The 230,686-nt window shown below is 30.0% G+C and carries 200 protein-coding genes, 1 tRNA gene and 1 pseudogene; 119 read left to right on the top strand and 83 right to left on the bottom strand.

All coding sequences use genetic code 11. The annotated features are described in order from the left end of the window. The first annotated feature begins 79 nt into the window (after nt 1–79). The 6 genes from CX675_RS08985 (at nt 80) to CX675_RS08960 (ending at nt 6,665) form a co-directional block, all read left to right on the top strand. Complete coding sequence (locus CX675_RS08985) at nt 80–937, top strand: caspase family protein (RefSeq protein WP_130734903.1); 858 nt, start codon at nt 80–82, stop codon at nt 935–937. A gap of 8 nt (nt 938–945) precedes the next feature. Next, nucleotides 946–1,905 (top strand): serine protease, encoded by a 960-nt coding sequence (locus CX675_RS08980; RefSeq protein ID WP_130734902.1) that lies wholly within the window; start codon nt 946–948, stop codon nt 1,903–1,905. A 77-nt stretch (nt 1,906–1,982) separates the two neighbouring features. Next, nucleotides 1,983–3,533: a hypothetical protein gene (locus CX675_RS08975; RefSeq protein WP_130734901.1), complete on the top strand. Its 1,551-nt coding sequence runs from the start codon at nt 1,983–1,985 to the stop codon at nt 3,531–3,533. A 59-nt stretch (nt 3,534–3,592) separates the two neighbouring features. After that, nucleotides 3,593–5,386 (top strand): hypothetical protein, encoded by a 1,794-nt coding sequence (locus CX675_RS08970; RefSeq protein ID WP_130734900.1) that lies wholly within the window; start codon nt 3,593–3,595, stop codon nt 5,384–5,386. 74 nt (nt 5,387–5,460) lie between these two features. Continuing rightward, nucleotides 5,461–6,279, top strand: a complete 819-nt coding sequence (locus CX675_RS08965) for an N-acetylmuramidase family protein (protein WP_130734899.1) — start codon at nt 5,461–5,463, stop codon at nt 6,277–6,279. An 11-nt stretch (nt 6,280–6,290) separates the two neighbouring features. Beyond that, entirely contained in the window at nt 6,291–6,665 is a 375-nt protein-coding gene (locus CX675_RS08960; protein ID WP_130734898.1) for a hypothetical protein, read from the top strand. A gap of 87 nt (nt 6,666–6,752) precedes the next feature. On the opposite strand, the gene CX675_RS08955 is transcribed toward CX675_RS08960, so the two are convergent. From CX675_RS08955 to CX675_RS19980, 6 genes are all read right to left on the bottom strand, one after another. Then, the gene (locus CX675_RS08955; protein ID WP_130734897.1) at nt 6,753–7,067 is read right to left on the bottom strand and encodes a hypothetical protein; all 315 of its coding nucleotides are present in this window, start codon (nt 7,065–7,067) and stop codon (nt 6,753–6,755) included. 297 nt (nt 7,068–7,364) lie between these two features. After that, nucleotides 7,365–7,601 carry a hypothetical protein gene (locus CX675_RS19985; protein ID WP_205728617.1) on the bottom strand — a complete coding sequence of 79 codons (237 nt, stop codon included), beginning with the start codon at nt 7,599–7,601 and terminating at the stop codon, nt 7,365–7,367. A gap of 146 nt (nt 7,602–7,747) precedes the next feature. Beyond that, complete coding sequence (locus CX675_RS08945) at nt 7,748–8,239, bottom strand: hypothetical protein (RefSeq protein ID WP_130734896.1); 492 nt, start codon at nt 8,237–8,239, stop codon at nt 7,748–7,750. A gap of 1 nt (nt 8,240) precedes the next feature. After that, complete coding sequence (locus tag CX675_RS08940) at nt 8,241–10,886, bottom strand: hypothetical protein (protein WP_130734895.1); 2,646 nt, start codon at nt 10,884–10,886, stop codon at nt 8,241–8,243. Continuing rightward, nucleotides 10,870–11,241, bottom strand: coding sequence for a nucleotidyltransferase domain-containing protein (locus CX675_RS08935; RefSeq protein WP_130734894.1), 372 nt, complete (start codon nt 11,239–11,241; stop codon nt 10,870–10,872). The genes CX675_RS08940 and CX675_RS08935 overlap by 17 nt, the downstream gene beginning before the upstream one ends. Next, nucleotides 11,238–15,290 carry a hypothetical protein gene (locus CX675_RS19980; RefSeq protein WP_205728616.1) on the bottom strand — a complete coding sequence of 1,351 codons (4,053 nt, stop codon included), beginning with the start codon at nt 15,288–15,290 and terminating at the stop codon, nt 11,238–11,240. Before CX675_RS19980 ends, CX675_RS08935 begins: the two co-directional genes overlap by 4 nt. Nucleotides 15,291–15,556: 266 nt before the next feature. On the opposite strand from CX675_RS19980, the gene CX675_RS08925 reads away from it, so the two are divergent. Next, nucleotides 15,557–16,255, top strand: a complete 699-nt coding sequence (locus tag CX675_RS08925) for a helix-turn-helix transcriptional regulator (RefSeq protein WP_130734893.1) — start codon at nt 15,557–15,559, stop codon at nt 16,253–16,255. Nucleotides 16,256–16,312: 57 nt separating this feature from the next. Here the strand turns inward: CX675_RS08925 and CX675_RS08920 are convergent, their stop codons facing one another. The 3 genes from CX675_RS08920 to CX675_RS08910 form a co-directional block, all read right to left on the bottom strand. Next, on the bottom strand, nt 16,313–18,193 hold the full coding sequence (locus CX675_RS08920; RefSeq protein WP_130734892.1) for a M1 family metallopeptidase: 1,881 nt from the start codon (nt 18,191–18,193) through the stop codon (nt 16,313–16,315). 121 nt (nt 18,194–18,314) lie between these two features. After that, nucleotides 18,315–19,913: a S8 family peptidase gene (locus CX675_RS08915; protein ID WP_130734891.1), complete on the bottom strand. Its 1,599-nt coding sequence runs from the start codon at nt 19,911–19,913 to the stop codon at nt 18,315–18,317. Nucleotides 19,914–19,993: 80 nt separating this feature from the next. Further along, nucleotides 19,994–20,854: an MBL fold metallo-hydrolase gene (locus CX675_RS08910; protein WP_130734890.1), complete on the bottom strand. Its 861-nt coding sequence runs from the start codon at nt 20,852–20,854 to the stop codon at nt 19,994–19,996. A 169-nt stretch (nt 20,855–21,023) separates the two neighbouring features. On the opposite strand from CX675_RS08910, the gene CX675_RS08905 reads away from it, so the two are divergent. The 15 genes from CX675_RS08905 to CX675_RS08835 all read left to right on the top strand — a co-directional run bounded on the left by CX675_RS08905 (nt 21,024) and on the right by CX675_RS08835 (nt 34,791). Continuing rightward, complete coding sequence (locus CX675_RS08905) at nt 21,024–21,353, top strand: iron-sulfur cluster assembly accessory protein (RefSeq protein ID WP_130734889.1); 330 nt, start codon at nt 21,024–21,026, stop codon at nt 21,351–21,353. 9 nt (nt 21,354–21,362) lie between these two features. Further along, entirely contained in the window at nt 21,363–22,811 is a 1,449-nt protein-coding gene (sufB, locus tag CX675_RS08900; protein ID WP_130734888.1) for a Fe-S cluster assembly protein SufB, read from the top strand. A 10-nt stretch (nt 22,812–22,821) separates the two neighbouring features. After that, nucleotides 22,822–23,226, top strand: a complete 405-nt coding sequence (locus CX675_RS08895) for a hypothetical protein (RefSeq protein WP_130734887.1) — start codon at nt 22,822–22,824, stop codon at nt 23,224–23,226. Then, nucleotides 23,223–23,708, top strand: a complete 486-nt coding sequence (locus CX675_RS08890) for a flavodoxin family protein (RefSeq protein WP_130734886.1) — start codon at nt 23,223–23,225, stop codon at nt 23,706–23,708. The genes CX675_RS08895 and CX675_RS08890 overlap by 4 nt, the downstream gene beginning before the upstream one ends. A gap of 10 nt (nt 23,709–23,718) precedes the next feature. Beyond that, the gene (gene sufC, locus CX675_RS08885; protein WP_130734885.1) at nt 23,719–24,468 is read left to right on the top strand and encodes a Fe-S cluster assembly ATPase SufC; all 750 of its coding nucleotides are present in this window, start codon (nt 23,719–23,721) and stop codon (nt 24,466–24,468) included. 62 nt (nt 24,469–24,530) lie between these two features. Next, complete coding sequence (gene sufD, locus CX675_RS08880) at nt 24,531–25,847, top strand: Fe-S cluster assembly protein SufD (RefSeq protein WP_130734884.1); 1,317 nt, start codon at nt 24,531–24,533, stop codon at nt 25,845–25,847. Between the two features lie 145 nt (nt 25,848–25,992). After that, nucleotides 25,993–27,213: an aminotransferase class V-fold PLP-dependent enzyme gene (locus CX675_RS08875; RefSeq protein WP_130734883.1), complete on the top strand. Its 1,221-nt coding sequence runs from the start codon at nt 25,993–25,995 to the stop codon at nt 27,211–27,213. Between the two features lie 88 nt (nt 27,214–27,301). Further along, on the top strand, nt 27,302–27,808 hold the full coding sequence (locus CX675_RS08870; RefSeq protein WP_130734882.1) for a hypothetical protein: 507 nt from the start codon (nt 27,302–27,304) through the stop codon (nt 27,806–27,808). Between the two features lie 3 nt (nt 27,809–27,811). Further along, nucleotides 27,812–28,231 (top strand): SufE family protein, encoded by a 420-nt coding sequence (locus CX675_RS08865; RefSeq protein WP_130734881.1) that lies wholly within the window; start codon nt 27,812–27,814, stop codon nt 28,229–28,231. 30 nt (nt 28,232–28,261) lie between these two features. Continuing rightward, complete coding sequence (locus CX675_RS08860; RefSeq protein ID WP_130734880.1) at nt 28,262–28,585, top strand: SUF system Fe-S cluster assembly protein; 324 nt, start codon at nt 28,262–28,264, stop codon at nt 28,583–28,585. A gap of 71 nt (nt 28,586–28,656) precedes the next feature. Then, entirely contained in the window at nt 28,657–30,492 is a 1,836-nt protein-coding gene (locus CX675_RS08855; protein ID WP_130734879.1) for an ABC transporter ATP-binding protein, read from the top strand. 6 nt (nt 30,493–30,498) lie between these two features. Continuing rightward, nucleotides 30,499–31,005 (top strand): DUF2480 family protein, encoded by a 507-nt coding sequence (locus CX675_RS08850; protein ID WP_130734878.1) that lies wholly within the window; start codon nt 30,499–30,501, stop codon nt 31,003–31,005. A 120-nt stretch (nt 31,006–31,125) separates the two neighbouring features. After that, nucleotides 31,126–32,037, top strand: coding sequence for a DUF3078 domain-containing protein (locus tag CX675_RS08845; protein WP_130734877.1), 912 nt, complete (start codon nt 31,126–31,128; stop codon nt 32,035–32,037). Nucleotides 32,038–32,061: 24 nt separating this feature from the next. Then, a complete protein-coding gene (locus CX675_RS08840; protein ID WP_130734876.1) occupies nt 32,062–33,012 on the top strand; it encodes a hypothetical protein in 951 nt (316 codons plus the stop codon). A gap of 825 nt (nt 33,013–33,837) precedes the next feature. After that, nucleotides 33,838–34,791: a hypothetical protein gene (locus CX675_RS08835; RefSeq protein WP_130734875.1), complete on the top strand. Its 954-nt coding sequence runs from the start codon at nt 33,838–33,840 to the stop codon at nt 34,789–34,791. Nucleotides 34,792–34,853: 62 nt separating this feature from the next. Here CX675_RS08835 and hflX read toward each other — a convergent pair whose 3' ends face one another. From hflX to CX675_RS08815, 4 genes are all read right to left on the bottom strand, one after another. Then, nucleotides 34,854–36,086 carry a GTPase HflX gene (gene hflX / locus CX675_RS08830; protein ID WP_130734874.1) on the bottom strand — a complete coding sequence of 411 codons (1,233 nt, stop codon included), beginning with the start codon at nt 36,084–36,086 and terminating at the stop codon, nt 34,854–34,856. A gap of 96 nt (nt 36,087–36,182) precedes the next feature. Beyond that, nucleotides 36,183–37,490, bottom strand: a complete 1,308-nt coding sequence (locus CX675_RS08825) for a DUF5689 domain-containing protein (protein ID WP_130734873.1) — start codon at nt 37,488–37,490, stop codon at nt 36,183–36,185. Nucleotides 37,491–37,493: 3 nt separating this feature from the next. Then, nucleotides 37,494–38,141: a choice-of-anchor J domain-containing protein gene (locus tag CX675_RS08820; protein WP_130734872.1), complete on the bottom strand. Its 648-nt coding sequence runs from the start codon at nt 38,139–38,141 to the stop codon at nt 37,494–37,496. A gap of 11 nt (nt 38,142–38,152) precedes the next feature. After that, the gene (locus tag CX675_RS08815; RefSeq protein WP_130734871.1) at nt 38,153–40,939 is read right to left on the bottom strand and encodes a TonB-dependent receptor; all 2,787 of its coding nucleotides are present in this window, start codon (nt 40,937–40,939) and stop codon (nt 38,153–38,155) included. Between the two features lie 139 nt (nt 40,940–41,078). Here CX675_RS08815 and CX675_RS08810 point away from each other — a divergent pair, with 139 nt between their 5' ends. The 3 genes from CX675_RS08810 (at nt 41,079) to CX675_RS08800 (ending at nt 44,565) form a co-directional block, all read left to right on the top strand. Further along, nucleotides 41,079–42,185 (top strand): endonuclease/exonuclease/phosphatase family protein, encoded by a 1,107-nt coding sequence (locus CX675_RS08810; RefSeq protein ID WP_130734870.1) that lies wholly within the window; start codon nt 41,079–41,081, stop codon nt 42,183–42,185. Between the two features lie 83 nt (nt 42,186–42,268). Continuing rightward, entirely contained in the window at nt 42,269–42,808 is a 540-nt protein-coding gene (locus tag CX675_RS08805; RefSeq protein WP_130734869.1) for a 3-hydroxyanthranilate 3,4-dioxygenase, read from the top strand. Nucleotides 42,809–43,011: 203 nt separating this feature from the next. Next, nucleotides 43,012–44,565, top strand: a complete 1,554-nt coding sequence (locus CX675_RS08800) for an aldehyde dehydrogenase family protein (protein ID WP_130734868.1) — start codon at nt 43,012–43,014, stop codon at nt 44,563–44,565. Nucleotides 44,566–44,623: 58 nt separating this feature from the next. On the opposite strand, the gene CX675_RS08795 is transcribed toward CX675_RS08800, so the two are convergent. Further along, nucleotides 44,624–45,394 (bottom strand): DUF5995 family protein, encoded by a 771-nt coding sequence (locus CX675_RS08795; protein ID WP_130734867.1) that lies wholly within the window; start codon nt 45,392–45,394, stop codon nt 44,624–44,626. A gap of 90 nt (nt 45,395–45,484) precedes the next feature. Here CX675_RS08795 and CX675_RS08790 point away from each other — a divergent pair, with 90 nt between their 5' ends. The 10 genes from CX675_RS08790 (at nt 45,485) to CX675_RS08745 (ending at nt 54,629) form a co-directional block, all read left to right on the top strand. Next, nucleotides 45,485–46,237 (top strand): isoprenylcysteine carboxylmethyltransferase family protein, encoded by a 753-nt coding sequence (locus CX675_RS08790; RefSeq protein ID WP_130734866.1) that lies wholly within the window; start codon nt 45,485–45,487, stop codon nt 46,235–46,237. 233 nt (nt 46,238–46,470) lie between these two features. Next, nucleotides 46,471–47,337 (top strand): transporter substrate-binding domain-containing protein, encoded by an 867-nt coding sequence (locus CX675_RS08785; protein WP_165396006.1) that lies wholly within the window; start codon nt 46,471–46,473, stop codon nt 47,335–47,337. A 29-nt stretch (nt 47,338–47,366) separates the two neighbouring features. Continuing rightward, nucleotides 47,367–48,482: a response regulator gene (locus CX675_RS08780; protein ID WP_130734864.1), complete on the top strand. Its 1,116-nt coding sequence runs from the start codon at nt 47,367–47,369 to the stop codon at nt 48,480–48,482. A gap of 460 nt (nt 48,483–48,942) precedes the next feature. Further along, a complete protein-coding gene (locus CX675_RS08775) occupies nt 48,943–49,398 on the top strand; it encodes a hypothetical protein (RefSeq protein WP_130734863.1) in 456 nt (151 codons plus the stop codon). A 25-nt stretch (nt 49,399–49,423) separates the two neighbouring features. Further along, nucleotides 49,424–49,750, top strand: a complete 327-nt coding sequence (locus CX675_RS08770; RefSeq protein WP_130734862.1) for a hypothetical protein — start codon at nt 49,424–49,426, stop codon at nt 49,748–49,750. A gap of 4 nt (nt 49,751–49,754) precedes the next feature. Next, complete coding sequence (locus tag CX675_RS08765) at nt 49,755–50,792, top strand: patatin-like phospholipase family protein (protein WP_130734861.1); 1,038 nt, start codon at nt 49,755–49,757, stop codon at nt 50,790–50,792. A gap of 115 nt (nt 50,793–50,907) precedes the next feature. Further along, the gene (gene rnpA / locus CX675_RS08760) at nt 50,908–51,279 is read left to right on the top strand and encodes a ribonuclease P protein component (RefSeq protein ID WP_130734860.1); all 372 of its coding nucleotides are present in this window, start codon (nt 50,908–50,910) and stop codon (nt 51,277–51,279) included. Nucleotides 51,280–51,349: 70 nt separating this feature from the next. After that, complete coding sequence (locus CX675_RS08755; protein WP_240723613.1) at nt 51,350–52,168, top strand: DUF4349 domain-containing protein; 819 nt, start codon at nt 51,350–51,352, stop codon at nt 52,166–52,168. Next, nucleotides 52,168–53,802, top strand: coding sequence for a S41 family peptidase (locus tag CX675_RS08750; protein ID WP_130734859.1), 1,635 nt, complete (start codon nt 52,168–52,170; stop codon nt 53,800–53,802). The genes CX675_RS08755 and CX675_RS08750 overlap by 1 nt, the downstream gene beginning before the upstream one ends. A 2-nt stretch (nt 53,803–53,804) precedes the next feature. Then, complete coding sequence (locus tag CX675_RS08745; RefSeq protein ID WP_130734858.1) at nt 53,805–54,629, top strand: OmpA family protein; 825 nt, start codon at nt 53,805–53,807, stop codon at nt 54,627–54,629. On the opposite strand, the gene CX675_RS08740 is transcribed toward CX675_RS08745, so the two are convergent. The 6 genes from CX675_RS08740 to CX675_RS08715 all read right to left on the bottom strand — a co-directional run bounded on the left by CX675_RS08740 (nt 54,626) and on the right by CX675_RS08715 (nt 70,541). Then, a complete protein-coding gene (locus CX675_RS08740) occupies nt 54,626–55,078 on the bottom strand; it encodes a GNAT family N-acetyltransferase (protein WP_130734857.1) in 453 nt (150 codons plus the stop codon). The two genes, CX675_RS08745 and CX675_RS08740, sit on opposite strands and share 4 nt — an antisense overlap. Before the next feature lie 70 nt (nt 55,079–55,148). Continuing rightward, nucleotides 55,149–56,129: a DUF4837 family protein gene (locus CX675_RS08735; RefSeq protein ID WP_130734856.1), complete on the bottom strand. Its 981-nt coding sequence runs from the start codon at nt 56,127–56,129 to the stop codon at nt 55,149–55,151. 12 nt (nt 56,130–56,141) lie between these two features. Next, nucleotides 56,142–57,641 (bottom strand): lytic transglycosylase domain-containing protein, encoded by a 1,500-nt coding sequence (locus CX675_RS08730; protein WP_130734855.1) that lies wholly within the window; start codon nt 57,639–57,641, stop codon nt 56,142–56,144. A 57-nt stretch (nt 57,642–57,698) separates the two neighbouring features. Then, nucleotides 57,699–58,889 carry a phosphoglycerate kinase gene (gene pgk, locus CX675_RS08725; RefSeq protein ID WP_130734854.1) on the bottom strand — a complete coding sequence of 397 codons (1,191 nt, stop codon included), beginning with the start codon at nt 58,887–58,889 and terminating at the stop codon, nt 57,699–57,701. Between the two features lie 82 nt (nt 58,890–58,971). Further along, the gene (locus tag CX675_RS08720) at nt 58,972–59,925 is read right to left on the bottom strand and encodes a type IX secretion system membrane protein PorP/SprF (protein ID WP_130734853.1); all 954 of its coding nucleotides are present in this window, start codon (nt 59,923–59,925) and stop codon (nt 58,972–58,974) included. 56 nt (nt 59,926–59,981) lie between these two features. Further along, on the bottom strand, nt 59,982–70,541 hold the full coding sequence (locus CX675_RS08715; protein WP_130734852.1) for a T9SS type B sorting domain-containing protein: 10,560 nt from the start codon (nt 70,539–70,541) through the stop codon (nt 59,982–59,984). Between the two features lie 943 nt (nt 70,542–71,484). Between CX675_RS08715 and CX675_RS20330 the strand changes: the two genes are divergently transcribed. Continuing rightward, complete coding sequence (locus CX675_RS20330) at nt 71,485–72,459, top strand: pentapeptide repeat-containing protein (protein ID WP_370277668.1); 975 nt, start codon at nt 71,485–71,487, stop codon at nt 72,457–72,459. Between the two features lie 392 nt (nt 72,460–72,851). On the opposite strand, the pseudogene CX675_RS20325 reads toward CX675_RS20330, so the two are convergent. The 4 genes and pseudogenes from CX675_RS20325 to CX675_RS08695 form a co-directional block, all read right to left on the bottom strand. After that, nucleotides 72,852–73,736: pseudogene (locus CX675_RS20325) on the bottom strand (PorP/SprF family type IX secretion system membrane protein); the annotation flags it as partial. A gap of 17 nt (nt 73,737–73,753) precedes the next feature. Then, entirely contained in the window at nt 73,754–75,292 is a 1,539-nt protein-coding gene (locus CX675_RS08705; protein WP_130734850.1) for a gliding motility-associated C-terminal domain-containing protein, read from the bottom strand. Nucleotides 75,293–75,420: 128 nt separating this feature from the next. Further along, complete coding sequence (locus tag CX675_RS08700) at nt 75,421–76,692, bottom strand: hypothetical protein (RefSeq protein WP_130734849.1); 1,272 nt, start codon at nt 76,690–76,692, stop codon at nt 75,421–75,423. Nucleotides 76,693–76,722: 30 nt separating this feature from the next. Beyond that, on the bottom strand, nt 76,723–77,157 hold the full coding sequence (locus tag CX675_RS08695; protein ID WP_130734848.1) for a hypothetical protein: 435 nt from the start codon (nt 77,155–77,157) through the stop codon (nt 76,723–76,725). 566 nt (nt 77,158–77,723) lie between these two features. Here CX675_RS08695 and CX675_RS08690 point away from each other — a divergent pair. After that, the gene (locus CX675_RS08690) at nt 77,724–78,872 is read left to right on the top strand and encodes a DNA polymerase III subunit delta' (RefSeq protein ID WP_130734847.1); all 1,149 of its coding nucleotides are present in this window, start codon (nt 77,724–77,726) and stop codon (nt 78,870–78,872) included. 4 nt (nt 78,873–78,876) lie between these two features. Continuing rightward, on the top strand, nt 78,877–79,260 hold the full coding sequence (locus CX675_RS08685; protein WP_130734846.1) for a DoxX family protein: 384 nt from the start codon (nt 78,877–78,879) through the stop codon (nt 79,258–79,260). Here the strand turns inward: CX675_RS08685 and CX675_RS08680 are convergent. From CX675_RS08680 to CX675_RS08655, 6 genes are all read right to left on the bottom strand, one after another. Beyond that, nucleotides 79,252–81,522, bottom strand: a complete 2,271-nt coding sequence (locus CX675_RS08680; protein WP_130734845.1) for a helix-turn-helix domain-containing protein — start codon at nt 81,520–81,522, stop codon at nt 79,252–79,254. The two genes, CX675_RS08685 and CX675_RS08680, sit on opposite strands and share 9 nt — an antisense overlap. An 88-nt stretch (nt 81,523–81,610) precedes the next feature. Then, nucleotides 81,611–82,207, bottom strand: a complete 597-nt coding sequence (locus tag CX675_RS08675) for an OmpH family outer membrane protein (RefSeq protein ID WP_130734844.1) — start codon at nt 82,205–82,207, stop codon at nt 81,611–81,613. Nucleotides 82,208–82,453: 246 nt separating this feature from the next. Further along, entirely contained in the window at nt 82,454–83,299 is an 846-nt protein-coding gene (locus CX675_RS08670; RefSeq protein WP_130734843.1) for a bifunctional 2-polyprenyl-6-hydroxyphenol methylase/3-demethylubiquinol 3-O-methyltransferase UbiG, read from the bottom strand. 83 nt (nt 83,300–83,382) lie between these two features. Next, a complete protein-coding gene (gene mnmG, locus CX675_RS08665; RefSeq protein ID WP_130734842.1) occupies nt 83,383–85,260 on the bottom strand; it encodes a tRNA uridine-5-carboxymethylaminomethyl(34) synthesis enzyme MnmG in 1,878 nt (625 codons plus the stop codon). 106 nt (nt 85,261–85,366) lie between these two features. Further along, complete coding sequence (gene ybeY, locus CX675_RS08660) at nt 85,367–85,786, bottom strand: rRNA maturation RNase YbeY (protein WP_130734841.1); 420 nt, start codon at nt 85,784–85,786, stop codon at nt 85,367–85,369. Further along, nucleotides 85,779–89,123, bottom strand: coding sequence for a hypothetical protein (locus CX675_RS08655; protein WP_130734840.1), 3,345 nt, complete (start codon nt 89,121–89,123; stop codon nt 85,779–85,781). The genes ybeY and CX675_RS08655 overlap by 8 nt, the downstream gene beginning before the upstream one ends. A gap of 208 nt (nt 89,124–89,331) precedes the next feature. On the opposite strand from CX675_RS08655, the gene gltX reads away from it, so the two are divergent. Next, nucleotides 89,332–90,849: a glutamate--tRNA ligase gene (gene gltX / locus CX675_RS08650; RefSeq protein WP_130734839.1), complete on the top strand. Its 1,518-nt coding sequence runs from the start codon at nt 89,332–89,334 to the stop codon at nt 90,847–90,849. A 39-nt stretch (nt 90,850–90,888) separates the two neighbouring features. Here the strand turns inward: gltX and CX675_RS08645 are convergent, their stop codons facing one another. Next, a complete protein-coding gene (locus CX675_RS08645; RefSeq protein ID WP_165396005.1) occupies nt 90,889–91,302 on the bottom strand; it encodes a hypothetical protein in 414 nt (137 codons plus the stop codon). Nucleotides 91,303–91,460: 158 nt separating this feature from the next. Further along, the gene (locus CX675_RS08640) at nt 91,461–92,111 is read right to left on the bottom strand and encodes a PorT family protein (protein ID WP_130734837.1); all 651 of its coding nucleotides are present in this window, start codon (nt 92,109–92,111) and stop codon (nt 91,461–91,463) included. Between the two features lie 98 nt (nt 92,112–92,209). Here CX675_RS08640 and CX675_RS08635 point away from each other — a divergent pair, with 98 nt between their 5' ends. Continuing rightward, nucleotides 92,210–93,187, top strand: coding sequence for an SPFH domain-containing protein (locus CX675_RS08635; RefSeq protein ID WP_130734836.1), 978 nt, complete (start codon nt 92,210–92,212; stop codon nt 93,185–93,187). 331 nt (nt 93,188–93,518) lie between these two features. Here CX675_RS08635 and CX675_RS08630 read toward each other — a convergent pair whose 3' ends face one another. Then, complete coding sequence (locus CX675_RS08630; protein ID WP_130734835.1) at nt 93,519–95,201, bottom strand: glutamine--tRNA ligase/YqeY domain fusion protein; 1,683 nt, start codon at nt 95,199–95,201, stop codon at nt 93,519–93,521. A 115-nt stretch (nt 95,202–95,316) separates the two neighbouring features. Between CX675_RS08630 and folB the strand changes: the two genes are divergently transcribed. Together folB and CX675_RS08620 are read left to right on the top strand one after the other, a co-directional pair. Beyond that, nucleotides 95,317–95,673 carry a dihydroneopterin aldolase gene (folB, locus tag CX675_RS08625; protein ID WP_130734834.1) on the top strand — a complete coding sequence of 119 codons (357 nt, stop codon included), beginning with the start codon at nt 95,317–95,319 and terminating at the stop codon, nt 95,671–95,673. An 88-nt stretch (nt 95,674–95,761) separates the two neighbouring features. Next, nucleotides 95,762–95,832, top strand: a tRNA-Cys gene (locus tag CX675_RS08620). A 416-nt stretch (nt 95,833–96,248) separates the two neighbouring features. Here the strand turns inward: CX675_RS08620 and CX675_RS08615 are convergent. The 3 genes from CX675_RS08615 to CX675_RS08605 are packed head-to-tail and all read right to left on the bottom strand — an operon-like array spanning nt 96,249 to nt 99,929. Beyond that, nucleotides 96,249–96,929: a LysE family translocator gene (locus tag CX675_RS08615; RefSeq protein ID WP_130734833.1), complete on the bottom strand. Its 681-nt coding sequence runs from the start codon at nt 96,927–96,929 to the stop codon at nt 96,249–96,251. Nucleotides 96,930–96,972: 43 nt separating this feature from the next. Continuing rightward, nucleotides 96,973–97,638 carry a head GIN domain-containing protein gene (locus CX675_RS08610; protein WP_130734832.1) on the bottom strand — a complete coding sequence of 222 codons (666 nt, stop codon included), beginning with the start codon at nt 97,636–97,638 and terminating at the stop codon, nt 96,973–96,975. A gap of 29 nt (nt 97,639–97,667) precedes the next feature. Then, nucleotides 97,668–99,929, bottom strand: coding sequence for a ribonuclease R family protein (locus tag CX675_RS08605; protein ID WP_130734831.1), 2,262 nt, complete (start codon nt 99,927–99,929; stop codon nt 97,668–97,670). Between the two features lie 200 nt (nt 99,930–100,129). On the opposite strand from CX675_RS08605, the gene CX675_RS08600 reads away from it, so the two are divergent. The 6 genes from CX675_RS08600 (at nt 100,130) to CX675_RS08575 (ending at nt 106,540) form a co-directional block, all read left to right on the top strand. After that, complete coding sequence (locus tag CX675_RS08600) at nt 100,130–100,369, top strand: DUF2007 domain-containing protein (protein ID WP_130734830.1); 240 nt, start codon at nt 100,130–100,132, stop codon at nt 100,367–100,369. Nucleotides 100,370–100,997: 628 nt separating this feature from the next. Beyond that, complete coding sequence (rpiB, locus tag CX675_RS08595) at nt 100,998–101,429, top strand: ribose 5-phosphate isomerase B (protein WP_130734829.1); 432 nt, start codon at nt 100,998–101,000, stop codon at nt 101,427–101,429. A 102-nt stretch (nt 101,430–101,531) separates the two neighbouring features. Next, a complete protein-coding gene (locus CX675_RS08590; protein WP_130734828.1) occupies nt 101,532–102,434 on the top strand; it encodes a cation diffusion facilitator family transporter in 903 nt (300 codons plus the stop codon). Nucleotides 102,435–102,452: 18 nt separating this feature from the next. After that, nucleotides 102,453–103,505, top strand: coding sequence for a hypothetical protein (locus CX675_RS08585; protein ID WP_130734827.1), 1,053 nt, complete (start codon nt 102,453–102,455; stop codon nt 103,503–103,505). Between the two features lie 11 nt (nt 103,506–103,516). Continuing rightward, nucleotides 103,517–104,338, top strand: a complete 822-nt coding sequence (locus tag CX675_RS08580; protein ID WP_130734826.1) for an NAD(P)H-hydrate dehydratase — start codon at nt 103,517–103,519, stop codon at nt 104,336–104,338. Nucleotides 104,339–104,416: 78 nt separating this feature from the next. Then, nucleotides 104,417–106,540 carry a Tex family protein gene (locus tag CX675_RS08575; RefSeq protein ID WP_130734825.1) on the top strand — a complete coding sequence of 708 codons (2,124 nt, stop codon included), beginning with the start codon at nt 104,417–104,419 and terminating at the stop codon, nt 106,538–106,540. Nucleotides 106,541–106,609: 69 nt separating this feature from the next. On the opposite strand, the gene CX675_RS08570 is transcribed toward CX675_RS08575, so the two are convergent. Then, nucleotides 106,610–106,810 (bottom strand): twin-arginine translocase TatA/TatE family subunit, encoded by a 201-nt coding sequence (locus CX675_RS08570; protein WP_130734824.1) that lies wholly within the window; start codon nt 106,808–106,810, stop codon nt 106,610–106,612. 246 nt (nt 106,811–107,056) lie between these two features. Between CX675_RS08570 and CX675_RS08565 the strand changes: the two genes are divergently transcribed. The 27 genes from CX675_RS08565 to CX675_RS08435 all read left to right on the top strand — a co-directional run bounded on the left by CX675_RS08565 (nt 107,057) and on the right by CX675_RS08435 (nt 134,969). After that, nucleotides 107,057–107,809: a murein hydrolase activator EnvC gene (locus tag CX675_RS08565; RefSeq protein ID WP_370277652.1), complete on the top strand. Its 753-nt coding sequence runs from the start codon at nt 107,057–107,059 to the stop codon at nt 107,807–107,809. A gap of 3 nt (nt 107,810–107,812) precedes the next feature. Next, entirely contained in the window at nt 107,813–109,327 is a 1,515-nt protein-coding gene (locus tag CX675_RS08560; protein WP_130734822.1) for a GH3 auxin-responsive promoter family protein, read from the top strand. A gap of 2 nt (nt 109,328–109,329) precedes the next feature. Next, nucleotides 109,330–110,208 (top strand): carboxypeptidase-like regulatory domain-containing protein, encoded by an 879-nt coding sequence (locus tag CX675_RS08555; RefSeq protein ID WP_130734821.1) that lies wholly within the window; start codon nt 109,330–109,332, stop codon nt 110,206–110,208. Between the two features lie 44 nt (nt 110,209–110,252). Continuing rightward, complete coding sequence (locus tag CX675_RS08550) at nt 110,253–111,944, top strand: hypothetical protein (protein ID WP_130734820.1); 1,692 nt, start codon at nt 110,253–110,255, stop codon at nt 111,942–111,944. A gap of 5 nt (nt 111,945–111,949) precedes the next feature. Beyond that, nucleotides 111,950–112,912, top strand: coding sequence for a hypothetical protein (locus CX675_RS08545; RefSeq protein ID WP_130734819.1), 963 nt, complete (start codon nt 111,950–111,952; stop codon nt 112,910–112,912). Between the two features lie 2 nt (nt 112,913–112,914). Then, complete coding sequence (rfbB, locus tag CX675_RS08540; protein WP_130734818.1) at nt 112,915–113,925, top strand: dTDP-glucose 4,6-dehydratase; 1,011 nt, start codon at nt 112,915–112,917, stop codon at nt 113,923–113,925. 34 nt (nt 113,926–113,959) lie between these two features. After that, the gene (gene rfbA, locus CX675_RS08535; protein ID WP_130734817.1) at nt 113,960–114,823 is read left to right on the top strand and encodes a glucose-1-phosphate thymidylyltransferase RfbA; all 864 of its coding nucleotides are present in this window, start codon (nt 113,960–113,962) and stop codon (nt 114,821–114,823) included. Between the two features lies 1 nt (nt 114,824). Then, nucleotides 114,825–115,376 carry a dTDP-4-dehydrorhamnose 3,5-epimerase gene (gene rfbC, locus CX675_RS08530; RefSeq protein ID WP_130734816.1) on the top strand — a complete coding sequence of 184 codons (552 nt, stop codon included), beginning with the start codon at nt 114,825–114,827 and terminating at the stop codon, nt 115,374–115,376. Then, nucleotides 115,370–116,290, top strand: coding sequence for a dTDP-4-dehydrorhamnose reductase (gene rfbD, locus CX675_RS08525; protein ID WP_130734815.1), 921 nt, complete (start codon nt 115,370–115,372; stop codon nt 116,288–116,290). The genes rfbC and rfbD overlap by 7 nt, the downstream gene beginning before the upstream one ends. 4 nt (nt 116,291–116,294) lie before the next feature. After that, nucleotides 116,295–117,401 (top strand): acyloxyacyl hydrolase, encoded by a 1,107-nt coding sequence (locus CX675_RS08520; protein ID WP_130734814.1) that lies wholly within the window; start codon nt 116,295–116,297, stop codon nt 117,399–117,401. Beyond that, a complete protein-coding gene (locus tag CX675_RS08515; protein WP_130734813.1) occupies nt 117,398–118,156 on the top strand; it encodes a head GIN domain-containing protein in 759 nt (252 codons plus the stop codon). The genes CX675_RS08520 and CX675_RS08515 overlap by 4 nt, the downstream gene beginning before the upstream one ends. 7 nt (nt 118,157–118,163) lie before the next feature. After that, on the top strand, nt 118,164–119,225 hold the full coding sequence (locus CX675_RS08510; RefSeq protein ID WP_130734812.1) for an NAD-dependent epimerase/dehydratase family protein: 1,062 nt from the start codon (nt 118,164–118,166) through the stop codon (nt 119,223–119,225). Between the two features lie 7 nt (nt 119,226–119,232). Then, nucleotides 119,233–120,303: an NAD-dependent epimerase/dehydratase family protein gene (locus tag CX675_RS08505; protein ID WP_130734811.1), complete on the top strand. Its 1,071-nt coding sequence runs from the start codon at nt 119,233–119,235 to the stop codon at nt 120,301–120,303. Next, a complete protein-coding gene (locus tag CX675_RS08500) occupies nt 120,300–121,034 on the top strand; it encodes a glycosyltransferase family 2 protein (protein ID WP_130734810.1) in 735 nt (244 codons plus the stop codon). The genes CX675_RS08505 and CX675_RS08500 overlap by 4 nt, the downstream gene beginning before the upstream one ends. 5 nt (nt 121,035–121,039) lie before the next feature. Next, nucleotides 121,040–122,878, top strand: coding sequence for a glycosyltransferase family 39 protein (locus CX675_RS08495; protein WP_130734809.1), 1,839 nt, complete (start codon nt 121,040–121,042; stop codon nt 122,876–122,878). 39 nt (nt 122,879–122,917) lie between these two features. Continuing rightward, complete coding sequence (locus CX675_RS08490) at nt 122,918–123,475, top strand: hypothetical protein (protein WP_130734808.1); 558 nt, start codon at nt 122,918–122,920, stop codon at nt 123,473–123,475. 75 nt (nt 123,476–123,550) lie between these two features. Further along, nucleotides 123,551–124,222: a bifunctional 2-polyprenyl-6-hydroxyphenol methylase/3-demethylubiquinol 3-O-methyltransferase UbiG gene (locus CX675_RS08485; protein ID WP_130734807.1), complete on the top strand. Its 672-nt coding sequence runs from the start codon at nt 123,551–123,553 to the stop codon at nt 124,220–124,222. Then, on the top strand, nt 124,209–125,483 hold the full coding sequence (locus CX675_RS08480; RefSeq protein WP_130734806.1) for an MATE family efflux transporter: 1,275 nt from the start codon (nt 124,209–124,211) through the stop codon (nt 125,481–125,483). Before CX675_RS08485 ends, CX675_RS08480 begins: the two co-directional genes overlap by 14 nt. An 11-nt stretch (nt 125,484–125,494) precedes the next feature. Next, nucleotides 125,495–126,307, top strand: a complete 813-nt coding sequence (locus CX675_RS08475; protein ID WP_130734805.1) for a glycosyltransferase family 2 protein — start codon at nt 125,495–125,497, stop codon at nt 126,305–126,307. 76 nt (nt 126,308–126,383) lie between these two features. Further along, nucleotides 126,384–127,589: an O-antigen ligase family protein gene (locus CX675_RS08470; RefSeq protein ID WP_165396004.1), complete on the top strand. Its 1,206-nt coding sequence runs from the start codon at nt 126,384–126,386 to the stop codon at nt 127,587–127,589. Continuing rightward, complete coding sequence (locus tag CX675_RS08465; RefSeq protein WP_130734803.1) at nt 127,582–128,259, top strand: acyltransferase; 678 nt, start codon at nt 127,582–127,584, stop codon at nt 128,257–128,259. Before CX675_RS08470 ends, CX675_RS08465 begins: the two co-directional genes overlap by 8 nt. Continuing rightward, a complete protein-coding gene (locus tag CX675_RS08460) occupies nt 128,259–129,404 on the top strand; it encodes a glycosyltransferase family 4 protein (RefSeq protein ID WP_130734802.1) in 1,146 nt (381 codons plus the stop codon). The genes CX675_RS08465 and CX675_RS08460 overlap by 1 nt, the downstream gene beginning before the upstream one ends. A gap of 40 nt (nt 129,405–129,444) precedes the next feature. Beyond that, nucleotides 129,445–130,545, top strand: coding sequence for a DUF1972 domain-containing protein (locus CX675_RS08455; protein ID WP_130734801.1), 1,101 nt, complete (start codon nt 129,445–129,447; stop codon nt 130,543–130,545). Further along, the gene (locus CX675_RS08450) at nt 130,496–131,848 is read left to right on the top strand and encodes an O-antigen ligase family protein (protein ID WP_130734800.1); all 1,353 of its coding nucleotides are present in this window, start codon (nt 130,496–130,498) and stop codon (nt 131,846–131,848) included. The genes CX675_RS08455 and CX675_RS08450 overlap by 50 nt, the downstream gene beginning before the upstream one ends. 1 nt (nt 131,849) lies before the next feature. Then, nucleotides 131,850–132,833 (top strand): UDP-glucuronic acid decarboxylase family protein, encoded by a 984-nt coding sequence (locus CX675_RS08445; RefSeq protein WP_130734799.1) that lies wholly within the window; start codon nt 131,850–131,852, stop codon nt 132,831–132,833. Nucleotide 132,834: 1 nt separating this feature from the next. Next, on the top strand, nt 132,835–134,199 hold the full coding sequence (locus tag CX675_RS08440) for an undecaprenyl-phosphate glucose phosphotransferase (protein ID WP_130734798.1): 1,365 nt from the start codon (nt 132,835–132,837) through the stop codon (nt 134,197–134,199). Further along, the gene (locus tag CX675_RS08435) at nt 134,199–134,969 is read left to right on the top strand and encodes a glycosyltransferase family 2 protein (RefSeq protein WP_130734797.1); all 771 of its coding nucleotides are present in this window, start codon (nt 134,199–134,201) and stop codon (nt 134,967–134,969) included. The genes CX675_RS08440 and CX675_RS08435 overlap by 1 nt, the downstream gene beginning before the upstream one ends. Nucleotides 134,970–134,972: 3 nt before the next feature. Here the strand turns inward: CX675_RS08435 and CX675_RS08430 are convergent, their stop codons facing one another. Both CX675_RS08430 and CX675_RS08425 read right to left on the bottom strand, forming a co-directional pair. After that, nucleotides 134,973–135,833 (bottom strand): hypothetical protein, encoded by an 861-nt coding sequence (locus CX675_RS08430; protein WP_130734796.1) that lies wholly within the window; start codon nt 135,831–135,833, stop codon nt 134,973–134,975. Nucleotides 135,834–135,848: 15 nt separating this feature from the next. After that, nucleotides 135,849–137,159 carry a phenylacetate--CoA ligase family protein gene (locus CX675_RS08425; protein WP_130734795.1) on the bottom strand — a complete coding sequence of 437 codons (1,311 nt, stop codon included), beginning with the start codon at nt 137,157–137,159 and terminating at the stop codon, nt 135,849–135,851. 116 nt (nt 137,160–137,275) lie between these two features. Here CX675_RS08425 and purD point away from each other — a divergent pair, with 116 nt between their 5' ends. After that, nucleotides 137,276–138,547, top strand: coding sequence for a phosphoribosylamine--glycine ligase (gene purD, locus CX675_RS08420; RefSeq protein ID WP_130734794.1), 1,272 nt, complete (start codon nt 137,276–137,278; stop codon nt 138,545–138,547). 34 nt (nt 138,548–138,581) lie between these two features. On the opposite strand, the gene CX675_RS08415 is transcribed toward purD, so the two are convergent. Further along, entirely contained in the window at nt 138,582–138,812 is a 231-nt protein-coding gene (locus tag CX675_RS08415; protein WP_130734793.1) for a uracil phosphoribosyltransferase, read from the bottom strand. Between the two features lie 46 nt (nt 138,813–138,858). On the opposite strand from CX675_RS08415, the gene CX675_RS08410 reads away from it, so the two are divergent. After that, a complete protein-coding gene (locus CX675_RS08410) occupies nt 138,859–139,785 on the top strand; it encodes a DUF6427 family protein (RefSeq protein WP_130734792.1) in 927 nt (308 codons plus the stop codon). Here CX675_RS08410 and upp read toward each other — a convergent pair. Next, the gene (gene upp, locus CX675_RS08405) at nt 139,780–140,433 is read right to left on the bottom strand and encodes a uracil phosphoribosyltransferase (protein ID WP_130734791.1); all 654 of its coding nucleotides are present in this window, start codon (nt 140,431–140,433) and stop codon (nt 139,780–139,782) included. The genes CX675_RS08410 and upp overlap by 6 nt on opposite strands. 73 nt (nt 140,434–140,506) lie before the next feature. Between upp and CX675_RS08400 the strand changes: the two genes are divergently transcribed. Beyond that, entirely contained in the window at nt 140,507–141,112 is a 606-nt protein-coding gene (locus CX675_RS08400) for a DUF4254 domain-containing protein (RefSeq protein WP_130734790.1), read from the top strand. A gap of 10 nt (nt 141,113–141,122) precedes the next feature. Next, nucleotides 141,123–142,160 (top strand): glycosyltransferase family 9 protein, encoded by a 1,038-nt coding sequence (locus CX675_RS08395; RefSeq protein ID WP_130734789.1) that lies wholly within the window; start codon nt 141,123–141,125, stop codon nt 142,158–142,160. Between the two features lie 4 nt (nt 142,161–142,164). On the opposite strand, the gene CX675_RS08390 is transcribed toward CX675_RS08395, so the two are convergent. After that, the gene (locus CX675_RS08390) at nt 142,165–142,908 is read right to left on the bottom strand and encodes a 1-acyl-sn-glycerol-3-phosphate acyltransferase (RefSeq protein ID WP_130734788.1); all 744 of its coding nucleotides are present in this window, start codon (nt 142,906–142,908) and stop codon (nt 142,165–142,167) included. A 258-nt stretch (nt 142,909–143,166) separates the two neighbouring features. Between CX675_RS08390 and trpS the strand changes: the two genes are divergently transcribed. After that, the gene (gene trpS, locus CX675_RS08385) at nt 143,167–144,135 is read left to right on the top strand and encodes a tryptophan--tRNA ligase (RefSeq protein WP_130734787.1); all 969 of its coding nucleotides are present in this window, start codon (nt 143,167–143,169) and stop codon (nt 144,133–144,135) included. A gap of 168 nt (nt 144,136–144,303) precedes the next feature. Here the strand turns inward: trpS and CX675_RS08380 are convergent, their stop codons facing one another. From CX675_RS08380 to hemB, 5 genes are all read right to left on the bottom strand, one after another. Next, on the bottom strand, nt 144,304–144,966 hold the full coding sequence (locus CX675_RS08380; protein WP_130734786.1) for a hypothetical protein: 663 nt from the start codon (nt 144,964–144,966) through the stop codon (nt 144,304–144,306). 232 nt (nt 144,967–145,198) lie between these two features. Further along, the gene (locus CX675_RS20320; protein WP_370277648.1) at nt 145,199–145,363 is read right to left on the bottom strand and encodes a GIY-YIG nuclease family protein; all 165 of its coding nucleotides are present in this window, start codon (nt 145,361–145,363) and stop codon (nt 145,199–145,201) included. Between the two features lie 86 nt (nt 145,364–145,449). After that, nucleotides 145,450–148,026 (bottom strand): phosphoenolpyruvate carboxylase, encoded by a 2,577-nt coding sequence (locus CX675_RS08370; RefSeq protein WP_130734785.1) that lies wholly within the window; start codon nt 148,024–148,026, stop codon nt 145,450–145,452. Between the two features lie 97 nt (nt 148,027–148,123). Continuing rightward, on the bottom strand, nt 148,124–149,236 hold the full coding sequence (dprA, locus tag CX675_RS08365; protein ID WP_130734784.1) for a DNA-processing protein DprA: 1,113 nt from the start codon (nt 149,234–149,236) through the stop codon (nt 148,124–148,126). 123 nt (nt 149,237–149,359) lie between these two features. Further along, complete coding sequence (gene hemB / locus CX675_RS08360; protein WP_130734783.1) at nt 149,360–150,349, bottom strand: porphobilinogen synthase; 990 nt, start codon at nt 150,347–150,349, stop codon at nt 149,360–149,362. Between the two features lie 153 nt (nt 150,350–150,502). On the opposite strand from hemB, the gene CX675_RS08355 reads away from it, so the two are divergent. Further along, nucleotides 150,503–151,138, top strand: a complete 636-nt coding sequence (locus CX675_RS08355) for a hypothetical protein (protein ID WP_130734782.1) — start codon at nt 150,503–150,505, stop codon at nt 151,136–151,138. A gap of 2 nt (nt 151,139–151,140) precedes the next feature. After that, nucleotides 151,141–153,012, top strand: a complete 1,872-nt coding sequence (locus CX675_RS08350) for a hypothetical protein (RefSeq protein ID WP_130734781.1) — start codon at nt 151,141–151,143, stop codon at nt 153,010–153,012. 123 nt (nt 153,013–153,135) lie between these two features. On the opposite strand, the gene hemF is transcribed toward CX675_RS08350, so the two are convergent. From hemF to hemA, 8 genes are all read right to left on the bottom strand, one after another. Then, nucleotides 153,136–154,038: an oxygen-dependent coproporphyrinogen oxidase gene (gene hemF / locus CX675_RS08345; RefSeq protein WP_130734780.1), complete on the bottom strand. Its 903-nt coding sequence runs from the start codon at nt 154,036–154,038 to the stop codon at nt 153,136–153,138. A 28-nt stretch (nt 154,039–154,066) separates the two neighbouring features. Further along, the gene (locus CX675_RS08340; protein WP_240723612.1) at nt 154,067–154,606 is read right to left on the bottom strand and encodes a DUF3575 domain-containing protein; all 540 of its coding nucleotides are present in this window, start codon (nt 154,604–154,606) and stop codon (nt 154,067–154,069) included. Between the two features lie 69 nt (nt 154,607–154,675). Further along, the gene (gene hemE / locus CX675_RS08335) at nt 154,676–155,701 is read right to left on the bottom strand and encodes a uroporphyrinogen decarboxylase (RefSeq protein ID WP_130734779.1); all 1,026 of its coding nucleotides are present in this window, start codon (nt 155,699–155,701) and stop codon (nt 154,676–154,678) included. Nucleotides 155,702–155,749: 48 nt separating this feature from the next. Then, the gene (locus tag CX675_RS08330) at nt 155,750–156,421 is read right to left on the bottom strand and encodes a uroporphyrinogen-III synthase (RefSeq protein ID WP_130734778.1); all 672 of its coding nucleotides are present in this window, start codon (nt 156,419–156,421) and stop codon (nt 155,750–155,752) included. Next, nucleotides 156,422–157,138 carry a TrkA family potassium uptake protein gene (locus CX675_RS08325; RefSeq protein WP_130734777.1) on the bottom strand — a complete coding sequence of 239 codons (717 nt, stop codon included), beginning with the start codon at nt 157,136–157,138 and terminating at the stop codon, nt 156,422–156,424. It abuts the gene before it with no gap. A gap of 11 nt (nt 157,139–157,149) precedes the next feature. Continuing rightward, nucleotides 157,150–158,892 carry a TrkH family potassium uptake protein gene (locus CX675_RS08320; protein ID WP_130734776.1) on the bottom strand — a complete coding sequence of 581 codons (1,743 nt, stop codon included), beginning with the start codon at nt 158,890–158,892 and terminating at the stop codon, nt 157,150–157,152. A gap of 17 nt (nt 158,893–158,909) precedes the next feature. Then, nucleotides 158,910–159,824 (bottom strand): hydroxymethylbilane synthase, encoded by a 915-nt coding sequence (gene hemC / locus CX675_RS08315; protein ID WP_165396002.1) that lies wholly within the window; start codon nt 159,822–159,824, stop codon nt 158,910–158,912. An 11-nt stretch (nt 159,825–159,835) separates the two neighbouring features. Next, nucleotides 159,836–161,083, bottom strand: coding sequence for a glutamyl-tRNA reductase (gene hemA / locus CX675_RS08310; protein WP_130734774.1), 1,248 nt, complete (start codon nt 161,081–161,083; stop codon nt 159,836–159,838). Nucleotides 161,084–161,311: 228 nt separating this feature from the next. Here hemA and CX675_RS08305 point away from each other — a divergent pair, with 228 nt between their 5' ends. The 6 genes from CX675_RS08305 (at nt 161,312) to CX675_RS08280 (ending at nt 167,531) form a co-directional block, all read left to right on the top strand. Continuing rightward, the gene (locus CX675_RS08305; RefSeq protein ID WP_130734773.1) at nt 161,312–162,184 is read left to right on the top strand and encodes a helix-turn-helix transcriptional regulator; all 873 of its coding nucleotides are present in this window, start codon (nt 161,312–161,314) and stop codon (nt 162,182–162,184) included. 124 nt (nt 162,185–162,308) lie between these two features. Next, complete coding sequence (gene hemH, locus CX675_RS08300; RefSeq protein WP_130734772.1) at nt 162,309–163,337, top strand: ferrochelatase; 1,029 nt, start codon at nt 162,309–162,311, stop codon at nt 163,335–163,337. Between the two features lie 5 nt (nt 163,338–163,342). Further along, complete coding sequence (locus CX675_RS08295) at nt 163,343–164,695, top strand: MATE family efflux transporter (RefSeq protein ID WP_130734771.1); 1,353 nt, start codon at nt 163,343–163,345, stop codon at nt 164,693–164,695. Continuing rightward, entirely contained in the window at nt 164,685–165,239 is a 555-nt protein-coding gene (locus tag CX675_RS08290) for a CopD family protein (RefSeq protein WP_130734770.1), read from the top strand. The genes CX675_RS08295 and CX675_RS08290 overlap by 11 nt, the downstream gene beginning before the upstream one ends. Before the next feature lie 61 nt (nt 165,240–165,300). After that, nucleotides 165,301–166,728, top strand: coding sequence for a PAS domain-containing sensor histidine kinase (locus CX675_RS08285; RefSeq protein WP_130734769.1), 1,428 nt, complete (start codon nt 165,301–165,303; stop codon nt 166,726–166,728). A gap of 32 nt (nt 166,729–166,760) precedes the next feature. Further along, complete coding sequence (locus CX675_RS08280; RefSeq protein ID WP_130734768.1) at nt 166,761–167,531, top strand: enoyl-CoA hydratase/isomerase family protein; 771 nt, start codon at nt 166,761–166,763, stop codon at nt 167,529–167,531. 54 nt (nt 167,532–167,585) lie between these two features. On the opposite strand, the gene CX675_RS08275 is transcribed toward CX675_RS08280, so the two are convergent. From CX675_RS08275 to CX675_RS08240, 8 genes are all read right to left on the bottom strand, one after another. Further along, nucleotides 167,586–168,230, bottom strand: a complete 645-nt coding sequence (locus tag CX675_RS08275) for an HD domain-containing protein (protein ID WP_130734767.1) — start codon at nt 168,228–168,230, stop codon at nt 167,586–167,588. Nucleotides 168,231–168,245: 15 nt separating this feature from the next. Beyond that, entirely contained in the window at nt 168,246–168,938 is a 693-nt protein-coding gene (locus CX675_RS08270; protein WP_130734766.1) for a cyclase family protein, read from the bottom strand. Nucleotides 168,939–168,970: 32 nt separating this feature from the next. Then, a complete protein-coding gene (locus tag CX675_RS08265) occupies nt 168,971–169,963 on the bottom strand; it encodes an acyl-ACP desaturase (protein ID WP_130734765.1) in 993 nt (330 codons plus the stop codon). Between the two features lie 5 nt (nt 169,964–169,968). Continuing rightward, on the bottom strand, nt 169,969–170,703 hold the full coding sequence (locus CX675_RS08260; protein ID WP_130734764.1) for a 1-acyl-sn-glycerol-3-phosphate acyltransferase: 735 nt from the start codon (nt 170,701–170,703) through the stop codon (nt 169,969–169,971). 86 nt (nt 170,704–170,789) lie between these two features. Beyond that, a complete protein-coding gene (locus tag CX675_RS08255; protein WP_130734763.1) occupies nt 170,790–171,200 on the bottom strand; it encodes a BrxA/BrxB family bacilliredoxin in 411 nt (136 codons plus the stop codon). A gap of 116 nt (nt 171,201–171,316) precedes the next feature. Continuing rightward, nucleotides 171,317–173,338, bottom strand: a complete 2,022-nt coding sequence (locus CX675_RS08250; RefSeq protein ID WP_130734762.1) for an FG-GAP-like repeat-containing protein — start codon at nt 173,336–173,338, stop codon at nt 171,317–171,319. A 30-nt stretch (nt 173,339–173,368) separates the two neighbouring features. Beyond that, nucleotides 173,369–174,484 carry a hypothetical protein gene (locus CX675_RS08245; RefSeq protein ID WP_130734761.1) on the bottom strand — a complete coding sequence of 372 codons (1,116 nt, stop codon included), beginning with the start codon at nt 174,482–174,484 and terminating at the stop codon, nt 173,369–173,371. 85 nt (nt 174,485–174,569) lie between these two features. Next, nucleotides 174,570–175,718 carry a lycopene cyclase family protein gene (locus CX675_RS08240; RefSeq protein WP_130734760.1) on the bottom strand — a complete coding sequence of 383 codons (1,149 nt, stop codon included), beginning with the start codon at nt 175,716–175,718 and terminating at the stop codon, nt 174,570–174,572. Between the two features lie 115 nt (nt 175,719–175,833). On the opposite strand from CX675_RS08240, the gene CX675_RS08235 reads away from it, so the two are divergent. Beyond that, nucleotides 175,834–176,319 (top strand): PAS domain-containing protein, encoded by a 486-nt coding sequence (locus CX675_RS08235; protein ID WP_130734759.1) that lies wholly within the window; start codon nt 175,834–175,836, stop codon nt 176,317–176,319. On the opposite strand, the gene CX675_RS08230 is transcribed toward CX675_RS08235, so the two are convergent. Next, on the bottom strand, nt 176,316–178,562 hold the full coding sequence (locus CX675_RS08230; RefSeq protein ID WP_130734758.1) for a TonB-dependent receptor: 2,247 nt from the start codon (nt 178,560–178,562) through the stop codon (nt 176,316–176,318). The two genes, CX675_RS08235 and CX675_RS08230, sit on opposite strands and share 4 nt — an antisense overlap. 88 nt (nt 178,563–178,650) lie before the next feature. Here CX675_RS08230 and CX675_RS08225 point away from each other — a divergent pair, with 88 nt between their 5' ends. Genes CX675_RS08225 through CX675_RS08215 form a run of 3 tightly spaced genes read left to right on the top strand, consistent with a single transcriptional unit; the run spans nt 178,651 to nt 181,590 of the window. Next, complete coding sequence (locus tag CX675_RS08225; RefSeq protein WP_130734757.1) at nt 178,651–179,298, top strand: metal-dependent transcriptional regulator; 648 nt, start codon at nt 178,651–178,653, stop codon at nt 179,296–179,298. Between the two features lie 11 nt (nt 179,299–179,309). Then, nucleotides 179,310–181,184, top strand: coding sequence for an Nramp family divalent metal transporter (locus CX675_RS08220; protein WP_130734756.1), 1,875 nt, complete (start codon nt 179,310–179,312; stop codon nt 181,182–181,184). Nucleotides 181,185–181,194: 10 nt separating this feature from the next. Then, complete coding sequence (locus CX675_RS08215; RefSeq protein WP_130734755.1) at nt 181,195–181,590, top strand: hypothetical protein; 396 nt, start codon at nt 181,195–181,197, stop codon at nt 181,588–181,590. A gap of 2 nt (nt 181,591–181,592) precedes the next feature. Here the strand turns inward: CX675_RS08215 and CX675_RS08210 are convergent, their stop codons facing one another. The 4 genes from CX675_RS08210 to CX675_RS08195 form a co-directional block, all read right to left on the bottom strand. Further along, a complete protein-coding gene (locus CX675_RS08210) occupies nt 181,593–181,724 on the bottom strand; it encodes a FeoB-associated Cys-rich membrane protein (protein WP_130734754.1) in 132 nt (43 codons plus the stop codon). A gap of 3 nt (nt 181,725–181,727) precedes the next feature. Then, nucleotides 181,728–183,836 (bottom strand): ferrous iron transport protein B, encoded by a 2,109-nt coding sequence (gene feoB / locus CX675_RS08205; RefSeq protein WP_130734753.1) that lies wholly within the window; start codon nt 183,834–183,836, stop codon nt 181,728–181,730. A gap of 3 nt (nt 183,837–183,839) precedes the next feature. Continuing rightward, on the bottom strand, nt 183,840–184,076 hold the full coding sequence (locus CX675_RS08200; RefSeq protein WP_130734752.1) for a FeoA family protein: 237 nt from the start codon (nt 184,074–184,076) through the stop codon (nt 183,840–183,842). A gap of 78 nt (nt 184,077–184,154) precedes the next feature. Further along, nucleotides 184,155–184,820 (bottom strand): SCO family protein, encoded by a 666-nt coding sequence (locus CX675_RS08195; protein ID WP_130734751.1) that lies wholly within the window; start codon nt 184,818–184,820, stop codon nt 184,155–184,157. 126 nt (nt 184,821–184,946) lie between these two features. Here CX675_RS08195 and CX675_RS08190 point away from each other — a divergent pair, with 126 nt between their 5' ends. The 3 genes from CX675_RS08190 (at nt 184,947) to CX675_RS08180 (ending at nt 193,438) form a co-directional block, all read left to right on the top strand. Beyond that, a complete protein-coding gene (locus CX675_RS08190) occupies nt 184,947–188,369 on the top strand; it encodes a T9SS type A sorting domain-containing protein (RefSeq protein ID WP_130734750.1) in 3,423 nt (1,140 codons plus the stop codon). A gap of 62 nt (nt 188,370–188,431) precedes the next feature. Further along, nucleotides 188,432–191,290, top strand: a complete 2,859-nt coding sequence (locus CX675_RS08185) for a M4 family metallopeptidase (protein ID WP_130734749.1) — start codon at nt 188,432–188,434, stop codon at nt 191,288–191,290. A 75-nt stretch (nt 191,291–191,365) separates the two neighbouring features. Beyond that, nucleotides 191,366–193,438 carry a M13 family metallopeptidase gene (locus tag CX675_RS08180; protein ID WP_130734748.1) on the top strand — a complete coding sequence of 691 codons (2,073 nt, stop codon included), beginning with the start codon at nt 191,366–191,368 and terminating at the stop codon, nt 193,436–193,438. A 64-nt stretch (nt 193,439–193,502) separates the two neighbouring features. Here the strand turns inward: CX675_RS08180 and CX675_RS08175 are convergent, their stop codons facing one another. Both CX675_RS08175 and CX675_RS08170 read right to left on the bottom strand, forming a co-directional pair. Beyond that, nucleotides 193,503–194,426, bottom strand: a complete 924-nt coding sequence (locus tag CX675_RS08175; RefSeq protein ID WP_130734747.1) for a DMT family transporter — start codon at nt 194,424–194,426, stop codon at nt 193,503–193,505. Between the two features lie 202 nt (nt 194,427–194,628). Beyond that, entirely contained in the window at nt 194,629–194,964 is a 336-nt protein-coding gene (locus tag CX675_RS08170; RefSeq protein ID WP_130734746.1) for a helix-turn-helix domain-containing protein, read from the bottom strand. 232 nt (nt 194,965–195,196) lie between these two features. On the opposite strand from CX675_RS08170, the gene CX675_RS08165 reads away from it, so the two are divergent. Both CX675_RS08165 and CX675_RS08160 read left to right on the top strand, forming a co-directional pair. Further along, nucleotides 195,197–195,610: a hypothetical protein gene (locus CX675_RS08165; RefSeq protein ID WP_130734745.1), complete on the top strand. Its 414-nt coding sequence runs from the start codon at nt 195,197–195,199 to the stop codon at nt 195,608–195,610. After that, nucleotides 195,600–196,109: a hypothetical protein gene (locus CX675_RS08160; RefSeq protein ID WP_130734744.1), complete on the top strand. Its 510-nt coding sequence runs from the start codon at nt 195,600–195,602 to the stop codon at nt 196,107–196,109. Before CX675_RS08165 ends, CX675_RS08160 begins: the two co-directional genes overlap by 11 nt. On the opposite strand, the gene CX675_RS08155 is transcribed toward CX675_RS08160, so the two are convergent. The 7 genes from CX675_RS08155 to CX675_RS08125 all read right to left on the bottom strand — a co-directional run bounded on the left by CX675_RS08155 (nt 196,101) and on the right by CX675_RS08125 (nt 201,721). After that, complete coding sequence (locus tag CX675_RS08155) at nt 196,101–196,967, bottom strand: NAD(P)H-binding protein (RefSeq protein WP_130734743.1); 867 nt, start codon at nt 196,965–196,967, stop codon at nt 196,101–196,103. The two genes, CX675_RS08160 and CX675_RS08155, sit on opposite strands and share 9 nt — an antisense overlap. Further along, nucleotides 196,960–197,964, bottom strand: a complete 1,005-nt coding sequence (locus CX675_RS08150) for a hypothetical protein (RefSeq protein ID WP_205728615.1) — start codon at nt 197,962–197,964, stop codon at nt 196,960–196,962. The genes CX675_RS08155 and CX675_RS08150 overlap by 8 nt, the downstream gene beginning before the upstream one ends. 395 nt (nt 197,965–198,359) lie before the next feature. Further along, on the bottom strand, nt 198,360–198,797 hold the full coding sequence (locus CX675_RS08145; RefSeq protein ID WP_130734741.1) for a hypothetical protein: 438 nt from the start codon (nt 198,795–198,797) through the stop codon (nt 198,360–198,362). Continuing rightward, nucleotides 198,798–199,148, bottom strand: a complete 351-nt coding sequence (locus CX675_RS08140; RefSeq protein WP_130734740.1) for a hypothetical protein — start codon at nt 199,146–199,148, stop codon at nt 198,798–198,800. 2 nt (nt 199,149–199,150) lie between these two features. Next, entirely contained in the window at nt 199,151–199,687 is a 537-nt protein-coding gene (locus CX675_RS08135) for a YfiT family bacillithiol transferase (protein WP_130734739.1), read from the bottom strand. Further along, nucleotides 199,688–200,167: a DUF6265 family protein gene (locus tag CX675_RS08130; protein WP_130734738.1), complete on the bottom strand. Its 480-nt coding sequence runs from the start codon at nt 200,165–200,167 to the stop codon at nt 199,688–199,690. Between the two features lie 24 nt (nt 200,168–200,191). Next, the gene (locus tag CX675_RS08125) at nt 200,192–201,721 is read right to left on the bottom strand and encodes a carbon-nitrogen hydrolase family protein (RefSeq protein ID WP_130734737.1); all 1,530 of its coding nucleotides are present in this window, start codon (nt 201,719–201,721) and stop codon (nt 200,192–200,194) included. 148 nt (nt 201,722–201,869) lie between these two features. On the opposite strand from CX675_RS08125, the gene CX675_RS08120 reads away from it, so the two are divergent. Continuing rightward, on the top strand, nt 201,870–203,657 hold the full coding sequence (locus tag CX675_RS08120; protein WP_130734736.1) for an SLC13 family permease: 1,788 nt from the start codon (nt 201,870–201,872) through the stop codon (nt 203,655–203,657). Nucleotides 203,658–203,863: 206 nt separating this feature from the next. Continuing rightward, nucleotides 203,864–204,187, top strand: coding sequence for a single-stranded DNA-binding protein (locus CX675_RS08115; protein WP_130734735.1), 324 nt, complete (start codon nt 203,864–203,866; stop codon nt 204,185–204,187). 38 nt (nt 204,188–204,225) lie between these two features. On the opposite strand, the gene CX675_RS08110 is transcribed toward CX675_RS08115, so the two are convergent. From CX675_RS08110 to CX675_RS08095, 4 genes are all read right to left on the bottom strand, one after another. Continuing rightward, nucleotides 204,226–205,125, bottom strand: a complete 900-nt coding sequence (locus tag CX675_RS08110) for a histone deacetylase (protein ID WP_130734734.1) — start codon at nt 205,123–205,125, stop codon at nt 204,226–204,228. Nucleotides 205,126–205,128: 3 nt separating this feature from the next. Then, entirely contained in the window at nt 205,129–206,511 is a 1,383-nt protein-coding gene (locus CX675_RS08105; RefSeq protein ID WP_130734733.1) for a hypothetical protein, read from the bottom strand. 82 nt (nt 206,512–206,593) lie between these two features. Further along, nucleotides 206,594–207,217 carry a chloramphenicol acetyltransferase gene (locus tag CX675_RS08100; RefSeq protein ID WP_130734732.1) on the bottom strand — a complete coding sequence of 208 codons (624 nt, stop codon included), beginning with the start codon at nt 207,215–207,217 and terminating at the stop codon, nt 206,594–206,596. Between the two features lie 10 nt (nt 207,218–207,227). Further along, on the bottom strand, nt 207,228–207,917 hold the full coding sequence (locus CX675_RS08095; protein WP_165396001.1) for an HAD family hydrolase: 690 nt from the start codon (nt 207,915–207,917) through the stop codon (nt 207,228–207,230). A 173-nt stretch (nt 207,918–208,090) separates the two neighbouring features. On the opposite strand from CX675_RS08095, the gene CX675_RS08090 reads away from it, so the two are divergent. Continuing rightward, nucleotides 208,091–208,840 carry a ThiF family adenylyltransferase gene (locus CX675_RS08090; RefSeq protein ID WP_130734731.1) on the top strand — a complete coding sequence of 250 codons (750 nt, stop codon included), beginning with the start codon at nt 208,091–208,093 and terminating at the stop codon, nt 208,838–208,840. Between the two features lie 4 nt (nt 208,841–208,844). On the opposite strand, the gene CX675_RS08085 is transcribed toward CX675_RS08090, so the two are convergent. Then, a complete protein-coding gene (locus tag CX675_RS08085; protein ID WP_130734730.1) occupies nt 208,845–209,603 on the bottom strand; it encodes a response regulator transcription factor in 759 nt (252 codons plus the stop codon). 156 nt (nt 209,604–209,759) lie between these two features. Here CX675_RS08085 and CX675_RS08080 point away from each other — a divergent pair, with 156 nt between their 5' ends. The 12 genes from CX675_RS08080 (at nt 209,760) to CX675_RS08025 (ending at nt 219,552) form a co-directional block, all read left to right on the top strand. Then, complete coding sequence (locus tag CX675_RS08080) at nt 209,760–210,449, top strand: hypothetical protein (protein WP_130734729.1); 690 nt, start codon at nt 209,760–209,762, stop codon at nt 210,447–210,449. 130 nt (nt 210,450–210,579) lie between these two features. Next, nucleotides 210,580–210,786, top strand: coding sequence for a hypothetical protein (locus CX675_RS08075; protein WP_130734728.1), 207 nt, complete (start codon nt 210,580–210,582; stop codon nt 210,784–210,786). A 90-nt stretch (nt 210,787–210,876) separates the two neighbouring features. After that, the gene (locus tag CX675_RS08070) at nt 210,877–211,083 is read left to right on the top strand and encodes a hypothetical protein (RefSeq protein WP_130734727.1); all 207 of its coding nucleotides are present in this window, start codon (nt 210,877–210,879) and stop codon (nt 211,081–211,083) included. Nucleotides 211,084–211,161: 78 nt separating this feature from the next. Beyond that, complete coding sequence (locus tag CX675_RS08065) at nt 211,162–211,719, top strand: hypothetical protein (protein WP_130734726.1); 558 nt, start codon at nt 211,162–211,164, stop codon at nt 211,717–211,719. 6 nt (nt 211,720–211,725) lie between these two features. Further along, a complete protein-coding gene (locus CX675_RS08060; RefSeq protein WP_130734725.1) occupies nt 211,726–212,640 on the top strand; it encodes a hypothetical protein in 915 nt (304 codons plus the stop codon). 19 nt (nt 212,641–212,659) lie between these two features. Further along, nucleotides 212,660–212,998 (top strand): PadR family transcriptional regulator, encoded by a 339-nt coding sequence (locus tag CX675_RS08055; protein WP_130734724.1) that lies wholly within the window; start codon nt 212,660–212,662, stop codon nt 212,996–212,998. Nucleotides 212,999–213,012: 14 nt separating this feature from the next. Beyond that, nucleotides 213,013–213,288 carry a hypothetical protein gene (locus CX675_RS08050; RefSeq protein ID WP_130734723.1) on the top strand — a complete coding sequence of 92 codons (276 nt, stop codon included), beginning with the start codon at nt 213,013–213,015 and terminating at the stop codon, nt 213,286–213,288. 62 nt (nt 213,289–213,350) lie between these two features. Further along, a complete protein-coding gene (locus CX675_RS08045; protein ID WP_130734722.1) occupies nt 213,351–215,948 on the top strand; it encodes a carboxypeptidase-like regulatory domain-containing protein in 2,598 nt (865 codons plus the stop codon). An 18-nt stretch (nt 215,949–215,966) separates the two neighbouring features. Beyond that, the gene (locus CX675_RS08040; protein ID WP_130734721.1) at nt 215,967–216,698 is read left to right on the top strand and encodes a GLPGLI family protein; all 732 of its coding nucleotides are present in this window, start codon (nt 215,967–215,969) and stop codon (nt 216,696–216,698) included. Nucleotides 216,699–216,736: 38 nt separating this feature from the next. Then, entirely contained in the window at nt 216,737–217,615 is an 879-nt protein-coding gene (locus CX675_RS08035) for an ABC transporter ATP-binding protein (RefSeq protein ID WP_130734720.1), read from the top strand. Beyond that, on the top strand, nt 217,602–219,143 hold the full coding sequence (locus CX675_RS08030; RefSeq protein ID WP_130734719.1) for a hypothetical protein: 1,542 nt from the start codon (nt 217,602–217,604) through the stop codon (nt 219,141–219,143). The genes CX675_RS08035 and CX675_RS08030 overlap by 14 nt, the downstream gene beginning before the upstream one ends. Further along, nucleotides 219,133–219,552 carry a thiol-disulfide oxidoreductase DCC family protein gene (locus tag CX675_RS08025; RefSeq protein WP_130734718.1) on the top strand — a complete coding sequence of 140 codons (420 nt, stop codon included), beginning with the start codon at nt 219,133–219,135 and terminating at the stop codon, nt 219,550–219,552. Before CX675_RS08030 ends, CX675_RS08025 begins: the two co-directional genes overlap by 11 nt. A gap of 60 nt (nt 219,553–219,612) precedes the next feature. On the opposite strand, the gene metG is transcribed toward CX675_RS08025, so the two are convergent. Beyond that, on the bottom strand, nt 219,613–221,679 hold the full coding sequence (gene metG, locus CX675_RS08020) for a methionine--tRNA ligase (protein WP_130734717.1): 2,067 nt from the start codon (nt 221,677–221,679) through the stop codon (nt 219,613–219,615). A gap of 125 nt (nt 221,680–221,804) precedes the next feature. On the opposite strand from metG, the gene CX675_RS08015 reads away from it, so the two are divergent. From CX675_RS08015 to CX675_RS19750, 7 genes are all read left to right on the top strand, one after another. Beyond that, a complete protein-coding gene (locus CX675_RS08015; RefSeq protein ID WP_130734716.1) occupies nt 221,805–222,770 on the top strand; it encodes an LD-carboxypeptidase in 966 nt (321 codons plus the stop codon). 21 nt (nt 222,771–222,791) lie between these two features. Beyond that, nucleotides 222,792–223,151, top strand: a complete 360-nt coding sequence (locus tag CX675_RS08010) for a YraN family protein (protein ID WP_130734715.1) — start codon at nt 222,792–222,794, stop codon at nt 223,149–223,151. Between the two features lie 53 nt (nt 223,152–223,204). Then, a complete protein-coding gene (locus CX675_RS08005) occupies nt 223,205–223,870 on the top strand; it encodes an aspartate kinase (protein ID WP_130734714.1) in 666 nt (221 codons plus the stop codon). Between the two features lie 106 nt (nt 223,871–223,976). After that, nucleotides 223,977–226,589 carry a gliding motility protein gene (locus CX675_RS08000; protein ID WP_130734713.1) on the top strand — a complete coding sequence of 871 codons (2,613 nt, stop codon included), beginning with the start codon at nt 223,977–223,979 and terminating at the stop codon, nt 226,587–226,589. A gap of 39 nt (nt 226,590–226,628) precedes the next feature. Beyond that, entirely contained in the window at nt 226,629–227,024 is a 396-nt protein-coding gene (locus CX675_RS07995) for a polymer-forming cytoskeletal protein (RefSeq protein WP_130734712.1), read from the top strand. 311 nt (nt 227,025–227,335) lie between these two features. Then, on the top strand, nt 227,336–230,221 hold the full coding sequence (locus tag CX675_RS07990; protein ID WP_165396000.1) for a TonB-dependent receptor: 2,886 nt from the start codon (nt 227,336–227,338) through the stop codon (nt 230,219–230,221). 102 nt (nt 230,222–230,323) lie between these two features. Continuing rightward, nucleotides 230,324–230,686 (top strand): T9SS type A sorting domain-containing protein (locus tag CX675_RS19750; RefSeq protein ID WP_165395999.1); only part of this gene is annotated, 363 nt, incomplete at its 3' end.

The following is a 230,686-nucleotide window of genomic DNA, read 5'->3' as shown; positions in this document are numbered from 1 at the left end:
GTAACTTACTCTTTTACAATGTTTTAATAAATAAGAATTTTACAAAAATTTTTATCACTAATTAAAACTATAAAAAATTATGACAAAAAAAGCAATAATAATTGGAATTAATGATTATGCACCTATCGGACCTGGAGGACCAGATTTAAATGGCTGTATACATGATGCAAGAGACATGGCTAATACACTTGTTATTTGTGGATTTGAACCAAAAAACATTAGAATTTTAACAAATCAAAATGCGACCAAAAGTAATATCATAAACTACTTAAAATGGTTGGTTTCAACCAATAAAAAAGGAGATTCATTAGTTTTTTATTATTCTGGACATGGTACTAGAGTAGCAAATATGAGCGATGATCTCGAATTAGATGGATTAGATGAAGCCATTTGTCCTCACGATTATAAAACAGCAGGTGTTTTAAAAGATGATGATTTTAAGGCAATTTTCGACACGCTTCAAACTGGAGTAAACTTAGATGTTTTCTTCGATTGTTGTCACTCTGGATCAGGAACAAGAAGAATTAAGTTTGATGAATTCAACAATCTTACTAATGAAACTCCAAGGTATATAGAACCCATGCTAGAAGATGAATTTTATTTTAATTTTTCTAGGGAACTAACAGATACAACTACTAAAGACTCTAAAACCGAAAAAACTACAAAAACCAAATCTTTAGTAAAGGTAAAAGGAATGAACCATGTATTATGGGCTGCTTGTAAAGAAAACCAAGTAGCTATGGAAGGTGATTTCTCTGGGCTTACTAGAGGTTATTTCACCTATAATCTTTGTAAAATATTACGAGCTACAAATGGTGAAATTAAAAGAAATCTATTGGATGTTCAATTGGCCAATGCTTTAACCGCTATGGGTGCAGCTCAAATTAACCAAACTGAAAGTAGAGCCACAGAATTAAAACAATTAATTTTTAAATAAAAACAAACATGAAAAGTCAAGCAAATGAAAAACCTCTTTTGTCAAAAGAGGTGGAAAAACTAAAGCTTATTAAAGCAAAAAAGGCAGAAAAAATTGATGATGGTTTATCAGAAATTGAAGCAGAAGCGATTGAAAGTTTTAAAAGAGGTGCACGAGCTAATGTGGAAGAAGTAGAAGCATTTTGTCCTGTAAATGCAGATCAGGATTTTCATCCAAAAGAAGATAAAAAAGGGGCAAAAAAAGCAAAGTTTATTGACCGTGAAACATTTATGCAAGGAGAAGGAAGCAGAACCATTTTTGGCACAGACCAAAGAATAGTATATAATTCAACTGCTTACCCATGGCGATGTGTAGGTCGTGTTGAAACAGCTCTTGGGTATGCTAGCGGTGTAATGATTGGACCAAGACATGTATTAACCTGTGCTCACGTTATTGATTTTTTAAGTAATGGTTCCACAGGGTGGGTGAAGTTTTCACCAATGTATTACAATGGAGCCAATGCTACTTATGGGACTGCAAACGCTATAAAAACGTATTACAAATACAAAGTAAAAGGACCTACAATCGATAGTACTGAAGGAAAATACGATTATGTAGTGGTGGTTCTAGACAGAAATATTGGTAATACTACAGGCTGGATGGGTGCAAAAGCGTATACCGATTCTTGGGATGGAGGAGCTTACTGGACACATGCTGGTTATCCAATGGACTTAACAGGAGCACAAAGACCCATTTATCAAAACAACATCGCTTTAAACGGTGACGACTCAACAACAGATGCACACCAAGCTATTTATCATCAAGCAGATGTATGGCCAGGTCAAAGTGGTGGTCCATTTTGGGGATATTGGGGAGGTATTCCTTATGTAGTAGCCGTACAAAGTTGGCAAAACAACTCAACCAATGCTGCAAGTGGTGGAAACGATTTACTCGATTTAGTAAACAAAGCTAGAACAGCTTACCCATAAATAAAATAAACAAACCATAGGCGTAAATCCGAAAAGCCTTGATAGAGTAGGATAAAAATCTTAAAAATATAAAAATTATGTCAAATTTTGTTCCAATGCCTGATGAGAAAGACTTCTTAAGTTATCTATTAGGCGATGTATTTAAAAAAATGACCAATGGCGGTGACCCAAAAATGTTAGGTCCAAATAATTTCATAGCTTGGGAACCAGTTCCTGTAGTAATGGATCCGGAAGCATTTGATTATGCTCTAAAAGGTTTTTTTGGTACTACTCCAAAATTAGAAAACATGAGTGATGAAGAATATGAAGATGCAAGAGCTTCCAAAAAATACAGCAAATATGCATATTCTGAAGAATTTGCAAGATTAGCCGATCAGGTTCCAAGTATGATTCCTGAAATGGATAAGAAAACAGGTGCTAGAAAATTTACCATTTTTAGTCCTCACCCAGATCATACAAAATCAAATGTTTATAGTGATGTTTTAGAATATTGTGTCGTAAAAGATTCTAAAATTGATCCAAAAGTGGAAAAGAAATTGGAAGTCTTGAGAAAAGACATTGTGACTATCAAGAAACTAAAAAATCCAGATTTTGATGATTCTATGGTAGAACACCCAGAAGACAATCCAAAATACATTTATCAATCTTTCCCATCACCTAAATATATAAAATATTTAGAATATGAAGCTTTATACTATGAAGCAGAAGATAAATTAACAGATTTACAAAAAAGAGTGGCAGATGGTGAAGCAGATGCCATGAGTGAAATGGCTATTAATGGGCGAAACTTCATTAAAAGAAGAGATGATGCTCTAAAAAGATGGGAAGGTATTGGTTACAAAGGTAAAATTGAAAAATCATTGAATTATATAGATGAAATTGAAAGCAGCAATTTTATTACAGTTAAAAAAAGATACGAATCGGAATTATTAGCAGCTAAAAGAACTGGTTTAGGTGGTATGAACTCTTACTATTTTTCTGCTCCAGTTCCAGCAAGTACATTATCCAATGCTTCTAAATGGTTGTCTTACAAATTCAAAAAAAGCGACTATGAATCAAACTATAAAAGCACAGCTCATAGCTGGAGTGCAGCAGCAAGTTTCGCAGGCATTTTTGGTGGAGGAGCTAAAGGAAAACACAAAAAAATTGATTCAAGCTATAATTTCAATGATTTTGAAATGTCTTTTAAAATTGGTAAAGCCTATGTTTCTAGTCCTTGGTTTGGAAGTACTTTCTTAAAATCGCGCTATTGGAAATATTCTAAAAATGGGGCACAAATATTAAACAACCAAATGATTAGTGATGGTAATGGAAAAGGATTATTACCAGCAGTAACTACGGAATTGTATTTTATTTCAGATTTAAAAATTGGCTTCAAAAAAGGCTCTGATTCCTACAAAAAATCGGAAAATGAAGTAAATGCAGGTGCTGCATTGTCGATTGGTCCATTTATGTTTGGAGGTTCATATGGCTACAGTGACACTCGTATTAATAGAACAGGTTCGAGAGAAGAACAAGGAATGTCATCTGGAGGAATCTTACTTTTAGGTAGAAAATGCAACATTTTAGATTTATCTCCTAATCCGCTTCCTTCTATTAAAGAAGAAGAATGGGTGGAAGTAAATTAAACCAATAATAAGGGCCCAAACGTAAAATTGTTTGGGCTTTTATTTAAAAAATAAACATCATGAAATACTATACCGCATTATTCCAAAAAATAAAAGAATATTATAAAACACAGACCACCAATGACCAGGAGATTGCTTTAATCTGTCCTTCATTAAGAGTCTATGAAGAATCAGAAATGAAATTATTGCTTCCACAAATGCTAATTGATGAAGCTTTAAAAGGGGAAGCTTTACTAAAAAAACAAGATATTTCATTTCAATTAAACTCTATTCCTTCTTCAGATAAATATTGGGATATTAATCCTAGTAATACACTTTTTGAAGCGTATAGCAAAATCATCAATACGCAACAAGAGGTAGTTATAGAAGAGAATGAACAAGAAATTGAAACAGCAAAAAAGATTTTATATGACACCAAAGGAAATCCCACAAAGGAAAAAAAAGCTTATGATAAATACATCACGCTTTTTGATACCTTATTAATGGAATGGGAAGAGCATGTTTATAAATTTAACGATTTAACCACAGACGATGAAAAGCAAGTTTGGTTAGAGCAATTAAACATCATTCTTTTGAAAAAAGAAAAACTAATTATTGATCACAAGCTTTTAGGTTATAAAAATGATATTGAAAAAGCCATGAAAGTCATCAATAAATCGGATGGTTTCGATGTTTTCTTATCCAGTCTTATCAATTCTAGAAACGTCATGGAAAATTCTAAAAAAACAGGCATTCAGTCTTTAGAATCATATCACGACATCAATTTTGTGCCTTATGATTTCATGTCAAATGATAATGGTTGGACCAAATTATCCTTGGATAAAAAAGAACTAGACACTTTGTATGAAACTGTACAACAAGAAAAAAACGATTTTCCAGAAGAAATTATTTCCATAGAATATGATGAAAAAAATATTTTAGGCGTTGAATTAGAATTTTCTATTGTAAGCATGCAACGCAACTGGTTTGCGCTATCTCCTATTCTCTCTAGTTTCTTCAAATGGAAAGAAGCCAAATCCATTTCTGATGGTTTTACCATAAGCAATGAATTTATTTTGCCTGCTTTTACAAAAAAAATGATTTTAATCAAAAACCTAAAAATCAATATCGATCCGAGTATCGATTCAGACGAGGTAAGCAATATCAATCAGTTAATTCATTTTGGACCAATCTTAATGAAAAACCAACTTTTCGTAAATGCACAAAGCCAAGTAAAATTTGTGAAAGCCATTAAAAATAAAGAAACTTTAAAATCAAACAATATAAAATATTATAGAGCCAAAGCAAATATTACACCCATTACACTAAACACACCAGTAAGAACAGCACCAGCAAGAACAACGGCAAAACCTACAGCAAATGCCAGAACGATAGCAAGACCCGTTACAAGAGTTAATCCCATTAAGCCTACCCATACCACAAAGCCCATACAAACAAACGTAAAACCAGCTATCCTAGCGTCGAGTATTAGGGTTAATCCTGTTTTATTTCAACCTGCCAAAGTTTTAACTATAAATAATAACTTAGCTACAATTGTGGTCAATATTAAAGATTCAGTTACAAAAGAAGCCGTGTATAAATCGGAAATTTCAATTATTGGTACCAATAATAGTTATTTTAAAGAAATTGAATCAGACAAAGAAGGAGCAATCACTTTTAAATTACCCATTGGAAATTATAAAATAAAAATTGTAAAAGATGGCTACAGTATACTCGAACAAGAATTGAAAGTGGCAAACAAAAACACCATTAGCAATGACTATTTATTATCTCCAGAATCGGTAAACTATGATAGTTATTTCTTAATTGGGATGATTTGCGAAAAATTACCAAAAATTAATACTACTTTATAAGTGATATGCGCTTCAAAAGATAAATGAAATAACACCCTATTCGATTTTAAATCAGTATAAATCAAGCAAACAACATGAGAACCATACAATACAACAATAAAGCGTCTGAAGTAGCTGTTTTATGTGATTTATTAACACAATTAGGCTATCAAGTAATAGTTTCCGATTCTTTTACCTTAGCCGTAGATGTTGCGGTTAGAGATTTTCAATACAAGAATAACTTAGTGGTTGATGGTATTGTAGGCATTAAATCGTGGTCCAAATTATTGGAACTTACTCAGTTTTCAAAACATAATGACAAGTTGCTCTCTGAAAATGATTTAGTAACTTTTGCCACTACTTTCCAACTAGAATTAGCTTGTGTAAAAGCTGTAAACACAGTGGAAAGTAGTGGTAAAGGTTTTTTAGCAAGTGGAAAACCTAAAATTCTTTTCGAAGGTCATATTTTTTGGAAAGAACTTATTAAAAGAGGCATTGATCCTTCTTTATATCTAAATACATCTTCGGCAAGTGTTTTATACCCTATTTGGACTAAAAAATATTATTTAGGTGGTGATGCTGAATACGCTCGTTTGGAAAAAGCCATCCAAATGAATGCCAACCCTATTTTTAAAGAAGCTGCTTATTGTGCTACTTCCTGGGGTTGTTTTCAAATTATGGGTTTTAATGCGATTCCTATAGGCTATTCTTCTGTAGAAAATTTTGTAGAAAAGATGTATCTTAGTGAAAAAGAACACCTTTTTGCTTTTGGTTTGTTTTTAAAAACCAATCATTTGATTCCTTATTTACAAAATAAAGATTGGGCTGGTTTTGCTTCACGTTATAATGGATCGGGTTATAAAGCCAACAAATATGATGAAAAATTGGCCAATGCATATCAAAAATATTCTTAAAACCAAACGATATGAGTTATCAAATACAACAAATGATTAGTACTTTATCGAATAAAGTATTACGATTACAAAAGGTTAACAGCGATAGGGATTATTCTGGTGGTGGATGGTATGAAGATATTTCTCATGCCATGTTTTTATATAGTGATTTTAGTTTTAATTATGTTATTGAAACGTTTAGAAGTGTTACAGGTGGTGGATTATCGATGCCCTATCAAAACAGAGAAGAATATCGCGGTCATTGGAAAATTACGTATGAAAATTTTACCACGTATATCACATTTACTTTTGAAGATTACTCGCAACAAAAATATGAAACCCAAAATTTAGGTACTGGTTTACAAAAAATGGGCGAGCATACTTGGAATCGTTATCTTATTTCTTGAAAAGATCAAGATTTAAAAATATTTACATCTATATGTTTTAAAAAAAACTCCCATTTTTGCTTGAGAGTTTTAGTTTTTAGAAGTAAATTATTCGTTTTCTGGATAATAGGCTTCAATTGCTTTCGGGACATCTTCTTTAAAATACTTGTTATTAGGAAATTTTGTTAAAATTTTTTTTACACATTCCACAAATTTTATATTTTGAAATTTAAAAGAAAGTTCTTCAAAATCAGAAGAAATCCATTCTAGTGATTCTTCATCTAAATCATTAAGTATTTTAATTGTATTGTCAACATCTTGAAGTAATAAGTTTGTTATTTCATCCGAATCTAAAGATATTGTTGGGTCATCAACATGTTTACTTTTAATTTTAGCTAAAATATTTTTTATTTTTTGTTCCATCTTTTATTATTCTTTAAAAGGGTTAATTTCTATTTCTTTATTATTTATTATTGGTTGTTTTGCATTGTCTGGCAGAATTGTAGCAGGTTTTCCATGGGTTTTCATCACGCCAACTCTTACATCTTCAAAATTATCAAAAAGAGGTATTCCATCTTGTAGTTTTTTAAATTCTTGATAATTTTTATTTATTACATATTGTCCAGCTTGTTTTATTTTTTTTGCATCCCAAGATTTTGGAAACCAAGATTGACCAGTAATAATTATTCCCTCTATTAATCGTTTAAAGTTACTATTATGTCATTCAACCGCACCAATTCTTACACCGTTTTTGTATGTATGTTCTATTTTATATTTCCTACCTATTTGCTCTAAGTAATCAATATTAGCTTGTCCATGACCACCTCCTTTCATTTTACCTGGTAGAATACTTCTTTTCGGATTTTCAGGCAATTCAAAATCACCAATATCTGCATGCTTAATTACTTCATCAGGAATCTGTTTTGGTTTAAACATTTTCTCTAAAACCTCTATCAACTTAACACTTTTAGCTGTCCAAACTTCTTTTAATGTTAATGTTCCACTGACTTTGGTTTCTTCTTTGTTTATATAACATTTTATTGATGAAGCTGTTTTTATTAATGTAAAAAACCACCTCTATATTGAAATGGTTTTTGTTATTACTATTTATTTTTTTGCTTTTCTAATTCTTTTTGATAAGGAATATTAAACAAGAAATTATCGGAACTAGTGCCTTCATATACTAATAAATCATCTAAAGAAAATTGAAGATAAGGGAAAAACTGTGTAGGAATCCATTCTTCTGCATAAAGGATTAATTCTGGAAACTCTTTCATTAACTCTCTTACAAAAGGAATTAAAACCTGCTCGTCTTTATTGCCCCAGCCGTAGCCTATTACTATAACATATCCATTTCCACTTCCTGGTATAAAACTGTAAGGTGGATTTTGAGATGCAATAAATTGCTTATAATCACTTATGAATACTTCAAGGGTTTCGGATGTTCTTGGGTTGTTAACAACATGCTCATTAAACCTGTCATTTTTTTTATTTTGATAATTAAAATGCAGTTTATTAGCTATTTGTTCTATAGAATTTTCTAATTCTGAACTATCTATAAATGTTTTGCTTAATAAAAATGCTTCTTTACTCATGCTATTTAAGATTTTTAATTTGATTTGTATTTGTTATTATTTGTATGTTATGTTTTTTTTGTAATTCTTTAATAAAAAGATGGTTTAAAACTCTACCATCATTTTTTCCAATAGCAAGCACTACTTTTTTGTTTCGCAGATTAACAAAATTTTCATTTAATGGATTTATATATTTATCAAATTGTTTAATGAATTTAGTAGTGATAGAATTATATGACAAACTTTCTTTACATTCAATTAAAAATTGTTTAGAAGCTACATCAAAATCACCTAAAGATTTATTGTCTGAAATACTTATAATGTCATTATTTATATCGGTCAATTCATCATATTTTCTTAACTCATCTGCAACTTCTCCAACCCATTTATCTGCAGCTTTATTATTTTTTTCTAAAGCTTTTATAAAATTTTCAGTACTTTTTTGAGTTCTTAAAATACCATTTTTACCCTTTTGGTTTAACCATTTCATTTTTGTACCAGATTTGTTAAAACAAGTCCAATATTTACCTGTTTCATCTAATTTAGGAACTAGCTTATAAAGTTCTTCAAGAGCATCTATCAGCTTAGCACTTTTAGCTGTCCAAACTTCTTTTAATGTTGCTCTTACTTCTTTTGCTGTTCCGCTGGCTATGGCTTCTCCTTTGTATATAACTGCTAAGCCTATTGCTTTGTTATCAAAACCTATCCCTTTTATAAAAATAACACCTTCATTTTGCAATCGTGTAACTCCTGCGGGATTAAATTTTATACCATTGCTTGCTAGTGCTTCTTCAGCAAAAAGAATATCTTTGACTGTGTTTTTTGTAAAATTAGCAATATTTATTTCAAGTAGTACCTTTAGCATACAACTTCTTACAAAATTTGCAACGTTCGCGTTTTTTGTTGCAACCAATATCAATTTAGAACCACCTTCTAAGAGTATTGTACCTCCTTTTAAAAGTCCATTTCCAATTTTAAATAAGGTGTTAAATACAGCAGGACCAGCTGTAACTAAACTTCCTGCAATGTAAATTTTTTCCCATGACTCTAAAAACTCTTTTCCTCCTTCTGTCTTTAATAATTGTTCTTGAATGGCTAAAACACCAATATCTGTTGTAGCAAGAGCAATATCAGCAACAGCTAATGTTGCAATAAGTGGATTACCTGTTGTTACTACAACAACTACACCAATTACAATAGCTAAAATATCAAAACCAATTCGGATACCTTTTTCTATTTCTTGTATTTCTTTTTCATCGGAAAGCGCTTTAATTACTATAGCTGGTACTGGAAAACTTATTTCACTGGAAACACTTGTATCTACCAGATAAACTAAATCTAAAGGATGATACATAGCTCCTTCATCAACAGATTCAAAGGATTTTTCTTCAACTTCTATACGTTGAGAATATCTGGGTAAATCATCTGGGTATGTTTTTGTTACTGTTTTTGAAACCTCTTTTAACTGTTGTAAGTAAAATTCGTCGTCGTTTTCTTTACTAAAAAGTGAGATAATATCCGCATTCAATTTATACCCTTGTCCGTAATAAAAAGTTTCTTCTCTTTGATTTAAACCTTTGTTTCCATTTGTAACGCAGAGAGCTGCTAAAAGTTGGCTAAAAATAATTTTGTTACTGATGTTTTGTCCTTCATATAATGAATATCCATCTAAATTTTTATAAATTCTTTTTACAAATGCTGGATTAGCTTTAAATTTATCAAATAATATGTTAGATTTACCATACGCTTTCATAACGTTTATAAGAGCAGAACTTCCATCTCTCCAACCACTAAACAAACCATCATCATCATAATCTGTTAAAACATTGATATGCTCCCAAAGTATTTCTTCATTAAGTAAGGATAAAATATTTTTTAAAGCAAAATCGGGTATGTTCTCATAAAGAAATTTCAATTCACTTGCTTCTTTTGAGTTTTTTAATTTGTCAGCAAAAACCTTTGTTATTTTATCTTCTAAAAAAGTTTCTCTTCCAATTTGAGATACAATAGCAACAAAATCGTTTAGTTTTTCTGTTTCAATAATGATTGCTTTATACATGTCATTTAAAACATAATCATTGTCAATTTCTGGAGTAATACTAAAATCTCTTTTATCAATTGCATCTGTGTAAATAAAACTGATTTGAAAATTCAAAGATTCGTTTTTTTCATCAATTTTAAAACGAAATCCAGGATTGATAAAATCTACTTTACAAGCTCTAGTATTTAAACGTATCTTTAATGCTGCGGTTTCTCTTTTTCCTTGAGCATTCTCATATTGATAGGGAATAGTTTGTTCATGCTCAGTAATCAAACGAGGTCCTAATCCATCTCCACTTAAAATTAATGTGGTTGTTGGTAAGTTTTTAGTATATTCCTTATAGTGGAAGAAAAAATCATCTGAATTTGAATTTACTTTTAAATCTTCTATTAGTTTTTTACTATTTAAAGCGCTTCTATAAAATTCATCTTTATACTCACCACATTTTTCGACTTGATTTCCAAATTTATTATCAAATGTAATCTCTTCAAAACTTCTGCTTGAATTTGAATTGATTAAAGGAAGTGTTCTTTGAAGCGACCCTGCTTGCTGTTTTAAATCTAAGAACTTTAATCCTTTCAAAAGATTTTGGCTTTCTGTCTCATATTCATCAAATGTGTTTGCCATAAGTTTTAATTTTAGTTATTTCTAATTTGTTTGTTGGAAATAATTCAATAAGAGGCACATTGCGTTTTTCAAAGTGATTTATTTTTTCTTGTGTTGTAACTAATAAATCTATATGGTAATTTAAATCTCTTGTCCATATATGCGTATTCGTTATAGGAAAATCACATATTATAACAACATCCCAGTCTTTTCCATTTAATTTTTCCCAATTTTCAATAGGTGTTTTAGCTCTGCTTCCGTAAAGAACAATTTTTCTTACTGGAGTAATGTCTTCTATTTTTCTTCTTAATTCATTAAGAATATATGGCAACACTAACTCGTGCTGCCATATACTTTCCATCTTTACTTGACTCATATTAGGAATCTTGAAATTGGGAAAAGGTTTGTTTCGCTAGGAAGACTTAAAGGAACTCTAGCTTTATCCTGAATTCTAGCGTCTATATAATCATACTTTCCTATTTTTACCAAAACATCATCTTCAACAATTAATCTTATAGTATCAAACATAGGATCATCACCTGGTTTTGTAAACACAAAATCTTTAATTTTACTTGTATCAATTGTGAATGTAATTCCATCTGTTGCGCCTGCGTTTGAGATGGCTATTTTCGCTGTAACACCGTTAATTAACGATAACTGTTTTGCTAATTCATTAAAAATTACAGCACTTCTGGTACTACTCAACCAATTGGCATCTCTATTTATGGTTATGGTTTGTCCCATACATTCATAAATTTTTGGGAAATTATTATCCGCATCGTGATCTCCTATGGTTTGAAACATACGATTGTCCATCCCTTCAAAAGTAAACTCAATAAATTTAGTCTCTTCTTGATTCAATTGAGAATTACTAATAACAAAATTGGAATTACAAGGCACTGCATCTGGATCTTCAAATGTGTCGCTATTTACATCATCACAATTGCAAGGAAGTGCCTTTTCAACTTTTAAACCAATACTATCTGCTTGCAGAATAGTTAATGATGTAGGAACACGAGTAATCCAAGCTTTACCTTCTTTTTGACCTAAAGGTTCTCTTAACTCATCTACAATAGACATGAATAATTCATCTTCAATAACTGGCACTTCACCACCATTCCAAATTTGGCCTGTTTGCATATAATAACGAACTGCTTCTTCAAAACCTGGACGAACTGTGACCACAACTCTTGCCATACCTGCTTGCATGAAGTTTCTAAACAATGGATCATTAGAGTCATCATATTGATACAACGTTGCCCATTCAGAGCGATTACCCCAATAATAAGGATATAAATTATATGACATAATATCCCACTCAAAAGCTTGTTCCATAAACTTTACGAATGCTGCATAATCGTCTAATTCTTGTCCAAGATTTACTTCTGTATTACCAAAATTTCCTACAGCAGTAGCATTACCTACAATTTTAAATAAATTGCTTTTCCCGTAGGTGTTTTTGGCTAATGGGTTTTGATCAATTAAATAGGAAATACAGTTTTTACGTAAAATCTTGTTTTCAAATTCACGATAGAAACCTGGGTTTGTTCCTTTTATTTGAATACCCGTTGCTTTTTCTTCTGCCAATTTTTCGTTATAAACAGTTAGTGCATCTTCATAAGCATCTATAATAGTTTTAAATGTTTCTTGTTGCCATTTTTTTCTTGCTTCACTTGTTAATTCACATTTTATTTCCACATTTACACTTCCAGAATGATGTCCCATAACGGAATATGAAATAGGAATAATACCATTAAAACTCGACACAGGATAATAAACTCCTTTACTCTGTAATTTTTTACTTCCTGCAATAACCGCCAAACCATAACCTGGTTCAGATGGATAATACCAATCTGCAGTTACACCAATAGCATTATAACCTTCTGGTAATTTCACTTCTTCATTTCCAGCTGCAACTTCTTCCCATTCTGCTCCCATAGTTTCTGGTGTTGTAAAAGAAAATGACTTTCCAACACTTAAGTAATTTGCAGGAGAAAGTGTTACATCAACATTGTATTTTGCTGCCCAAAATTTAAGTGTTGCATCTGTAATTTTTGAATAATCAGCTAAATTGTTATTAGATGCTTTTCTTGGATCTTCAGGTTCAACAAGCAAAGACATTTGTTGTTTATTTTCCTGCATTCCCAAAGAATGTAACTTAGCAGGTTGAGGAACCATAAATTCAAACATCAAACGTTTACCATAATTAACTATTTGATTTTTAAATAATTTATCCACCCATCTGAATACTCCTACAACATGTTTATCGCCTTTTGTATTGTCAAAACCATGTTTATTATTTTCTTCAAACTCTTCAATAATTTTATCAATTCGTTCTTCTTTTACTTTACTAACAATTCTATCCAAAGCAGATTCAGTAATTTCTTTTGCTTGTGTAACGGCTTGTCTGGTACTTTCTTCTTTAGAATTATGAGTAGCATAATTGACTCCAGTTGAAAAACCAACTTCACTACCAAATGCTTTAAAACTTCCGTTGAAATTTGCAAACGCACTAAAATCTTTACTTTCTTGAAGTACTTTAGCCACTTCACTTTGCATGTCAAATCTTGAAGTACTGCTTGTATCGGTTAAATGTTCTCTTTCTGTTTCAGAAGAGGTAGTTGTTGTATTCTCGCTTCTTCTCAGCCTTCTTGTAGCTTTTTCTTTATATTCACGAGCCATAATGTTTTCTATATGGGCTACATCTCCTTCAACATAACATTGCGTGCTCTGTTCTACTTTTTTATAATCTGCAATTCCTAATTGCTTTACACCAAACCCACTAGGAATAAAGGGAGATTCATTTCCATTGTTTAATTGTGTATCATCTCCGTTATCTCCTTCATTTAATAATGTTAGCAACGTTCCTGACGAACATAAACTCAATTTGAATTCTGGAATAGAAAATGTTTTAACCACTCCATTAGTAAAAGTAATTTCACCTACAAAAGATTGTAATAAACTTTCTTCTGCTAATGATGGAAGTCCTATTACCATGTTTTTAAAGAAGATAGTATTTCCTATTTTAGACAAGATATATGTATTTTGTCCTTGATTTGTATAAATATTCCCATCTGACCTTACCAAAGAATACGTAAAACTTGCTACATTCCAAGTATTGTCTGGCACTGCTACAGACAAATCTGAATTATATCTTGCGATAGATCCAATTAATGTTTTACTAACTGGTTTTGAACAAATTTGAAAACCAAAAAGTGTAGTTGGAACAGGTATAACAAGAGGTATTAATACTCCACCAACACTTACTAGAGTATTCTCTGATGAAGAAGTATTCGCTGAAATAATTTCATTATTTGTAGTAATCGTAGACGAAACATAATTTGTTAGTTCATTGAAGCCATTATAATCGTTAGATAATGTTAGTACATTAGGTTCTATAAGTCGTTCTTTTACATTATTATCTGTAATTTCAGAGTATTTTCCTGTGATTTCCAATAAAGCTTCAAAACTTTCAGGAGTTAATTTAACTTCTAACTCTTTTAAATCTAAAGGGTCTTTAAAATTGAATTCAAACTCTGGAATTTGTGGTGAAGGTACAGATGGCGGCTGATTACAAGGGTCTTTAGGATCATAAACCGTATTAGGATCTTTTACAGTACACCAATCTTGTTTTGCACTTTCTAAATCATTTTTATATTGCTCTAAAATAGGTTTTACAATCGCTTCATGGTTTTTCTCAGCTAAAGACAACGCACTGCTATATTCTTTCTGAAAATTCTTACTTATTGCTTTTAATTCGCTTTCTAGTTTTTGAAATCTTCCATTTTGATACTCTGTTTGTGCAATTACTTGTTGTTTTATCATTTCCTCTTGTGGATATGTTTGCTTAATAACTTCCTCAGAAGTCATTATTTTTGACATACCTGTTCCGGAAGAAGCAATAGTATCTTCAACAAATAATGCTTTTGGTAATACAACTTTTGCATTTACTAATGTTTTTGACAATGCTTCCTCACCATTATATTTTATAATCAAATGATTTGCTTGTAACATTTGAATCAATCTCTCTTTAGCATAAAAGTCTCTTTGAGTAACAGTTTGATAAAAAAGATTATTCCATAAACTAGACAAGACATTTAAGTCACTTATTGCAATAACATTGCTGATTTTTTGAGCTAACTCACTATGTTCATAAGATAAACGGTTTTTTGCAATCCAAGTTGAAAAATCGTATAGTTTTGGATTTATATCTTTTAATTCTTGGATAGTTAAAGGTGTAAAAGTGGTAGCTATTTGCTTTAATTCCTTCCATTTAAAAGTTTTATCTTTGACAGCATCAAATACTCCAAGAGGAATATTTTCATCTCTAAAGACAAATCTGTCATTTTGTTTTTCTTCATCGGCTAATTGCGGTGATCTCATTGAAACAAACCTGAAAAGGGTGTTTTTATTTTCTGTGCTCATACTTATAAATTAAAATTAAAAAAAATTAGGTTCATTTGGCTGCGCATCCATTTAAACATAGAATATATTCTTATTATGTGGTGATTTAAATCAATTACAATGCAAATATAGTTGAAAATATTCTAATATACAAATATAATGAAGAAAAAAATCTAAATATTTTATACTTGGTTGATTCTTATCTCATTATATTTGAAAAAAATCTACCAAAAAGTGTTTTAAAAGGAAAATATTCGTAAGTTTGTATAAACTTTAACGCTATTACCATGGTTTCAGAAAGATTAGGTCAGTATATTGACCAAAAAGGATTTAGTTATTATGCTTTTGAAAACAGCTTAGGTGCTGGAAGAGGAAGTATTTCAAAAGCAGTAAAAGAAGGCAAAAGCATAGGTTCCAATGTGATAGAAAACATTCTATCTAATTATCAGGATTTAAACCCAATTTGGTTACTTACTGGTGAAGGAACTATGTTTAAACAAGACGAAGATTTTTTGCTTAACAAAAGCATAGATACTTTTGCGTTACGAACGGATAAAAATTTAGAATCGCAGCAAATTCCTTTATATGATATCGAAGCAGTTGCTGGTTTAGTACCTTTATTTCAAGATAGAACAACACAAACCCCATTGGATTATATTTCTATTCCTAGGTTGCCAAAATGTGATGGAGCAGTATATGTTACCGGAGATAGTATGTATCCGCTATTAAAAAGTGGTGATATTGTATTATATAAAGAAGTAAGCGATATCAAAAATGAGATTTTTTGGGGCGAAATGTATTTATTAAGTATGGATATGAGTGGTGAAGAATATATTACCGTTAAATATATACAAAAATCGGAACAACAAGGTCATGTCCGTTTAGTAAGTCAAAACAAACATCATCAAGACAAAGATGTTGAGATGTCTAAAATTAAAGCTTTGGCTTTAGTAAAAGCTAGTATAAGAATTAATTCAATGAATTAAAAAAAGGGAATCCAATGTTAATTTAGGATTCCCTCTCTTTTTAATTTCTTATTTTAATTACTTTTTCTCGTAAACATTATTAGATAAATCAACATCTGCCATTAATCCACTTGGATCAATAACTATGGCTTCTATAGCTGATTTTGCTTTATTAATAGAAAATGAAAATCTTGGTGCTGCCCAATCCCATCCTTTTAAAACAGTTCTATTTAAGGAGTAAGGGTTTGGTTTTTCCCATCTCATTAACGTATTTGGAATATAAAATGTTTCTTGTGTTCCATCTTCATAAACTACTAACAAATCTATTGGCATTGGCATTCTTCCTATTCTCTCCAAAGTAATTTTTGTTTTTGAATGATCTTCTACTACTTCTTTTATACTATAATCAATTGTATTTGTCGTTTGTGTCCAATCTACTAAATACCAATCCAAACTTGCTCCAGATACTTTTTCTGCGCTTCTTTTAATATCATTCGGTGTAGGATGTGTTAATTTATAATCGTTATAATATCTTTTTAAGGTTTTCATTACGTTTTCTACTCCTATTACATAACCTAATTGAGACAAAAACAATTCTCCTTTACTATATGCAGCAATACCATAACTTCTATTAAAATCATATCTGTCTGCATGAGTTGATAATGGTTGTTCAGTACCTGTTTTTACCCAAAAACGATAATTATTATATGCTCCTTCAAAAGGATTTTCTTCTTTACCATCTGCTGGAGGTAATACACTTTGCATCGCTAAATCAGAAATAAATGAAGTAAATCCTTCATCCATCCATTCGTGTTTAGATTCATTTGAGGCTAAAATATGTTGGAACCAAGAATGTGCAAACTCATGGGCAGTAACACCTACTAAACTTCCATAGCTTCTGTTTCCCGTAATAAGAGTACACATCGCATATTCCATTCCTCCATCACCTCCTTGAATAACCGAATATTGTTTGTAAGGATATTGACCTACATTTTTATTGTAGAAATCTAATAATTCTGCTGTTTTGGGTTGCAACTTCTTCCAGTTCTCTAAATTTTCAGATTTATTTTTGTAGAAAAAATGCAATTCAACATTATTTGGGCCCAAAATCATATCATGGATATAATTATTATCTGCTCCCCAAGCAAAGTCATGCACATTAGGGGCAATAAAATGCCATGTTAATGTTTTGGTTTTCTTTGGATATTTTACCTCAACGCCTTTATCTTGATAACCATGTCCAATTTCGTTTTTATTCTGCAAATATCCTGAACCACCAATAGTATAATCTTTATCTATTGTAATTTTTACATCAAAATTTCCCCAAACACCGTGAAATTCTCTCCCAATATAAGGATCTGCATGCCAACCTTCAAAATCATATTCGGCCATTTTAGGATACCATTGTGTCATTGACAAAGCCACACCTTCTTCAGAATTTCTACCTGACCTTCTAATTTGTAAAGGAACCTGCCCTTCAAAGTCTAAAGTAAAAGTAGTTTTTTGCTTTGGTAAAATGGGTTGATTTAAAGTAACCTCTAATACCGTACCCACAACTTTTGTTGTTGCCAAAGCATCATTTTGCATAAAATTAGTAATATTTAAATATCCTATTTCATTTGGTTTTAAAGTGCTAATTCTACTTTCTTTAACTTCTTTATCCGCTTGTTTAAAAGTTCTTACCATTCTTCCATCTGGATCTGAAATAGTTTGTAGTCTTGCATCCATAGCACTACCTGGCTGAAAAGCATTGGGATACAAATGATAAAAAACTTTCTGAAGGGTGTCGTTAGAATTGTTAGTGTATACTAATTCTTGAGTACCGTTATATTTAAAATCCTTCACGTTCATTTCTACATTCATTTTATAATCAACGTGTTGTTGCCAATAACCTGGGTTAGGATTGTTTTGGCCAAAACCAAATAACGAGGTTAAAAATATTATAACTATTCTTTTCATATTTTAAATTTATTTTGGAGCATTAACAATAAAAATAGTCCTACAAATATTAAAAATGCAAAACCACAAAGTCAAACAATTGTTTTGCTTTGTGGTTTTAATCATTAAAGAGAATCTCTAATTACTTAGACATCTGTGCTGCCATAATTAAGGCGTTGTATGCGTTTACTATCTTTCCAGTTTTTGAAATAGTAGAAAAATTAGCTTTGTGTTGATCTTCACCAACGGCAATATCATTCTTTAATGGTGTACCACTATCCATAATTATTTGTTTCACTTGTGCAGCAGATAATTTTGGGTAATAAGAACGAATTAAAGCGGCTACACCAGCTACATTAGGTGAAGCCATTGATGTACCTTGTAAGTATTCATACGTTTGGTTAGGTGTAGTTGCATAAATTTTAACTCCAGGTGCAAAAATATCAACATTTTTTGTTCCATAATTTGAGAAGCTCGCAACCATTTTTGAACCATAGCTTGGTGCTAAAGCTCCAATAATTAAAACATTATTTGAAATTTCCGGAGCACCATCATAAGAATCACTTGGGTATTTATTTTCCACATCTAAATCTTTGGAATCATTTCCAGCAGCAAAAATCACTAAAACATCTTTAGATGCTGCATATTTTAATGCCTCTTGAACCCATTCTTTGTGAGGCGAAAAATACTTTCCAAAAGAGCCATTAATCACTTTTGCTCCATTATCAACTGCATAACGAATACCTAAAGCAATATCTTTATCGTATTCATCTCCATTTGGAACTGCTCTTACAGCCATAATTTTTACATTATTAGCTACACCATCTCCTCCTTTATTATTTCCACGAACTTGAGCTACAATTCCAGCAACATGTGTTCCATGTTTGGCATCTTCTGGATTAGGACCAATAACATTATTGTTTCCGTATTTTGTATCATTAATATTATTAGGATCATCACCTACAACACTACGTCCATCAAAATCGACATTTAAATTGTAATTTAATTGATCTGCAAAATGATCAATTCCTTCTTTTACTTGTTCTGTAAATTCTGCAACAGTACCACCACTTGGAAATACTCTTTGCAAAAAGAATTGCTTATAATTATTTAATGCTTCATTATCCGTTTGCATTGCTTTTAAATCTGCTTCAGTAAAATCATCTTTCTTAAGATAGTCTTGCAATTGCTTAGCTCCATTTAAAAGACCTTCGTAAAACTGTTTTCTTTGTTTAGCTGTTTCAACTTCAGCATCTAACTCAGCTTTTGCTTTATCATAATCAGGTGTTCCAGGTCCATTTTTTACGATACGAGTCATTTCTAATTGCTCGTCATTACTATCCCCTAAAAAGTTCCATCCATTAACATCATCAATATAACCATTGTTATCATCGTCTTTTCCATTATTAGCAATTTCTTTAGGATTTACCCAAATAACACTCTTCAAATCTTCATGACGGATATCCACACCCGAATCTACAATACCAACGATTACAGGAACACTTTTCTTTCCTTTTAATAATTCAGCATATGCTTTATCAACACTCATTCCGGGTACTGTATCTTTTACTAAATCTAAGTGACTCCATCTTTTCAAATCATTTTCAGCTAATGGAGTAACCTTAAGTGGTAAAGCATCAATATTTACTGGTGGAGTAGCCACTATAGCTTTAGCACCTCCACAACTTGCTAATGCTAACGCTAAAGCAGCAGATAAATAAATTGGTTTAAAATTTCTCATTTATATTAATTTATATATTTATTTTTTTAGTATTAGACAAAAATCCGTTTTAAAAATTACATTTTACTAATGTATTAACACTATTTTAAGATTTCGTCACAAGTAAAAATTTGGTTTAGCCGAATTCCTTTCTCTGTATTTTGCAATGTAATAATTGGATTATGAGCATCGTGTTCTAAAAACAAATAGAAGTTTTGCTCAACAGCTTTTCTCAAAAAAATATCCTTTTCATCCATTGATAGTAAAGGCCTTGTGTCATATCCTGTTACATAAGGCAAAGGAATATGACCCACCGTAGGTAATAAATCTGCCATAAAACAGATTGTCTTTTCTTGATATTTAATCATAGGAATCATTTGCTTTTCTGTATGACCATCTGCAAAAAAAATACCAAATCCCAATTCGCTAGTTTCTAAGAAGCCATTTCTAGGTCTAGAAATAAAATGCAAATGACCACTTTCTTCCATTGGAATAATATTTTCTTTTAAAAATGAAGCTTTTTCTCTTGGATTAGGCTTTGTTGCCCATTCCCAATGATTTTCATTCGTCCAAAACTTTGCATTTTTAAAAGCAATCTCATATCCTGTTTTATCTTTATTCCAATTAACGCTTCCTCCACAATGATCAAAATGAAGGTGTGTCATAAAAACATCGGTAATATCATCTCTATGAAAACCTTTCTCTTTTAAGGATTTATCTAACGAATGATTTCCCCATAAGTGATAATATCCAAAAAATTTCTCCGATTGTTTATTTCCCATTCCTGTATCGATTAAAATAAGACGATTCCCTTCTTCAATTAATAAACAACGAGCTGCAATATCAATTAAATTATTTGAATCAGCAGGATTTGTTTCATTCCAAATTGTTTTTGGTACTACGCCAAACATAGCACCACCATCTAGCTTAAAATTACCAGCTTCTATAGGGTATAAATTCATTTTTGATTTTTTCGCAATTTACAAAAATTAGCCTAAAATCGAGGAAAACACAAGTATATAAATAAAAGTTATGCATTTATAAGTTATAAAAATGTTACGAAACCTTGTAATAAGCATTATATGAACTATATTTGCAGTTAATTTAGACAAAATCAAAATAAAGTAGGCTATGATTAAAGTATCTGATACTGCTAGTAAAAAAATCATTGAAATGATGAAAGACGATGGTTTTGATGCTGCAAAAGACTATGTAAGAGTTGGTGTTAAAAGCGGTGGTTGTTCAGGATTGTCTTACGAATTAAAGTTTGATAATGAAATTAATGAAAATGATAAAGTTTTTGAAGACAATAATGTAAAAGTTGCTGTGGAGAAAAAAAGTTTTCTTTATTTAATTGGAACAACTTTAGAATTTTCTGGTGGGTTAAATGGAAAAGGATTTGTGTTTAATAATCCAAATGCGCAAAGAACTTGCGGATGTGGTGAATCTTTTTCTTTATAGTAAAAATATATGAGTAAATACACAGAAGACGACTTAAAAGTCGAATTACAAAACAAAGAATATGAATACGGGTTTTATACGGATATAGAATCTGATACTTTTCCTATAGGTTTAAATCAAGAGATTGTTCGCGCTATTTCTAAGAAGAAAAACGAACCAGAATGGATGACCAATTGGAGATTAGAAGCTTTTAGAGCTTGGGAAGAAATGATTGAGCCAGAATGGGCCAATGTGCATTATGCAAAACCCGATTTTCAAGCCATTTCATATTATTCAGCACCTAAAAAGAAAGATAAATACGAAAGTTTAGATGAGGTAGATCCAGAATTATTAGAAACTTTCAAAAAGTTAGGTATTTCCATAGACGAACAAAAAAAATTAGCTGGTGTTGCTGTAGACATTGTAATGGATTCTGTTTCTGTAGCAACTACTTTCAAAAAAACATTGGCAGAAAAAGGAATTATTTTTTGCTCTATTTCGGAAGCTATTCAAGAACACCCAGAATTAGTTAAGAAATATATTGGAACAGTAGTGCCACAAAAAGACAACTTTTACGCTGCCTTAAATTCAGCTGTTTTTTCCGATGGTAGTTTTTGTTATATACCAAAAGGAGTGCGTTGTCCAATGGAGCTTTCTACTTATTTTAGAATCAATCAAGGAGGAACAGGACAATTTGAACGAACATTAGTAATTGCTGATGAAAGCAGTTATGTGTCTTATTTAGAAGGATGTACTGCACCAAGCCGAGATGAAAACCAATTGCATGCAGCCGTTGTGGAATTAATTGCATTAGATAATGCTGAAATTAAGTATTCTACTGTCCAAAACTGGTTTCCAGGAAATAAAGAAGGAAAAGGTGGGGTTTACAATTTTGTAACCAAAAGAGGTTTGTGTGAAAAAAACGCAAAAATTTCTTGGACTCAAGTAGAAACAGGTTCAGCAGTAACTTGGAAGTATCCTTCTTGTGTGTTAAAAGGAGATAACTCAATTGGTGAATTTTATTCTATAGCGGTTACCAATAATTTTCAACAGGCCGATACGGGCACCAAAATGATTCATTTAGGTAAAAATACAAAATCTACTATTATCTCTAAAGGTATTTCAGCTGGAAAATCACAAAACAGTTATCGTGGTTTAGTTCAAATTAGTTCGAGAGCCTCCAATGCTAGAAATTTTTCACAATGTGACAGTTTGTTAATGGGTAATGAATGTGGGGCGCATACTTTTCCCTATATAGAAAGTAAAAACACAACTGCTAAAATTGAACACGAAGCAACCACTTCAAAAATTGGAGAAGACCAAGTATTTTATTGCAATCAAAGAGGAATTCCAACAGAGAAAGCAATTGCACTTATCGTAAATGGTTTTAGCAAAGAAGTATTAAACAAATTACCAATGGAGTTTGCAGTGGAAGCTCAAAAATTATTGGAGATTTCGTTGGAAGGATCTGTAGGATAAAATAGCGGTTATGAATTTAACGAAAAATCAAAAAATACTTATTGGGATATGGCATTTCCTACCCATTGTAGGATTTATCTTTTATATTATCTACTTCTTTTCTTTTATGATTGGAAATATAGGGGAATTTCACAAAAGTGCTTTAGAAGGCCATCCTCCAACAGCTTTTTTTCAAGGATTTGCAAGTATTTTTTTAATTTTGATTATAACAGGGATAGCTTCAATAGGAATTAAGGTATTTGATATTATTCATCTTACAAGAAATAATAAAAACGACACGAACAATAAAGTTTTGATTTGGGTGTTACTTTTTATTTTTACAGGAACTATTTCGGAAATCATCTATTTCTTTCTTGAAATTTTACCTGATAAAAAAGAAATAACCTCTCCAAATAAAAGAATCGTCGAACCATGAGTAAAACAATAATTATAATTGGCTCTTCAAGAAAAAATGGAAACACCACAAGAATTGCTTCAGAAATACACAATCAATTTAATATAGATTTAATTAATTTAAGTGACTATGATTTCTCATACTATGATTATGAAAGTAAAAATAGAGCAGATGATTTTTTTGAATTGATAAAAGGAATTATTGAAAAATACGATACTTTAATTTTTGCTACACCTGTATATTGGTATACTATGAGTGGTATTATGAAAGTATTTTTTGATCGTTTTTCAGATTTAATTCGCATAGAAAAAGAAACAGGAAGAAAACTAAGAGGTAAAAACATGGCCGTAATCTCCAATTCGCACGATAGTAGTATTGAAGATGATTTTTACCTTCCTTTCCAAAAATCGGCCGCTTATTTAGGAATGAATTATTTAGGGCACAAGCATTTTAATGCAGACAAGCCTGAAGAAATACAAAATTTAGAATTAGCATTTATATAAAATAGAGACCATGTTAAGTATTAAAAATTTACACGCTTCTGTTGAAGACAAAGAAATACTAAAAGGAATTAATTTAGAGGTTAAAGCAGGAGAAGTTCATGCCATTATGGGACCAAATGGCGCTGGAAAATCGACACTATCTTCTATAATCGCAGGAAACGAAAATTATGAGGTAAATAAAGGAGAAATCTTTTTAGATGGAGAAGAAATTTCAGAATTAGCTCCAGAAGAAAGAGCGCACAAAGGTGTTTTCCTTTCTTTTCAATATCCTGTAGAAATTCCTGGCGTTTCAGTAACCAATTTCATTAAAACTGCCATCAACGAAAGCCGTAAAGCAAAAGGATTAGAAGACATGCCAGCGAATGAAATGCTGAAAAAAATTCGCGAAAAATCGGAATTATTAGAAATGGATAAAAAATTCCTTTCTCGTTCGCTTAACGAAGGTTTCTCTGGAGGTGAAAAGAAACGTAATGAAATTTTTCAAATGGCAATGTTAGAGCCTAAAATTGCCATACTTGATGAAACCGATTCTGGTTTGGATATTGATGCTTTACGAATTGTAGCGAACGGTGTCAACAAATTAAAAAGCCAAGACAATGCTGTTGTTGTAATTACGCATTACCAACGTTTATTAGATTATATTGTTCCCGATTTTGTTCACGTACTAATGGACGGTAAAATTGTAAAATCTGGTGATGCATCATTAGCGGTTGAATTAGAACAAAAAGGATACGATTGGATTAAAGCAGAAATTCAGTAAACAGTCTCAGCATTCAGTATTTCAAACTGTAACTCTGACTCGTAACTGTAAACTAACAAAAAATGGATTTAAAAGACAAACTACTTTCGTCATACATAGCATTTGAAGAAAAGTTCGATAGCGACTCTCATTTGCATGATGTGCGAAATCAAGCCATAAAAAATTTTGAAAGCAAAGGTTTTCCAACTAAAAAAGAAGAAGCTTGGAAATACACTTCTTTAAATGCTATTTTGAAACATGATTTTTCGGTTTTCCCAAAACATGACAATGCTATTGAATTTAAGGATGTAAAAAAGTATTTCCTTCATGAAATTGACACCTATAAATTAGTGTTTATTGATGGGAAATTTAGTTCGTTTTTATCATCAACCACTCATGAAGGTATTGATGTGTGTTTATTATCTTCTGTATTAACAAAACCGAAATACAAACCTATTTTAGAAACCTACTTTAATCAAGTAGCTAAAAAAGACGAAAGCTTAACTTCATTAAATACTGCTTTCGCTCAAGAAGGAGCATTTATTAATATTCCTAAAAGCAAAGTGGCAGATAAACCTATTGAAATTATTAATTTTTCTACAGGTACTGAAGCCGCTTTAATCGTTCAACCTAGAAATTTAATTATTGTGGGTGAAAATGCTCACGTACAAATTATTGAGCGTCATCAAAGTTTGAATAGTAATCCAGTACTAACTAATAGTGTAACCGAAATTTTTGCACAAAAAAGAGCTAATGTAGATTATTATAAAATTCAAAATGATGTACAATCGGCAAATTTAATAGACAATACTTATATTGCTCAAAAACAAGAAAGTAGAGTGGCTGTACATACCTTCTCTTTTGGAGGAAATATTACTCGTAATAACCTAAATTTCTATCATCAAGGAGAACGAATTGATTCTACATTGAAAGGAATTACGATTATTGGAAACAAACAACATGTGGATCATTTCACTTTGGTACACCACGCAGAACCGAATTGTGAAAGTCATCAAAACTATAAAGGTATTTTTGGAGACAGTGCAACTGGTGTTTTCAATGGAAAAATATATGTAGAAAAAGAAGCACAAAAAACCGACGCTTTTCAGCAAAACAACAACATTCTAATTAGTGAAAAAGCAACCATTAATGCGAAACCGCAATTAGAAATTTTTGCAGATGATGTAAAATGTTCTCATGGCTGTACGATTGGTCAGTTAGATGAAAGCGCTATGTTTTACATGCAACAACGTGGTATTCCGAAAAAAGAAGCACGTGCTCTTTTGATGTATGCTTTCTCAAATGAAGTAATTGAAAGTATTAAAATACCTGAATTAAAGCAACGTATTACAAAAATTATAGCCACTAAATTAGGCGTAAAAATGGGATTTGATTTATAAAATTCATTTTTTTAATTATGAATGAAGTGTTTCTATTTTTCTAGAAACACTTTTTTATTTCATAAAATCAAATTAGAATTTTTAACCTTTATTTATTCCAATTTTAAATAATCAAGTTGTAAATTTGTAACCAAATTGATATAAGATGTTTGATGTTCAAAAAGTAAGAGCCGATTTTCCCATTCTTAAACAACAAGTAAACGGAAAACCTTTAGTATATTTCGATAACGGAGCCACGTCTCAAACGCCTCAACAAGTAATTGATACGATTGTAGATTATTATTCTAGATATAATGCGAATATTCATCGAGGCGTACATACTTTAAGTCAATTGGCTACAGATGCTTATGAAATAGCGAGAGCAAAAATCCAACATCATTTTAATGCGAAACACAGCTATGAAATTATCCTTACTTCAGGCACTACTGAAAGTATAAATTTAGTAGCTAACGGCTTTGCGTCAATTTTACAAAAAGGGGATGAAATCATTGTTTCTGCTTTAGAACACCATAGTAATATTGTACCATGGCAAATGCTGTGCGAACACACAGGCGCAGTATTAAAGGTAATTCCAATGAGTGTGGAAGGCGAATTAATAATGGAGGATTATGATGCGTTACTTTCCAATAAAACAAAGTTGGTTTTCTGTAATCATATTTCGAATGCTTTAGGGACCATCAATCCAATAGAGTACATCATACAAAAAGCACATGAAGTAGGTGCAGCGGTTTTAATTGATGGTGCACAAGCGTGTCCACATTTAAAACCTGATGTTCAAGCCTTAGATGTTGACTTTTATGTGGCATCTGCGCATAAGATGTGCGGACCAACAGGAGTAGGTATGCTCTACGGTAAAGAAGAATGGTTGCAAAAATTACCCCCTTATAAAGGAGGAGGCGAAATGATTGCAACCGTGAGTTTTGAAAAAACAACCTATGCTGATTTACCACATAAATTTGAAGCAGGAACTCCTAATATCTGTGGTGGAATTGCTTTTGGAGCGGCAGTAGATTATATGAATCATATTGGCTTTGATGCCATAGCAAAACAAGAACAAGAATTATTAGAGTATGGAACACAAAAGCTACAAGAGATTGAAGGGGTAACCATTTACGGACCTTCTGATTTAACCAAAAAAGCTTCTGTTATTTCATTTAATTTTGAAGGTATTCATCCTTATGATATTGGCACGATTATAGATAAATTAGGTATAGCGGTACGCACAGGACATCATTGTGCACAACCTATTATGGATTTCTTTAAGATTCCAGGTACCATAAGAGCTAGTTTTGCGTTTTATAATACCAAAGAAGAAATTGATATCTTTGTAGAAGCCGTTAAAAAAGCAAAAACAATGTTATCTTAAACAAAAACAAAACATGAAATCGCTTGCAATGTATAGTTACTTAAACTGCATATCATGCGATTACATAAATGACAAAACAAACACATTTATGAAAGCACTTACTATCTTATCTACTTTAATTATAACTATTAGTAGTTGTAATTGCCAAAAGAAAGCAACAGAAACTGCCATGGCAACAGATTTAGAAAAAATGAAAACAATTCCTTCAGAAAATAAAGAAACGGGAGTAACCCATCAAACTATTCCGGTTTTGGTTTATGAATCTATGTCAAGAGGATATTTTAAAAAAATAACTATAGAGAACACAATTATTACGGTACAAAATAGTAGAGATGAAGATCCTAAAACAAAAACATTAACCACAGAAGAAATAACAGCTATTGAAAAAGCATATAACAATATTGATGTAAAAGAATTACCTAATTTAAAAGCACCAACAGAAAAACGCTTTTATGATGGTGCTCCAATAACCAATTTAGAAGTTAGAATGAGTGATCATATTTACCGTTCTTCAGATTTTGATGGTGGTACACCTCCAGTTAAAATTGAAGATTTAGTAAATACTATTTTAAAAATAGCAGATAAAATAAAATAAGAAATGACCATACAAGCCATACAAGAAGAAATTGTAGACGAATTTTCAATGTTTGATGATTGGATGCAACGCTATGAATATATTATTGAATTAGGAAAAACATTACCCTTAATTGAAGAAAAATACAAAACGGAAGAGAACATCATTAAAGGATGTCAATCTAAGGTTTGGGTTCATGCGGAAGAACATAATGGAACTATTGCATTTACAGCTGATAGTGATGCTATTTTAACAAAAGGTATCATTGCCATTTTAATTCGTACTTTTTCTAATCAAACACCAGATGCTATTTTAGAAGCCAATACTGATTTTATTGATGAAATTGGTTTAAAAGAACACTTGTCCCCTACAAGAGCCAATGGATTAGTATCAATGATTAAACAAATAAAAATGTATGCCTTAGCTTTTAATGCTAAAAGTTAAGTGGTAAACCGTATAAAAATAACAAAGAAAATGGAAGAATATAAAGACGAAATCAACTTAGGAGAAAGTGTGGTAAAGGTTTTAAAAACCATTTACGACCCAGAAATACCTGTTGATATTTATGAATTAGGATTAATTTATGATGTGATGATTAATGAAGCTAATGACGTAAAAATCTTAATGACCTTAACCTCTCCTAATTGTCCTGTGGCAGAAACATTACCTATGGAAGTAGAAGAAAAAATAAAATCAATCGATGCAGTGCAATCAGCTGAAGTTGAAATTACATTTGATCCACCTTGGAGTAAAGATTTAATGAGCGAAGAAGCAAAACTAGAATTAGGTATGCTTTAAAAGAGCATACTGTTTACAGTCGCATCTTCAAATCAAATTGTGACTGTAAACAAAACTATAATCTCAAAAAAATGCCACGTTTTCAACCAAAATCATTAAATGACAAGAAAAAAATGGGTCTGAAAGCTTCTTTTCATTCTCTTTCCTATATACCTCGTTTTTTTAAAGAAATTTGGAAAACCAATAAAACACTATTTTTAGCATCCGCATTTTGTCGTATCGTAGCTGCATTACTTCCCGTCATCATTTTATGGATTGGTAAAATTATAATTGATGAAATTATCAAAATAACATCCCATGAAATATCCGATTATAATACACTTTGGAAATATGTTGCTATTGAGTTTTCATTAGTTATAGTATCTGATTTAGTAAGCAGAGCTATTGCGCTAACTGATGGTATTTTAGGCGACCAATATAACATTCAAACATCCGTACAAATTATCCAGAAAACAAATGAAATAGACATTAGTTTACTTGAAAATTCAGAATTTTATGACAAACTAGAAAGAGCACGAACACAAACCATGGGTCGTGTCGATTTAATGTCGAATGTTTTAGGACAGGCACAAACTACCATTTCTATCGCAACGTTAATCGCTGGTTTAATTTATTTTGAACCCTATCTTATTATCTTATTAGTTTTAAGCATTATTCCTTCTTTTTTAAACGAAATACGCTTCAGTCAACAACAATATTCGTTGGCTAGGAGTTGGACCTCTGAACGAAGGGAATTGGATTATTTGAGATACATTGGAGCCAATGATAAAACAGCGAAAGAGATTAAACTTTTTGGGTTAACCCAATTTGTGGTAGATCGTTTTAAAAAATTAGCTATAAAATACTTCAACCTCAATAAAAAATTGGTTATAAAACGTTCTGGGTATGGTTTTATATTTAATGTTTTAGGCTCAATTAGTTATTATGCAGCCTATGTTTTTATCATTTACAGAGTTTTATCGGGTGTAATTACCTTAGGAGAACTTACCTTTTTATCGGGAAGTTTTAACCGCTTAATGAAAAGTCTACAAGATTTCTTTTCACGTTTTACTAGAATTTCAGAAAGTGCTTTATATCTAAAAGATTATTTTGATTTTATCGATATTTCTTCCGAACCCAAAACAAAAGAAGACATTCCTTTGCCAAAAGAAATTAAGCAAGGTTTTGAATTTAAAAATGTTTATTTTGCTTACCCAGAATCGGAACAACAAATTTTAAAAAATGTAAGTTTTACTATTAAAGCAGGTGAAAAAATCGCCTTCGTAGGACAAAATGGAGCGGGAAAAACAACCCTTACCAAGTTAATATTGCGTTTTTATGAACCTACACAGGGAGAAATTTTTTTAGACGGTGTAAATATTAATCGCTATAATAAACACGATTATCAAACCTATTTTGGAGTTCTTTTCCAAGATTTTTTCCGATATGAGTTTACTGTTAAAGAAAATATAGCCATTGGTAAAATAGATCAAATTAACAACTTTAATCAAATTGAAAAAGCGGCTAGATTGAGTTTAGCAGAAGAAGTGGTATCCGAATTAGAAAATGGTTACGAACAACAGTTAGGCAAACGCTTTGTAAAAGGTCAGGAATTATCAGGCGGACAATGGCAAAAAATTGCTTTAGCAAGAGCCTATATGAAAAATGCTGAAGTCATAATTTTAGATGAACCGACTTCTGCACTAGATGCTAAAGCAGAAAGCGAAGTATTTGAACGCTTAATTCACCTTATAAAAAACAAAACCAGTATTATTATCTCACATCGATTTAGTACGGTAAGGCAAGCAGACCGAATCATTGTATTAGAAGATGGAAGCATCTTAGAAGCTGGTACTCACGAGGAGTTAATGTATAACAACAAACTATATGCTGAGTTATTCTCGTTACAAGCAGAAGGTTATCAATAAAAAATTATGGAAGAACAAATAGTAAATAAAGTAGCTAACAGTTCTCTTGAAGTCTTTGATTTGGAAGATTTTTTCCCACAAGAAACGTTAGTATCAATAGATATTTCACAATGGCTATTAGAAGGGTTTATTCTAAAAGAAAAAGACTTTAGAACTACTCTAAAGGAAATGGACTGGTCTGTTTATCAAGACAAAGGTATTGTGCTGTATTGTAGTACAGACGCTATTTTACCCGCTTGGACTTTTGCCTTGGTTAGCACGTATCTATTACCATATGCAAAGCAAATTATAGAAGGATCAACCCAAGATTATATTTTACATCATTATATCAAAACACTTAATCAAATAGACTATTCGGTTTATCTAAACAAGCCATTAATTCTAAAAGGCTGTTCAAAAAAAGCAGTCCCACAATCTGTTTATACTCTTGCAATTCAAAAATTAGCCCCATTTGCAAAAAGTATTATGTTTGGAGAAGCTTGTTCGGCAGTACCATTATTCAAATCAAAATAAAGTAATACAACTATAAAATTTTCATTTAAACGGAGTTTTCGATTATTGTTTGTCAGTTTTTATACCTTAAATGCAAAATTGAATTAAATTTGCAGCGCAATTCAAAACAAAACAAACAAAATGAAAAAATTATTTTTATTACTTAGCTTAAGTTCTTTTAGTCTTTTTTCTCAAAAAACAGAAGGAGAACTTATCAATACAACCTCAGCTGCGGAAACTAAGGCTAGAGATACGACAAACATGGGCTGGAAAAGAGCTGGTAACTTTATTTTACTTTTCAATCAATCTGCTTTTAATAATGAATGGCTTGGCGGCGGTACTTCTAATATAGCAGGAAATGCAGGACTTAATTATGATTTTAATTATAAGACTCCTGAGATGATTTGGGACAATAAATTTATTGTTGCTTATGGTTTAAATAAATTAAAGGGTCAAAAAACAACTAAATCTGATGATCGATTAGAATTTACTTCATTATTGGGTAAAAAAGCGAAAGGATATTGGTTCTATTCAGGATTCTTAAATTTTAGAACACAAATGGATGCTGGTTTTGTAAAATCTACTGATCCTGTTACTTCAGAAACAATATACACAAAAAATTCACATTTCTTTTCTCCTGCCTATTTACAAGCTGGTCCTGGTATGTTATGGAAAAAGAGCGATAATCTAAAAGTGAATATAGCACCCGCAACTTCCCGTGTTATTTTTGTTCACAAGCATTTTACAGAATTAGGAACTGCCTTTGGAGTAGAACAAGGAAAATCTTCACGCTTTGAGTTTGGAGCAGCATTAAACGGGTATTATAAATTCAACATAATGGAGAATATATCTATGGAAAATATCTTGAATTTATATTCAAACTATTTAGAAGACCCACAAAATGTAGATATGGATTACCAAATGAATCTTGTAATGAAAATTAACAAATACATATCTACTAATATTGCTTTCCAGGCTATTTATGATGATAATGCTATTGGTGCTTTTCAAATTAGAGAAGTATTTGGTTTAGGTTTCAATTATGGCTTTTAATTTTTAATAAAACTATTAACCGTTATGTTTAAGAAAAATTCTAAAATGGCCTCTTGGTCGTTAATATTATCTATACTTACCCTATTAATTTTAGCATCCACTTTCGTACTTGCTAATACACGCTTAGGAAAAAATATTGATTTATTCAATAATGCAGCACTTAAATCAGATTTAGAAAAATCTTACTTAGAAATTGAAAGATTAATAAGTGAGAAAGAATTTCTCATGTTGCAATTAAAAGAACAATTAGAAAAATATAAAAAGCTTGAAAATGAAAATGAAACCTTACAATCAGAATTAGAGATTAAACATCAACAAATAGATGAATTGATGCTAAAGATAGCCTCTTTAGAAAAAGATGTTTCCAAATTAATGACTCTAAAAAAAGAATTACAAAAGGCAAAAAGTGAGTTTCAAAATCAATTAACTGAAAATACTACTTTAAAAAATGGAAAAAATACAATAGCGACTAAAGGTACTACTCCATCATTAAATACAGAGAATGCTTTACTTGAAACAAAAGTAACAGAAAAAAAAGTGGATAATAACTCTCCTATTAAAGATATCATAAGAGATGAATATGACAATATTCGTTTATTAAATTCTAGTATACAAACTTATTTTAAAAAAGATTCTGGAGTAAAAAAACCTCATACATTAGCTACTAAAGTAAATATCTTAGAATTACAATACACACTCTATGCTGATAAAAACAGTAATAAAAGAGAAAACATTTTTTACATACAAATTTTTGACACTAACAATAAAAACGTTGGAAAAACAAAAAGTATTTATATTGGTGAAAAAGAATTAGTCTATAGTTTTAAATCTATTGTAGCCTATGAAGAAGAAATTAATTCAATCAAAGAAGAATTTTCGACGGAAGGGTTAGATTTAGATAAAGGAGTTTACTTTTTAAACATCTTTAGCGAAAATGGAAAATTACTCTCTTCAAGAAGTTTTAAATTAGATTAAAAATAAAAACTGGATTAAATGATCCAGTTTTTATTTTTATAATACTTAATACATACTATCTTGCTTTATATTAAAATAAACAATATCTATTTTTTTAAGATTTTACTTGTCATTTTTATACATTAACAAGCTTTATTTGGAATTAAATTCTTAAAAAAACTAATTTTTTTATTATTTTGTTATTTTTTTAATTTTATTTACGTATATTAGCTCTGGTTCTAAATTATTAGAAATGAAAAAGTTATCATTATTACCATCATTTATTACTTTATAAAACTTTAATTATATCATTAAAAGCAACAAGTAGTATAGCCTTTTTAGCAACAAATACAAAAAATCTTCTTGGAAACAAGTAACAGCTAATATTAACCAGTTAAAAAGACTATTCCTAATCTATTCAACAACTTCAAAAACTATCTATACAAAAAATTTGCGTTTTTTCATTTACCTATTACAGGCTGGACTAGGTATCTATGGAAAAGAGTACTAATTTAAAAGTTGAGATTGTTCCAGCTACATAAATTTACGACACAAATACTATTAAAGGTTTAGTCTTACAATAGTATGCAAAAGTAATTTTGTTTCTTATTTGGAAACAGTATAGAACGAGTAAGGATAAATTCAATAAAAAAGCTTTTCAAAAAATTGAATTTATGTTCAAATCATTTGTCTCATTCCAAATGAATTTGATTATGAAATTTAGCAAATACAAGTCTAAACACATTGTTTTGATTGTGTCTCATCACATTTTTAAACATTGAAACGTATTTGATTTAGGATTATTTTATAGATTTTAATTACGACCAACCCAAACTATTAACCACCATGGTAAGAAAAAAGTATAAAATGGCGCTTTCGTCATTAGTATTGTCGTCTCTTACATTAATAGTTCTTGCTACAAGTTTTTTGATTCCCTCTACAGATTTTGGCAAAAACTTATCTTTTTTCAACACTTCTGAATTACAATCAGATTTAGAAAAATCATATCTTGAAATTGACAAGCTTATTAGCGAAAAAGAATTTTTAATGAAAGAACTAAAACAACAGTTAGAAAAAGTTCAATTCTTAAAAACAGAAAATGATTCTCTTAAAACGGAACTAGATGTAAAACATCAGCAAATTGAAAGTTTAATCTTTAAAATTGAATCATTAGAAAAAGATGTTTCTAAATTAATGACTTTGAAGAGAGAATTAGCTAAAGCCAAAAAACAATATGAAACAGCATTTGATGCCAATTCCAATTCAAAAAAAGAAGAAACTATAGAGGAAAATACAGTTGCTGGCAATATGGGTAGTGAAATAAAAAAGGAAAATAAGGAAGAAACAATTACAAATAAAGTAACTTCAACTGAATCGCCAATACGAGATATTATTAGAGAATATGATGGCAATATTCGATTACTCAATTCCAAAGTACAAACCTATCATAAAAGAAGTAATGGTATAAAAAAAGAAACAACTACAGCTTCAAAAGTAAATAGCTTAGAATTAGAATATACTTTATATGTAGATAAAACAAATGAAAAGAAAACCAATGTTTTTTACGTGCAAGTTTTTGATACCAATAATAAAAATGTAGGAAAAACAAAAAGCTATTTTATAGGAGACAAAGAATTAGTGTATAGTTTTGTTTCGAATATTGAATATGTTGACCAAGTAAGTCAAGTAAAACAGGAATTTTCTACAGAAGGATTAAATTTAGAAAAAGGAGTTTATTTTCTAAATATTTTTAGTTCAAAAGGGAAGTTGTTATGTTCTAGAAGTTTTAAACTAGACTAGTTCATCTTAAAAAACTAAAAACGGATATAGTCCCATATCCGTTTTCGTTTTGTATCGTATTATTATGATTCTGAATCATGTGCTTCTTTATATTCAGGATATAGGAAATTGTTGTATGGAAAACGAGTAATATGAATTTTTCTCACGGCTTCATAAACTTTTTCTCTAAATTCCTCAAAGTTTAGTTTATCTGTTGCAGAAATAAATAATGTATTGTCTTCTCCCATCTTATTCATCCAAGTATGTTTCCAGTCTTCCAAAGTAAAATGCCTTGCTGTTCTTTCAACACTTAAATCATTTTCATCAAAATAAAGAGACTGAAAAGCGTCAATTTTATTAAAAACCATAATCGTTGGCTTATCATCACTTTTAATGTCTTTCAGAATTTCATTAACAGAAGTAATATGATCTTCAAAGTCTGGATGAGAAATATCCACCACATGCAATAACAAATCTGCTTCTCTCACCTCATCTAAGGTGCTTTTAAACGACTCAACCAGCTGAGTGGGTAGTTTTCTTATAAAACCAACCGTATCACTTAAAAGAAAGGGCAAATTGCGTATAACGGTTTTTCGAACAGTAGTGTCCAAAGTAGCGAAAAGTTTATTTTCTACAAAAACATCACTTTTACCTATCGCATTCATTAAAGTAGATTTACCCACATTGGTATACCCTACTAATGCAACACGAACCATAGCTCCTCTATTACTTCTTTGAACAGCCATTTGTTTATCGATGGTTTTTATTTTTTCTTTCAGTAAGGAAATTCTATCTCGTACAATACGTCTATCGGTTTCAATTTCAGTTTCACCAGGACCGCGCATACCAATACCACCGCGCTGACGTTCTAAGTGTGTCCACATTCCTGTTAATCGTGGTAATAAATATTGGTATTGTGCTAATTCTACTTGTGTTCTAGCATAAGATGTTTGAGCTCTTTGTGCAAAAATATCTAAGATTAGATTTGTTCTGTCTAAGACTTTACAATCATCTCCTAATTCTCTATTGATATTTTTTTGTTGGGAAGGTGAAAGCTCATCATCAAAAATAACGGTTGTTATAGCATTGTCTTTTACATAATATTTGATTTCTTCTAATTTCCCTGTTCCAACAAACGTTTTAGGATTAGGCTTGTCCATCTTTTGCCAAAAACGCTTGACTACTTCTCCACCTGCTGTGAAAGTTAAGAATTCTAATTCATCTAGATATTCTCTTAATTTTTCTTCGTCTTGGTTTTGAGTAACAATTCCTACAACAATAGTTTTTTCAAATACGTGATTTTCTTTTTCTAACATAGTCTTTCTTTAACCTTACAAAGGTACAATTATTTAAAAAAAACGTCTCGAATACTCGAGACGTTTTTTTTAAATTAACAATAATGGATAAATACTTTATTCCTCTATTTTAATATTATCTACTTCCCATGTTCTAGCCGCGGAAGTTGTTGAAGTATATTTAAAAGCTAAATACACATTGTTTCCAGTGAAAGAAGAAAGATCTATAGGACCAGAGTTAGTCCAAATAAAACTTCCTGTATTTAAATCTAAAGTAGCTGACAACGACGACCAAGTAGCTAAGTTTGGGTTACCAGAACCAGCATAATCGGTAGAAATCTTTACTTCTAAAATGTTACCATTGTATCTTGAAGCCGTTTGAAAAGTTAGGGTTGCAGTCGATACATTAGTTAAGTCTATTGCAGGTGAAATTAACCAATCTTCATTTGCATAATTTGATCCACTACTATAACCATTCATAGCTGCTGATGGAGCTGGATTTCCATAGGTAGCTAAATACCATTGTTGACTTCCTGAAACACTATAATTAGTCCAGTTAGAGAAATTTGTATCAAATGATTCTTCAAATAATGGAACAATTCTAGGCTCAGTCAATTTTACATCATACAAAGTACGAATCATGAATTGATAAGTAGAACCGTATTTTGTTAATACACCTCTGATTTTACCATTTCCTGAAGGAATACTTTCGCCTGCGAAATTAGCATATTCGCTAGTTCTTAATAAAATTGAATTACCATCTTGATCTACTATTGAATGATTTGTACCAGAACCAGCAGTATTATTTGGATCAAAATAAGTACTACCTAAAGCAGAATTTGAAAACTGAACATTGTCAAATTCAATTAATTTATGCAAATAATTTACATTTGAAGCTTCTGCTAAAGTAATATGATGTACTAACTCATCTTCATTTTTCTTTTCACATGAACGAAGAATTTTAGATTTATATTTCTCTAATTCAATTCTTCCTATATTACTGCCATATAAAGCACCAACTTGTAAATCGTCTGTATAATCATCTTCCATGAAATAAAGACCGTTCATTTTAATGTAAACTTTACGTCCTGGCTCATACATATTAAATAGATTATAGTCGTTTACAGGAACCGTAAAACCATACTCATTATTGTTTGCATCATAAGCAACCATAGAGATCGATTTATAAAAGTTTCCTCCTTCGTCAGAAGAGGTAACATAAGCTTCCAAAACACCACCGTTTGTAACTTCATCCCATAATTCAGGATTTGTAGTAGCTAGGTTTGAAACATCTTGAATGTTTACATCCGCAGTTAAGTTTACACATTCACCAGACAAATCTGGAGTATTGTAATCATCGCCTGTAACACAACCAGTAAGTGTTGCGAAAAGGATTGTTGTTAAGATAATTTTTAAATTTTTCATAGCTTATTTATTTTCAAAAACTCTAATGTTATCCAATCTAAAAGTTGTCGTTGCCCCTGTAGCTTTACTACCTGTATATTTGAACGCAATATATACATTTTCATCTGTTTGGTACTCACTTAAATCAACTATTCCACTTTCTACCCATACATCATTAGATGTAGGTAAAGCAACTGTTAATTCTTGCCAAGTAGCAGAATGTATACCACTTTCTAATCCATTGAAATTAGTCGAAATCAAAACTTTTAAGACCGCAGAATTAGCAAATCTAGTTTGGCAATCAAAACTTAAACGCTCAGTTATTGGTGTTTCAGCAAAATTCATTTTCGATGTAATCATCCAAACTTCATCATCAGGATCAGAAGCATTAGAATAAAAAGAAGAAAATTCAGCGAAATTATTAGTAACTCCAGAGGTAGTAAAACTTTTTACATTCCAAACTCTGTTGGTACCAGCAAAATTAACATTTAACCATCCAATTGTTGCAGCAGCTACCTCGTTAGATCCACTTCCAGTCTCACTGTTTTCATAATTTTCTCCTACAACTACAGGAATATAATCAGTAAAAACAGTAAAATCATCATCTTTAGTACAACTAAAAGACACTAAAGAAAGTCCTGTTATTAAAATAATTTTAAAATAGTTTTTCATAAAGCATTTTTTTAAAAGTTAATATAGAAATTAACAAAATAAGTTCTTCCGTATCCGTAAAAATATTTCGTACCAAATGATGGAGTTCCATTTGCTTGATCCGCAACTAAATCTGGATAAGTGGCCTTTCTTGATTGTTCAAAACCACCCGTTTTGTATTCAACATCTAACAAATTATTAATAGATGCAAAAAAGCCAAAAGTATTTCTATTTTTTGAACTTAATCTCCAAGATTTACCTCCAATTAAATTTAACAACATGAAATCGTCAAATTTTTCTTGTTTTAAAATTCTTCTTACATTAGGTTCGGTAGCACCTGGATAACTGTATCCTTGTGTATTATTTGGATCAGAATCAATAATGAAATTATCTGTTCTTAAAATACTAGAAACATCAACATAACTTCCTGTTAAATAATTGATATTTGCACCTACCCACCAGTAATTTGGGTCTCTATATTCTAAACCAAAAGAATATGCTTGTTCTGGTAATCCAGGTTGATGGTAATCTTTAATATATACCGTTCCAAAATTGCGTATTGGATTTAATCCTTCTGCTGCTCTTCCATCATCATTAGTTAGAAGCTTTGCATTGTCTGAATAAATGTATTGACCATAAGAAGCAGAAGCTGTTGCTTTAATGGTTGAGGTAATTTGATATTCTAAACCTAATTCAGCACCCATAGCTTGCTTATCTAAACCAGTAACAATTTCACTCACAAAAGAATCTGTATCACCACTTGTAGCTTCACCAATACTCTCAGCATAGTAAAAAGAAATTTCAGAACTATTCGATATTTTATTATAAAACCCTGTGATACGTCCTTTTAATTTTGGTGATCTAATAATATAACTTGCATCTGCTCCTACAATACTCTCTTCCGTTAAGCTTGGAGTAATATTATTATTCAAACGTGCGTTAGAAAACACATTTCTCATAATTGGTGCTTTTGTCATGTATAAACCATTAAAATCTAATAAATGACGACCATTAATTTTATACGTTAAACCTCCTTTAAAACCAAAGTTTTCGTAAGTGGTTTTTTGACTTTTACCATAAGAATTATCGGCATAAATACCATTTCTATATAACCCTTCTCTTTGATATTCAGTTCTTGAAAAACTTTGCGCTAAATAAAAATCAAATTTGTTGTAATTGAATTTAAATTGTGTAAATCCGTCAAAAACGGTAGCAAATAAGTTATAGTTATAACCATACGTATCATTTTCAAAAACATATCTGTTTGGATTGTTTAAATCAGATTGACTCGTATCTCCTGAATAAAAAGGATCAATATCAGCAAAATAAGTTCCTCCCATTAAATCCAATAAGTTTTGAAAATTATGCGATTTTAATTTTTTGAAATTAATTCCTGCATTCATTGAAACATGGTCAGACAAACTACTATTTAAAAGTGAATTTGCACTCCATTGCGTGTCATCAGTTCTGTCTTCATAAAGCACATAAATACTTCTTCCTGGAAAACCAGAATTTTGATTCGCTATATACATAGCATTCCAATCAATTTGAGAATTGTTTATGAAGTCATTTCTTAAACCGTTAATCTCAGCATCAGTATAGGTTCCTAAATTATTGAAATAACTAGGTAATTTTTTATAGTAAGTAGGGTCAGGATTGTTCCCATTTTGATAATCTAATCTACTATTCCCTATTTTCCCAGTTTGATATGCTACATTCGTATTTAAAGTTGTATTCTCACTTATTTTCCAATAATGTGATAACATATTAATTGGTTCTGCTATATCTTTATCTCTAGAGTTTCTTTTATGACCGTCTTGCCAACCCCAATAAGAATTATATTTAACACCCATTATGTCTGTAACTTCCTGTGTGTTTGGAGAAGATTTTCCTCTACTATTTTCAGCATAAATAGAGGTAAAGTTAAGACTATGTTTGTCATTAAATTTTTTCTCAACACTTGCAAACAAAGAATTTGCGCTATAATCTGTACCATCAAAATAGCCTTCTTCTGCCCATCTTCTAGAAGCTGAAACAACATATGCCCAACCTTTATCGTTTAAACCAGAAGCGTGAGTACCCATAGCTCTCCAACTGTAATTTGTATTTGTTCCAGACATAGTTATTCTATTACCTGGTCTATAGTGAGAAGCTCTTGTATCTATTTCTTGCGTTCCTAAAATACTTCCGAAAGTATATTCAGAAGCAGCAGAACCCATTGTAAATTCTTGATTACGTGTAGCATCATTTAAACCACCCCAGTTACTCCATTGTGGTCTACCATCATATATTTTATTCATAGAAATACCATTTATCATAGTAGTTCCATATTGGTTATCAAGACCTCTAATTCTAAAACGTGCTTGACCCCAATTAAATGCTGCCGCTTGTTGATATGTATCTCTTGAAGATTGTAATAATCCAGAAGTACTTTCTGAACCAGTATTGTCGTCTCCCAAATCATTTTCAGTAATAGTAACTAAGCTCAACTGTTGTTCAGTAGTAATGTCTTCTTCAAGAGTAATAATACCTAAGTCTACAGTTTGACCAGCAGTAACATCTAAAACAAATGTTTGTGTTCTATATCCTGTAGAACTAACAACCAATACAGGCTCTCCATCAGGAATAGATTTAAAATTAAAAATACCCTCCGCATCTGTAACAACAGATTGATTGGTACTCTGAATAGTTGCGACAACATTTTGTAATGGCTTTTGCGATTTCGCATCCACAACTTTTCCTTTTAAGGCACTGGTTTGTTGCGCAAAAACTAAAACGGCTTGTAGTACGAATAAAGTACTTAGTACAAGTTTTTTCATAGAAAGAATAAAAATTAATAATAATTTAAACTTTAAGCGGTTTAAACTTAACAGCCTGCAAATGTATAACTTTTAATAATATTATTTACCTTTGGCACCGATTTTGTACTAAAATTGATAATTATATAACATACATTTCATGAAAATTAAACAATTTTTAATCGCTTTTTTTATAATATTCGCAATAAGCAACTCTTTTTCACAAGATAAGAAATTTAAAATTCATACCGTAGCTTTCTATAATTTTGAAAACCTCTTTGATACCATTAATGATCCTAACACTTACGATGAAGAGTACTTACCTAACAAAGGTTGGACTTCAAAAAATTACAAAAAAAAATTAGATAACTTAAGCCGAGTACTTATTGAATTAGGAACTGATGAAAACCCTGCAAATTCGCCAGTTGTAATTGGTGCTTGTGAAATTGAAAATAGAGGTGTACTTGAAGATTTAGTAAAACAACCAAGACTTATTAATAAAGGATATAAGATTGTACACTTTGATTCTCCAGACAAAAGAGGTATTGATGTAGCCTTGCTATATCAAGAAAAATATTTTACTCCTGTAAGCTATACTAACATTCCTCTATACATTTATAAAGACGGTAAGAACAACGGTAAAAAAGAAGAAAAGGAAAAAGAAGAAGAAACTGACGATGCTGTTCAAGTAGATGAATCTACACAAAGAATTTATACTCGTGACCAATTATTAGTAACCGGTTATTTAGAAGGAGAAGAAATTAGCTTTATTGTTAACCACTGGCCATCACGTTCTGGTGGTGAGAAAAAAAGTAGCCCAAATAGAGAAGCTGCTGGTGCTTTAAATAGAAAAATTATAGATTCATTATATAAAATTAACCCAAAAGCAAAAATCATTACTATGGGTGATTTGAATGATGACCCAACAAACAAAAGTGTAAAAAAAGGCGTGGGTGCTGTGGGTACTAAAGAAGAATTAAAACCATTAGGCATTTATAACCCAATGGAAAAAATGCATAAACAAGGTATTGGAACGTTAGGTTATAGAGACTCTTGGAATATTTTTGACCAAATTATGCTTTCTGAACCTTTAGTAAAGGGAGACTATTCATCATGGACTTATTGGAAAGCTAATGTTTTCAAAAAACCTTATTTAATCCAAAACGAAGGAAGATGGAAAGGATATCCTAAAAGAAATTCTAACGGTGTCCCAGGATTTAGTGACCATTTACCCGTTTACATTTATCTGATAAAACAAGTCAATTAAAAAAGGATACACAGGAAAAGGTTAGTTCAAAAAAAGACTAACCTTTTCTTTTTTTGTACATTTACCTAAATAAAATATTCCAAATGAACATACAAAAACCTTTCAATTTACAGCAATGGATTGAAGAAAACAGACAACTACTAAAACCACCTGTTGGAAATAAAAATTTATATGTCGATTCTGGTGATTATATTGTGATGATTGTAGCCGGACCAAATGCTAGAAAAGATTATCACTATAATGAAACGGAAGAATTATTTTATCAATTGGAAGGTGAAATAACAGTCTATATACAAGAAGAAGAACAAAAGAAAGCTATGACTTTAAAAGCGGGTGATATGTATTTACATCCTGCAAAAATTCCACATTCTCCGAATCGAACAGCAGGTTCAATAGGCTTGGTTATTGAAAGAAAAAGGAATCATCTACCCGTAAAAGACGGACTCCTTTGGTTTTGTGACAATTGTAATAACAAACTCCACGAGGTATATTTTGAATTGAATAATATTGAAGTCGATTTTTTAAAACATTTCAAGCATTTTTATAATTCTAAAGCATTACGCACTTGTTCTAAATGTGGAACAATTATGGAAACTGATCCCCGTTTTGTTACACAAGAATAAAAGCTAATTCCCGCTATTCATTTTAGTTTTCTCACCTCTGCTTTGGTTTTATAAACCCTAAAAAGAGCTTCTAATGGCGCTTTTTTATCGTAATAAAACCGAAAAGCGATGATTCGAAAAGCTATCATTTCTATCAGGGCTATAAATTAAAATCAATTTCATACATTTGTAAAAATTTAACAAAAACAAGTAAAAAAGTTACAATGTCAACAATAGCACAACAATTTGGAATGCAAGAAGCATTGGAAATATTAGGCGTTAAAGCGACTAATTTAGGAACTTCTACAGGAAGCGAATGGTTTTCAAATGGAACTATCATTGAAAGTTACTCACCAGTAGACGGACAATTAATTGGAAAAGTACAAACTACTACAAAAGAAGATTACGAACGTGTCATGCAAAAAGCAACGGAAGCTTTCAAAACTTTCAGAGCGATGCCTGCACCACAAAGAGGAGAAATTGTTCGTCAATTTGGAAATAAATTAAGAGAATTAAAAGAGCCACTTGGAAAATTGGTGTCTTATGAAATGGGTAAATCTTTACAAGAAGGTTATGGAGAAGTTCAAGAAATGATAGATATCTGTGACTTTGCAGTAGGTTTATCACGTCAATTAAACGGACAAGTAATTCCATCGGAAAGACCAGGTCACGTAATGCGTGAACAATGGCATCCTATTGGAATTGTGGGGATTATTTCAGCTTTCAACTTTCCAGTAGCTGTATGGTCTTGGAACACCGCTTTAGCTTGGATTTGTGGAGATGTTTGCGTATGGAAAGCATCTGAAAAAGCCCCTTTATGTTCTATTGCTTGCCAAAATATTATCGCTGGAATTTTAAAAGAAAATAATTTACCAGAAGGTATCTCATGTATCATTAATGGTGATTACACTGTGGGTGAAATGATGACTGCCGATACTCGTATTCCTTTAGTTTCAGCAACAGGTTCAACTCGAATGGGAAAAATTGTTGGTGCAAAAGTAGCAGAACGTTTTGGTAAATCGTTATTAGAATTAGGCGGAAACAACGCTATTATTATCACTCCAACTGCCGATTTAAAAGTAGTGGTTCCTGGAGCTGTTTTTGGAGCTGTTGGTACTTGTGGACAACGTTGTACCTCAACCAGACGTTTAATTATTCATGAATCGGTTTATGATACGGTTCGTGATGCCATTGTAGGCGCGTATAAACAAATTAAAATAGGTAATCCATTAGACGAAAAAAATCATGTTGGTCCATTAATTGATAAAGATGCCGTAAACACCTATTTAGCAGCGATTGAAAAAGCAAAAGCAGAAGGTGGTAAAGTATTAGTTGAAGGTGGTGTACTTTCTGGAGAAGGATATGAAAGTGGTTGTTATGTAAAACCCGCTATTATTGAAGCCGAAAATCATTTTGAAATAGTACAACACGAAACCTTTGCACCGGTTTTATATTTAATGAAATATAGTGGCGAAGTAGAAAATGCCATCGATTTACAAAATGGTGTAGCGCAAGGATTGTCTTCTTCCATTATGACCAATAGCATGAAAGAAGCAGAAAAGTTCTTGTCTTTTGCAGGTTCAGATTGTGGTATTGCTAATGTGAACATTGGTACGTCTGGAGCTGAGATTGGTGGTGCTTTTGGAGGAGAAAAAGAAACTGGTGGTGGAAGAGAGTCGGGTTCAGATGCATGGAAAGTATACATGAGAAGACAAACCAATACAGTAAACTATTCAGACCAGCTACCTTTAGCGCAAGGAATTAAATTCGATTTATAATTCAATAAATAAATTACAATGAAAAAACCCCAATAATTAATTATTGGGGTTTTTAATTTTATATCACACTTCTTAATTTATCAATTTTACTTTTTACCGATCCAATTTCAAACAAACGTAACACTTTAAAAATTAAGGAAGGTATAAATCCTGCATTAGTAATTAAATCTGCTATTTTAGTAACCTTTTGATCCCTAATTAAAATTTGTTCTTGCAATTGAACCGCATTTAATGGAGCTAGTTGAACCGCAAATTTCCAAGCGCCATTTCTAGCTTCCTGCATACTGAAATCTATTAAAAATGTATCTACATTTCGTGTTTTCTTTAAAATCCATTTTAGGAAAGGCCACACATCTGAAAGCGCAGTTTCCACATTCCCAACTAAAGAAGATAAAATATGGTTTATCATATTAAAATCGGCTTCTAAATCATGTATTGCTTCTCCAGGCGCCACTTGTGCTGCTGCAATACTTAAATCTAAATTAATATGTGCATTCATTCCTAATAATAAATGTTGCAATAACACCATCCAAAAATCGGTAGCATATTTAAAAGCTACCTGCCAAGAAGTAGAAGGTTGTAAGCCTAGCTTATATTCATAATATGCAGCAATATATCGATTGGCAAAAATAACATCGAGTTGCTCCATTCTTGGTCCGTTTTGAAACATTCCATTAGCAATTCCTTCTTTTACTTTTTCAGTTACTTTACAATATAAAACAGCAAAGTAACCCATAGTACTTTTTTCTTTTAAAGCAGTATCAATAATTTCATTTAATAATAAGATAACCTCATCAATAGTTTTAGCTTGTGGGATTTTCTGTGCCATGTTGTTTATTTTTTAGGAAAAATACTGCTTTTTCTCTAAACCTTTTATATCAAAATATATTTTTATATTTGGGCAATTATTACAATTATCATGGCATTACAAGAAGAATTTGCAAAACAAGGAATTTGGTTATTTAGATATAGAGGTGTTTTGCCTGTAATTATTTTAGTAATAGGAGCCTTACTTTTTTTACAAACAGAACTTCACCCTGAAACCTTTTTCTTAAAGAAAACTCCTTATGAATTATATTATGAAATGTTTTGCTTGGTGGTTAGTTTAATCGGTTTATTTATTAGAATCTGTGTTATTGGTTTTGTACCCAAAAACACATCGGGTAGAACGGTAGAAAAACAAGTAGCTGATAGCTTAAACACTACTGGAATGTACTCATTGGTAAGACATCCGTTATATTTAGGAAATTATTTTATGTGGTTAGGTTTAGCCATGCTTCCAGGTAATTTTTGGTTTTTAGTTGCATTTACTTTTTTATATTGGATTTACTACGAAAGAATTATGTTTTCAGAAGAAAAGTTTTTACGAGAAAAATTTGGTGAAACGTATTTAGTTTGGTCAGAAAAAATTCCTGCTTTTGTTCCTGATTTTAAAAATTTTAAAAAACCGAACTTGTCATTCAGTTGGAAAAAAGTAGTCCGTAAAGAAATTACCGGTATTTTTTTATTGTTTTTAATTTTCTCTGTTTTTGATTATTTGGGCGTTATTACCAAAAATGAAACAAAACCTAATCCGTTTTTAGTATATAGTTTAATTATATTAACAATAGCTATTATAGTGATTAAAATAATTAAAAAAAATACAGATCTTTTAAAACAAGAAAACCGTTAAAAAAGCGTTAAACCATTTTTTCATTTTTTACAAAATCAAAATTGTTTTTTTTTATTGTTTAAAATGTTAAAAAAACATTATTTCTTCATCAATTAAAAGCACAAATTGTCAAAAATATACTTTTTACCATCATAAACTGCTAATTTGTATTAAAATTCTTCATATATTTACTATAAGAATTTGACCTTATGATGTTGAAAAAAATTTTATATTTACTCCTCACTTTACTTATAATGTCTGGGGCAATTTCTTGTTCTGAAAAACCTATTTTAACAACAAAAGAAAAACTATTTTTAGAAAAAAATGACAGTATAAAAGTAGCTGTTTTCCCCTATTATCCACCCTATCAATTTACGAATGACCAAGGAGTAATGGATGGTATTTTTATTGATTTTTTGGAAGAAATAGAAACGAAAATAAATTATAAATTTAAAAGAGTTTATTACTCAGATTGGAATCAATTGCTTAATGATGCCAAAACAAATAAGATTGATATTGTTTTAGAAATACAACAAACTAAAGAAAAAGAAAAATTTTTAACTTTTTATCCTCCATTATTTGAGTCAAAACATGCCATAGTTCAACAAAAAAAGGATATTCCCATAAAGAACTTCAATCGTTTTGGTACAAAAAAGTTAATTCTACCTTATCAATATTCAATAGTAGAAATAATTCGTAAAAAATATCCAAACATTACTATTGGCTATGGAAAAGACGAATTAGAATGTTTACAAAAAGTAAGTTTGGGAGAATATGATGCATATGTTGGTCCAAAAGCAGTTATTAAATATCTTATCAATAAAAATAACCTCCATAATGTGAGTGTGAATAGTGAATTAAACTTTTCATACAGCCCTGGTTTTGCCGTAATAAAAGAGAACAAAGTGCTTCAAAGCATTATTAGAAAAAGTTTAAACAGTATCTCAAATAAAGAGAAAAAAATTATTATAGATAATTGGCTATTTAATGTAGTTACTCCTTTTTATGAAAAACCATTTTTTTGGATTTGGGTTACCATAGCAATTATTTGCTTATTGATTATTATTTTACTGATTAATCAATATTTAAAATTAAACAACGTACTTGGCAACTCCGTATAGCTAAAGAAAAAGCAGAAGAGAGTGATCGTTTGAAAACCAATTTTATTCAGAATATTTCTCATGAAATTAGAACACCAATGAATGGAATTATAGGCTTTTCTGAGTTGCTAACAAAAGAAAATTTAACAGAAGAAGAACAAAAAAAATATGCTAAAATTATAGCAAATAACGGTAAGGAACTAGTTCAATGCATTGATAATATTTTAGAAATTGCTAAACTGCAAACCGAAAAAATAATTATAAAGCCTGAAGAAATTGATTTAGATGTTTTGTTTGAGAATATTTATAAAAAATATACTCTTAAAGCCAAAGAAAAAGACATCGGTTTTATTGTAGAAAGTAAGCTAAATAATTCTGCAGATTTAGTTTTATTAGATAAATCTAAACTTTTCAAAATACTATTAAATCTTATAGATAATGCCATTAAATTTACAAATAAAGGAGCTGTTATTATACAGTACACTATTGAATATAAAGAAATTATCATTACAGTAAAAGATAGTGGTATTGGTATTAAGAAAAAAGATGAAGAAACCATTTTTAATATATTCACCCAATCTGAAAAAGAAATTTCAAAAAATTATGGTGGTTTAGGTCTAGGACTTTCTATTGCAAAGAAGAATGCCGACTTATTAGGAGGCAAAATTCATTTTATAACTAATGAAAATGTTGGTAGCACCTTTACAGTAACACTTCCATTTATTCCTTCCAAGGCTATAAAACAAAAGGAGTTAAATTTAACAACACCTCAAAAAGAAAAACCTGAAAAACACATCATTTTAATAGCCGAAGATGGCGATGTTAATTTTTTATTTTTGAAAACGGTTTTAACCAAAATGCCAGAATTTAACTTTGTTATTCATAGAGCTGAAAACGGAAAGAAAGCGGTAGATATTTGTTTGGAAAACAAAAAAGTAGAACTTGTTTTAATGGATATAAAAATGCCAATAATGGATGGTTATGAAGCTACTAAAAAAATCAAACAAATAAGACCAAAACTACCTGTAATAGCACAAACCGCTTATTCCACAGATGAAGATGTTCAAAAAGCCATAGAGGCTGGTTGTGACGATTTTATATCAAAACCAATTGATAGAAACATATTAAAACCCATTCTTTCCCGTTTTATATTTAAAACAACTTAAACTATATTTTTATTTTACCTTACTATCATTAAACATTCTATTTAAGCTATTTCTTAAAACAAATTTTAGCTAAAACTTTTATTATTTTAAACCAACTAATTTTGCAAAATAGGAACAAAATAAGATTATTTTCTTAACAAATATTTGTTTATTAGATTATTTTCTTTTATCTTTGTAATATAAAAGTTGAAGTTAAAACTACATTTTTTTTAGGATGAAAGAGTAAGAATAAATCGTATTTAAAGGAAAACAACAATAAACAGATTTTTTGGTTAATTATGGATAAAAATTGGTTAAAATTTTAAAAATATAAAGATTTCTTTAATTAATAAAAACATCTTTCGATTTAAAGTAATCAAGTAAAAAAACCAAGAAAATTAAAATGCCGGTGTGTTTTTATGAACAAAAAAATAAAAGAAATATTTCTTAATATAAACAAGTAACAAATTAAATTAAAAACATGAAAAGATTACAAATTAAAATTACGCTGTTCTTTTTGTTAGTATTAGCTAGTTGTCAAGCTATTAAAACAGCTGTTTATGATCAATATTCGTATCAAAAAACTACCGAATTAAAGGTCGAAACTCTTTTAGTAATGGACAATGCAACTACTTCATTTGAAGAACATAAAGAAATGGTTGAAAAGGTACTTTTAGACATGGAAAAGCTAAAAGAATATGAAAAAAACAAACCTAATAACGAAATTACTTTTTCCATGTGGTCTATTATGACAGATTCAGAGAAAAATTTAGCAAGCGGTTTTTTTAAACGTTGGCAAGAAAAACAAATACTTTCTCCAGTTTTTGTTTCAGAATCCAAAAAACAAATTGAAGAAGCATTTAACCTTCTTATTGAATACGAAGTTAAAAAAGATAAAACGTCAAAAGATAATTTATTAGCCATTATATCAGAATAACAAACAAATACAGAAAGAAATAATCATGGATATCGAAAAATTAATCAAGGATTTAAAAGAATCGCTTTTAACCTTACTGGGAAATAAATACAAAGAATTTAAACCAGAAATTCAAAAAGACATTACTTCATTCTTAAAAGAATCAGAAGAAAAATTAAAACGTTGGGCACTTTTATTGGCAGATGGTTCTATAACAAAAGAGGAATTAGAATGGCTTTTAAAAAGTCAGAAGGATTTAGTGGCATTAAAGGCAATACAAACCGTAGGAATCTCTAAAATTAAGTTAAACAACATTAAAAACAGTATTATAAAAACAATATTTGAAATTGTAGTCGCAACCGTTATAAAATAAAAAAATGGCAAAAAAAATCAGAGTATTAAGTTTAGATGGTGGAGGAATTAGAGGGATAATTACAGCTGTGGTTTTAAAATATATACAAGAACAATTGCAACGTATTGATAATCCTAATGCAAAAATTGGTGATTATTTTGATTTAGTTGCTGGAAGCAGCACGGGTGGATTATTAACAGCCATCCTTCTGTTTCCAGACAATACTAAAAGTGCAAAATTTTCAGTAGAAGCAGCGCTTGATTTGTATGCCAAAAAAGGAGATTCCATTTTTAATGTATCATTTTGGGAAGAAATCATCAATCCCTTTGGTTTATTTAATGAAAAAATTTCGCAAAGAAATTTAGAACGACAATTAAAAGAAGTATTTGGAGATTTAAAATTAAACGAATTGATTAAACCTTGTTTGATTACAACATATGACATCAACCAAAGAAAATCAAAGTTTTTTTGCAGTCATGAAGCCTATACGCCTTTAGAAAATTTTTATGTAAGAGACGTTTGTAGAGCCACCAGTGCAGCACCAACTTATTTTGAACCTGCAAAAATAAAATCGCTTTATGATCAAGAATTTACCTTAATTGATGGCGGTGTGTATGCCAATAATCCTGCGATGTGTGCCTATGCGGAAGCCAGAAAAATCCCTTTTTCTAAAGTGTTACACGATTCACAAAAGATTGATTATCCAGACATTAATGATATGATTATCGTTTCTATCGGAACAGGAGAAGTATTAAAACCCTATACTTTTGAAAAATTTGAAAATGCTGGTAAAATAAAGTGGATTTCTCCATTGATTGATATTTTATTATCTGCCAATGCGGAAACGGTAAATTATCATTTGTCTAAAATGTATGAATCACTTGGACCAAGAAACAAAAGGAATTACTATCGTTTGATGCCTCAATTACGAAATGCGTCTCCTGAAATGGATGATACCTCTAAAAAGAATATATACGAACTCATACAAGCGGGTCTCTATTTTATAGACCAAAACCGTAAAATATTAAATGAAATAGCAAGAAAATTAGTGAAATATAAATAGTAAGAAAAAAGACATCTAAAAATTTTTCACTGAATTTCGCAAAGACAAAAACAAAAGCGCATAATGTATGCGCTTTTGTTTTTCTTACCTATCTTTACAACCATTAATAAAAAAAATGGATTTCAGTTACCCAAAAAACGAAAAGCTTAAAAGCAAAACCACTATTGATTTACTCTTTTCCGAAGGAAAATCGGTATCGAAATATCCATTACGCTTGGTTTTTGTAGAAAATCCATACGATACTGAAATTTTGAAATTTGGGGTTTCGGTATCCAAAAAATATTTTAAAAAAGCAGTAGATCGCAATTATTACAAACGTGTCTTAAGAGAATGTTATCGTTTGAACAAACATCTTTTATTGAAAAACGTAGAAAAAAACTACGCCATTATGTTTTTTTATCAAACTAAAGACCGTTTACCCTATTCGGAAATTCATCAAAAAACGGTAGTATTATTTGAAAAATTTATTGCTGAAATAAAAAAATAAGTTTTTGGCTAAGTTTTTGTAGCATTTTTAATCTTATCTTTAAGTGTTATATAAACTAATTCTTTAGCTTATGAAAATCTTTTGTTTGCGTTTTTTTATGTGTTTGCTTTTTATTTCTTGTAAAGAAAATTTCGCAGAAGTGGATGTCGCTGAAAACAACTCCAGCTTTTCTAACATTTCCAATTTATCTGAACCAGTAACGGAAAAAAGTACTGACAAATTAATCACACAGGATTTAAAAATCATCAAAACCGCCCGTTTACGTTATCAAACCCAAGATTTAAAAGCGAGCTTTGAAGCTATTCATAAATCCGCTAAAATTTATAAAGCCTATATACAAAACGACAATTCTGGAACCGACTATGGTTCCATATATCGCAATGTAACGATTCGCATTCCAAATACGCATTTTGATGCTTTTATTAACGAAATTAGTAAAGGAATAACTCATTTTGATGTCAAAGAAATTTCTGCTCAAGATGTAACGGAAGAATTTGTAGATGTTACTGCTCGTTTAAAAGCGAAACGCACCTTAGAAAATCGTTATTTAGAAATATTGTATAAGGCAAATAAAGTTAGTGAAATATTAGAAATTGAAAAAGAGCTTTCTACTATACGAGAAGAGATAGAAGTAGCTGAAGGAAGACTAAAATATTTAGAAAATAGAGTGGCCATGAGTACCATTTCAATCGAAATGTATACCGAAAAACCAGAAGGAACAGGCAATCGGATTTCCTATGGAAACAAAATGTGGAATGCAATTACATCTGGTTTTAATGGTTTATCAAGTTTCTTTCTGGGATTACTTCATATTTGGCCATTTATCCTTATTTTCGTAGTACTTTTCATTTTTGTGAGAAGAAAGATTAGAAATAAAAAAAAATTATAATGAAACGATTTTTTACAAAAAAATATATTGTTACTTTTTTAAGTGTCGGTTTTTTGTTTGTTGCAGTGAGTTTTAAAAATGACTTTTTTGAAATTGCAAAACAAATAGAAATCTTCACTGAGGCATTTAAAACGGTTAATCAAAACTATGTTGATGAAACCAATCCAGGAGAATTAATGGACATTGCCATAAAAAACATGTTGGCAGATTTAGATCCCTACACTGTTTTTTTTAATGAACAAGATGTATTGAAATTCAAAATTAATAATACTGGAGAATACACTGGTATTGGTGCTGTTGTACAACGAAAAGAAGGCCGCGTATTCTTAAAAGAAATTTACAAAGGTTTCCCAGCGGATAAAGCGGGTTTAAAAGCGGGTGATGAAATTACTCAAATCGGTGATATCAACTTAAAAGAATACAAAGAAGATGCTTCTCAATTACTGAGAGGAACTAAAAACACGAAAGTAGCTATTACCTTTGAAAGACAAGGCAAAAAACAAAATACAACAATTGTTTTAGACGAAGTTGAGGTTAAAGCAGTTCCCTTTTATTCCCTATTAGACGACAAAACTGGTTATATTGTATTATCAAAATTTACAGAGAAAGCAAGTAGTGAAACTAAGGCTGCTTTATTAGAATTAAAGACCAAAGGTGCTACCAAAATCATACTAGATTTAAGAGGTAACCCAGGTGGATTACTTCATGAAGCTGTAAATATCTGTAATTTATTTGTTCCAAAAGGAGAAGTAATAGTGACCACAAAATCAAAAAATGAAAAACACAATAACACCTATAAAACCAGCAATAATCCAGTAGATTTAGAAATCCCATTAGCTATTTTAATTGATGCTAGTAGTGCCTCAGCTTCTGAAATTGTTTCCGGTGCACTACAAGATTTAGATCGCGCTGTAATAATAGGAAATAGAAGTTTTGGGAAAGGATTAGTACAACGCCCATTGAATTTATCTTATGGAACACAAGTAAAGGTAACTATTTCAAGGTACTATACTCCTTCTGGAAGATGTATTCAAGCTTTAGATTATGCTCATAAAGACGCGAATGGAAAAGCAATAAAAATAGATAAAAATAATTTTAACGCCTTTAAAACTAAAGGAGGCAGAACAGTATATGATGGCGGAGGTGTATTACCCGATGTAATAATAGAGGAAACTAAAAAAAGTGCAATAACAGATGCTCTCGAAAAAAATGACGCTGTTTTCGATTATGCCACCACTTTGTATTATAAAACCCCAAATTTAACTGGCATTCCAACTATTTCAGAAACTGATTTTAACACTTTCAAAACATTTATAAAACAAGAAAAATATAGTTTAGACAGTGAAACTGGAAAAGCACTAAAAGCATTATTGGAAAAAGCTAAGAAAGAGAAAATTGATGCATCCATTACTTCTGAATACAAAGCATTACAAATGGCTCTAGAAAAAAGCCAAGATGTTGAGGTGACCAAAAACAAAGAAGAGTTTAAAAAATTATTACAGGAAGAATTAATAACACGTTATCAATATAAAGAAGGTCTTTATGAGTTTTATACTCAAAAAGACATAGATATTACAAAAGCAAAAGCGGTACTTAATGATGTTTCCCAATACAGTTCCATTCTAAAACACTGATGATGAAAAAGTATGTACTTCTTCTTATAATTGTAAGCACTATTGCAATAAACGCACAAGAAGAAGAAGTACATTCTTTATATTTTGATTTTGATACGTTTGATTTAAAAACGAAACAAACGAATTCGCTTCTTCAGTTTGTTAAAAAATTAGACACAAGCTCCATAAAAACAATTGAGATATTTGGTTACTGTGACGATAGAGGAAAAGACCTCTATAATTTTAAATTATCTACCAATAGAGCACATGCTGTAAAAGATAAGCTTATAGAAAACGGAATAAAAAATAAAATCATCATTACTATAGAAGGTAAAGGTCGTGTCTTAATAGATGATGATATCTTAGATAATATTCCTGAAGTACGCTCTAAAAACAGACGTGTTGATGTGGTGGTGAATTATAACCCAGTTACCATTGAAGATTTAAAAATTCCTGGTGTTTATAATGCCATTCCCGAACAACCAATTGCAGGGGATCGAATTTACTTAGAAAAACTACTTTTTGACAGAGGTAGTAGTAAACTATCTCCAGAGGCTAAAAAAGAATTAGATCGTTTAGCGAAGCAATTACATAAGTTCAAAAACATTGATTTTGAAATACAAGGACATGTATGTTGTATTCCATCCTACCAAAAAGAAGCCATAGATAGAGATTCAAAAAAAAGAGAACTATCAATTAATCGTGCTATTGTTGTCTATGAATATCTCTTTAAGAAAAAAATTAAAAAAGAGCGAATGACACCTAAAGGTTTCGGTAATAGTCAACCTTTAGGTAAAGGACAACTATATGATAGAAGAGTTGAGATTGTAATTACCAAAGTGAACTAATTTTTTTTCATTTGAATGTGCGGAATATCATCTTCTAAATACATTTCACTAGTTTGTTCAAATCCTAAAGATTGATAAAACTTCGCTAAATATTGCTGAGCAGATATCGTAATTTTTGTGTCATTAAAGTATGTTTGTACTGCATTAATTGACACTTCCATTAATTGATAACCCCATTTTTTATCTCTATATTTTGGGCTAACCACTACTCTACCTATAGAAGCTTCATCAAAATAATATCCTTTATCAAAAAGACGTGTATAAGCTACAATTTCATCATTGTAAAAGCCTAATACATGGATAGCTTTATCATCTTTCCCATCTATATCCAAATAAACACAGTTTTGTTCCACTACAAAAACTTCTGACCTAAGCTTAAGTAAATTATATAGTTCGTCTAAAGAAAGTTCGTTAAATCGCTTTATTTTAAATGTAATTATTGTTGTCATATGCTATTAAAAAAATCTCATTAAACAAGAGTTTAATGAGATTAAAATATTTTTAGTGTAAAAATACTATTTATTTTAGAAACTTAACCGACTTTATGATGGCTTCTAATTCAAAAACTAAATCCCTTTTAGATTTAGAGGGGTTATATGTAAAACCTTCTAAGACTAAAAAACGATTATTTTTTACGTCTTTTATAGCATAATTAATAAAAGGTCCGGCCATAAAATCATTTTTTAAATACCAACCTCCTTTGGTTTCATAAGTCTTTCTTCCAGCTATTGAAATATTAAAGAAATTAGGTGCATAATCTTCTTCTGTTGCCATCCAAGTATTATCTAATGTTCCATGAATAAATTGTTTCCCGATTGAATCGCGCATCTTAACAATATTTCTAACAACATTAGAATCATTTTCAATCACATTTATTGGCATTTCATAAACTAATATGCTATTGTAACCCGTAGAAAATTCTTTTCTAATCCATAGGAAATTGTTTTCAACCATATCATATTTATAACCATGACCAATAGTCAAAGCAACTCCAAATTTATCTCGAACTTTCTGATCTTTGATAGCAGCCTTTTTTAAACGAACTTGATTTTCAATAATTTCACCTTCTTTGATAGATTGTATAATTTCATTTGCTTTCTTTTCTAAAGTGGCCAAAATTTCATCTTTGTTTTTACCCACAATATAAAATACTTGTTGCGGTTTAGCAAATTCATCCTTTTTGGAACTAAATCCACTTTGATTTGACTTTTCAACAACAATTACATTTCTACTATTTCTCACAAAACCTTCAAAAATTTTGGTAGGATATTGGTTTAAATTAAACATAGGTTCTTCATTAGGTAAACCATCCACAGGCGCAGCAAATTTTTTCCTTAGGCTATCGCCAATTTCACCATTCCATAAATTTTCATCAATAATGATGGAAACATTATTAATTTTGCCATTAGATTCTGTTAAAACTGCTTTTTTATCTGCTTCTGATTCTTTACAAGAAATCAAAAGTAATAAGCTCAAAAATGTAATAACTATTCGTTTCATATAAGTGGTTATTTATCCGTTAATATTGAGTTTCATACCTGGTCTAATATTATTACCACTAATACCGTTCCATTTTTTTATATCATCAGCAGAAATTCCAGGAAATTTCTTTGCTATAGAATATAATGAATCTCCTTTTTTAACTTTATATACTTGATTACTAGTAGCATTACTAGAGTTTGAATAGGATTTAGAAACCACTTTTTCAGATGTAAAAATTTTTAAATTTTTTCCTGCTTGTATGGAATTACCTCTTAAATTATTCCATTTTTTTAATTGGGTAATTGTAACATTATACTTAGAAGCAATTAAACCTAAACTTTCTCCACTACGTATTTTATGATATTTAGTACTACTGACAATTACTTCTTCATTAACATCAGGTAAAATGGTTTTCTCTCTAAAAGAATCTAAATAATCGACATAAGCATACATTTTATCTTCATTAGAAACAAAAAGACCTAATTTATCTTTTGGTAATCTCAAAAAATGTGCTTTATCTTCTTGATAGGGTATAATATCTAATTTATAAATTGGATTCAAGAAAACAATCTGTTCATAAGGAACATCTAATAATTCCGAAATTTGTTCAAAAGTAATACGTCGTTTAACCATTACTGTATCAGTCTCAAAATAAGTAATAGGCGCTTTTTTGGGCTTAAATTTATGATCTTTATGGTATTCATAAATATACATTGTAGCTAAAAAAGCGGGAACATAATTAGCCGTTTCTCTAGGTAAATTTTTTCTAATATTCCAATAATTTTGGCTTCCACCAGATCGTCTAATGGCTTTAGATACATTTCCTGGACCAGCATTATAGGATGCTAAAACCATACTCCAATCTCCAAAAATACGATATAAACTAGATAGATATTGACATGCTGCTTCAGTAGCTTTTAAAGGATCATATCTTTCATCAACAAAGGAATTAACTTCTAAATCAAATTGTTTCCCAGTTGGGTACATAAATTGCCATAATCCTGTGGCACCTACTCTAGATTTAGCTTTAGGATTTAATGCAGATTCAACGATTGCTAGATACTTTATTTCCAAAGGCACATCATACTTTGCTAAATGTTCCTCAAACATTGGAAAATAATACTCAGAAATAGCCATTAAGCGTTCATAAGCTCCTTGACGTTTCTTTAAAAAAGTTTTAATAACATTTTCTAACGCAGGATTATATTCAATGTTAAAAGGTGATTTATCATCCAGTCGTTTTAGCCTTTTTTTCAACACCTCTGTAGATAAATCAAACGCAACTGTAGAATCAATATCTGTTTCTGTAACATCTGCGTACATATCTTCAAAAATTTCTTCATTAGCTAATTCTGCTAACCATCTTTCATCAATACAATTACTTGTATTATGACTTGTAAAAGTTGCTTTAATAGAATCTAAATAAACTGTCTTTAATACAGTAGCATCTACAACTTCTTTTTTTGATTCTTGTGAAAAAGCTAAACTTGACAACAAGAATGTTCCGACTATAAATTTATTTCTACTCATTTTTTTAGTTTTAGTTTATTTGGGGGCTTTATTTACTATAACTAATTATTGTTTCCTTTATTCATTTAAAATTGCAGCAATTCCAGGTAGAACTCTGCCTTCTAACATTTCTAACATAGCGCCTCCGCCAGTAGAAACATAACTCATTTTGGGTTCTAAACCAAACTGTTTGACAGCAGCAACACTATCTCCACCACCTACTAATGAAAATGCTCCATTTTTAGTAGCTGTTGCGATAGATTCACCTAATGCTATCGTTCCTTTAGAAAAAGTATCCATTTCAAATACGCCTAAAGGACCATTCCATAAAATAGTTTTAGAATCATTTAAAATTCTATCAAATATAATTAATGATTTAGGACCGGCATCTAAACCTTGCCAGCCATCAGGTATACTTTTTACATCTACAACTTGTGTATTAGCGTCATTAGAAAAAGAGTCTGCAGCAATAACATCTATAGGTAGATGAATTTGCACACCTTTCTCTTTTGCTAATTTTAAAATGTTAATAGCTAATTCAAGTTTATCATCCTCACATATGGAATTACCAATCGATCCACCTAAAGCTTTTACAAAAGTAAACGTCATTCCACCACCTATAATCATGTGATTCACTTTGTCAAGTATATTTTCAATTACTGTTATTTTTGAAGAAACTTTGCTACCACCTAAAATAGCAGTTACTGGCTTAACTGAATCTGATAACACTTTATTAATACTATCTATTTCTTTAGCTAATAATAATCCGAAGCACTTTTTATGTGGATAGAATTGAGCTATTATTGTAGTTGAGGCATGAGCTCTATGCGCAGTACCAAAAGCATCATTAACATATATGTCTCCAAACTTTGACAATTTTTCAGCAAAAGGAATATCACCTTTTTCTTCTTCACCATAAAAACGTAAGTTTTCTAACAATAAAATAGAACCTTTATCTAAACTAGCTACTGCCTCTTCCACAACGGACCCAATACAATCATTAACAAAAGTCACTTTATGACCAAGAATTTTTTCAACTGATACAACAATATGTCGTAATGAAAATTGATCATCAAAACCTTTTGGTCTACCTAAATGACTCATCAAAACAACACTACCTCCATCAGCAATAATCTTATCTATTGTTGGTTTAGCAGCTTCAATTCTAGTTGTATCAGTTACATTAAAATTTTCATCTAATGGTACGTTAAAATCAACTCGAATGATAGCTTTTTGATTGTTAAAATTAAAGTCTTGTAGTGTTTTCATTTATCAGATATGTATTTAATAGTTAAAGTTTACTATAATTCAAAATGAATCATAGTAAACTTCAAATGTAATTGTTATATTTTTAATATACAATCCTATTTTGTGTACATGGACAATTACTTAAACTTTGTAGGAAATCAAAACCTATAGTTATCATGTGTGTACCTGTATTATAAGATAGTAATTCATTTGTGTTAATCTGATATGAATAACCAAAATAAAAGTTGCTTTTTCTACCACCTACAACTGGTCCAACAGTAACAGGAGTTAAAGATTGTTCATTTAAGAAACGTGCGGTAGCTCCAATCCAGAAATAATCTTCATAAAAATGTTTTTTAAACTTAATATTTAAATCTGTTGTAGAACGACCATCACTTTGATAATATTGAACTAAAGCAGAAGGTTCAATTTCAAAAGTAGATCCAGCTCTTCTTAATTTTGTGCCTAAATAAACTTGGTGATTCAATAATAAATCTGGTTCTAAGAAGTTAACCTCTCTAATATTTTTATCTAAAATATTAGAAGCATTATAACTAAAAAAGAAATCTTTATAACGGTATAAAAAACCAATATCAAAGTTATAATTCTGTGTAGCTCTATCTCCGTTAATTGCAGGATCTAATTGATTACTAAAGTTTTCTATATCAATTCTAAAATGATTCAAATTGAATGAAATACCTAAAGACAAGTATTGTTCAGAATCATAATCTAAAATTAAGTGTTGTGCAAAAGACAACTTTGCTCCATACTGTCTTGTATTACCGTTTTTATCATTGTAGGCAAAAATTCCAACTCCAGAACGATCAGCAATACGAAAATCAGCTGCTAATGATTGGTTAATAGGAGCATCTTTTATTCCAACCCATTGAGTAAGTCCATTTAATCTAATTCTAGCGTTGTCTCCAATTCCAGCAAAAGTAGGTGACAAAGAGAATGGATTATCAGCTAAATACTGCGTTTGTTGAGGTATTGTAAGCTCCTGTGCTTGCAATTGGCTCAAACCAAATAGTATTAAAAATAGGGCTACTTTTTTCATTTTAATTTTTTTATTTGAGACTAAGCCTATTTTATGAATAGGCTTAGTTTTCTTAATTATCTATACAATGTGAAATTTCCTACAAACTCTCTAGCATCTGTTTCCCCATTCAGTTTCAATACATACCAGTAATCACCTGAAGGAAGTTCATTACCCATATACGTTCCATCCCATGATTCTCCAGGATGTAAAGTAATAATTTTTCTACTATATCTATCAAATACATAAGTAACAGCTTTTGGATAATTATCTAAATAATTTGGACTCCAGCCGTCATTTGTTCCGTCACCTCCAGGAGTAAAATAATCAGGAATTTCAACATCAAAGAATTCAATGAAGATTGTTTTAGTGTCTGTACAACCATTAACGTCAGTAACAATTACTGTATAAGTATCTGTATAAGTTACAAAATAAACGGTATTTGGCCCTTCATACAATACCACACCATTACTATTTAGTATCGTATATTCATAAGGTGCAACACCTCCTGTTGTACTTATAGTAAATTGGTTTAACCCACTTTCAGTAAGTGTCAATACAGGTGTTGAAGGCAATGCTATTGCAAAACTTACTTGTTGTACACAACCATTAGCGTGTGTAACACTTACCGTATGTGAACCATTACTTACACTTTGGAATACATTATTACCTACTTGAACCACTGCACCATTATCCAAATCAAACGTTAAGTCAGAAATTGCTAAGTCAGTATCATTATATAAAATAGTAACATTAGCTTGTGGTAAATCGTTAACACAAATTGTTTCTATAGTATAATCAGCTTGAATATCTACACCTTCATCTATAGTAAATTCAACAGTAATAATACATCCATTTGCATCAGTTACCACAAATAAATGATCTCCTGCTACTAAATTCGTAAAACTGAAATCTCCATTTAAAGATGTTTGTGTTGAAGAACCTTCGTAAGCATAATAACCAGTTGTTCCTGGAGTTCCACCCGTTACACTAAACTGAACAGAACCACCATCTCCTAAACATATTTCAGGTACTGGATCAACACTAACAATTTCAAAAGTTGGTGGAACATTAATAGTGAATGTTAATGGCGATTGAGGTGGTGTACAACCATTCTCATCTTGAATATATACTAAATACGTTCCAGCACCTAAATCTGTAAACACTCCTGAATTAACAGTTTCATTAGGTGCAGAAGATATAGAATACTGAATAGTTCCTGTACCACCAGTAGCTACTACAGTAATAGTACCATCTGTTGGGTTATCAGCACAAGTAATATCAGTAGATTGCTGCGTTGTAATATTAATAGCAGTAGGCTCAGTAATTGTGAATGATTGCGATGTACCAGTACAATCACCATCAGTTACTTCAATTACATAAGTACCAACTGGAACATTTTCAAATACACCTGGACTTGTTTGAATTCCTACGTTAGGAAGAATGTTATACACATAATTTCCTAATCCATTAGATGCAGTTGCTGTTACAGTTGTTGTTCCTCCATTACATGAAATATAAGCATTTGCTAAGTCAACAGTAACTGTTACTGGTATTACTGGTTCAACAGTGATAGCGTTAGAAACCACTACAATACAATTATTTGCATCTACTACATAATATTGATATGTGCCAGCAGGAACAGTAAATTGTACAGAAGATCCCGCAAAAGGAGTAAATGGTCCACTTTGTGAATTACTGTAACTATAAGGTGCCGTACCTCCTGTAGCAGTAAGTTCTAAAATTGCGTCTGTTTGACAAGTTGGATTATATATCTGAGCCAATGTTCCTTCTACTTGATCAGCTGGCTCAGTAATTGTTACATCAGTTGTTGTAAAGGTACAGTTAAATGAATCTGTTATAGTTACATTATAAGTACCTGCTCCAATATTGGTGAATATATTACTAGTTTGTGGCGCAGATGTATTTCCTGTAGTAACATTATTTAAAATGTATAAATAGCCACTTCCAAAACCACCTGTAGTTCCTGAAACAGTAATTGTTGCATTAGTATCACCTACACATAATAATGCAGTTGGCGCTACACTAATAGTAGCAGTAATAGGAGTTGGATTAACCAATGTAACATCAGATGAAACAACACATCCGATATTATCTCTAACACTTACTGTGTAAGTTCCAGCACCTAATCCAGTAAAGTATGCATTACTTGACCAAGTAGGTGTTACCCCTGGGCCTTGTATTTGATATTCGTAAGGTGCTCCCCATCCATTAGAACCAACAGCTGAAATTGTACCATCATTGCCTGGATTACAAGTAATAGGGGTACTTGATGTTGATATACTTAATGCAGTCGTTGGTTGCGTAATAGTAAAGCTTGTAGTAGCAGGACAATAAGGACTATTCGTTAATGTTGCTACTAATTGATAAACACCAGCCGCTAAATTGTTTACTGTAAATGGTCCAGCCGTAGGACTATTCCCAGATGTAACAACATTGTTACCTGAATCTAAAATTTGATAACTAAAGGGACCAGCGTCATTTGTTGGTGTTACATTTTGATCAATAAATGTAAAACTTACCGTTCCATCAGTACCTCCAAAACAAGTTACATTATTATCAACAGTTGCTGTAATAATAAATGTATTTGGATTAAATACATAATGTATCGTTTGAACAATACAACCAGTCGTTGCATTTTCAACAAAAATATCATAACTACCAATAGTTAATCCTGTAAAGTTTGGATTATTGGTCTGAGTTACATTGTATGGTGTTGCATTGCTTGGATAACCAGTAACAGTATAAACTAAAGTTGCTGGAGTACCACCGGTTGTAGTGACGTTGATTGTTATATCTTCAGTATTAGTACATGTTATAGCATTTGTAACTGATACTGTTGGATTAGATATTTGAATAAATGGTGCTATTGTAGCTGTTGTAGTACCTAAACACCCATTGTTATCGTATACATTAATAGTATACGATCCACCAGCTACATTAGATTCTAAATACGTATTATTTGTACCTGATTGAAGTACAACATTCGTTGCGCTATTAATAAACACATAATTAATATACGTACCTGAACCTCCTGTTATGCCACTTACCACAATGGAAGCATTATTCACTGTATTTGTGCCTGCATTACAAGCAAATTCAGTTACAGTAGGAGCAGGTACAACTATAGCAGCAGGCTCATTAACATCTATGTTTAAGGTTGTAGTACAGCCTCTACCAGAAGTAATTACAACTGTGTAAGTACCCGCAGGTAAATTATTAAACACATTTGTTGTTTGAGCAGGGAAAGTTACTGGTCCAGCTGTTATTTCATAAGTGTATACTGGATCTGGGTTAGAACCCGTTAAGTTTATGGTTATCATTCCATTTGCAGCACCATTACAAGTTACATCAATAACTGTATTTGTCACAGAAGGATTCGTAGGTTGTTCTAATGTAACATTAGAAGTTATAAAACATCCTGTTGTATTATCAGTAATAGTTACTGTATATGAACCAGCAGGAACATTAGAAAACACATTACCCGATTGCGTTATAGGTGCTCCATTTGGTGAAATAGTATACGTGTAACTGCCAGAACCACCAGCAGCGTTAACTGTAATTATACCATCACTAACACCACAATTTCCTGTGGCAGCAACGGATGGTGTAATAGTTGTATTTAGTGGTGGATAAATAGTAATTGTTTCAGTTTCAGTACAACCATTTGCATCTCTGATTGTTACGGTATGTGTACCTGAATTTAAACCAGAAATGGTGAATGGATTGGAAGCCTGAGTTGCAAAAGCACTTCCATCAACACTATATGTAAATGGAGGAATTCCAACAGCTACATTAGTAGCTACAACAATACTATAATTACCTTCTGTTGGATTACATAAAGTAGTAGGGTCTAAAGTAACTGTTATATCTGGACTAGTATCTGTTGGTACAGATACATTTGTAAATGGTTGGATACATCCATTTGCATCCTGAATATATACGTCATACGATCCACCTGGTAAATTATTAAATACATTAGCCGTTTGACCTGGCCAAACTGTTGGAGCTGGGTCACCAGCAGGAACAATTTGATATGAGTATGGCGGTGTACCATTTGATCCAGTTACCGTAATTTGTCCAGCTTCAGCACATAAATTATCATTATGCGTTACAGCAGCTGTAACTGATAATAATACAGCTGATTCAGAAATTGTAAAGTTAACTGATGTTTGTGTACATCCGTTGTTTGTACCTCCAATTTCAGTAAATAGAATAAAATATTGACCTGGAGGTAATGTTCCAAAATTATTTACTGTTACAGGACCGCTTCCTGGAGTAGGAACATTTCCTAATGATCCAACAGGAGTATTGTTTAATGCTAAGTAAATTTGATAATCTACACTTGTTCCTGAATATCCATCAATTGTAAATGATACGCTTCCATCATCCGCACCTGTACAGGTTACATTGTGAGGAGTAACTGTAGATGTAATATTTGAAAGTGTTGGTATTGGCCCATCAGCTGTTTGGAAATAATAACAATTCGTACTTTCATCATAAACAATGAAACTATATGTTACTCCAGGAATTAAGTTTGTAAAAGTAGAACATAGCCCAGTTGGATCAGATACATCTGCATCTTGATATTCTGGACCAGGGTATGTTGGATATGGAGGAACATTAGGTGCTAAATCTTGATAAATAGCAAAATGATATGGTCCTCCCACTACTGCAGTATTTACACAAACTGTAGCTACACCTCCAGAAGTACAGTCAACTGGAGTAAAAGTAATATTGATATCTAAACTGTTAGGCGGTGACGCAATGCTAATATTGTTTTGAACTAAAACACATCCGTTTGCATCTACAACTTCAACAGTATAAATTCCAAAGTTTAAAATTGCAAAAGAATAATCTTCTCCTGCTGCTGCAGTATAAGTGTCACTAAAAGTTCCTGTAGAATTATCAATATTATAAACATAAGGTAACGTACCACCAGTAACATTAGTAACATCTATTGATCCTGGTTCAGTACCTGATGCACCACATTGAATATCTGTTTCATTAATTGTAAAGTTAATTGGGTCAGGTTCAGTTAGGGTAATTGTTGTCGTTTGAGTACAAGAATTAGCATCCATAACTGTAACCGTATAGGTTCCTGCTGTCAATCCTGTAAAATTATTATTTGTTGTAAAACCACTTCCTATATCATAAGTATAAGGAGGCAATCCGCCCGAAGCAGTTACTGTGAAAGCGCCGTTTGTATCACCATTACACAAGTTGAACGCCGTTTGTGTTGCTACAGGAGCATTTAAAACAGGTAGTGGTGTAACTGTAACTGTACTTGTAGTAACGGAACAACCTATAGCATCTGTAATAATAAACTGATAGTTTCCGGCATTAGCGGTTGTATAAGTAAATGTATTTCCAGTTACAGGGAATGTACCTAAAGAAACCGTATTGAATAATACTTCATAAGTAAAGTTTGAAGTTCCTCCATTAATAGTTACATCAATATCTGCGTCTGGTGAAGCAGAACAATCTAATCCATTAGTTAATACAGCATTAGCTGTTAACTCAGGTGCAATAGTTACAGTTGATAATGTAACTTCACAACCATAATCATCTCTTACAATAATAGTGTAAGAACCTGGAGTGACTGTAAATGTATTATTAGTGCCAAAAGTACTACCATTGATACTATATGTATAAGGAGCAACACCTCCTGAAGCAGTTACAACAATAGTTGCACCATTTGTTCCATCATAACATAAATCTGAAGTTGGATCAATTATTGCCGTTGGAGTAGTTGGAGCAGGTATATTAATAGCCACATCAATTGGATCAGTACATAGTAGTGCGTCTTGAACTACTACAATATAATCACCTGGTGTAAGGTTAGAGAAAACATTGTTTGCACTAAAAGCAACTAAAGTATTTCCTGAGCCATCTTGTAATTCATATTGATAATTTGGTGTTCCACCTGAAGCAGAAGCTGTAATTGTACCTCCATTTAAACATGTTGCTGGACTAGATAAAACGGCATTAGCAACTAATGCATTTGGTTGACCAATAGTTTGAGTAAATGGGAATGTACATGGTGTAGATGATAAATCATACTGAATATCTATTGTATAAGTATCAGCAGCTAACCCTGATATTGTTACAGGTGAAGTAGTAGAATTTGTTGGTCCAGTTACTACACCACTAGAGTTTGTTATTGTGTAATAGAATCCATTAGTCGGATCAAAATTCTGAGCTGCAATAGTAATTTGACCATCATTAGCACCATTACAACTTACATCACTAAAACTAGTAATTTGAGCTGTAAACGCTTGGTTACAATCTATTAATATTGGGAATTCAACTTCAGTAATACAAGCAATAGGCTCTTGACGTACATAAATATCATCTATAGCTGCATCATTACCACCATATAATATACTACCTGAACGAATGTTAAAAGTTAAAGTTGTATTATTACCTGGATTTAATGACAATGTTTGAAATTGCCATCCATCAGTTACATTATCGATGATACCCGTTGCTTGAGAAGCTACAACTGTTCCTGAAGGATCAACTAATTCTAAAATAAAATCAGGGTCGGCACCAGCAACACCAGCATTCAATAGATTAGCAACATAAAGGTCAACTAAAACGGGTTGATTAGGTAAAACACTATTAATTACTTTACTGTATAAAATACCATAGTTACCTGCAGCAGAACCAATATTAATAGCCAAGAATCTTCCATTAGGATCTGGAACTCCAGTTAAAACTTGAGTATGATCTCTATACGGATACCAGTTACAATTATTAGGTATAATTGCTCTAGTAACATCATATTGATTATCTTCTATTGTATATGACCCACAAACAGTTGAATAACCTGGGATAGTATTATTTCCACAAGGTGTAGAAGCAGGGTAAGGTTGATTATTCCAACAATAAGCAGCTGCAATACCTGGTGTTGTAGTATTTGCACCAGATCCAAAATCTTCTCTTAATAAATCACTATATGTAGGAATGTTTAATGTTTGATATTGAACTGTAACAGTATGAGGACCACATGGTACATTTACAAAAACGTTTTCAGGAGTATTTGTATTTGGATTACCATCTAGTAAATAGGTGTACGCAAAATTTCCACCATTATTATTAACAGTCACTGTTGTAGTAGCAGTTCCATCACAATTATAATCGGGATCATCAACCGTAATTGTTGGATCTTGAGGTGCCGGATCTAGCGTTACTTCATAACATGAAGTACAAGTTGTTGAATTGGCATCTCTGATACATACTGTATGAGTTCCTGCAGGTACATAAGATTCATTTGAAGTAATCCAAGTTAAACCACCGTCAAAACTATACTCATAAGAACCACTACCACCTTGAGGATTCGTAATTCTTACCATTCCTTCACCATTAGGTCCACAACCTGCTAATTCAGAAACACCTGCTGAAGCCTCAACGGCATTAGCTGGTTCATCTATAGTAATAGTTTGTGCTACAGGATTAATTGGACAAACTGTACCATTTAAAGAGTATTGAATTAAAGCTTCGTATGTTCCAGCTACTAAATTTGAGAATACTGGGTTTGAATAATAATTCCCTCCATTATTTATACTATATAATATAGTATATCCATTCGTATTTGTAACATTAAATACAATTTCTCCAGTTGCACCGCCATTACATAATACATCTGTATAAGTAACCGTATATTCAGGTGCAGGTATTGCATCAATTGTTACAGTTGTTTGAGCTGTACAGTTATTACTATCAGTAACTGTAAAGTCATATGTTCCAGCTGTAGTAATTACAAAATTTGGTACAGAATATAAATCTGGATCTCCACTGATTTGATAAATATAAGGTGGTGTACCTCCAACTGGATACAATGTAATTTCTCCGTTCTCACATGTAAGAGGAATAGTTACTGCACCAGATACTGTTAATAGAGGTGGATCAGAAATAGTAATATTTTGTGTATAAGTACAACCGTCAGTAGTAGATACATTTAAAGTATAATTTCCAGCATTTAAATTTGAAAATGTATAATCATTTGTATCTATTGGGCCAGCAGAATCAAAAGGATTTCCGCCCAACAATAATTCATAAGTATATTGTGGATCTGCATTATTTACTTGAACACGTATTTCTCCTTTATCACCATTACATAATGCATCCTCTACGATAACATCTACTGTAAAATCTCTAGTATTTACAACTACATTAGGAATAGTGAATAAACAATTTCCTACACCTCCACCTATTTGTTGTACATATACTGTATAAGTACCTGCTGCAACATTATCAAAAACATTATCATTTTGTTGCCAAGGTCCAGTTGCACTAGTAATACTAAATTCATATCCTGTAGGAGGTACTCCATTTACAGTAATAGTTCCAGGAGTTGTACAAATTTCATCTGTTGCAACTACTGTTGGGGTAAATAAGTTTTTATATACATTAAAATAGTATGTTCTAAAACATCCGTTTTGGAAAGTAATCGTTACTCTATATTCTCCAGCATCAACCGCATTAAAATTAGGTCCGTTTGGTCCAGCAGAACCCCAAGTAACACATTCTCTAGTATCAGGACATGTAGTTGGACTTCTTGGATCATCTGGTGGAATAGGATTTCCATCCTCGCAAAGCGTTGTACCAGTTATAACTTCCCAAACTATTGATTGTGCATTTAAAATTCCAGATTCAATTAATTGGCTATCTGAAGCTCCACATAAAAATATTTTTGGTAATTCAGAACCGTCTATTGGACAAATATCTACTTGATCAGCATAAGGAATTACTGGATTAGGTGCCACTCCATTAAAATCAATTACATTAAAAGTCTCCACAATGGATAAACATGGTGCTGGAGCAGTATTAACCACACTATAAGTTCCCGTTGTAGTGGCTACATAGGATTGATTCGTAGCACCTGAAATTACATTTCCAGCAGTAGGAGGTGAACCGCTATGCCATTGATAAGACTCATATCCACTTCCTGCAACAAGAGTTACTGAAGAACCACATAAAATTTCTTCTGATTCAAAGGTACAATCATCAATATCAGCAATAAAGTTTGTAGCACCTGGAGTTGGGAATAAACAAGCGTCTATACCTGAGGCACTTGGTTGTTGATTTTCAACAATATTTCCTGATGTTGAACTATAATATGTTTTATAAGCAATATTCGTAATTTCGTTAGAACAGGCATCTCTTAAATCATAACAATTTTCGGCTACTCTAACCCTAATTCTAATTTGATAATTTGCACCAAATTCAGTAACTAAACTATTTGGAATAGTAAAGGTTAGCGTATTTGAAGGTGGGGGAGCAAATGTGTAAGTTACTCCAGCTGGTACAATGATATCTGCTGGTAAGAAAGTAACATTGATAGGTAATTGATCTACTATAGTAAAATTAGTAGCATCGTCGTTACCAATATTTTGGAAATCTAAATCATAATAAATTTCTTGGCCTAAAGCGACTGTGGTGTTCCCAATATCATTTCCTGCTAAATCCCGAACGACTTTAACTAAATTAATTTGCGGTTGAATTACTTCAATAGCAAATGCATTCATATAATAAACGTAGGAATCATTGTTTGTTTCCAACCTAATAGTAGCATTTGTAGCACTATTCGCAATAACAGAATTTCCAGGGTTAGCTACATTAATAATACCAGCATCAAAACCTAATAAATTAGAACTGTTAATGTTTCTAGCGGTATAAGCGCCATTGATATCATTAATTGTAGAGTTGAAGAAGTTGTTTGCTGGTCTAGTACCAACGGTCATACTAGTACCATTAATTCTTAGACGATCATCAGTATAAGCTCTATCCCCTTCAAGTGCAGCAAAACCTAATTGCGCTCTAACAGGACCAATAGGAATAGAATTAAATCCAGAAATAGGAATATCTAATGGTGGGTCTCCACTTCTGATATTACTAAAACCACTGAAAATGTCTATATTTTTTGCCGTGGTTAAAGGATCTTCATAAACAATAATTAAATTCCATCCTCCAGAAGTGTTATCGCCTAAACCTGCTTGGATATTTCCAACACCATAAGTTCCATTTGCATCTGGTAAAGATTGGACCAAATCGGTTACATCATAATAAGCAGCATATCCATAATTATTACTAGATACTGCTTGATTTACGGTATAGGTATCAAAAATAATATTTTGACTACCTGTAATATCTATATAATTACCACCAGGCATTTTAAATTTGATGTCGCCTAATTTTGATCTGTCTACTTCGTTTCCAATGTTATTAGGATTGTAAACACCTGACCAATATAAACCAGCATATCTAATTTGGTAACAACCTGCATTAGCAACAGGAATAGTTAAATCTGCTGTTGTAGAATTGAAAGTTGAGGCATCTCCATCAATATCTATATACTGCATGTTTGTACCATTATTATTCCCTGTTCCATTATATGCATTGTTTGGACTTTGGGAATTAGATTGCCTATTTAGGATATTATTTCCTATTTGAAGCATATTTCCTTTTAGTCCTTGAAAGGAGGGTTGTACTCCGCTCGGTCCGGCTGGAGGGAGAGCAAATGGCACGAAATTCTGGCCAAAAATAGCGGAACTCACCAAAAACAAGGTGAGAAAGACTATTTTCCTTAGTAGGGTAATTTTATGTTTCATAGTTTTTAGATTTTAAGACCACTAAAAGTAATAAAAAATTTTAATATAAAATTAACATTTAACTTATTGTACCTGAACAATCTTCATTTTTTTGTTGTACGACTTTGTTCCTCGTTTCTTCAATTCGTTTGTTGCAGGCGTTAATTCATCGAATTTTCCTAAGAATACATAATACGTTCCGTCATAAATATTGTAGAACTGGTTTACACTTGTTCCACCTTCAGACACTACTTGTTTAATAAATGCATCTCTTTGTTTCGTATCTTTAAATTTACCAAGTACCATATAATATCCACTTGCTACATTGTTCATTTTCTTCACAATTGGAATATCATTTGTAACTGGTTCATCATCTAATAAATTGCCGCTAACTTCTTGACCTTGGGCATTTTGTCCAGTAGAAGCAGCATTTTTAATACTTTCTAAATTATTTTGATCTTTTTCAATTCTTTGTTGCTCACTATCGTATTGCGCTTTTTTAATTCTTCGCTGTCTTTCTTCTTCTTTCGCAGCATTAATTTGCTGAATTTTTAAGTCAGCCATTTTTTCAAGATCAATATATTTTTGTTTTTTATTTTTTAAATCATCTAGTACAGTTTGATAATAATCATTTAATTGTTTTGCCTCTTCACTATTTAAACCGCTTTGTTTCAATTCGTTCAATCTGGCTCTATTTGCATTTTCAAAATCAAAAATTAAATCATCAAATACTTTTTTGTTGTTTGAAATTTGACTCTTCAATGCGTTTAATTGTGCATTTTGTTGCGTTGTACTCACGAACTTTCTCGCTGGTCCTTTATAGTTTGGATCATCTTCACCAATAAAGGCTTTTAAATCTAAATCCCTTTCTTTAACTAAGGAGTCTAAACTCTTTATTAATTCATCGGAACGTTTTGTTCTTTCTTCAATATCGCTCTTATAATCATCTAATAGTTTATTAGAAATATTTAATTTACTTTCTATATTAGAAATTTTCTCACCTACTGAAAGTTTTGCATTAGTAGCTTGTTCTCTAGCCAATCTGTCTTTCTCTGCTTGCTCTTTAGCTAACCTATCTTTCTCTGCTTGCTCTCTAGCCAATCTGTCTTTCTCTGCTTGTTCTTTAGCTAATCTATCTTTCTCTGCTTGCTCTCTAGCCAATCTGTCTTTCTCTGCTTGCTCTTTAGCCAATCTATCTTTCTCAGCTTGTTCTCTAGCCAATCTGTCTTTCTCTGCTTGCTCTTTAGCTAACCTATCTTTCTCAGCTTGTTCTCTAGCCAATCTGTCTTTCTCTGCTTGTTCTTTAGCTAACCTATCTTTCTCTGCTTGCTCTCTAGCCAATCTCTCTTTCTCTGCTTGTTCTTTAGCTAATCTATCTTTCTCTGCTTGCTCTCTAGCCAATCTGTCTTTCTCTGCTTGCTCTTTAGCCAATCTATCTTTCTCAGCTTGTTCTTTAGCTAATCTATCTTTCTCAGCTTGTTCTCTAGCCAATCTGTCTTTCTCAGCTTGTTCTTTAGCTAATCTATCTTTCTCAGCTTGTTCTCTAGCCAATCTATCTTTCTCTGCTTGCTCTTTAGCTATTCTATCTTTCTCTGCTTGTTCTTTAGCTAATCTATCTTTCTCTGCTTGCTCTCTAGCCAATCTGTCTTTCTCAGCTTGTTCTTTAGCTAATCTATCTTTCTCAGCTTGTTCTCTAGCCAATCTGTCTTTCTCAGCTTGTTCTTTAGCTAATCTATCTTTCTCTGCTTGCTCTCTAGCCAATCTGTCTTTCTCTGCTTGCTCTCTAGCCAATCTGTCTTTCTCTGCGTTTTCTTTAGCTAATCTATCTATCTCTGCGTTTTCTTTAGCTATCTTATCATTTTCAGCTTTTTGTCTAGCCAATCTTTCTAATCTATCTTTCTCCGCTTTTTCTTTAGCCAATCTGTCTTTCTCCGCTTGAGCTAAAGCAGCCAATCTATCTCTTTCTGCTTGTTCTTTAGCCAATCTATCTTTTTCAGCTTGAGCTAAGGCTGCTAATCTATCCTTCTCAGCTTGCTCAGCTTGAGATAAAGCAGCTAATCTATCTCTTTCTGCTTGTTCTTTAGCTAATCTTTCTTTTTCAGCTTCAGCTAATGCCGCTAATCTTTCTCTCTCTAATTGAGCTAATCTATCATTTTCAGCTTTTTCTTTTGCTCTTTTTTCCTTTTCAGCCTTAGCTTTATCAATTCTTTCTTGCTCTAACTTAGCAAATGTTGTATTAACAGCACCTTTCTTTTTAGCATTTCTCTCTCTAATTTTTTGAGCTCTTTTTCTGTAATTGAATGCATTATCATAATCATCAAATCTATAAGATAAAGAGAATTCATGGCTTGATCCAAAAAATAAAGAATTGTTTATAGATAAATTATAAGCATATCCAATTAAAAATTTATTTGAAATAGCAACACCAACTCCTGCATTTGCTCCATACAAAGTATTATACCCTGCTTCAACCCAACCCATTTCTTTTTGATCTAATAAAAAATTAGCACCTAACCCTGTGTCTCCATTACTACTTTGAGCACGTAACATAGTCGAAAAATTAGCACCATCTAAAATATTGTAATAACTGTCTAATTCTTTAGTATACATTAAGTGTCCAGAAAATGAGGTAGATTTATTTTCTTGAACAGATTCACTGGTTGTCAAATTGTAAGAAATAATATTATCGGCAGTAATACCAATATCGAAATTATTAAAGTTCAAATTTACACCTGGTTTCACAGAAATAATCGTTGTAGCTGTTGCATTTGCTAACAATGGTTCGGGAGATTCAGTGATTACTTTATTAATATCGAAATTATTGCTGGAAAAATAAGCATTTAAACCAAAAGTAAAGTTTGCCTCTTTTTGTAAGGGCACATTTATAGCATAATTTAAAATACCTCCTGTATTTTTAAATGCACCTATAGTTTGTGAATACGCCCCTATTCCAAATCTTGATTCGTTGCTTAGTCTACCTTGATAATTAATAAGGTATGTAACTGGAGCATCATCGAATCTTACCCATTGTCTTTTGTTTACCAAATTTATTGTTGGTGCAACTTCTCTAACGAAGCTAAAAGTAGGGTTAATTAAAAATCTATTTAATCGTATAGAATTATTTAACGATACATCAAAAGAAGTGTATGCATTTTCTTGAGAGAATGCAGTTGTAAAAAACAAACATAAAATTACACTTAAGTATTTACTTTTCAATTGATTAATTTGTAGGGTTATTTAATTACGGTTAGAATTCCTTCTTTTATAATTTGACTTTCTTTAGTCATTTTAAAATAATAAAATGCTTTAGATTCAAAAGCATCATTATCATTTTCAGGCCAGGTGTTTTGATAATTGTCTGTTACATAGACCTGCTTTCCGGAGGAATTATATATTTCGAGGCTTAGGTTATTAGAGCTTGTTAAATTATAAGGTACTTTAAATTTATCATTAATACCATCTCCATTAGGACTAATTAGATTAGGTATTACATCTGATCCTGGTTCAATTACTAATAAATTTAATTCTATAGTAGAAATACATCCTGAGTTTTCAGTAATAATTACTGTATATTGACCAGCAACAGCTATATTCAAAGTATTAGTTGTTTCCGTTAAAATATTATTGTTAAAATACCATTCGAAAGAAGGAGAAATGGCATCTGTGGTAACAATCGCATCAAAGTTATCTCCAATAGTTAATTCATATGGAGTACTTACATTTAAAGTGGCATTAAAAGTAATTTCGTTTAATACATAAGCTTCATTTTGAGGCACGCTTATAGTACAAGAACCATTATTCAAAGAAGCGGTGTAAGCACCTCCTTGAGTAGCATTATACGTATTAGAATTAGCATTTGGAATAACAACTCCATTTAAATACCATGATATATTTGAACCATTTGCTACTAGGTTGCCAGAACTATCTTGGAGAAGTAATAATACCCCTGTAGATTCACACACTTCAGTTTCCCCATTTTGAGATGCGATTTGAAGTGTATCTCCTGAAGTAGACTGAGTTACTGTAACTTGTACAGATTTGGCCAAAGTGTTTGGTGAAGCAGAACTAGAACATATCGGTCCATAATTAACCTCTACAAAATAAGTACCCGATGTAGTAACTGTTAAACTTGGTCCTGTTTGATTGGGTATAACTTCAAAAATACCTGTAGAAAGGTTTTGTTTACGCCATATATAAGTTAAATACGAATATGTCAAAGGAGTTGGTGTAACATCATCTTTTATTGATATAGTAAATGAACCGTTTGCACAGAGTATAACTGAACCGTTCGTTACGTTTAATGGTATTTGGTTATTAAAAATAATATCGTAAGCCGAAAAAACCTGTGAGGTTGCAAAACTCGAGAGTGTAGTGGATCTCACTCTGATTTTAAAATTATTACCATACGTTTGAGCTGGAAAACTAAATGTAGCTGTGTAAGTTGCGGTAGTTCCAGACACACTAGTTTGAGCTATAGATACATTTGTGATTTGATTTTGTGTAGCAAAATCATCATTTGATAAAAACAATTGAAATTGATTTCCAGCACTTAAATTAATATAATTAGTAACTTGAAATGTAAGTTCATGGTCTGGGTTAGAGCTACTTTGACAAAAAGCAACATTTGGATCAGTAAAAGAAAAACCTGGGAATCGAACATTTTGTATACTAGGGGTTTGAAACACCATGTTCTTTGTAATGGTATTTGCATAGCTATTGAATACAAATGCTATAGTAAAAAGTAGTATATATTTTAAGTTTTTAAACCACATCGTTTTACCAAATTTTAAGAATCATTTTATATTTGTTTAAATAACCAAACTGTTAAAAAAGTAGTCAAAAACCACAATTTTAACAGCTTAAAACAATCTATTATTTTGTATCTAGATATATACTCTTATTAATTGATACTACCGATTTTAATTCTAAAATCTGGAGTTTTAGGATTATTTGCGTCTACAAACAAATCCTCTGATTTTGTACTAGAATATCTATTTCCATATGATGGATTTCCATAGTAACTTTCTAAATCATCATTAGTTACGCCTCCATTTTCAGAAACGATATTCTTTTTACAATTATTTATAAAAATTCTTTTTAATTTAATTTTAGATAAACCTTCTTCTTCGATTGGAATTTTACCATCTAAATATAATGCAGAAGAAAACCCAGTAACTACACTATTTTTAAAATCGAAAACACAGTCTTTGTTGATATAAATGGCTTCTTTTACTAAACCATCTGCAACTTTACCATCTGATTCATTAACAATAGTAAAGTTATCTAAACTTACATTAGTTACTGGTTTAGAAAAATCTGTCAAATCTTTATTAATAAAAGCATCAATAGTAGCTGCTCTATAGTTTGAACTAGCAGAAAAATAAGGATTTCTGATAGCTAAACCATTATTAATTTTTGCTATTACTCCTTGTGTAAAATCAAAGTCGCTATTTTTACATCTATAAGATACTAATTTAGAAGCTTTAGGGTTTCCGCCAATAAATTTGAAAGCATTTCCATTTGACATACTAATTTGAATCGATTCGAATGTAGTTGCAGAACCAACTCCTACCAATGTTAAAGCATCATAAACGGAATATCTGTCTTTACCTTTTCCAGCAAATTCAATTCGTATGTTTTTCATTACACCAGAGTTATCAGCAGGATTATCTCCACCTCCAACAACAAAGTTACTCGGAATACCACTTTCAATACGAGACATACTTCCGAAAGTATTAATTGGTGCACTACCTAATATAAAAATTCCACCCCAGTCTCCAGCTTTACGCGCATTTACAGGTTTATCAGAAGTAAACACAACTGGATTTATTACTTGTCCTTCAGCTACAATTTTTGAGCCTTTAGTAATAATTAACGCACTAAATTGATCTGAACTAGCTCTAATTACCGTTCCTGGTTCAATCTTTAAAGTGGCATTATTAGTAACATACACTTCACCAACAAGGCTGTAGGTTTCCAAATTTGTTAATGTTAAATCTGAAGAAATGTTGCCTGTTAAAATTTTTGTTGTTTGAGGGTAGTCTTTTCCAACAGGGTTGAAAGAAGACCATCCATTTAACCAATTGTTACCACCTATAATACCCCAATTATCTTGAGCTTGTATAGTAAGACCCGAAAGGACTAATGCAATTAATAAGATAGTTTTTTTCATAACGTTTGATTTTTAGATTTTTTGTAATGCTTACTCTACCTGTACCTGATGAACAAGTTTTAATACTTCCTCATAGAATAAAATAGCATTAATGATATTCTTAGTGTCTGAATAAGGTAAAATACCTTTTAAGAATTCAGCGTTGTTTTTCAAAAATTCTTCTCTGTTTTCAGTTTCAGTGTCCAATAACTTAATATTTTCTTTTGTTGCTGGAATTCCTAAATCTGTAAATGTTACACCTGATTTACTAGTTACACCAAAATATTGGATAACACTAAATAAAATTTTAACTCTTTCAAGATACAATGGCATTAATTGTCCTTTAGTCATTGCTTCTAAATCTTTTCGATCATGGTAAGTACCGATACCTCTGATATCAATAATTACTTTTTGTCCGTTTTGAGCTACCACATCAACTGATGCTAATAAAAATAATGCGATGATGCATACGTAAAATTTTCTCATAATAAATTTTGTTAATTTTTCAGTAAATAGGCAAAACAACTACAAATATATGTATTTAAATGTTTTAACAAAATATTTTGATAAAAATGTTAATAATTATTTTAAAAAAAAATTTATTGTAACCAATTTTTATTCATAATCATACTTGCCGTTAAATCGTTTTTTAATCAATATATCAATTATATATAAAGCAATTCAAAATGCGTGCCAAAAATTTTAAAGACCATAAAGATTGACTAAAAAAACGCCAATAAATCGATGAATTAAATAGAAAACATTAACACTTAAGGTTGGTTTTATTGGTATAACATTAGATAAAGTGCAAAATTCTTAGATTATCATCAATGGTGCTTTTCATAAAGTTACAAATTAAATCAAATCAATTTTTAATTTTAGTGTTAAAATAAAGAGAACATAAAATCAATTTTTAAATATAAAATTTGAATAAAAATGCATCTTACTAAAAAACAGATTGTTAATAACTTTTTTTCAGCCATTTTTGGTTTAAAAAAATTTCATGCTTTAAGAAAGTAGATTTCATCCAATACAATTATTATATTTGTTTCATGCTTTTCAAAGATGTTTTAGGTCAAGATCATATTAAAAATCACTTAACAAGAAGTGTTTCTTTAGGTAGAATTCCTCATGCGCAATTGTTTGTTGGTCCTGAAGGCTCAGGAACTTTAGCGATGGCTATCGCTTATTCTCAGTATATTTTGTGTTCTAATGTGGGTAACGAAAATAATACAGGAAACTCCAGTTGCAATTTAAAATTTGAAAATTTTGCGCATCCTGACTTGCATTTTGTATTTCCTGTTGCCACAAATGATATTGTAAAATCGCATCCCGTAAGTGCTAATTTTTTACAAGAATGGCGAGCTTTTATTAAAGAGAATCCATATGGAAGTTTATTTGATTGGTATAAAACTATAGGCATACAAAATAAGCAGGGGCAAATAGGAGTTGATGAAGCGTCTGAAATAAATAAAGCTTTAGCACTAAAGTCGTATGAAGGTGGTTATAAAATTATGATTATTTGGATGGCAGATAAAATGAACTTAGCTGCATCCAACAAACTTTTAAAACTTTTAGAAGAACCACCAAATAAAACTGTTTTTATCTTAATTACAGAGTCTTTAGATGATATACTACAAACCATTTTATCAAGATGTCAAGTACTTGATTTTATAGGTTTAAGTGAAACTGTTATTGCAAATGAATTGATGACCACTCAAAATTGTGAAGAAAAACAAGCACAAAAAATAGCACATCAAAGTGAAGGTAATTATAATCTAGCTCTACATTTATTACATAATGATACAGAAGATTTCCCCTTTGAAACTTGGTTTATTGATTGGGTAAGGAGCGCTTTTAAAGCCAAAGGCAATGCTGCAGCTATACAAGATTTAATTGTTTGGAGTGAAATGATAGCATCATTAGGAAGAGAAGTTCAAAAACAATTTTTACATTACTGTATTTATTTTTTTAGACAAGCATTACTTACTAATTATCAGGCTACTGAATTAGTTTTCTTTGAGTCAAAAGAAAATAATTTTGATTTAAAAAAATTTGCTCCTTTTATAGATGGAAATAATATAACTCTTATATTTAACGAGTTAGAAGACGCTATCTATCATATAGAAAGAAATGGTAATAGTAAAATTATTTTAACTGATTTATCTATAAAACTAACAAGATTAATACATAAAAAATAAAATTATGATACAAATTGCCCCTATTTTATTGTTGTTATTATTGAGTATTACATTTTTACAATCTGGATATGATAAGATTAAAGATTGGAAAGGAAATGTGTCGTGGCTAAAAGGCCATTTTGCAGGAACTATTTTTGGAAATTCTGTTCCTTTGGCATTATTTATTATACTCGTTTTAGAAATTTTTTCTGGAGTATTGTGTGTTTCAGGAATTATTGAATTACTTTCAAATAATTCCTCTAAAGCAGGCTATTATGGTGCTATTTTATCTTGTATTACCCTTTTATTCTTGCTTTTTGGTCAGCGTATAGCAAAGGATTATGATGGAGCACGAACTATCGTAATTTATTTTATTCCAGCTATTATGGCTGTTTATTTATTAGGATAAACCTAAGGATGCTTTAAATAATTTTAATTCTTCCCAAGTAAAAGAGGAATTATACGCTTCTTTTATTTGGGATATATTTTCATATTCCTCAAAAGCTACTTGTAGTACATCAATTCGACTATCTGATAAGATTTCATTAATTTTTATCGATTTATTTTGAATTAATTTTACAAAATGACTGTAAATGGTTGCTTCAGTGAGTTTTCTCTTTATTGCTATAGCTTCCACAGACAAGTTTTGTTGCCATAATTCGAACGTTTCTTCTATTGTTGTTTTTTTATTTACACTTGTTTTATTTCCCTTCGTTTTTTTATAATATGATATATTTTCTTCTTCCAAAAGTTCAGGATTTTCTTTTTTAAATTGCGATTGAATTTCTTTTAATTTTTCTGATTTATAAGCATTTAATTCTTTAGATTGTAATCTTTCTTTTGAAAATACATACTCTTCTTCTATACTATTGGCTATTGTCTTAGTTTTTAACAAAATTAATATTGCTGTATTGTGAATTTCTTCCAATAATATCAATTCATTAAAAAAAGTTTTCGCTTGTTTTGTTCTTTTTATCTCTTCAATTTTATACAGTAGTTCTCCATAAATATGGTCTAAAACATTGAAAAAATAAGTAAATGCAGCCTCACATCTTTCATTGATAAATTTAAAATCGGGTGCTTGTTTAATAAAAAGAGCTGTTAATTGTTTGATGAATTTTTCTGAAGGAGTTTCTAAAGTATTTATTTTTTCATAAAGAATTGTTATCCAATTCATATGTTTAAATTTCACTGATTTAGATTCTTCCGTTTTATAACTATAAAAATGGTTTCGCCATTCCTGAATTAATCCTTTAAAATTAAACCCTTTACAAAGTGATTCATAAATAAATCGTTGTTTTTCAACTTTAAATGTGGTATTTAAGGTTTCTTCAGTTACTTTATTAGCAACATAATTTAATACATTTACATCGTTTGTAATGCCATGCATTTGTAAAGGAGAAAGCAAGACAAGACCCGTAAGAGATCTAAGTCGAGATAAAGCAACATAGGCTTGTCCTGGAGCAAAAACATCTGAAACATCTAAAGCAGCTTTCTCAAATGTAAGACCTTGGCTTTTATGAACTGTAATTGCCCAAGCAAGTTTAATAGGGTAGTGGACAAAAGTTCCTAATATTTCTTCTTCAATTTCTTTTGTTTCAGAGTTAACTGTAAATTTTATGTTTTTCCATTCATATTTATCAACTGTAATTGTCTTCTTTTCTTCAGGAAAACGCACTTTTATTTCATCATCTGAAAGAGTCTCAATAACACCCATTTTACCATTATAATACTGTTTATCAATATTTAAATCATTTTTTATAAACATAATTTGAGCTCCAATTTTAAGTTCTAAAATGGAATCTAATGGAAATAATTTTTCTGGAAAATCGCCAACGATTTCTGGAAAATAGGAGTGAGACTTCTTTTTTAATTCTTGTAATGATTCTTGGTTTATTTGATTTGCTTTACTATTGTGAGTGGTTAAATAGACATAGCCAGGATTTTCTTTCAAGTTGAAACTTGGCTTAACATATAGATTCAATTGTTTAATGTCTTTTTTTGTAATATTATTCGTACGTAAGTTGTTAAGGATAGAAACAAAAGAACTGTCTGATTGCCTATAAATAGTAGTAAGTTCTAGATATAATGGAGGAAATTGTTGCAAAATGTGTGCATTAAAAAAATACATCCCTTGATAATAATCTTTTAAAATATGCCATTCCTCATTTTTTACAACTGGAGGTAATTGTAGTAAATCGCCAATAAAAAGGACTTGAATACCACCAAAAGGTAATTCATTTCTACGGGTTCGCTTTAGCATAAAATCGATGGCATCTAAAACATCTGCACGAAGCATTGAAACTTCATCGATGATTAATAATTCTAAATTATTGAAAAGACTTCTTTTAGTCATATTCATTTTAAAATGACGCAATAAAGATGTTCTTGTTTCCATCTTTATAATAGATACATTTGTTGTAATTTCTTTATAATCAGGAATAAATGTAGCAAATGGTAATTGAAATAAAGAATGTATAGTAACACCTTCTGCATTTAAAGCGGCAATACCTGTTGGTGCAACGACTACTGTATTTTTATGAGTGGTTATTAAAATTTCCTTTAAAAGTGTTGTTTTTCCAGTTCCTGCTTTTCCTGTAAGAAAAATAGATTTATTTGTTTGATTAATAAATCGTAAGACCTGTTGCGCTTCGGGAGAATAATGTTTCATTTTGGCATGTATTTATATACAAATATATAAAATGAAGTACAATAAAAAAGCCCCATATTGGGGCTTTATAATAAGCTAGTATAGAAACTTATTTTTTTTCTTCTTCTTTATGATCAGCTGAATCTGAATCTTCTTTCTTTTCTGAAATTCCATTTTTAGCATTAAATTCATCATTTAATTTCTTTAACACTACTTCTGTAATATCATAAGGATCTTTTGCAAATAATATTGTTGCTGCATCTCCAGTTCCATAAATATAATCGTATCCTTCTTTTTTACCATAACTTTTGATATAATCTTTTAATTCTTTTACGATAGTAGTTCTGATACTATCACTTTCAGATTGAATTTGTCTTAAAAGAGCATCTTGTTCCATAGAAAGTTCTTGTTCTCTTTGTTGTAATTCAGCTCCTTTTTGTTGGGCCCAAGCCATACCTTTAATTTGAGCATTTCTTTGAAAACCTGAAGCCTCAGTTTGAAATGCTTTTAATTTTGCTTCTAAAGGACGACCCATTTCTTGAGATTTTACTTTAAATTTTTCGTCTTCATCTTTAAACTTTGCATAATCCTGAATTAATTTTGCAGTGTCTATATATGCTGTTTTAAAACTTTCCTTTTTATCCTCTTTTTTATCACAAGAAATTAGTGCAATTGCAACTCCTAAAATTAATAAGGCTTTTTTCATTTTTAAATTATTATTTGCTTTTAAAATATTTATTTGAAATTTTCCGTAAAAATAGTAATTCCTTATGAAGTACCAAATTCTAGTGTTTTTTTAATTATAAGTAAAAGTTATACTAAAATATAAAGTCTATAATTAACAACTATTAAAAATGAATTAAAATAAAGCGATTTTAGACATTTTTTAAAAAAAGAAAGGTATTTTATCATAAAAAACATAAAAACAAACTAAAACTAATTTAAATAGGTTTTACTGGTTTTTTAGCAAGTAAATATGAGAAGAAAACTCATTGTTAAAAATTCCTTTACAATTTGATAGAAAACCAATACAAAACCCTTTAATAAAATTCATTTTTCCAGTTTTATATTTTTCAGACAATAAAGACACATAAAAACTATCAAACCACATTGGTTTCACTTGAAACAAATTTATATTATGCTTTTGAAATAAAAATTGTATAGCCTTTTTGGAAAAATGCCAAAGATGTCTGGGCACATCATAAGCAGCCCAAAACTGTTTATAATATTGTGCATCATAAGATTTGAAATTGGGAACTGCTACAATTAAAATACCATCTGGTTTTAATAATCTTTTTAGTTCTTCAATTTGTTCATTAAGGTTAGGAACATGTTCTAAAACGTGCCACATAGTAATTACATCAAAAGAATGTGATGCTAACTCTTCTAAAGTATCAGTAAAATGAACTTCTTTTGCTATAGCAATTTGTTTTGCTTTTTGATTGGGTTCTAATCCTAAAGTTTGCCAACCTTCTTTATTTGCTTGAACTAAAAAATCACCTGTACCTGCTCCAATATCTAACAAGGTTCCTCTAGAGCTATATTTAGTAATTAATTTAACTTTCTTTTGAATCGCCCTTTTTTTTACTAATTGATACATATTCTCAAATAAACTACGAGAATGATCAGTATGTGAAATATAATCTTCACTTTCATAATACGATGGTAAAAGGGAAGCAGTGGGTTGAGGGTTTGTTTTGAGTAATTCTAAATCTTTATCTAGTAATAATGAAAAAGATTCTCCTGAGACAGAAAAATCTTTAACTTGAATGTAAACATCATTTTTTTCGAAATTCATAAACTTATAAAAACTCCTAAGAGTAGTAATAACAAGGTTTAACAAAGTTGTTTCACGTGAAACATTTATACTAACTTAAAATATTATCTTCCCATGTGAATAAGTAAAACAGAAATATCACTAGGAGAAACGCCACTAATACGAGAAGCCTGTGCTATCGTTTTAGGTCGTATTTTTTCAAGTTTTTGTTTTGCTTCAATAGAGATGGATTTTATTTTATTAAAATCGAAATTCTCTGGAATAATTGCATCTTCTAATCTATTTAATTTATCTGCATGATTTTTTTCTTTTTCAATATAGCCAGAATATTTAACTTGGATTTCAGCTTGTTCAATAATTTCATTATCTAAATTATTCTCATTGATATATTGTTTTACTTTTTCAAACTTCACCATATCATCTAAATCGATTTGTGGACGAGAAAACACTTTAAACATTTTATCAGGTTGTACCATTGCACTAGAACCTTTAGATTCTAAAACAGGATTAGCTTCTTCTGGCTTCAAACTGGTTTCTTTAAAGAAATTCACCATAGCTTCAGACTTAGATAATTTTTCTTCCATTCGAAGTAAACGTTCTTTCTTAGCTAAGCCAATTTCAAAACCTTTAGGAGTTAATCTGATGTCTGCATTATCCTGTCTTAATAAAGTGCGATACTCTGCTCTTGATGTAAACATACGATAAGGTTCTTCTGTTCCTTTAGTAATTAAATCATCTATCAATACACCAATATAAGCTTCATTTCTTTTTAAAATAAAAGATTCACGTTCTTGAACTTGTAAAGCGGCATTTATACCAGCCATTAAACCTTGAGATGCAGCTTCTTCATAACCAGTAGTTCCATTTATTTGACCAGCAAAATATAAACCTTGAACAAGTTTCGTTTCCAAAGTATGTTTTAATTGCGTAGGAGGGAAATAGTCATATTCAATTGCATAACCTGCTCTAAAAAACTTAACCTTTTCAAAACCTACAACAGAACGCATAGCTTTGTACTGAACATCTTCTGGTAAGGAAGTAGAAAAACCATTTACATAAACTTCAACAGTATTCCAACCTTCTGGTTCAACAAATAATTGATGGCGCTCTTTATCAGCAAAACGATTTATTTTGTCCTCAATAGAAGGGCAATATCTCGGACCAATACTTTTAATTCTTCCATTAAACATTGGACTTCTATCAAAACCTTCACGTAGCAAATCATGAACTTCATTAGAAGTATAAGTCATATAACACGATTTTTGGATTGCCAAGGGTTTTGTTAGATTGGAATATGAAAATTTATCTGGTATAGTATCACCTGGTTGTTCAATCATTTTTGAGTAATCTAAAGAACGACCATCTACTCTTGGAGGAGTACCCGTTTTCATTCTACCAGATTCAAAACCTAATTTTACTAAATCTTCAGTAATACCAAAAGAAGCGCTTTCACCAGCACGACCACCACCAAATTGTTTATCACCAATATGAATTAAACCATTTAAAAAAGTTCCATTTGTAAGGATAACCGTTTTAGCCTTTATCTCAATTCCTAAAGCAGTTTTAACACCAATTAGTTTTCCATTATCTGTTAAAATACCTGATACCATTTCTTGATAAAAATCTAGATTAGGTGTGTTTTCTAATTGCAATCTCCATTCTTCAGCAAAACGCATGCGATCACTTTGAACTCTAGGAGACCACATAGCAGGTCCTTTCGATTTATTAAGCATTTTAAACTGAATAGCTGTTTTATCAGAAACAATTCCTGAATAACCACCTAACGCATCAATTTCTCTTACAATTTGGCCTTTTGCTATTCCACCCATAGCTGGATTACATGACATCTGCGCAATATTTTGCAAACTCATGGTTATTAATAGGGTAGAGCACCCCATATTAGCAGCAGCAGCAGCAGCTTCACAACCTGCATGCCCACCACCAACTACAACCACATCATATCTGTCTTGAAATAAACTCATGTTAAGTTTTATAATAATTTAAAAATTAATATACGTTCCACGTGGAACATATTTACTTTGAAAGATTTTTTTGTTCCACGTGGAACAAAAAAAGAAAAAAGAAAACTTAAGGTTCCACGTGGAACATGTTTATTTTTTCATCTTCCTTTGAACGCATTACTAATTCATCTTGTTTACTTTTGTCTTTATAACCACAATAATGCAGAATTCCATGTATAATAACTCGCTTTAATTCTGAAATAAAAATTGTGTTAAAATCAATCGCATTATCTTTAACTCTTTCAATAGAAATAAAAATATCGCCACTAATAATATTTCCTTCTGTGTAATCAAAACTAATAATATCAGTTAATGTGTCATGATTTAAATATTGGACATTAATATTGTGTAAATAATCATCATTACAGAAAATATAATTAATTTCCCCTAAAACTTTATTTTCGGAAATAATTACCTCATTAATCCAATTGCTATATTGTAATTCGTTATCTAAACTAAAATCTGTTTCGTAATTAAAATTAATCATTGTTTTTAAAATATTCCTGAACCTTTTGGTTGTAATTTGGATGCAAAGGTAAACTTTGTCTGTTTAATATTTCTATACTATTTAAATATTCTTTTAGCTCTTTTGAAAGTTCTTTATTAATACCATTATAATCTTCTTTGTTAGTATTCGACTTTCGCTTATTATCTTCACTTTGTTGTTGTATTGCGTTTTCTAATTTTAATAATTCGTGATTTAAATTTAACATCTTATTTAATGTTTCATTTTTAAACCCTTTATTAATTAATTGTTTTTCTAAGTCTTTCATCTGCTGTAATGCGTTTTGTCCTAATCCTGTCATTCCTTCTTTTTCTAATGCTTTTTGTAGAGCATCTCGTAGTTTTTGTTGTTCTTTAATTATATCTAAGACTTTACCAGCATCTCCTTCCATACCATCTTGACCTTCTCCTGAATTGCTTTTATTTGACTCAGCAGATTTATTTCCTTGTTTACCTTCTTTACCTTCTTTGTCCCCAGGTTTATTGCTGTTTTTTTCACTAGGTTTGTTGCCTTCTTTTTCACCAGACTTCATGCCTTCTTTCATTTTCTCGCCTAAACTTTGTTGCATCTTAATAATATCTGGTAATTGCATACCTTGTCCTTTACCTTTTTTAGGCTTTCCAGAACCACTAGATTGCATCTGCATTTGCATTTGATCTCTAACATTACTTAAAAAATCAGCTAATGTATTAGCGCTAGTTAAAACATATTGTTGATGTGAGCTTCCTTTATAAATATTATTATCTGCTAACACCTCTAATGATTTATCTAAATTATAATGTATTTCACCAACTTCATTTAAAATAGTTTCGGTAATTTTTGGATTTCGCAAAGAGATAGCAAACAAACTATCATCTATGTGTTTAAATTGATTTTTTAAGTCTTGTTGTAATTTTAAAATTTTATTAAACTGCAATGACTTAGTTTGAACTTTTTTAGTTTGATTTAAAAGGGATTCTTCATCAAAAGAAAAAGAAAGTAAATTATCTAAAATTTGTCTTAACAATTGAGCATCTTCTTCCATTTGATCACTCTCACCAGCTTGCATAGACATAGCTATTTGTTTTCCCATTTGCTTCATTTTTGAACCAGCTGATTTCTGATTTTTTCCAGCACTTTTAGTGTCTTTGTTTTTTAAATTCTCTTCAGATTTATTGAGGTCATATTGAATATCTTGTTGTTCATTTTTTTCATTGGGTAAATCTAAAGGTGATTTTAACTCTTTATTTTCTTCATCAAGATCATTTAATTCCTTTTTTATTTCATCAAAATCATTAGATAATTTTTCTTGCTTTTCTAATGAATTATCTTTGTCATCCGCTAATTTTTCTTCTTTATCACCTAACATATTCAATTTTTCAGCAAGTTGTTCCGCTTTCTTTTCAACATAAAAACGCTTAGTTAATTCAACTAATTGCTCAAGGTTTTTAGACTGTGTTTTACTGTTTTGTTTTAATTTATCTGCTTTATCAAACAATTTCTCTTTTTCTAATTTTTTTGATAATTCTTCTAGTTCCTGTAAAAGCTTTTCATTTTCTTTGGATTGTTTTTCGGCTTCCTCTAATCTTCTAATTAATTCTTCTTTCTTTTCATCTAACTTTTCGGGATTAAAATCTTCTAAATTATCAGAAAGTTTTTTAGTAAATTCTTTCATCATTTCGTCTTGCTTTTTTTGACGGTTGATAAAATCATTTATCTTTTTTTGATCTTTGAAATCTAAATTTTCCTTTTGTTTATTAATTTTTTGGATTTTTTCTAAATCATTCATCTGCTTATCTTGATTTTCTAATGATTTTTCAAGACTATTAATATTTTCATTTTGTTCTTTTAAATTAGCTTCTTTAGTTTCTTCATTAGTTAATTCATAATGTTTAAAAACCGATGACTTTGAAGATTTGAAGTTATTAATTTGATCGTTGTCAAAAACTTCAAAATAATATTCATAATCAAAACCTGATTCTAATTGAATACCATTTGGAAAGCTATAAACGAAACGATCAACAGTAGATTTATTTAAAGGTAAAGCATGCCTTTTTTGTATAGTTGATTCACCTTTTTTATAATATATCAGCTGTAATTTTGATAAACCATAATCATCTGAAACTTGACCAATAATAACTTTATTTTTTAATTGCAAACTATCAGGTGCAGTTTGAACAAAAATTTGAGGATATTCATCTTTAATAGTATGAATATGATAGTTTAATTTTTCATAATTCTCTATATTGATATTGGATGTTATAATCGCATAATCAGTATCGACATATATACTTTTTGAAAAGGTAAAGATTGAATTTTCTTTTGAAAAAGAATGTTTTTTTAGATTAAAAATAGATTCAATAGTATTAGTAGCTTCCGTTATAATTTTCCAAGTAATGACTGTGCCTTCAGGAACAATAGCATTACCGGATCCATCAATAATTTCATCACTCTTATGTAAATAAGAAGGGTAATGTAATTGCATTTGAAAATTAGATATTGAAGGTACATCAATAACTTTTAAAAGATAGTCTTCACTTTTTATAGAATTAGATTCTAAAGAAAATAGTAAATCTGAAGTACAATTTTTAAAAGTAAATTGAAAAAATCCATTACCATTATTTTCTAAAAAATAGGATTCGTTAGCAATAGTAATACTAACATTTTCTGGAATAATAGTACCAATAGTTTGAACAGTTAAAGTAAAATCTTCATTCTGTTGAGCAACTAAATCTTTGTTACTTATAAAAAAACGGAAAGGAGCAGGAGGTATATACTGAGTCTGATAATGCACTACACGGTCAAAACTATTTGAAATAATAGTTGCATTTCCAGAAATAAAAAATAAAGCAAATAAAATGATAGGAACTAAGGCATAAGGTAAAAACTTTTTATTTTTTGAAAAAGATATAGCATTAGAAAAGGGGATGGGTTTCAAATTATTTTCCTTCTGTACGATTGAAGCTAAAACTAATTCTGAAGGTTTTTCTGTAGATGCCAATTGTAAAAAATTAAGCAAAGTATCTTTTACTTCATCAAAATGATTACCGATAATATGAGAAGCTTGCTTAAAATCAATTCCTTTAGCAATACGAAATAATTTAAAAATTGGATAACAAATAAATCTAAAAAATAAGAAAAATTCTACAATAATAAATAACCAAAAAAGAAGTGTGCGTCCAATAATAGATAACCATAAAAAATGTTCTATAAGCAACGTTATTATAAAATAAAATAAACCTAAACCAATAAAAAGAATACATCCTTTTATTAATTCATTCCAATAGTATTTTTTTATAAATGATTCTAATTTTTCGTATATAATAGATCTTACTTGCATAGTAAATGCTTTAACTTTTAACCGATAAAATTACGATTTTATTGAATATGAATGGGATAAAAAAATGTTAAGTAATTGAAACATTAAAATTGAGGTTTGAATAAGTACTAAAGACTTAAAAATTTCAACAGAATGTGAATAATTGTATCTTTGTGAGGAATTACACAAAATCTGTAAAACATACATAAAAACAGAAAAGATTAAAAATATGTCTAAACCAGTAAGAGTACGATTTGCTCCAAGTCCAACAGGTCCTTTACACATTGGTGGTGTAAGAACTGCTTTATTTAATTATTTATTTGCAAAAAAAAATGACGGTATATTTTATATAAGAATAGAAGATACAGATCAAACCCGATTTGTTGCTGAAGCAGAATCCTATATTTTTGAAGCACTAGAATGGTTAGGAATTGCACCAGATGAAACCATTGGTAAAAATGAAAAATTTGGTCCTTATAGACAAAGTGAACGAAAACCTATTTATAGGAAATATGCAGAACAATTAATAAATACAGGTTGGGCATATTATGCATTTGATACTCCAGAAAAATTAGATGAATTAAGAAAAAATGCAGAAGCTAATAAAAATACTTTTATTTATAATCATACCGTAAGAGAAACACTGGATACTTCTTTAAATTTATCAATAGAAGAAACAGAAAAAAGAATACAAACAGGAGAACATTATGTGATTCGCTTTAAAACACCTATAAATCAAATCTTAGAAATTGAAGATATGATTCGTGGAATAGTCAAATTTGATACCAATTTATTAGATGATAAAGTTCTTTTCAAGAGCGATGGAATGCCTACCTATCATTTAGCTAATATAGTAGATGATCATTTGATGGAAACATCACATGTAATTCGCGGAGAAGAATGGTTGCCAAGTGTACCTTTACACTATTTATTATACCAAGCTTTTGGTTGGGAAGCACCAGAATTTGCACATTTACCATTAATTTTAAAACCAGTTGGTAATGGTAAATTATCTAAAAGAGATAGTGATAAAATGGGCTTTCCTGTATTTCCTTTAGAATGGAAAACATCAGAAGGAACTTCTATGGGCTACAGAGAAAATGGTTTTTTTCCAGAAGCTGTAGTTAATTTTTTAGCATTGTTGGGATGGAATGATGGTACTGAACAAGAAATATTTTCTTTAGAAGAGTTGATTGAAAAATTTGATTTAAAGAGAATTCATAAAGCAGGAGCGAAGTTTGATCCTGATAAAAATAAATGGTTCAATCATCAGTATTTGCAAAAGAAAAGTGATGTTGAGTTAGCAAGTATGTTTCAAAAGGAATTAGTAAAGAAAGGTATCTCGACTACTCCCGATATGACAGAAAATAAATTAACAAAAATTGTTTCCTTAGTAAAAGACAGAGCCAATTTTGTAACTGAATTGTATGATTTATCAGATTATTTCTTTGAAGCTCCGAAAGCGTATGATGAAAAAGCAGCAAAGAATTGGAAAGAAGAAACTCCTGTTTTGATGCAAAAAGTGGCTGATGAATTGAATAAAATTAGTGATTTTTCTTCTGTAACAATTGAAACGATTTTAAAAGAGTGGATGACAACAAATGAAATAGGAATGGGAAAAGTAATGCAACCTTTACGATTGAGCATAGTAGGTGCTTTAAAAGGACCTCATTTATTTGATATTATTGAAATGATTGGAAAAGAAGAAACCAAAAATAGAATAAAAAAAGCTATTGAGACTTTATAAAACAATAAACCCAGCTAATTGCTGGGTTTTACATTTCTATTAGTTTGAAAAACTTTTTCTTTTTTCTTCAAGATTAATAAAATAAGCTTCAAGAGCCTTAGCAAAATAAGCTGATTCTGCACCACTTTGGTACATTTTATCATTTAAACGATCCTTAACATAAAATCTTTTAGCAGTTACCGATGATTGCATACCATCACTATATAAAGCAGTTGATGTAGTACCGTCAGTATAATCAAAAATATATTTGTAAACTTCTCTATCTGCATAAGTTCCTGCATAAAAATCTTTAGCTTCAACAAAAATATATTTACCAAAATAATTATTCTGTACAGCTTTTAATACATATTTATCATAACTTTTTCTTCCTCTTAACATTACTAATAAAGTAGTATCATCTTGGCCAAAATCTGGTGGAATAGCATTATTTTCTTCTGAAAATTTAGCTTTCAATTTTGGTACTTCAATCGCCTTACCCACAAAACAAGATTGGAGAAACAAGCAACAAAAAATTAAAAATAAAATCTGTTTCATAAATTATATAAATTAAAAAATAAAAAGCCAAATGTAATACATTCGGCTTTAATAATAAAAAAGGTAATATTTTCTAATTATAAATAAAAAGTAATCATACCACTTAAGATTCCATAGTTAGCTTTAAATTTTTTATCCCCATTTAATAACTTTAAATCATTACTCTTGTTTAGATTATTCATAAAATTATTAATTCCATATTGATAGGCTACATGTAAACGCACATTCTTTACACCAGCAGTAATTCCAGCATAGATATTTCCATTAATTTTAGTAATATCGACAATATCATTAGCAGTTAACAAAGGACTATCTTTCAATAATTTTAATTTATCCTTTTCTTCAACACTTAACTTACCATTTACTTGAAGAACAGGACCAATCTCAAAAGTTAAATGGTTTTCAACTATCATATAACTTCCTGTTAAAAAAATTTGTACACCAGCTAATTTATAAGTAATATCTTCTTGACCAACTAAAGATTCTAAAGAAAACTTACTTTCAGTAAAATGCATCCCAAAGGCCATTTGCCAATTGTTATAATAATTTCCTCTTAAAGAAAAACCAGCGGTCCAACCTAGTTCAGGCTTAGCATTAAATTGGTCAGAAAATAAACTCATTTGTGTAATACCTCCTGAAATACCAATACGATTACTATCTCGATTTCCATATTGTGCATTTAAAGATAAAGTAATAAAAAAGGTTAAAAAGCAAATAATTTGTTTCATATCAAAAATTTTCAATAAAAATAAGCTTATTAATTAAAATGTGTAACTTTTTTCGATAAAAAGCGTATAATAACTATAAACCAATAAAATAACTAATTATGCCTTTTCTTATTATTCTAGTTGTAATAGGATTATTTATCCTTTTGAGTTCGTTTTTTACTGTAAAACAACAAACAGCAGTTATTGTAGAACGTTTTGGACGTTTTAATAGCATACGAAATTCGGGATTACAACTTAAAATTCCTGTATTTGATCGTATTGCAGGGCGTGTAAATTTACGTATTCAACAATTAGATGTTATCATTGAAACTAAAACAAAAGATAACGTATTTGTGAAACTAAAAGTTTCTGTCCAATTTAAAGTCTTACAAGAAAAAGTATATGAAGCTTTCTATAAATTAGAATATCCACATGATCAAATTACTTCATATGTATTTGATGTAGTGCGTGCTGAAGTACCAAAATTAAAATTGGATGATGTATTTGAAAGAAAGGATGATATTGCAATTGCTGTAAAAAGAGAGTTGAATGAAGCAATGTCAACGTATGGATATGATATTATCAATACCTTAATTACTGATATTGATCCAGACATTCAAGTTAAGAATGCGATGAATAGAATTAATGCTGCAGATCGTGAAAAAACAGCTGCAGAATATGAAGCAGAAGCTGGAAGAATTAGAATTGTTGCGAAAGCAAAAGCAGAAGCAGAAAGTAAAAGATTACAGGGACAAGGTATTGCAGATCAAAGAAGAGAAATTGCTCGTGGATTAGTGGAATCTGTTGATGTGTTGAATAGAGTAGGTATCAATTCTCAAGAAGCGTCAGCTTTAATTGTAGTTACCCAACACTATGATACATTACAAGCGATTGGTGCAGATACAAATAGTAATTTGATTTTGTTACCTAATTCTCCTCAAGCGGGTAGCGAAATGTTAAATAATATGGTGGCAAGTTTTACAGCGAGTAATCAAGTAGGGGAAGCCATGAAAAAAGCAAATAGCAATAAAACAAACTCAAAAGGTAAAAAAGATATTTTTGGAGGAACAGAAGAAGAAAACGATTCAGAAGAATAAAATTTGAATCAAAAATTAAAAATGAAACCATCAATTTTAAGAATTGATGGTTTTTTTGTTTGTAAAAGTAATTTTGGTACTAAAAATTAAAATAAGGCGATTTTAAAAACTTTCTGTAATGGAAATATAAAATCATAAAGGCTGTTTTTTTAAATGTCTTATATTTAAAATATGAAAGTCTAATTATTAATATAAAAACTATTGTTTTAAAATATATAATAATTAAAATTTATAATTATAAAAATCTATTAAAAACATAAAATTGATAATATATATAAATAAAAAAGACCAGTTGATGAACTAGCCTTTTTTAAATTTATTTTAAGTAAAATTATTGTACACTTACTTTTGCCCAAGTATCTCGTAAACCAACAGTTTTGTTAAAAACTAATTTTTCTGGAGTTGCATCTTTATCCACACAAAAATACCCCAAACGTTGGAATTGAAAATGTTCTAATTCTTTAGCCGTTTGTAAGCTTGGTTCTAAATAACCAGTAATAACTTCTAAAGAATTTGGATTGATATATTCTTTAAAATCAACCTCTTTATTTCCATCTGGATTTTCATGCGTAAATAAACGATCATACACTCTAATTTCAGCTTCAATTGCATGCGGAATAGATACCCAATGTATTGTTCCTTTTACTTTTCTTTTGCTAGCTTCTGAACCACTTCCTGATTTAGAATCAACATCATAGGTACAATGAATTTCAGTAATATTTCCTTCAGCATCTTTTACAACTGATTCTCCTTTAATGATATAGGCATTTTTTAAACGCACTTCTGTACCAAGAGATAATCTAAAGAATTTTTTATGTGCTTCTTCTTGAAAATCTTCTCTTTCAATATATAATTCTTTAGAAAAAGGCACTTTTCTATAGGTTAAAATCTCTTCTTCTGGATTGTTTTCTGCTTCTAACCATTCTTCTTGTCCTTCTGGATAATTGGTAATTACCAATTTAACAGGATCTAAAACTGCCATAACACGTGGTGCCACTTTATTTAAATCTTCTCTAACACAGAAATCTAATAAAGAAACATCAATTAAATTATCTCGCTTGGCAATACCAATTGTTTTCGCAAAATTACGAATAGCAGTAGCGGTAATTCCTCTTCTTCTCATACCAGAAATGGTACTCATACGAGGATCGTCCCAACCTGTAACATGACCTTCTGTTACTAATTGCAATAATTTTCGTTTAGAAACAACTGTATGCGATAAATTTCTACGCGCAAATTCTCTTTGTTTAGGTCTTACCTTAGATTCATCATAAATTTGGTTTAAAAACCAATCGTAAAGCTCTCTATGCGGTAAAAACTCTAAAGTACAGAAAGAATGTGATACTTGTTCTAAATAATCACTTTCTCCATGTGCCCAATCATACATTGGATAAATGCACCAATCATTCCCAGTTCTATGATGGTGTGCATGCATAATTCTATAAATAATAGGATCACGCATCAACATATTATTCGCATTCATAGAAATTTTAGCTCTTAAAACGTGTGTTCCTTTTTCAAATTCACCTTGCTTCATACGTTCAAATAAATCTAAATTTTCTTCTATTGAACGATTTCTGTATGGAGAATCAGTACCAGGAGTGGTAGGAGTTCCTTTTTGAATAGCCATTTCTTCTGAAGTTTGACTATCTACATAGGCTTTATCTTTTTTGATTAATTCCACTGCCCAATCGTATAATTGCTGAAAATAATCTGATGCATAACATTCTTTATCCCATTGATAACCAAGCCATTCAACATCTCTCTTAATTGCATCTACAAATTCCTGCTCTTCTTTTGAAGGATTAGTATCGTCAAAACGAAGGTTAACAGGTGCTTTATAATCAATTCCTAAACCAAAATTCAAACAAATAGCACTAGCATGACCCACATGTAAATAGCCATTTGGTTCTGGTGGAAAACGAAAACGTAATTTATCTTGAGGGAGACCTTTTTTTAAATCTTCTTCAATAATTTGTTCAATAAAATTTAATGATTTTTCTTCCGTTGACATAATAATTTTCAATGTTTTGACAAAGATAGAAAATGTTTAATTGTTTAAAGTTTAAAGTTGTTTAAAAGTTGAAAAAACATAGTAACTTTGACGGTAATTATAAATAAAATTTGCTATGGGAATTATTATTTTACAAAATATACGTACCTATTCGTATCACGGCTGTTTATTAGAAGAAGGAAAAATTGGTAGTGATTATAAAGTAGATTTGAAAATCAAGACAAATCTAAAGAAATCAGCGCAAACAGATGAATTACATGATACGGTAGATTATGTGGATTTAAATCGAATTGTAATGGAAGAAATGGCTATTCGAGCAAAACTCTTAGAACATGTAGCTCAACGTATTATAGATAAAATCTTACAAGAACTACCTACCATTACTCGAGTTAAAGTTGCTGTTTCAAAATTAAATCCTCCAATTGGTGGTGATGTGGAAGCAGTAACCATAGTACTACAACAAAAAAGATAGTGCAATAAAAACAATGGAAAATTAAAACTTTTTAGTGTTTAAACTTTAAACTTTTAAACTTTTTATTATATTTGCACTCCTAACAAAAGGCGTCGTGGCCGAGCGGCTAGGCACCGGTCTGCAAAACCGTCTACCCCGGTTCGAATCCGGGCGATGCCTCTGAAAGAGTTACTAGAAATAGTAGCTCTTTTTTTTTATGTTTAATTTTTAGAAAAAATTAAGTAAAGTCATCAGGCGATGCCACTATTTTAATAATGAGTTACGAGAAATAGTAGCTCTTTTTTTATGTTTAATTTTTAGAAAAAATTAAGTAAAGTCATCGGGCGATACCACTATTTAATAATGAGTTATTAGAAATAGTAGCTCTTTTTTTTATGTTTAATTTTTAGAAAAAATTAAGTAAAGTCATCAGGCGATGCCACTATTTTAATAATGAGTTACGAGAAATAAAAGCTTTTTATTAGAACCTAATTTACTCAAAAAAATTAAAATTATTAGAAATAATAACTATTAAAGTTCAGAATAGTTACTACATTAGAAAAAAAACCTTAAAGATAATCTTTAAGGTTTTTATATTATTTAAACATATCAAAATGTTGTTGGAGTTTCTGTTTTTCGTTGGGAAATAAACCCTGTAAAACAAAAAACAATCCAAAAATGAGTATTACAATACTAATGACACGTTTAATCTTATAAATATTTAAGGGCGTTAATTTGTTTTTTAATTGTTTTGCCAATAAAATCTTAGCAATATCAAATAACAAATAAAAGAATAAAATAGCTCCAAAAAAAATAGTGATACGTTGGGTTTCCATATGCATTTTTGGTCCGTGAGTAATGATAATCATCAACCAAAAACCTAAAACTCCTATATTGATAAAATTGACTAAAAATCCTTTAAAGAATAAACCAAAATAATTGTTCTTTTGAATATTATCTTCATCTTCAGGGATATGTTGTTTTTTCTTATACGTTTTCTTTAATTGAATAAAAGAAATTAAACCATAACCCAACATAATTAAACCTCCTACAATAAATAATGTGGGATTATCTTTTAATTGTTCTAATAATTGATTGGTACTTAAATAGGCAATTAAAATAAATAAAATATCTCCAAAAACGATACCTAAATCTAAAGTTAAAGCAGCTCTAAAACCTTTAGTAATACTTGTTTCTAATAAAACAAAAAAACCAGGTCCTATTGAAAAAGCCAAAAGCAATCCCCAAGGAATTGCTGCTAAAATATCTTGCCACATAGTGTAAAAAACGTGTTTAAAACACGAAGTTACATAAAAAAAACTATTTCGCTTGTTCTATAGTTCCTCCAGCTATGGTTTTTTGGTTGATTTGCTTTGGTTTTCCATGAATTAAAATAGTACCTCCTGCTCTAATCTTGGCATCTACTAAATCAGTAGCATATACATCGGCTTGACCCCCAGCATTTCCAGTTATAGTAGTTTGTTTGGTAATTAAATCTTTAGCTTCATATTGTGCACCAGAATTTACAAGAATGTCTGCATAGGCTGCATTACCAGAAATTTTTAAAATACTTCCTTGTGAAGCTCTGGCTTTTAATTTCTCCACTTCAAAATTTACTTTAATTTCTGAACCTTCTTTAGCAATTAATTCAAAAAGTACACCTTCAAACGTATCATTAGAAGAAACTCTAGAACCTTCATTCGCTTCTATAGCATCTATTGAAGTATAATAAACTGTAGCAGAAATATTATCTCCTTGCAATAATTTACCGAAGCTCATTCTTATTTTTAATTCGCCGTTTTTATTTACAATTTCTACATCTTCCTTTTTATCTCCTTTTAAAACTACTTTATTTTCAGTACTTTTAATTAAATACACATCAATTTTATCAAAAGCTGTAACTTTTGAAAAAGCACCTACTTGTTTTTCTGTTTGTGCAAAAGTAAAAACACTTATAAATAATAAGCTATACATTAATTTTTTCATGATTCTTTATTTTAAAATTAAAATTTGATTTATTCGTTTTTTCTTAAATACCAAAAATCCAACTGTTTTTTAACTAAATCAGCATTTTTTACCTTAACAAATACTTCATCACCGAGTTGTAAAATATTTTTAGACACTTCTCCTACTAATGCGTATTGCTTTTCATCAAAGGTGTAATAATCATCTTTTATTTCTCGAATGCGACACATTCCTTCACATTTATTATCAATTATTTCTACATAAATCCCCCATTCGGTTACTCCGGAAATGACGCCTAAAAATTCTTCATCTTTATGATCTTGCATGTATTTTACTTGCATATATTTGATAGAATCTCTTTCCGCTTGTGCCGCTAAATTCTCCATATCAGAAGAATGACGGCATTTTTCTTCATAATCATCTTCATACACACTTTTACCTCCATCTAAGTAATGTTGTAACAAACGGTGTGCCATAACATCAGGATAACGACGAATTGGTGAAGTAAAATGACTATAATAATCAAAAGCTAAACCATAATGACCAATATTTTCAGTAGAATAAACGGCTTTACTCATCGTACGAATCGCTAAAGTATCTACCAAATTTTGTTCTTTTTTCCCTTGAACTTCTTCTAATAAATTATTTAAGGAATTTGAAATAGATTCTTTCGATTTGAAATTAATAGAATAACCAAATTTTTTAATTACAGTTTGTAAATTCATTAATTTATCTTCATTCGGTTCATCGTGAATACGATATACAAAAGTTTTCTTTTGTTTTCCTATGAATTCTGCTACTTTTCTATTAGCTAATAACATAAATTCTTCAATCAAATGATTGGCATCTTTAGAAACTTTGAAATAAACTCCTGTAGGTTCAGCTTCTTGGTTTAAATGAAATTTAACTTCTACTTTATCAAAAGATATGGCACCATGAGCCATTCTTTTTCTTCTTAAAATTTTAGCTAATTCATCTAATTTTAAAGTGGCATCTACTATAGACTGCGGTACTTTATATTCTTTTCCTGTTAAGGATATTGCTGCAGGAATAATGTCTGACTTAGTTTTTGACGACTTAGATAATGATTTTTTATTTGTGTCGTCAAGAAGCAACTTTTCTTCAGCGGAATTATTATTTTTAGTGTTGCTTTCAATAATATATTGCGCTTCTTCATAAGCAAAGCGTTGATCGCTATAAATTACCGTTCTTCCAAACCATGAATCTACAACTTCAGCTTTTTGATTTAATTGGAAAACGGCAGAAAAGGTATATTTTTCTTCATGAGGTCTTAAAGAACAGGCAAAATTAGACAACACTTCTGGTAGCATAGGCACTACTCTATCTACTAAGTATACAGAAGTTGCTCTACTGTAAGCTTCATCATCTAAAATAGTACCTTCTTTTACATAATAAGAAACATCAGCAATATGAACACCTATTTCATAATTACCATTTTCTAAAACTTGAAACGATAAGGCATCATCAAAATCTTTGGCATCTTTAGGATCTATCGTAAAGGTTAATACATTACGCATATCTCTTCGATTGGCTATTTCAGATTCTGTTATAGAAGTATCAATCTTTTTAGCATACGTTTCCACTTCAATAGGAAAATCATAAGGTAAACCATACTCTGCAAGTATAGCATGAATTTCAGTATTATGTTCTCCAGGTTTACCTAATATTTTTATCACTGTTCCAAATGGTGAATCTGCCTTTTTAGGCCAATCTTCCATAGAAACTAAAACTACATCGCCGTGTTGCGCTCCATTTATTTTATTTTTTGGAATAAAAATATCGGTGTACATTTTTGTATTGGCAGTGGTTACAAAAGCAAAATTCTTTTGTATATCGATTACGCCTACAAATTCTGTTTTAGCTCTTTCTAAAATTTCTAATACTTCAGCTTCCGGTCTTCTTGAACTTCTTCTGTTGTAAATGTAAGCTCTTACTTTATCACCATCTAAAGCATGATTTAAATTAATAAAAGGAATAAATACATCATCTTCTAATTCATCGCAAATGAAATAACCTGTTTTTCTTGAAGTCATATCTATAACACCTTCATAATATTCTGACTTAGAAATAATTTGATACTTACCTCTATCGGTTTCATGAATTTTATCTTGCGATTTCAAAATTTTTAAATCTCGTATAATTTCATTTCTACTTTTGGTATCATTTAATTCTAAAGCAGCTGCAATTTGTTTGTAATTAAAAGATTTTGAAGGTTCTTTGGATAGTATTTTAAATATTGGTGCGGTAAAATCTTTTTGTTTTTTACTAAGTTTTTTAGGTTTCTTACTCATTGTATCTCTTATGTGTGCCTTAATATTTTTACAGAAACACAAGCATATAACTTTTACACGTTCTGTATGCTTATAAAATTTATTTTGGCTATATTTTTAATTAATTGTGAAAGTTACGAAATAGTTACAAGTTGTAAGTTATATGATATAAGTTTTAATATAAATCTAACATTATTTATCTTTATACAAAGATTATACTCATGAAAGATTTTGTAACGATAGCTATTTTTAATTTTCCTCATGAAACTTACATTCTAAAAAATCTTTTAGACCAAGAACATATTCCCTATATTTTCGAAAACGAAACCTTAGTTTCTATCGATCCTTTTGCCTCTATTGCTTACGGAGGTATTAAATTAAAAGTACATCCTAAAAATTTAGAAAGAGCTAAAGAAATTTTAGACAGTTTTAAAAATGACAATCATTTAAAAATTGTTTAATTATAAAAAAGAGAGTTTTCAACAGTATTTAAAAACAACAAAAATTATTTTTTAAAATTTTAAAATTTATGATGGTTATGATAGCATGTTAATATGTGGAATAAGTTTTTTAAAATAAGTAAAATTTTAAAGTTTTGCATAGTTATACAATTCTATTAACATTCCTTTTTTTTATTAAAGTATTGATTTTTAATTTAAAGAGCAATTTTATTTTCTATTTATTAACAACTGTTGATTTCTGTTTTTATATATTTTTTGTAAATAACTTTCATTTTTTAATTTGTTAATAACTATAGTTAACAAACTCATAAGTTTAGAATAAAAAATAAAAACTATTATATGTTTTTTCATTTTCATTTTTGATTATAAAAAAAAGGTTACTATTTGAAAAAAACTTCTCTTTTTTTGTTTTTACTTATTAACATTTAATGTTAATTTAAAGTTAGCTGATTATCAATGCATTGTAAAATACTATTAACAATTGTAATAATTAACTTTAAATTAATTTTTAAGTAACTGATTCCTAAATATTTGAAAGCGAACATTTTTTTTAAATAATCGACAGTTACTGTTTTTATCTCCTCTTTTTATTACTTATTTTTGTAAACAATAAACAACACAACATATTATGACTATATCGATAGGAAACGACCACGCAGGTCCTAATTACAAAAAAGCCATTGTTCAATTTTTGAAAGAAAAAGGGTATCAAATAATTAATCATGGTACTGATAGTTTTGAAAGTGTAGATTATCCAGATTTTGGACATCCTGTTGCAGAAGATGTGACTAGTAAAAAAGCAACATTTGGTATTGTAATTTGCGGCTCTGGAAATGGGATTGCAATGACAGTTAATAAACATCAAGAGATTCGAGCGGCTCTTTGTTGGACTAAAGAGATTGCAGAATTAGCGCGTTTACATAATGATGCGAATATAATTAGTATTCCTGCACGTTTTACATCTATTGAACAAGCAGTACAAATGGTGGAAACATTTTTGAACACTTCATTTGAAGGAGGAAGACATGCAAATAGAGTGAATAAAATTGCTTGTCAATAAAAACTATTGAAAATATTGGTGGTGTTTTAAAATTAATTTAATTTTAAAGATTATGTATTTCAATCTTAAATTATAATAAAGAACTCTTTTACACCATTTAAAATGTCTCATACACATAATCACAAACATCAAGTTGAAGGTAAGAATTTATTTTTTTCTATTGTTCTTAATGTAATTATCACATTAGCTCAAATTATAGGAGGAATTGTATCAGGTAGTTTAGCTTTAATTTCTGATGCTTTACATAATTTTTCAGATGTTTTATCTTTAGTTTTTAGTTTGATTGCACATAAATTAGCTAAAAGAAAGGCTTCATTAAATCAAACTTTTGGCTATAAAAGAGCCGAAATATTAGCCGCTTTTGTAAATGCTGCGACTTTAGTAATTGTTGCTTTTATTTTAATTTATGGTGCTATTGAACGGTTAATTAAGCCTATAGAAATAGAATCTAATTTAGTAATTTGGTTAGCTTTATTAGGAATAGTTGTAAATGGCCTATCTGTTTTATTATTAAAAAAAGATGCACATCACAATATGAATATGAAATCGGCTTATTTACATTTATTAACTGACATGATGGCCTCAGTAGCAGTTTTGGTAGGTGGCTTATTAATGTTATTTTATAAAATTTATTGGATTGATAGTATTATGACCTTAATTATTGCTATTTATCTTATTATAGTAGGTTTTGATTTATTAAAAAAAGCAACTAAAATATTAATGCTTTTTACTCCAGATGATATTAACATTAAAGACATTATTCAAGAAGTACATCAAATCAAAGGAGTAAATAAATTACATCATATTCATGTTTGGCATTTAAATGAAGAAGAATTGCATCTAGAAGCGCATTTAGATTGTTCTGAAGATATTACAATGAGTGATTTTAATAGACTATTATATCAAATAGAAACTGTTCTTTTTGAGAAATTTCATATTAATCATATTAACATACAACCCGAATTTAAAAAAGAAGATTCTAAAGATTATATCGTTCAAGATTAAAAAAACTTTTGTTTAAAAATGAGTACTGAAAAACAACAATTAAAAAAAGAATCCTTTCCTATAAACAAACCTCTTAGGGATTATCTTGATAAATACAAAAGGTTAACTAAAACCAATGTGTTTTATGATGATTTATTACGTTTTCAAGGGGCAATTTCAGTATATGATAAACAAGGTGAAGATACTTTGTGGGTGCGCGTATATTACAATGAATTTGAAAGAGTAGAAATAGATAAGAATCTAAAAAAAATATATACTTTATTACATTCTGATGGAAATGAAAGTAGTTTTGCTTTTTTAAATGTAGACCAAATTGATTTTTGTACATTCGGAAATTCTAAGCCATTTCGAATAAAAGTCAGGAATATTTTAAATGATAATTACACGCACTTTTACATAAAAAAAGCAGATGCATCCAGAATATATGGATTAGAACTAGAACATATTTTATCCCCTAACCGAATTAATTATTTAGTTTTTAAAGACACTTTAATAGAAGAACATATCGTAGGTATTCCTGGAGACGTATTTCTAGAAAAAAATTTAAAAGAATGCACAGAACATGCTAAAGCCCAAATAGCCAAACAATTTGTAAAGTTTAATGAACGTTGCATGATAGGCTTATTAGGAGATATGCGATCCTATAATTTTGTAATTATTCCTATCTATGATTTTGATCAATTGGTTTTTAAAATTAGAGCCATCGATTTTGACCAACAAAGTTATGAAGGGAGTTTTAAATTATATAAACCCCATCTTTTCAAAGAAAATTTCCAATACAATCAATTGGTACAAAATAAACTCAGTCAAAGTTCTATAGAACAATATCAGAATGAAGAAAGATCAGTACTAGTAAAACGGCTAAGAGATTCTAAAGTCCGAATACACGATTTATTGTTGGCAATGAAATCGACACCCTTAGCTCCAAAAGAGCATATTGAACAATTAGGAAGAGAAATTTACGATTATACTCATGATGTAAATTTTAAAAAAGCAAAAACCATGGGAGAAATAGTTGAAGCTGCTTTAAATTTTATGAAGCGTAATTTTAGATTTGAAGGCGATGAATAAATACATATAAAATGACAACTATAGATATTTCTTATATACAAACTTTTTTTAGAAAAAGACAGTTAGATTCTCATAAAGGAAATTATGGCCATGCTTTTTTAATTGCTGGAAGCTCAGACAAAATAGGTGCTGCTTTATTGGCTTCAAAAGCTTGTTTAAGAGCTGGTGTGGGCTTGCTTACTACGAGTATTCCTAAAGAAGATAAAGCAAGTTTAAATACTTTTCTACCCGAATCTATGATACATTTTAGAGAAAACGCTATCGATTTTTCTTTATATAATGCGATAGGAATAGGTCCAGGGATAAATACAAATGAAGCTTCTCAAAAATTAGTATACACTACCCTATTAAAAAATGATAGTAATATAGTTTTAGATGCAGACGCTTTAAATATTTTAGCTGAAAATAAAGATTGGTGTAACCAATTACCTCTAAATACTATTTTAACGCCACATCCAAAAGAATTTGATCGTTTATTTGGTAAACACATTACAAATGAAGAAAGAAAGATAACTGCAGTTAGAAAAGCTATGGAAATGAATTGTATTTTAGTTTTAAAAGGACACAAAACAATAATTACTAATGGTTTTGAAACATTTGAAAACACTACAGGTAATTCTGGTTTAGCCAAAGGAGGTTCAGGAGATGCTTTAACAGGTATAATTACCGCTTTTTTAGCACAAGGATATCCGCCCTTACAAGCAGCAATTTTTGGAGTATTTATTCATGGATTAGCAGCGGATATCACTTTACATTCGCAAAGTGAAGAAAGTATGTTAATCACTGATGTTGTAGAAAATTTAAGTGCTGCCTTTACCAAAATTAAAGAATAAATAGATTATATTTTCGTTACTTCATAACCATCACATAAAGTAATTTGTATAAATTGCACCTCAGAAATTAGACAAAAAATGAACCAAATTCAATTTATAAAAGCGGCTGTAAATACATTAGATAAAAATATTGAAGCCACTTTAAAACTCCTTTTAGAAGATTGTACCATTCCTTTTATTTCAAGATATAGAAAAGATCAAACAGGTAATTTAGACGAAGTTGAAATTGAAACTATTGCAAAATCAGCAAAACAATATGACGAAATAGTAAAACGAAAAGAAGCTATTTTAAAAGCGATTGAAGAACAAGGACAACTTTCGTCAGATTTAAAATCTAAAATTCAAAATAGTTTCGATTTACAAGAAATAGAAGACTTGTATTTGCCATATAAAAAGAAAAAGAAAACAAAAGCTGATGTAGCAAGAGAAAATGGTTTAGAACCATTGGCTAAAATTATTATGGTTCAAAATAATGATGAAATTGAATTTGAAGCCTCTAAATATATTTCAAAAAATGTTTCTAATGAAGACGAAGCACTACAAGGTGCCAGAGATATAATAGCCGAATGGATCAATGAAAATATGTATATACGTAAAAATTTACGCCGTTTGTTTCAAAGAAAAGCAGTCATTACTACCAAAGTGGTAAAAAAGAAGGCAGAAGATGAAGACGCTCAAAAATTCAAACAATACTTTGATTGGTCTGAAGCTATTTCTAAAGCACCTTCGCATCGATTATTAGCCATGCTTCGCGCGGAAAAAGAAGGTTTCATTAAATTAAAAGTTGAACTAGAAAATGATGAAGCCATCGACTTTATTGAAGAAAATACTTTAAAAGGTAAAAACGAGAGTACTGCACAAGTTAAAATAGCTATAAAAGATAGTTATAAACGTTTATTAGAGCCTGCCATTTCAAACGAAACATTACAAGAAGCCAAAGCTAAGGCAGATACCAAAGCAATTGAGGTTTTTGCAGGAAATTTAAGTCAGTTGTTGTTAGCACCCCCATTAGGAGAAAAAAGAATTATGGCAATCGATCCAGGTTATAGAAGTGGCTGTAAAGTAGTATGCCTTGATGAAAAAGGAGATTTGCTGTACAATGAAACTATTTATCCTCATGCGCCTCAAAATGAAAGTGCTATGGCAATGAAAAAGGTGCGTTCTATGGTGAATGCTTATAATATTGAAGCCATTTCTATTGGTAATGGAACGGCAAGCAGAGAAACAGAATTTTTTATAAAAAAAATAGCATTTGATAAACCTATTCAAGTATTTGTAGTTTCGGAAGCTGGTGCATCCGTCTATTCCGCTTCTAAAATTGCCCGAGACGAATTTCCTACCTATGATGTTACCGTACGTGGCTCTGTATCTATAGGAAGAAGATTAAGTGATCCATTAGCAGAATTAGTTAAAATTGACGCTAAATCTATTGGTGTTGGTCAATATCAACATGATGTGGATCAAACCAAATTAAAAGAAGAATTGGATACAGTTGTGGTTCGTTGTGTGAACTCTGTTGGAATAAATATTAACACAGCAAGCAAGTCATTATTAAGTTATGTTTCTGGAATTGGAGAAAAAATGGCAGAAAACATTGTCGCTTATCGATCAGAAAATGGGCCGTTTGAAGACAGAAAGCAACTTAAAAAGGTACCAAGATTAGGCGATAAAGCCTATCAACAAGCTGCCGCTTTCATCCGAATTAAAGAAGGTAAAAACCCTTTGGATAATTCTGCGGTGCATCCAGAAGCGTATAAAATAGTGGAGAAAATGGCAAAAGATTTAACTATTTCGGTAAACGAATTAATTGCTAACAAAGAAAAAATCAGTCAAATTAAATTAGAAAATTATATTTCAGATGAAATAGGTATTTTAGGTTTAAAAGACATTGTTAAAGAATTAGAAAAACCAGGATTAGATCCTCGAAAAGCGGCTAAAGTATTCGAATTTGATCCTAATGTAAAATCGATACATGATTTAAGATCGGGTATGATTCTACCAGGTATTGTGAATAACATTACGGCTTTTGGTTGCTTTGTAGATGTAGGTATTAAAGAAAGTGGTTTAGTACATATTTCCCAACTAAAAGAAGGGTATGTTTCCGATGTAAATGAAGTCGTTAAATTACACCAACATGTACAAGTTAAAGTGGTTGAGGTAGATGAAGCTAGAAAAAGAATTCAGTTAACGATGATATTGTAATAACTAAAAAACCCAAATACTTACTAGATAAGCGTTTGGGTTTTAGTATAAAAAATATCAGACGTATATTTATTCTTTCGTTTCGTCTTCTTTTTTGGTCAATTTTTGATCCTCGTCTTTCATAGCGTTTTTAAATTCTTTTACTCCACCACCGAGACCTTTCATTAATTCTGGAATTTTTTTACCACCAAAAAGTAATAAAACAACTATTATGACAAGAGCAATCTGCCATGGTCCAGTAACACCTAAAAATATTGTTAATGCATTCATGATTTCAATAATTAATGGTACAAAGATAAAAAGAAAAATACAAACCTTTATTTTTTAACTAATAATTATACAGTTTATCATGAAAAACGGTTGTAATTAGTATATTTGTAGGTAATAATTAAAAGGTAAATGACAAAAAAAAGGAAAAAAAGGCAGATACTTTTAAAAAAGCTTTTCAACAAGAGACGATTAGTTATTCTTAATGAAGATACTTTTGAAGAAACATTTTCTTTGAAATTAAATTTAATGAATGTTTTTGTTGTTGTTACCTTATCTGCTATTTTTTTAATTAGTATTACTACTTATATTATAGCTTTCACTCCCCTTCGAGAATATATTCCTGGTTATGCTTCTACCCGATTAAAAAAAGATGCTACAAATTTAGCAATCAAATCAGATTCTCTACAAAAAAAGGTAGATGTGAGTAATCTTTATATTGCTTCGATAAAGAAAGTATTAACAGGAGATTTAGAATATGCCAAACTCAATAAAGATTCTTTAATTCCTGCGGAAAAGCAAAATCTTGATGAAAAAAGTTTAACCGCGTCAGATGTTGAAAAAGAACTGCGAAACAAAGTTATACAAGAAGATAAATTTAACGTTTTTGAAAATGCAAAACCAAAAGTAAATTTTGTTTTATTTTCTCCCGCTCAAGGAACTATAATCGAAAATTATAGTGCTAAAAATAATTTTTTAGCGGTAAAAATTGCTTTAGTCGATAATACACCTATTAAGTCAGTAGCTTCTGGTACTATTATTTTTTCAGAATGGACACCTTCTTATGGATATGTGGTTATAATAGAACATCAAGAAGGCATTTTATCGGTTTATAAAAATGCCGCTTCGGTAACAAAGGAACAAGGTGATACTGTAAAATCAGGTGAAGTTATTGCGTTAGCAGGAAACTCATCTAATACAGAAAAAAGTAGTACGCTTCGTTTTGAACTTTGGAAAGATGGTTTTCCAATTAATCCTACTCAGTTTATTAATTTTCAATAATATATGTCAATTAAGACTCTAGCAGCAAAAGTTTTTGCGAAACAGATTTATAAAAAAAACCAAAAATGGATTACAAATCCTATAACTACACAAAAAAAGGTCTTTGAAGAATTAATAAAAACAGCTCAAAATACAATTTTTGGAAAAGACCATAGTTTTGAAAGTATTCATTCATATGAAGATTTTGTTAAGCAAGTCCCTATTCGCGATTATGAAGCTTTAAAACCATATATAGAAAGAGTTATTAAGGGAGAAGAGAACATACTTTGGAAGGACAAACCATTATATTTTGCTAAAACTTCTGGAACCACTTCAGGTGCAAAATACATTCCTATTACTAAAGAATCAATGCCTTTTCATATTGAAGCGGCAAGAAATGCTATTTTAACTTATATTCATACTACAGGGAAAACAAACTTTGTGGATGGAAAAATGATTTTCTTACAAGGTAGTCCCATATTAGAAGAAAAAAACGGAATTAAACTGGGGAGATTATCGGGTATTGTAGCGCATTTTGTTCCAAAATATCTCCAAAAAAATAGAATGCCAAGTTGGGAAACAAATTGTATTGAAGATTGGGAAACCAAAGTTAATGCTATTGTAGATGAAACTATTCAAGAAAACATGACTGTTATTTCAGGTATTCCTTCTTGGGTTCAAATGTATTTTGAAAAATTAAAAGAGAATACGAATCAACCCGTAGGAACTATTTTTAAGAACTTTAATTTATTTATTTATGGTGGTGTAAATTATGAACCTTATAGGGCTAAGTTTGAAAACTTAATTGGAAGAAAAGTAGATTCAATTGAATTGTTTCCTGCTTCTGAAGGTTTTTTTGCTTATCAAACACAAAATTACCATAAAAAAAATGATGAAGGAATGCTCTTGTTATTAAACGCTGGTATTTTCTACGAATTTATAAAAGCAAATGAAATTCAACTTAATAATAAAGGATTTGAACCTAAAAGATATACTATAGGAGAAGTAGAGTTAGGAGTCAATTATGTTATGATTATATCTACTAATGCAGGTCTTTGGGGTTATAATATTGGTGACACAGTTCAATTTACTAGTTTACAACCATATAAAGTTATTGTTTCTGGAAGAATTAAACATTTTATTTCTGCTTTTGGAGAGCATGTCATTGCTAAAGAAGTTGAAAAAGCATTAGAAGAGGCAATTGTTGGTACAGAGATACAGGTTAACGAGTTTACAGTTGCTCCTCAAATTACACCAAAGGAAGGACTACCCTATCATGAATGGTTCATAGAATTTGAAAATGAACCAGTTGATATTCATGAATTTGCTTTAAAAATTGATGCATCTATGCGAAAGCAAAACATTTATTATGATGATTTAATTGTAGGTAAGGTTTTGAGAACATTAATAGTTTCTAAAGTTGAAAAAAATGGATTTCAAGATTATATGAAATCAATTGGAAAACTGGGTGGTCAAAATAAAATTCCTAGATTAAGTGATAATAGAAATATTGCCGATCAACTCAAGATAATTTCTTAAAAATGAAACAGAAATTGCCCTATCTATTTTTCCTTTTTTTTTGTCATTGTATTTGCTTCGCACAAATAAAAGGTATCGTTAAAGATAGTATTTCTAGTGAACCTATTCCTTTTGTAAATATTTGGGTTGAAAACGAAGAAATTGGCACAACTTCAGACCTAGATGGAAGCTTTTCTTTACATATAAAAGACATTAATAAAAATTTAATTTTTTCTGCTTTAGGATTTCATAAAAAAATGATACCAGCCAAACAAAGTGAAGTTGTCTTCCTAAAAGCAACTGTAATAGAATTAAATGAGGTAGTTTTATTAAATAAAAAAGAAACGAAGAGCATTGAAATTGGAAAAACACCAAATGCTATTTTGCAAACTTTTGATAATGGACCAAAAATAGAAGCTAAATTTTTCCCTTATAAAGAGTCTTACAAAAAAACACCTTTTATAAAAACAGTTAGTATTCAAACCGATAGCAAAATAGAAGAAGCTACATTAAAAATACATTTTTATGAAGTTACTGAAGAAGGCGCTCCTGGAAAAGAATTGTTACAGAAAGATTTCTTAGTAAAAATTAAAAAAGGGATTTTAAAAAATAAAATAGATATTTCAACCTATAATTTAACCATTTCTCAGAAAGGAATTTATGTAGCTTATGAAAAATTAATGATCGAAAGTAATGCTTTGGAAAGAAAAAATATAGATCCTTATACAAAAAAAGAAAAGAAGCAAAAAACATATTATCCACATGTTTTGTATAATTATGTAGAAAGAGAATCTGTATATAGTTTTTATGGAGGAAAATGGAATAAAAAAGTAAATGAACAAGAACCGCAGGAGAAATTAACCATTTTTGAACCTGCTATTAATCTTACTTTAACCAACTAAAAAATAAATAGCTTACCTTTGCAGGTTAGATAAACAAAATATTAATGAAGGACATTAAAAACATTTCGCGTTCTAGAGCGCAAGAGTCGTCAGCAGCTATTGAACGACTGTACATTACCATGAGACATTTATTTAACAGAGGTTTTTATAAACCAATGGGAGTCTCGGGAGAAACATTAAGACAAGCATTACTTTCTTTACGACCTGAAATTTACGGAAGTATTGCTGAGGAAAAAGTAGAATTAAAAGGATTGTTGTATGTAATTGAGCGACTTCCGATTGGAATTGAAGAATGCCGCTATATTAATTTAACTTCCGATGAAGGCTATTCTAATTCACACTTTAAACCCATCGTTCCACCAAAAAGAAGAAGAAACTGTTATCGTATTGATGATGAACAAATGAATGTGGAAATTACTAGAGGACGTTCTGATATTTATGATATTTTAACACACCTAACATTCATTTTTATTGAATCGCACAAAATTAAAGATAGAGTTTTAATAGCCGATGATGGAACAGTTAACAGAGATTGGCAAAAACTGGAACAAGCTGTAAATCAAACCAAAAAATTAACCCTTATTGAAAGAGAAAAAGCAATTTCTCATGCAGCAAATGTTTTAGGAAGAACTTTTGCAGAAGTAAAAGATATTTATGATGACTTTGCTATACCAGATGCACCAGATCGATTCATACATGTAGTATATTGGTTAGGAAGACTGGCAATTGAAGAAATTGTTGATAATAATAAAAGAACCATTACTTTTAGTCCTATTTTAAGAGAACGATTAGGACATCATATTTATGGTGATATTTGGGCAACAAATATTAAAGAAGTATTACTTGCAAACCATTTAATAGATAGACCAATTCATATTATTAGTGCCAATATGCATAGTGTTATGAATTCTATTTTTGCGGAACCTGTATTAGGAAAAAAATACAAAGACGCGTCACCATTTCAAATATATGAAGACTTAAGTAGTTCGAATAGTAAGGAATTACGTAAAAAAGTGGAAGAATATGCATTAAAACAAGGCATGATTTCTTTGCCTGATACTTCTGGTACTAATATTGATGTCCAAATTTTTGATACTGCTAAAATTGATTTAAAGAAGACCATTTTTTCTAATACCAAAACAGAAGACCAAAAGCCTGTTTTAATTGTAATGGATTATGCTTTTGGTGAACAAGCTTTTGAAACTATTGATGAACTTTTAAAACCATTTAAAACAGATAAGAAAAACAAATTATTCTTAAATGTTGAATCGGTTTCTATAATGGGAAAAGCAGGTATTTTACAAGGAGGTAAAGGAGACATAATGATACCTAACGCACACGTTAATGAAGGTACAGCAGATAATTATCCTTTTGAAAATGAGTTATCAGCTACTATGTTTGAAGGAAATGATATTCCTGTATTTTCTGGGCCAATGATAACGGTTTTAGGTACATCTTTACAAAATAGAGATTTGTTAAAATTTTTCCATGAATCAACATGGGAAGCTATTGGTTTAGAAATGGAAGGAGCATATTATCAAAAAGCCATTCAATCTGCTTCAAAAATTAGAAAAAGTATTACTGCTGATGTAAAAGTTCGTTATGCTTATTATGCTTCAGATAATCCATTAGAAACAGGTAGTACATTAGCTTCAGGTGGTTTAGGAACAACCGGAGTAAAACCCACTTATTTAATTACGATCAAAATCTTAGAACAAATTTTTAACATAAAATAAAAGCTATGAGCACACATTCCCAAGATCAAGAAATAGATTTAGGACAAATTTTTATTAAGATTAAAGATTTTTCAAATAATATTCTAGATACTTTTTTTGATTTGATTTTATTTTTCAAAAGAAACATCATTGTTATTATAGTACTATTGATTTTAGGTTTTGGATTAGGTTATTTTCTTGATAAAAAAAATAAATCATATGAACATAATATTATTGTAACTCCAAATTTTGGAAGTGCAGATTATTTATATGCCAAAATAGATCTTTTGAACGCTAAAAAGAAAGAAAATGACACGTTATTTTTTAAATCTATTGGAATTAAACAAACTAATAAATTAAACTTTATTGAAATTCAACCTATCATTGATGTTTACAAATTCATAGACAATAAAAAAGAAAATTTTGAACTTATAAAGTTAATGGCAGAAGATGGTGACTTACAAAAGATAATAGAAAATGACATTACAAGTAAAAATTATCCTTTTCACAAAATTACTCTTAAAACGAAAGAGTTAACTAATAAAGAGTTCTCTATTCAACCTATTTTAAAGTTTTTAAATGATTCAGATTATTTTATAGCAATACAGAAGCAAAGTCAATTAAATATACAAGCAAAAATGACAGCTAATGATAGTACAATTGCTCAAATCAATGCATTATTAAACGATTTTTCTAAAAATACTGCTAGTCAAAAAAATGACAAATTAGTATATTACAACGAAAACAATCAATTAAACGAAATAATTAAAACCAAAGAAAACTTAGTTTTAGAACAAGGAATTAACAAAATTAATCTAATTAATTCAGATAAGATTATAAAAGATATTAGCGTTACAATTAATAAAAAACACACAAGTGGTATTAATGGAAAACTAAAATTTATCTTACCAATTCTGTTTCTTATTACTTTTTTGGGTCTTACTGTATTTAAAATATTTTATAAAACGCAAAGCGCTAAAAGACTTTAATAATGAAATCAATATTAGTTACTGGTGGAGCAGGTTTTATAGGATCTAATTTTATTCCTTATTTTTTAGAGAATAATACTGAATATCATCTAGTTAATTTAGATGCGTTAACGTATGCTGGAAATTTAGAAAATCTAAATGAAGTAAAAGACAATACCCATTATACTTTTGTTAAAGGAGATATTTGTGAAAGAGATTTTGTGGAAGAATTATTCGAAAAATATCAATTTCATGATGTTATTCATTTTGCAGCAGAAAGTCATGTAGATAATTCAATTTCTGGACCAGAAGCATTTATTAAAACAAATGTTTTAGGTACCTTTAATTTATTGGACACAGCTCGAAAATTATGGATGAATGGACCTAATGATTATAAAGAAACATTTAAAAATGCTAGATTTCATCATGTTTCAACGGATGAAGTTTATGGAACCTTGGGAGAAATAGGATTATTTGAAGAAACAACACCATATGCACCTAATAGTCCATATTCTGCATCTAAAGCAGGTTCAGATATGATTGTTAGAAGCTATTTCCATACTTATGGAATGAATGTGGTAACGACAAATTGTTCTAATAATTATGGACCGAAACAGCATAATGAAAAACTGATTCCCACTATTATTCGTAAAGCAATTGCTGGAGAAAATATACCTATTTATGGGAATGGAAAGAATGTAAGAGATTGGTTGTATGTTTTAGATCATTGTAAAGGTATAGCATTAGCTTTTAAAAAAGGAAAATCAGGTGAAACATATAATATTGGGGGAAGAAATGAAAGAGATAATTTATATATTGCAGATAAAGTATGTGCTATATTAGATGAACTAAAACCAAAAAAAACAGGAAGTTACAAAGAACAAATTACCTTTGTAAAAGATAGACCAGGACACGATTTAAGATATGCAATAGATGCTACAAAAATTGAATCAGAATTAGGCTGGAAAGCTGACGAAAACTTTGAATCAGGTATCTTAAAAACTATTGAATGGTATAGTAACAAATTTAATTAGCTGACAGCTGACAGCTTAAAAGATAAAGCTAAAAATGAAAGGAATAATATTAGCAGGAGGGTCGGGTACGCGATTGCATCCATTAACATTAGCAGTAAGTAAGCAATTAATGCCTATTTATGATAAACCCATGATTTATTACCCACTTTCAACTTTAATGTGGGCAGGTATTAAAGAAATATTAATAATTTCTACCCCACAAGATTTACCTCTTTTTGAAAAGCTTCTAGGTGATGGAAAGAAATTAGGTTGTCGATTTGAATATGCTGTACAAGATAGTCCAAATGGATTAGCAGAAGCTTTTATAATTGGGAAAGATTTTGTAGGTAAAGATAAAGTTGCTCTTATTCTTGGAGATAATATTTTTTATGGAACAGGTTTAGCAGAATTATTACAAGCTAATAATAATCCAGAAGGAGGAATAGTATACGCTTATCATGTACATGATCCAGAACGCTATGGAGTGGTAGATTTTGATTTAAATGGTAAGGTATTATCTATTGAAGAAAAACCAGCACAACCAAAATCGAATTATGCTGTTCCCGGTATTTATTTTTATGACAATACTGTTTTAGATATAGCTGCTAATATTAAACCGAGTCTAAGAGGAGAATTAGAAATTACCGATGTTAATAAAGTTTATTTACAAAATGATAAGTTAAAAGTTTCTATTTTGGACAGAGGAACAGCTTGGTTAGATACGGGTACCTTTCAATCTTTAATGCAGGCGAGTCAATTTGTGCAAGTAATAGAAGAGCGTCAAGGCTTAAAAATAGGAGCAATAGAAGAAGCAGCATATAAAATGGGCTTTATAAATAAAGAAGAATTAAAAGTATTAGCTGAACCACTATTAAAAAGTGGTTATGGTAAACATTTAATGAGTTTGATTAAAGAATAAAATGAATTTTATAACTACTAAATTATCTGATTGTTATATTATCGAACCAAAGATTATTCATGATGAGAGAGGTTATTTCATGGAAAGTTTTAATGAAAAAACGTTTCAAGAAGGAATACATCAGAATGTTCATTTTGTTCAAGATAATCAATCGTATTCTACAAAAGGTGTATTACGAGGATTACACTACCAAAGCGGGTCATCTGCTCAAGCAAAATTAGTTCGTGTTTTAGAAGGAGAAGTTTTAGATGTAGCAGTAGATATAAGACCTAATTCACCTACATTTGGAGAACATGTTTCGGTTTTATTATCATCAGAAAACAAAAGGCAATTTTTTATACCTAGAGGATTTGCTCATGGATTCATTGTTTTAAGTAATACAGCAACTTTTTTTTATAAATGTGATAATTTTTATAATAAAGAAAGTGAAGGAGGTATCATCTATAATGATCCAGAATTAAAAATAGATTGGAAATTTTCTTTCGAAGAACTAATTGTTTCAGAAAAAGATAAAAATTTACCCACTTTACAAAAAGCAAAAAAAGTATGGTAGTATTAATAACTGGGGCAAATGGTCAGTTAGGTCAAGCACTATTTTCAATTGCAGGAAACTATCCTTCAATTGATTTTGTTTTTTGTAATTCGAAAGAATTAGATATTACTAATAAAGAAAATTGTAAACAAGTCTTTGAAAAACATAAACCTAGTTTTTGTATTAATACAGCAGCATATACAGCAGTAGATAAAGCTGAAAGTGAACCAGAAAAAGCATTTGAAATAAATGCCAATGGAGCAGAAAATATAGCAGTAGTATGCAAACAATACAATACAATTTTACTCCATATTTCTACAGATTTTGTTTTTGACGCTTATTATTCAAATGATAATGCTTATTATGATAGAGAGCTTCGATTACCTCTTAAAAGTAACTTCGGACTTACTGAAACAGATATTCCTTTCCCTGCTGGTGTATATGGATTAACAAAATTACAAGGAGAAGAAGCAATTCAGATTGCATGGATAAAGTCTTTAATTATAAGAACCTCTTGGTTATACTCAGAATTTGGGAATAATTTCATGAAAACGATGCTGCGTTTAGCAACTGAAAAAGATACCATTTCTGTAGTTAATGATCAAATAGGAACACCCACTTATGCTGTTGATTTAGCCAGTATTCTTTTGGAAATTATTATAAATTTAAATCAAGAAGAGACTATGGCTCAAGAAAAATTTGGTATTTATAATTTTAGCAATGAAGGAAAGACGACTTGGTATGAATTTGCAAAAGAAATTTTTAGTATTAAAAAGAGTACTATTCAATTACACGCTATTCCAACATTTGGCTACCCTACTCCTGCTAAAAGACCTACATATAGCGTTTTAGACAAAACGAAAATAAAAAACGTTTTTAAATTAACTATTAACGATTGGAAAGCAAGCCTTAAAAATTGTCTTGAAAAAGTATAATCAAATGAAACAAAAATTATTTTTCTTTCTAATTTTTACTTACTTCCTCTCATTTTCTCAAGAGAAAGAAAGAAATAATACATATTTCGATGCACAAGTTTTTAGAGGAAACATATATAAACACACAAATGATATAGGTCATTTAATTACTGGACATCCTAATGGTTTGATGTTAAGTTATAATTGGAAAACAAATGGAAAAAAAGAATGGCAACAAGTTTATAATTATCCAGATTATGGAGTGTCTTTTCATTATGTTGATTTTAAGAATAAATATTTAGGACATAATTTTGCTTTTGGAATACATTATAATTTTTATTTTTTAAACCGTAATTTGATGCTTAGAATATCTCAAGGAATAGGTATTACTTCAAATCCATACCATAAAGAAACTAATAATAAAAACAATGCATTTGGAACAAAAATAATGGACAATACCTATGCTCTATTACAATATAAAAAAGAGAATATTATAGATAGGATAGGATTACAAGCAGGATTTTTATTAACTCATTTTTCGAATGGAAGGATAAAAGCACCCAATAGCGGTGTGAATACAATTGTATTTAATTTAGGATTAAATTATAATTTAGATGAAAAGCAAGAATTTATTATAGATTCTCTACCTCCTAAATCAAATTATATAGAACGTATCAAATACAATATAGCCTTTAGAACTGGTGTTTCAGAAGGACCTATTCCAGATATAGGACAACGACAATTTTATCACTTTAGCTTGTATGCAGATAAAAGGATAGGAAGAAAAAATGCTTTACAGTTAGGAACGGATGTTTTTTTATCCAGATATTTGAAAGATTATATTCAATTTGTGGCTGTTGCTTTTCCAAAAGAGCATAAAAATTACACGGATCCTAATACAGATTATAAAAGAATAGGTTTGTTTTTAGGACATGAATTATTTATCAATAAATTATCAATAGAGACACAAGTAGGATATTATGTTTATAAACCTTTTAATTATGAATCAGATGTGTATCAAAGAGTGGGTGCAAAATATTATCTTTACAAAAATTGGTTTACCGGAGTGAGTTTAAAAGCACATGGAGGAAGAGCAGAAGCGATAGAAACATCAATAGGAATAAGATTATGATAAAAAATACTTGTTGCATAATATTATTGTTAATTGTAAGTAGTTGCGGTATCTCAGAAGATTGTTTTAAAGGAAACGGAAACCAGATTATACAATCTTTTCCTTTGGAAGGGTTTCATAAAATTGAGGTACATGATGGTGTAGCATTATTAGTAAAAGAAGGTCCTGAATATGAAGTTAAAATAGAAACAAGAGATAATATTTTAAACAATATTGAGGTAAAATTAGAAAATGATATGTTAATTATAAAAGATAATTCTACCTGTAATTTAACTAGAGATTATGGTCTAACTAAAGCCATCATAACGATTCCAAATGGAATTAATTTACCTATAATTCCCGAATTAGAATTACATTCTAAAACAGAGCAAAATATAAGTAGTGAAGGACCAATTCATTCACCTATAGTTCGTCTTTTTTCATTAGATGAATCCGATGCCTCTGGAACAGGGGATTTTTATTTAGAGATAGAAAATACTCAAGTGGTAATAGAAAGTAATACTGTTTCAAATTTTTTTATTAGTGGTTTGTCAGAGCAAATGCTATTAAATTTTTATTATGGGAATGGTCGTTTTCATGGAGAAAATTTATCGGTTAAAAATATCAATATTTTTCAGAGAGGATCAAATGATATGATTGTTAAACCAATAGAAAAAATTGAAGGAACAATTTATGCTACAGGGAATGTTATTTTAAAACATATTCCACCTTTAATTAATGTTGAAGAAAAATATACAGGACGTTTAATTTATTAATAAAAAAATGAAAATAATTGTTACAGGAGGAGCTGGATTTGTTGGATCAACTGTATGTTTAGCTTTAAAAAAGAAATATCCTAGCTATACTATAGTTGCTTTTGATAATCTTAAAAGAAGAGGTTCAGAACTGAATCTAATTGACTTTAAGACGAATAACATTGATTTTGTTCATGGAGATATAAGAAACAATGAAGACATACTTGCATTAGGCAAGTTTGATGTTTTAGTTGAAGCTTCTGCAGAACCTTCAGTAACAGCAGGATTAGATTCTGATCCTACCTATGTTATTAACAATAATTTATATGGATCTATAAATTGTTTTAATGCTTGCATTAAGAACAATGCAAAATTAATTTTTTTATCTACGAGTAGAGTTTATCCAATCGATACAATTGAAAAAGCATTTTACACAGAAGAAGAAACTAAATTTTTATTTACCGAAAATCAAACCATAAAAGGCATTTCAAAAAAAGGCATTTCAGAAGAATTATCTTTGGAAGGAGCAAGGTCTTTTTATGGAACAACAAAATTGAGTTCAGAATTATTTATCCATGAGTACGCTGCTTTTTATGGTTTACAAGCCGCTATTACAAGATTTGGAGTAATTGCTGGACCAAGACAAATGGGAAAAACAGATCAAGGCGTTGTTACATTGTGGATGGCAAAGCATTATTGGAATCAGTCTTTAAAATACATAGGTTATGGAGGTAAAGGGAAGCAAGTTAGAGATTTATTACATGTCGATGATTTAGTAGCATTAATAGAGTATCAAATTCATAATATTCATAAATTTACAGGAAAAGTATACAACGCTGGTGGAGGTTTACAAAATAGTGCCTCTTTACAAGAAATGACAGCTATTTGTGAAAAAATAACAGGAAATAGTATCCAAATTGATGAGGTAGAAGAAACAAGAACTGCAGATTTAAGAATTTACATTACTGATAATTCTAGAATAGAAACAGAGATAGGTTGGAAACCTAAAAAAACAATAGAAGATATTTTTACAGATATTTATCATTGGATAAAAGAGAATGAAAAACAATTAGAATTAATTTTGAAATAATAATAAAATGAACATTTGTGTAGTAACAGGATCTTCAGGTCTAATAGGAAGTGAATCTGTTTCCTTTTTTGCAGAAAAATTTGACAAAGTTATTGGAATAGACAATAATATGCGTGCTCGTTTTTTTGGTGAAGACGCTTCAACAGAATGGAACACGAAACGGTTAATAAATACGATTTCTAATTTTGAACATCATGCTGCGGATATTCGAAATATTGATGAACTGGAAGTTATCTTTTCAAAATATAAATCAGATATAAAATTAATTGTACATACAGCTGCACAACCAAGCCATGACTGGGCTGCTCGTGAACCCATAACAGATTTTACAGTAAATGCTAACGGTACTTTAAATTTGTTAGAAATGACACGTTTGCATTGTGATAAAGCTGTTTTTATTTTCACATCCACAAATAAAGTGTATGGAGATACACCAAACTATCTTCCATTAGTTGAACAAGAAAAAAGATGGGAAATAGAGGAGTCACACCCTTATTTTAAAGAAGGTATTGATGAAAAGATGAGTATCGATCACACAAAGCATTCTTTATTTGGAGCATCAAAAGTAGCTGCAGATGTTTTAGTTCAAGAATATGGAAAATATTTTGGAATGAATACTGGTGTTTTCAGAGGTGGTTGTCTTACTGGACCTAATCATTCGGGTACTCAATTACATGGATTTCTTTCTTATTTAATGAAATGTGCCATCACAGGTGATAAATATACTGTATTTGGATACAAAGGGAAACAAGTAAGAGACAACATACATAGTTGGGATTTGGTAAATATGTTTTGGCATTTTTACAATAATCCTAAGCAAGGAGAGGTTTATAATGCTGGAGGAGGACGCCATTCAAATTGTTCTATGGCAGAAGCGATTGAAATGTGTGAACAAATTACAGGTAAACCGATGAATTATGAATATTCTGAAACAAACAGAATTGGGGACCATATTTGGTGGATAAGTGATGTATCTAAATTCAAAGCACATTACCCAGAATGGAATTGGAAATATAATATTCATGATATTTTATCCCAAATTTATCAAAATATGTCCAATCGAAATACCAATTCATGAAACTTAGTATAGTAATACCTGCTTACAACGAAGAAGAATCAATTTCGGAAACTATAGATCAAATAGAAGAAGCTTTTTCCAAAGTAACTATTGATCATGAAATATATGTAGTAAATGATAATTCGAAAGACAATACATTACAAGTTTTAGAAGCATTAGCTCAAAAATATCCTGCACTGCAATATGGAACCAATTTAGGTCCCAATGGATTTGGCTATGCGGTTCGATATGGATTAGAAAGATTTTCAGGTGATTGCGTAGCGGTAATGATGGCTGATTTGTCAGATTCTCCGTATGATTTGATACGTTATTATACCACAATGATTGAAGGCAATTATGATTGCGTTTTTGGAAGTCGTTTTATGAAAGGAGGTAAATTGATTGATTATCCTTTTGTAAAAAAAATAATCAACAGAATTGCTAATTTCATAATTAGAATAGTAATGGGGATAAAGTATAACGATACCACAAACGCGTTTAAATTATATAAAAAAGAAGTTATAGATGGAGTGAAGCCTATTTTATCTCCCCATTTTAACTTAACTATAGAATTACCTTTAAAAGCGATAATAAGAGGGTATTCTTATACTGTAGTTCCAAATTCATGGACAAATAGAAAATATGGTGTTTCTAAATTAAAAATTAAAGAAATGGGAAGTCGCTATTTTTTTATTTTGATGTATTGTTTTGTAGAAAAATATTTTTCGAGAGGAGATTTTAAAAGAAAATAGAAAATATGGAAATTATAAAAAAAATAAAACAGAATTATTTTTTAATTGGCATCCTCGTTTTAGCAGCAGTTTTACGCTTGTATCATTTGGATTACCAAAGCATTTGGATAGATGAAATAATAACGATGAAAGAAACAGATCCCGGTCTTTCTTTCAAAGATTCTTATGAAATTATGTGTGTTTGGGAGAATAATCCAGTTATGTATTATTTTCTAATTAAAATTATCGGTATTGTTTTTGGTCATACAACTTTTGTTGTTAGATTAGTTTCTGCTTTATTTGGAATTTTTGGAGTTTACTTATTTTATATAATTGGAAAAGAAATTGAAAACAAAAGAGTTGGATTAATTGCAGCTTTTTTAGCTAGTGTAAATTACTTTTTTATATTATACTCGCAAGAGGCAAGACTTTATATAATGCTAATTTTTTTGACGATTTTTTCTTTTTATAGATTGATTCGATTTTTAAAAGAAAATACACTTACAAACGCATTAATATATGGTGTTTCTTTAGCACTAATGATTAATTCCCATTTTTTTGGTTTATTTTTATTAGTTTCTCAGGTTGTAATTCTTTTTGTGTTTTTATTTGAAATCGAAAAAAAAGAGAGAAAAAAATATATAATACATTCAGCTACAGCTGGAGTTTTAGCTATTTCAATTTGGTATTATTTCTGTTGGGAATTGTTTAAAATTGCTTCAGAAATAAAAACATTTTGGATACCACCTCCTTCTACAGAAGTAATAACAGGTATTTTTAAAGAGTTTTTTGGAAATTCTGAAGCCTTGGTTTTTTTAACCACGATTTTAACTATATTTTATTTTATAAAATTATTTACAAAAAGACATAAATCAGTTAACATAAGAAGTAATTCATCTTTATTTGCTTTTATAATTTTAATATGTTGGATATTGGTTACTATATTTATTCCATACATTAGATCCTATTTAAAATTACCAATGTTAACAAGTAGATATTTAATTGTAGTATTACCAGCAATAATATTACTGTTAGCAATTTCAATAGAGAATATTAAAAATAGTTTGGTTAAAAATATAATTTTATTCCTTTTTGTAACTGCTTCGATTACTGATTTATTTATAGTTAAGAAAAATTATACTGAAATTAGAAAGACACAATTTAGAGAGATAACGAATAAGATAAAAACAAAGAATAAAGGAAAAGATAAAATAGTTTCTTCATGGGGATGGCACTTGAGTTATTTTTTTAATACAGATCCTAAGAAAGATATTGTAATACTTAAATCACTTGAAGAGTTTATTAATGAAATTAAGAGCACAAATAGTAGAGATTCTTTTTGGTATGTCGATGGTCATTTTAAACCCTATTCATTATCTGCTGAAGCGGAAACCTATCTTAATAATAATTTTATTTTAGTTGATAATTTAGAATATTATGACACTTGGGCAAGATATTATGTGCCAAAAGCGAGTGAAGAAGATTTAATTATATTAAATATCAATGAGTTTGAACCATTAAAGTCTGATAACTCAATAAATATTTTATTATTTTCTAATTCTACAACAAGTTCAAAACTAATCTCTTTAGAACCAGGAAATTATAGATTAGCAATAAAAACTAGAAGTATTCCAGAAAAACCAATTAACGGTGAAAATGCTCACTTAACAATTACATTAAGTGGAAGAAAAATTGCATCTTATTTTCTAACAGAAAAAGAAGATACAACAAATTATTTTCAATTTGATATATCTAAAAAGCAAGATTATAAAGTAGAAATCACTTTTGATAACGATTTAGTTTTGAATGATGCAGATAGAAACGCTTTAGTGTTTTCAGTAGTTATAGAAAAAATAAAAAAATAGAATAGAAAAAATAGTTAAATTTGCGAAAATTTAAAAAATATGAAAACAAAAAAAATAGTGTTATGCATTTTAATGATGGCAGTTTTTATTTCTTGTAAAAATGAAAACAATAAACCTGAAACTAATGGAAAAACAGAAGAATTGAAAGAAACTTTTGATGTTAGTTTTAACTTAACAATACCTAAAGATGATACTTTTCAACTATTTTACACTGAAGATGGGACATTAAATTTTGGTGATGAGAATTCGGTTAAATCTATTGTAAAAGGAAGTGAAACTGCTCAGACGGTTCTATTTAAGTTGCCAGCTGATGTTCTTCCTAATCAAATTAGACTTGATTTTGGAAACAATGCAGAGCAAGGAGATATAGTTGTAAATAGTATGAAAATTAAATATTTAGACAAGACATATGATGTTTCTTTTGGTCTAGGAAAAGAATCTGTTACTCATTTTTTCTATTTACTTGATGCTCAGGTTAAATATGATGAAGCTACATCTACAATAAATTTATTAAAACCAACAGGTAAGATTCATGATCCAATGATGTGGTCTAACCAATTATTATCAGAAGAAATGGTAAAATTATATAAAAATTAGTTAGAGTAATTTAAAATAAAAAAGTTATCTATATAGATAACTTTTTTATTTTTTTTATATTCATAATAAAATTAAATGAATTACGAAGAAAAAGATAAACAATATTATTCAAATATCAGATTAGATTTGGTAAGTTTAATAAATCTTGACAATAAAAATTTAAAAATCTTAGAAATAGGAGCCGCTTATGGCGAAACATTAAATTTTTTAAAAGAAAAAGGTATTGCCTCCGAAGTTATTGGTATTGATTTATTTGAAGATGTTAAGAATAAACAAAATTATAAAGAACTAGATCGATTTATTTTTGGTAATATTGAGTATCTAGATTTAGAAGAATATAATGATTACTTTGACATTATTCTTTTTCCAGACGTTTTAGAACATTTAATTGAACCTAAAAAAACACTTCAAAAAGCCCATAAACTTTTAAAAACTAACGGAAAGATAATTGTTAGTATGCCAAATATCAGACATTATTCTGCATTAGTTAAAATCTTTTTGAAAGGAGACTTTAGATATGAAGGAAGTGGTATTTTTGATTATACTCATATGAGATTTTATTGTAAAAAAAATATTGTTGAATTAATTTCAATTTCGGGTTATAAAATAGAAAAAGCACAAAGTTCAATTTTACATTATAATGGATTTTCTATTACAAGAATAATTAATTTGATTACATTAAGATTATTTGAAGAATTTTTTTCTTATCAATATTTTTTTGTAGCCACCAAAAATGAAAAAAATTAGCCCATATTTAAAAAAAATCATCTCTTCATCAGGAGTCAATTTTCTATTTCGGATTTTTGGATTAGGCACCTCGTTTCTAGTAGTTTTGTTGATTTCTCGTTGGTTTGGTGTCACTAATTATGGTAGTTATTCTTTAACATTTACTATCGCTCAAGCAACAACGATGATTTTTGCATTAGGTATTCCCAATGCTCTCATTATGTTAACTGGAAATAGAAAACTTAGTACTGTTGAGGTGAAAAAATTATTATTTAAAGGAATTAAAATTGCCTTACTTTTTTCTCTAATACCGTCTTTAATTTTCTATTTTGGTTCAAGTTTTATAGCAATAAGATGTTTTGGAAATATAGAATTAACTCGTTTTCTTGAAATTGTAGCTTACGCAATTCCTTTTTTTATCCTTCATGAACTTTTTCTTTATTATTTTATCTCAGTTAAAAAATTTATTACATATAACATTTTTATGTTTGTCTTACCAAATTTATTTTTAGTATTTTTTCTTATAATTTTTTATTCTTTTGATAAAACTGATTTTTACACTTTCTTAGCATTCTCTATTTCTATAATTTTAATAGTATTAGTTGAGTTAGTAGTCGTTTATGAAACTAAAATGCGAACAGTTCCTCATATTATTTCAACAAAAACCTTAATAAAAACAGCTTCACCTATGATGTTTAGCGGTTTGCTATTATACCTTTTAAACTGGACCGATGTAATTATGTTAGGAATAATGACTAGTGAAAAAGAAGTTGGAATATATAATATTGCTTATAAGATTGGTAGTGTTGGTTTTCTTATGATAGTATCGGTAAGTACTATTATTACTCCGCGTATCGCGGAATTATATGGAAAGAATAGAATACAAGAATTAAAAATATTGATTCATAGTTCAACTAGATTAATATCTATATTAACTATTCCATTAATTCTACTATTAATTATATTTAGCAAATTAATTTTATCTTTTTTTGGAGATGAAGTTGTTTCAGGAAGTTCCACTTTAATAATTATAGCAATAGGAGTTTTATTTAGTGCAATGGCTGGAAATGTGGATCAGATACTAAACATGACTAATAATCAGATAATATTAAAAAATATTGCGATTTTCACTTTTTTTATAAATATAACTTTGAATTTTTTATTAATTCCAATGTATGGAATAAATGGAGCCGCTTTTGCTAGCCTAATTTCAAATATTGTTATAAACATTACTTGCTTATTTTATATTAAAAAAAAACTCGGTTTTTATACCTTTGTTTAAATTGATTTGACATGAAGATAGAATTATCTATAATAATAGTAAATTACAACGGATTAAAGTATTTAGAGAATTGTTTTAAATCATTGATTGAGAATTTGAAGGATATAAGTCATGAAATTATAGTTTTAGATAATAATTCTTCTGATGAGAGTTGTAACTATATAAAACAAAATTATCCAGCAATTAAATTAATAGAATCTAAAATAAATCACGGTTTTGGAATTGGAAATAATGAAGCAGTAAAATATGCAAAGGGAGAATATTTATTGTTAATCAATAATGACACAATACTTTTAGATGATTTAAAACAAGCTTTAAATTATATTAAATCGGATAATACTATTGGAGTAGTTGGAATAAATATGTTGAATAAAAATAAAGAATATATTCCAGCTGCTGGTAACTTCCCTAACTATAGAAATATGTTTCAATTTAAAAAACTTTTGTCTCTTGGATTAGAGTTTAAATCTGGAAATTTTTCTAAAGAGAGTTATGAAGTTGGTTGGCTTTGTGGATCATTCTTACTTCTATCTAAAAAAACATATTTAAAAATAGATGGGTTTGATAAAGATTATTTTATGTATGTTGAAGACGTAGATTTTTGTAAAAAAATTGCTAATCAAGGCTTGAAGCGTATTTTTTTACCAAATATTAACTATATTCATTTTGTGGGATTTAATCCAAAAAAAAATCCAATGTTAATAAAGGGATATAAAATATATATTAATAAACATTTTTCTGGAATTAAAAAAATAATTATTTCAAAGATACTTTTAATAAATTCGTTAGTAAAAACAGTAAAATTGACTTTGAAAACAGATTAATTCTGTATTTTTGGTCTTTTAACTTAATTGAATGATGAAGATTAATAAGTGCAGTTTTTATAAAACACTTTTTATTGTGATATTATTATCACAGATATATATTCCATCATTTAAAATTAATATTTTTTTTCAATTATTTGTTTTAGTTTTTTACTTTAGTATTGAAAAAGAAAGTCTTTCCATAAGATTAATAAAAACAATAACTCCATTAATTGTTATTTTTATACTAGGCTTTATCGGTTTTATATTGTATAAGAACCCTCTAGGTTATGCCTTAAAAGATATTTTTCATTTCATTAAACCAATACAAGGAATATTAATTGGATATTTTCTTTTTAAGGTAATAAATGATAAAAAAATATTTATTAAAACAATTATACAAACTGGTTTTATATCTGCAATAATACATTTTTTAATATTGATTATTTTTGTAGACTTAAGTTCAGGTTCCATTAGTGTAATAAGACAATTTACAAGAGATAATTTTTTAGAACTTTTTGCTCTTTTCTTTTTGGCATATAATCAGTTTTTTTATCATGAAAATGTTTTTTCTTCAAAGAAAAAATCTAGAATCATTTTTGCAGTAATATTTACTTCTTCTGTATTGTATTTTTCGAGGACTATGATGGTTGGCGCATTAATCTTATTTTTGTCTATTCATGGATATACTAAAATCAATCAAAAATCTATAAAAATTATTTTAATTATATTTATTAGTATACTATCACTATATGGCTATCTTTATTCAGTAAAAATAGACAGAGGAAAACCTGGTTTAGAAGCTTTTTTATATAAAATTAAAATTGCTCCAGAAGAATTGTTTAAAACAAAAATAGATAGAGAAGACCATAAAGATTTATGGGATCACTGGAGAGGTTATGAAGCTAAAAGATCATTTGCATTAATGGAAAAACATCCATTTAGTATTGTTTCAGGAACAGGCTATGGTTCGTTAGTAAATTTAAAGTTTTATGCGCCATTATCATCAGATAAAAAAGGTTTAAAATTTATATCAGAATTGCATAATGGATATCCCTATGTTTTGTATAAGATGGGAATAATAGGATTGTTATTTTATTTATTTTTTCTTATAAGATTATATAGTAAAGTTTATAAAAAATTTAGTTTTGAAAATGTTTTTACATCAGCTATTGGTATATATTATTTATTTTCAACTTTAACTATCACAGGTTTGTATAATACTAGTGATACAATAATTTTTGTATTGGGAGCATTGATTTTTGTAGCAGAAGAAAAACAAAAAAGGGAAAAACATGATTAAAAAATTATTTCAAAAATTATTGATAAAATCAGGTAAGCTATATAAAATAGATACAAGAATACCGAATAGTTTATTTATTCAGATGCTTATAGGTAGGTTGATTATGATGATAAGAGGAATTTTACTAGTAAGAAAAAAAATTTTTTTAGGAAAAAATTGTTCAATTAAAAACAAAAGGAATATTGTATTTGGTAAAAATGTGACTATAGAAAAATATACGACTATCGATGGTTATGCTTCAGAAAAATTAGAATTTGGTGATGGTTCAAGAATTGGTGCTTATTCATTAGTAACCTGCACAAGTCACTTGTCAAATTACGGCAAAGGTATTAAAATAGGATCAAATTCAGCAATAGGTCAGTTTTCTGAATTTGGAGCAGCTGGAGGAATTGAAATAGGAAATGATGTAATTATGGGGTCTTATATTAGTTTTCATTCAGAAAATCATAATTTTTCTGACACAACTAAATTAATAAGAGAACAAGGAGTAACACATTTAGGTATAAAGTTAGGAAATAATATTTGGGTTGGCTCAAAAGCCACATTTTTAGATGGGACAATTATTGGAAATAATTCAGTTGTTGCTTCAGGAGCAGTTGTTAGAGGAATCTTTCCTGACAATGTAGTAATAGGAGGAGTTCCTGCTAAAATTATTAAGACAATAGATTAATGAAAAACATCTTATTTATTCATCAGTCTGCTGAACTATATGGGTCAGATAAAACACTTTTACTTTTATTATCAAATCTTGATAAAACAAAATTTAATCCTGTGGTAATAATTCCATTTGATGGACCATTAAAAACGGAATTAGAAAAGCAAGAAATAAAAGTAATAATAGCTCCAGTATTAAAATTATATAGGAATATATTTGCATTTAAAAATTGTATTAAATTTCTTCAAGAAATAAAAAAATCGGTAAAGATTATTGATTTACTTAACAAAGAATACAAATTTGATTTAATTTATTCAAACACTTTAGCCGTTTTATTAGGTGCTATTTATGCTAAAAAAAGAAAAATAAAACACATATGGCATGTACATGAAATTATTGTTCATCCTAAGATTATAGCAGTAATTTTTTCTAAATTGTTAAAAACACATTCAAATCTAGTTATATGTAATTCAAAAGCAACTAGAGAAAATCTTATTAATAGAGAGCCAAAATTGAATAAGAAAATCATAGTAATTTATAACGGGTTAGAAGTTCCTAAAGTATTAGAAGAAAAAATAAATAAAGAATCATTCGGATTTAAAAATGATGATATTATAATTACACTAGTAGGAAGAATTAGTAGATTAAAAGGACATAAATGGCTATTAAACACATACAAAAATTCTTTTTCCATATCAGAAAATATAAAATTATTGTTTGTAGGTTCACCAGTTGAAGGGCAAGAGATTTATTTACATGAAATCGAAAAATTTATCTATACAAACCAATTATCTAATAAAGTAACTATTTTACCATTTACAACAAATCTTAATCCTATTTGGTCAATAACTGATATAGCAATAATGCCATCAACAGAAGCAGAATCTTTTGGATTAGTAGCATTAGAAGCGATGTTGTTAAAGAAACCAGTAATTGCTTCAAATTTAGGAGGATTAAAGGAAATCGTAAAAGACAATGTGACAGGCTTTTTAGTTGAGTCAAATAATTTAAAAGAATTAGAGATTGCCATTGAGAAACTTGTTGAAAACCCTCAATTAAGAAATGTATTTGGAAATAAAGGTTTTGAAAGAGCACAAACAAAATTTAAATTAGAGAGATATATTAATCAATTTGAAAAAACATTCGAGGAATTAATTTAATTAAAAAAATAAAATTATTTTTGTTTCAAGTTTAAAAACTATGAAAATTGCTATTTTAGGCACACGCGGAATTCCTAATTATTACGGAGGTTTTGAACAATTTGCCGAATTTTTTTCGGTTTATTTAGTTGAAAAAGGACATGAAGTATATTGTTATAATTCTCATAACCATAAATTCCAAGAAAAAAGCTTTCGTGGAGTTGAAATTATTCATAAATACGATCCTGAATATAAGTTAGGTACTTTTGGACAATTTATTTACGATTACAATTGCATTATAGATTCTCGCAAAAGAAATTTTGATATTATTCTTCAATTAGGGTATACAAGTAATTCTATTTGGTGTTTTTTACTTCCAAAAAAACCAATTATTATAACAAACATGGATGGAATAGAATGGAAACGTTCTAAATACTCTAAACCAGTACAACAATTTTTGAAATTTGCAGAACGATTAGCCGCTAATAGTAGCGATTATTTAGTTTCAGATTCTTTAGGTATTGAACGTTTTTTAAAGGAAAGATATCGTAAAGAATCTACATACATAGCTTATGGTGCTTACCTTTTTAATAATCCGATAGAAGAAATTATAAAACAGTATGAGGTAGAAAAAAACCAATACAATATGGTTATGGCCCGTTTTGAACCTGAAAATAATATTGATATGGTTTTGGAAGGAGTTGCTTTAAATACTGAAAACAAAACACCAATTTTAGTTATAGGCAACCACCAAACAAAGTATGGAACATATTTAAAAAATAAATTTAAAGAATATACTCATATTAGATTTTTAGGAGCAATTTATAATTTAGAACATCTTAATAATTTAAGGTATTATAGTAATATTTATTTTCACGGGCATTCTGTAGGAGGAACAAATCCTTCTTTGCTAGAAGCAATGGCATCTCAAGCTTTAATTGCTGCACATAATAATGATTTTAATAAAGGAGTATTAAAAAATAATGCCGTCTATTTCTCTTCTTCTCTCGAAGTCAAAAAAATCTTAAATTCTTTCAAAAAAAATGATAACTTGCAATTGATTGCGAATAATTTTGAAGCAATAAAAAATGATTTTAATTGGGATAAGATAAATGGGAAATATTTACAGCTATTTGAAGAATCTTTTTCAAGAAATAAGTAGGGAATCAAAAAATAATGTTTCTTTTTTCTTTTTAACACTATTTATTATTTCAATACCTCTTCCTCTAGGGATTAATAATGCGTGTTTAATTTTATTTCTTTTATCCTTACTTTTTGATTATAAAGCACTTCAGTTTACATTTTCCAAAAGGACACTTTTTCCGATACTTCTTTTTGTATTAGCGAGCGTATCTTATTTCTGGAGCGTAGACAAACAATTAACTATAAAAGATTTACCAAGAAATAGTTATTTGTTATTAATACCTCTTGCCTTTCTTTTTTGTGGAACTTGGATAAAAGAGGTAAAGGTTAAATTACTAAAGTATTACAGTTATTCAATAGTAGCTTACGTGTTCTTTTATTTAATTAGAGCCATTATAAAATATATTTATCTGAAAGACATAAGAGTTTTTTACTATCATGGGGAATATGATGATGATTTTGGATTAGTGCCGAAATCATTAAATGCCATTCATATGTCAGTTTTTGTTAGTCTTGCGTATTTCTATTTTTTAATTAAGGAATACAAAACACGCATTAATAAAGCTATTATTGTATTTCTTATGTGTTTTATATTTTTATTATCCTCAAAAAATATAATTTTAGTTTTTATTTTTTTAAATCTTGTATATTACTTTTTCTATACAAAATTGGCCAATAAAATGAGAATTAGAAACTTACTTGTTTTTATTGTAATAATAGGTACTTTTTTGTTTTATGGCAATATCAAACAACGATTTTCAGAAGAATTTAAAACGAATAAAAAAGAAAGTATCGCTCCTAGTGTTTTAGAAAGAAAACCTGAAAACGTTGTAAATTATGTGAGTATTAAAGAAGCATGGAGTAATCAAATGTTCACGCCGAATGATTTTTTTTCAGGGACAGCATTTAGAGTTTATCAATTAAGATTATTTTTTGATTTTCAAAAGGAAAACGCTATTTTTTGGACTGGTTTTGGACAAAACGCTTCTGGACCTAAACTTGAAGCAAAAGGAATAGAGTATAATGTTTTTCTAGGAAATAATGACAACGAAGGATATCAAAACAAAAACTTTCACAATCAATATATTCAAACCTTTGCCGAATTAGGTTTTTTAGGATTTCTAATTCTGTTAACCATGTTACTACTTTCAATAAAAAAAGGTTTTGAAAAGAAAGATTTTATTCACATTGTTTTTACATTTCTAATGATAAGCTTATTTTTGACGGAATCTTTTTTAACTAGACAAAGAGGAATTGTATTTTTTTCAATTTTTTATTGTTTATTCAATTTGGAAAGTAAAAAGATATTAATAAAAAAATAATATGAAAAGAGTTTTAATAACAGGTGCTGCTGGTTTTTTAGGATCTCATCTTTGTGATCGATTCATAAAAGAAGGTTATTTTGTAATAGGAATGGATAATTTAATCACAGGTGATTTAAAGAATGTAGAACACCTTTTTAAAGAAAAAAACTTTGAGTTTTACCATCATGATATTACAAAATTCGTTCACATTCCAGGTAAATTAGATTATATTTTACATTTTGCATCTCCTGCAAGCCCTATAGATTACTTAAAAATTCCTATTCAAACACTAAAAGTAGGATCTTTAGGAACACATAATTTATTAGGTTTAGCACGTGTAAAGAAGGCACGAATCTTGATAGCGTCAACTTCTGAAGTTTATGGTGATCCTTTAGTACATCCTCAAACGGAAGAATATTATGGAAATGTTAATACGATAGGTCCAAGAGGAGTTTATGATGAAGCAAAACGTTTCCAAGAGTCCATAACGATGGCTTACCATACATTTCATGGAGTAGAAACGCGAATCGTAAGAATATTTAATACCTATGGGCCTAGAATGCGTTTAAATGACGGTCGTGTAATTCCAGCCTTTATAGGTCAAGCTTTAAGAGGAGAAGATTTAACTGTTTTTGGCGATGGTAGTCAAACACGCTCTTTTTGTTATGTAGATGACCAAGTAGAGGGGATTTGGAAATTACTACATTCTGATTATTCTTCACCAGTGAATATTGGAAATCCAGATGAAATCACAATTAAAGATTTTGCTGAAGAAATTATAAAATTAACAGGAACCAATCAAAAAATAGTATACAAAGATTTACCTGTTAATGATCCATTACAAAGGCAACCAAATATAACAAAAGCAAGAGAAATATTAGGTTGGGAACCAAAAATTAATAGAGCAGAAGGAATGAAAATTACTTTTGAATATTTTAAATCGCTTTCACCAGAGGAATTAGCAAAAGAAGAACATAAAGATTTTACCAAATTTATTCATTAGAATGACTCAACATAAAGGAAGATATTCAAAATATATTAGGCCAACAAGTTTTATCATTGATATTATAATGGTTTTAACTATTTTTCCTCTTTTCTTTGAAGGGCTATCTATTAATTTCTTTTCTTTTGGCTTATACCTAGTTTTTATTTGGATTATAGGTTCTTTTTTTTCTAAATTTTATGAAGTATACCGTTTTACAACACCAGTAGAAATATTAACTAAGATTTTAAAGCAAAGTATATTTTTTTTATTGTTCATAATTTCTTTTTTTCCATTTCATAAAGACTATATTTTTAGTGGAACAGCAATAACAAAATATATCATATTACTGTTTAGTATTATAATTTTTTTAAAAACATTGGTATTTTATTATCTAAAAAAATACAGAATTGTTACAGGGAATAACTTTAGAAATACCATAATTATTGGATATACTAATGAATCTAAAGATTTAAGAGACATTTTTAAGAACAGATCAGATTATGGTTATAAATTTAAAGGTTTTTTTTCCGATAAAAAGATGAATCAAAATATAATCGGGAAAACCGATATGATAGAAAATTTTTGCATCAATGAAAAAATAGATGAAATTTATTGCTCTTTAAACGAAATTTCTAACGATAAAGTAAAAGAGCTTATTGAATTTACGGATGAAAATAATATTGTTTTGAAATTTATTCCAGATTCTAAGGCTATATTTTCAAAAAACTTAAAGCTAAATTATTATGAATTGTTCCCGGTTTTAACTTTACAAAAAACCCCATTACACAATCCATCTATACAAGTTTTTAAAAGATTTTTTGATTTCTTTTTTTCTTTTTTTGTAGTTATATTTATATTATCTTGGTTAACACCAATTTTGGCCATTTTAATAAAGCTAGAATCAAAAGGGCCTATTTTTTTTAAACAAAGTCGACCAGGTATAGATGAAAATGAATTTATTTGCTATAAATTTCGGTCAATGCAATTAAATCAAAATACAGAGAAAGAAGCTTCTAGAAACGATCCAAGAGTTACAAAAATTGGAAAACTAATTAGAAAAACGAGCATAGATGAACTACCTCAGTTTTTTAACGTTTTATTAGGGGACATGTCAGTTGTTGGGCCGCGTCCTCATCTATGGTCACAAAATAAAACCTATGGGAAGAAAATAAAAAAATATATGGTTCGTCATTATGTTAAACCAGGAATAACAGGTCTAGCACAAGTAAAAGGTTGTAGAGGAGAAATCGAAACAGACGAAGATATGATTAACCGTATCAAATACGATGTTTTTTACATAGAGAATTGGTCTATATTGCTCGATATAAAAATTATTATACAAACGATAATAAATATTTTTAAAGGAGAGGAGAAAGCCTATTAATGAATCCTTTAGTTTCTATAATAACACCTACATTTAATTCTGCAAAATATATTGCGGAGACCATAACTTCTGTTCAACAACAAAGTTACTCTTTTTGGGAAATGATTATAGTAGATGACGGTTCTACCGATAAAACGGAAAGTATTATTCTGTCATTTCTTAAAGAAGACAAAAGAATTCAATTTTATAAGTTAGATAAAAATTCTGGACCAGCTACGGCTAGAAATGTTGGTATACAAAAAGCAAAAGGAAATTATATTGCTTTTTTAGATTCCGATGACAAATGGAAATCCGAAAAACTTGAAAAGCAATTAGCATTTATGTTGGAACACAAAGTTCCTGTAACGTTTTCATTTTATAATGAAATTGATGAGGAAGGTAAAAGTTTGCGAAGATATATTACATCTCCTCTAGAAATTTCTTACTTAAAACTTTTCTTTTGTAATTGGGTAGGAAATCTGACAGGAATTTATTCCGTCGATTTTTTTGGAAAAGTTCCTATTTCTAATATAAAGAAAAGACAAGATTGGGTTCTATGGCTTACTTTAGTAAAAAAATCAAAAGTAATTAAACCAGTGCCTGAAAGTTTAGCTTTCTATAGAGTAAGAAACAATTCAATTTCTTCAAACAAATTAAAGTTAGTAAAAGATAATTTTAATATTTATTATAAGTATTTTAATTATAATGCCGTTCTATCTTTCTTTTTCATGATTTTATTTTTTTTAAACCATGCCATAAAGAAACTTATTTTCGTTAAGAAAACCGCCTAAAAGCTATAGTTTTAATACAAAAACTAAATTTCCAGCTAATAAATCATCTTCAGAATAAGAATCGTAATGTTTGTCTAACTTCAATGCTTTAAAAAGTAAATATTGGTTTGATTTTTTGTCTACTACATCATAGGATTGATGTAAAATTTCGATATCTAAAGATTCAAAGATTTTTACATATTCAGAGAAACGTAAACGGTTATGATAATCAAATTTCGTTTGAATTTTATTCCACTCTTTTTGACTATATTTTAAGAAATCTTGAAGGGAAAGGGTATGGTCAGAATATGCTCTATGGTCACTTGGAGAAACAAAATGAATAATGTAAGTTCCTTTTTTAAAGTTTTTTTTAAAATTTTCATGTATTAAAAGCATATCCTCAGGTTTCACATGTTCTAATACAAAACGTGAAAAAACAATACTTACCGTTGTATCTTTACAATTTATTACATCCGTCTTTGGAAAATAGTCTACTTGTTGTGGTAACTCATTTTTTCCAACATTTAAAAAAATAGAAGTCGTTTTTTCAAAGACATGATTAAATTTCTTTAAATTATTTTTCTGGTAATGATTATTAATATCATAAGTAAGTACTTTTTTTGCATTTCCTTTAAATAAAAATAAATAAGGTAAACTTGGAACCCAGCCAGAGCCAATCTCTAAAACGGTAGCATTTTTTATATTGATTTTATATTGATTACAAAGGGCAATAAGACTTTTAAAAGTATTTTCTGCACTTTTTAATTTCAACTCAAAGTTATTGGATTGCTTACTATTTTGGAAAAAATAATATAATGTAAAACCAATTTTATTCGGTAAAAAAGATACTATTTTAAAAAAAAAAGATTTTGTTTTATGATTCATAGGTTTATATCTAAATTATAAATTAGAGACAAATTGTTTCAATTTACCTCTCTTATTACGTGGTAAAAAGGCTTTTCGATGATAGGAAAAATTTAAATTAGGTTCTAAATATTTTGAAATGGCTTTCTCAATTTCTTCGATTTGTGATGTCGTTAATTCATAAGTACTAACATAGTCAATTTCAAAAGTGTCTATTTTTGTTTGACGAATGATAAACTCTTTTACATTACCGTCATCTTCAATAATACTTTTAGTTACATAATAAAAGGTGAGTCCGGGAGATTTCTTACCACTTGGCAAAACAGCAATATCATTTGTTCTTCCTATAAGGCGTTTTAATATTGGTTTTTTCCAAGTACTTCTCTCATCTAAAACACCCATATCGCCAATTTCATAACGGATAAAAGGATGCGCTTTATTAAAAAAAGAAGTAATCACAATTTTCCCTTCCGTTCCATAAGGCACAGGTTGATTGTTTTCATCTAGTATTTCAACAAATAACGTTTCGCTGTTTACTTGCCATTCTCTATTGGTGTTTTGAAAAGCTATTAAATCTAATTCAGAAGCGCCATATTCATTAACAATTGGTATTCCAAATTGTTTTTCTAATAATATTTTATCAGTATCAAACAACATTTCTGAAGTAACCATACAAACTTTTAGTGTAGGGCAAATGTCTTTTAAAACAATATTTTTCTTTTGTAAAAATTTAGCAAATAGTACAATAGAACTCGTATAGCCGTTAATATAATCAAACGGTTTTTGCTTAAAATGCTGTAAAATCTTTTCTAGAACTACATCTGATAAATCAAAAATAGGAAATCGGTACCGTTTGCTTAAAAAATCTTTAAGGCGTTCTTTTTGGTACCCAAAAAAATCTAAAGGAATACCATAAAAGCGAGCTTGATAAGAAGAGTTAAAGTCAATATTATACCATCCAAACCTATATATTATTGATGCCCAAGTTATCGCATGTGCCTCTTTGTCTTTAGCAAAAACAAAAGGATCACCACTGGAACCTGAGGTCTTATTAATAAAAATTGATTTTTCAGTATAGGAATTTGAAAGTCTTTCCGATAATGGTTGTTGTAAATCTTTTTTTGTTAGTATGGGTAAGTCTTCCCATTTTTTAAAAGAATCTTTACCTACTAATTTTTGATAAAATGGATTGTTTTTAAGATGAAATTCAACAATTTCTCTTCGTTTATTTTCGACAAATTTTTGATAGTTTTGATGATCAATTTTTAAAATAGAAGCAAAATCTTGCTTGGCTTTTTTGATTGGAAAACCATTTATTTTTAAACTGAACTCGAAAAGACGAAACATGTAGATTAATTTTTTCAAAAATATAAAAACTGATAGAAACAAAATTCTTTTTTCTTTCTTCTTTTTTCTTTCTTGTTTAGAAACTGTATTTTTGCCAAAATAACAACACAACAAAAATGACAATATTATTATTAGGTTCGGGAGGACGCGAACATGCTTTGGCTTGGAAAATGTTACAAAGTCCGAAATGTACTTCTTTGTTTGTTGCACCTGGAAACGCAGGAACAGCAGCAATTGCAAAAAATATTTCCATTAATCCAAATGATTTTGAAGCGGTTAAAGAATTTGTTTTACAAGAGAAAGTTACCATGGTTGTTGTAGGTCCAGAGGACCCTTTAGTTAATGGAATATATGATTTTTTTAAAGGAGATAGTTTATTAAATGGTATCCCTGTAATTGGCCCATCAAAAATAGGCGCTCAATTAGAAGGAAGCAAAGAGTTTGCTAAAGAATTTTTAGTAAAAAACAATATTCCTACTGCTAAGTATGAGAGTTTTACTGCCGCGACAGTTGCAGAAGGATGTGCCTTTTTAGAAACATTACAGCCACCATATGTGCTTAAAGCAGACGGTTTAGCTGCAGGGAAGGGCGTACTAATTTTACAAGATTTATCGGAAGCTCAAAGTGAGTTAAAAAGTATGTTAGTCGATGCAAAATTTGGTCAAGCGTCATCTAAAGTTGTAATTGAAGAGTTTTTAGATGGAATTGAATTAAGTTGCTTTGTTTTAACAGACGGGAAAAGTTATAAAATATTACCTACTGCTAAAGATTATAAACGTATTGGTGAAGGAGATACTGGTTTGAATACAGGAGGAATGGGAGCAGTATCTCCAGTGCCTTTTGCAGACCAAGTATTATTAGATAAAATTGAAACTAGAATTGTAAAACCAACCATTGAAGGGTTACAAAAAGAAAATATAGATTATAAAGGATTTGTTTTTATTGGACTTATTAATGTAAAAGGAGAACCTATGGTTATCGAATATAACGTGAGAATGGGAGATCCAGAAACGGAAGTAGTTATGCCAAGGTTAAAAAGTGATTTAGTAACTATTTTTGAAGCAATGAATGCACAAGAATTGGAAAAAATTACTTTAGAAATTGACGATAGAGCGGCTACTACAATTATGATAGTTTCAGGAGGTTACCCTGAAGCATATGAAAAGGGACATGAAATAACAGGGATGGAAACGATTACAGATTCTTTGGTTTTCCATGCAGGAACAAAATTAGATAATGAAAAAGTGGTTACAAATGGTGGTAGAGTACTGGCAGTAACCTCTTATGGAAATGATTTTCAAGAAGCCATAAAAAAATCTTATCAAAGTATAGCTAAGCTACAATTTGATAAGATGTATTATCGTAAAGATATTGGTTTTGATTTATAATATTGTAAATAAAATTCCTCAGTAATGGGGAATTTTATTTTAAAAATGAATGTGCTGTTGTATCTTGAGTATCTTCATTGTTTGCTTTATGAAGATTTAATTGTTTAACCCAATACACCATAGCAGCACAACAAATGATAATAAAAATCCAATTTATAATATTTGCTCCCCACCAGTTAGTTACTTCTAACGTTCTAAAATAGTCATATGGTAAAAATAAATAGTCTGTAAAAAGAGTAGCAATTCCTTCAAAAAATGATTTCATTTTAATAATGTATTATATTTACATTACAAAAGTATAAAATATCCTGATGATAGCAAGCATTTTTAATAAAACAAGACCTTTTAATTATGTAATTATTGGCACATTACTTTTAATTGCCTTTGTTTCCTATTCATTCTCTCATGAAACTTTTACTGGATGGCAGGGTTTTTTATATGGCGTGTTTTATTTCGCAACCATAGTAGCTTCCTGTTTTTTAGTTAATTTTATTGCCTTAAAAAATAATTTATCAAGAAATAATAATTATGCGATTTTATTATTTTTTATTTTCTTATTATTCTTTCCAACTATATTTAAAAACAAAAGTATTTTAATTTCAAATTTCTTATTACTACTTTCTCTAAGAAGATTAATTTCATTGAAATCGATGAAAAACACAAAAGAGAAAATATTTGATGCTTCTTTTTGGATTTTCTTGGCCGCGTTGTTTCATTTTTGGAGTATTTTGTATATCATTTTAGTTTTTATATCTATTACCTTACACGTTTCTAGAGATTACAGAAATTGGATCATACCCGGAATCGCTTTGTTTAGTGTTGTAATTATCTTTTTTATTTTTAATATTTTTAGTGAGAATCAATTATTAGAAGAGGTCTTTACTAAAACCTATATTAGCTTTGATTTTACTTATTTTGAAAATGTGTACCAAAATATAGCCTTAGCTGTATTTTCGTCCATAGGCTTTTTGTTTTTCATTTATATGATTATGTCAATGAGTTCAAAACCAATGAATATGAAAACATCTTATAAGAAAATTATTTTTTCATTTCTTTTAGGAATAGCGATTTATATTTTTTCAGCAGGTAAAAATAATAGCTGTTTGGCTTTTGCATTAGCGCCTTTAGCTATTTTAGGTTCTAATTTTATTGAAAATCAAGAAAATAAAATAATTAAAGAAGGTACTTTTTATTTGCTCGCGCTTTTAGGTGTTTTCTTTTTCCTTTGTCAATTATAATTTAATACCATAGGCTAAATCACCTGCATCTCCTAAACCAGGAAGGATGTAGTTTTTTTCGTTTAATTTTTCGTCTAATGCAGCAACCCATAAATGTACATTTCCAGGTAGATTTTCTTCTAAAAATTGGATGCCTTCAGGAGCAGCAATAGCCACAGCAACATGAATTTCTTTTGGTTTTTGTTCCAAATGCAATTTATGTAAAACAGCTACAATAGATTGCCCAGTAGCAAGCATTGGATCAATTAAAATGAGTGTTTTATTTTCTAAATTAGGAGCCGCTTGGTATTCCACACGTATTTCAAATTCAGTATCGTTATTAGGATGATATCTATAGGCAGAAACAAAACCGTTGTCTGCCGCATCAAAAATATTCATGAAACCGGTATGAAGTGCTAGACCTGCTCTTAAAATAGAACATAAAACAACGTTATCAGAGATTTGTGTAGTGTTTTTTATTCCTAATGGAGTTTGTACTTGAATCGATTTGTATTCTAATGTTTTACTCAATTCATAGGCCATAATTTCACCTATACGCTCAATGTTTTTTCGAAAACGCATGCTATCTTTTTGAATAGAAACATCTCTTATTTGAGCTAAAAAATGATTTAAAATACTGTTTTCTTCGGAAATATAATGAATGTGCATTGGATTAGTTTTTAAATTTCAGGTTAAAAGTACAAAAAAACCTTATTTTTGTAGAAATTTAAAACCTATAATCATGTTTGCAGAATTTGCATTTCCTATATTTGAACGCGCTATAAAAGAATATCATGTGATAGATGATGTGTACCAACCAGTACAAAATCCATATGAAAAAGGATCTATAGAATATTTGTTATATGCTAAAAACTGGGTAGACACCGTACAATGGCATTATGAAGACATTATTCGTGACCCACAAATTGATCCTATTGCTGCACTAGATTTAAAAAGAAAAATTGATGCTTCCAATCAAGTGCGTACCGATATGGTAGAATATATTGACAGTTATTTTCTTCAAAAATATGCTGACGTTCAGGTAAAAGCAGAGGCAAAGATTAATACAGAAAGTCCTGCTTGGGCAATAGACAGGCTTTCTATTTTAGCTTTGAAAATTTATCATATGAATGAAGAGGCTACTAGAGCAGAAGCAACTCCAGAACATAGAGCAAAATGCCAAGAAAAATTGAATGTTTTGTTAGACCAAAAAAACGATATGTTTACTTCCATTAGCCAATTAATTGAAGATATTGAAAATGGAGATAAGTACATGAAAGTATACAAACAAATGAAAATGTATAATGACGAGGAATTAAATCCTGTTTTATACCAAAATAAAAAATAGTCATCGTTAGATGTCTAAATCAAAACACATATTAGTAATAAGGCTCTCAGCCATGGGTGATGTTGCCATGACAGTTCCTGTGTTGAGAGCTTTTTCTATGCAATACCCTGAACATTCTGTAACTGTAGTTTCACGCCCTTTTTTTCAACCTTTTTTTCAAGATATCCCTCATGTACATTTTTTTGGAGTTGATTTAGCAAAAAGGCATAAAGGGTTCCTAGGATTGTTACGATTGTTTTTCGATTTACAAAAGTTGAACATAGATGCTATTGCTGATTTGCACAATGTGTTGCGTTCTAAAATAATTCGAACCTTGTTTTTTCTTTCAGGCAAAAAAGTGGCAGCAACGAATAAAGGTAGAAAAGCTAAAAAAGAACTAACCCGATTAGAAAATAAGATTTTCGCTCCCGTAAAGACCATGTTTCAAAATCATGCAGACACTTTTCAAAAATTAGGTTTTCCAATGGATTTGTCTGTGGTTCCATTGCCTGAAAAAGCAATTCTATCAGAAGCAATTCTTGAAAAGGTATCTTTTGATACCCATAAAAAAAATATTGGAATTGCCCCTTTTGCACAATATGAAAGTAAAGTTTATCCTTTCGATTTGATGCAAGATGTGATTCAACAACTAGCCTGTCATTCTTATTATAACATCTATCTTTTTGGAGGAGGAACTCAAGAAATTCAGTTATTAGAACAACTAAAAGCGAATTATTCCAATGTTATTCTTTTAGCAGGAAAACTAACCTTGGAACAAGAACTAAATATAATTTCTAATTTAGATGTGATGCTTTCCATGGATTCAGGTAATGCTCACATTGCAGCCATGTTAGGCATTAAAGTAATTACTCTCTGGGGCGCTACGCACCCTTATGCTGGCTTTAAACCCTTTCATCAACCCGATGATTTTTGTATTACTGCAGATAGAGTACAATTTCCTCTTTTGCCCACATCCGTTTATGGAAATAGAAAAATTACTGGATATGAAGAAGTGATGAGAACAATATCACCTGAAACGGTTACAGCTAAAATAGAGAGTATCTTATAATTATCTATTTCATATACTTTTCCAATTCCTTTAAAATTACAGCTCTTGTCTTTTCTTTTAGTTCAATTTTATGTTCCAAAGTTAAACCTCTGGTTTCAATAAAAGAATGTACTTTTACGCGCATACGACCTGTTGTTCCACTAAAAAAACGAAAAGGAAAACGTTTTTTATTATCTATAAAAGTCATAGGAACAATAGGAATTTGATGTTCGATTGCCAAACGAAAAGCACCATCTTTAAACATGTCTAAAATGATACTTTCATCATCAGGAACGCCACCTTCAGGGAAAATACAAATACTTAATCCCTGATGTAACCGTTTTTGAGCCAATTCAAATACCTTAAAACGGCTTTTACTACTGCTTCGGTCTACCATAATACAAACGCGTTTGAAAAAGAAACCAAAAACAGGAATTTTAGCCAGTTCTTTTTTACCGACAAATACAAAAGGATTCTTTTTTACCACTAAAAGCATCAACATAATATCGGTCATGGAAGTATGATTGGCTACCAACATATAACTTTCTCCTTTTACCAATTTTTGTTCGTATTCCACTTTACGGTAAAAACCCATTCCATAAAAAATAAGTTTTGCCCAAAAGCGAGCTAAAAAGAAAAATTGAGGATAGGTTTTTTCACTTAAAATGGTAAGAAATAATATTGGAAAAAGAATTAGAATTGGAACAATTACCAAAAGGTAAAACCAAATGTGCCATACAATCCAAAAAGCATATTTTAGTATCTTCATATTTTTAAAACCAAACGTTAGGGTATCGTTTCCATCATTTTCCTGCTATTCGTTTTATCTTTCATTGCGAGAAACGATGCAATCTAACAAAGACAATCAGTTTCGCAATAAAAGGATATCACTACTATCAGGAGTAGACTCAAACAATGGGTATTTTTTAAAATTCTCTCAAAAATAACAATATTATTCAACCTTTTAGAAATAACCTTTTCCCATTTCTGTAAAAGTGGTATTTTTGCGACAAACAACAAGAAAAAAATGTCAAAAATTTTAACTGGCGTTCAAAGTACAGGAACTCCACACTTAGGAAATTTATTAGGTGCCATTTTACCAGCAATTGAAATGGCAAATGATCCAGCCAATGAATCGTTTCTTTTTATAGCCGATTTACATTCGATTACGCAAATAAAAGATGGAAAAACGTTACGAGCAAATACATATAGTGTAGCTGCTACTTGGCTTGCGTGTGGTTTAGATATTAACAGAGTTGTTTTTTATCGTCAATCTGATGTACCTCAAGTTACAGAATTGTCTTGGTATTTGAGTTGTTTTTTTCCTTATCAAAGACTAACCTTAGCACATTCATTTAAAGATAAAGCGGATAGATTAGAAGATGTTAATGCAGGATTGTTTACGTATCCTATGTTAATGGCAGCGGATATTTTATTATATGACGCAGAATTTGTACCTGTAGGGAAAGATCAAAAGCAACATATTGAGTTTACAAGGGTTGTTGCAGAAAAATTTAATCATCAAATGGGTGAAACATTAGTTTTACCGGAAGCAAAAATTGATGAAGCTATTATGGTTATTCCTGGAACAGATGGTGAAAAGATGAGTAAGTCTAGAAACAATACCATCAATATTTTTTTAGATGACAAAGCTTTACGCAAGCAAATTATGTCTATTCAAACGGATAGTACTCCTTTAGAAGATCCAAAAAACCCAGATACGTGTAATTGTTTTGCTTTGTACCAACTTTTAGCTACTGTTGAACAAACAGAAATGATGCGTGCTAATTATTTAGGAGGGAATTACGGTTATGGTCATGCGAAACAAGCGTTGTTTGATTTGATTGTAGAAAAATTTGCAAGCGTTCGAGAAAAATACAATTACTACATCAATAATTTAGATGAGGTAGATGTTTTATTAAAAGAAGGTGCTGCTAAAGCCAGTATGGTTGCTAATGGTGTTTTAGGAAGAGTACGAGAGAAATTAGGGTATTAAGAAAACTGAAAATAATTAAAGCATCGAGATTCAGAATTTATTTCAGATTATCGATGCTTTTTTATTTAGAAATTAGATGCTGAAACAAGTTCAGCATGACAAATAGAATTTAACAAGGCAATGTATGTTTTTAGCACTTTGTCATTCCGAACTCGTTTCTGAATCTCATTATTTTTGTTCCTCAATTATTTTTTTAATGAACCATCTATTTTCAGAGAATTCACAAAATACATGATAAGCTCTGTAGTATTTAAAAACAAAAAAATAAGCTTTTTTATAATCTTGAGATAGTAATACTCTACTAAGAAATAAAAGTGGCATGTCTGAATTTCTAATTTCTCCCTCAAAAGTATTTTCGTAAGTAATTAAGGAGATTTTTATTTTACATTCCTTAAACTCGTTTATTTTTAACGGTCTTGGAGCTAAAGAATCAATTTTATATTCTATTTTATCTATATTTGATTTATTTACCCAACCTAAGGTGTCTAAAATACCAAATTCAACTTTTTTAAATTCTTTCAAATTTAAAATTTCTTCATTTATTTTTCTCCTTTTTTCTGAGACAAAATTATCCCAATCATTTTTAGATTTATGTAATATACTGTCAGTTTGAAATGAATTAAATTTGAATGTGTCAATTTCGGGAATTGGAGGTGGTGGAGGAATTCTTATCCAAAAAGAATTTTCAAGTTCATATTTAGCAACCTCAGGTAACACATCGCACAATACTTCTGCTTCTAGTTGTTCGTAGGTTTTATCTATTGATTTTGTTTTTTCTTTACAATGAATAAAAAACAAGGATAATATTAAAATAAAAGTACCTTTTCTCATAACACAAAATTAATAAGAAAAGGTACTTCAAAAATTAAGCCGAATTTATGAGATGCTGAAACAAGTTCAGCATGACAAATAGAATTCAACAAGGCAATGTATGTTTTTAGTACTTTGTCATTCCGAACTCGTTTCGGAATCTATATTTCCCCACAAATTATCCCATTTAGGATTAGATTGTTCTATTAAATTAATCTTCCATTCTCGATGCCAATTTTTCAATTGTTTTTCTCTAGCTATAGCATCTTGAATATTTTGAAGTGAATTTACTTCCTTCTTGATTAATATGTCTACTCATCCTATCATCTAAACCTCCTGTAACTCCAATATACAAAGTTCCGTGTGGTTTGTTAGTTAAAATATAAACCCAATAGTTATGGTATGTTCTGGATGACATAATTGTAATATTTAGATGCTGAAACGAGTTCAGCATGACAAGATTTATATTTAAATTTTATCATTTTGAACTCATTTTAAAATAAATTAAGCCGAATTTCGACTGGCATTGATATTTCCAAACAACGATCGGGTCACTATTTTTTCATAAACTGCAATTTGATTTTCATCCGGATTGTCGCTCTCTTTTAAAGCTTTAATTTTTAATAAAGCATATTGCTGTATGGTGAGCAAGGGTAAGACAATTTTTTCACGCATGGCTACCGACGCTTTTCCATCGGGATAATTTTCCATTAATTCGGTAAAACCAGATATTTTCAATAACAATCGTTTCGTTTCCAAGTATTCAGTATAAATAATCGTCCAGAAAGCACCATATTCAGGGTCTTTTTGCATATAAGCCGTTAATGGGAAAAATGATTTGCTCAAAGCCATCATACTGTTTTCTAATAGCGTTTTAAAGAATAAGGAGTTCTTGTATAAATTTTTAACATCTTCCCAATTTCCGTTTTCTTCAAAATATTTTAAAGCTGTTCCTACACCAAAAAAACCAGGCACATTTTGTTTCAATTGACTCCACGAACCTACAAAAGGAATGGCTCTCAAATCGTCTAAATTGAGTTGGGCCGATTGCTTTCTTTTAGAAGGACGACTTCCAATATTGGTTTTAGCATAATAGTTTAAGGTACTCATGTTTTCCAAGTAAGGAACAAATTTAGGGTGCTTTTTGAAATCTATGTATTTTTGATAACTACTTTCCGAAAGTTTCTGCATCACTTCTTTTTCCTTTTCCGTCAAATGATTTTCTTCATGATGAAAAACCTGATTGTTGGCTCCAGCACTCAAAAGATTTTCTAGATTATAACGACAAGAATCGAGTGTACCAAAGTTAGAACTAATCGTTTGTCCTTGAATGGTCAATTGAATTTGCTTGTTTTCTATTTCTGGACCTAAAGAAGCATAAAACTGATGCGTTTTTCCACCACCACGCGCTGGAGGACCACCACGACCATCAAAAAAGACCACTTTAATGTTGTATTTTCGAGACATGGCTGAAATAGCCGTTTTGGCTTTATAAATTCCCCAATTGGCCATTAAATAACCACCATCTTTGGTGCCATCAGAAAAACCAAGCATAATAGTTTGTTGGTTTCCTCTTCTTTCTAAATGTTCTTTATATGTTGGATTGGTATACAATTGTTCCATAACAACATCTGCTTTTTCCAAATCGTCTACACTTTCAAAAAGAGGTACAATATCTACTGGAGGATTTTTCCAATTGGTCAAACGAAATAAAGACAAGGCTTCCATCACATTTAAAGCACTTTCATTATTACTAATAATATAACGATTACAACCTAATTCACCGTTTTTTTCTTGAATGGTTTTGATGGCTCTGATAGAACCTAAAGTTAATTTTGTACCTACATCTGAATAATCATCTTCATTTAAATTTGCAGTAACCGTAGATAAAATTTCAATTTTTGCAGCCTCATCTAATTCATTATAGTTTACAGAAAATAAGGCTGGATTTTTGGAAATAATATCTTGAAAAACCGCTTGATGAATTTTACTGTTTTGTCTGATGTCTAAAGTAGCAAAATGGTATCCAAAGACACTTACTTTATTGAGTAAATCTTCAATCTCATCTAAATACAACGATTGGTGTTTGTAAATTAAGAGGTCTTTCACTTTATTTAATTCGGTAAGTAATTCTTCTTTGGAAATGAATACGGTTCCTTCCGAATAAAATACGGATCGATACAATTTATTTTCGATAACACTGATTACTTCTTCTACACCAGAAAAGGTTAGTTTTCTTTTTAATTTTCGAATATCTAAATAATAACATTTCAAAATAGCTGTGCGCAATCTGTCGGCAACTTTTAAGGTAATTTCTGTGGTTACAAATGGGTTTCCATCACGATCTCCACCAGGCCAAAAACCAAGATTTAAAATATCATTTTGTAGGACTGATTTTTTCTTAAAAATATTCTTTTGAATGTATTGCATCATTTCTCCAACGGTTGGATAAAATACATTTTCCAAATACCAAATTAAACTTACCGCTTCGTCAAAAGGAGTTGGTTTTTCCTTTTTTATAAAAGGTGTTTTCCCTAATTGCGCCAACAATTCTTTAATGGAATTCAAATCATTAATTTTAACTGCTTCTGTTAAATCGGTAATAATTCCTAAAACAGAGCCCGGATAAAATTGGGTTGGATGCGCTGTTAAAACAGTTCGAACCTTAAACTCGTTCAAAAAAGCAATTAATTCTTCTTTTTTAAAACGTTGTTCTGCTCTTTCTTTCATACTACGGAGAGAACCACTTCCTTCTAAATTGTTTACCACATCAAAAGCTGCATCTTCAATAGCATCAAATAATACGACTTGCCTTTCAACATATTGAATAAAACGAAACATTAAATCTATTTTCTCTTTTTCAGAAGCATTTTCGAGGTATTTTGTGGTAAAATTTTCGAAAATCTCATCGGGACTATGATTGTTTTTATAGCCTTGCTGACAAACATCAGAAAACAGGGGTAATAAAACGCCTGTATTGTTAATTTCATCATAAGGAAGCGTGATAAAAATACTGTTGTAAATATTAAACTTGGAAGCTACGTTTTGTTCAAAACGCTCTAGTTTGGGTAAAGAATACATTGCAAATAAATTTGTTACTAATTTACGGTAATAATTTTAAAGAATTCCTACAAACACAGTTACAAATTAAACATATTGTTATTTTTTTATGAATTTTTCAAATTAATTCAAATATTTTTCCTGGTAAAGGTCTTATTATCCCTTTTAATTCCATATTTAATAAAATGGATGAGGTTTTAAAAACGGGAAGTGCACATTCTAAAGCAATCGTATCAATTGATTCAGAAATATGGATTTGTAAATAATTGTATATCTTTTGTTCTTCATCCGATAAAGTAACAAATAATTGTTTTTGAATTGTTTTTTTATCCGTTTTATGTTTTGTGTTAATTTCCCAGTTTAACATGTAAAGAACATCGGCTGCACAAGTGAGCGTATGGGCACGTTGGGTTTTAATTAGATTATTACAACCTTGGCTGTATTTATCAGTAGTTCTTCCCGGTACCGCAAAAACATCTCGGTTATAATCATTTGCGATTTGAGCAGTAATTAAGGAACCTCCTTTTTCGGCACTTTCAATCACAAGCGTAGCTTCACTTATTCCGGCAACAATGCGATTTCTTTTTACAAAATTTTCTCTATCAGGTTTAGAATTGCTCCAAAATTCGGTAATAAAACCACCATTTTCTTCCATTTTAACCATGTGTTTTTTATGATTTTTGGGATAAATTTGGTTTAAACCATGTGCTAAAACACCTATTGTTTGTAGTCCAAATTCCATAGCTGCTTGATGTGCAACGATATCCACACCATACGCAAAGCCACTTACAATAATGGGTTGTAAAGGGGCTAATTCTTCGATTATTTTTTTGGTCATTTCTGTACCATAACTAGTTACTTGTCGTGTACCAACAATACTAATTATTTTTTGATTCTTGAGATTGATATTTCCAGAAGTAAACAATAAAACAGGAGCATCAAAGCATTGTTTGAGTCGTTCAGGATATTGATTGTCTAAATAGTACCAAGTTGAAATGTTTTCGTTTTCGATAAAACGCATTTCTTTTTCAGTCTTTTGAAAAGTGCTAGGGTCTTGAAGATTTTTTAATATGGTTTTACCAATACCTTCAATTTTTGCAAGAGTAGTAATTTTACTTTTGAAGACAGCTTCAGCAGAGCCGCAATTATGAATTAATTTTTTGGCAAGAATATCACCTACTCCTTCTACTTGCAACAAAGCAAGCGTGTAGTATAAATCGTTTTGTAACATGGCGTGTAATAAAATAAAAAGGCTTGTATATTACACAAAAGTAGATTTAATTTTGGAATTTCCAAATAGATTAAAAAAGGTGTCTATTAAGACACCTTTTTTAATAAACCTTTTTCAAGGGTATTATTTTAATAAGCGAACAATATCTTTTGCAAAATAACTAGCTATAATATCTGCGCCAGCTCTTTTCATGGCAGTTGTTTGTTCAAACATAATGGCGTCATGGTCTAGCCAGCCTCTTTCGGCAGCAGCTTTAATCATTGCATATTCTCCTGAAACTTGATATACAGCAACTGGAACTTCAGACATATTTTTAATTTCTCTAACAATGTCTAAATATGAAATACCAGGTTTTACCATTACAATATCAGCACCTTCTTCGATATCCATTCGGGTTTCTTTAATGGCTTCAATGCGATTATGATAATCCATTTGGTATGTTTTTTTATCCTTTGGGATATTCATGGCATCAACTGGAGCCGAATCTAAAGCATCTCTAAAAGGGCCGTAATGAGCAGAAGCATATTTTGCACTATAGCTCATAATTCCTGTATTGATAAAATTTTCTTCTTCTAATAGTTCGCGAATATCTAGAATACGTCCGTCCATCATATCACTTGGAGCAACAAAATCAGCACCAGCTTTTGCATGTGATAAAGCCATTTCAGCTAAAAAATTAGAAGTATGATCGTTAGCTATTTGCCCCTTTTCAACGATACCATCATGACCATAAATAGAATAAGGATCTAGAGCAACATCAGTCATTACAACCATATCTGGAACAGCATTTTTTATAGTTTTGACAGCTCTTTGCATTAGACCATCTGGGTTTAATGCTTCAACACCTTTATTGTCTTTTAAATTTTCAGGAACTTTTACAAATACTAATACCGATTTTAAGCCCATAGCCCATAATTCTTTAACTTCTTTTTCAAGAAGGTCTAAACTATATCTAAAATAATTAGGCATGGATGGAATTTCATCTTTTATTCCTTTTCCTTCTACAACAAAAATAGGTACTAAGAAATCGTTTGGAGTAAGTATAGTTTCACGAACGAGTGCACGAAGATTTTCACTGGTTCTTAATCGTCTGTTTCTTCTTAATGGGAACATGTAATGTCTTTTTTAAAAACTATTAATTATACTAATTTTAGTATAGTATATCTTGCGTACAAAGTTAGTGAAATTACTCTAAAATAAGGGGTTTAACACAGCTTAAAATCTATAAAACATAAAAAATTAAATTATTAATAGTAAGTTTGCAAAATGAAAAAAATTATATTTTTAAGTTGGTGTCTATTTTTGACAAGTTGCTTTGAAATAACAGAGAGGATAAAGCAAAATAGTAATGAAAGTGGAACTTATAGTTTAAAGGTAGATTTTTCGAAATCTTGGATTAGAACCAGGTCAGCTATATGGCTAGAAGAAGTGGATGGAGTGAGTATTCCTAGTGAAGAAGATATAAAAAATAAGCTAGCTGATTTTAGAGAGCAAGCTGCTAAAATTGAAGGGGTTTCAAATATTACTTCCTCATATGATTTTAAATCGTATATTTTTACATTTACATTTCAGTATGAAAATTTGGTTGCGTTAAATGCTGTTTTAAATAGCATGAATACCGAAAATCCAATGACTCATTTTAGTTTTTCTAAAGAGAAATTTTTTCAACGATTTGCTTCATATCCTATTCCAAAGAATTTGGTAAATAAAGAAGATAAGAAAGAAGATTTAGAAGATGCTCATATTACTACAATTTATACATTTGACAAAGAAATTGCTAAGATTTCAAATCCTAGTAGTAAAGTTTCAAAAAATAAACAAACCGTTTTTTTAAAGCATAATATATATAATGTTTTAAAAAACAATACTTTAATGAATAATACAATTTATTTTAATCCATAATTATGAAAAAACAGTTATATGTTTTATTACTATTAGCCAGTACTTTTGTTTTTGGTCAATCTACTTCTAATGAGTTAGATTATTTTATTCAATTTAATGGAAATCAGTTTTCTAAAAAGGTTACCCTAGACGAGATTTTAAATCATGATGCTTTAAAAAAGATTTCAAATTCCAAATCAGATTTTAACATCAAAGAGTATGTTTCTTTAATTAATATGAACAAGAATATTATTATTCATGGAAACTATACATCACCTAATCATCCCTTTTATCAAATAACGATTCCTATTAAAAATAGCCAAGAAGTTAGGGATTTTATAATGAATCAAAATAATTTAAAAGCAAACGATTCTAAAGAGAACACTATAATTGAATATGAGAATTATACTGTTTTTAAAAACGCGAAGCAATCTTTTTCGATAGCTTGGAATAATGAGTATTTAATTCTTATTGAATTTCTAAAACCCATGCTAGGAAAAAATAGCTATTCAAATGTATACGATACTACCTATCCTATTTATGAAGAACCAATAGTAGTTGAAGAAACAGAAGAAATAGTGGATGCCGTTTTTGAAGTGGCTGAAGAGGTAGAAACCGTAGAAGAGACTGCGGAAGAAATAGCAGAAGAATCGGAAGTGGTTGAAGAATCAAAAGAATGGGAAGAAGAGGGAGAAGACCCTGTTATTTTCATAGAAAATTACGATTACCAAAACAAAAATGAAGCCTATTTAAAACAACTAGAAGAAGAAAAATTAGAACGCATCGCTTTGCAAGAAGAGCATATTGCATCCTTGTTTAAAAATGGTTTTCAGATTCCTTCATCAGATAAAATTAATCCAAAGGCAGATATTTCAGCTTGGGTAAATTACCAATCTATGTTTAATTCACTAAAAAGTTTTTCAGCAATTATAATGTCGGTAGCAAAAGGTTCAGGAAACTTTGGTACAAATAATATAGAAAGTTTTATTAAAGGTGTTAATTTTAATATGTATTTTGATAATGACAACGCAAGAATGGAGCAAATAGTGGAATATTCAAGTTCGTTAACGTCTCTAATGAAAAAAGTTGTTGATAGAAAAATAAACAAAAATATTTTTAAATATTTTCCAAATAAGTCTCCATTAGCTTACATGACTTATCATGTAAATTCGGAGGAATTATTAAATGGCTTTCCAACGATTACAGCCCAAATGTATCCAGAGAATAAATTCTTACAAAAAGAAGATATAGCACTAGTTACTGACCTAATTGGAACCCTGTTGGATGAAAAAGCAATAGCGTCTTTATTAGATGGTGATTTTACTTTTTTCTTACATGATATTTCGGAAAAAGAATATTCTTATATAGGATATGAATATGATGAAAATTATGAAGAGATTGAAGTTGAAAAGACAGAAAAAAAGACGACACCTATTTTTACAGTTGTATTTACTTCTACTCATAAAACAATGGGTGAAAAATTGTTGAATTTAGCAGAAAGAAAAGGTGGACTTATAAAAGAGAATAATTATTATAAAGTAAGAGGTGTAGAAAAAGAACTAGGTGATTTAAGAATACTTAAAGACGGTGATGTTATGGTTATCACCAATGGATTTAACTATATTGATAAACCCAATACTTCTTTTAGTGCCGAATTCAAAAAACAAATAAAGAACAACTATGCCTTTGGAAATTTAAATATAAAAGATTTAGTTACTCAATTAGGATTAGGTAAGGAAAAGGGAAAAATAAGTGAGCAGTTTGAATCGATACACTTTAATTCGTCTAAAAAAATAGAGAATAATAAGATGCAAATTGAGATGAGTTTACATTCTTCTGTATCTGATAAGAATATTATTTTACAAACCTTAGATTTAATTTCTATTATAAATTAAAAATAAATCAAAATAAAAAGCCGTACTTTTAAACCTACGGCTTTTTTATTTTAGTATATTGGGAACGATTTTTACCAAGAAATAAATTAAGAAAAAGGTTGTTTTTTAACAACATACATTTCTTTACACCCATTCTACAGGTTTTTCTAAAACACGTAGTAATTTTTGCTCTTCGCTTCCTTCTTTCGGTTGATAATTATACACCCATTGCACCTGAGGAGGCAAGCTCATTAAGATACTCTCAATTCTTCCATTAGTTTTTAAACCAAATAAGGTGCCTTTATCGTGTACAAGATTGAATTCTACATACCTTCCTCGACGAATTTCTTGCCAATTTCGTTGCTCGTTAGTATAAGTCAAGTCTTTTCGTTTTTCAACTATTGGTATATAAGCCTTTAAAAAACTATTCCCAACTTCCGTTACTAAATCATACCAGTTTTCCATTGAAAAGGTTTCGGTTTCTTTACAATAATCGAAAAATAATCCACCAATTCCTCTAGCTTCATTGCGATGTGTATTCCAAAAATAAGCATCACATTGTTTCTTAAATTTTGGATAAAATGAGGCATCATGTTTGTCGCAAGCTGTTTTACAGGTTTGATGAAAATGTGTTGCATCTTCTTCAAATAGGTAGTAAGGGGTTAAATCTTGTCCGCCTCCAAACCAACTATTCATTACATTTCCTTTTTCATCATACATTTCAAAGTATCTCCAATTGGCATGAACAGTAGGTACCAATGGATTTTTAGGATGAATTACTAAACTTAACCCACAAGCAAAAAAATCAGCTTCACCTACATTAAATAATTTTTGCATGGTGTCTGGTAATTTTCCATGCACAGCAGAAATATTGACGCCTCCTTTTTCAAAAACAGCACCGTTTTCTATTACGCGTGTTCTGCCACCACCACCTTCAGGTCTTGTCCATAAATCTTCTTTAAAAAACGCCTTCCCATCAGTTTCTTCTAAGCCTTTACAAATTTGATCTTGTAAATTTTGAATATAGGCGTAAAATTTATTTTTCATTGAATAATCTAATTTATGTTTTTTATCATTACAAATGGTATACCAGCATTAATCCGCCTCGATATACAATCCACTCACCACTTTTATTATATTTTTCTGCAGCATCATATCGTTCCTGAGTACTTATTTTATATCCTTTGTAGTAGGCTTGGCTGGAACCACCTCCAATAAACAATTCTATGTGCCATCTTTCATTAACTTCAAAGCTATAACCAGTTGAAACACCATACATAACATTGAACCCTTTTTGATAATAATCAGTTGACCAATACGTGTATTTTTGCATCGTATAACTGCTTCCACCTATGTGTGTACCTATAAAAAAACCTTTGTTAAATGTTTTAGTATAGTATCTAAATTCAGGGAAAAGCATAACAAATTTTTGCGGAGCATGTTGCACTGATTCCCAAAAAGAAGCAGTAATATCAACCTGAAAAGAGGTCTTTTTCCCTAGTCTAATTTCGTAACCAAAATTTGGAATACCTAATACAGCAGTTGCCATATTTCCTTTAATATTATTCTGACTATTTAAGGTTAAAATAAAACAGAATAAAAACAAAAAGAGCATGAAAATCTTTTTTATTTTGAAAATCAAATTCATAATCCATACTCTTTTTATTCGTAAAATGGGTTCGTGTTATTTTTTATATTCTTTCACTGCTTCTATAAATGCTTTAGCATGATCAACAGGAATATTTGGTAAAATACCATGACCTAAATTTACGATATAATTATCTTTACCAAATTCATCAATCATTTCGTGTACCATTTTCTTGATTACTGGAATAGGAGATAATAATCGCGCAGGATCAAAATTACCTTGAAGTGTTTTTTTACCACCAGTTAAATAACGAGCATTTTTTGGAGAGCAAGTCCAGTCTACACCAAGAGCTGCTGCTTTAGATTTTGACATATCGTTAAGGGCAAACCAGCAGCCTTTTCCAAACACAATTACTTTGGTTGAATCGGCTAAAGCTTCCACAATTTGATTAATATATTGCCATGAAAACTCAGTATAATCAGTAGGAGATAGCATACCTCCCCAAGAATCAAATATTTGTACGGCATTTACACCATGTTTTACTTTTTCTTTTAAATACAAGATAGTAGTATCCGTAATTTTTTGAAGTAATTGATGTGCAGCAACTGGATTGGAGAAACAAAACCCTTTGGCCTTATCAAAACTTTTAGAGCCTTTACCTTCTACAGCGTAACAAAAAATAGTCCATGGAGAACCTGCAAACCCAATAAGAGGCACTTCATTGTCTAATTTTTCTTTGGTCATGTCTATAGCATCCATTACATACCCTAACGTTTCGTTTATGTCTGGTACAAAAGCACGTTCAACATCTTTTGCAGTACGAATTGGGTTAGGTAAAACAGGACCAATATTATCTTGTAACTCCACATCAATTCCCATGGCTTGCGGAACCACAAGAATATCAGAAAATAAAATGGCTGCATCAGGTTTCACAATGCGAATAGGCTGTACCGTAATTTCGGAAGCTAATTCGGGCGTTTTGCATCTGGTAAAGAAATCATATTTTTCTTTTATAGCCATAAATTCAGGCAAATAGCGCCCTGCCTGACGCATCATCCAAACAGGAGGTCTTTCAACTGTTTCGTTGTTAAGAGCCTTTAAAAATAAATCGTTTTTTAACATTTAAATTTTGATTTAAATACTGTTGTTTTTCTTTGAAAACAACAACTATTATACGTTATAATATTTTATTACTTCTTCAATTACACTTTCAATAGTAGGCTCAGAAGCAATTACAATTTGATTTGTCTTTTGAGAATTAGTATACTCTCCAATAGCTTGTGCTGTCGTGTGTCCTATGCAAAAGCATACTTGATTTGTTAATGTATTTGTTTCTAGATAGCTGGCTACTGCAGATGGACTAAAAAACAAAATTGCTACCGTTTCAAGAATAATTTTTTTAGATTGAGAAAGCGTTTTATATACAGAAATCTCATCGAGATGTATTTTTTTAGCAGCTAATTTTTTAGGTAAAATGTCTTTTCTTAATGTACCAGAAAAAAAGGTAAACGTTTTTTGGAAATACTCTTTACAAATTGTTTCAGCTAAAGTATTCGCGTCTTTTTGATGTGTTACAACAGTAAAACCGTTTTTCTCAAGAAACATTTTTGTTTTTTCTCCTACACAAAAACAATCTTTTTCTTTAATCGTTTTTATATCGTTACTTTTCAGGACACCTTTTACTGCATTTTTACTAGTAAAAATTAGGCATTCGTTACTTTTATTTGCTACAAACTTAAGCCATTTTATTTTTATAAAGTTAGCATGAATAAGAGCAAACTTTTTTTGGTCAAGTAAGGCAACTTGTTTTTTGTTAAGTTCTTTTGTACTTAAAATAACCATTTAAATTTTCTTATTTCTCAAGTCATATTCTTCTTGTCCCATACAGTAATTTTCAATGTCTTTGTTATTACCATATACGACTAAAATATCATCTTCCTGAACAATAGTGTCAGGGTGAGGTCTTCCTATAGATTCTTTAACAATTGTTTTTTTACCAATTAAATTTCGTTTTTCTTTTTTACGAATGATGGTAACTAAGGTTAAACTATATTTATCTACAGAATCTAATTCTCCTAATGTTTTTCCATAAAATTCTTTTTTAGCTCTTACTTCAGAAATTGTAAAATTGTTATCTAACTGATAATTCTCTAATGTTGATTTAAAATTAATCTGTTTGGTTAAACGATCTGCAGAATCTTGTTCAGGGTGAATAATACTATAAATCCCCATAGCCTCTAAGACAGTATCGTGAATAGGAGAAAGTGCTCTACTTATAATTTTTACATTACTTAACTTTTTAATAATGGCAGTTGTTATAATAGCTGCTCCTTCATTTTCTCCAATTGCGACTACTACTTTGTCAGCATCTTTTAAAGGAACTGCATCATAGGCTAATTCATTGGTAGAATCCATGCAAATAGCATGAGAAATTTTATCTTTTACCAGGTTTACTTTGTCCATTTGTTTGTCTATACCGATTACTTCATTACCAGTTTCGGTTAAACTTAAAGCTAACGACATTCCAAAATTTCCAAGTCCAAAAACAATTATTTTCATTTGAAATTTTTTTAGTTAATCAAAATATTTTCTTTAGGAAGTTCATAAAATTGATGATTCATTTGTCGTAATAAACCAATCATTAAGTTGAGCATTCCTATTCGTCCAATAAACATTACGGCAATTATAACATACTTGCTCGGTTCAGATAAAGTAGGAGTAAAGTTTAAACTAAGTCCTACTGTACTATATGCAGAGAAACATTCAAAAACCACAGTTAAAACAGGAGTTTCTTTAGGTTCAAAAATTAAAATTGCCATGATAGCTACTCCAATAACAATTAAAGAAATACATAAAATTGCAAAAGCTCTGGAGGTAGATTCACTACTAATTCTTCTGCCAAAAATTTGTATCCTACTTTTCCCTTTAGCTACTGTAAAAATGTTTAATGTTGCTAAAGCAAAAGTGCTTGTTTTTACACCACCACCAGTAGATGCAGGTGAAGCTCCGATCCACATTAAAAAGATAATAAATAAAATAGAGGGAACAGTCATATTTTTATAATCTACCACATTAAATCCTGCGGTTCTAGGTGTTACCGAACTAAAAGCAGCATTCGTAATCTTACCAAAAAGAGTAGTATGTTCTAATAATGTATTATTATATTCTGAAATAAATAAGAAAATCCAACCACCAAATAACAAAATGATAGTGGTGTAAATTACAATTTTGGTATTTAACGTAATTACTGGTACCTGTTTATGAATTAATCTTTTATCAAATAATTCTAAAACATAGGTTTTAATATATCGGTAAAAATTAAAAATAATATTGTGTCCTAATCCTCCAAAAATAATTAAAATCATAATAATCCATTGAAAATAATAATGAAAACGAATACTTTCATCATATAATCCATTAGAAAATATAGAAAAACCAGCATTACAAAATGCTGAAATAGAGTGAAAAATAGAAAAGAAAAACTTATTGCTAATAGCGTAATTGTTTGCTATAGAAGAATAAATAAAAAGCGCACCCACTATTTCTACTCCAACAGTAAAAATAACCACATTTAATGCTGCTCTAAAGACATCTTTTAGACCTTCTTGCGCAATAAAATCTTTTGTGTTTAACCCTTCTTTGAAAGAGGAACTACCTCGAAAGAAAAAAGCAAAGAAAGAAGTAAATGTTAGTATTCCTATACCACCTAATTGAATTAAAACTAAAATAATTGATTGCCCAACAGTTGTAAAATCGGCACCAGTATCTACTACAGCTAAGCCAGTTACACATACCGCGCTCGTAGCAGTAAATAATGCATTGGTAAAACTTATTCCGTTATTAGTTGCACTTGGAAGCATTAATAAAAAGCCTCCAGAAATAGCTAAAATTAAAAAACTCCCAACAAAAACAATGGCTGGATTAAAATAGATATCATAGATATGTCTTACAAGGACTAATAATCGCAATAGAAAATAAATAATTAAACCCCCTTCTAATACGGGTTTAATTTTTTGTAAGATATAATGGTAACTGAAGTCGGTATTTAAAAGGGCAATTATTAGAGATGAGATTAACAACAATGAAATGATAATCATATTTACTAATGCCACCTTTTTATTGCTTTTATACTTGTAAATAAAGAATTTAAAAGTATTAAAAACCAGTAAAAGGAGCGTTAAAATTAATAAACCGATGACATGTGGACTATTAAAGTTTTCCGCAAAATCGTATCCAAAATCAAATACTATAAATAGTAAAACAATGATGTCAAAAAAACGATAAATATAATTGAGTAATGATTCTCTTTCCATTTTAACAGTGATTTATGTCACTTAAGTTGCGCACGAAGTTTTTCCATTAATACATTTGCTCCCTGACTTAAAATTTCGTTTGCGCAATCTTTTCCAAAAGATTTATAATCAGCAAAATTACAACTTTTTTTGATGTAATGTTTCTCTTTTCCATCTAAAGAGAATAAAGCGCCTTCAAAATGAATTGTCTGACCTTGAATAGTAGCTAAAGCTCCTATTGGAGCAGTACAACCTCCTTCGAGAGTCTTTAAAAACTGTCTTTCAATAAAAGTGCAAATAGCCGTTTTTTCATCGTTTAATTGTGATAAAGCGGAACGAGAAAAAGAATCCTTTTCCATTGCTACCACTAACATGGCTCCTTGTGCAGGTGCAGGAATCATCCAGTCTAAATTAATAAACGTTTCTGGTTTTAAATTAATTCTTTCTAAGCCAGCAGCAGCAAAAATAGCTCCATTCCAAGTATTGTCTTTTAATTTTTGCATGCGTGTGTTTACATTGCCTCGTAAATCTTCAACTTGATGTGTTGGGTATTTATGAAGCCATTGTGCTTTTCTGCGTAAACTGCCAGAAGCAATAGTTCCTGTTGCATTTAAGAAATCTAAATTTCCTTTATGAACTAAAATATCTAACGTATTGGCTCTTTCAAGTACTGCTGCCTGTACAATACCTTTTGGTAAACTAGTTGGAACATCTTTCATAGAGTGAACAGCAATATCAACTTCACCTTGCAACATCGCTATATCTAAAGTTTTCGTAAAAATACCTGTAATACCTAGTTCATACAAAGGTTTGTCTAAGATAATGTCACCTGTAGATTTTACAGCTATAATTTCTGTTTTATAGCCTAAATTGATTAGTTTTTTTTGAACTGTATGTGCTTGCCAAAGCGCTAATTCGCTGTCACGAGTACCTATACGTATTGTTTTTTCCAAAAGGTTTTGTTTTAATGGTTTAACTGAAATACTTTTTCAATCCATTCAATACTTTCATCTACCATAGTATTTTCATGTTTTAAATGATTGGCAAAATGAGTGGTAATTTTTTGAATGATACGATTGCTAATAATTTCAGCTTGTTCTTCATTAAAATTATCCATTTTCTTTCTTTGATAATTTAATTCAGATTTTTTTATATCTGCTAATTTTTCTTTTAAAGAATGAATTGTTGGAGCAAATTTTCTAGCTTTTGACCAAGTTATAAACTCTTCCGCAATGGCATCAATTATTTTTTCAGCAGCAGGAATATGTTCTTTTCTTTTTTCTATAGTTTCATCAGTAACTTGAGACAAATAATCTAAATGGACTAATGATACTTGTGGAAGTGAAGTTACATTTTCATTTACATTTTTGGGTATGGAAAGATCTAAAATAAGAAGAGGCTTTTTCAAGTTAAGAATGGCAGCATCAATAGTAGGGTTTTGTGCACCTGTGGCAACTACTAAAACATCCGCTTTTTGAATTTCTAATTGTAGATTAGCATATTCTTTTACAACTAAATTGAATTTTCCAGCTATTTTTTCTGCTTTTTCTTTGGTCCTGTTTATTAAAACAATATGATTGTTTTTAGTGTGTTTTACTAAATTCTCGCAAGTATTTCTACCGATCTTACCTGTTCCAAATAAGAGTATGTTCTTAGTACCAATGTCAGGAACGTTATTCATTATATATTGAACAGAAGCAAAAGATACAGAAGTAGCACCAGAACTAATTTCGGTTTCATTTTTAACTCGTTTGCTTGCCTGAATAACCGCATTTACTAAACGTTCAATATAACTGTTTCCTAAACCTAATTTTTTACTCTCTGTAAAACCAATTTTAATTTGTGAAATAATTTCAAAATCGCCTAAAATCTGACTATCTAAACCTGTGCCTACTCTAAATAAATGAGTTACAGCTTCTCTATTTTTGTATACATATGCAATTTTTTGAAAATCTTCAACAGTTCCTAAACTATTATCACAAAGTAATTTTATCAGTTGAAAAGGATGTTCTGCAAACCCATAGATTTCTGTTCGATTACAAGTAGAAATAACAAAGAGACTTTCAATATTTTCAGCTTTGGCTTGCAATAATAAATCGTTTCTAGTTTTTTCATTCAAACTAAATTTTCCTCTCATTTCGGCATCTGCTTTCTTATAGCTTAAACCAATCGCATAAAATGTAGTGTGTTTGATACCAGTAAAGTTCTCCATAAATTATGTTTACCTAAAAGTAAAACAAAAGTAATATACTGATTGTTTTAAAAATAACGCTCAAAGTACTTTTTATGTCGATTGCAGATTTTTTAATAATTTTATGATTTGTTTTTTGTATTTGCACTATTTTTGTAGTAAAATTGGTTATTGAGAAGTTTTTTATTTATAACCAATCTAAATAACTTTAATTTAAGAAAGCTTTTTCTTAACTAAAAAAACAACGCTATGAGTTCATTAGAAGAAATAAAAATTGAACCAGACTTTACCTTACTACGTTTTCAAAATGACTCAGATACCATGGAACGAGTTGAAAAACAAGTAAAAACTGGATTAATCCAGTTTCACTTTAATGTAAAAGGCAAAGCAAAATTTATTTTTAATCAAGGAACTTATGCATTGGATTTAAATGAGGAAAAATCACTTTTGCTTTACAATCCTCAAAAGGAATTACCATTACATTTAGAAGTGAGTCCTAAAACATGGATTATTTCAATGTTGATTTCGATAAAAAAATTTCATGCTTTATTTTCTAATGAAGCAGACGTGATTCCGTTTTTAAGTCAGGAAAATTTAGATAAAAAATATTATGGAGAAGAAGATATAAGTCCGTCTATGGCTATTGTTCTAAACCAGATTTTTCATTATAATCAAAATTCGTCCATTAAAAATTTATATTTAAAAGGAAAAGGATATGAATTAATGAGTTTGTATTTCAATCAAAATGAAGACCCCAATGCAGAACATTGTCCTTTTTTGATAGATGAAGAAAATGTTTTGAAAATTAAGAAAGCTAAAGAAATTGTTATCGAAAATATGGCAGAGCCTCCAGGTTTACAAGAACTTGCAGACAAGGTAGGTCTTACATTAAAGAAATTGAAAGTAGGCTTTAAGCAAATTTATGGAGATAGTGTGTATAGTTTCCTGTTTGATTATAAAATGGAATATGCCAGAAAAATGTTAGATTCTGGTTCTTATAATGTAAATGAAGTAGGTTTAAAAGTAGGTTATAGTACATCAAGTCATTTTATTGCTGCTTTTAAGAAAAAATTTGGGATTACCCCTAAAAAATATTTAATGAATTTAAATTTAAATGTGTAATTAGTTTTTAATATTACTTTTTGCAATACTGATATAATTAAAAAAGAAGATAAAGGTAACAAGAATAAAGTGTGATTAGGTACTTTTATCAAATAGAAACAATATTACGAAAGAATAAAAATAAATGAAAAAAGGAGTATTATTAGTTAACTTAGGTTCGCCAGACAGTACAGAAGTTAAAGATGTAAAAAAATACTTGGATCAGTTTTTAATGGACGAAAGAGTAATCGATGTTCCCTACTTATTAAGAGCGTTTTTAGTAAAAGGAATTATTTTGAATACCCGACCAAAAAAATCGGCAGCAGCTTATAAAAAAATTTGGTGGAAAGAAGGTTCGCCACTAATTGTTTTGTCCAAAAGATTGCAAAATAAAATACAGGAAAACGTAAGTGTGCCGATCTCTTTAGCAATGCGTTATGGTAACCCTAGTATAGAAACAGGATTGAAAGAATTACATGATAAAGGGGTTACTGAAGTTTTATTGTTGCCACTTTATCCTCAATTTGCTATGGCTACAACTGAAACAATTTTAGTATTAGCAGAGAAAATTAGAAAAGAAAAATTTCCTTCCATGGAATTTACAATTCTACCCGCTTTTTATAATCAAAAAGATTACATAAGAGATTTATCGAATTCGATTCAAAAGGCAGTGGATACTTTTGAGGCAGATTATTTGCTTTTCTCATATCATGGTGTTCCAGAACGACACATTAAAAAAAGTGATATTACTCAATCGCATTGTAAAATAGATGGCAGTTGTTGTAATACACCTTCTAAAGCACATGAATTTTGTTATCGCCATCAATGTTATGAAACAACAAAACAAGTGGCCACTTTTTTAGGACTAGAAGAAGGAAAATACAGCACTTCATTTCAATCTAGATTAGGAAAAGATCCTTGGTTACAACCTTATACGGATGCAACTATAGATGGATTAGCACAAAAAGGAATTAAAAACTTAGCTGTCGTTACTCCCGCTTTCGTTTCAGATTGTTTAGAAACATTAGAAGAAATAGGAATGGAAGCTGCTCACAGTTTTAAAGAAAATGGAGGAGAAAATTTCTTTAACATACCTTGTTTAAATGATAATGATGATTGGGTAAAAACATTAAGTCGTTGGGTAGACCAATGGGCATTACAACCTGAAGTATAAAAAAAATGGCAGTTTCTTCCACAGATTTAGGCACATTACCTATCAAACAATTATTAGTCAAGCAATCGGTACCAGCTTCTATTGGAATATTATTTATGTCGGTTAATATTTTAGTAGACACTATTTTTGTAGGACAATGGCTAGGTTCCTTAGCTATTGCAGCTGTATCTGTTGTGCTACCCATTACTTTTTTAATTTCTTCTTTAGGGATGGCTTTAGGAATTGGTGGAAGTTCTATCATTTCTAGAGCATTGGGAGCAAATGACAGAGAAAAAGCTTTGCAGACTTTTGGAAATCAGATTATGATGACATTAGGCTTGGCCATAATTTCTGTGGTAATTGGTTTGTTTTATTCTAAGGAAGTATTATTACTATTTGGAGCTAATGGCGAAATAATGAAACCAGCCATGGCGTTTTTTATTCCAGTTTTATATGGAGTCCCATTTTTAGGTTTGTGTATGATGGGAAATACAGTAATAAGAGCAGAAGGAAAACCAAAATTTGCTATGATTGCCATGATTATTCCTGCTTTTGGAAACATTATTTTAGATATTATTTTTATTAAAACTCTCAATTTAGGAATGTTTGGTGCTGCTTTAGCTACCTCCTTATCCTATTTTATGTGTTTTGCATTTATTTTATGGTTTTTTATTTTTAAAAGTGAATTAAAACCCCAATGGCATCATTATACTTTTAAGTATAAAATTGTCTCTGAAATTTCCTCTTTAGGATTTGTAACTTTTGCAAGACAAGGAGTTGTGGCTATTTTATCTATTATTTTAAATCATACGTTGTTTATTCACGGTGGAGAAATTTCGGTAGCAATATATGGTATTATAAGTAGGATGTTGATGTTTGCATTATTTCCTATTTTAGGAGTTACTCAAGGCTTTTTACCTATTGCTGGATATAATTATGGAGCTAAAAATTATGTACGTGTTAGTGAAACGATTTCTACTTCTGTAAAATGGGCTGCTGGTTTAGCAACCGTAATTTTTATTGCAATATTAATTTTTGCAGAACCAATTGTAGCTATTTTTTCTAAAGATTCTACCATCATTAAAGAAACCCCAAATGCGTTACGTTTGGTTTTTGCTGCATCACCAATTATTGCGATTCAATTAATAGGAGCTGCTTATTTTCAAGCAGCAGGGAAAGCCATTCCTGCTCTTTTATTAACGTTAACAAAACAAGGTTTTTTCTTAATCCCTTTAATTTTAGTTTTACCAAATATATATGGTATTTTTGGAGTTTGGATTGCCTTTCCAATAGCCGATATTTTATCTACATTAGTAACAGGATTCTTTTTAAAAAGAGAAATGAATCGAAAATTAACATTTTTACAAGATGGAATATAATTATATAAAAGCATTACATTTAATATTTGTTATTACATGGTTTGCGGGCTTGTTTTATATGGTTAGACTATTTGTTTATCATGCGGAAGCCAAGCAGAAGGAGCAACCAGAACAAGATATTCTAATTAAACAATATCAATTAATGCAATATCGTTTATGGTATATTATTACTTGGCCAAGTGCTATTTTAGCTAGTATTTTTGCATTTTGGATGTTGTTTTTTACAAAATCTGGAGAAATTTGGTTAACCCAATCTTGGATGCATATCAAATTGGCATTTGTTTTGTTGTTGTATATCTATCATGGAAAATGCCATCAAATTTTTAAGCAATTACAAAAGAATAAAGTAAAACATAGTTCTAATTTTTTTAGAATTTGGAATGAAGGAGCCACCATCATTCTATTTGCTATCGTTTTTTTAGTAATTGTCAAAAATGAAATGAGCTGGATCTACGGAACTATTGGCATACTGGTTTTTTCTATACTAATTATGTTAGGATTTAAACTCTATAAACGCATTCGAGAAAATACTAAAGAAAAATAAAAAAGTGTACGCAATTTTTAATATAAAGCATATTTCGTTACGGTTAAGAATATTTTTATCGATGATATTCTTAACTTTAATTGCTTCTATTTTAATAGCATTTGTTTCGTACTATCAATTTAAAAAAGAAGCACGTGAATATCATCAGGATCGTTTAGAACGAAAGGAAAATGCCATTATTGAAAACATAAATTACATTTTAAATAATACCAGTTTTCCGCTTACTACTGAAAATATTCAATATATTTTTAAAGAAAAAATACATGAAATTGCTGATATTCATAGTTTAGAAATTAATTTTTTTGACCTTAAAGGAAATTTAATTATTTCTTCAAAACCAGTTTTTCAAATGGATAGCATTCGACCAGAAATAAATGCTTCCACACTTAAAATATTACAAGGAACTATAGACAAACGATATGTAGAATTTACTAAAATTGATGGATTACCCTATCGTTCTTCATATTGTTATATTAAAGACAATAAATTTAAACCTTTGGCTATTTTAAACCTTCCATACGAGGAAGACACTGAGTTTTATGACAATGAAATAAAAAATTTTTTAATTCGATTTGGGCAAGTGTATTTTGTAATGTTGTTAATTTCGATTTTTTTGTCTTATTTTTTATCGAGTTATATTACCAAATCTTTAAAAATAATATCAGATAAAATTCAAGAGACTAATTTTAATCAGCAAAATCAAAAAATTGAACTCGACGAAAGTAGTAAAGAAATTAATTTGCTGATTGAATCATATAATAATATGGTTGATAAATTAGAAGATAGCGCTACTAAATTAGCTCAAAGTGAAAGAGAACAAGCTTGGAGAGAGATGGCAAAACAAGTGGCTCATGAAATTAAAAATCCATTAACACCAATGCGTTTAACGGTGCAAAGTTATCAAAGAAGATTTGATGTAAATGACGCCAAAGCAAAAGAGAAATTAGATGATTTTGCTAAAACCTTAATCCAGCAAATAGATACCATGAGTGCCGTGGCTAGTGCTTTTTCAAATTTTGCATCTATGCCTGCACAGCAAAACGAAACGCTAAATGTAGTGAAGGTGGTGCAATTAGCTTTAGATATTTTTAATGAAGATTTTATCCATTTTAGTTTTTCTGATGAAGAAATTATTGCGAGTTTAGATAGAACTCAATTAATAAGGGTAATAACTAATTTAGTTAAAAATGCGATTCAGGCAATTCCAGAAGAACAAGAGTATAAAATTATCTTTGTAAAAGTATATAGCAATGAAAATAATGTGATTATTTCTGTGGATGATAATGGTAAAGGAATTTCGGATATAAATAAGGCACGCATTTTTGAGCCAAAGTTTACCACAAAATCTAGTGGTATGGGATTAGGGCTGGCTATCATAAAAAATATCATTGAAAATTACAACGGGACCATTACATTTGAGAGCAAAGAAGGAGAAGGAACAACATTCTTTGTAACATTCCCAATAACAGAAAACCAAGAAATTAGTTAGAATAAAAATACTTAAAAACAACATACCAAAAAATGGAAAACATTTTAATTGACAAATCAGACAACTTAGCTATTATTACCATTAACAGACCAGAAAAATTAAATGCTTTAAACAAAGCAACCATTTTAGAACTACATGAAGCATTTAAGATGTTAAATGATGATATAGCAATAAAAGCTATTATTTTAACAGGAAGTGGAGAAAAAGCCTTTGTTGCAGGTGCAGATATTTCTGAGTTTGCCAATTTTTCTGTATCAGAAGGAGGTAAACTAGCCGCAAAAGGACAAGAACTACTATTTGATTTTGTACAAAATTTAACCACACCAGTATTAGCGGCTGTGAATGGTTTTGCTTTAGGAGGCGGTTTAGAATTAGCTATGGCTTGTCATTTTAGAATTGCTTCAACGAATGCTAAAATGGGCTTACCAGAAGTAACTTTAGGAGTAATTCCTGGTTATGGAGGAACGCAAAGATTAACACAATTGGTTGGAAAAGGAAGAGCGATGGAAATGATCATGACAGCGAGTATGATTGATGCCTCTGCAGCACTGCATTATGGGTTAGTTAACCATGTGGTAGAACAAGCAGAATTACTTTCTTTTGCGAAAGAAATTGCAGCAAAAATCACTAAAAACTCCAGTACTGCTATCGCTAAAGCCATTAAAGCTATTAATGCTAATTTTGAAGATGGTACCAATGGATATCAAGTTGAAATTGAAAATTTTGGAGCTTGTTTTGGAACTGATGATTTTAAAGAAGGAACCACAGCTTTCTTAGAAAAAAGAAAAGCGAACTTTAAATAAAAAAGTACATCTAATATCATAAAAAAGCGGTTATATTTTTAACCGCTTTTTTCATTATTTTTCGCCTTCCCATTCGGCATAAAATTGAGCTAAAAATAGTTCCATAAAGTGATGTCTTTCAGCAGCAATTTTTTTACCCGTTTTGGTATTCATTTTATCTTTTAAAAGCAATAGTTTTTCGTAGAAATGATTTAAGGTAGGCGCTTCACTTTTCTTATACTCTTCTTTACTCATATTAAGATTAGGTTGAATATTTGGATCATAAATGGCTCTATTTTTAAAACCACCATAATTAAAAGTACGTGCTATTCCAATAGCACCTAAAGCATCCAATCGGTCAGCATCTTGTATAATTTCTAATTCTTTTGAAGTATATATTTTTTCAAAATTACCTCCTTTAAAAGAAATATTTTCAACAATGGCAATTACAGCTGTAATAGTTTCTTCTGCAACATTTTGGCTAACTAAAAAATCTCGCGCTACTTTAGGACCAACGGTTTCATCTCCATGATGAAATTTACTATCAGCAATGTCATGTAATAAAGCGCCTAATTTTACTATTTCTAGATTGCAGTTTTCTTCTTTCGCCAATAGTAATGCATTTTTATACACTCTTTCAATGTGAAACCAATCATGACCGCCTTCAGCGTTTTGGAGTTGTTCTTTTACAAAAAGAATGGTAGTATCTATTACAGACATATCTTTTAATTTCTATTATTCAAAAACGGCTATAGCTCTTACTGGTGAGCCAGTTCCGCCTTTTATTTTTAAAGGTAGGGCAATGAAACGAAAACGACCTCTTGAGATCAATTGGTCCAGATTAATCATGTTTTCATAGTGAGTAAAACCCATTTCGCCGCATATTTGATGTACTTCTCTATTGGTTACTTTAGGTATTCCAGGGGACATGGTTTCCACACCAAAAGCAGCTATTTTTTTTGAGCCTAACCATCGGGTTGCTTCTGCTGTTAAACCAGGACCGTTTGGCCAGTTTTCAGTTCCGAAATACACATTATAATGATTGGTATAAAACAAAACTGTATCGCCTTCTTTGATTTCAATTTTTTCTTTTTCACAAGCTCTTTCTATATCTTCGGCAGTAATTAATTCTTTTAATTTTTTATGCGAAAAATTGAGACAAATGCCTTCAGTATAAAACATAGAAAGAGGCATTTTATCAATTGAAGATGCTGAAAATTCTTTTCCCATATGATTTAAGGCATCAACATGGGTTCCTGTGTGTTCTCCTAATTCTAGTTTATAAACACTAGGTGTACTTGTTTTTGCATTCTGTTCTCCATTCCATTGTTCATGCGTTGCATGTACAGTAAAAGAAACTTCTGGAAGCCCATTAAAAACAGGCATTCCAGAATATATTTCCTGACTTAAATCTATTATTTCTTTCAAGGCTTATTTGTCTCTTTTATTTAAAAAAGAATTTATTTTACCAATGCAGGTTGTACCCATTTAAAGACATGACTGGTTTCAGGCACCACTAATCTTTCTGAAATACGAGCCATTCTTGCCGGTAGTTTCATTAAATAATCTCTGGCTTTTTCTGCTTCGTCAGTAAGGTTTGTGATCTTATCAATTTGCCATTTGTCAATTAGCTTTTGCATGATGTCTACATAATCATTTGCAGTATAAACACCGATTCTTTGTGCAGCATCTGAGAATTGTTCAAAAGCAGTGCTTATTTTTTGTCCAGATTCTCTTAAAAAATGAGCTGGCATGGTAATTTTATGTTTCATCATGTGTTGAAAAGCCAGCATCATTTCACTTGGATCTACTTCAAAAATTTTGTTTACAAAAGTACTATAAGCTTGATGATGACGCATTTCATCACCAGCAATTAAACGGCACATTTTAGCTAATTTGTTATCGCCAAATTTTTTAGCCATTTGGGCTACTCTATTATGAGAAATATAAGTTGCTAATTCCTGAAAACTAGTATATACAAAATTTTTGTAAGGGTCGTTACTAGTTCCAATATCAAATCCATCATTAATTAAATGTTGGGTAGTCATTTCAACTTCTCTCATGTTTACCCGACCAGATAAATATAAATATTTATTTAGTGTATCTCCATGACGATTTTCCTCTCCTGTCCATTGTCTAACCCATTTACTCCAACCATTTCCACCATTTTCTTGGTTTACACCTTCTACTTCCATTAACCATGATTCATAAGTAGGTAAAGCTTCTTCAGTAATAGTATCTCCCACTAAAACCACCCAAAAATCATATGGTAAATCTTTGGCAATTTCTCTTAATTCGGTTACTTCATCAAAGAAATTTTCATTTTGTGAATTTGGGAGTAAATCAGTAGGTTGCCAAATTTTTTCAACTGGAATTAAAAATTCTTCTACAAAAGAATCAATTTTCTTTTCCAAAAACTGCATTACTTCTAAGCGAACATTTTTTATTGACATTGTTTTTATTTTTTAATATGATCTGTGATTACTTTTTCAGTTTTTTCAAAAATTTCTTCGAAAGTATAATCAGAAATTTTTAGAGGTTCGTGAACTTGAAATTCCAATCGATTTCCTAAACCTAAAGGAAAAGTTCCATAACGTGCTAATTTCCAAGAATTGTTGATGGTAATAGGTGCAAAATAAGCATCTGGAGCAAATTTGTAAAGCATTTTTAAACCATTTACAGAAAATGTTTTTGGTTCTCCTTTTTTTGCTCTTGTTCCTTCTGGGAAAATAACTACCGAATAATTATTTTTATTGATAAATTCGGCACATTTTTTTATTTCTGCTAAAGCTTGCTTACCATCTTTCCTGTCTATTAATGCCGAACCGCCATGTTTTAAGTTATAAGAAACACTTGGAATACCTTTTCCTAGTTCTTTTTTACTGATAAATTTTGGATGCCATTTTCTTAAAAACCAGATATAAGGAGGAATGTCATACAAGCTTTGATGATTAGAAACAATAATTAGAGGGGCGTTTTTAGGTAATTTTTCTCTTCCTTTAAAACGATAAGTTGTTCCTAACAAGTGTGTAGTTCGCAATAAAAACATATTCAGAATAGCAACACTCCAGCGATGGGCATTATAGCCAAAAACGTTTAAACATATCCATTGAATGATATGAAAAAAGCACAACCAAAATAAAAACAGTATATAATATACAATAGAAATGGGATAAGATAATATCTTTTGCATAACAGAAATTACTTTTTAACAAAGGTACTATATAAAACAAGAAAACCATCATTAAAAGATGGTTTTCGTTTTTCTAATATAGAAGATTAGCAATACTCGTTGTATGCATCTTTTAGGTTTTCAGCAATTAATTCGGCTGGGCGACCTTCAATATGATGACGTTCTAACATGTGTACTAATTCACCATTTTTAAATAAAGCCATACTTGGAGATGAAGGAGGAAAAGGAAACATTTCTTCTCTGGCAGCATCAACAGCTTCTTTATCTACGCCTGCAAAAACGGTGATTAGATTAGAGGGCTTTTTAGCACCATCTAAACTCATTTTTGCTCCTGGACGTGCATTTCTAGCGGCACAACCACAAACTGAATTCACCACTACTAAAGTTGTTCCTTCTTTTTGTATTTCGTTCTTAACATCTGTTGCAGTATATAATTCTTTAAAACCAGCCTCAGAAAGTTCTGCACGCATTGGTTTTACCATTTCTTCTGGATACATAATTTTTGTATTTTAATTAATGTTGCAAAGTTACAAAGATTAAATAATTTCATATCTAATTAAATCATAAAGATTTGTTATGACTTAATATAAAAAAAATTATACTAGCACTGTTTTTAATTCTTTTTAACGAAATTTCTTGAGAACTTTTTACCTTCTTTTGTTTCCAAGGTTACTATATAAATGCCTTCTTTTAAATCATTAATTTTAATTTTAGTTTCCACTTCAGTTAGCTTTTTAACTAAACCACCATGCATTGCATAAATAGCTACAGATTTAATATTTAATTTTTCGGAATTAGTTATACTAATAAAATCACTACTTGGATTTGGATACAATTCAAACCAATCTTTATTAAAGTTAGCAACACTTAAAGGTGAAGAACCTTCAATTACTGTTAATGCTTGATCTGAATTTGGTGTATCTATAACATCTACAATTCCAGAAGGCCATCTAATAATTACTTGATCAACAGTTGTTTCTGAGCCAATTCCAAAATGTGCATTCATAGTACTTTGATGACTAAACCCATGACCACTTCTTATTTCTCTTATTTGTTTTCCCCAATTTCCATAAATCTCAACTCTAGCACCTATTCCATTTCGATTACTAACTATTCCTTGTAAGTTAATTTTAATCCAGTGATTTGTATTAGGAGTATTGAAATAAATGGTGTTACCAAATTGCACATCTAAGAAACCATCATTATTTAAATCACCAATTCCTCCTTCACTAAAATTCAAATCATATCCTGTAAAAGTTAAATCTCCATTATTGAGGTACATTTCTTTTCCGTTTTGCCATAGAAAGTCTATCCAACCATCATTATTAAAATCACCCGCTTGAATTTCCCAAGAACCTACTTGCGGATCAATACCAGTAGTTGCATAAATATCGGTAAAAGTGCCATCACCATTATTGAGATAGAATTTATTGGTGTCAGAAATATTAGATAATAAGAAATCCATATCACCATCATTATCAAAATCTTCAATTGCAGTTGACCAAGATTGTGAACCATCATTAATTCCAGCTAATGCTCCAGATTCTGTGTAAGTTCCATCACCATTATTTTTGTACAAAAGATTGATTCTTTGTGCATCTCCAACAGGTGCACCACCACGACATTTTGCAAGATACATATCGATGTTTCCATCATTATCGTAATCAGACCACATCGATTGATAGTTGCCACCCACGGCTAAAGTTGGCATTAAAGAAGTATCAAAGACAAGATCTCCAGACCCCATGTTTCTATAGGAATGACTTTGAGCAACATCATGACAAGCCCATAAATCTAAGTTACCATCATTATCAATATCTACAAAATTAGTTCTTTGAGTAAAAATATATTGTGGATATGGAACTTCTGTATAATTAGTTCCTGTTGCATCAGCTTTAACAATAGTTAAACGACTGCCACTGCCAAATACTAAATCGTTAAAACCATTTTTGTCATAATCTCCTGCTGCAATACTCCAAGATGGCGTAGCAGTTAATCCAGGTAATGAAATGGTTGATGAAATAAATCCGCCAGTTGTCTTTTGTTTATGAATTGTCATTGTATTTGTACTTACGGTCACAATATCATCTAAATAATCTCCATCCATATCAACAACACAACAGATATTTGAACTAGTTGAGATTGTTTGAGTACTAAAATTGACAACAGGAGCAACAATAGGAATTTCAGAAAGTTCAAAGTCAAAACCTAAAGCGCTCCATCTATTATCAAAAGCGATATAATAAGTATTTCCTGCGGTAACATTGAAGCTCACTTTTGATAAATAGGAGTTTGCATTTCCACTATTACATTGAATTACACCAGCATCATCATCGCCTGCTATACAGGTTAAATTTGAGCAATTGCCACTATAAATATGGACACGTGTGTCTTTACAAATATTAATAGGTAAATCTGTGGTTACAGTTACTGTATAATCAGCAGAAGCAGTGTATTGATACCATTCACCTGCTGTTGCATTAGTAGTATTCACACAACTTGTAGGTACTTCTGTCCCATCAATTTGATCAACCGTATAGGTTCCAGCAGTTATAACGGGTGCTGAAGTGCAAGTATCTTGAGCAAATGAATGTAGGTATAAACTCAAGAAAAAAATAAGAGTAGTTTTTTTCATAATTTGGTTTTTTAAGTTGTTTGTTTAATTTTAATGGCAATCAGGAGGTAAGCTATTAATCCAAGTTTGAATTAAATCTAATCCTTCTTCATGTACTAGTGTTCTTCCAATATAAGGCATCATAAGGCTTTCTTCTGTAGAACTCATCCTTTGTATCATTTCCGATTGATCTGCATTTCCAGCATTTATGACAAAAGGTCCATTTGGAATGCTAAATAAAGGAGTCATACATACTCCAAAAGTATTTAAATCGGTATTACTATAATTCAGCCTTATGCTAACATAATCGCAATGACCACCTGTTCTATGACAATGACCGCAGTTGATATCAATATAAGAACGAACGCGCTTTTCTAGTGTTTCATTTGTGTTTTCCCAATTTACTGTAGCATTAATAGACGTAGGAGTGCTAGCGTCTAAATATCCGACACTTTTCCATTTTTCTAATTGATTTTTAGTTTCATCTCCATAATTATAAGCAAGATTTAAATTTTGAGGTTTTACACCTATAGGAATTGTTATTTCTCCATGTTCAATTTGATTGGGATTTATTTTATGACAAGTAATACATTCATTCTGTGATGGGATTTTATATGTTGTGTTTTTTGTTACACCATTTTCTGACCATTCGATTGGAACTGAGATACCTTGTTGATTATTGTCTAGATTAGCTTCTGTTTGATCTTCGTTCCATATATAATTATATGCTTTCCAACCATCAGATTTTCTGATTAATAGTCTAGTTTCTATTATTTTTTGTGTATGATTTGGTAAAACATTATCGTAATAAAATGTTTTTATTAGAGCTGTTCCTATTGGGAATTCTAAAGTATTATCGTCGCCATTATATGTTGCTTTTGTATTTTTTGGCATCCAAACAAATCTTTTTTTGTGCGCATAATCTGAAAACAAGCTACTTGCAGGAGCATAAGGTAGTACATTAAGAGATGGAGATTGGTTTTTTAATAAACCTTCAAAGAAATGGTATTCTGATAATTTGCTGTAAGGCACTAGAGCCAAATTTACAGAAACAGGCGAAACTTCAGGTGTAGGAATTTCTGAATAATTTGTATCATCATCGCTACACGAAAATAGTGTAACAAAAGATACCATCAGACCTAAAATCAGATAGTATTTTTTAATCATATTTGTAAGTTTAGTTTTTTTAGTTGTAAAACAAATATAGTTAAATTAATGTAAATATCTTACATATAGATAATTGTAGAATTTGTTAACGGATTATTCTTGTTAAAACTGCCTTTAAAAAAGGAGGTTTTGGACATTTCCAAATTACCTCTAAATCTTCTAAAAGAGCCGTTTCTTCATCTAGAAATTTAAAAATTTTGACAGGATTTTTCTTTTTAAATAGTGCTGTAAACAAAAATTTACCTAGCGCATTATTTTGATACAAAACATCAATAAAAAGTATGTCATAGTACCAAAATTTATTTTTTTTAGCATAATTTTTAAAATTAAGATTTCCTTTACTTTTTAAAATAAATGCAACTAATGTTTTAGCTTGTTTATAAGATTTTTTAAAAGTATAACCTGTACTAGCTTTGGTCCAACCTCCAGCAGAACCAATATGTATTATGTTTTTAGTGTTTTGTTTCCAAAAAGGAAAACTAGTCATGGGAATATTACCTTGTTCTTTTTCAACAATTTCATAATCAGTAATCCCCATTTTTGCGATGTAATTTCTTACCTCTTCTTCATATTCTTGTTTAGCTAATAGGTCTTTGGAAAATAAAGTATATTCAATTAAAGCTTCAGAATCTGAGAAAGGGAGTACATACATAAATCGAGTATTTTCTTTTTGTTGAACAGAAAAATCCATGAATGTAGCACATTGGGAATTGAAGATTGATTCTTTAGCTTTAATAAACCATCCTAAAAAATGTTGTTGTAGTAAAGGATATTTATTTTGTGAGGCAAGTATTTTTGGTTTAAAAATAGAATTAAAAACAAGTGTTGACGAGTAACTATTTTTTTCGGTTGTAACAAGGCATTGGTTGCCTAAATCTTCAAAACCAATTACTTTTTCTTTTAAAAAGGTAATGTTAGATTGTTTATTGATGATGTCGAAAATAAAATCATAGAAATCAATTCCTTTTATCATTTTATAATTATAAGGATTAATATTCCATTTTTGAATTTTTGAAGGAGTAATAAAAGCAAGGGTTTCCCACTTTTTAGAAACGATGTCATCAAAAAGAGAAGTTTTATCCCAAAAACACCAAGTTCGATCATTATTTTTTTTAGTGTTTTGGTCTATAAGAAGAATCGTTTTATCTTTAAACTGAGAAGATAAAATCATTTCGTAAACAGTTAATAGTGTAGCCAAACCTGTTCCAGCAAATATGTAATCATAGTGTTTCACTATTCAAAGATATTGAAATTAATATCTTTTTTTTGGTCAAACAAACGTTAAACCGCCGCTCAGAATAAATTTTAATGGAGAAATGCACTATTTTTGAATGGTAAAGTGATATGTTATGCTTAAAGAATACGATAAAGCTTGGGCAAAATACCAAGAACGCCTGTCTCTTTTACCACTTCCTTTAACCACTTGGGAATTTTATAATTTGCCAAGATCTGAACAAAAGGAATTTAATCATGTACAAGAAAAATGGGTGCAAAAAATAAATTATTTAGAAATAACAAAAAAGAAAAAAGTTACCATTTTAATAACTGATGCTAATTTTAAAATAGTTTTTGTTTCTTCAAATTTTGTTAAAATGACAGGTTATGATGTTAAAGAAGTAATTGGACAGTCTCCAAAAATGTTTCAAGGAAAAGCGACATCAATACAAACCAGAAAGAAAATACGAATGGCTATTGAAAAGAGAATTCCTTTTCAAGAATCTATTTTAAACTATAAAAAAGACGGAACAACGTATCTTTGTAAAATTGAAGCTTTTCCAAAATTTGACAAAAATGGTAATTTTATAAACTACATTGCTTTTGAAAGTGCAGCCTAATCTATTTTATAACGCAATCCTATAAAAATGCGCATACCCTGATTAGGAGCATAAACATAACTAGGGTCAAAAGTTAATGCGTAAGGATTGTTTGGTGTGGCAATTGCATTTCCATTAGTATCAAAAACTACTTCCTTGTCAAAGGGATCATTAGCTCGAGCAATTAAAAAAGGATTATTTTTATTAGGTGTCCAATTTAAAAAATTTTTGATGCCTCCATAAAATTCCATACTATTATTCTTATAGGTAAATTGAATGTTTTGTATGCTCCATAAAGGAGAATATTCTTTTCTAGGGTCTAAATGGCTTACTAAAGGTAATCGCATAGGACCGTATACGTTTCCAGTATAGTCAATAGTTGTTCTCCACGAAGGTATATCATATGAAATTCCCCAAGTAGCACTAAATTTTTCTGTTAAAATAGGAGTTGTTATCTGATTATTTCTTTTATTTTTCGAATTTAACAAAGTAAAACCAGTCATTGTTTTTAATCCAAAGGGAAAAAGTAATTCTGCATTTCCAGTAATACCATATGTTTCTGAATAGCCATTTAAATTTGCATAAATAATTTGATTAGAATTAGTGTCATAATCAGGGATAATTTGATTCTTAAAATGGGTATACCAACTTGAAAGTTCAATAACTGAGGTGATATTTTCTTTAATTTTTCCCTTTTTCAAATAGTTTATATTCACATTATATGATTTTTCAGGATTTAGGTTTTCTGTGATAATTACTTCTCTTGAACCAGTTAAAGCTGCATGTTCTTCGGTAAATAAATTAACTACTCTAAAACCAGTCCCAGCGTTAATTCTAAAAATATCATTTAGAGAAGGTTTCCATTTATAAGCAAATCGCGGTGTAAAAATAGATCCATGAACGGAATGGTAATCATATCTTGAACCTAAGAGCAAGCTGTGTTTTGTGCCTAGTTTTATTTCATCTTGGAGGAATAAACTACTAATTTTGCTTTTTTCAGGTACTGTAGTAGCAGTAGTGTTGTCGTCATAAAATTGGTAACGATAAGCAGCACCTAGAAGAAAATCATGATTTTGGATGGTTTTGTTCCAAGTAATTTGTCCGTAAGCAATTTCTTGTTTTGCTAGAAAAACGGTTGTTCCGTATACCGAATTTTGATCGTGATTTGTATAAGAAAAAGAACTGGTCAAATGTTCTCTAAAAGGGAGTTCATATTTTCCTAGTAATTCATATCTTTTGGTATAAATACTTTCTCCATAAACCACATCACCAGCTCTGTAACCCTCATTCCATTGCATTTCTCCACCCCAACGGTCTTCATAAAAAAAACGCCCAGCAAGAGAGCATTCTTTATCACTATTTCTTTCGAAAGAAAATTTATTAAAAACAGAAATTCTATCTTGCAAAGTAACATCTGTAAAGTTATCGAGATTGTTATCTATAGGATGATTGTAATTGTAATAATTTAGACCCAAAAGCGCATGAATTTTTTTACCTACATTGTATTTTGCACCAAGGTCAATATTGTTTTCTAACCAAGAAGTACTAAATATATCCGCATAAAATGATGGTGCATTAGTTGCACTTTTAGTAATAATATTGATGAGGCCACCCACCGCTTCACTTCCATATAATGAAGAAGCAGGGCCTTTTACAATTTCGATTCTTTCGATTAAAGAATTTGGAATTCCAGACAAACCATATACCGTGGAAAGTCCGCTTACTATGGGCATTCCATCAATTGTTACCATGGTATAAGGCCCTTCCAATCCGTTGATATGAATATCGCCAGTATTGCAAATATTACAGTTGAGTTGAGGTCTTACGCCATTTACATTTTGTAAAGCTTCAAAAATATTTGATGTTGGATTTTTTTTCAGAAAAGCAGCTGTATAAACTTCTACAGGAACGGGTGTTTCTAAACGTGAGACTGCTTTAAGTGTTCCTGTTACTACCACTTCTTCTAAACTTTGATTTTCTTCTAAAAAGACATCAAGCGTTATGGGTGTATTATTTTCTAGAAGAATAGTTTTCTTTTTTGTTTTAAAACCAATAAATGAAAAATGCACAACATGCGTTCCATTTGGAATATTTTCCAAAATGTAATAGCCCAGTTCATTTGTTGTAACAGCTATTTTAAGTTCTGGCACAAAAACAGAAGCAAAAGCTAAGGGTTCGTTTTCACTAGTAACCCTTCCTTTTATTCTAGTTTGACAAAAAACAGAACTATTAATTATGAGTAGTATAAAAAATATTTTTTTCATTTTGTAAAAATAAATTTAGACAAAACTAAAAATATTTTTTATAACAACAGAATAAATTTATTATATTTGGTTAAATTTTATTTTTAAAATGACTATTTCAGAAGAAAATTATTTAAAAGTTATTTATCATTTATCGTTAGTTTCTCCTAAAGGAGTGAATACAAATGCAATAGCGGGTATGTTAGATACAAAAGCATCATCAGTAACAGATATGTTGAAAAAACTAGCAGAAAAAGATGTGGTTACCTATAAAAAATATCAAGGTGTTTCTTTAACGAATGCGGGTTTAATACAAGCAAAAAAAATAGTAAGAAGACATCGACTTTGGGAAGTTTTTTTAGTTGAAAAATTGCAATTTACTTGGGATGAAGTGCATGAAATAGCAGAAGAATTAGAACATATAAAATCGGAGAAATTAATTAATAGCTTAGATGCTTATTTAGATTTTCCAGCATTTGACCCTCATGGTGATCCAATACCAAATGAGAAAGGTGAAATAAAAAAACAGGAAAAGAAATTGTTATCTGAAATTCCTTTAAATACGGTTTGTAAATGTGTTGGAGTAAAAGACTCTTCTGTAGAATTTTTACAATATTTAGACAAACAAAAAATTACGTTAGGTTCTGAGATTAAAATTTTAGAAAAAGAGGCGTTTGATGAATTAATTAAAGTTGAGGTAGATGCTAAAGAAATGATTCTTTCCAATAAAATTGCCATTAACTTATATGTACAATAACAGTAGAAAGTATGAGTAAATCATTAGAAGAAGTTAATGAATCTGTTGCTACACAAGGTAAAGCGTCTACTTTTAGAAGAATTCTTGCCTTTTTTGGACCAGCTTATTTAATCAGTGTGGGTTATATGGATCCTGGAAATTGGGCAACTGATTTAGCAGGAGGAAGTCAATTTGGATATGCCTTAATCTGGGTATTACTAATGAGCAATGTAATGGCTTTGTTGTTGCAAAGTTTAAGTGCCAGATTAGGTATTGTAACACAGCGCGATTTAGCACAAGCATCTCGGGAAACATATTCTCCATTTATAAATTATATTTTATATTTTTTAGCAGAGATAGCAATTGCAGCTTGCGATTTAGCGGAAGTTTTAGGAATGGCCATTGGACTTAATTTATTATTTAATATTTCCTTATTAGATGGTGTTATTATTACTGTTTTAGATACTTTTTTATTACTTTTTTTAATTAATAAAGGCATTCGAAAAATGGAAGCTTTTATTATTGCGTTAGTTGCGATAGTTGGTTTTTCTTTTGTTTTTGAAATGTTTTTTGCGCAACCAGAAATTGGAAAAGTAGTTATAGGATTAATACCCACTTTGCCTAATGAAAATGCACTATATATTGCCATAGGTATTATTGGAGCTACAGTTATGCCACATAATTTATATTTACATTCATCTTTGGTCCAAACCAGAAAATTTGACAGAAGTAAAAAAGGGATAAAACAAGCGTTGAAATACAATTTGATAGACAGCACTATAGCTTTAAATTTAGCTTTTTTTGTTAACGCTGCGATTCTTATTTTAGCGGCTGCCACTTTTTATAAAAATGGATTGTTTGAAGTAGCAGAAATTCAAGACGCACACCAACTTTTAGAACCTTTATTAGGTACAAAGTGGGCACCTATTTTATTCGCAGTGGCTTTAATTGCGGCTGGACAGAGTTCTACGATTACAGGAACGTTGGCCGGTCAAATTATTATGGAAGGATATTTAAGTCTGCGAATTCAACCTTGGGTAAGAAGAATTATTACTAGGCTACTTGCTATTGTTCCAGCGGTAATAACTATATTATATTTTGGTGAAGATATAACGGGAAAATTATTAATACTGAGTCAAGTTATTTTGAGTTTGCAATTAGGTTTTGCCATCATTCCTTTAATTCATTTTGTGAGTGATAAAACCAAGATGAAAGGATTTCATATTTCCAAAACCACTCAAGTTGCTGCTTGGTTAATAGCTTCAATTATTGTAACATTAAATGGAAAACTGGTTTTTGATGAGATTAAAAGTTGGTTACAAATAACAAACTATCCTACTTTAATATGGTGTACAGTGGTTCCTTTGGCTATTGGTTTTCTCTTTTTATTGTTATATATCGTTTTCAAACCATTTTTTGTCAAAGCAAAGCATAAAATTGAAAATCACTCACCACACAATCTAAAATTAAAATTAAGAGAATTAAACACTTATTCAGCAAAAAATATTGCTATAGCTGTCGATTTTAGTAAAGCGGATGAATTAGCTATAAATAGTGCTTTTGAACTAGGAGGAATTCAAGCAAAATATACTTTAATTCATGTCGTGGAAACGGTTGGCGCGATGATGTATGGAAAACATACAGATGATTATGAAACGACCATAGACGAAAAATTATTGTTAGAATATAAAACTTTATTAGTAGATAAGGGGTATCAAATTGAAACGCAATTAGGTTTTGGAAGGCCAGGAAAAGTATTACCTAAAATTGTAAATGAAAATAGTTTTGATATTTTAGTGATGGGTACTCATGGACATTCTGGAATTAAAGACTTGTTGTTTGGTACAACAGTAGATAAATTACGTCATAAAATTTCAGTACCTTTATTTATTATAAAAAACAAATAAACAGCTACATATGAAAACTATCGTACTTTTTTTAACGCTTTTTTTGACGCAGTGTACTTCTAAGCAAAATGAAACTATCAATACATCAGAAAATATGAATAAAGAACAGATAGGTCAAAATCAGCAAGAATATCAATTTAAATTAAAAAAAGTTACAGCAGATTCCCGTTGTCCTGAAGGATTAAACTGTGTATGGGAAGGTCAAGTTGAAATGGTGGTTTCTGTATATAAAGAAAATGAATTAGTAGAAGAAAAAGAGCTAATCGTAAATTCACAAACTACAGACAAAAATGTAACTTGGGCAAATCAATACAGTAAAAAGAAAATCACTTTTATTGGAGTTTTGCCAAAAAGGGTAAAAGATCAAGAAATAAAAGAAAGTGAGTATAAGTTAGTCATTAAATAGGATTAATGACACGAACAATCATCTCCACAAGATTTAGAACTTTTGGGCTTCTTTTTTTTCCAAATAAATTTTCGAATTAAAAATCCAATGGCAATAGCAAGTGTTATGTAAACTAAAAGTTGTTGAAAATCCATATCTTATTTTAAAATTTGATAAGCAACTAAAGCAGTAAGATAAGCAAAACCGCTCATAAAAACAAATTGTAACAGAGGCCATTTCCAAGAATTGGTTTCTTTTTTTACGATAGCAATGGTCGACATGCATTGCATAGCAAAAGCATAAAAAAGCAATAGAGAAATGCCGGAAGCAAAATTAAATATTTTTTTACCCGTTACAGGATGTACTTCTGCTGCCATTCTGTTTTTTATAGTCACCTCTTCGTCACTGTGATTTCCTACATTATAAATAGTAGCTAAAGTACCTACAAAAACTTCTCTAGCTGCAAAAGAACTAATCACGGCAATACCTATTTTCCAGTCATAACCTAAAGGTTTAATAACAGGCTCAATTGTTTTTCCTAAAATACCAATGTAAGAATGTTCTAATTTATAACTGTTAATTTTGTTTTCTAAAATTTCATCGGTTATATTTTTGTCCTTTTCCGTGAGCTCTTTTAGAACAATTGTATCTGCATTTTTAAAATTTTTATTTGGACCATGAGAACCTAAAAACCATAAAACAATAGATAAGGCCAAAATAATTTTACCAGCACCAGTAACAAAAGCTTTGGTTTTTTCTATGACATTCAAAGCAACATTTTTAAATAATGGTACTTTATAAGAAGGCATTTCTATAACAAAATAGGATTTGCAATTTAATTTTAGAAAATAATTTAAAATGGTAGCTGAAAGTACAGCCATTCCAAATCCTATTAAATAGAGGAGCATTAAAGTAAGCCCTTGTAAACTTAAAAAACCAAAGATTCTTTCTTCAGGTATGATAAGAGAAATAAGAATAGCGTACACTGGTAAACGTGCAGAACAAGTGGTAAATGGAGTGACTAAAATGGTTATTAATCTTTCTTTCCAATTTTCAATGTTTCTCGCACCCATAATAGCAGGAATAGCACAAGCAGTTCCAGAAATTAAAGGAACAATACTTTTCCCTGAAAGGCCAAATCGTTTCATAATTTTATCCATCAGGAATACCACTCGACTCATGTAACCACTTTCTTCAAGGATGGATATAAATAAAAATAAAAAAGCAATTTGAGGAATGAAAATAACAATACCACTTATTCCAGGAATAATTCCTTCGCTGAGAAGATTCGTAAATTCTCCTTCTGGTAAATGATTTTTAGTATAAGCACTTAAAGAAGTAAAGGTTTCATCTATAAAATCCATTGGTACTTTACTCCAATCAAAAATGGACTGGAAAATAACCATTAAAATGCTAAAAAATATTAGATAACCAAAAAATTTATGGGTAAGAATTCGATCTAATTTTGCCCTTAAATCGGAAGCTTTTGTAATATCTATTTTTTGACCAATTTTTAAAGTATCATTAATAAATTGATATCTTTTAATGGTTTCTTTTTGTTGTAATCGTTTTAAATCGGAATGTGATTTTGTGAAAGTACTTTTAATTTCATTTCGCTCTAAATTGAGGAAATTTACATCTTGAGTAATCACTAACCATAACTTGTATAAAAGTTGGTTTGGAAAAGCTCTTCTTAAGTTATTGAAATATTCTGGATCAATAACAGAAGCATTTAAACAAGGTTGTGTTGATAGAGATTCATAATTTAGAATTAACGATTTTAGGTCGTTAATACCTGTTTTTTTTCTAGAGCTTACTAAAGCAATTTTGGTTTTTAATTCTCTTTCTAAAACAGGGATATCAAATTCTATTCCTTTTAATGACATACGGTCTGCCATATTAATAACAAGTATGGTAGGAATTTCTAAATCTTTAATTTGAGTAAAAAGGAGTAAATTTCGTTTGATGTTCTCCACTTCAGTTACTACAACAGCTACATCAGGGAAATCTTCATCATTTTTGTTTAAAAGTAGTTCTATAACTACATTTTCATCAATAGAACTAGCATTTAAACTGTAAGTTCCTGGTAAATCAATTATTTTAGCCTTAATGGAATCGGATAACTTACTAATTCCTTGTTTTTTTTCTACAGTAATTCCTGGATAATTTCCTACTTGTTGGTTTAAGCCTGTTAATTGGTTAAAAACAGATGTTTTTCCTACATTAGGGTTTCCGATTAATGCAACTTTTATGGTAGATTTAGGCATGAATTAAATCTTGATTTCTAAAGTTACAACGATTTGTTGTGCTGTTTCTTTACGAATAGCAACATGAGAATCGTTGATATTAAAATAAAAAGGATCTCCAAAAGGGGCAATTTGGATTAATTCTATAAAATTACCAGGCAAACAGCCCATTTCTAATAATTTTAGAGGGATTTCATCTACATTTATTTCTTTAATGTATCCTCTTTCACCCTTTTTTAAATCTGATAAATTTTTTTCCAAACTTATTTAGATTGAATTAAAATACAAAGGTAGCTAATAATTAGAAATTGAAAGAGTATTTTAAATAAAATTTATATTTTATTGTTGGCAAAGAAAAAGAATATCTTCGTAAAGTTTTTTAACTTCTTCTAAATTTGTTCCATCGTAAAAACCTCTAATTCTTCTTTTTTTGTCAATTAAAACGAAGTTTTCTGTATGTACCATATCATATAATTCTTCTGGATTTCCTGTCTTAACTACTAGATATGATTTTCTAGCTATGTAATAAATATCTTTTTTATTTCCAGTAACTAAATTCCATTTAGCATCGATTACTCCTTTTTCTTTGGCATAGGCTTTTAAGACTGGTACACTATCAATATCAGGAGTTACAGAATGGGACAACAACATTACATCAGAATTGTTTTTAATTTTATCTTGAAGCCAAACCATATTATTTGTCATTTTAGGACAAATAGAAGGACAAGTTGTAAAAAAGAAATCGGCAACATAAATTTTATCTTTATAATCTTCTTGTGTTATGCGTTTTCCATTTTGATTAGTAAAGGCAAAATCAGGAATAGTATGATTATATCCAATATGTTGTATGGTAGAATCTACAAGCTCTGGGTTAACGTCTCTTGGAGTGAAAATTTTTAGTCTTTTTTGAGGTTTTAAAAGCGAATAAATCCCAATAAAAATGATGATACATAATATTGAAAAAATAAGGATAAACCCAAAGTATTTGTTTTTTCGTATATTCATATAGAATACAAAATTATAGTTTTAAAATAGATTAATAACATTTTGGCTGTTAATGTTTTAAAAAACCAAAAACAATTAAAGAAAACTACCTATATTTGCGAAATTTCAAATTTAATAGTTAATATTATGAGAAACAATTACTTGCTTTTGTTGTTGTTCACTTCTTTGAGTTTTTCTCAATATAATGAATCGGCTTTATGGAAAGAAAAAAATGTAAATGCAAAACATCAAAGACTTACAATAGATCAAGAAGTTGCATTATTTAATGAGTATTGGTCAACAAGAGATAAAAATGTAAAAGGTTCAGGTTTTAAACCTTTTATGAGATGGGAAAATCATTGGAGAAACATGACTAATGATCAAGGGTATCTTTTGACTCCTGAAGAAATTTATGCTGCATGGAATCAAAAAAGAGCATCAAAAGTGAATAGAAATGCAAATGCTTCCTTTTCTTTGCCTCCAAGTAATTGGCAGCCTGTAGGTCCTGCTACCCATACTAATACAGGTTCTTGGTCTTCAGGTCAAGGAAGGGTAAATTTTGTTTATCAAGACCCTACCAATGCCAACACAGTTTATATTGGTTCTCCAGCTGGAGGTGTTTGGAAATCAACAGATGCCGGAATAAATTGGACTCCGTTATCGGATTATTTACCTCAAATAGGAGTATCAGGTATTGTGGTAGATCACACGAACCCTAATGTGATTTACATTTCAACAGGAGATAAAGATAGTAGCGATACCTATTCTATTGGAGTTTTAAAATCTATAGATGGAGGATTGACTTGGAACACAACAGGACTTACTTTTACAGCAACAAATAGTTTGTCAGGGGATATTATTATGCACCCTACTAATAATTTAATTTTATTTTGTGCCACTAATACAGGAATCTATAAAACAACAGATGGAGGTGTAAACTGGACCAATGTTAGAACGGGTAGTTTTGCTCAAGGAGCTATTCGTTTTAAGCCTACAAACCCTTCTATTATCTATGGAGTAACAAATACTACTTTTTATAAATCTACAGATACTGGAAATACATTTACTCAAGTTACTTCTGGGCTACCTACTTCTTCTAGTAGATTATTAATTGATGTTTCTCCAGCAAATCCAAACTATGTTTATGTTTTGAGTCACTCTTCCTCAGTTTCTTCAAACAATGGGTTTCAAGGAATTTATAGATCAGCAGATAGTGGAAACACTTTCTCCTTGAGAAATAGTACAACAAACATATTAGAATCAAATCAAGCCTATTATGACTTAGCTTTAGCCGTTTCAGATTCTAACGCTGAAGAAGTTTATACGGGTTGTTTGAATGTTTGGAAATCAACAAATGGAGGTACATTATTTACTAAATTAAACAATTGGAGTTCGCCAACAGCCCCTTCATATACACATGCTGATATTCATTATCTAGGATTTTATGGTGGAAATTTATTTTGTGGAAGTGACGGAGGTGTATATAAGTCTACCAATGGAGGAACTAATTTTACTGATTTAACAGCAACAGCTCAAATAAGTCAATTTTACAGAATTTCTGTTTCAAAACAATCCGTAGGAAACATGGTAGGAGGTCTTCAAGATAATGGAGGTCATGCTTACAGTGGTGGAGGTTGGAAAAATTATTATGGAGCAGATGGTATGGATACGGCAATTAATTCAAATGATCAAAATGCATATTATGGTTTTATTCAATATGGAGGGACATTGTATTTGTCTAACAATGGAGGAAATAATTTAACAGGAAGTGTAAGTGCTCCTGCAGCTGAAACAGGGACAAATGATGATGGTGGTAATTGGATTACTCCTTTAAAAGCAAATAATTCTGGTGAAGTTTTTGCAGCGTATGAAAGATTGTATAAATTAAATGGAAGTAGTTGGGTTCAACAAAGTGTGGGAACAATTGGATCTGGAAATATTGAAAATATTGAAATCTCTCCAACTAATGATGATATTATGTACGTGTCTAATGGCTCAACACTATATCAAAGTACTAATAGAGGGATTAATTTTACAGCAGTTTATACAGCATCATCTACAATTACTTCAATTGAATGTCATGGAACAAATGCAAATATTATTTATTTAACCACTAGTGGCATCCTAGGAAGAGTATTAAAATCAACAGATGGAGCAGCAACATTTACTAATATTACATCAGGAATACCTAGTATAGGTAAAAATGTCATAGTACATCAGGGTCAGCATACAGACAATCCAATTTATGTAGGAACCAGTTTGGGGGTTTATTATAAAGATGATACAATGACAACTTGGGAACCATTTGATACTAATTTACCTAATGTTTCTGTTACAGACTTGGAGATTAACTTAAATGATGGAAAATTAGTGGCGGCAACTTATGGAAGAGGAATTTGGCAAACAGATATTCCAATTCAAGTCCCAAATGATGATGTTAAATTAGTACAAATACAAAATCCCACAGTTTTAATTAACTGCGGTACTAATGTAGCACCAGAAATTGAAATTAAAAATAATGGACAAAACACTATCACTTCTGTAACATTTAATTATACAGTTGACGCAACACCATATACATACACTTGGAATGGTAATTTAGCTTCTTTGGCAACAACAACGGTTACATTACCAACTATAAATGGATTAGCAAGAGGCGATCATAATTTAACTGTTTCAACTACAATTACAAATGATGCTTTTCCAGATAATAATAATGGAAACATTAGATTTAAAGTAAATGACATAGGAACGATAGGCTTGGTAAATACCTTTAGTTCAAATAGTGATGAATTAATCTCTTATAATGAAGGAACTACAGGCTCTCAATGGGTTAGAACCGTTAGAACCGGTGGATTAATGGATAGCGCTGGAAACTCAGTTTATTCAACAAATACCTCTGGAAATTATCCTGATGACATTAAATCGTATTTAGTGTCTCAATGTTATGATTTAACTGCTGTTTCAAACCCAGAAATTAGATTCTCTTTTAAGTATGATTTAGAAGAAAATTGGGATGTAATTTATGTAGAATATTCTACAGATTTTGGTGCTAATTGGTCTGTGTTAGGACAAAAAGGACCAAATTGGTATAACAGTGATAGAACACCTCAAACAGCAGGTAATGATTGTTATAATTGTCCAGGAGCCCAATGGACAGGAACCAATTCAACTAGTAATTCTTATTTCTATTCTTTAAATGCCTTTAATTCAGAAACGAATATAATCTTTAGAATTGTCTTCCATACAGATCAATCTGCAAATCAAACTGGTGCCAATGTAGATGATTTTGTAGTTGACGGTGCATTATCATCTTCAACTTTTGAATTAGATTCACTAACAGTTTATCCTAATCCATCTAATGGTTTATTTATAATTTCTAATAAAAATGCTAAAATAATAAATGAAATCACTGTTTATGATATCACAGGAAAAAACATTTTTACAAGAAAAAACTTAGAATCATCTTCTGAAATAAAAGTAGATTTATCGAATGCATCCAACGGAATTTATTTTATGAAAATCGATTCTGATTCGGGGTCAGTTACAAAACGAATCTTAAAAAAATAAAATAGTCAAAGACAAAAAGTTGGTTTTAATAAAGCCAACTTTTTTGTTTAATTTATAAGCTCATGAAACAAAAATTACTCTTCCTTTTATCTTTATTGGTAATAACCCTATGTTATTCTCAAAAAAACAGGAATAACTCCAAAACTTTTAAGAATAAGAGAACCATTCATTTTACAAAAGCATATTCATCAGAAGAAGCGTTATTTAAATTTGGTGAAGAGTATGGTTTTGATACTTATTATTCTTTTCAACCTATTTATACGAACATAGATAAAACAGGACAAAAACATCAGAAATTTCAATTGTTTTATAAAAACATAAAAGTAGAATTTGGAACCGCCATTGTACATTCTAAAGAAAATCGTGTCACAATGGTAAATGGAGAATTATACCAAGTTTCAGGAATGTCTTTAACACCAACCATCACTTCAAATGAAGGCTTAGGAATAGCTTTACAAAAAATAAATGCCTCTTCTTATTTATGGGAAAATGAAATGCAATCTAAATTAATGGAGTATAAAAAACCTATAGGAGAATTGGTTATTTTTCCAAATGTGAATCAACAAACCATACATTTAGCATATAAATATGATATCTATGCAACCCATCCCATATCAAGGCAAGAAGTTTATATAGATGCTTTAAATGGAACGGTTTTGCTTTCTAATCCAATTATCAAGCATGCTACTAGTTTAACAACAAATAGTGAATTAATAACATATAAAAAGACTTTAGAAAATAAAATACTTTTTGCTCAAGGAACAGCAGATACAAGATATAGTGGTACTAAAAATATTGAAACAAAGTTTGATGCAGACAACAATCACTATTTGTTAAGAGATGAAACAAGAGGCTTGGGTATTTTTACTTTTAATTGTCAAAATACAAATAATTTCCAAAATGTCGATTTTACAGATAATGATAATATTTGGTCAGCTGCCGAGTATGATAATGCTGCAAAAGACAATGGTGCATTAGACGCACACTGGGGAGCGGAAAAAACATATGATTTTTGGTTTACAACTTTCGGAAGAAACAGTTTTGATGATAATGGAGGAACCATAAGAAATTATGTCCATTATGGAACAGATTACAATAATGCAGGATGGAATGGTTTTGCTATGACCTATGGAGATGGTACGAGCTTTGATATTTTAACAGCTATTGATGTATGCGGACATGAGATAGGTCATGCGGTTTGTACTTATACCGCAAATTTGGTATACCAAAATGAATCGGGTGCAATGAATGAAGGGTTTTCAGATATTTGGGGAGCTTGTGTAGAACATTATGGTAAAACTGGAAGTTTGACTAACCCTATTTCTAATTCTGTTTGGTTAATAGGAGAAGATATCTCATCCTCTTATTTACGATCGATGCAAGACCCTAATAGTACTAATGACCCAGATACTTATCAAGGCACACATTGGTATACAGGAAGTGGCGATAATGGAGGGGTACATACAAACTCTGGAGTGATGAACCATTGGTTTTATATTCTTACTATGGGAGAATCAGATACGAATAACGCTCCAACTCCTACTGCTTATTCTGTTACTGGTATTGGGATAGAAAAAGCGGCTGAAATTGCTTATTTAGCAGAACGCGATTATTTAACACCAAATGCCACTTATTTAGACGCGAGAAATGCGACGATTACTGTAGCAAATAGTTTATATTGCGCAAATAGTCCAGAAGCTATAGCAGTTACTAATGCTTGGTTTGCCGTAAATGTTGGCGGAGAATATATTGCTGCAACAGATGATGTAGCCATTCAATCCATCAATACTCCAGAAACAATTTCATGCGAATCATCTTCCATTACAGCTTCAGTTTTATTAAAAAACCAAGGATTAAATCCAATTTCTTCCCTATCAATATCTTATACTATAGATGGAAATACAGCTATCAATGAGGTATGGAACGGTAGTTTAGCTCCTTGTGATGAAATCAATTATCCCATAACAATTATAGGTTTAAGCAGAGGAACTCACTTGCTAAATGTTACGGCATCCATTTCAAATGATGGAAGACCAGAAAATAACACACAAGAAAATGTTTTACGTATTAATGATGAAGGAACAGTTGGACTAGTAAATCAATTTTCAAATACTTCAGACGAATTAATTTCCTATATCGAAAATGAATCAGGATTATTATGGACAAGAGGAATTCATACAGATACTCCTGTAAATAACATGGATAGTAATGGAAACCTTGTGTATACAACAAATCTTTCTGGCAATTATCAAGATAATGTAAAAGCTTATTTAGTTTCTCAATGTTACAATTTATCCACTGTTTCCAATCCTGAAATAAGTTTCAATATGAAATATGACTTAGAAAATAATTGGGACATTGTTTATGTTGAATATTCTACAAATTTTGGGGCTAATTGGCAAGTGTTAGGGTATAATGATATGACGAATTGGACCAATTGGTATAACAGTGACCGTACCCGATTAACAACTGGGAACGATTGTTATAATTGTCCTGGTGCACAATGGACAGGAACCAATACTACTTTAACTACTTATTCTTATCCTTTGCAAGCCCTTAATAATGAAACAAATGTTATTTTTAGAATCGTTTTTCATGCGGATCAAGCCGTAAATGCTTTTGGCGTTAATGTGGATGATTTTGTAATAAACGGAACATTAACAACAGAAAATTTCGCAACGAATACAGTAGCTATTTTTCCTAACCCATCTAAAGGAATATATACCGTTTTATCAAAAGATGTTGAGATAAATGCCATTGAGGTTTACGATATAAGCGGGAAATGCATTCTAATAAATACCAATCAATTAATGCATCTCGATCAAGTTACGGTAGATTTAAAAACAGCCTCAAATGGAATTTATTTTATGATAATTCATACAAATAAAGGGGCGGTTTCTAAAAGAATTGTTAAAGAATAATGACATTTTTTTGAGGAAGCGTCAAATAAGGTATATTTGTTTTACAACTAAACTTTAAAAATAACCTAATTTAAAATGAGAAATACAATTTTTAAAGGAAGTATAGGCTTCCTTTTTTTAATTTCGATTCTTAATTCTTGTAAATCAGGAGAAACTAATTCTACGAATAAGAATCAACAAATAGGTATCAATACCAATTTTATGGATAAATCTGTAGATCCTGCAGATGATTTTTTTAGATATGTAAACGGACAGTGGCTTGACAAAACTGAAATACCAGCAGACAGAACACGATGGGGTAGTTTTGATGAACTTCGCAAAAAAACAGATGAAGATGTCATGCAAATTTTAAAAGAAGCGTTGAATGACAAAACGATTACTCCAAAATCTGATCAAGGTAAAGCGTTAAGTCTTTATAAATCTATTTTAGACACAGTAACCAGAAATCAACAAGGAATTAGCCCTTTGAAACCTTATTTAAATAAAATAGATAAAGTTAAGAATGCAGCTGATGTGGTTACTTTAGTAACAGAAATGGAACCACAAGCTGGAGTTGGTTTCTTTGGTAGCTATATAGGTACTGATGCCAAAAATAGTACTAGAAATATAGTATATATTGGAACGGGTAGTTTGGGTTTACCAGATCGTGATTACTATGTGTCTGATGCTCCAGATAATAAAGAGAAAAGAGAAAAGTATGAGCAACATGTTGCCAGAATGCTTCAATTTATAGGAGATGATGCTACAACTGCTAAAACAAATGCTGCTAAAATTTTAGCTTTAGAAACAAAAATGTCTGAAGCTACTTTTGATAGAGTGGAAAGAAGAGATAGAAGAAAAAGTTATAATCCAATGACTGTGGCTGATTTAGAAAAAATCACACCTACAGTAAAATGGAATACTTATTTAAAAGGTGTTGGGATTGGTACAATAGACTCTTTAATAGTTTCACAACCTAAATATATGGCAAAACTTGAAACTATTTTTAAAGAGAATAATCTGGAAGCTTGGAAAGCCTATATGAAATGGACTTTACTAAGAGGTGCTTCGGATGAATTAACCACTGAAATTGAAGACGCAAATTTTGATTTTTATGGAAAAACCCTAACAGGAGCGGTAAAACAAAGACCAGCTGATGAAAGAGCCCTTCAAGTAGTAAATAGAAGAATGGGTGAAGCTATTGGAAAATTATATGTGGCAAAAAAATTCCCACCTGAGGCAAAAGCAAAAGCGCAAGCTATGATTGCTAATGTTTTTAAAGCTTTTGAGAATAGAATAGACAATTTGCCTTGGATGACAAAAGAAACCAAAGAAAATGCAAAATTAAAATTAAAAAAGTCAAGAGTTAAAATTGGTTATCCAGACGTTTGGGAAGATTATTCTAAATTAACCATTACCGATCCAAAAGAGGGAGGTACTTATTTTGAAAATGCAAGACAATATGCTTTATGGAGACATCAAGATAATTTAGATAAATTAGGCAAACCAGTGGATAAGGAAGAATGGGGAATGTCTCCACAAACAGTAAATGCTTACTTTAATCCTTCTTATAATGAAATTGTATTTCCAGCAGCTATTTTACAGCCTCCTTTTTATGATTATAGAGCAGATGAAGCGGTAAACTATGGAGGAATAGGCGCAGTAATAGGTCATGAAATTTCTCATGGATTTGATGATTCAGGATCTAGATATAATGCAGATGGAAATTTAATCAATTGGTGGAGTGATGAAGATTTAACACAATTTACTTCTTTAGGAACTGCTTTAGCAGATCAATATTCTGCTTTACAACCATTACCAGGAATTTATGTCGATGGTAAATTTACTTTAGGAGAAAACATTGGTGATTTAGGAGGTGTAAATGCAGCTTATGATGGGTTGCAAATCTATTTAAAGGAAAACGGTAATCCAGGATTAATAGATGGGTTTACACCAGAACAACGTTTCTTTATTTCTTGGGCAACCATTTGGAGAAGTAAAATGAGAGATGAAGCCATTAAAAACCAAGTAAAAACCGATCCGCATTCACCAGGAATGTATCGTGCTTATGTGCCGTTACAAAATGTAGATGCTTTCTATAAAGCTTTTGGTGTAGAAGCAGGCGATGGGATGTATGTAGCTCCAGAAAAACGAGTTAAAATCTGGTAAATATACTATTGTTAACAATTCAAAAATTAAGGAACACTCAAATAAATGATATTTGAGTGTTTTTTTATGATTTTTTTATGGCTTTATTTACCAAAAACAAACCAGTAAGTGTTACTAGACCGCCAATGGCAATAGAAACAGTTAAAGGTTCATGGAATAAAATATACCCAAAGAATAAAGCCACCATAGGATTAATGTAGGCATATAAACTACTTACTTCTTTAGGTAAATGCTCTAAGGCGTAAATAAAAGCAATAAAGGTTAATACGGAACCAAACACCACTAAATAAGCAATAGACCACCATGAAACAGCTGGTATTTCGCTTAAAGGAACGGTTTCTCCAGTCGATTGAATAACACCAAAAATGGCTACACAAGAAATTAACATTTGTAAACCTAAACTAAAATAAGGATTGAAATTGGTTCTGTTTTCTCTAATGTAAATAGAAGATAAGGCCCAAGTAAAAGTTGCAATAACAGAAAGAATAATCCCAAAACGAAATTCTGGGTTCAGAAAATCATGCAGATAATCATAAAATATAACACAAATTCCAAAAAAACAGATAATTAATCCTAAAACGGCTCTCCAAGAAACTTTTTCTCCTCTAAAAAAGCTAATAATTACAATCCATAATGGAAAGATGGAACCGATAATAGCGCCCAAACCACTGGATATATATTTTACGCCCCATGTACTTAAACCGTTACTCAACATGAAATTTAATATACTTAATACTAAAATATTACGCCATTGTCTTTGTGTAGGCCAAGGTGCTTTTTTTATCAGAAAATAAGTTAAGTAGATAATGCCACCGAAAAATTGACGTAAAACAACCAACTGCATGGCGGGCATATGTTTTACCCCTTCTTTAGATGCAATCCATGTGGTTCCCCAAAAAAAACTAATCCAACACAATGCAAGAAAAGGCAACCCAATTGCCTTTTTTTTCTGCTTGATATATTCGTGAAAAACACTAAAATAAGCCATTTAATTACACCTCTTTTTTAAAAAAATAAGACAATACAGTTTCAATTTTAGTGCTCTTAATCAATTTCCCTTTTGATGCTGTATTTTTAACAAAGATAGGCAAAGGCAAATTCATATTTTTTGCTTTTTTGTGATAATATTTGTGTGACTTTGTAACAAGTAATTGGAACAAAAAAGAGATTAAAATAAATGATTGATATTGTTACTTTTTTTCTAAAATCTCAATTAATTTATCTAATCGTGAAAATAAACCATCTAAGACATATTGAGGAGTCTTTATAGAAACTTCATAACCATTAATATTGTTTGACGCACTATCTTTGTTTTCTTGTTTAACGATTTTCTTATCATCATCAAGTAAAAAATCTACAGGAATATCAAAAACAGTAGAAATTTTCTTTAAATACTTATGTTTAATACTTTTTCCTTGTTCCCAATTTCCTACAGTAACTTGACTAACTCCAATTAATTCGGCTAATAGTTCTTGCGATAACTTTCTTTGTTCTCTCAGTTTTGAAATTTTTATTCCTGTTTTCATTTCTATAAATTTTATTTTAATAGTATTTTTATTTTATATAGAACTTTAAAAAATTAATTTTAAACATTTAACTGATATTAGAAAAAATTTAAAGAATCAAAAATTATTTTTATTTACTAAAACATTAATATTTTTATTTTTAGCATCTTGTTCAAAAGAAGAAAATACTGTAGAAAATGAAATCATTCAAGAGAGTAATTTTAAGAATGAAATATCTGCTAAAATTGATAACATGTTAATTGGAGAAATAAGGAATGGAGAAATTATTTTAACTGCGGATAAACAAAAATTATTAACAATTTTTTCTAACTTAGCCCAAGAACAAGGATTAGGACATGTTGAGTATTTAAACCTTGAAATTTCAGAAAAGGATATAATGGTAGATGATGAAATTATAAGTTCCTACGGTTTGTTTTCCAGTGATATTAATAATGTTCATAATTCTGTTATCCCATTAGTTTTAGAAAATAATTATTTAATAGTAGATAGTGGAAGAGGAACAATAACATGTACAAGTCAAAATTGCGGAACTGCTTGCACTCCATATGAGAAATCAATTAAAGGAGGTAAACTCTGGACTTGTTCAGAATGCTCTTCAACTTGCACAAAAACAATGACAGTAACAATAAGTTTATATGAAGATTAGTTTATTATTTTTTTTAGTTTTTTTTTATTCGTGTAAATCTAAAGTTATATCGGATGAATTATTAATTGGGAGAAAAATAAATGATGAATTTAAGTTTTTTATTGATACTACAAAGTATAAATCTTTTTTATATGAAAATATTAACTTTCAGAATAATGTTAAACTAGATAAAGTACAAATAATGAAACAACAATCGATAGGTCAGAACCCTATCGATTTTTATTATGTTTTAGTAACAGATAAGGCAAAAAAAATTAAAATTGCTAAATGGTTAGAAAAAATTGATGATAATTTGTATTTTAACGAAGACTATTCAAGTAAAGAGGCATCAGTTAAAAGTCATTATATCATTTGTGTCGGAGATAATAATTGTTATCCACAGTATATAATGTTAGATACTTTAAAAACATGGAGTTGTGATAAAAACTTAAGTTGTTATATTTCTAGTGATAGTACTAATACAAATTGTAAAATTTATAAAACTGTAATTTTAAAATAATTTTTTTTTGTATTTATAACCTAAAATAATTTCTACTTTATCTCCTAAAACAGTTTTGCCTTTACTCATTGAATTTTTAACAAAGATAGGCAAAGGCAAATTCATATTTTTTGCTTTTTTGTGATAATATTCTTCTCGTGTAGGATGCTGAGGTGCCACAGCATTAAAAATAATATTGTCGTGCTGAACTTGTTTCGGCATCTTATGATTGCTTCGATTGATGTCGAAAAGTTGTTTCAAAATTTCTAGAATTATACCTATGCAATCTTCTTGATGTATAAAATTAATCGGACCATCAGGGTTTTCTACATTTTCTTTTCCTGCCAAATATTTTATAGGATGTCTGTCTTCTCCAATTAAACCACCAAAACGTAAGATAATGGCATTGAAATTTGGGTTGGATAATAGTAAATTTTCTACTTCTACTAATTGTTTTCCACTTTCTGTTTCCGGATTTGTAGGTGTTTCTTCAGTAATTTCAACAGGGTTTGGGCTAATTTCTTCATCTCTGTATACTGCAGTCGAACTAACAAAAAGTACCTTTTTAATTCTTGAACTTTCAATTTGGGTAACCAAAGTTTTTATTTTATCCACAAAAGAAATAGAAGTGTCTTTTCTCAAACCAGGAGGAATGTCTATAACTAAAACTTCCGAATCTTTTAAAAAACCAGTTATGTCTCCTTCAATGGTGTTTTCGTAAAGAGCAATTATAAAAGGTTGGATACCTTTTTCCTGTAGTAATTCTAGTTTATGTGCTGAAGTTGTAGAGCCTTTCACAGAAAAGCCATTTTTTAATAAATCATTGGCCAAAGGCAAACCCAACCAACCACAGCCTAATAGGGAAATTTGTTTAGTCATCTTCTGGACGTTTAGGAGGTAATTTTAATAAATTATCAGTTTCAAACGCGTAGTTATATATAATATTAAAAGGCAAAATTGATTCTGGATTATTATATAAAGTATAATCACCTACATTTTTTTCTCTAGCAACTATTTTGCAAGCCTTTAAATAACCGGCTCGAGTATAAGATAAAACGTTTATATAATCTGAAAAAACGGCATCTTCTTTAAGTCTTACTACTAATGTATAATGCTTATCTTTTAAAATATGTAATGCTATATTTTTTGCTATTTCATTACAATTAACAGGACTGTTATTTATTAAAATTTCATTTTCTTTGGTTAATTGAACCATAATTTCATTTTCAAAAGATGCAACTCTTCTTCTTCTCACTTCAAAAATGCCTTCAGGATTGTCTTGATAGTATCTTTTGGGAAATTTTGGATTTTCAGGATACGCGTTATAAGCAATCTTAAAATCGGAGTAAGTCGTAATAACTTTTTGTAATTTATATAACTGTTTTAAAGAAGTATTCTTATCAATATTGAGTTGTACAAAGTAATTGAGATTTTCAAAATAAAATCCTTCATTATTAAGCGCTACTACTATTTCTTTTAGTTGACTGAAATTTCTTTTTTTTCCATAAAAGTATAGTTCTCCTTTTTTTGAAACATATAGTTGTAATGTTTTATTTCGTGAATAAAGAGCTTCTGTAAAATGGATATTTGGTAACTCGATATTTCCTTTAATATAAGGGTTTTCGGCATGTTGTTTCTTGAAATAGCTTTCAAAATCCACAAGATTAATTTGAGAAAAAACTATCGCAACAATAGAAATGAAAACAAAAGAACCAATCATGTATTTTAAGTAATTATGAAGAATTACTCTTAAACTTTGCCAGGATTGTAAAAACAAGACCAATATAATCAATAAGAATAGATAAGGATATTCTTCAAAAAAATTAAGATGCTCATTAATTGAAAAGGTATAATCTCCCCAATAAAGACTATTCATATTCATAACTCCGTAGAACACAGCTAATTTTATAAAACAAAATAGAAAGAACCAAATCCATATATTTTGGTTGTGAACTATTTTTTTACGGCTAAATTGAATTCTTTTTTCCCACAATTTTTTATTGGTATCAAAAATTATTTTTAGAAAAAAAGTTTGTGCAATAATTAAGGCTAAAAAAGCATAAAATAAATTATAAAAAAGGAGTTCGTTTTCCGTAAATTCTAAATAGTTAAAATTAGTGGTAAACGTATACGAGCGAAAAATATCTCTACCTAAAATAAAAAATTGGTATAAAAAAAAGCTTAGAAAAATACTTATAACTAAACCTGCCCAAAACCTAAATTTAGAAATAGGAATATTGGGTCTTATACGAATTCTCTTTGGTAAACTATTTATTGCCATTTATATTTTTCAACATGGGTATTAGTAGTAATGTCGTGTATGTAGTATTTTTTATATTTAAAGCCAGCATTTACTAATGAAAGCGAATCGGGTTGTACTCTTTTATTCAAATGAATATAGTTATTTTTAGGGTTCTTAGTGTCAAATGTAACAAGAAAGTAATTGTTTAGAATATTGGTTTGATTTTCATCTCGTTCAGATTGTTTGCTAAAAATAATTTTGCCATTATGATAAAAATAAAACCTTATGTATACATGACTATCTTCATAAATAGTTTCTTTGATATAAGCGATACCAGTACCATCATATTTTTCAACAGCTTCCTTTCTTTTTTTAGTATTATTATATTGATTTAGAAATACTAAGCAAAATAAGAGAAACACTATAACAACATTTAAAATTTTGTAGTTAATATATTTTTTTGTCATTTAACTGTCTTTCTTTACCAAAACAAATCCGTCATTATCAATAGCCATATAACCTTGGTCGTATAAGAAATAATAGGTATTGCCTGTTTTAGTTTGATAAATAGAAGTGAAAAATTCAAAATCAAACCCTTTACTTAGGAGTTTTGTTCTGGTAGTTTTGGTTTTATCTTCGGGGTTTAATTCACACAGAATTCGATAATTTTTACGCAACTTGTTGTTCACATTACGCATCAAATTATTTTGATCTTTATTCATTTTATTATTGTAGGTATTTCTACAGCTATCAGAACAAAATTTTTTATCTTCTCGACCTACAATTTTATCGTTGCATTCTAAACAAACTTTGGCCATTCTTAAAAATTATTTTTATGCAATAAAGCTTGTTTAATATGTGCCAAATGGTGGTTGCAATGCCAAGCATATAATCCGGCAACACTTTTTAAAGTAAAAGATTTGTTGCTTTCTGGATGGAAATAGGTTTTTTCCCAATCTTTTTCATCCATATTCACCATTATTAAATGCCATTTGTGATGCAAACCTTTTAAAATTAATAAAGAATACGAAATATCATCATCTGTGCCATCAATTAATTCCGCCCAAACATCTTCCGCATAGGGTTTAATAGTTGGGTTGTTTTCGGTAAGAGCCAATTTAAATCGGATCAAAGCATTACTATGGCTGTCTGCACAATGATGTACTACTTGCTTGATATTCCAACCATACGGACGGTATTTCCAATGCAATTCTTCCTTGGAAAGACCATCGGTTACTGCTACAATTTGTTCAGGAAAATGTTGTATTTCTGAAATCCAAGTAGTAAGGATGTCTTGTGTAATGATTTCCGGACAATTAAATTGTCCTATTGGATATTTTAGTTGATTTAGCTCCATTTATTTTTTAAAATTAAAAACGACTTCTTTTTTTGAATCTTCAAAATAGGCATAAAGGTTGATTTCATTTTCAGATACTTTTTCAAAAGTAAAATTATCAAAGTACATTCTGTTTTTTTCTTTTTTGATAAACCTAAAATCTTCGGATTTGTCCTTGTCTTCCCAACCTTTTAAATTGGCATCAAAATGTTTAATTTGATACAAAAGTGTCTTGTCTTTTTCCACGATATGACCTACTTCATAAAAAACAACTTTACCTTCTACCACTAATTTAAAATCAAATAGCATAGAACCGCCTAAAGGTTGGCTCCAGTTTTCTTGAAAAATACCACCAAAAGCTTCTCCAGTCCAATTTCCAGTAAGCCACTCCATATCTTTTAAAGTTGCTTTTTCCGAACCTTTTTCATCATTATAGTGTAAGGTGTTTTGGGCAAAACTAATCGTAACGAAAAACAGCAATAAGAAAGTTATTTTTTTCATGTTTGTATGTTTGACAAAAGTCTATTATTGTTTCAGTTTTTTTAGTTGGTACAAATCTTTACGACGGTCTTTCATAGTATTTACACTTCCGTGTTCATGTAATTCTTTTAATAAGTCAAGATCCACATCTACTATTAACGTCATTTCAGTATTTGGAGTGGCTTCAGCTTTAATTCCATTACTTGGAAAGGCAAAATCAGAAGGCGTAAAAACAGCTGCTTGCGCATATTGAATATCCATATTATTTACTTTAGGTAAATTTCCAACACAACCAGCAACGGCTACATAACATTCATTTTCAATGGCACGCGCTTGAGCACAGTTTTTAACGCGAGTATATCCATTTTGAGTATCGGTTAGGAAAGGAACAAATAAAATATTCATGCCTTCATCTGCCATTAAACGAGATAATTCAGGAAATTCTACATCGTAACAAATAATAATACCTATTTTACCACAATCAGTATCAAAGGTTTGAATTACATTTCCACCTGTCATTCCCCAATGAAAAACCTCATTTGGCGTAATATGGATTTTTCGATACATTTCATAAGTTCCATCTCTCCTGCAAAGAAACCCTACATTGTATACATGACCACCTTCTTGAAATGGCATGCTACCACTAATGATATTGATGTTGTAAGAAATAGCATATTCTTGAAATTTTTTACGAATGGCATCCGTATATTTAGCCAGTTCTTTAATAGCTTCAGCTTCTGATAAATGATTGTAATCTGCCATTAATGGAGCTGTAAATAATTCTGGAAACAACGCAAAATCGCTACCATAACCTGAAACGGCATCAATAAAAAACTCGGCTTGTTCAAATAACGCTTCTAAATTATTTAAAGAACGCATTTGCCATTGGATTAATCCTAAGCGAACAATACTTTTGTCTACGTTGATTAATTTTTTCGAATCTTCATAATAAATATTATTCCATTCTAATAAAACTGCATATTCTTGAGATTCTTTATCACCTTCTAAGTAATTTTTTAAAACACGCACTTCATGAAAATCATTGCTTAACTGAAAAGATAATACAGGATCATATATCTCTTTCTTTTTTACCTTTTCCAAATATTTTTTAGGCGTAATTTCTTTAGCATATTTGCCATAATTTGGAATTCTTCCTGCAAAAACAATGGAACGAAGATTTAATTGTTCGCACAATTCTTTTCGAGCATCATATAATCGTCTGCCTAATCGCAACCCTCTGTAATTGGGATTGATGAATACATCTATTCCATATAGAACATCACCATCTTCATCGTGTGTTTTAAAGGTATAATTTCCTGTAATATCTTTGTAGGTTTTAGTGTTAAAAGCAAAGTCTTCTGAAACTAAAATCGACAAAGCAGAACCTACTACTATATCATCTGCTACAATAACAAGTTGTCCTTCAGGAAAAATTTTTAAAAGTTTTTTTATATGATTTTCATTCCAATACGAATCTACCATTTCTGGATAGGCTTCAATCATGGATTTTTTGAGCTCTTTATAATCTTTTATCTGTAAATTTCGCAGTTCAACTTTACTAATTTTACTTGGCATATATATACTGTTTTTTATCAAAGATACTAAAATTACAAACGGGTTACAACGATTTGTAAACACGATTATAATGTTGTAACAATCTACGAAAATCTTATAACTTTTTCATGAAATTCTAAACTATTTTTATGTTCTAATTTTTGTAAATATGACTATTGAAATAGGAATTGTTTTAGGTATTTTACTAATTGCTTTCATACTTTTTGTTAGCGAACAATTTACGGTTGATAAAACCGCCTTTTTTATTTTAATTAGTCTGTTGCTTTTTGGGGTGGTTTCTCCCGAAGAATCGGTTTCAGGATTTTCAGATAATTCGGTATTAACCATTCTCTGTTTGATGATTATTGCCATTGGTTTAGAAAAAAATGGGGTTGTAGCATTAATGGCACAACGTATTCAACCAATTATGAATTGGCCAGTTTGGCTTTTTTTACCCTTATTAATGTTTTTAGTTGGAATACTCTCTTCCTTTATTGCTACTACAGCGGTGGTTATTATTTTTATTAAATTGGTAAACGAATTAGATAAAATGGGAAAAATTGACAAAGCAAAAGTTTTATTACCCATTTCATTTGCAGGGATTTTAGGAGGAAGTTGTACTTTAATGGGGACGAGTACTAATTTAATTGTTTCTGGAATTTCTAACCGAAGAGGAATTGGTACTTTTTCTTTCTTCGAATTCTCTTTAGCTGGTATTATATTTCTTTCTGTTTCTATTCCTATTGTGTTTTTATTATCACGTTTTTTTCTACCCAAACAAAAAAAGAAAGAAGATGTAGATTTAGCAGATAAATTTGCCTACATCACTTCTGTGAAAATAAGAGAAGGTTCTAAATTAATTGGCAAAAAGCCCTATGAAACAGAGATTTGGAATGAAAATGACATTCGACTGATAAAAATTCAACGCGGAAGAAGGTATTTAAAAACCGATTTAAAGTCGGAAACCTTACAAGAAAATGATATTCTTTGGCTCGATTTAACCATTGAAGATTTAACTTCTAAAACAGAGAGTTTAGGATTGAATATTTTAGGAGTAAATCAAGATTTATTAGAAGAACAGTATACCAATGAATATCATGAAGTGATTATCTTGCCTAATTCAAGATATGTAAATATGTCGGTTAAGGAGTTTAACGAACAGTTACCTGAAAACATTTCGGTTAAAGCTGTAAATAGTGAAAAAGATTATGAGAAAAACCCGAATATGATTTATAAGTTTTTTTCAAAGAAATTTATTAATCCAGGAAATCGAGTTTTGTTAACTGGAAATTTAAGCGAAATACAAAAGATAGCGCATTCTAATAACCTTCTTTTTGCAAATTCGGTGTTAACACTTCCTAACATTCCTAATTATAAGAAGATAATTTCATTTGTTGCGATTCTCTTAGTTATTGTATTGTCTGCAACAAATACCTTTTCTATCTTAAAAAGTGCACTAATAGGCGTTGCCCTGTGTTTGTTTACAGGTTGCATTCAATTAAAAGATGCTTATTCAGGAATTAATTGGCAAGTAATTTTTCTTTTGGCAGGTATGATTCCTTTAGGAATTGCTATGAAAAATACGGGTACCGATGATTTCATAGGAGGACATTTGTATTTGATCTTAAAATCAGTACCCACGTCTGCTATTATTGCTATCGTTTTTGCATTTACTTTACTAATGAGCGGTTTTATTTCTAATAACGCCACAGCTATAATCTTAGCGCCTATTGTTATTGTGGTGGCGCAAAAAATGCATTTAAATCCAAAACCTTTATTATATGCCGTTATGTTTGGAGCTAATTTTAGTTTTTACACTCCTATGGGGTATCAAACTAATGCTATTATTTATGGTATGGGTATTTATAAATTCAAGCATTTTTTGATTATTGGTGGTATTTTATCCCTAGTATTATTAGTTGTAGCTTCTTTTATTTTACCATTATTATATGTTTAATACAGTAAAAATAGTTGTTTTCAATTATTTACAAACGTTTACAAACGAAAGTAAATAACTAACAACCGAATCCATTTTAGAAGTTGTTACATCTTTGCCTTGTCGAAATGAAACGAATACAATTCTATACTAAAAGACAATATGAATTCTAAGTTTTACCAGATAGATATCAATTTATATAAACCATTTAAAATTTTACACGCCTTATGAAAAACAGAGTACAATTAATCGGACATGTAGGACAAGAACCAGAAATCAAAAATTTAGAAGCTGGAAAGAAAGTAGCGAGCTTATCGATTGCAACCAATGAAATTTATTATAAAGAGAACGGAGACAAGGTTGAAAAAACCGAATGGCATCGCGTAACCGCTTGGGGAAAAACGGCAGAAATTATTGAAAAATTTGTTACTAAAGGAAAAGAAATTGGTATTGAAGGGAAATTAACAAACAGAAGCTATGATGATAAAGACGGTGTAAAACGTTATGTAACTGAAATAGTTGCTAATGAAATACTTTTGTTAGGGAAGTAAAGAGCCAAGAACCTCTTCTTTTTTGAAGAGGTTCTTATTTAAAAGATATTTTTAGCTATTCTATAGGTATTAGCATGAGCATCAATAATGGTTTTTATTTCGGGAGAATAACCACCTCCCATAGAAACCTGAACTGGAATCTCATATTGATTGCAATAGTGAAAGACAATTTCATCTCTTTTTTTACAACCTTCGATAGAACAGGAAAGTTTGCCTAATTTATCTGTCTTCAAAATATCGACACCAGCTAAATAAAAGATGAAATCTGGTTTTTGCTCTTCTATTAATTTTGGAACAACAGTAGCAATGGTCTTTAAAAATTGTTCGTCAGTAGTGCCATCTAAAAATTCAATGTCTAGATCGGATTGTTCTTTTTTAAAAGGATAGTTAGTTTTACCATGTGTAGAAAAAGTAAAAACCTGATTGTTTTGTTTGAAAATTTCGGCTGTTCCATTTCCTTGATGTACATCTAAATCGATGATCAGAATTTTTTTAGCTAGTTTATGATCTAATAAAAATTGAGCTGCAATGGCTTGATCATTTAATAAACAAAAAGCTTCTCCTCTATCTGAATAAGCATGATGTGTACCTCCAGCAATATTAAATGAAACTTTAGTTTCAAAAGATTGTTGACAGCCTAAGATAGTTCCTTGTGCAATACGTAATTCTCTTTCTACTAATGCAGCAGAGAGAGGAAATCCTATTTTTCTTACGGCTCTTGGCTCTAAAGTTAGTTGTACTAATTGGTCAACATAAGATGAATTGTGAACAGCTAATACGGTTTCTAAATTGCAAATGTCAGGTTCAAAAAAATTGGTAATTGATGCTGTTCCTTCATGAATGAGTTGTTGTGGTAACAATTCATATTTAATCATCGGGAAACGATGCCCTTCTGGTAAAGGATGTTTGTAAATAGGATGAAAAGCTATAGGAAACATGATTTAATAATCATAACCATTAGTAAATTTTGAAAGGACAATTTCATCTTTTTTGGAATCATAATAACTCAAAATATAAAAGTCTTGGTACGAAAAAAAATACTCATAATTTACTGCTTTATTTTGGGCTATAAATTGGGCTATTTTATCTATATACAAAGGTTCAAAAGGCATTTCAACGATATTAAAATTACTGTCAAATTGTACATCAAAAAAAGTATTTTGATTAACATGACTTCCAGCTAAATCACCACCACCTGCTCCTGCTATCTGTAATCCAATATCTAAAAGCATGGCACTATTTCTTATAAATTCTTTATTTCCACCAAATGTAGCCAGATAATTTCCTTTGAATGGATAGATGGAAAGACCTATTGCATTATCAGATAGTTTTTGAATAAATTTCTTTGTGTTTTTTAATTTTCTAGGCTCGTTATTACCAGTTTGAACCAGTAAGTCAGACGTAAATGGAGAAGGTAAGTTTGCCTTAATTTGATACGTTTTAATGCTTTTTTTAGAAGTATAATCATAAATTTCAATATCTAAAATTTCTTTATTTAGTAATACTAAAGCAAAATGATTGTCAAATAAAAGAGAGTTTGATTGTGTTATGTTTGGAATCCTGTTTTTATTAAAAACAATTTCTTTTATTTGAAAAGTTTTTAAATCGATTTCAAATAGTTGGGTTTTATCATTTGTGTGGTCTAAACTAATAAATAGTCTGTTTTCACTCAAATAATATTTAATTGGGTGGGCTGTATCAACATAAGAATTAAATAATTGTGTATGCATTTTTGTAATCTCAAATGTATGTAAAAGTGCACCTAAGGTGGTTTTATTTTTGTTATTGTCTTCTATAATAAAAGTATCTAATTGAAGTTGATTCATTTTAATGTCATGTCCTTTTATTGTAATAAATACTAGTTTTTTTGATTCTTTTTCTTCTGCTAAAAAGTATAGCATTCCATTTTCGTTACCAGAAGAAAAAAGAGTGTAATTTTTAAGATTTAAAGGATACAAAATGGTTTTAGTAGTATGGGTTTTGTAATCAAATTCAATTCCTGCGAATTGTTTTAAATCTTCTGTTGCCCAATAAGCAATGGCTTTATCATTGGTAAAGCCACAACCCATTAAATTTCTAAAAGTAGCTGGTTTTTCTAAAGAAATACTATCTGAAAAAAAAAGGGCACTATTAAATTTTACTCCTGTGAGATGCTCTTTATCTGAAGCAAAAGAAAAGACCTCATTCGTTTGAGTATTTACTTGTGTTACCAATTGATGATAATCTGTGTTTTTTTTAAGTTTAATAGCCACATCTGTTAATCTAACTTGACTAAAAAATGGAACACACCATATGCAGTAATAAAGGAGTAGTATCTTTTTCATAAAGAGGAATTTAAATCAAAAATAAAAGAATTGTATTTCTTGTTTCGTTAAATGAATTATAAATCTAAGCATTTTAAAAAAATTATTCGTTTAATAAACCTTGTAATGCATCAAGAAACAAGCCAATATGGTAACCATCTACTAAACCATGATGAACAGCCACACTTATAGCCATCGTTTTTGTGTTTTCATTTTGGATTAATTTGCCAAATGAAATTTTGGGACAACTATCGGGGTATTTATAATTTCTGGCATGCGTAAGTCCTGTAAAATCAATCCAAGGAATGGCAGAAAAATGAATAATATTTTCAGGATAAACCGTGGTAAGTAAACCACTGGTGTTTTGAATTCTCGCGATTTCATTTTGGGCAATTTTTTGAAATTCAGCTATAGATTCATGGTATTCCATGAAAGAAAAACCAAATGTTTTATCTTCTCTCATAATCGTTGCTGAAACATGAATATCATCATAAATGAAGACTTTCTTATCATCTATCCGATATTTGAAATTCTCAATTGCATTTACCGCAGTTAAACTTTTATGTAGATAATAAATAAAAAATGGAATGTCTAAGTTTTTTGCTTTTTCATAAGCTATAGTCATATCTACAGTGCTGTTTACACTGTAAAAAGGTTCGTCAAATTGTGAAAAAAACTCAAAATGTTCTTTCCGATTCCAATGTGTAAGAGACAGCTCTTTTTTCATAGAATATAGTTTATAATAATGCTAAAATTTCTGTAATTGAGCTGATAGATTTGAATTTTTCATGTTCAATTTCAAAATCGATTTTTTCATATTCCCAAGTCGTATGATAAGGAATGTGAACACCATAACCACCAATATTTAAAATGGGTAAAACATCTGATTTTAATGAGTTACCAATCATTAGAAAATCACTTGCTTGGATATCTAAACGACCCAGCATTTTAGTGTAATCTATTTCAGTTTTATCACTTAATACTTCAATATGATGAAAATAATGACCCAAGCCAGAATCGTGTAATTTTCTATGTTGGTCTTTTAAATCACCTTTAGTTGCTACGATTAATTTATAATCTCCTTTTAATTGTTGTAACACTTCTTCAACATTTGGTAATAATTCTACTGGTTTTTGTAACAAATCTTTTCCTATAGTAAGAATTTTTTCAATTCCTTTACCTGAAATGGTATGATTAGTAATTTGTAAAGCCGTTTCAATCATAGAAAGGGTAAATGCTTTAATTCCAAAGCCATACAATGGTAAATTTTTTACTTGATGATTTAAAATTAACCCGAGAATTTCTTGGCTAGAAGCATAATCTTGAAATAATTCACAGAAGCGAGCTTGCGCTTCATCAAAATAAGGTTCGTTGTGCCATAAAGTATCGTCGGCATCAAAAGCAATGGTTTTTGGAGTAATAATCATAATTTAGTGTATAGAAACTAACGTAGTTGAAAATAAAGGTTAAAATTACTGCTTTTTTCAAGTAAATAAAAGTTATTCTATTTCATTTAAGTAGATAAAAAATGTGAAAACTACCTTTTTGGGTAAAATGATTTTTTGGTAGAAGAATTATTTTTGTATAAAAATTTATTAAAATGGAAAAGAGATATAATAGAAATCGAATTTATGTTACTAAAGAAGAGCAAGAAATAATCAAAAATTATCCTATTCTTTTAGGAGGAAGTGGTATAGGAAGTGTTATTGCAGAATGCGCTCTTCGTTTTGGATTTGAAAACATTACAATTATCGATGGAGATCAGGTTGAATTAACCAATCTAAATCGACAGAATTATACAGAAGAAGATATTACAACAGATAAAACGGCTGCTTTAGAAAAGCGGTTAAAGGCGATAAATAGTAATGCAAAAATTACTGTACATCCTACTTTTTTAACTTCTGAGAATGTAGTGGCTTATGTAAGAGGTCATAAAATAGCCATTAATGCTTTAGATTTCTCTTCAGATGTTCCTTTAGTTTTCGACAAAATTTGTCAAGAGCAAAATATACCTGTTTTACATCCCTATAATTTAGGTTGGGCAGGTTTAGTCACAGTAATTTCACCAGATAGTTTGTCTTTAAGTTCTTTGGCAAAACCCGAAGAATCTTTTAATGAGGTTAATATGGTAGAGTATGCGACTAGTTATATGAGATTTTGGGGAAATCCTCAGAAATGGTTAGAAAATATTATCAAAGAATACAAAGAAGAAGTTGAGGTTTTACCGCCACCTCAATTAGCAATAGCTTCTTGGATTGTTGCTGCAATGTGTACACATATCCTTTTTGATATAGCCACCGAAAAGGAATATAAAAGATTTCCAGAGTTCTATTTTTCATCCATAAAATAGTTTTTCAGATTAATTTATTATTAGTAGCAAAAGCTACTGCTTCAGAAATATTATTAACCCCTAATTTATCAAATAGTTTTCGACGATGAAATTTAACTGTATCTGGTGAAACGAATATTGCCTCTGCGATTTCGTTAATAGTAAATCCACGAATAGAGTAACTTAATACTTCTTTTTCTCTATCAGAAAGTTCTATTTTCTCTTCGGATTTCCAATAGTCACCTTCTAAATCATAGGTAAAAATTTTATTATCTCCTTTCTTAAAAATTTTGATATTACCAGAATTTTGTTCATTAGAAAGAGAAACAATACAAATGGCTTTCCATATTTTACCATCGTTTGTTAAAAATAAAGGGGTTAGTTTTTGATTGATTAAGATAATTTTTCCCTCCTGGTTTTTTAAATGAAAATCATACGAAATAGTATGAAACTTTCTTTCGGTAACGGGTATTTTATCATAAAATTCGAATCCTACAGTGTTTATTTTTAATAGTAAGTCTAGATCTTGTTTTAGTACATATTTAAAATAAAAAACATAGCCCATTTCTTTTACTTCTTCACCAGTATGACCACAAAGAAACAAAGGGTTTTCGGATACATAATCGAAACCTTTTTGTTGATAATCTATTACATAAATACTGTTGTAAGTGGTCCTGGCTAAAGCTTTTATGGGTTCTAAGTAATCATTTGTTTGTACTTGTTCATCTTCTGAAATGCTATTAACTGTGTTTTTTAATGAAAAAAAATTGTCTATACCTTCCATGTTTATTTGTTTAATATCAAATATAAGCTTTTTTTAAGAAAAAAATCTTCTATACTACACTTTAGGGTAGTTTTTATGTAACTTATTCATTACTACTATTTTGTGTAATGAAGTGCTTGTGTATGTTGAATAGTTTTGAGTATAAATAAAGCAACTATGATACTTACAAAAAATTACTTAGAAAGATTAAATGCAAATGAGATAAAAAAATTATCTGAATTTGTTGTTATTGAAAACTTCAAACATCATTCCAATAATATACTTCCTAAAGAATATCAAGATGATGTTAAATCAATTTGTCAGGAAGAAATGCACTATATTAATAATTCAGAAATATATGTTTCAAAAAATGATTCAGGAGATATTTTAGGATCCATACGAGTTTTGAAATGGAATTTTATAGATGTATTACCCATTCAAAAAATCTTTGGTATTAATCCTTTAAATGTTGTTGGAGAAATTGAACTGAATGATATTTTTCACATTGGAAGATTTGCGATAAAAAAAGAAGGAAGCGATATTCATTTATTCAAGCAATTAATGATTTGCGCGATATCTCCTATTTGTAAAAACAAGGGAAATATTGTTTTTGCGGAATGTGATAGTAAATTACTACGTATTTTAACACTATTAGGTATTAAAGCAACTGTTGTAGGAGAATCTATAGACTATTTAGGTTCTGAGACAATTCCTATTTGTATGACTTATGAAGGGTTGATTAACTTCTATAATGCCAATAAATCATTAGTACCTTACGAAGTAACTCATCAGCCAACTACAAAAAGCTATTTACTACCTAAAAGTGTAGTTTTTACTCCACAAAACTACAACTACTCTTTAGTGTAGTGGCAAGTAAGTCAGCTAGTTATAAATTAGCAATATCAAAATAAACAACATATTTCTGGCCAGAAATTAGACCGATAAAAAAGGTGAAGTCTTAAAACTAGTACTTAGTAATCAATTAAAATTAGTAAACATGAAAAATTTAGTTTCAAAATTAATCGGAGGATTAGCAGTAGCAACATTAGTAATCGGATCATTTTCATCAACTGTAAACGCACAAGCCGTTTCTATGGATGAAGTAGAAATCACAGCTACACAAGAATTAACAGAAGCACAAGCTATGATGGCATCTGAGTGGGTTATTACTAGAAACTTCTTCGTAGTAGGTGAGCCTAAATAATTGATTGAATCAATTGAAACAACAGACGATGTAAGTTATGGTCTTAAAAATTAACTTAAACATTTTTATTAATCAACAAATTTATTAAACATGAAAAATTTAGTTTCAAAATTAGTCGGAGGATTAGCAGTAGCAACATTAGTAATCGGATCATTTTCATCAACTGTAAACGCACAAGCTGTTTCTATGGATGAAGTAGAAATCACAGCTACGCAAGAATTAACAGAAGCACAAACAATGATGGCATCTGAGTGGGTAATCACTAGAAACTTCTTTGTAGTAGGAGATCCTAAATAAGATTTCCCATAAAAAAGGAATGAGAGATATTAGTCTCTCTTCCTTTTTTATAATTCAAACAAATTAAAAACAATAAACATGAAAACACTAAAAATATTCTTAATGTTGTTTTTTGCAATACATTTTATTGTAATAACAGTTGTTGGCTTTTCTCGTTTTTCTGAATTAACTACTACTGAAAATGACAAAGTGAATTCTTTTGGTCAAGTAATAATAAAGAAATCGAAATGGATTGATAATTTAAATTTAACTACTAAAGATGCCATTTTTTTCTATTCATTGTTTACAGGGACCAATAGAGGATATGCTTTTTTTTCACCAAATGTTACTTCCAAAAAACTAGAATTATCTTTTAAATCTGGAGATAAAATTATTGAAATGCCTTTTAGAAGTGTTGAATCGGACACTAAATTTTTTGGAGCTAATCTATATTTCAATTCCAATTTAGATAAAATAAAAGAAAGAGATTCTTTTTTACAATCAATTTCTACTTCCTTTTTTAATCGTGATTTAAACATGAAAGATCTAGATGTTTATTTAAACTTATCGATGTATTCAGATATTAACTATACCAGAGAAAATGGGCTGTCGATTAATAAGAAAAGTATGTTAGGTTTTAGAGCCAAAAAAAATTAAATAATTATGGAAGCAACAACAATTTATAACAAATTCATTTCAAAGCTTTTTTATTCCAGCCAGAAATTTATAAATGCCGATTTTAGTATTAAAATAGTAGCTCTTTTTGGTTTAGCTAATATTGCTATTATTTTACCAGATATTAGTTATTTATTTGGTTCAAATGCGCTTATTCAAAACGCAGTTAATGACCAGCACATCTTTTGGTATCAACCTGTTTTTTATTGGTTTACCGATCCTTTGGCTAATTTAGGTATTCCAGAAAATATAACTATTTTGTTACTTATAGGGGTGTATATTTTCTCTTTTTTAGGTATGTTTTTTAATAGATATCGATTTACTAGTGCTCTTCTGGCTTGGTTTATTCATTTATTAATTGTGAATTCTAATTTTTTATTTGCATACGGTGCAGATAATATGGTTTCCACCTTACTTTTTATAACTATTTTCTTTTGTGTACCTTTTAAAGATGTGGCCAAAAAGAATATGATATATTCTTTTGCAATTCGATTCCTACAAGTCCAAATGTGTTTTATTTACTTTTTTGGAGGATTAGGAAAATCACTTGGAACCGATTGGTTTGATGGAAATGCAATTTGGTATGTAATTAATATCTACTCTAGTGATTATGTGGATTATGCAGTGAATTTTGTAAACTACCCAATTGTTTTTAAAATTATTTGCTGGTCAGTAGTATTTGTAGAATTATTGTATCCTTTTTTAATTTATGTACCAAAAATAAAACGATTCGTACTTTCTAAAATAATTTTATTACATATACTGATAGGAATATTCATGCACTTATACACGTTTGCAGTGGTGATGATCTTATTGAATTTAATTGCTTTTGGACATTATTATAAATGGTTCAAAGTAAAAGAAAAGTCAGAAAGCCCTGTATTAGCGATTGATATGGTATAAAAAATCGAGCTAATTAAATATGGATTCTTTATTCGTTTCGAAATGGCAGTCACAAGTAAAAAAAGGCACCTTATCTTTTATCATTTTGAATATTCTGAAACGCAAACAATTTTATGGTTATGAACTAATTGATCAAGTAAAAAAAATAACCAAAATTGAAATGGCTGAAGGAACGATTTATCCTTTAATGAACCGTTTGGAAAAACAAGGTTTAATTTCTTCAAAATGGGTAGAAAAAGATTCTGGTGTGCCAAGAAAATATTGTGAATTAACCAATGCAGGCAAACAATCTTTAGAAGAAATGAATTTGTATTGGGAACAGTTAGCTTTTTCTATTACAATTCTTCAAAATAAATAAACAGTATAATAATCATGGAAAAGATACAATTACAGATTATCAAAAAAACAAAACAGGGAGTTTCAATCACTTCAGGAATAGCTATTTGTGTATTAGGGGTTTTGGCATTTTTTAAACTGAAATTCCCAAAAAACACAGGATTATTTATCGAAGAAGGACAGTTTAAAGCTTTTGGTATATTAAAATCGACAACAAGAACTTCAGAGGTTTTAGGATATTGGTTTCTACCAGTTATAGTATTCTTTTTGATTGTTTTTACAATAATAATGAGTAAAAGCCTAAGAAAATAAATTTTTTAAATGAATACTTAGTATAACTACTTATGTTGTATTAAATAAAGCTGTAAAATACTATGCAAGGTTATTTTAAAATACTATTCTTTCTCTTATTCTTTAGTTTTTCTTTGGCTCAAACTACCACTATATCTGGAAAAATTGTAGACGAAGATAATTTTCCTATAGAATCTGCTGCGTTAGTAATATATGATACTTCTCATAGTATAGTGAATTACACGGTTACTTTATCTGATGGATCTTATAGTTTTGAAGTACTAATGAAAAAAGAATATGTATTAGAAATTGCTCATATTGCATTTAACAAACTAAAGTATGTTTTTAATGAACAAGATTACCAAAAGAAAGGTTTATTGCTCAATTTTACATTAGAAAGTAATACTGCTGCTTTAGATGAGGTTATCTTGGTCTCAAGTGCGAAGGTTCAAGACACGGTTAAATTAGACTTAGACAGGTTAAACTTAAAAGAGAATGACAACTTAAAAAACATACTTGATAAAATACCTAATTTTAAAGTAAGTGATGATGGAAATATAATTTACAAAGGCAAAAACATCGATAAAATTCTGGTCAATAATAAAGCTACTTTTGAAAATCAAAATAGCATAGCATTAGAGAGTATTGAAAAGAAAATGATAGATGGGATAAGTGTTATTAATAACTATAGTGATGATTTTTCTTTAGATTTTGATGACCATCAAGAGAGCGTTTTAAATATTGATACAAGCGATAAAAGCCAGTACATCTTTAATGGTTCGGTAGAAGGAAACTATGGTTATGATAATAAGTATGAGATAAAAGCCAAAGAATTTCTATTTTCAAATCAACTAAATGCTTTTTTAACTCATCATACAAACAACATTGGTAAAACGACAATTCAATCACAAGAAATAAAAAAACTATTTAATCAAGGGCAACCATTCTCAAAATACCAAGCAGAGAGCTTAGGAAGGCTTTTTGTAAGTAATGAAAATTTGAAAAAAGACTTTTTTACAACTACTAATCTAACGTTGAGAAGTCAAACCAACCGATTGAAAACGTTTGGATTATTTTATTATATAGCTCCAGATAGAGTAAACAGTATTTTGCAAAATACAAGTACCATTAATAAAGAACCTTTGTTGAATACTTCAAACCTAAGTAATAGTAAGTCACAATCCTTTTTAGGGACACTTTTTTTAGCTTATAAATTCAATCCCACCACCATTGGAACTTACAAAGTGAATGCTAATTTTATAGATAACAGGAATACCAGTGAGATAGAAAATCAAATCTTTGAAAACGGTTCCATAAATCAAACGAATGTAACCTTTTCAAATAATAAAAACAAAATTGCTTCTTTCTTTAATGATTTTGGACTAAAAAGTAAAATTAAAGAGGATCTTATTTTTGAATCAAACGTAGCATTTTTTAATGAGAAGACTAAATTACTTAATGATTATAATATCAATACAGGAAGTACTTTACTATCCAATCTTCAAGATTATGAATACCAAAAAAATAATCTACAAACCAATCTAGGATTGCGATATAAAGTTTCTAATGCTTTTATTCCTTCTTTAACTTTTGAATACAATCATACTCAAGAACAAATAGAAGATAGAATGACAACGTCGCACTTAATTGATCGTTCCATTGAAGATTTCACGTCTACATTACAAATAAAAGGAAATGATGTTTTTAAAAGACTCGATTATGAATTTTCATTGGGAGTGAATCCTTTTTATACAAAAGTAAATGAAACCATTAGAAATAAAGAAACCTTTTTACCTGTTACAGTAACATTAGATTATGAAAGTCCGTTACACAGATATAATCTAACGTATAGTAGGTATAAAAGTTGGAATCAATTAGAATCTGGAATTACGACAGTGCAGCCTTTTAATGCTGTTTGGAATGGAGACTTCGCTTTTCCATTAGGGTTTAGTACTTCAAATACACTAAAAATAGGCTATAATTACGATAACTTTTTTGATGCCAAATTATTCTCAATAGACTTGTCTTATAGCAATCAAAACGACATTTTAAAGAAAAACTTTTTGCAACAACAAAATGGTATTGCAACCTATACTCTTTTTATCGCCGAGGAAGCATCTAATTTTGAAATAGTCTCTTTTTATTCAAAGACTGTTTCACAATTAAAATATCCTACAAAAATAGATTTAGGTGCAAAATATAAAATTGATAAGTATCCTATTATTATAAATCAGGAACAAGTAAATAGTACAAGTACTACTTTTTCTCCAGAATTAAAATTAGAGACCATAACTGGACATTTGATAAACTTTAGCTTACTTTCAAAAATGTCTTTTATTACAAACAGAGTAACAACAAACAAGTATAAAGCAACCTATAGACAAAATGGGTTTTCAATTTTAATGAAAAACGAGCAATGGAAAGCAAATGTTCATTTTTTATACGATTATAACACCATCAATTCAATCGACTATTCTCGTAAAAACATCAATGTGGATTTTTCTTATACTGCAAAAAAATTCACCTATAGTATTGAAGCAAGACATTTAGGAGAATTACTTCACATTTTTGAAAACGAATCGTATAACTCACAGTTTGTTTTAAAAGAAGGGATTGCCAATACAATTATAAATAATCAATCATTGAACTATATCATTTTAGGAATTAAATATAAATTATAAACATCAAAATCAAACAACATGAAAACAATTAAAACCTTAGTAGCACTTATGTGTATCGTTTTTTTTACAAATTTTACGCAAGCACAAAGTAAAGACAAAAACATTTTAAAAGTATCTTATTCAGGAGGGTGTATTTCTGATTTTATGGTAGGAATGTTAAAGAAACAAATTCAGGATCCAGTACAATATTCTAAAATTTTAAAGAAAATGGGAGATTATAAAATGCACACTACCTATTATCAAAACTTAAAAACAAAAGAATCTATTTTCGTTTTAGATTCTATTTCTGAAGTTGAAAATATGAGTACAGCTGGATATACTTATTATGTTTCTAGAAATAAAGATGGAAACATTAACGGAAAAGAAAACTTCATGGGAAAAACAATTGATTATAAAGGGAACACAACATCTATTCAATGGACTGTTACAAATGAACAAAAGGAAGTGAATGGCTATCGCTGTAAAAAAGCACATTTAAAAAATAACCCAGAGGTATATGCATGGTTTGCTCCAGAAATTCCAGTAAATGGCGGGCCATCAGTGTTCTTTGGATTGCAAGGTTTAGTAATTGAATCTAATGGTATTTTCGAATCTTTTAATGCGCAAACCATATCGTATGCAACAGCAGATGAATTTCAAAAGAAATTAGACGATGTAACCAAAAAAATTAATACTGACAAAGCCATTGCTTTGGAAGAAGTTTTTGCTAAAAAAGAAAATTTTCAACGTATGATTCAGAATGCAAAATAAGGCTTTTTTAAAATGTAGAAATAGCGCAAAGAAATACTATGGAGTTAATAATAAACAACTTAGTGAAACAATATAATTCTAAAAAATTAGGGTTAAGTGATTATTCTATTACCATAACTTCAGGAGTCTTAGGATTATTAGGACCAAATGGAGCAGGTAAATCAACTTTAATCAAAATGTTGGCCACTATTGCAAAACCTACTTCTGGAGAAATTATTTTAAATGGTTTAGATATACTTAAATTTCCAGATGAAATGCGTAAAATTTTAGGATACTTACCTCAAGATTTTGGGGTATATCCTAATCTTAATGCGTATGAATTCCTAAATTACATGGCTGCTATGAAAGGTATTGGTGGAAATGGGTTAAAAAGTAAAATCGAAAATTTGTTAGAAGCTGTAAATCTTATGGAAGTAGCTAAAAACCCATTAGGCACCTATTCTGGTGGAATGAAACAAAGAATAGGTATTGCACAAACACTTTTAAACAATCCTAAGGTCATTATTTTTGATGAACCTACCGTGGGTTTAGACCCTGAAGAACGACTTCGTTTTAGAGATTTAATTTCTGAATTGGCTCAAGAAAAAATTATAATCCTTTCTTCACATATAGTTTCCGATATCGAATCCATTGCAGATGAAGTTGCAGTAATGAAAAAAGGAAAATTGCTTGCAAAGCAAACACAAGAAGTATTAATTAAAAAAGTTGAAGGAAAAGTTTTTGAAAAAAATATAGATAAAGAAAGCATCATTCATTTTAAAAAAGAGCATACAGTAATTAGTTCGTATCGCTTTCAAGATCATTTTAGGGTACGTTATTTAGACGAAAATGCACCTAAAAATAGAATTCCAGTTTCTCCAACTTTAGAAGACACCTATTTGTTCTTAACTAAAAATCAAGAAAATGTGGCAGTTTAAAAGTATCATTACTGGAAACTTTTTGCAGTTTGTTAGAAGTTATTCTTTCTTGTTGGTTCTAGCAGTAAGTTTATATGTTTCATTTAGTTTTATTCCAGGACCAGAAGCATCTTACAAAACCATACAATTTGGAACTTATTCAGGGGCTTATAATGCTACTTGGATAGGATTAGCAACAGCAATACTTTCTAGTATTTTTCTTTCTTTTTTTGGGTTTTTTTTAATCAATGGAACAATAAAAAAAGATATTGAAACTAGAATAGGAGCCATTATTAGTGCCAGTAGTATTTCAAATTTTAAATACCTACTTACAAAAGCACTAGCTAATTTTTTGGTGTTGCTTAGTATTTTAGTAATCGTATTTTTAATGAGTATTATGCTCTTTTTTCTTTATGGAAAAGAATATACTTTTAATTTTCCAGCTTTTATATTTCCCTATGTTTATATTGCTCTTCCAAGTTTATTTTTTATTGCTTTTTTTTCATTGCTTTTGGAAGTCTTTATTCCAAAACAAAATATATTACAATATGTTATTTTTATAGGTTGTTTTTTTTATATTTTGTTTGCCAATTTTACTCAAAAGCAGAATAATTCTTTTGATGTATTTGGAATACAAGAACCATTGAAACAAGTAGAAAAACAATTTAATCCAGATACTTTACTGAAAGAAAACAAACTTACCATTGGTTTTGTTTCTGGATCTAGAGATATCACTAAAGTAATTGAAGTAAGACCTGTTGTGTTTTCTGGAGGCTATTTTTTGTCTCGATTTATTTGGATTGCAATTATTTTCATCGCATTGTTTTTTGCAGCCTTCTTTTTTCATCGATTTTCATTATCAGAGAGAGAAGCCCTTTCTGAAAAAGTGGAAGAGGAAGATACTGATTTTAAAAAGGCGACTTTTCAAATGGGTACAAATGTAGTCACTAAAAATACTTTCGGATTGCAATCGCTTATAAAAATAGAATTTGCTTTGTTAAGCAGAAAAAACACTAAAACATTGCTTAGCGCGACCATTATTTGTATGGCAATTATGTTTTTTGTTTCTATTCAAATGGCACATGAATATGTATTGCCTTTGTTATGGTTTTTACAAATTTTGGTATTATCCGATTTAGAAACAAAAGATCATACGCAACGTACTTTCTTTTTTACAGCTTCTGCATACAAACCATTGCAAAGAGTTTTTATATCACGCATTTTGGCCGCTATTTTATGGATGTTTTTAATAGCCAGTCCGTTATGGATACGGTTGTTAATTAAAGGTGAATTAAATACATTTTTATCTATTTTATTGGGGGCAGTTTTTATTGTTCTTTTAGCCGTTTTTTTAGGAATTATTACACAATCTAAAAAGCTATTTGAAATTGTCTTTTTCTTTATGGTCTACTGCAATTTAAATAGTTTGCCTATAACAGATTATTTTGGAGCACTACATCAATCTATGAATTACACAATTGGATTATTACTCTTAATTAGTTTGCTTTTTTTAATGTCTTATTTTATGAAGAAAAATTATGTTAGATAAAAAATATAAAGAAATAATAGATACATATACTCTTGTTATTTATGATGGGATGTGTGGTTTTTGTGATACATCAATTCAATTTATTTTAGAAAATAAACCGTCAAACAAATTGCGATTTGTTGCCTTTCAATCTGAAATAGGCCAACAATTGCTACACACGTTTCAAATTGAAGCCAATTTGGATTCTATTGTTTTAATTGAAAATAGAAGGTATTATAAAAAGGCAAAAGCCTTTTTGAAGATCTTAAATTATGTTAATTCACCACTAAATTATTTGAAATACTTTCGTTTTATCCCTACTGGTATTTTAAACCTTATTTATGATATAATAGCGAAAAACAGATACAAATTAATGGCTCAAAAATGCAGAATTGTATCTGAAAAAGAAAGAGCTTTTTTTTTACAATAATTATAAAAAAAGTACTCTAGTTTTTAGAGTACTTTTTTATTTATTTTAAATGAAAGTGAGTTAACTAATTAAAGCGCCATTTAAGACACCTTCTGTATCTGGGTTTACAAATACTAATTTTCCTTCTGCATTATTTGTCATTAAAATCATTCCTGCACTTTCTACACCACGTAACGCTCTTGGGGCTAAATTTGCCAAAACGGTTACTCTTCTACCTATTATTTCTTCAGGAGAAAAATGTTCTGCAATTCCAGACACAATCGTTCTTATATCAATACCTGTGTCTACTTTTAGAACTAAAAGTTTGTTTGCTTTAGGCATTTTTTCAGCTTCTAAAATCGTTCCTACACGCAAGTCTAATTTGGTAAAATCGTCAAAGGTGGCCACTTCTTTTTGAGGCTCTGCTTTTGCGTTGGCTATTTGGTTTGCTTTTTTTGAAGCTTCTAATTTATCCAACTGTTTTTGTATTTCGGCATCTTCAATTTTATCAAATAATAAGGCTGCTTTTTCTTTTTGGATAAAATGTCCTGGTTTTAATAACTCTGAGGTAAAACTTATATCATTCCAGCCAAAATTGTCATTATAGTTTAAGTACTTTTTTAATTTTTTTGAAGAAAACGGAAGAAATGGTTCAGATAAGATACTTATAGCAGTTACAATTTGTAAAGCAACATACATTTGCGTTTTTACTCTTTCAGGATTTTCTTTCACCATTTTCCATGGTTCTTCTTCTGCTAAATATTTATTTCCAAGTTTACCAATATTCATTAACTCATTTAATGCTTCTCTAAATCGATAACGTTCTATTGAACTAGCAATTACAGCAGGATAGGCTTTTAATTCTAACAAAGTTTGCTCATCAAATTCTGTAAATGAATTAGGTGTTGGAACTTCTCCTTCATAGTATTTCTGAGTTAAAACTAAAACTCTGTTTACTAAATTTCCAATATTATCAGCTAATTCATTATTGTTTCTAGCTTGAAAATTTTTCCAAGTAAAATCATTGTCTTGGCTTTCTGGAGCATTAGCTGTTAAAGCATAGCGCAATACATCTTGTTTATCTGGAAAATCTTGTAAATATTCATGCAACCAAACCGCCCAATTTTTTGAAGTTGACAATTTGTTTCCTTCTAAATTTAAAAACTCATTGGCAGGAACATTATCTGGTAAAATATAACTCCCTTCTGCTTTTAGCATCACTGGAAAAATAATGCAATGAAAAACAATATTATCTTTTCCTATAAAGTGTACTAGCTTGGTTTCTGCATCTTTCCAATACGGTTCCCAATCTTTACCTTCTCTCGCTGCCCATTCTTTAGTTGCTGAAATATATCCAATTGGAGCATCGAACCAAACATATAATTTTTTTCCTTCTGCACCTTCCACAGGAACATCTATTCCCCAATCTAAATCTCTAGTTACTGCTCTTGGTTCCAAACCACCATCAACCCAAGATTTTACCTGACCATATACATTTGGTTTCCAATCATTTTTATGACCTTCTAAAACCCATTCTCTTAAAAACGCATCGTATTCATTTAAAGGTAAAAACCAATGCTTTGTAGATTTTAAAACAGGAGTTTCACCCGTAATTGTTGATTTAGGGTTAATTAAATCAGTAGCATTCAAAGAGGAACCACAACGCTCACATTGGTCTCCATAAGCTTCTGGATTTTCACATTTGGGACAAGTTCCTGTCACAAAACGATCCGCTAAAAATTGATCTGCTTTAGCATCATATAATTGTTCGGTAGTTTGTTCAATAAACTTCCCTTCTTGATATAATTTTTTAAAGAAATCCTGAGCCGTATCATGATGAATTTGAGCAGAAGTTCTAGAATAATTATCGAAAGTAATCCCAAAATCGATAAATGATTGACGAATAATTCCATCATATTTGTCTATTACTTCTTGTGGAGTAATCCCTTCTTTTTTTGCTTTCATTGAAATCGCAACACCATGTTCATCACTTCCGCAAACAAAAGCAACATCTTTGCCTTGCAAGCGTAAATACCTTGCATAAATATCACTTGGAACATAAACTCCCGCTAAGTGGCCAATATGGATAGGCCCATTAGTATAAGGTAAAGCAGCGGTTATGGTGTATCTTTTCGGATTTTCTAACATAATTCAATTCTATATTTAAATTCTGAAAAACTTTCAGAAAAACATGCAAAAATAATTCTTTAGGAATGATTTGACGAATTTTTGTCTTTTATTTTATGTATTTTTGGGTGTAACTTTTATAATTTATGAAGTTTTGTAGTTGTATCATCTTATTATTAATCCATTTAACCATATATTCTCAAGAAATAATGAATATTCCACCTTATTTAAAAAAAGGCGACACAGTTGCTATTGTATGTACTGCCAGAAAATTTATGCCAGAAGACGCTAAACCAGCGATTCAACTTTTAGAATCTTGGGGATTGAAAACTAAATTAGGAAGAACAATAGGGTTAGATAGTTGTCAGTTAGGAGGTACAGATGTAGAACGAGCTGCTGATTTACAAGAAATGATGGATAACGATAATGTAAAAGCAATTTGGTGTGCTCGAGGAGGTTATGGTACGGTTCGTATTATTGATTTATTAGATTTTACTAAATTTTTACAGCATCCAAAATGGATTATAGGTTTTAGTGATGTTACGGTATTACATAGTCATTTAAATACGTTAGGAATAGCATCCTTACATGGTATTATGCCTTTTACGGTGCCAAATGCGCCTGAGAAAGTGAAGCAAACGCTTAAAGATGCTTTGTTTGGCACAAAATTGGACTATACAATTCCTTCAAAATCCTATGATATAAAAGGAAAAGGAGAAGGAGAATTAGTAGGTGGAAATATTTCCATTTTGTATAGTCTCTTAGGTTCAAAATCTGCGATTACTACTAAGAATAAAATTCTTTTTATAGAAGATTTGGACGAATATTTATACCATATAGATCGCATGATGTATAATTTAAAACGAAACGGTTATTTTGAACAAGCCAAAGGAATTATTGTAGGAAGCATGAGAGATATGCACGATAATGAAATTCCTTTTGGACAAAATGAAGTGCAAATTATTACAGCGATTGCTACAGAATACAATATTCCGATTGCTTTTGAATTTTGTGCTGGACATCAAAAAGATAATCGCACTTTAATGTTAGGTAGCCAAGTCTCTTTTGAAGTTAATGATACAGAAATTAAATTGAGTTTTAAAAATAAATAATCTTCTTTATCAATTATTAAAATGGCAGAACATAATGATTTAGGTAAATTAGGTGAAGAAAAAGCAATTGCATTTTTAGAAGAAAATGGATATGAAATATTAGAAACCAATTGGATGTATGACAAAGCTGAAATTGATATTATTGCACAAAAAGAAACTATTTTGGCTGTTATAGAAGTAAAAACTAGATCTAGTTTAGAATTTGGATTACCTCAAGACTTTGTTAAACCCAAAAAAATTCAATTATTAGTAAAAGCAATTAATGAATATGTTATCCTTCATGATTTAGATGTAGACATCCGTTTTGATATAATTGCGATTCATAAAGAAAATTCAAAATTTAACATTGAGCACATAGAAGAAGCTTTTTATTATTTTTAAGTTATAAATATAACATTTTGTGTTTTTTTGCTATATTTGTAAAAAAAACACTAATGAAAACCATATCCTCAGTTGTAGAACAATATATTAAGTCGAAACCATTCTTGTTAAATTCCTTATCTCAAGGAATAATTAACCTTACTTCTTTGTCTAGAGTTATGATGCCCTATTTGGAAAAAGAATTAGGAAAGGATGTAAAGCAGGGCGCTGTTGTGATGTCTTTAAAAAGACTTTCAGAAGAATTAGATTTTAAAATTAATCATAAAATTTCTCGAGTTTTAAAAAACACAGGTGAAATAACCGTTCGTTCTTCTTTAACAGATTATGCATTTACCATTTCGGAAACACTTTTAGATAATCAGGCTAAATTATTATCTGAAATCAATAAAGAATCAGATGTTTTTTACACTTCTTCACGAGGTGTAAATGAATCTAATATTATCATAAGTACTTCTGCTGCTTATTTAGTTGCTGATTTGTTAAAAACAGAAAAAATAACACATAAAATAGAGAATTTATCATCTATTACGGTGAAACTTCCGCAAGAAAATGTGTCAGTACCGGGTGTTTATTACTATATTTTCCAAAGATTAGCTTGGGAAGGAATCATTATACATGAAGTAATTTCTACTACTAATGAGTTTACAATTATTGTGAGCGACAATCAAATAGACATTGCTTTTAAAGCCATAAAAGAGTTAAAAAGTATTCAAGATTAATGTAAAAAAGCAAAGGTTTTTTTTTACATCAAAAAAAGAAATGTATTTTTACCATTCTTTATACTAAAAAGAGAAATTTGAAGTTAAAGAAATAAAGCGTTTTATCTTGAAAAACAATATACTTAAATACACCTTAACTATTGGTTTTCTTTTTTTTCTAATAGCTTGTTCTGTTAAGAAAGATAAGTTTATCAATAGAAATTTTCATGCTGTTACTACAGAATATAATATTTTGTATAATGGTAATTTGGCTTTAGAAGCTGGAAAAGCCGATTTAGTTCTAACCTATAAAGACAATTTTTGGGATATTTTACCTGTAGAACGGATGCCAGTTCAGGAAGAAGAAATGATGCCAGGAGATAAAAAAAATCCAAATTTTGAAAGAGCGGAAGAAAAAGCAGTAAAAGCTATTCAAAAACATTCCATGAATATCAAGGGTAAAGAAAAAAACCCTCAAATGGACGAAGCTTATTTATTGCTAGGAAAAGCAAGATATTATGATAATCGATTCTTACCGTCTTTAGAAGCATTAAATTATATTTTATATAAATATCCTACTAGTGATAAAATTTATCATGCAAAAGTTTGGAGAGAGAAAGTAAACATTCGACTTGAAAATGAAGAAACAGCGATAAAAAACCTTAAAAAGTTATTAGAAGACGAAAAAATAGAAGGTCAAGATGTTGCAGACGCTAACGCAATGCTTACTGAGGCTTACATGAATATTGGAGCCAATGATAGTGCCATTACTACTTTGAAAATTGCTAAAGAAATCACTAAAAATAAAGAACAAAAGGCTAGATATACCTTTATTTTAGGACAACTTTATGAAGCAATGGAATACAATGACAGCGCTTATATAGCTTTTCAAGAAGTTATAGACATGAATAGAAAATCACCAAGAAGATATGTTATTCAAGCACACGCAAAACAAGCAGCACAATTCGATTATAAAAACGGAGACACCTTATTATTCACCGAAAAATTCAATAAATTAATTGAAGATAGAGAAAACCGCCCTTATTTAGATATTTTATATCATCAAATGGGTATTTTTTATGATAAACAAGAAATCGATTCAACTGCCAAAAAATGGTACAACAAATCGATAAGAGCTGTTACGCAAGATCGTTACTTAGCTGCTTCAAATTATAGAAATATTGGCGAAATTCATTTTAATAATGCAGAATATAAATTGGCAGGTCAATATTACGACAGTACTTTAATTCAATTAGATAATCGAACAAAAGAATATCGAAAAATTAAAAAGAAAAGAGACAATTTAGAAGATGTGATTAAATATGAAACTATTGCACATGATAATGATAGTATCTTGGCTATAGTAGCAATGGGTGAAAATGAAAGAAAAAAATACTTTCAAGAACATATTAAAAAAATAAAAGTAGCCGATTCTTTAAAAGCTATAGCTGAAGCAGAAAAAGCAGAAAAAGAAGCCATAAAACAAGAAAATCTTGCTAAAACTAAAGTACAAAACAATATAAACAATAGTTTTGGAGCGTTACCGCCAGGAAACCTTCCTCCTGCAGGTAGCAAAGAAGAACAACAAAGCACATTTTATTTTTATAACCCTGTAACGGTAGCTTATGGAAAAAAAGATTTTCAAAGCAAATGGGGTAATAAGAAACTAAAAGACAATTGGAAACTTTCGACCAGTGATTCAAATACTTCTATTGCAAATAATGACGATGCTATAGCTTCAAGCAATGAAGAATATAAAGACACTTCGAATGTATTGATCCATAAACCTGAGTATGATGTTGCTTTTTATTTGTCCAAATTACCAACCAGAAAGACTGCTATTGATACATTGGCTAAAGATAGAAACTATGCTTATTATCAATTAGGGCTTATTTATAAAGAAAAATTCAAAGAATATCAATTAGCAGCTAATAGGCTAGAGCAACTGTTAAAGAATAATCCTGAAGAACGATTAATCTTACCAGCGAAATATAATTTGTATAAAATATATGAGATTAGTAACCCTAGTAAAGCAGAATCCTATAAAAATCAAATTGTTTCAGAATATCCAGATAGCAGATATGCGCAAATTCTTCTAAATCCATCATTAAATGTAGAAAATGATGAATCCAGACCAGAAGTTGTATTCAATAAACTATATAAAAGATATACCCAAAATGAGCTAAGAGAAGTTTATATTGAAGTTCAAGAAAGAATTGATCAATATATAGGAGAAGAGTCGTTACCAAAATTTGAGATGCTAAAAGCAAATGTAGTTGGTAGATTAAAAGGATTAGAGGAGTATAAAAAAGTACTTAATTATGTAGCTTTAACTTATCCAAATACAGATGAAGGAAAAGAAGCGGAAGATTTGCTTTCAAAACATATTCCTAAATTAGAAGCTATGAATTTTGTTACATCAGAAACCAGTACTTGGAAATTGGTATTTCCAAAGAGAGTTCCTGACGATCAAGAAAGTGCACAAAAATTAATAGAGAAACTGAATAAATATCTAGAAGCTAGAAGAAATGACGATTTAAAATTATCTACTGATATTTATACTATTGAAGAAGACTTTATAGTAATTCATGGTTTTATAACTGCTGAAGTAGCTCGAGCAACATGGAGCGTATTGCAAGAATATAAAGACTATAAAATAAAAGATAAAGTATATATTATTTCTACAGACGATTATAAGGTAATTCAAGTAAAGAAGAAGCTAGAAGAATGGATTAAATAAACAACTATAAATAAATAACCCCCAAAACTCTTAACGACTATGTTTGATAAAAATAAAACACCAGAAAGCAATCCTTTAGGGAAAACCAATAGAATTGTTCAAGGAACAATAATTAAAGGAGATATAGAAACTAAAGAAGATTTTAGATTAGACGGCACTTTAATTGGGAATTATACTTCTGGAGGAAAATTAGTTATTGGACCATCAGGTGAAGTACAAGGTGATATTAAGTGCAGAAATGTTGATGTTGAAGGTAAATATACAGGAAAATTAGAAGTAGATGAATTGCTAACTGTCAAATCTACTGCTAAGATTAAAGGAGATGTAATTGTAGGTAGACTTTCTGTAGAATCTGGAGCTGTTTTTGAAGCAACTTGTGCTATGAAATCACAACAAAAAGTGATAAATGAACCTCAAAAAACAGAAAAAAAATAAACAAATTTGATTTTATAAAGCCAAAAACCCCTTGTTTTAAGGGTTTTTTGGCTTTTATATATGCTTTTTTATAAAATATTTCACTAAAAGTATTTTTTTTGTATTCGATAAAAAAATGGCAATAAAAATTTCATATTCTTTTTTTATAAATTAAGTTGTTATAATGCTTTTAAAAAATTAACATTAAAAAAATATAGCTACCGATTAACAAGTATAAATATCACAACTCCTTGTTGTTTTGTTAAAAAATCCAATTTTTTTTTAATTTTTTTTATAGACAATCTTTGCACCCATTTTTAAAAATGAGTTTTATGAAAAGATTATTTTGCTATTCACTATTATTAATTTTATTATCCTCACAAGGATTTTCTCAAACAAAATTTAAAGGTATTGTTAAAGATGACAGAGAGAAACTTTCTTTATTTGGTGCAATTGTTTCAATCAAAGCAGATGGAACTACAGCAGTAGATCAAGTTTCAGTAGATTTTGACGGAACATTCGTATTAACTACAACTAAAACTTTTGGAACAGTTGAAGTTTCTATGAATGGATTTATCAGTAAAACAATTCCTTTTTATGGTAAAGGGAATGAATCTACTATAGATTTAGGAATTATATTTTTAGAAGAAAACACCGTTACGGAAAGAGATATTATTGTAACAACTTCAAGTATCGACGTAATTAAAGATAGAAAAACACCTATTTCATCTTCAACAATGAGAAATTATGAAATGCGTGAAAAAGTATCAAACAAAGATTTTATCGAATTAACAAGCCAAATGCCTGGAGTGTATACTTCAAGAGTTGGTGGTGGCTTTGGTGATACAAGAATGAATGTGAGAGGTTTTGAGCAAAACAATATTTCTCCAATGATTGATGGTATTCCTGTTTACGATTTAGAAGCAGGTATTGTAGATTGGGCAAATATCGCTTCAATGAACGATGTGGCTTCGTCTATTCAGTTACAAAGAGGACTAGGAGCATCGAAATTAGTGAATTCATCAGTTGCTGGAACATTCAACATGATTTTAAGAGATGCAAACTACGATAAAGGCGGATTTTTATATAATGCTACAGGTAATGATGGCTACAGAAAATTTGTAGGTTCTTACGCAACAGGCTTGTTAAAGAGCGGTTTTTCAGCCAATGTTTTACTAAGTTCTACCTCTGGTGATGGTTATGTTAATTCTACTAATTTTGAAGCCTATTCCTATTATTTAGCTTTAGGATATAAAAAAGGGAAACATGATTTTCAATTTAAAGTTTTTGGATCTCCACAATGGCATAACCAAAGAATGTCTAATATTAGTTTATCAAATTATATAAATAGAGGTAACGGAAGCGGAGAACCTAATTATAAATACAACCGCGATTGGGGTTATTTAAATAATGAAGCCTATGCTACCAAAGTAAATTTTGGTCATAAGCCTCTTGGGATTTTTCAATGGGATATCAATTTTACCGATAAAACACAGTTGTCTGCTAAATTATACGGTTCTAAAGGAACAAGCGGAAATACTAACTTTTCAGGAGGTATTTTAGGGTTAGGATGGTCAGATTTTGTAGATGGAAACGGGCAAGTAGATTTAAATACGATTTATAGTTTTAATTCAGGACAACCTACAAACATACCTTATTATGGTGTAAGAACACGAAGTGAAAACTATAACGGACAATTTATAAACTCTATTTGGGATGGTAATTTAGGAGGAGGTTTTGTAAGTAGAACTTCTGGAATAAGCTTACTATCAGAAGTAACTAATCAGACCTTTTATGGTGGAATTTTAAATTTGAGTACACAACTAACAAGTAATTTAAAACTAAACTATGGTATAGATGCACGTAAAACAGTATATAATAAAACGAGAATTGTAAACGATTTGTTTGGAGCTGATGCTTATGCAACAGATTATATTGATGCTCCAAACGATCCAGCGGGTATTTGGTATGCAATTAACACAAACAATACTGCTCTACCAGAGCCATTATTTGATTTTACAAAGAAAAACTTAGGAGCTAATCCTGTTGATTATAAATACGATGCTAAAATAGCGTACTTAGGTTCGTATGCACAAATAGAATATGATATTTGGAAGTTTAACCTTTTGGCGCAAGGAGGATTCAACAGACAATTTATTCAAAGAGTCGATTATACTTTAGCTAATTATGCTGAATCTAATCCTGGTTCTGGGGTATTTGATATCGATAATAATAGTAGTAATTCTACTAGCGAATTACCAATAGATGGTTATAATGCAAAATTTGGTGTGAATTTTAATATTACTGCAAAACATAATATTTGGGCAAATGCAGGATTTGTGTCTAGAGCTCCCGTATTCGTAACAGTTTATAGTGGTTTAAATAATGATATTAATCCAAATTATAAAAATGAAAAATTCAAATCAATTGAAATTGGTTATGGATTCAGATCAAGAAGTGTTAGTTTAAATATTAGTGCTTACTCATCTGACCATAAAGATGCTGAAACACCTTATTATACACCAGAATTAGGTAATTTTGGTACTACATCAGGAATTAACAGAATTAACAGAGGGATTGAATTAGACGTAACGGCAGCTCCTATTAGAAGATTAATTTTAAATGGAACGTTATCTATTGGAGAATGGAAATATAGTTCAAATGCTATTTTTCAAGATTTAAGACCAGATACAAACGGTAGTTTAGCAGAGCCATCTATCTTATTGATTGAAGATCAAAAAATAGGAGGAGCGCCTCAACTTATGGCTTCAATAGGTGTTGATTATGAATTTTTCAAAAATTTTAGATTTGGTACCAATGTGAAGTATTCAGATAGAATGTATGCTTCGCCATCACTTGAAAGGTACGATCCTAATTTTAGTGTATATAAGGAAAATGCTACATTCTTTAAAAATCCAATCTTATTACCCGATTTTACAGTTGTTGATGCATTCGCTTCTTATAGATTCAGAATTAACGTAGTAAACCATATTGATTTACGTTTAAATGTAAATAATATTTTCAATAGAAAATATATTTCTGAATCTAATTCAAGTTATGAAGTTGATAGTCCAGACCCAACTACTTTTGATAGTAATACTCTAACTGGACCAACTTTTAGAGAGAATGGGAATGTTTACAAAGGTTTAGCTGGAGGAAATAATGCTTTCTTTGGATTAGGAAGAACGTGGAATTTTACGGTTCGATACGAATTTTAAAATTAAAATATTCTATGAAGCAATTAAAAGCAGTCAAAGAACGACTTTTTTAATTGTTTATATAGTAAAATATCATTGTAAATCATTAACAAACAAATATTTATGAAACAAACAGTTTTTTATTGGTTGCTATTTATTTCTTATTTAGGATTTAGCCAAACTTATGAGAATAGAATTTCTTTTAGTTATGACAATGCTGGAAATCAAGTGAGAAGGGAGTTGAGTTTTTTTATTCCAAGACCTATTGGAGAAGAAGAGCCCTCATCTAAAAATAGTTCTGAAATTAAAGAGGATGAATTATTAAAATTTTTTCCTGAGGATATCATTTCTTATTATCCAAACCCTGTTGAAGAAGAACTATTTCTAAAATGGGAATTGATTGATAACAATCAAGTAAAAAAAATTGAAGTTTATTCTTTTTCTGGGCAACTGATGAAAGTAATCTCTACTTTAGAAAAGCAGACT

The sequence above is a fragment of the Flavobacterium sp. J27 genome (assembly GCF_004303025.1).
GTDB lineage: Bacteria > Bacteroidota > Bacteroidia > Flavobacteriales > Flavobacteriaceae > Flavobacterium.
The sequence above is the reverse complement of the archived record's forward strand: the minus strand, read 5'-3'. Positions and strand labels throughout refer to the sequence as shown.

What these genes read in the sequence shown, in the direction of transcription:
- CX675_RS08485 (WP_130734807.1), top strand. Translation starts at nt 123,551, where the DNA reads ATGAATTACGAAGAAAAAGATAAACAATATTATTCAAATATCAGATTA.
- CX675_RS08230 (WP_130734758.1), bottom strand. Translation starts at nt 178,562, where the DNA reads ATGAAAAAAATATTTTTTATACTACTCATAATTAATAGTTCTGTTTTT.
- CX675_RS08550 (WP_130734820.1), top strand. Translation starts at nt 110,253, where the DNA reads ATGAAGGACATTAAAAACATTTCGCGTTCTAGAGCGCAAGAGTCGTCA.
- rfbA (WP_130734817.1), top strand. Translation starts at nt 113,960, where the DNA reads ATGAAAGGAATAATATTAGCAGGAGGGTCGGGTACGCGATTGCATCCA.
- CX675_RS08630 (WP_130734835.1), bottom strand. Translation starts at nt 95,201, where the DNA reads ATGTCAACGGAAGAAAAATCATTAAATTTTATTGAACAAATTATTGAA.
- CX675_RS08255 (WP_130734763.1), bottom strand. Translation starts at nt 171,200, where the DNA reads ATGTATCCAGAAGAAATGGTAAAACCAATGCGTGCAGAACTTTCTGAG.
- CX675_RS08575 (WP_130734825.1), top strand. Translation starts at nt 104,417, where the DNA reads ATGAACCAAATTCAATTTATAAAAGCGGCTGTAAATACATTAGATAAA.
- CX675_RS08915 (WP_130734891.1), bottom strand. Translation starts at nt 19,913, where the DNA reads ATGAGAAATTTTAAACCAATTTATTTATCTGCTGCTTTAGCGTTAGCA.
- CX675_RS08135 (WP_130734739.1), bottom strand. Translation starts at nt 199,687, where the DNA reads ATGGAGCTAAATCAACTAAAATATCCAATAGGACAATTTAATTGTCCG.
- CX675_RS08060 (WP_130734725.1), top strand. Translation starts at nt 211,726, where the DNA reads ATGGAAGCAACAACAATTTATAACAAATTCATTTCAAAGCTTTTTTAT.
- CX675_RS08935 (WP_130734894.1), bottom strand. Translation starts at nt 11,241, where the DNA reads ATGAGTCAAGTAAAGATGGAAAGTATATGGCAGCACGAGTTAGTGTTG.
- upp (WP_130734791.1), bottom strand. Translation starts at nt 140,433, where the DNA reads ATGCACATTCATTATATTTCCGAAGAAAACAGTATTTTAAATCATTTT.
- CX675_RS08775 (WP_130734863.1), top strand. Translation starts at nt 48,943, where the DNA reads ATGAAAAGATTACAAATTAAAATTACGCTGTTCTTTTTGTTAGTATTA.
- CX675_RS08390 (WP_130734788.1), bottom strand. Translation starts at nt 142,908, where the DNA reads ATGAAGATACTAAAATATGCTTTTTGGATTGTATGGCACATTTGGTTT.
- CX675_RS08275 (WP_130734767.1), bottom strand. Translation starts at nt 168,230, where the DNA reads ATGTCTGTAATAGATACTACCATTCTTTTTGTAAAAGAACAACTCCAA.
- CX675_RS08055 (WP_130734724.1), top strand. Translation starts at nt 212,660, where the DNA reads ATGGATTCTTTATTCGTTTCGAAATGGCAGTCACAAGTAAAAAAAGGC.
- CX675_RS08280 (WP_130734768.1), top strand. Translation starts at nt 166,761, where the DNA reads ATGGAAAACATTTTAATTGACAAATCAGACAACTTAGCTATTATTACC.
- rfbB (WP_130734818.1), top strand. Translation starts at nt 112,915, where the DNA reads ATGAAATCAATATTAGTTACTGGTGGAGCAGGTTTTATAGGATCTAAT.
- CX675_RS08125 (WP_130734737.1), bottom strand. Translation starts at nt 201,721, where the DNA reads ATGCCAAGTAAAATTAGTAAAGTTGAACTGCGAAATTTACAGATAAAA.
- CX675_RS08505 (WP_130734811.1), top strand. Translation starts at nt 119,233, where the DNA reads ATGAACATTTGTGTAGTAACAGGATCTTCAGGTCTAATAGGAAGTGAA.
- CX675_RS08825 (WP_130734873.1), bottom strand. Translation starts at nt 37,490, where the DNA reads ATGAAAAATTTAAAAATTATCTTAACAACAATCCTTTTCGCAACACTT.
- rnpA (WP_130734860.1), top strand. Translation starts at nt 50,908, where the DNA reads ATGGATTTCAGTTACCCAAAAAACGAAAAGCTTAAAAGCAAAACCACT.
- CX675_RS08090 (WP_130734731.1), top strand. Translation starts at nt 208,091, where the DNA reads ATGGAAAAGAGATATAATAGAAATCGAATTTATGTTACTAAAGAAGAG.
- CX675_RS08400 (WP_130734790.1), top strand. Translation starts at nt 140,507, where the DNA reads ATGTTTGCAGAATTTGCATTTCCTATATTTGAACGCGCTATAAAAGAA.
- feoB (WP_130734753.1), bottom strand. Translation starts at nt 183,836, where the DNA reads ATGCCTAAATCTACCATAAAAGTTGCATTAATCGGAAACCCTAATGTA.
- CX675_RS08235 (WP_130734759.1), top strand. Translation starts at nt 175,834, where the DNA reads ATGCTTAAAGAATACGATAAAGCTTGGGCAAAATACCAAGAACGCCTG.
- CX675_RS08585 (WP_130734827.1), top strand. Translation starts at nt 102,453, where the DNA reads ATGAGTACTGAAAAACAACAATTAAAAAAAGAATCCTTTCCTATAAAC.
- CX675_RS08475 (WP_130734805.1), top strand. Translation starts at nt 125,495, where the DNA reads ATGAAGATAGAATTATCTATAATAATAGTAAATTACAACGGATTAAAG.
- CX675_RS08755 (WP_240723613.1), top strand. Translation starts at nt 51,350, where the DNA reads ATGAAAATCTTTTGTTTGCGTTTTTTTATGTGTTTGCTTTTTATTTCT.
- CX675_RS08695 (WP_130734848.1), bottom strand. Translation starts at nt 77,157, where the DNA reads ATGAGAAAATTTTACGTATGCATCATCGCATTATTTTTATTAGCATCA.
- CX675_RS08140 (WP_130734740.1), bottom strand. Translation starts at nt 199,148, where the DNA reads ATGGCCAAAGTTTGTTTAGAATGCAACGATAAAATTGTAGGTCGAGAA.
- pgk (WP_130734854.1), bottom strand. Translation starts at nt 58,889, where the DNA reads ATGAAAACACTACAAGACTTTAATTTTAACAATCAAAAAGCTATCATT.
- CX675_RS08260 (WP_130734764.1), bottom strand. Translation starts at nt 170,703, where the DNA reads ATGCAAAAGATATTATCTTATCCCATTTCTATTGTATATTATATACTG.
- CX675_RS08380 (WP_130734786.1), bottom strand. Translation starts at nt 144,966, where the DNA reads ATGAGAAAAGGTACTTTTATTTTAATATTATCCTTGTTTTTTATTCAT.
- rfbD (WP_130734815.1), top strand. Translation starts at nt 115,370, where the DNA reads ATGGTAGTATTAATAACTGGGGCAAATGGTCAGTTAGGTCAAGCACTA.
- CX675_RS08795 (WP_130734867.1), bottom strand. Translation starts at nt 45,394, where the DNA reads ATGGCACAGAAAATCCCACAAGCTAAAACTATTGATGAGGTTATCTTA.
- CX675_RS08565 (WP_370277652.1), top strand. Translation starts at nt 107,057, where the DNA reads ATGAATGTTTTTGTTGTTGTTACCTTATCTGCTATTTTTTTAATTAGT.
- CX675_RS08445 (WP_130734799.1), top strand. Translation starts at nt 131,850, where the DNA reads ATGAAAAGAGTTTTAATAACAGGTGCTGCTGGTTTTTTAGGATCTCAT.
- CX675_RS08955 (WP_130734897.1), bottom strand. Translation starts at nt 7,067, where the DNA reads ATGGAACAAAAAATAAAAAATATTTTAGCTAAAATTAAAAGTAAACAT.
- CX675_RS08715 (WP_130734852.1), bottom strand. Translation starts at nt 70,541, where the DNA reads ATGAAACATAAAATTACCCTACTAAGGAAAATAGTCTTTCTCACCTTG.
- CX675_RS08905 (WP_130734889.1), top strand. Translation starts at nt 21,024, where the DNA reads ATGATTAAAGTATCTGATACTGCTAGTAAAAAAATCATTGAAATGATG.
- CX675_RS08455 (WP_130734801.1), top strand. Translation starts at nt 129,445, where the DNA reads ATGAAAATTGCTATTTTAGGCACACGCGGAATTCCTAATTATTACGGA.
- CX675_RS08965 (WP_130734899.1), top strand. Translation starts at nt 5,461, where the DNA reads ATGAGAACCATACAATACAACAATAAAGCGTCTGAAGTAGCTGTTTTA.
- CX675_RS08690 (WP_130734847.1), top strand. Translation starts at nt 77,724, where the DNA reads ATGCTTTTCAAAGATGTTTTAGGTCAAGATCATATTAAAAATCACTTA.
- sufC (WP_130734885.1), top strand. Translation starts at nt 23,719, where the DNA reads ATGTTAAGTATTAAAAATTTACACGCTTCTGTTGAAGACAAAGAAATA.
- CX675_RS08395 (WP_130734789.1), top strand. Translation starts at nt 141,123, where the DNA reads ATGTCTAAATCAAAACACATATTAGTAATAAGGCTCTCAGCCATGGGT.
- CX675_RS08425 (WP_130734795.1), bottom strand. Translation starts at nt 137,159, where the DNA reads ATGTTTCGTCTTTTCGAGTTCAGTTTAAAAATAAATGGTTTTCCAATC.
- CX675_RS08025 (WP_130734718.1), top strand. Translation starts at nt 219,133, where the DNA reads ATGTTAGATAAAAAATATAAAGAAATAATAGATACATATACTCTTGTT.
- CX675_RS08040 (WP_130734721.1), top strand. Translation starts at nt 215,967, where the DNA reads ATGAAAACAATTAAAACCTTAGTAGCACTTATGTGTATCGTTTTTTTT.
- CX675_RS08165 (WP_130734745.1), top strand. Translation starts at nt 195,197, where the DNA reads ATGTTAATTGGAGAAATAAGGAATGGAGAAATTATTTTAACTGCGGAT.
- CX675_RS08805 (WP_130734869.1), top strand. Translation starts at nt 42,269, where the DNA reads ATGAACATACAAAAACCTTTCAATTTACAGCAATGGATTGAAGAAAAC.
- CX675_RS08655 (WP_130734840.1), bottom strand. Translation starts at nt 89,123, where the DNA reads ATGCAAGTAAGATCTATTATATACGAAAAATTAGAATCATTTATAAAA.
- CX675_RS08070 (WP_130734727.1), top strand. Translation starts at nt 210,877, where the DNA reads ATGAAAAATTTAGTTTCAAAATTAGTCGGAGGATTAGCAGTAGCAACA.
- CX675_RS08180 (WP_130734748.1), top strand. Translation starts at nt 191,366, where the DNA reads ATGAGAAATACAATTTTTAAAGGAAGTATAGGCTTCCTTTTTTTAATT.
- CX675_RS08145 (WP_130734741.1), bottom strand. Translation starts at nt 198,797, where the DNA reads ATGACAAAAAAATATATTAACTACAAAATTTTAAATGTTGTTATAGTG.
- CX675_RS08610 (WP_130734832.1), bottom strand. Translation starts at nt 97,638, where the DNA reads ATGAAAAAATTAATGTATAGCTTATTATTTATAAGTGTTTTTACTTTT.
- CX675_RS08765 (WP_130734861.1), top strand. Translation starts at nt 49,755, where the DNA reads ATGGCAAAAAAAATCAGAGTATTAAGTTTAGATGGTGGAGGAATTAGA.
- CX675_RS08415 (WP_130734793.1), bottom strand. Translation starts at nt 138,812, where the DNA reads ATGAAATCATTTTTTGAAGGAATTGCTACTCTTTTTACAGACTATTTA.
- CX675_RS08450 (WP_130734800.1), top strand. Translation starts at nt 130,496, where the DNA reads ATGGGAAATATTTACAGCTATTTGAAGAATCTTTTTCAAGAAATAAGT.
- CX675_RS08985 (WP_130734903.1), top strand. Translation starts at nt 80, where the DNA reads ATGACAAAAAAAGCAATAATAATTGGAATTAATGATTATGCACCTATC.
- CX675_RS08870 (WP_130734882.1), top strand. Translation starts at nt 27,302, where the DNA reads ATGAAAGCACTTACTATCTTATCTACTTTAATTATAACTATTAGTAGT.
- CX675_RS08580 (WP_130734826.1), top strand. Translation starts at nt 103,517, where the DNA reads ATGACAACTATAGATATTTCTTATATACAAACTTTTTTTAGAAAAAGA.
- CX675_RS08320 (WP_130734776.1), bottom strand. Translation starts at nt 158,892, where the DNA reads ATGGAAAGAGAATCATTACTCAATTATATTTATCGTTTTTTTGACATC.
- rfbC (WP_130734816.1), top strand. Translation starts at nt 114,825, where the DNA reads ATGAATTTTATAACTACTAAATTATCTGATTGTTATATTATCGAACCA.
- sufD (WP_130734884.1), top strand. Translation starts at nt 24,531, where the DNA reads ATGGATTTAAAAGACAAACTACTTTCGTCATACATAGCATTTGAAGAA.
- CX675_RS08670 (WP_130734843.1), bottom strand. Translation starts at nt 83,299, where the DNA reads ATGAATTTCGAAAAAAATGATGTTTACATTCAAGTTAAAGATTTTTCT.
- CX675_RS08430 (WP_130734796.1), bottom strand. Translation starts at nt 135,833, where the DNA reads ATGAATCATAAAACAAAATCTTTTTTTTTTAAAATAGTATCTTTTTTA.
- CX675_RS19980 (WP_205728616.1), bottom strand. Translation starts at nt 15,290, where the DNA reads ATGAGCACAGAAAATAAAAACACCCTTTTCAGGTTTGTTTCAATGAGA.
- CX675_RS08570 (WP_130734824.1), bottom strand. Translation starts at nt 106,810, where the DNA reads ATGAATGCATTAACAATATTTTTAGGTGTTACTGGACCATGGCAGATT.
- gltX (WP_130734839.1), top strand. Translation starts at nt 89,332, where the DNA reads ATGTCTAAACCAGTAAGAGTACGATTTGCTCCAAGTCCAACAGGTCCT.
- hemH (WP_130734772.1), top strand. Translation starts at nt 162,309, where the DNA reads ATGAAAAAAGGAGTATTATTAGTTAACTTAGGTTCGCCAGACAGTACA.
- hemF (WP_130734780.1), bottom strand. Translation starts at nt 154,038, where the DNA reads ATGAAAAATAAATTTTACGCCTATATTCAAAATTTACAAGATCAAATT.
- CX675_RS08860 (WP_130734880.1), top strand. Translation starts at nt 28,262, where the DNA reads ATGGAAGAATATAAAGACGAAATCAACTTAGGAGAAAGTGTGGTAAAG.
- CX675_RS08790 (WP_130734866.1), top strand. Translation starts at nt 45,485, where the DNA reads ATGGCATTACAAGAAGAATTTGCAAAACAAGGAATTTGGTTATTTAGA.
- CX675_RS08970 (WP_130734900.1), top strand. Translation starts at nt 3,593, where the DNA reads ATGAAATACTATACCGCATTATTCCAAAAAATAAAAGAATATTATAAA.
- CX675_RS08730 (WP_130734855.1), bottom strand. Translation starts at nt 57,641, where the DNA reads ATGAGTAGAAATAAATTTATAGTCGGAACATTCTTGTTGTCAAGTTTA.
- CX675_RS08735 (WP_130734856.1), bottom strand. Translation starts at nt 56,129, where the DNA reads ATGAAACGAATAGTTATTACATTTTTGAGCTTATTACTTTTGATTTCT.
- CX675_RS08840 (WP_130734876.1), top strand. Translation starts at nt 32,062, where the DNA reads ATGTTTAAGAAAAATTCTAAAATGGCCTCTTGGTCGTTAATATTATCT.
- CX675_RS08700 (WP_130734849.1), bottom strand. Translation starts at nt 76,692, where the DNA reads ATGAAAAAAACTATCTTATTAATTGCATTAGTCCTTTCGGGTCTTACT.
- CX675_RS08440 (WP_130734798.1), top strand. Translation starts at nt 132,835, where the DNA reads ATGACTCAACATAAAGGAAGATATTCAAAATATATTAGGCCAACAAGT.
- CX675_RS08095 (WP_165396001.1), bottom strand. Translation starts at nt 207,917, where the DNA reads ATGATTATTACTCCAAAAACCATTGCTTTTGATGCCGACGATACTTTA.
- CX675_RS08975 (WP_130734901.1), top strand. Translation starts at nt 1,983, where the DNA reads ATGTCAAATTTTGTTCCAATGCCTGATGAGAAAGACTTCTTAAGTTAT.
- CX675_RS08465 (WP_130734803.1), top strand. Translation starts at nt 127,582, where the DNA reads ATGATTAAAAAATTATTTCAAAAATTATTGATAAAATCAGGTAAGCTA.
- CX675_RS08215 (WP_130734755.1), top strand. Translation starts at nt 181,195, where the DNA reads ATGAAAACTATCGTACTTTTTTTAACGCTTTTTTTGACGCAGTGTACT.
- CX675_RS08080 (WP_130734729.1), top strand. Translation starts at nt 209,760, where the DNA reads ATGATACTTACAAAAAATTACTTAGAAAGATTAAATGCAAATGAGATA.
- CX675_RS08340 (WP_240723612.1), bottom strand. Translation starts at nt 154,606, where the DNA reads ATGCTCTTTTTGTTTTTATTCTGTTTTATTTTAACCTTAAATAGTCAG.
- CX675_RS08555 (WP_130734821.1), top strand. Translation starts at nt 109,330, where the DNA reads ATGAAACAGAAATTGCCCTATCTATTTTTCCTTTTTTTTTGTCATTGT.
- CX675_RS08920 (WP_130734892.1), bottom strand. Translation starts at nt 18,193, where the DNA reads ATGAAAAGAATAGTTATAATATTTTTAACCTCGTTATTTGGTTTTGGC.
- hemA (WP_130734774.1), bottom strand. Translation starts at nt 161,083, where the DNA reads ATGGAGAACTTTACTGGTATCAAACACACTACATTTTATGCGATTGGT.
- ybeY (WP_130734841.1), bottom strand. Translation starts at nt 85,786, where the DNA reads ATGATTAATTTTAATTACGAAACAGATTTTAGTTTAGATAACGAATTA.
- CX675_RS07995 (WP_130734712.1), top strand. Translation starts at nt 226,629, where the DNA reads ATGTTTGATAAAAATAAAACACCAGAAAGCAATCCTTTAGGGAAAACC.
- mnmG (WP_130734842.1), bottom strand. Translation starts at nt 85,260, where the DNA reads ATGAGTTTATTTCAAGACAGATATGATGTGGTTGTAGTTGGTGGTGGG.
- CX675_RS08490 (WP_130734808.1), top strand. Translation starts at nt 122,918, where the DNA reads ATGAAAACAAAAAAAATAGTGTTATGCATTTTAATGATGGCAGTTTTT.
- purD (WP_130734794.1), top strand. Translation starts at nt 137,276, where the DNA reads ATGACAATATTATTATTAGGTTCGGGAGGACGCGAACATGCTTTGGCT.
- CX675_RS08225 (WP_130734757.1), top strand. Translation starts at nt 178,651, where the DNA reads ATGACTATTTCAGAAGAAAATTATTTAAAAGTTATTTATCATTTATCG.
- CX675_RS08495 (WP_130734809.1), top strand. Translation starts at nt 121,040, where the DNA reads ATGGAAATTATAAAAAAAATAAAACAGAATTATTTTTTAATTGGCATC.
- CX675_RS08640 (WP_130734837.1), bottom strand. Translation starts at nt 92,111, where the DNA reads ATGAAACAAATTATTTGCTTTTTAACCTTTTTTATTACTTTATCTTTA.
- CX675_RS08150 (WP_205728615.1), bottom strand. Translation starts at nt 197,964, where the DNA reads ATGAATAGTCTTTATTGGGGAGATTATACCTTTTCAATTAATGAGCAT.
- CX675_RS08005 (WP_130734714.1), top strand. Translation starts at nt 223,205, where the DNA reads ATGAAAACCATATCCTCAGTTGTAGAACAATATATTAAGTCGAAACCA.
- CX675_RS08940 (WP_130734895.1), bottom strand. Translation starts at nt 10,886, where the DNA reads ATGGCAAACACATTTGATGAATATGAGACAGAAAGCCAAAATCTTTTG.
- CX675_RS20320 (WP_370277648.1), bottom strand. Translation starts at nt 145,363, where the DNA reads ATGTCATCCAGAACATACCATAACTATTGGGTTTATATTTTAACTAAC.
- CX675_RS08160 (WP_130734744.1), top strand. Translation starts at nt 195,600, where the DNA reads ATGAAGATTAGTTTATTATTTTTTTTAGTTTTTTTTTATTCGTGTAAA.
- CX675_RS08890 (WP_130734886.1), top strand. Translation starts at nt 23,223, where the DNA reads ATGAGTAAAACAATAATTATAATTGGCTCTTCAAGAAAAAATGGAAAC.
- CX675_RS08130 (WP_130734738.1), bottom strand. Translation starts at nt 200,167, where the DNA reads ATGAAAAAAATAACTTTCTTATTGCTGTTTTTCGTTACGATTAGTTTT.
- CX675_RS08185 (WP_130734749.1), top strand. Translation starts at nt 188,432, where the DNA reads ATGAAACAAAAATTACTCTTCCTTTTATCTTTATTGGTAATAACCCTA.
- CX675_RS08675 (WP_130734844.1), bottom strand. Translation starts at nt 82,207, where the DNA reads ATGAAAAAAGCCTTATTAATTTTAGGAGTTGCAATTGCACTAATTTCT.
- CX675_RS08155 (WP_130734743.1), bottom strand. Translation starts at nt 196,967, where the DNA reads ATGACTAAACAAATTTCCCTATTAGGCTGTGGTTGGTTGGGTTTGCCT.
- CX675_RS08035 (WP_130734720.1), top strand. Translation starts at nt 216,737, where the DNA reads ATGGAGTTAATAATAAACAACTTAGTGAAACAATATAATTCTAAAAAA.
- CX675_RS08330 (WP_130734778.1), bottom strand. Translation starts at nt 156,421, where the DNA reads ATGGTTATTTTAAGTACAAAAGAACTTAACAAAAAACAAGTTGCCTTA.
- CX675_RS08170 (WP_130734746.1), bottom strand. Translation starts at nt 194,964, where the DNA reads ATGAAAACAGGAATAAAAATTTCAAAACTGAGAGAACAAAGAAAGTTA.
- CX675_RS08850 (WP_130734878.1), top strand. Translation starts at nt 30,499, where the DNA reads ATGGAAGAACAAATAGTAAATAAAGTAGCTAACAGTTCTCTTGAAGTC.
- CX675_RS08810 (WP_130734870.1), top strand. Translation starts at nt 41,079, where the DNA reads ATGAAAATTAAACAATTTTTAATCGCTTTTTTTATAATATTCGCAATA.
- CX675_RS08350 (WP_130734781.1), top strand. Translation starts at nt 151,141, where the DNA reads ATGAAAAAACAGTTATATGTTTTATTACTATTAGCCAGTACTTTTGTT.
- CX675_RS08720 (WP_130734853.1), bottom strand. Translation starts at nt 59,925, where the DNA reads ATGAAAAAAGTAGCCCTATTTTTAATACTATTTGGTTTGAGCCAATTG.
- CX675_RS08770 (WP_130734862.1), top strand. Translation starts at nt 49,424, where the DNA reads ATGGATATCGAAAAATTAATCAAGGATTTAAAAGAATCGCTTTTAACC.
- CX675_RS08115 (WP_130734735.1), top strand. Translation starts at nt 203,864, where the DNA reads ATGAAAAACAGAGTACAATTAATCGGACATGTAGGACAAGAACCAGAA.
- CX675_RS08815 (WP_130734871.1), bottom strand. Translation starts at nt 40,939, where the DNA reads ATGAAAAAACTTGTACTAAGTACTTTATTCGTACTACAAGCCGTTTTA.
- CX675_RS08175 (WP_130734747.1), bottom strand. Translation starts at nt 194,426, where the DNA reads ATGGCTTATTTTAGTGTTTTTCACGAATATATCAAGCAGAAAAAAAAG.
- CX675_RS08785 (WP_165396006.1), top strand. Translation starts at nt 46,471, where the DNA reads ATGTCTGGGGCAATTTCTTGTTCTGAAAAACCTATTTTAACAACAAAA.
- CX675_RS08325 (WP_130734777.1), bottom strand. Translation starts at nt 157,138, where the DNA reads ATGAAAATAATTGTTTTTGGACTTGGAAATTTTGGAATGTCGTTAGCT.
- CX675_RS08615 (WP_130734833.1), bottom strand. Translation starts at nt 96,929, where the DNA reads ATGTGGCAAGATATTTTAGCAGCAATTCCTTGGGGATTGCTTTTGGCT.
- CX675_RS08085 (WP_130734730.1), bottom strand. Translation starts at nt 209,603, where the DNA reads ATGGAAGGTATAGACAATTTTTTTTCATTAAAAAACACAGTTAATAGC.
- CX675_RS08370 (WP_130734785.1), bottom strand. Translation starts at nt 148,026, where the DNA reads ATGTATTCTTTACCCAAACTAGAGCGTTTTGAACAAAACGTAGCTTCC.
- CX675_RS08190 (WP_130734750.1), top strand. Translation starts at nt 184,947, where the DNA reads ATGAGAAACAATTACTTGCTTTTGTTGTTGTTCACTTCTTTGAGTTTT.
- CX675_RS08210 (WP_130734754.1), bottom strand. Translation starts at nt 181,724, where the DNA reads ATGGATTTTCAACAACTTTTAGTTTACATAACACTTGCTATTGCCATT.
- CX675_RS08265 (WP_130734765.1), bottom strand. Translation starts at nt 169,963, where the DNA reads ATGTCAATAAAAAATGTTCGCTTAGAAGTAATGCAGTTTTTGGAAAAG.
- CX675_RS08285 (WP_130734769.1), top strand. Translation starts at nt 165,301, where the DNA reads ATGATATTCTTAACTTTAATTGCTTCTATTTTAATAGCATTTGTTTCG.
- CX675_RS08305 (WP_130734773.1), top strand. Translation starts at nt 161,312, where the DNA reads ATGAGTTCATTAGAAGAAATAAAAATTGAACCAGACTTTACCTTACTA.
- hflX (WP_130734874.1), bottom strand. Translation starts at nt 36,086, where the DNA reads ATGTTAGAAAAAGAAAATCACGTATTTGAAAAAACTATTGTTGTAGGA.
- CX675_RS08685 (WP_130734846.1), top strand. Translation starts at nt 78,877, where the DNA reads ATGATACAAATTGCCCCTATTTTATTGTTGTTATTATTGAGTATTACA.
- CX675_RS08295 (WP_130734771.1), top strand. Translation starts at nt 163,343, where the DNA reads ATGGCAGTTTCTTCCACAGATTTAGGCACATTACCTATCAAACAATTA.
- CX675_RS08435 (WP_130734797.1), top strand. Translation starts at nt 134,199, where the DNA reads ATGAATCCTTTAGTTTCTATAATAACACCTACATTTAATTCTGCAAAA.
- CX675_RS08290 (WP_130734770.1), top strand. Translation starts at nt 164,685, where the DNA reads ATGGAATATAATTATATAAAAGCATTACATTTAATATTTGTTATTACA.
- metG (WP_130734717.1), bottom strand. Translation starts at nt 221,679, where the DNA reads ATGTTAGAAAATCCGAAAAGATACACCATAACCGCTGCTTTACCTTAT.
- CX675_RS08750 (WP_130734859.1), top strand. Translation starts at nt 52,168, where the DNA reads ATGAAACGATTTTTTACAAAAAAATATATTGTTACTTTTTTAAGTGTC.
- CX675_RS08605 (WP_130734831.1), bottom strand. Translation starts at nt 99,929, where the DNA reads ATGAGTAAGAAACCTAAAAAACTTAGTAAAAAACAAAAAGATTTTACC.
- CX675_RS08740 (WP_130734857.1), bottom strand. Translation starts at nt 55,078, where the DNA reads ATGACAACAATAATTACATTTAAAATAAAGCGATTTAACGAACTTTCT.
- CX675_RS08195 (WP_130734751.1), bottom strand. Translation starts at nt 184,820, where the DNA reads ATGAATATACGAAAAAACAAATACTTTGGGTTTATCCTTATTTTTTCA.
- CX675_RS08635 (WP_130734836.1), top strand. Translation starts at nt 92,210, where the DNA reads ATGCCTTTTCTTATTATTCTAGTTGTAATAGGATTATTTATCCTTTTG.
- CX675_RS08010 (WP_130734715.1), top strand. Translation starts at nt 222,792, where the DNA reads ATGGCAGAACATAATGATTTAGGTAAATTAGGTGAAGAAAAAGCAATT.
- CX675_RS08875 (WP_130734883.1), top strand. Translation starts at nt 25,993, where the DNA reads ATGTTTGATGTTCAAAAAGTAAGAGCCGATTTTCCCATTCTTAAACAA.
- CX675_RS08110 (WP_130734734.1), bottom strand. Translation starts at nt 205,125, where the DNA reads ATGTTTCCTATAGCTTTTCATCCTATTTACAAACATCCTTTACCAGAA.
- CX675_RS08560 (WP_130734822.1), top strand. Translation starts at nt 107,813, where the DNA reads ATGTCAATTAAGACTCTAGCAGCAAAAGTTTTTGCGAAACAGATTTAT.
- CX675_RS08410 (WP_130734792.1), top strand. Translation starts at nt 138,859, where the DNA reads ATGATAGCAAGCATTTTTAATAAAACAAGACCTTTTAATTATGTAATT.
- CX675_RS08030 (WP_130734719.1), top strand. Translation starts at nt 217,602, where the DNA reads ATGTGGCAGTTTAAAAGTATCATTACTGGAAACTTTTTGCAGTTTGTT.
- CX675_RS08100 (WP_130734732.1), bottom strand. Translation starts at nt 207,217, where the DNA reads ATGAAAAAAGAGCTGTCTCTTACACATTGGAATCGGAAAGAACATTTT.
- CX675_RS08845 (WP_130734877.1), top strand. Translation starts at nt 31,126, where the DNA reads ATGAAAAAATTATTTTTATTACTTAGCTTAAGTTCTTTTAGTCTTTTT.
- CX675_RS08800 (WP_130734868.1), top strand. Translation starts at nt 43,012, where the DNA reads ATGTCAACAATAGCACAACAATTTGGAATGCAAGAAGCATTGGAAATA.
- CX675_RS08960 (WP_130734898.1), top strand. Translation starts at nt 6,291, where the DNA reads ATGAGTTATCAAATACAACAAATGATTAGTACTTTATCGAATAAAGTA.
- CX675_RS08590 (WP_130734828.1), top strand. Translation starts at nt 101,532, where the DNA reads ATGTCTCATACACATAATCACAAACATCAAGTTGAAGGTAAGAATTTA.
- CX675_RS08065 (WP_130734726.1), top strand. Translation starts at nt 211,162, where the DNA reads ATGAAAACACTAAAAATATTCTTAATGTTGTTTTTTGCAATACATTTT.
- CX675_RS08050 (WP_130734723.1), top strand. Translation starts at nt 213,013, where the DNA reads ATGGAAAAGATACAATTACAGATTATCAAAAAAACAAAACAGGGAGTT.
- CX675_RS08520 (WP_130734814.1), top strand. Translation starts at nt 116,295, where the DNA reads ATGAAACAAAAATTATTTTTCTTTCTAATTTTTACTTACTTCCTCTCA.
- CX675_RS08515 (WP_130734813.1), top strand. Translation starts at nt 117,398, where the DNA reads ATGATAAAAAATACTTGTTGCATAATATTATTGTTAATTGTAAGTAGT.
- CX675_RS08925 (WP_130734893.1), top strand. Translation starts at nt 15,557, where the DNA reads ATGGTTTCAGAAAGATTAGGTCAGTATATTGACCAAAAAGGATTTAGT.
- CX675_RS08945 (WP_130734896.1), bottom strand. Translation starts at nt 8,239, where the DNA reads ATGAGTAAAGAAGCATTTTTATTAAGCAAAACATTTATAGATAGTTCA.
- CX675_RS08105 (WP_130734733.1), bottom strand. Translation starts at nt 206,511, where the DNA reads ATGAAAAAGATACTACTCCTTTATTACTGCATATGGTGTGTTCCATTT.
- CX675_RS08820 (WP_130734872.1), bottom strand. Translation starts at nt 38,141, where the DNA reads ATGAAAAACTATTTTAAAATTATTTTAATAACAGGACTTTCTTTAGTG.
- CX675_RS08895 (WP_130734887.1), top strand. Translation starts at nt 22,822, where the DNA reads ATGAATTTAACGAAAAATCAAAAAATACTTATTGGGATATGGCATTTC.
- hemE (WP_130734779.1), bottom strand. Translation starts at nt 155,701, where the DNA reads ATGTTAAAAAACGATTTATTTTTAAAGGCTCTTAACAACGAAACAGTT.
- CX675_RS08910 (WP_130734890.1), bottom strand. Translation starts at nt 20,854, where the DNA reads ATGAATTTATACCCTATAGAAGCTGGTAATTTTAAGCTAGATGGTGGT.
- folB (WP_130734834.1), top strand. Translation starts at nt 95,317, where the DNA reads ATGGGAATTATTATTTTACAAAATATACGTACCTATTCGTATCACGGC.
- CX675_RS08600 (WP_130734830.1), top strand. Translation starts at nt 100,130, where the DNA reads ATGAAAGATTTTGTAACGATAGCTATTTTTAATTTTCCTCATGAAACT.
- CX675_RS08545 (WP_130734819.1), top strand. Translation starts at nt 111,950, where the DNA reads ATGAGCACACATTCCCAAGATCAAGAAATAGATTTAGGACAAATTTTT.
- CX675_RS08355 (WP_130734782.1), top strand. Translation starts at nt 150,503, where the DNA reads ATGAAAAAAATTATATTTTTAAGTTGGTGTCTATTTTTGACAAGTTGC.
- CX675_RS08510 (WP_130734812.1), top strand. Translation starts at nt 118,164, where the DNA reads ATGAAAATAATTGTTACAGGAGGAGCTGGATTTGTTGGATCAACTGTA.
- sufB (WP_130734888.1), top strand. Translation starts at nt 21,363, where the DNA reads ATGAGTAAATACACAGAAGACGACTTAAAAGTCGAATTACAAAACAAA.
- CX675_RS08120 (WP_130734736.1), top strand. Translation starts at nt 201,870, where the DNA reads ATGACTATTGAAATAGGAATTGTTTTAGGTATTTTACTAATTGCTTTC.
- CX675_RS08705 (WP_130734850.1), bottom strand. Translation starts at nt 75,292, where the DNA reads ATGTGGTTTAAAAACTTAAAATATATACTACTTTTTACTATAGCATTT.
- dprA (WP_130734784.1), bottom strand. Translation starts at nt 149,236, where the DNA reads ATGTTACAAAACGATTTATACTACACGCTTGCTTTGTTGCAAGTAGAA.
- hemB (WP_130734783.1), bottom strand. Translation starts at nt 150,349, where the DNA reads ATGTTCCCATTAAGAAGAAACAGACGATTAAGAACCAGTGAAAATCTT.
- rpiB (WP_130734829.1), top strand. Translation starts at nt 100,998, where the DNA reads ATGACTATATCGATAGGAAACGACCACGCAGGTCCTAATTACAAAAAA.
- CX675_RS08245 (WP_130734761.1), bottom strand. Translation starts at nt 174,484, where the DNA reads ATGATTAAAAAATACTATCTGATTTTAGGTCTGATGGTATCTTTTGTT.
- CX675_RS08835 (WP_130734875.1), top strand. Translation starts at nt 33,838, where the DNA reads ATGGTAAGAAAAAAGTATAAAATGGCGCTTTCGTCATTAGTATTGTCG.
- CX675_RS08500 (WP_130734810.1), top strand. Translation starts at nt 120,300, where the DNA reads ATGAAACTTAGTATAGTAATACCTGCTTACAACGAAGAAGAATCAATT.
- CX675_RS08480 (WP_130734806.1), top strand. Translation starts at nt 124,209, where the DNA reads ATGAAAAAAATTAGCCCATATTTAAAAAAAATCATCTCTTCATCAGGA.
- CX675_RS08980 (WP_130734902.1), top strand. Translation starts at nt 946, where the DNA reads ATGAAAAGTCAAGCAAATGAAAAACCTCTTTTGTCAAAAGAGGTGGAA.
- CX675_RS08250 (WP_130734762.1), bottom strand. Translation starts at nt 173,338, where the DNA reads ATGAAAAAAACTACTCTTATTTTTTTCTTGAGTTTATACCTACATTCA.
- CX675_RS08075 (WP_130734728.1), top strand. Translation starts at nt 210,580, where the DNA reads ATGAAAAATTTAGTTTCAAAATTAATCGGAGGATTAGCAGTAGCAACA.
- CX675_RS08460 (WP_130734802.1), top strand. Translation starts at nt 128,259, where the DNA reads ATGAAAAACATCTTATTTATTCATCAGTCTGCTGAACTATATGGGTCA.
- CX675_RS08745 (WP_130734858.1), top strand. Translation starts at nt 53,805, where the DNA reads ATGAAAAAGTATGTACTTCTTCTTATAATTGTAAGCACTATTGCAATA.
- CX675_RS08855 (WP_130734879.1), top strand. Translation starts at nt 28,657, where the DNA reads ATGCCACGTTTTCAACCAAAATCATTAAATGACAAGAAAAAAATGGGT.
- CX675_RS08045 (WP_130734722.1), top strand. Translation starts at nt 213,351, where the DNA reads ATGCAAGGTTATTTTAAAATACTATTCTTTCTCTTATTCTTTAGTTTT.
- CX675_RS08220 (WP_130734756.1), top strand. Translation starts at nt 179,310, where the DNA reads ATGAGTAAATCATTAGAAGAAGTTAATGAATCTGTTGCTACACAAGGT.
- CX675_RS07990 (WP_165396000.1), top strand. Translation starts at nt 227,336, where the DNA reads ATGAAAAGATTATTTTGCTATTCACTATTATTAATTTTATTATCCTCA.
- CX675_RS08680 (WP_130734845.1), bottom strand. Translation starts at nt 81,522, where the DNA reads ATGAAACATTATTCTCCCGAAGCGCAACAGGTCTTACGATTTATTAAT.
- CX675_RS08015 (WP_130734716.1), top strand. Translation starts at nt 221,805, where the DNA reads ATGAAGTTTTGTAGTTGTATCATCTTATTATTAATCCATTTAACCATA.
- CX675_RS08865 (WP_130734881.1), top strand. Translation starts at nt 27,812, where the DNA reads ATGACCATACAAGCCATACAAGAAGAAATTGTAGACGAATTTTCAATG.
- trpS (WP_130734787.1), top strand. Translation starts at nt 143,167, where the DNA reads ATGTCAAAAATTTTAACTGGCGTTCAAAGTACAGGAACTCCACACTTA.